225 protein-coding genes and 16 pseudogenes (2 of these 241 running past the window's edge) are annotated in these 228,680 nt (G+C 42.9%); 142 read left to right on the top strand and 99 right to left on the bottom strand.

From position 1 onward, the window contains the following. The 10 genes from ACZ42F_RS06770 to ACZ42F_RS06725 form a co-directional block, all read left to right on the top strand. A protein-coding gene (locus ACZ42F_RS06770) for a PD-(D/E)XK nuclease family protein (RefSeq protein ID WP_464278404.1) crosses the window boundary here: on the top strand, nt 1-864 show its 3' portion. The gene continues 255 nt to the left of window position 1, outside the view; only the last 864 of its 1,119 coding nucleotides appear in the window; the start codon falls outside the window, past its left edge; it ends in the stop codon at nt 862-864. Between the two features lie 23 nt (nt 865-887). Then, a complete protein-coding gene (locus ACZ42F_RS06765; RefSeq protein WP_279520530.1) occupies nt 888-1,667 on the top strand; it encodes an ATP-binding protein in 780 nt (259 codons plus the stop codon). A 23-nt stretch (nt 1,668-1,690) separates the two neighbouring features. Continuing rightward, nucleotides 1,691-2,179: a DUF669 domain-containing protein gene (locus ACZ42F_RS06760; RefSeq protein ID WP_269943724.1), complete on the top strand. Its 489-nt coding sequence runs from the start codon at nt 1,691-1,693 to the stop codon at nt 2,177-2,179. 1 nt (nt 2,180) lies between these two features. Then, nucleotides 2,181-2,642 carry an ERCC4 domain-containing protein gene (locus ACZ42F_RS06755; RefSeq protein ID WP_464278403.1) on the top strand — a complete coding sequence of 154 codons (462 nt, stop codon included), beginning with the start codon at nt 2,181-2,183 and terminating at the stop codon, nt 2,640-2,642. Then, nucleotides 2,612-4,606 (top strand): AAA family ATPase, encoded by a 1,995-nt coding sequence (locus tag ACZ42F_RS06750; RefSeq protein ID WP_464278402.1) that lies wholly within the window; start codon nt 2,612-2,614, stop codon nt 4,604-4,606. The genes ACZ42F_RS06755 and ACZ42F_RS06750 overlap by 31 nt, the downstream gene beginning before the upstream one ends. 43 nt (nt 4,607-4,649) lie before the next feature. Further along, the gene (locus tag ACZ42F_RS06745) at nt 4,650-4,844 is read left to right on the top strand and encodes a hypothetical protein (protein ID WP_464278401.1); all 195 of its coding nucleotides are present in this window, start codon (nt 4,650-4,652) and stop codon (nt 4,842-4,844) included. Nucleotides 4,845-4,935: 91 nt separating this feature from the next. Further along, a complete protein-coding gene (locus ACZ42F_RS06740) occupies nt 4,936-8,289 on the top strand; it encodes a CHC2 zinc finger domain-containing protein (protein WP_464278400.1) in 3,354 nt (1,117 codons plus the stop codon). A 477-nt stretch (nt 8,290-8,766) separates the two neighbouring features. Beyond that, complete coding sequence (locus ACZ42F_RS06735) at nt 8,767-9,516, top strand: hypothetical protein (RefSeq protein ID WP_464278399.1); 750 nt, start codon at nt 8,767-8,769, stop codon at nt 9,514-9,516. Further along, a complete protein-coding gene (locus ACZ42F_RS06730; RefSeq protein WP_464278398.1) occupies nt 9,513-9,782 on the top strand; it encodes a helix-turn-helix domain-containing protein in 270 nt (89 codons plus the stop codon). Before ACZ42F_RS06735 ends, ACZ42F_RS06730 begins: the two co-directional genes overlap by 4 nt. A 110-nt stretch (nt 9,783-9,892) precedes the next feature. Further along, nucleotides 9,893-10,381, top strand: coding sequence for a hypothetical protein (locus tag ACZ42F_RS06725; protein WP_464278397.1), 489 nt, complete (start codon nt 9,893-9,895; stop codon nt 10,379-10,381). Between the two features lie 311 nt (nt 10,382-10,692). Here the strand turns inward: ACZ42F_RS06725 and ACZ42F_RS06720 are convergent, their stop codons facing one another. Further along, on the bottom strand, nt 10,693-11,571 hold the full coding sequence (locus ACZ42F_RS06720) for a tyrosine-type recombinase/integrase (protein ID WP_464278396.1): 879 nt from the start codon (nt 11,569-11,571) through the stop codon (nt 10,693-10,695). A gap of 16 nt (nt 11,572-11,587) precedes the next feature. Next, nucleotides 11,588-11,989, bottom strand: coding sequence for a hypothetical protein (locus ACZ42F_RS06715; protein WP_464278395.1), 402 nt, complete (start codon nt 11,987-11,989; stop codon nt 11,588-11,590). Between the two features lie 209 nt (nt 11,990-12,198). Here ACZ42F_RS06715 and ACZ42F_RS06710 point away from each other — a divergent pair, with 209 nt between their 5' ends. The 14 genes from ACZ42F_RS06710 to ACZ42F_RS06645 all read left to right on the top strand — a co-directional run bounded on the left by ACZ42F_RS06710 (nt 12,199) and on the right by ACZ42F_RS06645 (nt 28,500). Next, nucleotides 12,199-12,486, top strand: a complete 288-nt coding sequence (locus tag ACZ42F_RS06710; RefSeq protein WP_464278394.1) for a hypothetical protein — start codon at nt 12,199-12,201, stop codon at nt 12,484-12,486. Further along, nucleotides 12,483-12,764 carry a hypothetical protein gene (locus ACZ42F_RS06705; RefSeq protein WP_464278393.1) on the top strand — a complete coding sequence of 94 codons (282 nt, stop codon included), beginning with the start codon at nt 12,483-12,485 and terminating at the stop codon, nt 12,762-12,764. Before ACZ42F_RS06710 ends, ACZ42F_RS06705 begins: the two co-directional genes overlap by 4 nt. Then, entirely contained in the window at nt 12,764-14,290 is a 1,527-nt protein-coding gene (locus tag ACZ42F_RS06700) for a terminase large subunit domain-containing protein (RefSeq protein WP_464278392.1), read from the top strand. Before ACZ42F_RS06705 ends, ACZ42F_RS06700 begins: the two co-directional genes overlap by 1 nt. Nucleotides 14,291-14,616: 326 nt before the next feature. Continuing rightward, nucleotides 14,617-16,227: a phage portal protein family protein gene (locus ACZ42F_RS06695; protein WP_464278391.1), complete on the top strand. Its 1,611-nt coding sequence runs from the start codon at nt 14,617-14,619 to the stop codon at nt 16,225-16,227. Then, nucleotides 16,224-20,786, top strand: coding sequence for a phage head morphogenesis protein (locus ACZ42F_RS06690; protein WP_464278390.1), 4,563 nt, complete (start codon nt 16,224-16,226; stop codon nt 20,784-20,786). The genes ACZ42F_RS06695 and ACZ42F_RS06690 overlap by 4 nt, the downstream gene beginning before the upstream one ends. Before the next feature lie 2 nt (nt 20,787-20,788). Continuing rightward, nucleotides 20,789-21,259, top strand: coding sequence for a hypothetical protein (locus ACZ42F_RS06685; RefSeq protein ID WP_464278389.1), 471 nt, complete (start codon nt 20,789-20,791; stop codon nt 21,257-21,259). Continuing rightward, on the top strand, nt 21,256-21,600 hold the full coding sequence (locus ACZ42F_RS06680) for a hypothetical protein (RefSeq protein ID WP_464278388.1): 345 nt from the start codon (nt 21,256-21,258) through the stop codon (nt 21,598-21,600). The genes ACZ42F_RS06685 and ACZ42F_RS06680 overlap by 4 nt, the downstream gene beginning before the upstream one ends. 116 nt (nt 21,601-21,716) lie before the next feature. Continuing rightward, nucleotides 21,717-25,577: a DNA adenine methylase gene (locus tag ACZ42F_RS06675; RefSeq protein WP_464278387.1), complete on the top strand. Its 3,861-nt coding sequence runs from the start codon at nt 21,717-21,719 to the stop codon at nt 25,575-25,577. A gap of 16 nt (nt 25,578-25,593) precedes the next feature. Continuing rightward, nucleotides 25,594-25,956 (top strand): hypothetical protein, encoded by a 363-nt coding sequence (locus tag ACZ42F_RS06670; protein ID WP_464278386.1) that lies wholly within the window; start codon nt 25,594-25,596, stop codon nt 25,954-25,956. Nucleotides 25,957-25,973: 17 nt separating this feature from the next. Then, complete coding sequence (locus tag ACZ42F_RS06665) at nt 25,974-26,837, top strand: HK97-fold major capsid protein (RefSeq protein WP_464278385.1); 864 nt, start codon at nt 25,974-25,976, stop codon at nt 26,835-26,837. A 15-nt stretch (nt 26,838-26,852) separates the two neighbouring features. Next, a complete protein-coding gene (locus ACZ42F_RS06660; RefSeq protein ID WP_464278384.1) occupies nt 26,853-27,224 on the top strand; it encodes a hypothetical protein in 372 nt (123 codons plus the stop codon). Then, the gene (locus ACZ42F_RS06655) at nt 27,211-27,663 is read left to right on the top strand and encodes a hypothetical protein (RefSeq protein ID WP_464278383.1); all 453 of its coding nucleotides are present in this window, start codon (nt 27,211-27,213) and stop codon (nt 27,661-27,663) included. Before ACZ42F_RS06660 ends, ACZ42F_RS06655 begins: the two co-directional genes overlap by 14 nt. Continuing rightward, a complete protein-coding gene (locus ACZ42F_RS06650) occupies nt 27,660-28,022 on the top strand; it encodes a hypothetical protein (protein ID WP_464278382.1) in 363 nt (120 codons plus the stop codon). The genes ACZ42F_RS06655 and ACZ42F_RS06650 overlap by 4 nt, the downstream gene beginning before the upstream one ends. Then, nucleotides 28,012-28,500 carry a phage virion morphogenesis protein gene (locus tag ACZ42F_RS06645; RefSeq protein WP_464278381.1) on the top strand — a complete coding sequence of 163 codons (489 nt, stop codon included), beginning with the start codon at nt 28,012-28,014 and terminating at the stop codon, nt 28,498-28,500. Before ACZ42F_RS06650 ends, ACZ42F_RS06645 begins: the two co-directional genes overlap by 11 nt. 32 nt (nt 28,501-28,532) lie before the next feature. Here ACZ42F_RS06645 and ACZ42F_RS06640 read toward each other — a convergent pair whose 3' ends face one another. The 4 genes from ACZ42F_RS06640 to ACZ42F_RS06625 form a co-directional block, all read right to left on the bottom strand. Then, on the bottom strand, nt 28,533-29,345 hold the full coding sequence (locus tag ACZ42F_RS06640; protein ID WP_464278380.1) for a hypothetical protein: 813 nt from the start codon (nt 29,343-29,345) through the stop codon (nt 28,533-28,535). Next, nucleotides 29,323-29,679: an NfeD family protein gene (locus ACZ42F_RS06635; RefSeq protein ID WP_046541570.1), complete on the bottom strand. Its 357-nt coding sequence runs from the start codon at nt 29,677-29,679 to the stop codon at nt 29,323-29,325. The genes ACZ42F_RS06640 and ACZ42F_RS06635 overlap by 23 nt, the downstream gene beginning before the upstream one ends. Nucleotides 29,680-29,746: 67 nt before the next feature. Then, complete coding sequence (locus ACZ42F_RS06630) at nt 29,747-30,313, bottom strand: diheme cytochrome c (RefSeq protein WP_464278379.1); 567 nt, start codon at nt 30,311-30,313, stop codon at nt 29,747-29,749. Nucleotides 30,314-30,384: 71 nt separating this feature from the next. Beyond that, complete coding sequence (locus ACZ42F_RS06625; protein ID WP_464278378.1) at nt 30,385-30,906, bottom strand: hypothetical protein; 522 nt, start codon at nt 30,904-30,906, stop codon at nt 30,385-30,387. Nucleotides 30,907-31,632: 726 nt separating this feature from the next. Here ACZ42F_RS06625 and ACZ42F_RS06620 point away from each other — a divergent pair. The 11 genes from ACZ42F_RS06620 to ACZ42F_RS06570 all read left to right on the top strand — a co-directional run bounded on the left by ACZ42F_RS06620 (nt 31,633) and on the right by ACZ42F_RS06570 (nt 42,377). Further along, nucleotides 31,633-32,277: a TetR/AcrR family transcriptional regulator gene (locus ACZ42F_RS06620; RefSeq protein ID WP_464278377.1), complete on the top strand. Its 645-nt coding sequence runs from the start codon at nt 31,633-31,635 to the stop codon at nt 32,275-32,277. A 134-nt stretch (nt 32,278-32,411) separates the two neighbouring features. Next, nucleotides 32,412-33,485, top strand: coding sequence for a metallophosphoesterase (locus tag ACZ42F_RS06615; protein WP_464278376.1), 1,074 nt, complete (start codon nt 32,412-32,414; stop codon nt 33,483-33,485). A 105-nt stretch (nt 33,486-33,590) separates the two neighbouring features. Then, nucleotides 33,591-34,139: a hypothetical protein gene (locus ACZ42F_RS06610; RefSeq protein WP_464278375.1), complete on the top strand. Its 549-nt coding sequence runs from the start codon at nt 33,591-33,593 to the stop codon at nt 34,137-34,139. 12 nt (nt 34,140-34,151) lie between these two features. Further along, complete coding sequence (locus ACZ42F_RS06605; protein ID WP_464278374.1) at nt 34,152-34,409, top strand: hypothetical protein; 258 nt, start codon at nt 34,152-34,154, stop codon at nt 34,407-34,409. A 2-nt stretch (nt 34,410-34,411) separates the two neighbouring features. Continuing rightward, the gene (locus tag ACZ42F_RS06600; protein WP_464278373.1) at nt 34,412-35,950 is read left to right on the top strand and encodes a phage tail sheath C-terminal domain-containing protein; all 1,539 of its coding nucleotides are present in this window, start codon (nt 34,412-34,414) and stop codon (nt 35,948-35,950) included. A gap of 11 nt (nt 35,951-35,961) precedes the next feature. Continuing rightward, entirely contained in the window at nt 35,962-36,423 is a 462-nt protein-coding gene (locus tag ACZ42F_RS06595) for a phage tail protein (protein WP_464278372.1), read from the top strand. Nucleotides 36,424-36,439: 16 nt separating this feature from the next. Then, nucleotides 36,440-37,117 (top strand): T4 family baseplate hub assembly chaperone, encoded by a 678-nt coding sequence (locus ACZ42F_RS06590; protein WP_464278371.1) that lies wholly within the window; start codon nt 36,440-36,442, stop codon nt 37,115-37,117. Nucleotides 37,118-37,262: 145 nt separating this feature from the next. Continuing rightward, the gene (locus tag ACZ42F_RS06585; protein ID WP_464278370.1) at nt 37,263-41,018 is read left to right on the top strand and encodes a phage tail tape measure protein; all 3,756 of its coding nucleotides are present in this window, start codon (nt 37,263-37,265) and stop codon (nt 41,016-41,018) included. Between the two features lie 8 nt (nt 41,019-41,026). Then, complete coding sequence (locus tag ACZ42F_RS06580) at nt 41,027-41,497, top strand: CIS tube protein (protein WP_464278369.1); 471 nt, start codon at nt 41,027-41,029, stop codon at nt 41,495-41,497. Further along, nucleotides 41,494-41,784, top strand: coding sequence for a LysM peptidoglycan-binding domain-containing protein (locus ACZ42F_RS06575; protein ID WP_464278368.1), 291 nt, complete (start codon nt 41,494-41,496; stop codon nt 41,782-41,784). The genes ACZ42F_RS06580 and ACZ42F_RS06575 overlap by 4 nt, the downstream gene beginning before the upstream one ends. Before the next feature lie 98 nt (nt 41,785-41,882). Next, nucleotides 41,883-42,377 carry a hypothetical protein gene (locus ACZ42F_RS06570; RefSeq protein ID WP_464278367.1) on the top strand — a complete coding sequence of 165 codons (495 nt, stop codon included), beginning with the start codon at nt 41,883-41,885 and terminating at the stop codon, nt 42,375-42,377. A gap of 200 nt (nt 42,378-42,577) precedes the next feature. Here ACZ42F_RS06570 and ACZ42F_RS06565 read toward each other — a convergent pair whose 3' ends face one another. Both ACZ42F_RS06565 and ACZ42F_RS06560 read right to left on the bottom strand, forming a co-directional pair. Beyond that, nucleotides 42,578-42,751: a hypothetical protein gene (locus ACZ42F_RS06565; RefSeq protein WP_464278366.1), complete on the bottom strand. Its 174-nt coding sequence runs from the start codon at nt 42,749-42,751 to the stop codon at nt 42,578-42,580. A 53-nt stretch (nt 42,752-42,804) separates the two neighbouring features. Next, nucleotides 42,805-43,989, bottom strand: a complete 1,185-nt coding sequence (locus ACZ42F_RS06560; protein ID WP_464278365.1) for an IS91 family transposase — start codon at nt 43,987-43,989, stop codon at nt 42,805-42,807. 116 nt (nt 43,990-44,105) lie between these two features. Here ACZ42F_RS06560 and ACZ42F_RS06555 point away from each other — a divergent pair, with 116 nt between their 5' ends. The 23 genes and pseudogenes from ACZ42F_RS06555 (at nt 44,106) to ACZ42F_RS06445 (ending at nt 70,984) form a co-directional block, all read left to right on the top strand. Beyond that, complete coding sequence (locus ACZ42F_RS06555) at nt 44,106-45,707, top strand: GmrSD restriction endonuclease domain-containing protein (protein ID WP_464278364.1); 1,602 nt, start codon at nt 44,106-44,108, stop codon at nt 45,705-45,707. 339 nt (nt 45,708-46,046) lie between these two features. After that, complete coding sequence (locus ACZ42F_RS06550) at nt 46,047-47,738, top strand: hypothetical protein (protein ID WP_464278363.1); 1,692 nt, start codon at nt 46,047-46,049, stop codon at nt 47,736-47,738. A 12-nt stretch (nt 47,739-47,750) separates the two neighbouring features. Then, nucleotides 47,751-48,008 carry a hypothetical protein gene (locus ACZ42F_RS06545; protein ID WP_028588143.1) on the top strand — a complete coding sequence of 86 codons (258 nt, stop codon included), beginning with the start codon at nt 47,751-47,753 and terminating at the stop codon, nt 48,006-48,008. Nucleotides 48,009-48,253: 245 nt separating this feature from the next. Continuing rightward, on the top strand, nt 48,254-49,210 hold the full coding sequence (locus ACZ42F_RS06540; RefSeq protein ID WP_028588142.1) for an amidoligase family protein: 957 nt from the start codon (nt 48,254-48,256) through the stop codon (nt 49,208-49,210). Between the two features lie 11 nt (nt 49,211-49,221). Continuing rightward, a complete protein-coding gene (locus tag ACZ42F_RS06535; protein WP_011367003.1) occupies nt 49,222-49,743 on the top strand; it encodes a DUF5049 domain-containing protein in 522 nt (173 codons plus the stop codon). Beyond that, nucleotides 49,728-50,525 carry a glucosamine 6-phosphate synthetase gene (locus ACZ42F_RS06530; RefSeq protein WP_464278362.1) on the top strand — a complete coding sequence of 266 codons (798 nt, stop codon included), beginning with the start codon at nt 49,728-49,730 and terminating at the stop codon, nt 50,523-50,525. Before ACZ42F_RS06535 ends, ACZ42F_RS06530 begins: the two co-directional genes overlap by 16 nt. After that, nucleotides 50,522-51,046, top strand: a complete 525-nt coding sequence (locus tag ACZ42F_RS06525; protein ID WP_011367005.1) for a gamma-glutamylcyclotransferase family protein — start codon at nt 50,522-50,524, stop codon at nt 51,044-51,046. Before ACZ42F_RS06530 ends, ACZ42F_RS06525 begins: the two co-directional genes overlap by 4 nt. Nucleotides 51,047-51,250: 204 nt before the next feature. After that, the gene (locus ACZ42F_RS06520) at nt 51,251-51,814 is read left to right on the top strand and encodes a TetR/AcrR family transcriptional regulator (protein ID WP_464278361.1); all 564 of its coding nucleotides are present in this window, start codon (nt 51,251-51,253) and stop codon (nt 51,812-51,814) included. Further along, nucleotides 51,811-53,286, top strand: coding sequence for a TolC family protein (locus ACZ42F_RS06515; protein ID WP_464278360.1), 1,476 nt, complete (start codon nt 51,811-51,813; stop codon nt 53,284-53,286). Before ACZ42F_RS06520 ends, ACZ42F_RS06515 begins: the two co-directional genes overlap by 4 nt. Next, a complete protein-coding gene (locus ACZ42F_RS06510) occupies nt 53,283-54,500 on the top strand; it encodes an efflux RND transporter periplasmic adaptor subunit (RefSeq protein WP_011367008.1) in 1,218 nt (405 codons plus the stop codon). The genes ACZ42F_RS06515 and ACZ42F_RS06510 overlap by 4 nt, the downstream gene beginning before the upstream one ends. Beyond that, the gene (locus ACZ42F_RS06505; protein ID WP_464278359.1) at nt 54,487-55,494 is read left to right on the top strand and encodes a patatin-like phospholipase family protein; all 1,008 of its coding nucleotides are present in this window, start codon (nt 54,487-54,489) and stop codon (nt 55,492-55,494) included. Before ACZ42F_RS06510 ends, ACZ42F_RS06505 begins: the two co-directional genes overlap by 14 nt. Beyond that, on the top strand, nt 55,484-55,639 hold the full coding sequence (locus ACZ42F_RS06500) for a hypothetical protein (protein ID WP_464278358.1): 156 nt from the start codon (nt 55,484-55,486) through the stop codon (nt 55,637-55,639). The genes ACZ42F_RS06505 and ACZ42F_RS06500 overlap by 11 nt, the downstream gene beginning before the upstream one ends. 334 nt (nt 55,640-55,973) lie before the next feature. After that, the gene (locus tag ACZ42F_RS06495) at nt 55,974-59,048 is read left to right on the top strand and encodes an efflux RND transporter permease subunit (RefSeq protein ID WP_464280175.1); all 3,075 of its coding nucleotides are present in this window, start codon (nt 55,974-55,976) and stop codon (nt 59,046-59,048) included. Next, nucleotides 59,017-59,310, top strand: a pseudogene (locus tag ACZ42F_RS06490) (putative ABC transporter permease); the annotation flags it as partial. The gene ACZ42F_RS06495 and the pseudogene ACZ42F_RS06490, both read left to right, overlap by 32 nt. Then, nucleotides 59,295-59,471 (top strand): annotated as a pseudogene (locus ACZ42F_RS06485) (putative ABC transporter permease); the annotation flags it as partial. The pseudogenes ACZ42F_RS06490 and ACZ42F_RS06485, both read left to right, overlap by 16 nt. A gap of 39 nt (nt 59,472-59,510) precedes the next feature. After that, nucleotides 59,511-60,071, top strand: coding sequence for an HD domain-containing protein (locus ACZ42F_RS06480; protein ID WP_464280219.1), 561 nt, complete (start codon nt 59,511-59,513; stop codon nt 60,069-60,071). After that, nucleotides 60,068-64,587 (top strand): annotated as a pseudogene (locus ACZ42F_RS06475) (acyl-CoA dehydratase activase). Before ACZ42F_RS06480 ends, ACZ42F_RS06475 begins: the two are co-directional and overlap by 4 nt. Before the next feature lie 35 nt (nt 64,588-64,622). After that, complete coding sequence (locus ACZ42F_RS06470) at nt 64,623-65,588, top strand: DUF6781 family protein (RefSeq protein WP_464280174.1); 966 nt, start codon at nt 64,623-64,625, stop codon at nt 65,586-65,588. Nucleotides 65,589-65,875: 287 nt separating this feature from the next. Next, nucleotides 65,876-66,888 (top strand): annotated as a pseudogene (locus ACZ42F_RS06465) (lipid A deacylase LpxR family protein). A gap of 88 nt (nt 66,889-66,976) precedes the next feature. Next, a pseudogene (locus ACZ42F_RS06460) lies at nt 66,977-68,625 on the top strand (ABC1 kinase family protein). 966 nt (nt 68,626-69,591) lie between these two features. Next, the gene (locus ACZ42F_RS06455) at nt 69,592-69,918 is read left to right on the top strand and encodes a potassium channel family protein (RefSeq protein WP_464280173.1); all 327 of its coding nucleotides are present in this window, start codon (nt 69,592-69,594) and stop codon (nt 69,916-69,918) included. A gap of 9 nt (nt 69,919-69,927) precedes the next feature. Further along, the gene (locus ACZ42F_RS06450; protein WP_464280218.1) at nt 69,928-70,224 is read left to right on the top strand and encodes a potassium channel family protein; all 297 of its coding nucleotides are present in this window, start codon (nt 69,928-69,930) and stop codon (nt 70,222-70,224) included. Nucleotides 70,225-70,234: 10 nt separating this feature from the next. After that, complete coding sequence (locus tag ACZ42F_RS06445) at nt 70,235-70,984, top strand: bacteriohemerythrin (protein WP_464280172.1); 750 nt, start codon at nt 70,235-70,237, stop codon at nt 70,982-70,984. Nucleotides 70,985-71,147: 163 nt separating this feature from the next. Here ACZ42F_RS06445 and ACZ42F_RS06440 read toward each other — a convergent pair whose 3' ends face one another. The 27 genes and pseudogenes from ACZ42F_RS06440 to ACZ42F_RS06310 all read right to left on the bottom strand — a co-directional run. Then, nucleotides 71,148-72,074: a sulfite exporter TauE/SafE family protein gene (locus tag ACZ42F_RS06440; protein WP_464280171.1), complete on the bottom strand. Its 927-nt coding sequence runs from the start codon at nt 72,072-72,074 to the stop codon at nt 71,148-71,150. A gap of 93 nt (nt 72,075-72,167) precedes the next feature. Next, on the bottom strand, nt 72,168-72,713 hold the full coding sequence (locus ACZ42F_RS06435; RefSeq protein ID WP_464280170.1) for a hypothetical protein: 546 nt from the start codon (nt 72,711-72,713) through the stop codon (nt 72,168-72,170). Nucleotides 72,714-72,812: 99 nt separating this feature from the next. Next, on the bottom strand, nt 72,813-72,941 hold the full coding sequence (locus tag ACZ42F_RS06430; RefSeq protein ID WP_464280169.1) for a hypothetical protein: 129 nt from the start codon (nt 72,939-72,941) through the stop codon (nt 72,813-72,815). Nucleotides 72,942-72,952: 11 nt separating this feature from the next. Further along, complete coding sequence (locus tag ACZ42F_RS06425; protein WP_464280168.1) at nt 72,953-73,354, bottom strand: DUF4150 domain-containing protein; 402 nt, start codon at nt 73,352-73,354, stop codon at nt 72,953-72,955. Between the two features lie 14 nt (nt 73,355-73,368). Further along, complete coding sequence (locus ACZ42F_RS06420) at nt 73,369-75,093, bottom strand: DUF3540 domain-containing protein (RefSeq protein WP_464280167.1); 1,725 nt, start codon at nt 75,091-75,093, stop codon at nt 73,369-73,371. Further along, nucleotides 75,086-77,245: a pentapeptide repeat-containing protein gene (locus ACZ42F_RS06415; RefSeq protein ID WP_464280166.1), complete on the bottom strand. Its 2,160-nt coding sequence runs from the start codon at nt 77,243-77,245 to the stop codon at nt 75,086-75,088. The genes ACZ42F_RS06420 and ACZ42F_RS06415 overlap by 8 nt, the downstream gene beginning before the upstream one ends. Nucleotides 77,246-77,304: 59 nt before the next feature. Beyond that, entirely contained in the window at nt 77,305-78,861 is a 1,557-nt protein-coding gene (locus tag ACZ42F_RS06410) for a DUF2169 family type VI secretion system accessory protein (RefSeq protein WP_464280165.1), read from the bottom strand. A 2-nt stretch (nt 78,862-78,863) separates the two neighbouring features. Continuing rightward, on the bottom strand, nt 78,864-79,919 hold the full coding sequence (locus tag ACZ42F_RS06405; protein WP_464280217.1) for a phage baseplate assembly protein V: 1,056 nt from the start codon (nt 79,917-79,919) through the stop codon (nt 78,864-78,866). 80 nt (nt 79,920-79,999) lie between these two features. Beyond that, complete coding sequence (locus ACZ42F_RS06400) at nt 80,000-81,121, bottom strand: type VI secretion system Vgr family protein (protein WP_464280164.1); 1,122 nt, start codon at nt 81,119-81,121, stop codon at nt 80,000-80,002. 21 nt (nt 81,122-81,142) lie between these two features. Next, nucleotides 81,143-82,126 carry an AAA family ATPase gene (locus ACZ42F_RS06395; RefSeq protein ID WP_464280163.1) on the bottom strand — a complete coding sequence of 328 codons (984 nt, stop codon included), beginning with the start codon at nt 82,124-82,126 and terminating at the stop codon, nt 81,143-81,145. A 205-nt stretch (nt 82,127-82,331) separates the two neighbouring features. Beyond that, complete coding sequence (locus tag ACZ42F_RS06390; RefSeq protein ID WP_464280162.1) at nt 82,332-83,075, bottom strand: AAA family ATPase; 744 nt, start codon at nt 83,073-83,075, stop codon at nt 82,332-82,334. Between the two features lie 11 nt (nt 83,076-83,086). Then, entirely contained in the window at nt 83,087-83,752 is a 666-nt protein-coding gene (locus ACZ42F_RS06385; RefSeq protein ID WP_464280161.1) for a Clp protease N-terminal domain-containing protein, read from the bottom strand. 13 nt (nt 83,753-83,765) lie between these two features. After that, nucleotides 83,766-84,545: pseudogene (gene tssG, locus ACZ42F_RS06380) on the bottom strand (type VI secretion system baseplate subunit TssG); the annotation flags it as partial. A gap of 181 nt (nt 84,546-84,726) precedes the next feature. Next, nucleotides 84,727-86,451 (bottom strand): type VI secretion system baseplate subunit TssF, encoded by a 1,725-nt coding sequence (gene tssF / locus ACZ42F_RS06375; RefSeq protein ID WP_464280160.1) that lies wholly within the window; start codon nt 86,449-86,451, stop codon nt 84,727-84,729. A gap of 2 nt (nt 86,452-86,453) precedes the next feature. Next, a complete protein-coding gene (tssE, locus tag ACZ42F_RS06370; protein WP_464280159.1) occupies nt 86,454-86,864 on the bottom strand; it encodes a type VI secretion system baseplate subunit TssE in 411 nt (136 codons plus the stop codon). A gap of 3 nt (nt 86,865-86,867) precedes the next feature. Then, nucleotides 86,868-87,359 carry an Hcp family type VI secretion system effector gene (locus ACZ42F_RS06365; RefSeq protein WP_029968883.1) on the bottom strand — a complete coding sequence of 164 codons (492 nt, stop codon included), beginning with the start codon at nt 87,357-87,359 and terminating at the stop codon, nt 86,868-86,870. A gap of 21 nt (nt 87,360-87,380) precedes the next feature. Further along, on the bottom strand, nt 87,381-87,668 hold the full coding sequence (locus ACZ42F_RS06360; protein WP_464280216.1) for a hypothetical protein: 288 nt from the start codon (nt 87,666-87,668) through the stop codon (nt 87,381-87,383). Next, a complete protein-coding gene (gene tssC / locus ACZ42F_RS06355; protein WP_464280215.1) occupies nt 87,602-88,786 on the bottom strand; it encodes a type VI secretion system contractile sheath large subunit in 1,185 nt (394 codons plus the stop codon). Before tssC ends, ACZ42F_RS06360 begins: the two co-directional genes overlap by 67 nt. 80 nt (nt 88,787-88,866) lie before the next feature. Continuing rightward, a complete protein-coding gene (gene tssB / locus ACZ42F_RS06350; RefSeq protein WP_029968885.1) occupies nt 88,867-89,352 on the bottom strand; it encodes a type VI secretion system contractile sheath small subunit in 486 nt (161 codons plus the stop codon). Nucleotides 89,353-89,376: 24 nt separating this feature from the next. Next, nucleotides 89,377-90,930, bottom strand: a complete 1,554-nt coding sequence (gene tssA, locus ACZ42F_RS06345) for a type VI secretion system protein TssA (RefSeq protein ID WP_464280158.1) — start codon at nt 90,928-90,930, stop codon at nt 89,377-89,379. A gap of 7 nt (nt 90,931-90,937) precedes the next feature. Next, the gene (locus tag ACZ42F_RS06340) at nt 90,938-91,732 is read right to left on the bottom strand and encodes a hypothetical protein (RefSeq protein ID WP_464280157.1); all 795 of its coding nucleotides are present in this window, start codon (nt 91,730-91,732) and stop codon (nt 90,938-90,940) included. A 241-nt stretch (nt 91,733-91,973) separates the two neighbouring features. Beyond that, nucleotides 91,974-92,294 (bottom strand): hypothetical protein, encoded by a 321-nt coding sequence (locus ACZ42F_RS06335; protein WP_464280156.1) that lies wholly within the window; start codon nt 92,292-92,294, stop codon nt 91,974-91,976. A gap of 117 nt (nt 92,295-92,411) precedes the next feature. Next, entirely contained in the window at nt 92,412-92,807 is a 396-nt protein-coding gene (locus ACZ42F_RS06330) for a hypothetical protein (RefSeq protein WP_464280155.1), read from the bottom strand. Further along, nucleotides 92,788-94,077 (bottom strand): type VI secretion protein IcmF/TssM N-terminal domain-containing protein, encoded by a 1,290-nt coding sequence (locus ACZ42F_RS06325; RefSeq protein ID WP_464280154.1) that lies wholly within the window; start codon nt 94,075-94,077, stop codon nt 92,788-92,790. The genes ACZ42F_RS06330 and ACZ42F_RS06325 overlap by 20 nt, the downstream gene beginning before the upstream one ends. A gap of 349 nt (nt 94,078-94,426) precedes the next feature. Further along, nucleotides 94,427-95,083: a DotU/TssL family secretion system protein gene (locus tag ACZ42F_RS06320; protein ID WP_464280153.1), complete on the bottom strand. Its 657-nt coding sequence runs from the start codon at nt 95,081-95,083 to the stop codon at nt 94,427-94,429. A 10-nt stretch (nt 95,084-95,093) separates the two neighbouring features. Then, nucleotides 95,094-96,458 carry a type VI secretion system baseplate subunit TssK gene (gene tssK, locus ACZ42F_RS06315; RefSeq protein ID WP_464280152.1) on the bottom strand — a complete coding sequence of 455 codons (1,365 nt, stop codon included), beginning with the start codon at nt 96,456-96,458 and terminating at the stop codon, nt 95,094-95,096. Between the two features lie 73 nt (nt 96,459-96,531). Then, a pseudogene (locus ACZ42F_RS06310) lies at nt 96,532-96,936 on the bottom strand (type VI secretion lipoprotein TssJ); the annotation flags it as partial. A gap of 335 nt (nt 96,937-97,271) precedes the next feature. Here ACZ42F_RS06310 and ACZ42F_RS06305 point away from each other — a divergent pair. The 6 genes from ACZ42F_RS06305 (at nt 97,272) to ACZ42F_RS06280 (ending at nt 102,908) form a co-directional block, all read left to right on the top strand. Beyond that, a complete protein-coding gene (locus tag ACZ42F_RS06305) occupies nt 97,272-98,585 on the top strand; it encodes a M23 family metallopeptidase (protein ID WP_464280151.1) in 1,314 nt (437 codons plus the stop codon). A 71-nt stretch (nt 98,586-98,656) separates the two neighbouring features. Continuing rightward, nucleotides 98,657-100,246: a tetrathionate reductase family octaheme c-type cytochrome gene (locus tag ACZ42F_RS06300; RefSeq protein WP_464280150.1), complete on the top strand. Its 1,590-nt coding sequence runs from the start codon at nt 98,657-98,659 to the stop codon at nt 100,244-100,246. 9 nt (nt 100,247-100,255) lie between these two features. Further along, complete coding sequence (locus ACZ42F_RS06295) at nt 100,256-100,879, top strand: cytochrome b/b6 domain-containing protein (protein ID WP_029968651.1); 624 nt, start codon at nt 100,256-100,258, stop codon at nt 100,877-100,879. 211 nt (nt 100,880-101,090) lie between these two features. Then, a complete protein-coding gene (locus ACZ42F_RS06290; protein ID WP_464280149.1) occupies nt 101,091-101,324 on the top strand; it encodes a hypothetical protein in 234 nt (77 codons plus the stop codon). 89 nt (nt 101,325-101,413) lie between these two features. Beyond that, complete coding sequence (locus ACZ42F_RS06285) at nt 101,414-102,268, top strand: GGDEF domain-containing protein (RefSeq protein WP_464280148.1); 855 nt, start codon at nt 101,414-101,416, stop codon at nt 102,266-102,268. Then, the gene (locus tag ACZ42F_RS06280; RefSeq protein WP_464280147.1) at nt 102,234-102,908 is read left to right on the top strand and encodes a phosphoadenosine phosphosulfate reductase family protein; all 675 of its coding nucleotides are present in this window, start codon (nt 102,234-102,236) and stop codon (nt 102,906-102,908) included. Before ACZ42F_RS06285 ends, ACZ42F_RS06280 begins: the two co-directional genes overlap by 35 nt. Here ACZ42F_RS06280 and ACZ42F_RS06275 read toward each other — a convergent pair. Continuing rightward, nucleotides 102,905-104,058, bottom strand: a pseudogene (locus ACZ42F_RS06275) (aminopeptidase). The gene ACZ42F_RS06280 and the pseudogene ACZ42F_RS06275 sit on opposite strands and share 4 nt — an antisense overlap. Before the next feature lie 183 nt (nt 104,059-104,241). On the opposite strand from ACZ42F_RS06275, the gene ACZ42F_RS06270 reads away from it, so the two are divergent. Together ACZ42F_RS06270 and ACZ42F_RS06265 are read left to right on the top strand one after the other, a co-directional pair. Then, entirely contained in the window at nt 104,242-104,472 is a 231-nt protein-coding gene (locus ACZ42F_RS06270; protein ID WP_464280146.1) for a TerC family protein, read from the top strand. Continuing rightward, on the top strand, nt 104,396-104,953 hold the full coding sequence (locus ACZ42F_RS06265) for a TerC family protein (protein WP_464280145.1): 558 nt from the start codon (nt 104,396-104,398) through the stop codon (nt 104,951-104,953). The genes ACZ42F_RS06270 and ACZ42F_RS06265 overlap by 77 nt, the downstream gene beginning before the upstream one ends. On the opposite strand, the gene ACZ42F_RS06260 is transcribed toward ACZ42F_RS06265, so the two are convergent. The 6 genes from ACZ42F_RS06260 to ACZ42F_RS06235 all read right to left on the bottom strand — a co-directional run bounded on the left by ACZ42F_RS06260 (nt 104,946) and on the right by ACZ42F_RS06235 (nt 112,218). Further along, nucleotides 104,946-107,177: an FAD-dependent oxidoreductase gene (locus tag ACZ42F_RS06260; RefSeq protein ID WP_464280144.1), complete on the bottom strand. Its 2,232-nt coding sequence runs from the start codon at nt 107,175-107,177 to the stop codon at nt 104,946-104,948. The two genes, ACZ42F_RS06265 and ACZ42F_RS06260, sit on opposite strands and share 8 nt — an antisense overlap. A gap of 64 nt (nt 107,178-107,241) precedes the next feature. After that, nucleotides 107,242-107,427: a hypothetical protein gene (locus ACZ42F_RS06255; protein ID WP_464280143.1), complete on the bottom strand. Its 186-nt coding sequence runs from the start codon at nt 107,425-107,427 to the stop codon at nt 107,242-107,244. A gap of 47 nt (nt 107,428-107,474) precedes the next feature. Continuing rightward, nucleotides 107,475-108,293 carry a hypothetical protein gene (locus ACZ42F_RS06250; RefSeq protein ID WP_464280142.1) on the bottom strand — a complete coding sequence of 273 codons (819 nt, stop codon included), beginning with the start codon at nt 108,291-108,293 and terminating at the stop codon, nt 107,475-107,477. Nucleotides 108,294-108,990: 697 nt separating this feature from the next. Continuing rightward, complete coding sequence (locus ACZ42F_RS06245; protein WP_464280141.1) at nt 108,991-109,908, bottom strand: AAA family ATPase; 918 nt, start codon at nt 109,906-109,908, stop codon at nt 108,991-108,993. A gap of 55 nt (nt 109,909-109,963) precedes the next feature. Next, on the bottom strand, nt 109,964-110,980 hold the full coding sequence (locus ACZ42F_RS06240; RefSeq protein ID WP_464280140.1) for a metallophosphoesterase family protein: 1,017 nt from the start codon (nt 110,978-110,980) through the stop codon (nt 109,964-109,966). Beyond that, entirely contained in the window at nt 110,977-112,218 is a 1,242-nt protein-coding gene (locus ACZ42F_RS06235; protein WP_464280139.1) for a M48 family metallopeptidase, read from the bottom strand. The genes ACZ42F_RS06240 and ACZ42F_RS06235 overlap by 4 nt, the downstream gene beginning before the upstream one ends. A 1-nt stretch (nt 112,219) precedes the next feature. Between ACZ42F_RS06235 and ACZ42F_RS06230 the strand changes: the two genes are divergently transcribed. Both ACZ42F_RS06230 and ACZ42F_RS06225 read left to right on the top strand, forming a co-directional pair. Continuing rightward, nucleotides 112,220-112,963 (top strand): Mut7-C RNAse domain-containing protein, encoded by a 744-nt coding sequence (locus ACZ42F_RS06230; protein WP_464280138.1) that lies wholly within the window; start codon nt 112,220-112,222, stop codon nt 112,961-112,963. Between the two features lie 21 nt (nt 112,964-112,984). After that, nucleotides 112,985-114,259: a DUF401 family protein gene (locus ACZ42F_RS06225; protein WP_464280137.1), complete on the top strand. Its 1,275-nt coding sequence runs from the start codon at nt 112,985-112,987 to the stop codon at nt 114,257-114,259. A 39-nt stretch (nt 114,260-114,298) separates the two neighbouring features. Here ACZ42F_RS06225 and ald read toward each other — a convergent pair whose 3' ends face one another. After that, nucleotides 114,299-115,420, bottom strand: coding sequence for an alanine dehydrogenase (gene ald, locus ACZ42F_RS06220; RefSeq protein ID WP_464280136.1), 1,122 nt, complete (start codon nt 115,418-115,420; stop codon nt 114,299-114,301). Between the two features lie 171 nt (nt 115,421-115,591). On the opposite strand from ald, the gene dksA reads away from it, so the two are divergent. Genes dksA through queC form a run of 5 tightly spaced genes read left to right on the top strand, consistent with a single transcriptional unit; the run spans nt 115,592 to nt 118,510 of the window. After that, entirely contained in the window at nt 115,592-115,954 is a 363-nt protein-coding gene (dksA, locus tag ACZ42F_RS06215) for an RNA polymerase-binding protein DksA (protein WP_029966718.1), read from the top strand. A gap of 6 nt (nt 115,955-115,960) precedes the next feature. Next, nucleotides 115,961-116,896 (top strand): NFACT family protein, encoded by a 936-nt coding sequence (locus ACZ42F_RS06210; RefSeq protein WP_464280135.1) that lies wholly within the window; start codon nt 115,961-115,963, stop codon nt 116,894-116,896. Further along, nucleotides 116,893-117,408, top strand: a complete 516-nt coding sequence (locus tag ACZ42F_RS06205) for an NFACT RNA binding domain-containing protein (protein WP_464280134.1) — start codon at nt 116,893-116,895, stop codon at nt 117,406-117,408. The genes ACZ42F_RS06210 and ACZ42F_RS06205 overlap by 4 nt, the downstream gene beginning before the upstream one ends. After that, nucleotides 117,401-117,814 (top strand): iron-sulfur cluster assembly scaffold protein, encoded by a 414-nt coding sequence (locus ACZ42F_RS06200; RefSeq protein WP_464280133.1) that lies wholly within the window; start codon nt 117,401-117,403, stop codon nt 117,812-117,814. The genes ACZ42F_RS06205 and ACZ42F_RS06200 overlap by 8 nt, the downstream gene beginning before the upstream one ends. 12 nt (nt 117,815-117,826) lie before the next feature. After that, nucleotides 117,827-118,510, top strand: coding sequence for a 7-cyano-7-deazaguanine synthase QueC (gene queC / locus ACZ42F_RS06195; protein ID WP_464280132.1), 684 nt, complete (start codon nt 117,827-117,829; stop codon nt 118,508-118,510). 8 nt (nt 118,511-118,518) lie between these two features. Here queC and ACZ42F_RS06190 read toward each other — a convergent pair whose 3' ends face one another. Further along, nucleotides 118,519-118,821 carry a hypothetical protein gene (locus tag ACZ42F_RS06190; protein WP_464280131.1) on the bottom strand — a complete coding sequence of 101 codons (303 nt, stop codon included), beginning with the start codon at nt 118,819-118,821 and terminating at the stop codon, nt 118,519-118,521. A 66-nt stretch (nt 118,822-118,887) separates the two neighbouring features. On the opposite strand from ACZ42F_RS06190, the gene ACZ42F_RS06185 reads away from it, so the two are divergent. Continuing rightward, entirely contained in the window at nt 118,888-119,694 is an 807-nt protein-coding gene (locus ACZ42F_RS06185) for a GAF domain-containing protein (protein ID WP_464280130.1), read from the top strand. Next, nucleotides 119,681-121,171 carry a GspE/PulE family protein gene (locus ACZ42F_RS06180; protein ID WP_464280214.1) on the top strand — a complete coding sequence of 497 codons (1,491 nt, stop codon included), beginning with the start codon at nt 119,681-119,683 and terminating at the stop codon, nt 121,169-121,171. The genes ACZ42F_RS06185 and ACZ42F_RS06180 overlap by 14 nt, the downstream gene beginning before the upstream one ends. On the opposite strand, the gene ACZ42F_RS06175 is transcribed toward ACZ42F_RS06180, so the two are convergent. From ACZ42F_RS06175 to ACZ42F_RS06165, 3 genes are all read right to left on the bottom strand, one after another. Further along, nucleotides 121,168-122,112 (bottom strand): type IV pilus twitching motility protein PilT, encoded by a 945-nt coding sequence (locus ACZ42F_RS06175; protein ID WP_464280213.1) that lies wholly within the window; start codon nt 122,110-122,112, stop codon nt 121,168-121,170. The genes ACZ42F_RS06180 and ACZ42F_RS06175 overlap by 4 nt on opposite strands. Before the next feature lie 74 nt (nt 122,113-122,186). Continuing rightward, nucleotides 122,187-122,336 carry a hypothetical protein gene (locus ACZ42F_RS06170; protein ID WP_464280129.1) on the bottom strand — a complete coding sequence of 50 codons (150 nt, stop codon included), beginning with the start codon at nt 122,334-122,336 and terminating at the stop codon, nt 122,187-122,189. Continuing rightward, complete coding sequence (locus ACZ42F_RS06165; protein ID WP_464280128.1) at nt 122,329-123,027, bottom strand: lysophospholipid acyltransferase family protein; 699 nt, start codon at nt 123,025-123,027, stop codon at nt 122,329-122,331. The genes ACZ42F_RS06170 and ACZ42F_RS06165 overlap by 8 nt, the downstream gene beginning before the upstream one ends. A gap of 673 nt (nt 123,028-123,700) precedes the next feature. Between ACZ42F_RS06165 and rsfS the strand changes: the two genes are divergently transcribed. The 4 genes from rsfS to ACZ42F_RS06145 are packed head-to-tail and all read left to right on the top strand — an operon-like array spanning nt 123,701 to nt 125,735. Continuing rightward, nucleotides 123,701-123,976, top strand: a complete 276-nt coding sequence (rsfS, locus tag ACZ42F_RS06160) for a ribosome silencing factor (RefSeq protein ID WP_464280127.1) — start codon at nt 123,701-123,703, stop codon at nt 123,974-123,976. 1 nt (nt 123,977) lies between these two features. Then, nucleotides 123,978-124,385, top strand: a complete 408-nt coding sequence (locus ACZ42F_RS06155) for a hypothetical protein (protein ID WP_464280126.1) — start codon at nt 123,978-123,980, stop codon at nt 124,383-124,385. Next, nucleotides 124,313-125,512: a 2,3-bisphosphoglycerate-independent phosphoglycerate mutase gene (gene gpmI, locus ACZ42F_RS06150; RefSeq protein WP_464280212.1), complete on the top strand. Its 1,200-nt coding sequence runs from the start codon at nt 124,313-124,315 to the stop codon at nt 125,510-125,512. The genes ACZ42F_RS06155 and gpmI overlap by 73 nt, the downstream gene beginning before the upstream one ends. Further along, nucleotides 125,505-125,735 carry a hypothetical protein gene (locus ACZ42F_RS06145; RefSeq protein ID WP_029966678.1) on the top strand — a complete coding sequence of 77 codons (231 nt, stop codon included), beginning with the start codon at nt 125,505-125,507 and terminating at the stop codon, nt 125,733-125,735. Before gpmI ends, ACZ42F_RS06145 begins: the two co-directional genes overlap by 8 nt. Here the strand turns inward: ACZ42F_RS06145 and rfaD are convergent. From rfaD to ACZ42F_RS06060, 17 genes are all read right to left on the bottom strand, one after another. Further along, on the bottom strand, nt 125,727-126,698 hold the full coding sequence (gene rfaD, locus ACZ42F_RS06140; protein ID WP_464280125.1) for an ADP-glyceromanno-heptose 6-epimerase: 972 nt from the start codon (nt 126,696-126,698) through the stop codon (nt 125,727-125,729). The two genes, ACZ42F_RS06145 and rfaD, sit on opposite strands and share 9 nt — an antisense overlap. Before the next feature lie 400 nt (nt 126,699-127,098). Beyond that, a complete protein-coding gene (locus ACZ42F_RS06135) occupies nt 127,099-127,395 on the bottom strand; it encodes an MTH1187 family thiamine-binding protein (RefSeq protein WP_029966673.1) in 297 nt (98 codons plus the stop codon). Nucleotides 127,396-127,414: 19 nt separating this feature from the next. After that, on the bottom strand, nt 127,415-128,560 hold the full coding sequence (gene icd, locus ACZ42F_RS06130) for an NADP-dependent isocitrate dehydrogenase (protein WP_029966671.1): 1,146 nt from the start codon (nt 128,558-128,560) through the stop codon (nt 127,415-127,417). Between the two features lie 66 nt (nt 128,561-128,626). Continuing rightward, nucleotides 128,627-129,826, bottom strand: a complete 1,200-nt coding sequence (locus ACZ42F_RS06125) for a lipopolysaccharide biosynthesis protein (protein ID WP_464280124.1) — start codon at nt 129,824-129,826, stop codon at nt 128,627-128,629. Further along, nucleotides 129,747-130,898: a glycosyltransferase family 4 protein gene (locus ACZ42F_RS06120; protein WP_464280123.1), complete on the bottom strand. Its 1,152-nt coding sequence runs from the start codon at nt 130,896-130,898 to the stop codon at nt 129,747-129,749. The genes ACZ42F_RS06125 and ACZ42F_RS06120 overlap by 80 nt, the downstream gene beginning before the upstream one ends. Before the next feature lie 127 nt (nt 130,899-131,025). After that, on the bottom strand, nt 131,026-131,223 hold the full coding sequence (locus ACZ42F_RS06115) for an FkbM family methyltransferase (protein WP_464280211.1): 198 nt from the start codon (nt 131,221-131,223) through the stop codon (nt 131,026-131,028). A 31-nt stretch (nt 131,224-131,254) separates the two neighbouring features. Then, complete coding sequence (locus tag ACZ42F_RS06110; protein ID WP_464280122.1) at nt 131,255-131,836, bottom strand: class I SAM-dependent methyltransferase; 582 nt, start codon at nt 131,834-131,836, stop codon at nt 131,255-131,257. Continuing rightward, a complete protein-coding gene (locus ACZ42F_RS06105) occupies nt 131,820-132,530 on the bottom strand; it encodes a polyprenol monophosphomannose synthase (protein WP_464280121.1) in 711 nt (236 codons plus the stop codon). The genes ACZ42F_RS06110 and ACZ42F_RS06105 overlap by 17 nt, the downstream gene beginning before the upstream one ends. Then, on the bottom strand, nt 132,527-133,246 hold the full coding sequence (locus tag ACZ42F_RS06100) for a glycosyltransferase family 9 protein (protein WP_464280210.1): 720 nt from the start codon (nt 133,244-133,246) through the stop codon (nt 132,527-132,529). The genes ACZ42F_RS06105 and ACZ42F_RS06100 overlap by 4 nt, the downstream gene beginning before the upstream one ends. Beyond that, nucleotides 133,216-133,563 carry a glycosyltransferase family 9 protein gene (locus tag ACZ42F_RS06095; protein WP_464280120.1) on the bottom strand — a complete coding sequence of 116 codons (348 nt, stop codon included), beginning with the start codon at nt 133,561-133,563 and terminating at the stop codon, nt 133,216-133,218. Before ACZ42F_RS06095 ends, ACZ42F_RS06100 begins: the two co-directional genes overlap by 31 nt. A gap of 39 nt (nt 133,564-133,602) precedes the next feature. Beyond that, nucleotides 133,603-134,202: a hypothetical protein gene (locus ACZ42F_RS06090; protein ID WP_464280119.1), complete on the bottom strand. Its 600-nt coding sequence runs from the start codon at nt 134,200-134,202 to the stop codon at nt 133,603-133,605. After that, a complete protein-coding gene (locus ACZ42F_RS06085) occupies nt 134,183-135,988 on the bottom strand; it encodes a protein O-mannosyl-transferase family (protein WP_464280118.1) in 1,806 nt (601 codons plus the stop codon). The genes ACZ42F_RS06090 and ACZ42F_RS06085 overlap by 20 nt, the downstream gene beginning before the upstream one ends. Nucleotides 135,989-136,150: 162 nt before the next feature. Beyond that, the gene (locus ACZ42F_RS06080; protein WP_464280117.1) at nt 136,151-136,543 is read right to left on the bottom strand and encodes a type IV pilin protein; all 393 of its coding nucleotides are present in this window, start codon (nt 136,541-136,543) and stop codon (nt 136,151-136,153) included. Between the two features lie 190 nt (nt 136,544-136,733). Continuing rightward, nucleotides 136,734-137,729, bottom strand: coding sequence for a glycosyltransferase family 9 protein (locus ACZ42F_RS06075; RefSeq protein WP_464280116.1), 996 nt, complete (start codon nt 137,727-137,729; stop codon nt 136,734-136,736). Next, nucleotides 137,722-138,144 (bottom strand): HAD-IIIA family hydrolase, encoded by a 423-nt coding sequence (locus tag ACZ42F_RS06070; protein ID WP_464280209.1) that lies wholly within the window; start codon nt 138,142-138,144, stop codon nt 137,722-137,724. Before ACZ42F_RS06070 ends, ACZ42F_RS06075 begins: the two co-directional genes overlap by 8 nt. A 29-nt stretch (nt 138,145-138,173) precedes the next feature. After that, nucleotides 138,174-138,311, bottom strand: a complete 138-nt coding sequence (locus tag ACZ42F_RS06065) for a hypothetical protein (RefSeq protein ID WP_464280115.1) — start codon at nt 138,309-138,311, stop codon at nt 138,174-138,176. After that, a complete protein-coding gene (locus ACZ42F_RS06060; protein WP_464280114.1) occupies nt 138,299-139,582 on the bottom strand; it encodes a radical SAM/SPASM family putative metalloenzyme maturase in 1,284 nt (427 codons plus the stop codon). The genes ACZ42F_RS06065 and ACZ42F_RS06060 overlap by 13 nt, the downstream gene beginning before the upstream one ends. A gap of 132 nt (nt 139,583-139,714) precedes the next feature. Between ACZ42F_RS06060 and ACZ42F_RS06055 the strand changes: the two genes are divergently transcribed. The 9 genes from ACZ42F_RS06055 to ACZ42F_RS06015 all read left to right on the top strand — a co-directional run bounded on the left by ACZ42F_RS06055 (nt 139,715) and on the right by ACZ42F_RS06015 (nt 145,401). Next, on the top strand, nt 139,715-140,386 hold the full coding sequence (locus ACZ42F_RS06055) for a histidinol phosphate phosphatase domain-containing protein (protein WP_464280113.1): 672 nt from the start codon (nt 139,715-139,717) through the stop codon (nt 140,384-140,386). Beyond that, entirely contained in the window at nt 140,370-140,840 is a 471-nt protein-coding gene (locus ACZ42F_RS06050; protein ID WP_464280112.1) for a Sir2 family NAD-dependent protein deacetylase, read from the top strand. The genes ACZ42F_RS06055 and ACZ42F_RS06050 overlap by 17 nt, the downstream gene beginning before the upstream one ends. A gap of 11 nt (nt 140,841-140,851) precedes the next feature. Beyond that, a complete protein-coding gene (locus ACZ42F_RS06045) occupies nt 140,852-141,121 on the top strand; it encodes a Sir2 family NAD-dependent protein deacetylase (protein ID WP_464280111.1) in 270 nt (89 codons plus the stop codon). Between the two features lie 12 nt (nt 141,122-141,133). Further along, nucleotides 141,134-141,835 (top strand): MotA/TolQ/ExbB proton channel family protein, encoded by a 702-nt coding sequence (locus ACZ42F_RS06040; RefSeq protein WP_029966659.1) that lies wholly within the window; start codon nt 141,134-141,136, stop codon nt 141,833-141,835. Beyond that, nucleotides 141,835-142,239 (top strand): protein TolR, encoded by a 405-nt coding sequence (gene tolR, locus ACZ42F_RS06035; protein WP_029966657.1) that lies wholly within the window; start codon nt 141,835-141,837, stop codon nt 142,237-142,239. Before ACZ42F_RS06040 ends, tolR begins: the two co-directional genes overlap by 1 nt. A 353-nt stretch (nt 142,240-142,592) precedes the next feature. Continuing rightward, the gene (locus ACZ42F_RS06030; protein WP_464280110.1) at nt 142,593-142,961 is read left to right on the top strand and encodes an energy transducer TonB; all 369 of its coding nucleotides are present in this window, start codon (nt 142,593-142,595) and stop codon (nt 142,959-142,961) included. Next, nucleotides 142,958-144,250: a hypothetical protein gene (locus tag ACZ42F_RS06025; RefSeq protein ID WP_464280109.1), complete on the top strand. Its 1,293-nt coding sequence runs from the start codon at nt 142,958-142,960 to the stop codon at nt 144,248-144,250. Before ACZ42F_RS06030 ends, ACZ42F_RS06025 begins: the two co-directional genes overlap by 4 nt. A 32-nt stretch (nt 144,251-144,282) precedes the next feature. After that, nucleotides 144,283-144,864: a peptidoglycan-associated lipoprotein Pal gene (gene pal, locus ACZ42F_RS06020; protein WP_464280108.1), complete on the top strand. Its 582-nt coding sequence runs from the start codon at nt 144,283-144,285 to the stop codon at nt 144,862-144,864. 15 nt (nt 144,865-144,879) lie between these two features. Then, nucleotides 144,880-145,401 carry a nitroreductase family protein gene (locus ACZ42F_RS06015; RefSeq protein ID WP_464280107.1) on the top strand — a complete coding sequence of 174 codons (522 nt, stop codon included), beginning with the start codon at nt 144,880-144,882 and terminating at the stop codon, nt 145,399-145,401. Nucleotides 145,402-145,406: 5 nt separating this feature from the next. Here the strand turns inward: ACZ42F_RS06015 and zupT are convergent, their stop codons facing one another. Then, entirely contained in the window at nt 145,407-146,156 is a 750-nt protein-coding gene (gene zupT / locus ACZ42F_RS06010) for a zinc transporter ZupT (protein ID WP_464280106.1), read from the bottom strand. Between zupT and ACZ42F_RS06005 the strand changes: the two genes are divergently transcribed. The 3 genes and pseudogenes from ACZ42F_RS06005 to ACZ42F_RS05995 all read left to right on the top strand — a co-directional run bounded on the left by ACZ42F_RS06005 (nt 146,143) and on the right by ACZ42F_RS05995 (nt 148,701). Beyond that, nucleotides 146,143-147,117, top strand: coding sequence for a metal ABC transporter solute-binding protein, Zn/Mn family (locus ACZ42F_RS06005; RefSeq protein WP_464280105.1), 975 nt, complete (start codon nt 146,143-146,145; stop codon nt 147,115-147,117). The two genes, zupT and ACZ42F_RS06005, sit on opposite strands and share 14 nt — an antisense overlap. Then, entirely contained in the window at nt 147,098-147,814 is a 717-nt protein-coding gene (locus tag ACZ42F_RS06000; RefSeq protein WP_464280104.1) for a metal ABC transporter ATP-binding protein, read from the top strand. Before ACZ42F_RS06005 ends, ACZ42F_RS06000 begins: the two co-directional genes overlap by 20 nt. Before the next feature lie 51 nt (nt 147,815-147,865). Then, nucleotides 147,866-148,701 (top strand): annotated as a pseudogene (locus ACZ42F_RS05995) (metal ABC transporter permease). Here the strand turns inward: ACZ42F_RS05995 and ACZ42F_RS05990 are convergent. The 4 genes from ACZ42F_RS05990 to ACZ42F_RS05975 all read right to left on the bottom strand — a co-directional run bounded on the left by ACZ42F_RS05990 (nt 148,654) and on the right by ACZ42F_RS05975 (nt 153,491). Next, nucleotides 148,654-149,844, bottom strand: coding sequence for a TFIIB-type zinc ribbon-containing protein (locus tag ACZ42F_RS05990; RefSeq protein ID WP_464280103.1), 1,191 nt, complete (start codon nt 149,842-149,844; stop codon nt 148,654-148,656). The pseudogene ACZ42F_RS05995 and the gene ACZ42F_RS05990 sit on opposite strands and share 48 nt — an antisense overlap. Nucleotides 149,845-149,847: 3 nt before the next feature. Further along, nucleotides 149,848-150,963 (bottom strand): SPFH domain-containing protein, encoded by a 1,116-nt coding sequence (locus tag ACZ42F_RS05985; protein WP_464280102.1) that lies wholly within the window; start codon nt 150,961-150,963, stop codon nt 149,848-149,850. Between the two features lie 184 nt (nt 150,964-151,147). Continuing rightward, nucleotides 151,148-151,831, bottom strand: coding sequence for a thiamine pyrophosphate-dependent enzyme (locus tag ACZ42F_RS05980; RefSeq protein ID WP_464280101.1), 684 nt, complete (start codon nt 151,829-151,831; stop codon nt 151,148-151,150). Next, nucleotides 151,809-153,491: a 2-oxoacid:acceptor oxidoreductase subunit alpha gene (locus ACZ42F_RS05975; protein WP_464280100.1), complete on the bottom strand. Its 1,683-nt coding sequence runs from the start codon at nt 153,489-153,491 to the stop codon at nt 151,809-151,811. Before ACZ42F_RS05975 ends, ACZ42F_RS05980 begins: the two co-directional genes overlap by 23 nt. A gap of 226 nt (nt 153,492-153,717) precedes the next feature. On the opposite strand from ACZ42F_RS05975, the gene ACZ42F_RS05970 reads away from it, so the two are divergent. The 12 genes from ACZ42F_RS05970 (at nt 153,718) to ACZ42F_RS05915 (ending at nt 162,722) form a co-directional block, all read left to right on the top strand. Then, complete coding sequence (locus ACZ42F_RS05970) at nt 153,718-153,966, top strand: hypothetical protein (protein ID WP_029968014.1); 249 nt, start codon at nt 153,718-153,720, stop codon at nt 153,964-153,966. A gap of 11 nt (nt 153,967-153,977) precedes the next feature. Then, nucleotides 153,978-154,301, top strand: a complete 324-nt coding sequence (gene cutA, locus ACZ42F_RS05965; protein ID WP_464280099.1) for a divalent-cation tolerance protein CutA — start codon at nt 153,978-153,980, stop codon at nt 154,299-154,301. After that, nucleotides 154,302-155,378 (top strand): aminoglycoside phosphotransferase family protein, encoded by a 1,077-nt coding sequence (locus ACZ42F_RS05960; protein WP_464280098.1) that lies wholly within the window; start codon nt 154,302-154,304, stop codon nt 155,376-155,378. Nucleotides 155,379-155,382: 4 nt separating this feature from the next. Beyond that, entirely contained in the window at nt 155,383-155,901 is a 519-nt protein-coding gene (locus ACZ42F_RS05955) for an adenylyl-sulfate kinase (RefSeq protein ID WP_464280097.1), read from the top strand. Between the two features lie 71 nt (nt 155,902-155,972). Next, nucleotides 155,973-157,313: a tRNA (N6-isopentenyl adenosine(37)-C2)-methylthiotransferase MiaB gene (miaB, locus tag ACZ42F_RS05950; RefSeq protein WP_464280096.1), complete on the top strand. Its 1,341-nt coding sequence runs from the start codon at nt 155,973-155,975 to the stop codon at nt 157,311-157,313. Then, nucleotides 157,303-157,800 carry a bifunctional nuclease family protein gene (locus ACZ42F_RS05945; RefSeq protein WP_029968004.1) on the top strand — a complete coding sequence of 166 codons (498 nt, stop codon included), beginning with the start codon at nt 157,303-157,305 and terminating at the stop codon, nt 157,798-157,800. Before miaB ends, ACZ42F_RS05945 begins: the two co-directional genes overlap by 11 nt. A gap of 10 nt (nt 157,801-157,810) precedes the next feature. Beyond that, nucleotides 157,811-158,692, top strand: a complete 882-nt coding sequence (argB, locus tag ACZ42F_RS05940; RefSeq protein WP_029968003.1) for an acetylglutamate kinase — start codon at nt 157,811-157,813, stop codon at nt 158,690-158,692. Between the two features lie 12 nt (nt 158,693-158,704). Then, the gene (locus ACZ42F_RS05935) at nt 158,705-159,058 is read left to right on the top strand and encodes a S4 domain-containing protein (RefSeq protein WP_464280095.1); all 354 of its coding nucleotides are present in this window, start codon (nt 158,705-158,707) and stop codon (nt 159,056-159,058) included. Next, complete coding sequence (coaE, locus tag ACZ42F_RS05930) at nt 159,022-160,257, top strand: dephospho-CoA kinase (RefSeq protein ID WP_464280208.1); 1,236 nt, start codon at nt 159,022-159,024, stop codon at nt 160,255-160,257. The genes ACZ42F_RS05935 and coaE overlap by 37 nt, the downstream gene beginning before the upstream one ends. A gap of 88 nt (nt 160,258-160,345) precedes the next feature. Beyond that, nucleotides 160,346-161,107: an ABC transporter ATP-binding protein gene (locus ACZ42F_RS05925; protein ID WP_464280094.1), complete on the top strand. Its 762-nt coding sequence runs from the start codon at nt 160,346-160,348 to the stop codon at nt 161,105-161,107. Then, nucleotides 161,095-162,267 (top strand): SufB/SufD family protein, encoded by a 1,173-nt coding sequence (locus ACZ42F_RS05920; protein ID WP_464280093.1) that lies wholly within the window; start codon nt 161,095-161,097, stop codon nt 162,265-162,267. The genes ACZ42F_RS05925 and ACZ42F_RS05920 overlap by 13 nt, the downstream gene beginning before the upstream one ends. A gap of 2 nt (nt 162,268-162,269) precedes the next feature. After that, nucleotides 162,270-162,722, top strand: coding sequence for a metal-dependent hydrolase (locus tag ACZ42F_RS05915; RefSeq protein ID WP_464280092.1), 453 nt, complete (start codon nt 162,270-162,272; stop codon nt 162,720-162,722). A gap of 57 nt (nt 162,723-162,779) precedes the next feature. Here the strand turns inward: ACZ42F_RS05915 and ACZ42F_RS05910 are convergent. The 4 genes and pseudogenes from ACZ42F_RS05910 to ACZ42F_RS05895 all read right to left on the bottom strand — a co-directional run. Continuing rightward, nucleotides 162,780-162,872: pseudogene (locus ACZ42F_RS05910) on the bottom strand (peroxiredoxin); the annotation flags it as partial. A gap of 17 nt (nt 162,873-162,889) precedes the next feature. Next, nucleotides 162,890-163,159, bottom strand: coding sequence for a DUF4139 domain-containing protein (locus ACZ42F_RS05905; RefSeq protein WP_464280091.1), 270 nt, complete (start codon nt 163,157-163,159; stop codon nt 162,890-162,892). Next, nucleotides 163,117-163,563 carry a hypothetical protein gene (locus ACZ42F_RS05900; protein WP_464280090.1) on the bottom strand — a complete coding sequence of 149 codons (447 nt, stop codon included), beginning with the start codon at nt 163,561-163,563 and terminating at the stop codon, nt 163,117-163,119. The genes ACZ42F_RS05905 and ACZ42F_RS05900 overlap by 43 nt, the downstream gene beginning before the upstream one ends. A gap of 59 nt (nt 163,564-163,622) precedes the next feature. Further along, complete coding sequence (locus ACZ42F_RS05895) at nt 163,623-164,363, bottom strand: DUF4139 domain-containing protein (protein WP_464280089.1); 741 nt, start codon at nt 164,361-164,363, stop codon at nt 163,623-163,625. Nucleotides 164,364-164,460: 97 nt separating this feature from the next. Here ACZ42F_RS05895 and ACZ42F_RS05890 point away from each other — a divergent pair, with 97 nt between their 5' ends. Next, a complete protein-coding gene (locus ACZ42F_RS05890) occupies nt 164,461-165,690 on the top strand; it encodes a mechanosensitive ion channel family protein (protein WP_464280088.1) in 1,230 nt (409 codons plus the stop codon). Here ACZ42F_RS05890 and ACZ42F_RS05885 read toward each other — a convergent pair. Then, the gene (locus tag ACZ42F_RS05885; RefSeq protein ID WP_029967991.1) at nt 165,659-166,531 is read right to left on the bottom strand and encodes a DMT family transporter; all 873 of its coding nucleotides are present in this window, start codon (nt 166,529-166,531) and stop codon (nt 165,659-165,661) included. The two genes, ACZ42F_RS05890 and ACZ42F_RS05885, sit on opposite strands and share 32 nt — an antisense overlap. 24 nt (nt 166,532-166,555) lie before the next feature. Between ACZ42F_RS05885 and ACZ42F_RS05880 the strand changes: the two genes are divergently transcribed. From ACZ42F_RS05880 to ACZ42F_RS05830, 11 genes and pseudogenes are all read left to right on the top strand, one after another. Next, nucleotides 166,556-168,811 (top strand): cysteine synthase, encoded by a 2,256-nt coding sequence (locus ACZ42F_RS05880; RefSeq protein ID WP_464280087.1) that lies wholly within the window; start codon nt 166,556-166,558, stop codon nt 168,809-168,811. A 15-nt stretch (nt 168,812-168,826) separates the two neighbouring features. Further along, a complete protein-coding gene (locus ACZ42F_RS05875) occupies nt 168,827-169,489 on the top strand; it encodes a metallophosphoesterase (protein ID WP_464280086.1) in 663 nt (220 codons plus the stop codon). Nucleotides 169,490-169,510: 21 nt separating this feature from the next. Then, nucleotides 169,511-170,274 (top strand): annotated as a pseudogene (xth, locus tag ACZ42F_RS05870) (exodeoxyribonuclease III). 12 nt (nt 170,275-170,286) lie between these two features. Then, the gene (locus tag ACZ42F_RS05865; RefSeq protein ID WP_464280085.1) at nt 170,287-170,931 is read left to right on the top strand and encodes a succinate dehydrogenase/fumarate reductase transmembrane subunit; all 645 of its coding nucleotides are present in this window, start codon (nt 170,287-170,289) and stop codon (nt 170,929-170,931) included. Nucleotides 170,932-170,946: 15 nt separating this feature from the next. Further along, nucleotides 170,947-172,798: pseudogene (locus ACZ42F_RS05860) on the top strand (fumarate reductase flavoprotein subunit). Nucleotides 172,799-172,816: 18 nt separating this feature from the next. Next, nucleotides 172,817-173,566, top strand: coding sequence for a fumarate reductase iron-sulfur subunit (locus ACZ42F_RS05855; RefSeq protein WP_464280084.1), 750 nt, complete (start codon nt 172,817-172,819; stop codon nt 173,564-173,566). 9 nt (nt 173,567-173,575) lie between these two features. Beyond that, nucleotides 173,576-174,412, top strand: coding sequence for a fumarate hydratase (locus tag ACZ42F_RS05850; protein WP_464280083.1), 837 nt, complete (start codon nt 173,576-173,578; stop codon nt 174,410-174,412). Beyond that, nucleotides 174,413-174,949, top strand: coding sequence for a Fe-S-containing hydro-lyase (locus ACZ42F_RS05845; protein ID WP_029967977.1), 537 nt, complete (start codon nt 174,413-174,415; stop codon nt 174,947-174,949). 1,208 nt (nt 174,950-176,157) lie between these two features. Then, a complete protein-coding gene (locus tag ACZ42F_RS05840; RefSeq protein WP_464280082.1) occupies nt 176,158-176,403 on the top strand; it encodes a hypothetical protein in 246 nt (81 codons plus the stop codon). 36 nt (nt 176,404-176,439) lie between these two features. Continuing rightward, nucleotides 176,440-178,011: a hypothetical protein gene (locus ACZ42F_RS05835; RefSeq protein ID WP_464280081.1), complete on the top strand. Its 1,572-nt coding sequence runs from the start codon at nt 176,440-176,442 to the stop codon at nt 178,009-178,011. A 568-nt stretch (nt 178,012-178,579) separates the two neighbouring features. Next, nucleotides 178,580-180,166: a UbiA family prenyltransferase gene (locus tag ACZ42F_RS05830; RefSeq protein ID WP_464280080.1), complete on the top strand. Its 1,587-nt coding sequence runs from the start codon at nt 178,580-178,582 to the stop codon at nt 180,164-180,166. Here the strand turns inward: ACZ42F_RS05830 and ACZ42F_RS05825 are convergent. The 3 genes from ACZ42F_RS05825 to pyk all read right to left on the bottom strand — a co-directional run bounded on the left by ACZ42F_RS05825 (nt 180,163) and on the right by pyk (nt 183,593). Beyond that, entirely contained in the window at nt 180,163-180,996 is an 834-nt protein-coding gene (locus tag ACZ42F_RS05825) for a hypothetical protein (protein ID WP_464280079.1), read from the bottom strand. The genes ACZ42F_RS05830 and ACZ42F_RS05825 overlap by 4 nt on opposite strands. Before the next feature lie 213 nt (nt 180,997-181,209). Further along, nucleotides 181,210-182,196 carry an HD-GYP domain-containing protein gene (locus ACZ42F_RS05820; protein ID WP_464280078.1) on the bottom strand — a complete coding sequence of 329 codons (987 nt, stop codon included), beginning with the start codon at nt 182,194-182,196 and terminating at the stop codon, nt 181,210-181,212. Continuing rightward, nucleotides 182,193-183,593, bottom strand: a complete 1,401-nt coding sequence (gene pyk, locus ACZ42F_RS05815; protein WP_464280077.1) for a pyruvate kinase — start codon at nt 183,591-183,593, stop codon at nt 182,193-182,195. The genes ACZ42F_RS05820 and pyk overlap by 4 nt, the downstream gene beginning before the upstream one ends. A 153-nt stretch (nt 183,594-183,746) precedes the next feature. On the opposite strand from pyk, the gene mraZ reads away from it, so the two are divergent. The 21 genes and pseudogenes from mraZ (at nt 183,747) to ACZ42F_RS05710 (ending at nt 202,339) form a co-directional block, all read left to right on the top strand. Further along, nucleotides 183,747-184,202 carry a division/cell wall cluster transcriptional repressor MraZ gene (gene mraZ, locus ACZ42F_RS05810; protein WP_029967971.1) on the top strand — a complete coding sequence of 152 codons (456 nt, stop codon included), beginning with the start codon at nt 183,747-183,749 and terminating at the stop codon, nt 184,200-184,202. A gap of 109 nt (nt 184,203-184,311) precedes the next feature. Continuing rightward, nucleotides 184,312-185,130, top strand: a complete 819-nt coding sequence (gene rsmH / locus ACZ42F_RS05805; protein ID WP_464280076.1) for a 16S rRNA (cytosine(1402)-N(4))-methyltransferase RsmH — start codon at nt 184,312-184,314, stop codon at nt 185,128-185,130. Beyond that, the gene (locus ACZ42F_RS05800) at nt 185,127-185,393 is read left to right on the top strand and encodes a hypothetical protein (protein ID WP_029967967.1); all 267 of its coding nucleotides are present in this window, start codon (nt 185,127-185,129) and stop codon (nt 185,391-185,393) included. The genes rsmH and ACZ42F_RS05800 overlap by 4 nt, the downstream gene beginning before the upstream one ends. Next, nucleotides 185,390-186,139 (top strand): hypothetical protein, encoded by a 750-nt coding sequence (locus ACZ42F_RS05795; protein WP_464280075.1) that lies wholly within the window; start codon nt 185,390-185,392, stop codon nt 186,137-186,139. The genes ACZ42F_RS05800 and ACZ42F_RS05795 overlap by 4 nt, the downstream gene beginning before the upstream one ends. Beyond that, a pseudogene (locus tag ACZ42F_RS05790) lies at nt 186,103-186,809 on the top strand (penicillin-binding transpeptidase domain-containing protein). The gene ACZ42F_RS05795 and the pseudogene ACZ42F_RS05790 overlap by 37 nt, the downstream one beginning before the upstream one ends. Then, nucleotides 186,740-187,306, top strand: coding sequence for a penicillin-binding transpeptidase domain-containing protein (locus tag ACZ42F_RS05785; protein WP_464280074.1), 567 nt, complete (start codon nt 186,740-186,742; stop codon nt 187,304-187,306). Before ACZ42F_RS05790 ends, ACZ42F_RS05785 begins: the two are co-directional and overlap by 70 nt. 3 nt (nt 187,307-187,309) lie before the next feature. After that, nucleotides 187,310-188,733 (top strand): annotated as a pseudogene (locus tag ACZ42F_RS05780) (UDP-N-acetylmuramoyl-L-alanyl-D-glutamate--2,6-diaminopimelate ligase). Continuing rightward, on the top strand, nt 188,723-190,087 hold the full coding sequence (locus tag ACZ42F_RS05775; protein WP_464280073.1) for a UDP-N-acetylmuramoyl-tripeptide--D-alanyl-D-alanine ligase: 1,365 nt from the start codon (nt 188,723-188,725) through the stop codon (nt 190,085-190,087). The pseudogene ACZ42F_RS05780 and the gene ACZ42F_RS05775 overlap by 11 nt, the downstream one beginning before the upstream one ends. 2 nt (nt 190,088-190,089) lie before the next feature. Further along, nucleotides 190,090-191,166, top strand: coding sequence for a phospho-N-acetylmuramoyl-pentapeptide-transferase (gene mraY, locus ACZ42F_RS05770; RefSeq protein WP_464280072.1), 1,077 nt, complete (start codon nt 190,090-190,092; stop codon nt 191,164-191,166). Between the two features lie 2 nt (nt 191,167-191,168). Beyond that, nucleotides 191,169-192,473: a UDP-N-acetylmuramoyl-L-alanine--D-glutamate ligase gene (gene murD, locus ACZ42F_RS05765; protein WP_464280071.1), complete on the top strand. Its 1,305-nt coding sequence runs from the start codon at nt 191,169-191,171 to the stop codon at nt 192,471-192,473. Then, nucleotides 192,457-193,554, top strand: coding sequence for a putative lipid II flippase FtsW (gene ftsW, locus ACZ42F_RS05760; RefSeq protein WP_464280070.1), 1,098 nt, complete (start codon nt 192,457-192,459; stop codon nt 193,552-193,554). The genes murD and ftsW overlap by 17 nt, the downstream gene beginning before the upstream one ends. Then, complete coding sequence (murG, locus tag ACZ42F_RS05755; RefSeq protein ID WP_464280069.1) at nt 193,551-194,630, top strand: undecaprenyldiphospho-muramoylpentapeptide beta-N-acetylglucosaminyltransferase; 1,080 nt, start codon at nt 193,551-193,553, stop codon at nt 194,628-194,630. Before ftsW ends, murG begins: the two co-directional genes overlap by 4 nt. Nucleotides 194,631-194,632: 2 nt before the next feature. Continuing rightward, nucleotides 194,633-195,993: pseudogene (murC, locus tag ACZ42F_RS05750) on the top strand (UDP-N-acetylmuramate--L-alanine ligase). Then, entirely contained in the window at nt 195,990-196,868 is an 879-nt protein-coding gene (murB, locus tag ACZ42F_RS05745) for a UDP-N-acetylmuramate dehydrogenase (protein WP_464280068.1), read from the top strand. Before murC ends, murB begins: the two are co-directional and overlap by 4 nt. A 152-nt stretch (nt 196,869-197,020) precedes the next feature. Further along, a complete protein-coding gene (locus ACZ42F_RS05740; protein ID WP_464280067.1) occupies nt 197,021-197,419 on the top strand; it encodes a cell division protein FtsQ/DivIB in 399 nt (132 codons plus the stop codon). Between the two features lie 215 nt (nt 197,420-197,634). After that, the gene (gene ftsA, locus ACZ42F_RS05735; protein WP_464280066.1) at nt 197,635-198,861 is read left to right on the top strand and encodes a cell division protein FtsA; all 1,227 of its coding nucleotides are present in this window, start codon (nt 197,635-197,637) and stop codon (nt 198,859-198,861) included. Nucleotides 198,862-198,889: 28 nt separating this feature from the next. Then, nucleotides 198,890-200,107: a cell division protein FtsZ gene (gene ftsZ / locus ACZ42F_RS05730; RefSeq protein WP_029967927.1), complete on the top strand. Its 1,218-nt coding sequence runs from the start codon at nt 198,890-198,892 to the stop codon at nt 200,105-200,107. 124 nt (nt 200,108-200,231) lie between these two features. Continuing rightward, the gene (locus tag ACZ42F_RS05725; RefSeq protein WP_464280065.1) at nt 200,232-201,407 is read left to right on the top strand and encodes a radical SAM protein; all 1,176 of its coding nucleotides are present in this window, start codon (nt 200,232-200,234) and stop codon (nt 201,405-201,407) included. Nucleotides 201,408-201,430: 23 nt separating this feature from the next. Then, complete coding sequence (locus tag ACZ42F_RS05720) at nt 201,431-201,778, top strand: hypothetical protein (protein WP_464280064.1); 348 nt, start codon at nt 201,431-201,433, stop codon at nt 201,776-201,778. Next, complete coding sequence (locus tag ACZ42F_RS05715; protein WP_464280063.1) at nt 201,762-202,058, top strand: MoaD/ThiS family protein; 297 nt, start codon at nt 201,762-201,764, stop codon at nt 202,056-202,058. Before ACZ42F_RS05720 ends, ACZ42F_RS05715 begins: the two co-directional genes overlap by 17 nt. Nucleotides 202,059-202,084: 26 nt before the next feature. After that, the gene (locus ACZ42F_RS05710) at nt 202,085-202,339 is read left to right on the top strand and encodes a DUF6899 family protein (protein WP_029967921.1); all 255 of its coding nucleotides are present in this window, start codon (nt 202,085-202,087) and stop codon (nt 202,337-202,339) included. A gap of 51 nt (nt 202,340-202,390) precedes the next feature. Here ACZ42F_RS05710 and ACZ42F_RS05705 read toward each other — a convergent pair whose 3' ends face one another. Together ACZ42F_RS05705 and ACZ42F_RS05700 are read right to left on the bottom strand one after the other, a co-directional pair. Then, nucleotides 202,391-202,996: an FmdE family protein gene (locus ACZ42F_RS05705; RefSeq protein ID WP_029967919.1), complete on the bottom strand. Its 606-nt coding sequence runs from the start codon at nt 202,994-202,996 to the stop codon at nt 202,391-202,393. A gap of 164 nt (nt 202,997-203,160) precedes the next feature. Then, entirely contained in the window at nt 203,161-204,084 is a 924-nt protein-coding gene (locus tag ACZ42F_RS05700; protein WP_464280207.1) for a sigma-54 interaction domain-containing protein, read from the bottom strand. 150 nt (nt 204,085-204,234) lie between these two features. Here ACZ42F_RS05700 and ACZ42F_RS05695 point away from each other — a divergent pair, with 150 nt between their 5' ends. Then, a complete protein-coding gene (locus ACZ42F_RS05695) occupies nt 204,235-204,438 on the top strand; it encodes a hypothetical protein (protein ID WP_464280062.1) in 204 nt (67 codons plus the stop codon). 19 nt (nt 204,439-204,457) lie between these two features. Here ACZ42F_RS05695 and ACZ42F_RS05690 read toward each other — a convergent pair whose 3' ends face one another. From ACZ42F_RS05690 to ACZ42F_RS05650, 9 genes are all read right to left on the bottom strand, one after another. Continuing rightward, entirely contained in the window at nt 204,458-205,042 is a 585-nt protein-coding gene (locus tag ACZ42F_RS05690; RefSeq protein WP_464280061.1) for a type II secretion system F family protein, read from the bottom strand. A gap of 34 nt (nt 205,043-205,076) precedes the next feature. Further along, nucleotides 205,077-205,691 carry a type II secretion system F family protein gene (locus ACZ42F_RS05685; protein ID WP_464280060.1) on the bottom strand — a complete coding sequence of 205 codons (615 nt, stop codon included), beginning with the start codon at nt 205,689-205,691 and terminating at the stop codon, nt 205,077-205,079. Nucleotide 205,692: 1 nt separating this feature from the next. Further along, nucleotides 205,693-207,390 carry a GspE/PulE family protein gene (locus ACZ42F_RS05680; RefSeq protein ID WP_464280059.1) on the bottom strand — a complete coding sequence of 566 codons (1,698 nt, stop codon included), beginning with the start codon at nt 207,388-207,390 and terminating at the stop codon, nt 205,693-205,695. Beyond that, entirely contained in the window at nt 207,391-208,797 is a 1,407-nt protein-coding gene (locus ACZ42F_RS05675; RefSeq protein ID WP_464280058.1) for an ExeA family protein, read from the bottom strand. It lies immediately after the preceding gene. A 2-nt stretch (nt 208,798-208,799) separates the two neighbouring features. Further along, nucleotides 208,800-210,734 carry a type IV pilus secretin PilQ gene (pilQ, locus tag ACZ42F_RS05670; RefSeq protein ID WP_464280057.1) on the bottom strand — a complete coding sequence of 645 codons (1,935 nt, stop codon included), beginning with the start codon at nt 210,732-210,734 and terminating at the stop codon, nt 208,800-208,802. Then, entirely contained in the window at nt 210,724-211,236 is a 513-nt protein-coding gene (locus ACZ42F_RS05665) for a hypothetical protein (protein ID WP_464280056.1), read from the bottom strand. Before ACZ42F_RS05665 ends, pilQ begins: the two co-directional genes overlap by 11 nt. Further along, nucleotides 211,233-211,763 carry a hypothetical protein gene (locus ACZ42F_RS05660; protein ID WP_464280055.1) on the bottom strand — a complete coding sequence of 177 codons (531 nt, stop codon included), beginning with the start codon at nt 211,761-211,763 and terminating at the stop codon, nt 211,233-211,235. The genes ACZ42F_RS05665 and ACZ42F_RS05660 overlap by 4 nt, the downstream gene beginning before the upstream one ends. Next, entirely contained in the window at nt 211,760-213,097 is a 1,338-nt protein-coding gene (locus ACZ42F_RS05655; RefSeq protein WP_464280054.1) for a hypothetical protein, read from the bottom strand. The genes ACZ42F_RS05660 and ACZ42F_RS05655 overlap by 4 nt, the downstream gene beginning before the upstream one ends. 185 nt (nt 213,098-213,282) lie before the next feature. Continuing rightward, a complete protein-coding gene (locus tag ACZ42F_RS05650) occupies nt 213,283-213,495 on the bottom strand; it encodes a hypothetical protein (protein ID WP_464280053.1) in 213 nt (70 codons plus the stop codon). A 145-nt stretch (nt 213,496-213,640) separates the two neighbouring features. Between ACZ42F_RS05650 and ACZ42F_RS05645 the strand changes: the two genes are divergently transcribed. Next, nucleotides 213,641-214,903: an amidohydrolase gene (locus tag ACZ42F_RS05645; RefSeq protein ID WP_464280052.1), complete on the top strand. Its 1,263-nt coding sequence runs from the start codon at nt 213,641-213,643 to the stop codon at nt 214,901-214,903. Continuing rightward, entirely contained in the window at nt 214,900-215,406 is a 507-nt protein-coding gene (locus ACZ42F_RS05640) for a cob(I)yrinic acid a,c-diamide adenosyltransferase (protein ID WP_029967882.1), read from the top strand. The genes ACZ42F_RS05645 and ACZ42F_RS05640 overlap by 4 nt, the downstream gene beginning before the upstream one ends. On the opposite strand, the gene amrS is transcribed toward ACZ42F_RS05640, so the two are convergent. Continuing rightward, complete coding sequence (gene amrS / locus ACZ42F_RS05635) at nt 215,403-216,218, bottom strand: AmmeMemoRadiSam system radical SAM enzyme (protein WP_464280206.1); 816 nt, start codon at nt 216,216-216,218, stop codon at nt 215,403-215,405. The genes ACZ42F_RS05640 and amrS overlap by 4 nt on opposite strands. A 284-nt stretch (nt 216,219-216,502) precedes the next feature. Between amrS and ACZ42F_RS05630 the strand changes: the two genes are divergently transcribed. Both ACZ42F_RS05630 and uvrB read left to right on the top strand, forming a co-directional pair. Next, nucleotides 216,503-216,841 (top strand): tRNA-binding protein, encoded by a 339-nt coding sequence (locus ACZ42F_RS05630; protein WP_464280051.1) that lies wholly within the window; start codon nt 216,503-216,505, stop codon nt 216,839-216,841. A 9-nt stretch (nt 216,842-216,850) separates the two neighbouring features. Further along, nucleotides 216,851-218,837: pseudogene (gene uvrB, locus ACZ42F_RS05625) on the top strand (excinuclease ABC subunit UvrB). Here the strand turns inward: uvrB and ACZ42F_RS05620 are convergent. The 10 genes from ACZ42F_RS05620 to ahbD all read right to left on the bottom strand — a co-directional run bounded on the left by ACZ42F_RS05620 (nt 218,823) and on the right by ahbD (nt 227,768). After that, the gene (locus tag ACZ42F_RS05620) at nt 218,823-219,827 is read right to left on the bottom strand and encodes a protein-tyrosine phosphatase family protein (RefSeq protein ID WP_029967873.1); all 1,005 of its coding nucleotides are present in this window, start codon (nt 219,825-219,827) and stop codon (nt 218,823-218,825) included. The pseudogene uvrB and the gene ACZ42F_RS05620 sit on opposite strands and share 15 nt — an antisense overlap. Further along, entirely contained in the window at nt 219,805-222,147 is a 2,343-nt protein-coding gene (locus ACZ42F_RS05615) for a PEP/pyruvate-binding domain-containing protein (RefSeq protein WP_464280050.1), read from the bottom strand. The genes ACZ42F_RS05620 and ACZ42F_RS05615 overlap by 23 nt, the downstream gene beginning before the upstream one ends. Further along, nucleotides 222,147-222,509 carry a response regulator gene (locus tag ACZ42F_RS05610; RefSeq protein WP_464280049.1) on the bottom strand — a complete coding sequence of 121 codons (363 nt, stop codon included), beginning with the start codon at nt 222,507-222,509 and terminating at the stop codon, nt 222,147-222,149. Before ACZ42F_RS05610 ends, ACZ42F_RS05615 begins: the two co-directional genes overlap by 1 nt. A gap of 9 nt (nt 222,510-222,518) precedes the next feature. Next, nucleotides 222,519-222,893: a sensor histidine kinase gene (locus ACZ42F_RS05605; RefSeq protein ID WP_464280048.1), complete on the bottom strand. Its 375-nt coding sequence runs from the start codon at nt 222,891-222,893 to the stop codon at nt 222,519-222,521. Nucleotides 222,894-222,910: 17 nt separating this feature from the next. Beyond that, a complete protein-coding gene (locus ACZ42F_RS05600) occupies nt 222,911-223,891 on the bottom strand; it encodes a histidine kinase dimerization/phospho-acceptor domain-containing protein (RefSeq protein WP_464280047.1) in 981 nt (326 codons plus the stop codon). 80 nt (nt 223,892-223,971) lie between these two features. Next, nucleotides 223,972-224,571, bottom strand: a complete 600-nt coding sequence (locus ACZ42F_RS05595) for a hypothetical protein (RefSeq protein ID WP_464280046.1) — start codon at nt 224,569-224,571, stop codon at nt 223,972-223,974. A 3-nt stretch (nt 224,572-224,574) separates the two neighbouring features. Beyond that, nucleotides 224,575-225,498: a phosphate/phosphite/phosphonate ABC transporter substrate-binding protein gene (locus ACZ42F_RS05590; RefSeq protein WP_464280045.1), complete on the bottom strand. Its 924-nt coding sequence runs from the start codon at nt 225,496-225,498 to the stop codon at nt 224,575-224,577. An 86-nt stretch (nt 225,499-225,584) separates the two neighbouring features. Then, nucleotides 225,585-226,256 carry a ribulose-phosphate 3-epimerase gene (gene rpe, locus ACZ42F_RS05585; protein ID WP_029967862.1) on the bottom strand — a complete coding sequence of 224 codons (672 nt, stop codon included), beginning with the start codon at nt 226,254-226,256 and terminating at the stop codon, nt 225,585-225,587. Further along, on the bottom strand, nt 226,249-226,710 hold the full coding sequence (ahbA, locus tag ACZ42F_RS05580; RefSeq protein WP_464280044.1) for a siroheme decarboxylase subunit alpha: 462 nt from the start codon (nt 226,708-226,710) through the stop codon (nt 226,249-226,251). Before ahbA ends, rpe begins: the two co-directional genes overlap by 8 nt. 5 nt (nt 226,711-226,715) lie before the next feature. Continuing rightward, nucleotides 226,716-227,768 carry a heme b synthase gene (gene ahbD, locus ACZ42F_RS05575; protein WP_029967857.1) on the bottom strand — a complete coding sequence of 351 codons (1,053 nt, stop codon included), beginning with the start codon at nt 227,766-227,768 and terminating at the stop codon, nt 226,716-226,718. 145 nt (nt 227,769-227,913) lie between these two features. On the opposite strand from ahbD, the gene ACZ42F_RS05570 reads away from it, so the two are divergent. Continuing rightward, nucleotides 227,914-228,680, top strand: partial view of an FAD-binding oxidoreductase gene (locus ACZ42F_RS05570; protein ID WP_029967856.1) — the 5' portion only. The gene runs 610 nt beyond the window's last position; the window shows 767 of its 1,377 coding nt (coding positions 1-767); it begins with the start codon at nt 227,914-227,916; the stop codon falls past the right edge of the window.

The raw sequence follows: 228,680 nt of genomic DNA, 5'->3' as shown, positions 1-228,680 counted from the left end.
AAGGGTTACGCCGCGCGCTACCCCACCGAGGAGTTTGAGGTCGTCGCGCTGGAGAAGACCTTTAAGGGAAAGATCGTCAACCCTGCCACGGGAGCTTCATCCCGGAGCTTCGTCCTGGCGGGGAAAGTCGACGGCATTGTCCAGATCGGCGACGAGTTCTTCCTGCTGGAGCACAAGACCGCCTCGCAGATCGACGCCGATTACCTGGAACGGTTGTGGACCGACTTCCAGATCATTCTTTACGCCTGGTATGTGGAGCGGACGCTGGGGCTCCGCATCGCGGGCATTCTTTACAATATCCTGGTCAAAGCCCGACTTCAGCAGGGCCGCGGCGAGACGGAAGCGGAGTTCGAGGAACGCCGCCGGCGTCTTGCCGCCAAGTCAAAGACCGGCAAGAGTTCGGCCAAGCGCAAACTCCCTGAATCAGATGAAGCGTTCCAGGAGCGGCTGGCCGCCAAATATGCCGAGCCCGGCATGTTTCACCGGGAGACCCTCTACATCTCCCGCGACCAGTTCGCCGCTCTGCAGGCGGAGCTCTGGGAACTGACCCAGGCTTTCCTGGACGCGCGGAGGCGCGGTGTCTTCTACCGCAACACCGCCTTCTGTTTCCACTACCACCGGCCTTGCGCCTACTTCCCGCTGTGTCGCTCCGGCGGCAGTCCCAACGTCATCGAGAACCTGTACCACAAAGTCCCCCCGCATGAAGAGCTGCGGGACGGGGGCGGTGAGCCACCGCAGGCGAATTGTGCTCGCCGCGCAAACGCCTGTTGTGGCCGACACAATCCGCCACGGCAAGCCGGGACCGGTGGCGAACCGCAAGATTGCCTGTGCGGCTCGCACATCGAAGAGGCCCCGGCATTCTGAGGACCAAAGAAAAGGAGATGAACATGTTACCGACGAAGAAAACCCCACCCAAACAAGACCTGGCCGATCTCACGGTGCTGGTTTATGGCCGCAGCAAGATCGGCAAATCAACCTGGTGTTCAAAGTCCGACGGCGCGCTGTTCCTGGCGACCGAACCCGGACTCAACGCCCTGGATGTCTTCCAGGTTCCGGTGAGCAGTTGGGACGAGTTGCTTGCCGCCTGCGGCGAGATCGCCGAAGGCAAGCATCCATTCAAGACCATCATCATCGACACCGTCGACAACGCCTACCGGATGTGCAGCGATTACATCTGCAAGAAATTCAAGATCGAGCATGAATCCGATCTCGGTTACGGCAAGGGCTGGGCGCTGATCAACAACGAATTCCACCGCGTCCTGACCAAGCTGGCCTTCATGTTCTACGGCCTCTTTCTCGTTTCGCACTCCCAGGAAAAGGAGATCGAAACCCGCACGGGCAAACATACCCGCATCGTTCCGACCCTGCCCGACAAGGCGCGGAAGATCGTGCTCGGCATGGTCGATCTCATTCTCTTCTGCGACCTCGAGGTAACGAAGGACGAGGACGGCAATCCCACGTACCGCCGTGTGATGCGGACGAAACCGAGTCCCAACTACGAGGCCGGCGACCGCACCGGACGCCTTCCCGAGACCATCGATCTCGATTTCAACAAGTTCATTGAAGTGTTCAACGCGCCGGCGACCGCGCACAAGGCGAGTGCCTCGCGGTCTCAAGTCGGCTCCGGGGATAAGCAGAGCAAGGTGCCTGCTTCCGCCGGGAAATAAACCCCTGATTGGAGGATAGAACCATGGAAAACGAAAACTACGGAAACTACGACTACGGTCAGGACGACATCGATCTCACGCAGTTCGACGATGATTTCGCCGAAGCGGAAGTCGAAGAGCGCGATTTCGAGCCGATCCCCGACGGCAAGTACCAGGTCAACGTCGAGCGGGTGGAGCTGACACGCGCCCAGACCTCGGGCAATCCGATGCTCAAGTGGACCCTGCGCATCATCGCGCCCCGGTTCCGGGGACGCCTGCTCTGGCGCAACAACGTCATGGCCACCCGAGAGAATATCAAGTGGCTCAAGACCGACCTGCACACATGCGGGTTGAGCCTTGAGAAGATCTCGGATCTTCCGGCCAACCTCGAGAAGCTGATCAACATCAAGCTGGAGGTCACCAAACGCACGCGGGGCGAAAACGAAAACGTGTACCTCAACAAGCGCATTGTGCTCGAAGACGGCGGCGACGAGTACGACACCGCGGCCAAAGACGCCCTGGCTCCGTTCTAACGTGGACCGGATTACCGTCGTCGTCGATACGCGGGAACAGGAGCCCTACGCCTTCGATCCCCGGTGCGAGATGGTCCGCCGAGCACTTCCCGCCGGAGATTACTCGATTGAAGGACTCGAAGACTCCGTGGCGGTGGAGCGAAAGACCCTCGAGGATTTCGTCTCCACCGTCATCCGCAACAGGAAGCGGTTTTACAGGGAGCTGCAGCGCCTTGAAGAGTACGAAGCCGCGTGCGTTGTGGTCGAATCCGATCTGCGTGATGTCCTGAATGGGCATTATCGATCAGGAGCCCATCCGAACGCGGTCCTTGGAACCGTCCTTTCCATCGTCGTCGACTTCCAAATCCCGGTCTTCTTTTGCTCCGACCGGCAGGTCGCCTGCCGGTTTGTGGAGGAATTTTTACTGCGATTTCACCGGAAGGTATCGAGACGATGCGAAGAAAAACAACCCAAGCTCCAGTAACTGTCCGCGGTCGCGTCGAAGCGGTGTTCTATGCCGGTCCGCGCTTTTCCGCGGGCAGGCTGGTAACGCCCTCCGGCGAAAAGATCCAATTCGCGGGCCGGCTGTTTGTGCGTGAGCACGAGCAGGTCGTCCTCCGCGGCCGCTGGATCACACACCCCAAGTACGGACGCCAGTTTGATGTCGAAGCCATGGAATACGACCTCGAGCTGGATACGGAAGGACTCGCCCACTACTTGGCCAATCATCCGGAGATCAAGGGCATCGGGCCGGTCAAGGCGCGACTCATCGCCGAACGCTTCGGCCGGGATTTCGACCGGGTGCTCATTGAACAACCGGAAACCGTATCCGAAGCGGCGAGACTTCCGCTGGCGGCGGTCGAAAGGCTGCGTGACGAGTGGCGGAAGACCAGGGAGGTCAACAGGGCGATCACCTGGCTGGCCGCTTTCGGTCTGACCCACCACCAGGTGACAAGCCTCGTCAAGAAACTCGGCAACAACGTCCTCGGCCTGCTCAAAGCCGACCCGTACATCATCGTCCGGGAGGTGCGCGGCTTCGGATTCAAACGGGTGGACAAGATCGCCCGAAAGATGGGTACGCCCAAGGAGCACGGTACGCGCATCCGGGCCGGGTTGCTCCATTGCGTGGAGGAGTCTCTCAATGACGGCGACTGCTGGGTCGAGTACGAGGAGTTGGTGGACCGGGCCAACACGTTGCTTGTCATGGATGTTCTCGACAGCCGTGAGCGGATCGAAAAGTCGCTGGACGCCCTTATAGAGGATGGCTCGCTCTCGTGTACATCCTGGGGCGGACGGTTCCTTGTGGCGAAACCCGAGATTCGCCGAATGGAAGAGGACCTGGCGGCGACTCTCGCAAACGGAAAGCGGGCGAATCCCCACTTCGACGGTGAGGACGACCTGCAAACGCTGATCTCACACGTCGCGCCGCAGCTAAACGAGGGGCAACGGGCCGCCGTTCTGACCGTCCTGAAGAATTCCATCTCGCTCATTTCGGGCGGCGCGGGCAGCGGCAAGACCTTCACCGTTTCAGCCGTCACGGACATATTCGAGGAACACGACCTGCGAGTGGTCTTGGCCGCGCCGACCGGAAAGGCCGCCAAGCGGCTCGAGCAAGTCGTCGGGCATTCCGCGAGCACCATTCACCGTCTCCTGGGTTTCAACGGCAAGAACTATGTGCGGGGCCCGGAAGATCCCATCGATGCCGATGTCATCATCATCGACGAAGTGTCGATGGTCGACATTCCGCTGGCCTGGCACCTGTTCAGGACCATCGACCTGGAGCGTACCGCGGTGGTTCTCGTGGGGGACCATAACCAGCTGCCCCCGGTGGGGCCCGGGAGCCTGCTTCGCGACCTCACACAGTCACGGGCCGTCCCCATGGTGCTGTTGGACACGGTCGTTCGTCAGGCGGGCGTGCTCAAGGAAAACAGCATAGCCGTGCTGGGCGGCGAGATCCGCAAGACCAGTGACCCGGAAGATTCCGGTCGCCGGGCGTGGTATGTGGTCGATCAATTCACCGACCAATCCGACGCGCAAAGATTCCTGCTCGAACTGTTCGAGAACGTGCTCGATGAGCGGCTGAGATTTCACCTCCGGGACGACGTCCAGGTCCTGACACCGACGCACAAGGGCCCACTCGGCACCAGGGCGCTCAACGCCGAGCTTCAGAGGCTGATCCAGAAGAAGCTGTGGGGCGTCGAGGCACCGGTTCCGAAGCCGGGACGCAAACCGAAGTTCCTCGTCCACGACAAGGTCATTCAGACCCGCAACAATTATGAACTCGGCGTGATGAACGGCGCGATGGGCAAGGTGACGCACATAGGCCGGGATGGATCGATGACCATCGAATTCGACGGAGTGCCGGTAGATATTGAATCGGGCTCACCGAATTTGCAGGACCTGCAGTTGGCTTACGCGCTCACGATACACAAGGCCCAGGGATTCTGAGTTTCCGTGCGCCATAGTGGTGGTCCACAAGGCCCACTCGTTCATGCATCACCGCAACCTCCTGTACACCGGTGTGACCAGGGCCAGGAAAACGGCGGTCATCATCGGGGATCGCTGGGGAATGCAGAATTGCGCCCGAAAGCGCCGGCAGGATGAACGAAAGACGTTTCTCTCGCTGCTCCTTGCCCATCCTCCCGTGGAACCGTCACGCGCTTCGGCGAATTCGGTCGAGTTGTAGGCGTGGATATCAATGGGAGCGGAACCGGCATGGCATCGGAACAGCCGAACCGGCGACGCGCCGGTGCGAATAGGGGTGATGAGAGTTTTCTATGACCACCGAACTATGTTCAAGGCACGAAGCCAAAGCTAAACCCAAGCTGTGCTTGGTCAAGGAGTATTATCGCCTGGTTACCGAGGTCGACATCGGCCTCGTGGCGAGAGAACTTCTGGCCGGCAGGATCGTGCAGGAGTCCCCCCGCCTTCTTCAGTGCGATTGCCCCAACCACAAGAGCCAATCACACCGGTCGCTGCATGTCATGCTGGACAAGCAGGGATGGTACTGCTTCGGGTGCGGCGTGGGCGGCGATGTGCTGCAGTTGGTGGAGTTCGTCCGTTTCGGAGTCGTAACGCGGGGCCAGTCCGGCCCCATGCCGGAGAGCCACCAGCAGGCTCGTGATTTCCTGGCCGCCAAGGCCGGGCTTCCCCCGTTGTCCAGCTACGGGTTGTCGCCGGAGCAAATGGCCGAGGCCGAATCGGCGCGGATGTTGGAACTCCGCGTTCAAGCGGTCTTGACCGAGACAGCAAAATTCTATCACCGCCGCCTCAAGGAATCACCGGAGGCGCTTCAGTGGCTTCGCTCCAAGTACGGGATCAAAGACGAGACCATCGAGGAACTGCTGATCGGTTACGCGGACAATGGTCCCGGCGCGGAAAATCGTCAAGGCGTCATCGCCACGCTGACCGGCAAGGAACACGGCTTCAGTCTGCGAGAGCTCGCCGCCACGGGAGCGTTTGTCCCGACCGGCCAGGACGGCCTTATCCCTTTCTTTAAAGGACGGATCGTTTTCCCTTACTGGAGCCGCGGCCGCGTGGTCTTCATGATCGGACGCAAAACGCCGTGGACGCCCGATACCAACTGGGAACATAGCAAGTACAAGAAGCTCCCGGTCCATAACGACGCTTCCAAAAAACACATCGCCCCCTGTGTCAACAACGGGTATCTCTTCAATGAGGATTGTCTGCTCGCCAACCCGGAGCGGTTGATCATCACCGAAGGCGTCACCGATTGCATCTCTCTGATGGAACACGGGTTTGCAGCGGTGTCGCCGGTCACGGTCCATATCCGGGAGGCCGACTGGGAACGGCTGCTGCCTCGCCTGCGCAGCGTCAAGACCGTCTATATCTGCCAGGACAACGAGATATCCGAAGCCGGACTGCACGGTGCGCTCAAAACCGCGTCCGTCCTCGCCGGACACAAGATTCAAACCAGGCTGGTGGTCCTTCCCCTCGACGAGCGTCGGGAAAACGCCCGCAAGGAGCTCAAGGAGCGCTTCGGCCTGGACGCGGCGGTGGGTCCGCGGGAGCTCGCCCAGCGCCTTGCCGGACGACCGGAAAAAGAAGTCAGGGAAGCGGAAGAACTTCTGGCCGCGGCCAAGATCGATGTCAACGATTTCTTCGCCGCCGGGCACACCGCTGAGGATTTCGAAGGCCTCATCGCCGAGGCGAAGATGCCGCTTGAGTTCGGGATCTCGCGGCTGCCCGCGGACGTGTCCGAGGAAGAGAGGAACCGCTTACTGGAACCGGTTCTGCGCGAGGTGGCGCAACTGTCGCCCCTGGAGCAGACCCGGCACTTGAAACTCATACAGGAACACTTCGGCAAATCCAGTCTATCGCTCGCCACCCTGCGCGACCAGGTCCGGGCGATCCAGAAAGACCAACGCGCCCAGGCCAAACAGGAGAAAAAGCGGGAGAAACGGCGGTCGAACGCACCTTCCGGTTCCTGCCGCGCCAGGATTGAAGAAATCCTCATAGACACCGAATTGGAAAACGGTGCTCCGGACTACACCCAGGCCGCCGAAGCCGCCTATGACTGGTTCACCGCCAACGGCGCTCAGTTCTTTCACACCCGGCAGGGCGAACCGTTCATGTATTTTGACAACGCCATCTACTGGATGGACTCCCCGGACCGGGGCCGCAAGCGCCAGTACGCGGCCATGCTCTATAAACACACCGGGCTGGTGCCGACATCGGGCGGCGGCCGGACGTTTTTCGAGGTGCTGCCGAGCCTGGCCATCATCCGCGGACAGGTGCGGGATCACTTCTCCTGGCTCCACACCGATGTCTCGAACTACACGGTCTATTTCAACCTCAATAACGCCGAGCACGAGATAGCGAAGATCACACCGGACGCTATCGAGATCATGAAAAACGGAGGCAACCCCGACGGCATCATCCTCGACGGCTCGCGGAAAATGAAGCCGATCAAGTACCTGGACGACGCCGATCCGGAGGAGGCCGACCGCAAGTTGGTGGAACTGCTGGTCGGCAACATCACCTGCCCCCAGGGCGACCGCTTTCTCATCCTCTCCTGGCTTTCCTGTTTCCTGCTGCTCGATTTCACCGGGACACGCCCCATGACCCGCTTCGAAGGTCCGGCCGGCTCGGGCAAGACCACGGCCAGCAAACTGATTTCGGCCCTGCTTTATGGGGAGCCGCAGCACAAGAAGGCCACCGACGCGGCCAATTACACCGACGGTTCGCAGAATCCGCTCATCGTGCTGGACAATATCGAAGCCCGCCAGATGACCGAGGAGCTGACGACCTTCATGTTGACCAGTATCACCGGCATCGCCAAGGAGAAGCGCAAGAGCGGCACCGACAGCGAGACCGTCACCGAGCGCACGAAATGCCTGCTCAACACCACCGGCATTGAACCTCTGCTGGGAGAGCTCTCGGAAATCCAGTCGCGGACCTTTGTCATCAACTTCGATATCGCCAACCAGGGGAACGACTGCTTTATCGAGTCCGAAATCATCGCCGCAATCCAGAAACACCGGGACCTGATCATCTCGGCCATCATGAAGAGAACCAGGGAAGTCCTGGCCATGATGCGAGCCGGTTTGCGGACGCGGACGATGAAACTGCTGCACGAGACCCTCGGGAATCACGACAAGCGCCGGTGCAACGAGTACCTGAGCCTGATGTATCTCATGCTCCTGGCCGGGTCGCCCATCGAAGAGATTGAAGCGGGGATGAAACGTCTGGTCCCGTCCTTCATCGAACAGATAGAATCCATCAACCGGACCAGCCGGGAAACGGCCCGGGATTCAAACCACACCGCCACGGCTCTGGCCACACTGTTCAAGGCATGGCGCAACGCCGTCGATGCGGACCAGGATCTGGCATACAGCGACAGGAAAGAGAATCACGTGCAGGAGTTCGTCCAGCGTTACCAGGTCACCTTCAGCGATGGGGGAAGGCTCGAGAACGCCCTTTCCCGCGACCTCTTCGTGGCGCTGAAGCGCATCGCCCGCGATTTTGGCCTGCGGTTTGACATGGATTCATCGCGGCAGTTCGCCCAGCGATTCGCAAACGACCTGGAAACCTTGCGCGAGGCGGGATTCGAAGTCCACATCACGAAAAACAGGAACGGCACGAAGCTCTACACGATACAAGCGGACTGAAACAACAATCAGCTTATATCCGGCCCGTTGGTTCACGCCTTCGGGCTTTTTTTGTGCCCGATGTAGTCTTTGCCGAAAGCTACCTTTCGGCGGCATGAAAGTGCTTTCGGCGCTGTAACTGCTTGTCAATACTGGATTTCAGGCCAAGCGCCGAAAGTGCCGAAAGGTTTCAGAGGTCTCACTCCATATTTGATATTTTTTTCACTCATCAGGTTCGAACGCGCTGTGTAGGAAAAAATGGCTCCACACGTGGAAACATACCCGTAACCTTTCGGCACTTTCGGCATATCTATCTACATCTATCTATAACTTATTGTAATAAAAGAAGATAAAAGGCCGTCTGCCGTGCCGAAAGGTGGTGCCGAAAGTCTCGGAGCGCCGAAAGACCTTTCGGCACATTCGGCAGCCCGACGTTCAGGCAGGCTCTCCGGTAGGTAACGGGAAGAACGGTAAATCCCAACTTCCGGAGAGGTGCGTATGAGCCTGTTACGAACGATGATGACTCACCTCGGCAAAGAGGATGAGTTGCCCGTCCAGAATCCCGTCGAGCAAACCAAAGAAGTCCCCGTTCCTCCCCGCATCCTTTTCGTGGCGACCGATCTGGAGTTCCGGAGATTCGACCAGTTGGGAGCCAAGGATCGCGACATTGAATACGACGGGAAAGTATTCCGTCGGCTCGATCCCGAATACTTCGCTTGGCTTCGTTCCAGGATGGTCGCGGCCCGCAGCGCCCATCAGGCCGGGAAACTGCCAGACAGAACCTGGAACCTCCTGCGGGAACGGTTCAACCGCGTACAAGAACTGGCGATTCAGGAGCTCGGCGACAAGGCCCTGCAGAAGTCTGTTCGCAGCCTGAATCCGAAAACGTATGAAGCGCCCGCCAAGCATCAGAAAAAGGACTGGATTTATCCCGCGGAAGAAACCTGGAAGTGTAAGCAGCCGGTGACTTCCCGGGCCGTTGCCAAAGTGGACGCCATCCGCGACGAGGCCATGGCCAAGGGATGGAGTGAGGCCCGGCTGTACCAGAACCAGGGCCGGTTTCGATTTCCCTGCGGCCAGGATTACGGGCTGGTTTGTTTTGTCGACGGTGACCAGGAAATCGGAGCGGTTACGGAACGATTCATTGAAATCATCCATGGCGCGGGAACACAGCGGCCCAGCACTCTGCGGTTCTACAACCCGGACGTCCCGCAGCCATGGCTCAAGAAGGTGGAGCCTGACAAATGAAAAGATACGCCAACGCGGGAAAGATTCTGCCCAAGGAACTGCTTGAAGAGGTCCAGAAATATCACACCGGTGTGCTCTGGATTCCCTGCCCAAGCCGCTTCTACCAGGAACGTCGCCAACTCGTCATTGCCCTGCATGAACAGGGCATCAACACCAAGGAGATAGCCCAACTGGCCGGAGTCACCACACGACGGGTCAACCAGATCCTCGCTGCACACCGGAAGGAGATCGAAAACCGACACGTTGAAGCAGCCTCCGGTAGGTAACCAGGGGGCGGTCCGCGAGGACGCGATATGGGGCGAAATTCGCCTCCCGCCCCGAACCCCGAGATGGGGACACAAGAATCTCTGTTTTGAACACATATCCGGAGCCGACTGTGGGATTGAACGAAAAAGACAAGCAGCACCTGGACCGCTGGCATCGTGCCGAGGGAACAGCCAAACCGCCCAAGCGTACCGGTGCCCCTGAAAACAACCTCAACCCCATGACCCACGGCATCTGGGCCAACCAGTGCCTCAACGACGAGGAGCGGGAGCTGTTCAGGGAGATCATCCAGCGGCTCTGGAATGATTTCGAATTCAACAAATCCAGCGACTTCCTTCAGGTCGAGCTGGTGGCGGTCTACTCCGTGAAGCTCGTGAGGGCACAGATCAACGGGGACATGGATGCTTCCGAAAAACTCGACCGGATGATCCGCTGCCATCTCAAGGATCTGAAGGCCACCAAGATCGCCCGCGAGGGCGAAGCCTCCAGGGGGCCGGAAACCACGCCGGCCGAGTGGGCCACCGCCCTGCTGGAAAAACTGGCCGAGTCGCAAAAGAAACCGGCCAGGAAGTCGGCCAAGAAAAGGAAAACGCGGAAATGATGTCGGATAACACCGGAGCGACCCGGAAAAGAGACCGCCAGGGACGCGGGTTTACGGCGTTTCTGTCTGATGGAATGTCAGATAAGACGTGTTCTCTGACATCCGGGAAGCCGCGCCGGAGGGAAAGATTCGTCAATTGCTTTTTCCCCACGCCCATCATGCGGCGCGATGATGATCGAAGCATGATCCGGAATTGTGTTCAGGCACGCCACTGTGAGGTGACTGTCACTCTCCATCGTCATTGCCTGTCTGTAACCACGAACGAGAACGCGGTCCCGAAGGACCGCAGTATTCCCGGACCGGAATACCGGTCACAGCCTTTCGATGGCGTCTTCCAGTACCCCGTCGACCAGGTGGGTGTAGATCTGGGTGGTGGACAGGTCTCGGTGTCCGAGGGCCCGCTGCACAACCAGGATGTCGCCGGTTCGACTGTAGAGATGGGTGGCGAAGGTATGCCGCAGGGCGTGGGGAGTGAGCTGTTTGTCTATCCCCGCGGCCTTGAGCCAGTGTTCGAGCCTTCGCGCGACCTGGCGCTCGGACAGGCGCGACCCGCGGTTGGAGAGAAACAGCGCCGGACATTCCCCGTCACCCTGGCGGCGGCGCTCTTTGAGATAACTGCGCAGGAGGGAGCGAAGATTGGACTTTAGGAACTTCACCTGCGGAACATCGCCCTTGGCGCGGACATGGAGATGCTTGGCGTCGAGGTCCACGTCATCGACGTCAAGGTCGACAAGCTCCTGCAGCCGGACGCCGGTCCCCAGGAACATCTCGATGATGACCCGGTCCCGTCTGGCCAACGCCCCCGAGCGGCCCCGGAGCTCTTTGAGCAGCCGGCGCTTTTCCGCTTCCGTCAGGAAGACCGGCGGTGTGCGCGACAGCCTGCGCAAGGTCACCGACCTGGCCGGGTTCTCCGAGACCAGCCCGGTTTCCTCGGCCCAGGCGAAAAACGACCTGATCGCCGCCTTGAACCGGTGCAGAGACGCCGGTGAGCGAGGGGCACCCGAAACGGTGTGCGCGACAGCCGACGCCGTCAACGCCTCGTCCAGCATACCCGGAGTCACCTGGCTGATGGTCACTCCCGGATGCCGGGTCAGAAGCACCCCGGTGAAGCGTTTCAGGTCCCGCAGGTATGCGCTGATTGTGTTCGACGAGCGACCATCGGCTGCGAGCCTCCTGCCGAAGGCTTCCACCGCCTGCTCGAGAGGCTCAGTCCTGGGCAGGGGTCGAAGCGGACTGTTTGCCGTGTTCGTCATTCATCTTACCTCCCTTCTTCACGCTCCGGCCCATGGGTGTCCCTTTGGGCAGGGGCAGTTTTTCAATGCGGCCGGTATCTTTGGCCCAGATAAGGAACATGCGCAGCACCCGCTTGGTTTTCTCCACCGTGGGCTTGGCCCGCTCCTTTCCGCTGGGCAGCTTCAGGAGCGCATCGGATTTGAAGAATTTTCCCACGTGCGGAGTGAGGATGCTGGTGAGCTTCCGCTCGGCACCGAAGAAGGCCTCGATCTGCTCGAAGTCCTTCCCGTAGGTGTAGAGCGTACGCTCTGTCTTGCCCTGGGTCCTCAGATGTTCGATGTAGGCCTTCGCGGCCTCGTGCAACGTTTCACTCATGGCGTGTCCTCCTTTCCGGGCGCGGCAAGGATTCCGCGGTTCCAGCCCCGTGCCGAAACCAGCTCGGAAACCGCCATAGCCCGTATAACCCGTTGTAATAAAAGCCATTACGCACATTCACATACACGCTTCACGCGGGCGGGAAGTCAAGGCGTTTCCCGCGGATTTCTGAAGAAGGTGCAGACCTTTGCAGGCTCGGGAGGACAAGCATGAGGAAACAGTTGGAACTCGTACTGCAGGCGCTCCTGGCCGCGGCGCTGGCGGCCCCACTGGCCGGATGCGCGGCGACCAGGCCGCCCGCGCGTATCCAGTCCGCCGTCCATACGATCAACCGCTACATGCCCGAGTACGTGGCTGAATCCAACAAGGCCCTGGAAGCCGTCGACCACCCGGACAAGGAACGGTTGACCGGCATCGGCGACCGCCTGGCCGCTGCCATACAGGCGCTTGACGCTTGGGCGAACGGACAGGGGAAAGACGGGAATGAGGAACAATGATAAGGGAAATCCTGAAACAGAATGAAGCGGCGGTCCGGGAGGCCGGGCGGCAACTGGTGGAAATAGGAGCCGAACTGGCCGCCGGCAAAATCGACGAAGCGTTCGCTCGGCTGGCTGCCGCCCAGGGGCAATATGCCGAGTGGGACGAGCTTGACCAGGCCCGCGTCGACATCGAGGGTGTTATCCGCGACCGGGAAGGCATGCTCGCTGTGCAGCATATCCTTGCCGACCTGGTCGGAACGGTGTTGGGGGCGGCACTGAGGTCGAGGTTGCCCTGATGGCGCGGATATCCGCCAGGGAGCGCAAGCTGGCCCAGACCCTGGCCGATCCGGTCCTGTGGGGCCAAGCGTACCTGCGCAACCGGGACGGCGGACAACGGGTCTACTGGCCGCACCAGGTGGAGGACCTGCTTTGCGCCGAGAAGAACATCATCCACCTGGACGGACGCGACGTCGGCAAGAGTGTCTGCATCAGCACCGACGCACTCCATTTCGCCTTTACCACCCGTGGCGGCCAGGGCTTGATCGCTGCACCACACCAGGGGCATCTCGATACCATTGTGGAGGAAATCGAGTTCCAGCTCGAAGCCAATCCGGACCTCATGGCCAGCATCGCCCTGACCAAGTACGGCAAGCCCAAGATCCACCGGAAACCCTACTTCCGGCTCGAATTCACCAACGGCACCATTCTCTATTTCCGGCCGGCCGGAGCCTACGGCGACGCTTTTCGCTCACTCCATGTCGAGCGTGTCTGGGTGGATGAGGGGGCCTGGCTTACGGAGCGGGCGTGGAAGGCCCTGCGCCAGTGCCTGAAGTCGGGCGGGAAGCTGCGCATCTATTCCACTCCGAACGGGATGCGGAACACCACCTATTACCGCCTCACCACCTCGACGCAGTTCAAGGTGTTTCGCTGGCCTTCCTGGCTCAACCCAACATGGTCCAAGGAACGGGAAGCGGAGCTGCTGGAGTTCTACGGCGGTCGGGACAGCGCCGGCTGGCAGCACGAGGTAGCCGGTGAACACGGCAAACCATCCTATGGGGCCTTTAACATCGAGCACTTGAACCTCTGCCGCCAGGAGGTACTGGAATACCAGAAGGTGGTCATCACGGGCGACGAGCTGCGCGGTTGCGACACCGAGGAAGAGTCTCACGACCGGCTGGAGATGCTGCTCAATCTCGTGCCGCAGACAGGTGTGTTCTGGATCGGCGGCGATCTCGGCTATACCAACGACCCGACTGAGATCGTTGTGTTCCAGGAGCTGGAACTGGGCGACCGCCGGGTGCTGAAACTCATTCTGCGCGTCCACATGGAGCACGTGGCCTACCCGCACATCGCCCAGTCCATCGCACTGCTGGACCGCTACTATACCGCCACCGGCATCGGGGTGGACAACGGCGGCAACGGTCTCGCCGTGGTGCAGGAGCTTCTTACCCTGGACAAATACAAAGACCTCCAACTGGAAGGCCGGTTACGCGGATACGATTTCGGTGGAATGACGACCCTGGCCGTACGCGATGGAAAAGAGATGAGAAAGCGCACCAAGGAGTTCATGACCAGCCTCATCAACGGAGCACTTCAGCGCCGGCAGGTTGTGTTCCCGGCTGAAGACCTGGAACTGGAGGACCAGTTCACCACTCACACCTACACCCTGCACGACGGCCGGGTGGTCTACTCGAAGGGCAACGACCACATTATTGATGCCGTCCGTTGCGCCCTGCTGGCCAGGGAACAGGCCAACCATGACCAGATCGGGGAGGAGACCGTTTCCCTGACGCCTGTGCTGACAGACCCTGTGTTCATTTGAACGTAGGTGAATGATTGGCTGCATGTCGAAAGTAGGTTGGCACTTGACAATTAGACGAGATACACACGGTTTCTTTGTGGGTTTCACGAACTATTGTCAAGTAGCCCCCCCGAAGAACAGATCAGATATCTTGCAGCCCGCTTTTTGTCAATAAGGCGAGATAAGGTTGGCTTTCTTGCAACCATCTCGCTCATGAGTCAAACACCTCAGTTACCGCCAAACCGACGCTTCTTCCCCGCCTCCGGTAGATAACCCCCAGGATTGGTTTTTCTCGCCACACGGCGCAGATGTAGCGCCCACACGGGCAAAGAAACGCGAGGTCATCGGTGGAAGGACGAAACGAGCGCTCACAACCAGACACGGCGGCAACTGCTGCCGCCAGCGAATCGGACACCACGCCTCATGTCGATGGTTTGGTGGTTGTTCCGCTGGCCGCGGCTGCGGCACTGGACCCCTCCGTTTTCAGCCGGGTAAACGCCTCTGAGGCCATCCCGGCGTCGTGGGAAGAGCGCGCCCGCAAGGCGTGGGAGTACTACGTCGAAGAACCCCTGGTGAAGAACTGCGTCAACTCCTGGCGCACCTTCGCCGTAGGCGACGAGATCAAGATCACCAGCGACGACGAGGACGTGAAGTGGGAGGCGATAGCGCTCGCCGACAGGCTCGGTGTCTCCGCCTTCGTCAAGGACATGGTTCTCCAACTCCTGGTCAAAGGCGATGCCGTCGGTTTCAAACGCTACACCAAGGACGGCAAGGACCTGGAGGAAGTGGTCTGCGTCAATCCGGTTTCCGTCAAGGTCAAATACGCCCAGGGAGAACTGGTGGAGGCGCGCCAATATCCGGATGACAACCCAGGTGCGGACGATGGTTTGGACCTGCCGGTCGACCAGGTGCTCCACCTCAAGTGGGACGCGCCTTCCTTTTCCCCACGGGGCAACTCGCTGGTCCTGCCCGCTTTCCAGTCCATCGAACTGCTCCGGGACTACCGCCGCGCCGAGCAGGCCATCGCCAAGCGCTGGGCCACCCCGTTCCGTCTGCTCAAGGTGGGCGGGGCCTTCGGCCAGAAGATGGTCATGCCCGACCAGAAGATGCTCGAGCAGGTCCGCGACATGGTCAACAAGATGGACCTCAAGAGCGGCCTGGTCGTGCCCTTCTACGTCACGGTGGAGACCCACGGAACCGAGGGCCAGGTCCTCAACGTCGAGGACAAGGTCAAGGAGGTGAAAGAGGACATCGTCGTCGCCCTGGGGCTCTCGCGTTCCCTGGTCACCGGTGACGGGCCGAACTTCGCCACCGCCTCGGTGAGCCTGCAGAAAATGCTGGTGATGATCCGGGAGATCAAGCAGGCCGCCCGCGACATCCTCGCCTGGGTCTTTGACGACTGGCTGGAGCTCAAGGGCTACAAGGACAAAACCCTCCAGTTTCTTTTCAACGATCTCGACCTCTCGGACGCGGTGGACTTCAAGCGCCTGCTCATCGAGCTGTACGACCGCAAGCTCATCAGCCGCTCCAGCCTTCAACTAAAGATGGACCTCGACCCCGACATCGAGGCGGCCAACCGGGAGAACGAAGGCAAGTCGGTGGACCTGCTCGACGAAAAGCAAGTCAAGCCCATCGTGGACATGGTCATGGCCGGCATCATGAGCGTGGAGACCGCCCAGGAGATGCTGGGACTCGACCCTGCCAAGAACACACCAGGGGGGAAATCCGAGGCATCCTGGGGAGGACCTTTCGCCCGAGCGGTGCATGCGGATGCCGTGTGCGACGATTGCTCGCACTTCGAAGAAGAAAGCAACCTGTGCCGCGTTCAACGGAGCGAGACCACTTTTGACACCCCGGCTTGCCGATTTTTCGATTCCGGCGTGGCATCCACCAGGATAGCGCCCCGTCGGGATGATGACCCATCCTCGGTAGCGGCTTGTCGGGAGTGCGGCTCATGATAGGAGCGCTGGCGGCCGGCAAATCACAGACTCAGGCCGAGGCCATTCGTGACGCTACAGCCAAGGCTGTTCAAGCACGTAATCTCTATACCGAGCAGATGGTCGCCGAACTGGCTCTCATGCTTGCCGATGCCGAGGGCGAAGTTCGCCGCGCCATTCTTCGATACAAGAGTCTCGGCTCACTCCCCGACAACAAGCTGGCTGCTCTCGAAGGCCTTAAGAAACTGCAAGGTGACATCCGGGAAACCATGACCCGGCTTCACCGGGACCAGACGCTGCTTTTCCGAAAGGCGGCGAAGGCGTCCTTCCGCCAGGGCATCTACCGCGGCATCAAGGAGTTCGCCGCGGCGCAGATGCCTTTTTACCGGGACCTCGGTCCGGATGGCATCGACAAGCTCACCACCCGCGTGTTCACCATTGTCGACACTGACGCTCTCGACTTCATGACCAACTACAACCTGGTGTTGGCCGGCGACGTCCACCGGGAACTGGTCGACGGCATCAAGCGCACCGTCATGAGCGGTATCGCCACCGGTAAAGGAGTCGAGGACATCGTCCGCGATCTCGGACATGTCGTAAAAGATCGCGAGTCCTTCCGGCATGCCGGCTCCAAGGTGTTCAGCAAGGCCCAGTACCGCATGGAGGTCATCGCCCGGACCGAGGTGCTGCGCGCCCACAACCAGGGACGGATCAAATTCCACCGGCAGGTCGGAGTCCAAAAGCTCGAATGGATGACCATGGAGGACGAGCGGGTCTGCCCGATCTGCGGCCCGCTGGACGGCAAGGTCTTCGACACGGGTCGTTTCCCTCAGCAGCCCGCCCATCCCAACTGCCGCTGCACCAGCGTTGTGGCCTGGCCCTTGGGTGTTTGCGGCGGAGAGCTGGGGGCTAAGGCGGCGGCCGAACCCGCGGCGTGCATCCTTCCGCCCCAGGCCATCGAAGAGCAGGCAAAGGCGAAAGCCGCGGAAGACGCCAAGCTCAAGGCAGCCTTCGAGAGCGGCCAGATAGCCGACCTGAACACCCTCACCGTGAAGCAGCTCCAGACGATGGCCAAGCAGAACGGCGTTTCCATCGCCCGCACCAAGGCGGACTTCATCAAGCTGCTGGACCAGGCCGAGCCGGGGTTCGACCATACGAACCTCACCGGGGCCGCACTGAAGGCAAAGCTGAAAGAACACAAGATCGGCCTGCTGCGGACCAAGGAGGAGTTGATCAAGCTCCTGGCTGAAAAACAGACGGCGCTGAAACAAGCCCAGCAACTGGCGGAGCAATTGAAAAAGGTCCCGGCGGACGGGCTTCAGGACCTGACGGTGGTCGAACTTAAGGAGATGGCCAAGGCCAAGGGCATCTCCCTTAACATGACCAAGCAGGACGTGATCGATCTGCTGGACGAACTGGAGCCGGGCGTGGACCACTCGAATCTCTCGGGCAAGGCGCTTATCGCGGCCAAGAAAAAACACCACATCGGCCCCCTCAAGAACAAGCAGCAGCTCATCGAGGCACTGCAGAAGGCCGCCGGCGAGGAACTGGCCGAGAAAGCCAAACAGGAAGCGGTCGAAGCCGCCAAGAAAGAAGCGCTCAAGAAGGCGAAAGAGTCCCTCGAGCAGGCCGCGGCAAAGGTGGCCGTGCCCGAGTCGCCCGCAGGATACGCCGATTTCCTGTTTGCCGTCAAGGAAGCGGAATCGGCGCTCGCCGGAGGTTCCGGACTGCCCCAGGAGTTACTGGAAGCCCACGCCAAGGAGATCGCCCTCAAGAAAAAGCTCTTCCACGACCAGGTCGCGGCCATGAAGGTCGGCGACCTCAAGACCCTGGCCAAGGAGACCAAGCTCAAGCACTGGCAGTGGGCGAACAAGGACGAGCTGGTCACCATCTTCACCGAGACCGATCCGGGCAAGCTGGAGGCGGCCAAGGCCGGCATCGAGAAGAAGCACGCGGCGTGGCTGGAGAAACACGGCGGCAAGAAGAAAAAAGCGAAGCCAAAGCCGGTGAAGCAACCTTCGCCTGCGGAATCTCCCTCGGCTCCGGAACCCGTCTTTTCCAAGAAAGGCGCGGAATTCGCGTCGGCCGATAACGAATGGAAACAAAAAGGCAAGGAGGAGCAGTTCACTTACGCGGGCAAAGCGCAGGTGGGCGGTGCGCACGCCAAGGAATTCTGGACCGACAAAAACGGTGATCGATGGCTTTTCAAGCCGATCGAGCGAGGCGGCGATGAGTTCATCTCCTATGGCGAGGAGGCGGCTTACAAGATCGGACGGCTCATCGATCCGGAGGCCATCGAGGTCCGTACTATCCGCTTGAACGGACGCTTGGGTTCCATCCAGAAATGGCGGACTGATCTCAAAAGCCGGCTCGACTTCGCCGGGGTGGACCCGACCGACCTTACCACACTCGAGATCGAGCAGATCCAGCGGGAACACGTGATCGACTGGCTGATCTCGAACCACGACGGCCACGCGAAGCAGTTCCTGCGGGCCAAGAACGAAAAAGTCTACGGCATCGACAAGGGGCAGCTCTTCAAGCATCTGGGGGAGGACCGCCTCTCCATCGATTATCACCCCAACGCCCGGTACGGCGAGCAGGAACCCTTCTACAACACCATTTTCCGGGCCGTAAAAGCGGGCAAGGTAGAGGTCGACCCATCGGTGACCCTGCGCTACATCCGCGAGGTCGAGAAGATCCCCGACGAGGATTACCTGGCTATCCTGCGCCCCTATGTGGAAGGTCGTTTCGGCCGCAATGAAGCCCGAAAAAAAGCCTTCTATGATATGGCTCTGGCGCGGAAGCGCAACCTGCGACGGGATTTCGAGGCGTTCTATGCGGACGTCTTGGGGAAAAAGAACTTTCGTTTCGATGATGTTCTGGAGGCCCTGCCAAAGGGAAAACTGGGGCCGGCCGAAGAAGTGCTCCTGGAAGAGATACGCTCGCTCGGATGGCAAGGCAAGGTGCTGCCCTTTGACGAGGGTGACATCGAGGACCAGAACGCGTTGATTTTCGTGGAAACCATCAAAGGCCGAAAGCGGACGGTGGTGAAGATGAAGGTCCGTCCCGAGGCGGAGGAAAAACTGCTCGCGGTTCTGCGCAAGGCCGGTGTAGACACGGCGGCGGCGCGGGTCGGTGAGCAGCTTCCGGATGATATTTTCGCAAACGATATCCTGGCCGCTATAAAGACCATCAACTACCACGCCCAGGACTACAAGTACAACCAGGCGACCCTCAAAAAGGCAGCGGACCACCTGAAAGCTCTCAAGCGGTTAAGCGGATCGGACGATCCCGACGTGCGGGAGATGGCGCAGACCTATATCGCCTGGATCGAAAAGGTCCAGCAGGCAGCCAGCGGGAAAACCTCCATCGACGAGCGTTTCGAGACCTACCTGAAAAAGCGCGCCACCCGCAAGAGGAAGCCGAAGGATGTCCCGTTCACCGTGCGGCGGACGAAGGTGCTCCAGCCCAAACGGGAGCTCAGGAACGGCGAGCTCGTTGTCGTGGATGGAGCAGCGGACAATTCGGCCCTGTTCCGTGGACGTACGATGAAGGGCGGTGAGCAGTACGAAATCGACTTCGGAGACGGAGTGCGCGCCGTGTACCGCCCCTGGTCGGAGAAGAACCTGTATGCCCAGCGGGGCGAGTTCGAGCTGATACTCCCGGACCGTCCCGATGCCAAGAGCCTTGAGCGTGCCCTGGACAACATGGAATCCCTCGGCCTCAAGGCCGGGGCGGCCACACCGCAGGACGCGGAGTTGCTCTATCTCCACAAACAGGCCTATCTGACCAAGGTGGACCGGGACCCGGAATACAAACGGCTGGTCGCTGAGCTGGACCGCCGCGCAGCGGGTAAGGATGAGCGCATCCAGGAGATGCGCGGATTCTGGGAGCGGCGGCTCGGCGTGAAGGACCTGACCCGGATGCCGGGGTACGACCCCATGGGCGAGTACCAACTGGCCTTCAAAGCCCCCGGCAAAAAGGCCGGCTACAGGCACCAGTACCGTTTCGATATCTCGGACGAAGACCTGGAAAAACAGATGAAAGGTTACGGACTCTATCACCGGCTCACCAACGGTGAAGACCTGCCGTCCTTCATCGAAACTGTGCTGGAGAACAACGGCGCTATGGTAAGCACCGTGGAAAAACTGCGCGCCGGTATCCCGGTGGGCGGCATGTCTCCGGCGGCGGACATGGACACCGGCGGAGCGACCTATGTTTTTACCCGCATCCGGAAACTCCCCACGGCCGGGGGATCACGGGACACAGGGCTCTATTTCAAGAAGCGGCTCCTGCGGCGCATGGACGCCATCAGCTACGACCACGACGCCTTCGGGCGGGTGCGTGACGACTACGTCTCCCACCATCGCGGGAGTACGCCGTCGGAATGGAAGAAGTTCGCAAGGCGGAGCAGCAACGAAACGATCTTCAAGTATTCGGTCACCCTGCTCGACAACATCGACGTGATCGTCGTGGGGAGCGAGCGGGAGAAGCGGCGGCTGCTGGAGGTGTTCCATAAGCGCAAGATCTCCAAACTGCCAGATGGCCGAAAGGTCGAAGACATTATCCTGGTGAGGTGACCATGAAAGAGTTTATCGATAAGGAAAAGGCCAGGCTGCAGGCGCTCTTCGAGCCGTTCAACGAGGGCGGCTCGTGGATGACGCTGATCGAGTCCGGCCGGGAGCCGGTCCGCATGGGTCTCGTCGACAGCTATAAGGTGACTCGTGTGGCACCGCACTTCGACGCCCAGGGCGAGCTCAAGCGGGTGGACTTCTGGCTCCTCTTCAAGGCGGTCGGCTACGACGAAGGCTTCCAGCACGCACACACCGTCAAGGTTGTCCGCTGGTCCAAGGAGGACACCTATCTCATCGACCTCACGGACGACCGGGGCCGGCGTTTCCATGTGGAGCTCGTGTTCCCCGACCAGGAGCCGGACCTGGCTTCAGACTGGAGAAGTTGGCGGCGGTACAAGTCGGAGAACCGGGACCGGTTCGAGCGGATCGACGCGGATCTCCTGGCCGAGCACGTGAGGATCGCGGAGGAATGGGAATGAAGCTGCGCTACATGGTCGAGTACGCCCTGCGCAACCGCATCCGGGAGCCCCGCTACGAGCCCGTCGGCGTCTGGGTCCAGGGTCCGGGCCCTGGCCTGGATCTCGTGATCGAGTTCCTGCCCGGGAACACCGAGGCCCGCGAGGAAGCCGAGTGGATCGTCAACCGCCTGGTGGAAAACGATATCAGGACCCTGCCCGAAGATTTCCTGGCCTACCATCAGGCCACCCTCTCGCCATACCGCGGCATGCGCGGACCTGTGACAGAGACTGAAGAGTATCTTTCCCCAGAAGCGTGCGCTCGAACTATCCTCGAACGAATCTCTTCAGGCAAAACCTTCTGACAGACCTCCCGACACTTTTGGCCAGCCTCCGGTAGGTATCCAGCGACAGGGCTCTCCTTACATCCGGTTTACGGGTGGAGGGCTGAAAAATTGTCGCGACATGACCGGAGAATCGAATGGATCTGTTTGCCACCGACCGTGACCGGCTGGCGTTCCTGCTGGAAACCGACGCTGCTCTGGACCTGGACTTCGAGGACCTCGAAGCCCGGGCCGGGGAGCTTGTCACCGAGGAGCTGCCGCCGGACAAGCGGCCGAAATACATTACCAATTACATCGGATCGAAGCAGAAGCTGGTCGATTGGATCTGGAAACACACCCCGGAAGATGTGGGATCGATTATCGATGCCTTCTCGGGTTCCGCGGTGGTGGCCTACATGTACAAGACCAAGGGCCTGCGGGTCCTGGCCAACGACCGGCTGCGCTACTGCTACCACGCCGCCCGGGCCATCATCGAGAACCGCAACGTCCGCCTTACCGACGACGACCTGGATATGCTGCTCGCCGACAATCCCAAGGCCGGGACCTTCGTTCGGGACAACTTCAAGGGCATCTTCTTCGCCAAGGGCGTCCACGGGCTGATCGACACCATCCGCGCCAACATCGACAAGCTCAAAGGATACAAGAAAGACATCGCCCTCTTCGCCCTGGGCAAGACCTGCATGTCCGGCAAGGGCGGTTTCGGACACTTCTCCTCGTCCACCCGATACGGCAAACGCGAGGACACCCCGGAGGAGTTCAAGGATCGGTTCCGCAAGAACGTGGCCCGTATCAATGCGCTGGTCTTCGACAACGGCAAGGAGTGTAAGGCCTACAGGAAGGACGTGAACAGTCTGCTGCCTGAAGTGCGTGTGGACCTGGCCTACTTTGATCCTCCTTACGCCACCGAGTTTTCAACCACGAACTACGAGAAGGCCTACCACTTCGTGGAAGGTCTGATGACCTACTGGGACGGGTTGACCCTGGTCGGCGGTTCCAAGACAAAGCATTATGAAACAGACCATCGGACCGTCACCCGCGCCAACGCCAAGGAGTTCTTCGAGACCTTTCTCGGCAACGCGCGCCACATCCCTCACTGGCTGATTTCGTACCGGGATCACGCACATCCCAACGAGCGGGAGATGCGGGGGATCATAACGGCTCACGGCTATGAGCCGGCGATGCGTTCCCGCGATCACCACTATGCCATCACCTCGCGCCATGGAGACGCTTCCCACGCCAAGGAGCGGCTTTTCATCTGCAAACACGGGAAAGGCCAATCCGCCAAAGCGGATGCCGCCGCCTCCGCCGAAGCCATGAGATCACAGGCGATCTGGGAGGAAACCGAGAACGAGATCCGCTACCGCGTCCGGGACCCGAAGCAATTCGAACCGGATAGTTTCCGGCGCAAGACGCTCGAGGGCATCGACGGGGTCTCCATTATCATCGGCAGGCTCAAAAAGGAGTTCGTCCAGGAAGGCGACAATCCCCGTTCCATGGTGCTTCAGGCCTACCGGTTCGCCCGCAAGACGGAGCGCAACCCGGATGGTTGGACGATTGAAAAAGCCAAGGAATGGATCAAGGAACACGAAGCCTCCACGTCGACCGAGGCCGCTCTGCGTGTGGACGAGAACCTTCGCGCCCTGGCCGACGCGCCCCTCGGCGAGGCCGTGGACCTCCTCACCTGCCAGGCCGGCAAGGAGGACGCGGTGCGCGTTACCGGGTTCATGGGCAGCAAGTACCTGATGCTCGGCTGGATTGAAAGCCAGGTACCCAAGGGCGCAGAGAGCTTCCTCGACGCCTTTTCCGGCGGAGCGAACGTGGCCTATCACTTCAAGCGCAAAGGGATGAAGGTCATCGCCAACGACCTGCTGCGGTTCCCGTACCATCTGGCCAGGGCGGTGATCGAGAACTCCAGCGAGAAGTTGACCGACGAGGATGTGGAGAAGATTCTCGCGCCGAATCCGGACGCCGGCACCTTCATCGTCGATCAATTCTACGGCTATTACTACACCAAGCCGGTGCTCCGCTGGCTCGACCAGGTGTGGGCCAATATCCAGAAGCTTCACGGATACAAGAAAGACCTGGCTCTCGCCGCCCTCGGGAGCACGGTCAAGGCCAAGAGCGCCTTCGGGCAGTTTTCACGCTCGAAGATGCACCGCAAGGCCGGCCTGGAATCGGAGGCGAGCCTGGAGCAGTCGCAGCTCTCCAATCCGCCGCTATCGAAATTCATCGAGTCATTCAAGCGCTCCGTTCGCCAGCTCAACAATCTCGTGTTCGACAACGGCAAGGAATGCAAGGCCTTCAACCTGGACGCGACCGAGGCGGTCCGCCGTTACGGAGCGGATGTCCTGTATCTCGATCCGCCCTACGTGACTGAGTTCGGGTCGAACGACTACGAAGATTCCCTGCACTTCGTCGAAGGCCTCATGACCCGGTGGGCGGATAAGAAGATTCATTCCAACCCGCGCCGGAATTTTCCGTCCCGTACCAGGTACACCAAGGAATCCATCAGGACCCTGATGGAGACTTTAGCCGCCGACGCCCGCGGCAGGTATGGAACGGTCCTCCTGTCGTACCGCGACCGGGCTTTTCCGAGAGAGGATGAGATCCGGGAGATTTTCGGCGAACACTACGGTCTGGTGCGCGTCCGCGGGATGGAAGTGGATTACAACATCGCCAAGGACATCGGCCGGGAAGGGAAACACGCCCGGGAGTTGTTGTTCGTCTCTTCCAAACCACGCAGCGCGCCCCGTTCGTCCGGTTCGTTCTCTGCCGCGGCCTGCCACACCTCCTTTCCGGTGGAACTGGGCAGCTCCTGCCACGAAAGCCTTCGCGCCGAGGGCCTGGATCTCGCCAAGGACGCCGGGGACCCGCAGTTTACGTTCATCCTCTGCAGGGCCGGCACGAACAAGAACGGCGACCACTTCACGCCGGAAGAGCTGGCGGCCCGGTATATGACAGCGGTCAACAAGAAGATCGACCTGAAACATTCTCAGGATTTCACGGACATCGTGGGCGGCATCGTGGCCGCGGACTTTATCGAGGACGACAGCGGCGGGCGAATCGAGTGCGCCGGTGAGCTCTATGTCTCGGACAGCCCGCACGCGCAACTGGCCTACAAGCTGATCAGGAAGGGAATCATCAGCCAGGTCTCGATGGAATGTGACTACGAAGAGGGCGAGTGCTCCATCTGCGGCAAGCGGGTGCAGTCGAAAAACGACTATTGCATTCACCTGCGCAAGTACAAAGGCGGCGCGTTCCAGGGAAAGCCCGTCTTTGAAATCCTGCACGGCGTGACGTTCACCGGCCTCGGACTTCTTGATCGCAAGGGCGCTGACGAAAACGCACGCATCACTCAGGTCGCCTCTGAGCGGGGCGAGGTTTCCGAAACTCTTAACGAAGGAGGTCCGACGATGGACGAGAAACAGAAAGCGAAAGACGAGGCGGCCCTCGCCGCCAAGAAGACCGAAGAGGGCGGTGGAAACGCCGCTGACGACAAGGCTCGAATCAAGGAGCTGGAGAAAGAGAACAAGGAGCTCAAGCAACAGGTGCTCGCCCTGCAAAAGCAGGTTGAAGAGATGGAAGCGGAGCGAAAGGCCGCGGCCAATCGCGCAAGGGCTCAAAAGCTCCTGAGTAAAGTGGAAAAGCACGGCATCGCCTTCGAAAACGACGAGGAGCGCGAGAAGGAGCTGACCCGCCTGGCAGGACTTTCCGACGAGGCCTTCACCGCGACCGAGGACGCCTTTGACCGGATGATCAAGGCGGACGCTGAGAAAGCCAGGAAGGGCGAGACCAAGCCTGAAAACACCGCCGAGAAAAAGCAGGCGAAAGCGGATGAGACGAAAGACGATCCGCCGATGCGAAGCGACGCCGGCGTGCGTCCCAGGGACGTGGACGACCGGAAGAAGAGTCTCGAGGACAGGCTCAAGAACGGCTTCATGGCCGCTTATCGCCAGCGCGTGGGCCTGGCGACCGGCGAAACGGTTCAAACCAATTAAGCGAGGAGGATAGACCATGCCTTACATCAACCCGAACCATCGAGGCCTCGCGTACGGCGACGGCTACATGCAGGGGGACGGCCAGCTCGGTCAGGTGGTGAATATCGTCGGTGACGATCTGTTCGCCGTGAACACCGACCCGACGATCAAGTCCTTCGGCATTCTGATCAAAGACTACAAGAACGGAGAGATGCCCGGCATTTACTGCATGGGCGGCGTGTACGAGACCGACGTCTTCGAGGGGACCATCAACCCGGGCGACGACCTGAAGGTCTCGGGGGGCGGCAAGCTCACGGCGGGTGTGCAGGCCGGCGAAGAGGTTATCGCGCGGGCCATCTCCGTCTCCGGCGGAACGCTGAAGTTCCGACTGCTTATCTGATTACAGGAGGAACCGACATGGAGAACACTCACGTGAACGTACACAGCCAGGAATACATGGAGACCATGGCCCGCCTCATGTCCGAGGCGCTGGAGTCTCCGGAGGGGATGCGCGCTCTGGCCGCAGCCATTGCCGCGCCCATCGAACAGGAGATCAAACGCAAGGAGATTTCGTCACTCCTGCTCACGCGCCATACCCTACCCAAAGGAGAACGGCCGCTGTATCAGAAGAAGCCGAAGGTCAAGGCGTACTGGATCAGCAACGAAGGCGAGGCCCAGGAACAGGAACTCGGCAAGGACGAGGTGGAATTTCCCACCCATCGTATCCACTCGGCACCCATGGTCGATGTTTCCGTCCTTAAAAACGGCAACATCGGTACGCTGATGGACATCCAGACCTCGGCGGCCGACGAGATCCGCAAGGAGATCGACAAGCGGACCATCACGGTTATTTCGACCGCGGTTCCGGCGGCCAACACGGTGGAGGTCACCGGCACCACCCTGACTGAGGAGGCGCTCAACGAGGCGATCTCCATCATCGAGGACCTGGAGTTGTCGGTGAAGTACATCGTCATGCGGGGCCGGCGTTTCAACGATCTTCGCAGTTGGAACCTCGATCCACAGACCAAGGCCGAACTGCGCGCCAAGGGCGTGATCAAGAACTACGGAACCGGCGGCATCCTGCTTACCGCCGCCCAGGCGCTGGACGAAGTCCTGCTGATCCCTGACGAAGAGGTCGGCAAGATGCCCGTGCGCGAGAACCTCAAGACCGAGGCCATCGAGCAGAAAACCCGCTTCAAGACCGGTTGGCTGGTTTGGTCCGAACTGGGCCAGGGTATCACGCGCCCGGACATCCTGGCGAAGATCAAGATTCTCGGCTGATGGAGGTGGTTGATTATGTTCAAAATAAAGAACGTCCGCCCGGGAATCCTGATCGTGGCGGACGCGGGACTACGATTTGAGCCGGGGCATGTCCTGGAAGTCGAGACATTAACGCCTCACCTGGAGCGGGCGATATCCGCCGGCCTGCTCGCCCGGGCGGAAAAAGCGGAAGCCCCGCCCGCAGACACGAATATCACAACCGGGGAAGAAGCAGCCGGCGAGACGGACGTTGACCTGTCCAAGCTCCCGGCGGCGGAGGCCATTTCAAAGGTTGGGGCCGAAAACGACACCTCCAGACTTAAAGCCCATCTTGCCAACGAGAAGCGGCGCACTGTGATCGACGCTTTGAAGAAGCGGCTGGCGGAGGTGGAAGGTGGCGATAGCTGATCTCGTCGCAACGCTTCGCACCGATCTGGCCGATCCGGAGAGCGCCCTTTTTTCAGACGAGGTGCTTCAGCGGTGCATCCATAAGGGTGTCTACCGCCTGGCACGCGATCTGGAGATTTCACTCTCCGTGGTGAATGGTGAGGTCGTGCCGGAACCTGAAGGCGACACGCGCGAGCTGCTCCTGGTGCTCGGGCAGATACACGCCTGCCAGGTCATGCGCGCCACCACGGCGAACGCTTTTTCATTTTCGAGCGGTGACAAACGGGTCGACAAGACCAAGCAGCCCGAGCATTGGGCGAAGCTCGAGGAGGACCTCAAAGCCCTGTACAAACACCATTTGAGCGAAGTGAAACCGGGAGCCGCGTCAAGCCCCGAGGACTACATCATCTCGCCTTCGGGCCTGAAGCCGGTCATCTACGAGCAGGGAGGCGATCTGTGAGTTTGCTGACCGACACTGAGAAGATCCAGGCCGCGGAAGATGTGCGGGACTTGATTCTGGCCTCCGGACAGGAGGCCGTCCTTCTGCGAAGCCAGCCAGGCGAGCGGCTTTACGGTTCTGATGACGCGACCTATACGGAGGCGGGGTCGTTCCCTCTGGAGTTCGTGGAAACCCCTCCGGAAGACCTGAACAACAAAATCGACGCCGTTGCCTGCGTTCTTCCGGACGTGGATATCCGTCCCGAGGACCACCTGCGGGCGGACAACGGGGAGTTCCGCGTCCAGACCGTCGAGGAGGAACGGCTCTTCGGCGTGGTGACCCACAAGGTATTGAAGCTGGTGCGTCTCCATGGGAGTTAAGCGATTCGGAGACTGGGACAAGGCCCGGGCGAAGCTGGCCGGTAATCCCGGTGCCCGGCTGGCATTGGCGCTCCGGCAGGCGACTGTCAAAAACGCCATTCTCCTTGTTCGCGAGATTAAACGCGGCATCCGCAGCCAGGCTCCCGGCGGCAAACCGTTCGTGAAGCTGGCCGAGAGCACCATCCGGCGCAAGGGTTCCAGCAAGGCCCTGATCGACACCGGATTTCTCATCAACGCCATCACCCAAAAGATCATGGCCGACAAGGCCTTCGTCGGCTTGCTGCGCGGCACAACCAACAAAGACGGCGAGGACATAGTCAACATTGGTGCCGTCATGGAATATGGTGCCACGGTTAAGCATCCGAACGGCGCCACCATCATCATTCCACCGCGTCCGTTCTTGCATCCTGTGATGGAAAAATATCGGGATCAGATTGCTGAGAATTTCATTAAGGCGATTAGGCGCGAAGGATTTTAACTGCCTCAGGTAAACAGCGTGCCTTTTAGATCTTAATCAATTTTATTCCGAAATGCTTTTTTCTTTTCAATCCATTTAGTCCTTATTCTTGAGGCCCATTTGGCACTAACATCAGTTACGTGGGGCCATAACTCTTGGACAAATTTTCGTTGATGGTTTCTAAACTCTCTTTCCGCTGGTTGGAGAATTTTTGCACTTTCGACGACGACATGTGCCGACCTTTTTTTATCAGTTGAAACAGGCCGTAAAGCTAAGCTGCGACACCAAAAAGTAGTTCGATTCCATTTTGGAAGAGATTGCAAGGTGTGTATGAATTCCCTTTTGCTTTTTTCAGGAGCGTCACATAGTTTCGGACCTATAAATAGGATATCAGACTCGATCAAAACAGGACCTTCGATAATTTGGCTTATTCCGGAATAAGACTTCCATTTGATATCACCTTTGATGGAGATGGATATCTGATATTTCCCCAACTTGAAGGTTTCAGCCTTTCCATCGACGATAGCGTCGAAACCGGGTCCAGTACGCAAGCGAGTCAATCGCTGTAATCTTTCTTCGCTGAGGTGACCTCCGGTAGCTGTATCCATTATAGCGGAAGAAAAACAATAGTACCGGGTTCCATTCCACAATGGGAGATTTTTCAGATAATCTAGAAATTCAGATTTCATAAACCCATTTTCTTCATCGTGTCGGTCTCCCATCAACAATACATTTCCATAAATATAACACGGTCCACTAATCTGAACTGCAAAACCGGTATGGGAAGTCCACCAAAGGCGGCCATCCGCCATCTTGGATATCTGATACTCGTTTAATCGGTACCTATTTTGAGGAATCATCTGCATGATCCTTGTAGAACCTCTTTATCGGTAAATCGGGCAGCCTTTCCGATTGAGATGAAACCCGCAACGTCAGCCCTTCGATGCTCTTAATCACCGGCTCGTCTCCCGGAATCAGCGGTGATGGACTGCTCGCATTCCACAGTTCGGCGCCAACTTTTACCTTGCCGCTGGTTCCGCTCCACTGCTGAACCGTACATATTTTCCCAATCATGCCCTCAGGACCGCAAGCTGAATTCCGCTTGCGATATCGAATCATCCAGAACAACGGTACGATGAGATGCTCGAAGATTTCATAAATGACAATGCAGATGAGTACTGTAATCAGGCCATATTTCATAGGAGCCTCGGCCTATGAGCCGTTTAAAGAGTTATTCTGATTTTAGTCCTGAAAGATACCGCCGCTATTATTCAGGAATGGATACGCTATCATCGTCATATACGCCGCTTTCCGCAGTTCGATGGCAAGCGATACAGTTCGACAATGAACCCACAGACTTTCTTTGGACCATCTGCGGCGTGATTTCATGATGCTCCTTGCGAATACAAGGAATGTCTGTGATTCGCAGCGGTGTCATGCCTCCCAGACAGCGCATTATTTTGCCAGATAGTTTGGCAGATGATTTATCAGCGGCATTCGAGGCCAGATACTCACTGATCTCAAGCCTTGCGCCCTCATCGAGGTCCACCGTTTCTCCGAAATGATCATCGGTGCCCTCAAGGATTTTTTTCCACGATGCGGCCGGCAATAACTCCGGCTGATAGGCAAAATGGCAGGCCCCGCATTGGTCGGCATAGGTGGAATTGCTGACCTGCTTCAGGTTCCCGTCACCAGAATGATTGTTGTCATGGTGTTTGCGTTCGCGCTGTTGATGCTTTCTGCCATCATCGTCGGCGCCTATGGTCGGTGTAAATACAACCAAAACCATTAACAACGATACCCATCCGATGGCTCTAATGCGAGAAAGATTCATGGTTTGCCTCCTTTCCGGTCGATACCGGTTATGCAAAGGGATACCTGATTTCTCCCTATTGAAGGTCAAGGTTAATCGACGATCAGATGTCCGACCGTCAACACCAGAAACATGGCAAGAAATATCACCGGTTGCGTATGGATCTGATAAGCATACTTGCGAAAAGCTTTGGGACACAACTTGAATTTTATGAGAAAGCCCAATGCGATCACGGTCACCATCATTATCAGCCCAAGTTCAGGCAGGGCCGACGATTTGCAGCGCGAGGACAACCAATGCCATAGGGCAATGCCAAGACTCGCCGGACTGAGATAGAAATGCAGCCACATGAGGGCGTTTTTCTGCGTCCGATTCAATTTCTTTAGTGCATTCTTTAACTCGGTTGGTAACGGCGCAAATCGATTCGTCCCTTTTATCAAAAGGCTCAATGCCACGGGTAGGTTGGCCACAAGCAGAAGCCATGCTGCCATCTGGCCGGCGGTTTCATTGCCCTCGTTGTCGGATTCCAAAAATGGGATGCTGTGCTGGTCTTCCCGCTCAAAATGCCTTCTAAATCCATGTTCATCATCGGCCATGCCGGTGGTAGCAAACAAGGACCCGAATCCTGCGATACAGATAGCTATTAAGGATAACAGGATGATTTTATGCATGTACATTTTTCCCCCAAGTTCAATTAACAGTCAGGCGCCGATTACGAGATTCGGCTAAATCATCGTTGATGGCCCCATGCAGCGAGCGCATAACGCCGTCCCCGAGCCAATCAAACGGAGATGCGTCCATCTGCACCAAATCTCCCCTCCGACGGCTCCGCTCCCGGCATCTGCGCCCCTTCGGACTTCGGTGGCGATGCGCACACGCCACGCCCTGTTCCTTGAGTATCCTGCCGATACTTTTGGCGCTGAGCTCAAGCCCGTACCTGGAAGCGAAAAGTTCTTCCATATGCTGACAGCTCGCCCCTTCAAAGTCACTTTTCGCCTTCTCGGCAACGAACTTACGGATTTCCTGGGCAATTCTCCGATTCGACGCTTTGCCCCGTCCTTTGTGGACAAGGCCCACGGCTCCCTCCTCACGATACCGATTTTTCAGTCGAATCACCTGCCGGCAGCGGGGTCCGAGGACTTCTCCCGCCTCCCGAACCGTGAACGCTCCGGCCACTGCCTGCTTGATCACAAACGCTCGCCGCGCTTCCTCTGCCTTCATGAGTACGTCACCCCGTGTCTTCATGGGATGACATTTCTATTGTCCCAGACAGGGGTGACAATATCATTGTCCGGTAACAAAAAACTCATTTTATGTCAACTCGCATTAGATTGGAGATTATGCCTACTCGACAAAAACGCCTTAATCCCCGAAAACAACCGGTTCAACATCGTTCCAAGGCAACGGTGGATGCGATTCTTGCTGCAGCTGCTCAGGTTTTCGAAGCTCACGGCTATGCGGCCGGCACCACCAACCGGATTGCGATAAAAGCCGGGGTCTCCATCGGAACCTTGTATCAATATTTTTCAAGCAAGGAGGCGATCGCCGTGGCCCTGCTCGAGCAGCACATCGCCGATACCGGCCATCGTCTGCACGAGTGGGTCGGCCACATGGTGGTGGAGCAGCACAGTCTCAGTGAGGCCCTGAACGATTATGTAACCGATATGTTGGAGATGCATTCCCGACAACCGCGGCTGCAGCACATATTGCTTGAAGAAACGCCAATTCCTGAGCGCGTCCACCAGGCTTTGCTCGAATCCGAACGGCAAGCGGCCAAAACGGTGGCCGGCCTTCTGCGCCTGTATCCCGAGGTTCGACAAAGCGGTTTGGAGCATACTTGTTTCGTTGTTGTGCAGAGCGTCGAAAGCCTGACCCATCGGTTCGCAGCTCACCCGGACGATGAATTCATCCCCCGGGCCACTTTCGTAAATGAAGTGGTCACGATGTTGCTGGCGTATTTAACGTGTGAGGCACGTCATGAATGATCCGCGGGAGGCAAAATGAGATTAGAAACGACGCAAGACGCCAATCGAGCACTTTTGAGTCCGTTCTATTCGTAGAGGAAGGAGTCTCATGTTCGGCACCCTATTGACCGCCGGGTTCACCTTGATGCTCGCATATGTCTTGTGGCGCGCAGGATCGGTGCCTTTTTCAAGAATTATTTTTCACGCCGCTGGATTGTGGGGCTTGGCACCCTTGTCTGGCTCGTTTTTTCTTCGGCCGATTCTTTGGTCATCAGAATGCGGGCGCCTTGGCCGGCGCTATCGAGGTTGCCGGCATGACCATTCTGGGAGTGGTGTTCCTCATTGCTACAGCTGTATTCATTGTGGACCTTTTCACTCTCTTCGGATTCCTGCTGCCAAAGCGGCGGCCGCCCCTGTTTGGTCTGGCGCTGGTCGCTGGTGCGGCAATGGCCAGCATTGCCCTGGTTCAAGGACTTCGAGAGCCCGCAGTGGTTTCATACGAAGTAACCCTTCCAAGCCTGCCGGTCGAGTTGGACCGTACAGTTTTGGTGGCCCTCTCCGATACGCATCTTGGCGCTATTCTTGACAGCCGATGGATGAATGATCGGATCGTGCAAATTCAGGCTTTGCGACCTGACCTTTTAGTTTTTACAGGGGATATTTTCGAAGGGCATGGCGCTATGCCAGATCCTATCCCGGCCTTGAATCATTTGAGCGTTCCACTTGGGAAATGGTACGTCGACGGCAATCACGAATCACATCATAGTAGTGAACCCGGCCTCAAGGTGTTGGAAGAGGCGGGTTTCCGTCGTCTTGAAAACCAATGGGCTGAACTTGCACCGGGTCTTATCCTGTCCGGCGTGAACGACTTGACCAATCAACGACGTCGAAATATCGATGGCGATCCGCTGGCAGCAGCGCTTGCCAACCGCCCGAAGGGAGCTACGATTCTGCTGTCACATACGCCCTGGCAAACCGATCGTGCCGCTCAAGCCGGGGTGGAACTGATGCTGTCTGGCCACACGCATGGCGGACAAATTTGGCCTTTCGGTTATCTCGTTCAAAGAGTATATCCTTTTCTTGCAGGACGATATGACATTAATGGAATGGAACTGCTGGTCAGCAGGGGTACTGGAACATGGGGGCCGCGCATGCGGCTGTGGCACAGGAGTGAAATAATCAAAGTTACACTACGTGCGCCTCTAAAAAATCCAGTCAAACGTCAATAATCCACAGCTTTTAGACGAACCTCTGTTCATTGATTATCCTACCTTAGCCCGACACATCCAAATCACCTCCGGTAAGTAATACGCCAGAATGACCGGAGGCGATAATTGAGCACCATTCAAACAGTCACAGAAACCCTGATCCGTCTGGTCAAGCAGGTCATCCACCCGGACACCGTGCTGGTGTTCGCTGATGATTTGTTCGAGGTACACAACACCCCCAGCGTCATCCTGCAAGGACCGAAGCTGACCGAGGACCGGTTACGTCGCAGCCAGGCACGGCTGTTCGAGAAAGATACGGCCGATCTCAGCTTCGAGGAGTGCCGTTTTCCAAGGCTCTACCACCTGGATTTCGACCTGGTGGTGACCGTGGACCGTGAGGCAGAACTGCTTCAATTCCATGAGGCTGTATCCCGCTTTATTCAGTTCAACACAGTGATCCCTATTGCTGACAAGGGTGAGCTGAATCTTACAGAATTGGTGCCTTTGGGCGGGCTTGCCCGGGTGAACCTGTCCAATCTGCGACAAAGCTCAGGTCGGCTGCGCATCGAATCCTGCCCGGTGTACGACGGCGACCTGCGCGACGGTCGGCTGATCCGGGACCGGACCTTCCAGTTTCACGGCGACGTGACAGAGCAACGAACCATTCAACCGTAAAGGAGAACAACCGTGATCGAGATCAGAAACCTGCAGTTCCAACCCCTGACGTTCAACCTCTCCGGCCAGGGAACCATCCACCTCGGACCGCGAGAGCACAAGAGCATCGCCCGCAAGGACCTCTCCGCCGAGATCAAGACCGCCGGAAAACGCGGCCTGGTGCGCATCACCGACCTGACCGGCGGCGCGGAACCGGAGCCGGAAAAGCCCACGGCGACCGATGACGCCGCAGCCGATGAGGCCAAGACCACCAGCAAGCGGAGGAAATAACCATGCCGACCTATCTATCCCCCGGGATTTACACCCGGGAAACGGACTTCAGTTTCTATGTGAAGCAGATCTCGACATCAATGGCCGCCATGGTCGGAGTGGCCGAGAAAGGCCCGATCAACAAGCCCGTGCTGGTGACGAGCTGGGAGCAGTTCATCAACCGTTTCGGCTCCTATATCAACGAGAGCTATCTGGCCTACGCCGCCCGGGCGTTTTTCGACAACGGCGGCTCGGTCCTCTACGTCACCCGCATCGCCCATCTCACCGACTCCACCGACCGGGACACCCTGACGGCGCTCAAATCTTCCATCGTGCTGCAGAACCGGGAGGCGACGCCCGCCGACGCCCTGCGGATCGAGGCCGTGAACGAAGGCGTCTGGGGGGACCGGCTCTCCGTCTCCATTGAGGACGGCTCCCTCGACCCGGCCAACCATTTCAACCTGGTGGTCCGGCATAAAGGCGATGTGGTCGAGGTGTTCAAGGATCTGAGCATGAACGAGACGCTGCCGAACCATGTGGAGCTGGCGATCAACGACCGCTCGGATTTCATCCTGGTCCAGGATCTGGCCGCAGCAATGGGAACGCCCGGCGACCGTCCGGCATTGGGCGTGTTCACGCTCAGCGGCGGTGACAATGGTCTGACCGATCTGGCCGATGCGGACTTCATCGGCGATCCCTCGCAGCATACCGGCCTCTATGGCTTTGACGAGATCGACGCCCTGAACCTGCTGATGGTCCCCGGCGTCACCACAGTGCCGGTGATCAACGCGGGCATCGCCTATGCCGAAAGCCGCAAGGACCTGCTGTTCATCGCCGACACGCCCATGCACCTGGAGCCGCTCGAGGCAGTTGATTTCCGCAAGGGTCAAGGCATGTACAACCATGCGGCGTTCAACTCGTCCTACGCGGCCCTCTACTACCCATGGATCGAGATCAACGATCCGGTGAGCGGCAAACGAAAGCTGGTGCCGCCGTCAGGCGCAGTGGCCAGCTGTTACGCTCGCAGCGACCAGAAGACCTATGTCTGGTACGCCCCGGCGGGCATCGACCGCGGCCGCATCTTCAACGCCCTGTCGCTCGGTTACAAGGCCAGCCGCGGGGAGCGCGACGTGCTCTACCCGGAGGGCGTCAACGTGATCGCCTCGTTCCCGGACAGCGGCATCAATATCTGGGGCCAGAAGACCCTGCAGAGCCAGCCGTCGGCGCTGGACCGCGTCAATGTGCGGCGGCTGATGATGTACATCGAAGAAGCCATCGCCGAGTCTTCCCGCTTCGTGGTCTTCGAACCCAACAACCCGCAGACCTGGCGGGCCCTGATCCGGCTGATCAATCCCTTTCTGCAGGACATTAAGGACAAAGGTGGCTTCTACGATTTCGCTGTGCAGTGCGACGAGGAGACCAATACTCCCGCGGTCATCGACCGCAATGAACTGGTGGCCCGCATCTTCGTCAAGCCCACGAAGACGGCGGAATTCATAGAACTCAATTTCGTGCTCACCGCCACCGGGGCCGACTTCAAAGAAATCTTCAAGACAGCGTAAGGAGGTAGGCCATGCGTAGCGGAAACATGCCAAAAAGTCTGTATCAGAACTGGCAGTTCGCCATTGAGGTAAACGGCTTCGACGTGGCGCTCTTCAAGAAGGGCCAGGAACCGAAAACGGAGTTCGAAGAGGTGGCCTTCGCCCCTGCCGGCTCGATGTTCGACCAGAAGGTCGCAGGCCGGGTGAAGTTCGAGGACATCACCCTGGAGAAAGGCATCCTTCAGGATGGCTCGGATGAAGCGGCCAGGGAATGGGTCAAGAAGCAGGTGGACGTCAACACCGTGGTCGGCGGCCTGCCCAACGATTACATGCGCGACATCGACATCGTTCGTTACGACCGCGCCGGGAACGAAACTCGGCGCTGGACCCTGCACGGGGCGTGGATCAAGGTCCTGGAGTACGACGAACTCGAGGGGGCGAACACGGACAACACCATCGAGAAACTCACCATCAGCTATCAGTACTGGACCTGATCCGAGGAGGTAAGCCATGCACATTTTTGAATTGCCGAGTGGCGTAGAAGTCGAGCTCAGGGAAATGACCGGGACCGAGGAAGAGCTGCTCACCAATCAGAGGCTCATCCGTACCGGCGACGCAGTGAATCAGGTACTCAAGAACTGCATCGTCCGGCTGGGTGAGAACGAGGAACCTTCTATCAAAGACGTGCTCGATCTTCTGTCCGGAGACCGGCTCTTCATCCTGGTCAAGCTTCGCCAGATTTCTCTCGGCGATGAAGTGGAGTTGGAACTCGTCTGTCCCAATACAGCCTGCCGCGCCGCGAACGTGGTGACCGTCAACATGGAAGATCTGGAGATTACGCCCTATGGCGAGGACCGGGAATTCTCCTTTGTCCTGCCCGGATCGAAGCGCAAGGTGCGTTTCGAATACCTGGACGGACACAAGGAAAAACGGCTGGCCGCGCTCAAGGAACCGTCCATCTCTTCGGCCATGCTGATTCGTCTCATCGACATCGACGGGTCGGCCCCGAGCAAGAAGTTGATGAACGAAATGTCCCTGCGCGACCGCAGCGCCCTGCGACAGGAGATGCTGAGGGTCGACGGGGGCGTCGACACCACCGTGGAGACCGAGTGTAAGGTTTGCGGCACCCGTATCCGCACGCGTCTGGAGGCCGAGCCGGGTTTTTTGTTCCCCGGAGTTCGCTTGTAAGGGACGCATTCTTCCTCGCCTACGGCGGGCTCCACTGGAGTTATTCGGAAACACGGGCGCTGCCGCTTCGGGTTCGCCGCGAGTTCGTGGAGTTCCTTTCGCGGCAGCTTGCTTTTGAACGTGAGGAACTGGAGCGGATACGCACATGAACGGAGATCTTGGACTCGGCGTCATCGTTTCGATGAAGGACGCGTTCTCGCAGAACGCGACCCGAGTGAGCGCGTCCATGCAGTCGCTGGACGCCACGGTCGCCGCATCCAGCGAGCGCATGACCCGGAACCTCGACCGCATCCAGAAAGGCACCATGATGATCGGCGCGGGTCTGGCTCTCATGGCCGTGCCGGTCGGCCTCGTGGCATCCACCGCCGCCACCCAGAAAGCGCTGGGCGAGCTGTCCTCCCTCGGTGTCAAGGATTTGCAGGCCATTGAGAATGCCGCGGAATCCTTTACCAACACATGGGCCGGTTCCAATAAGGCCGAGTTTATCACCGCCGCCTACGACGTCCGCTCCGCCCTCTCAGGGTTGACCGACGAGGCGGTCGGCGCGTTCACCGCCATGGCCGCGCTCACCGGCAAAGCCACCAAGGCGACCACCGAAGAGATGGTCGGCACCTTCACCACGGCCTACGGCATCTTCAAGCCCATCATGCAGGATATGTCAGATGCGGAATGGGCGCGGAGCTTCGCCGGGGCCATGGCCCAGACCGTGGCATCCTTCAAGACCAACGGCCGCCAGATGGCGGACGCCATCAAGAACATCGGCGCGGTGGCCGCCTCCTCCAACGTTCCTTTGCAGGAGCAGCTCGCCATCCTCGGACAGCTGCAGACGACAATGCCGGGGTCCGAGGCCGGAACCCTCTACAAGGCGTTCATCATGAAGGCCGCCGAGGCGGGCGAAAAGCTCGGGTTATCGTTCGTGGATTCCACGGGTCGGCTGAAAGGGATCATCCCCATCCTCCAAGAGATCAAGGGGCGGTTCCCCGACCTGTCCCAGGCTGCGGCCCAGGTGGAGATCAAGAAGGCCTTCGGCTCCGACGAGGCCGTCAAGTTCCTGTTGCAGATGTCACAGGGCATGGCGTCTTTGGAAGGCAATATCCGATCCGTGGAGCAGGCCATGAAAACCGGCACCGCTGTCACTGAAGAGATGGCGCAGGCCATGAACATGGACATCGGCAGCCAGTTCCAACTCCTGCGGCAGCAGATCGGCAACCTTTTCGAGATCATCGGTCGAACCCTCCTGCCGGTGGTGACCCCCGTGATCCAAGGGATCTCCAAGGCGATCCTGTTTTTCCAGAAGCTCGCCCGCTCCATGCCGGGGCTGACCAGGGTCCTTCTCACCCTGTCCATGGCCTTGGGCGCGGTGCTCGCCGTTGTCGGCGGTGTGATTGCCGCGGCGGGAACCATCGGCCTGATGCTCCCCGCCATCAAGGCGGGGCTCGCTGCAATGAGCGCGGCCGTAGCCGGTGTGGGTTCGGCCTTCGCCACCTATTTCCTGCCAGTGGTGGCCATCATCGGCGGCGTGGTGCTGGCCGTCTACCTGCTCAAACGGGCCTGGGAGACCAACTTCGGCGGTATCCGCGACACGATCCTGGGGGCGTGGGAGAAGGTGAAACTCGTTTTTCAGGGCATCCGGGAATTGATCTCGTCCTTGAGCGGAGGCACGGGCCGGATGTCCGCGGAGCTGGCGCAGAAGCTCGAGCAGGCGGGTCTCATGGGACTGGTGGTCACGGTGTTCCGCGTCTATTACCGGGTAAGGCAATTCCTGACCGGTTTGTGGCAGGCCTTCTCCAGCGCTTTCGGAAAGATCAGGGCGATCCTCGAACCGGCGGTCCGGGCGCTCATGCAGGCTTACAGCGCCCTTTACAAGGCGGTTTTTTCGGTGCTGGAAATCTTCGGTCTGGCGGCCAAATCCGCCGACGCTTCTTCCTATCGAAGCCTGGGAGAGACCCTCGGCACGGTGCTTGGCGTCATCGCCAAGGTGGGTGCATATCTCCTGAAGTTCGTGATCTACAACCTGGTGGCGCTTATCAAGGTCGTCGCCTGGGTGGTGCGCGCCGTTGTCTGGCTGGGCAAGGTGATCGTCACCGCCTTCATCGAGGCGGGAAAGTTCATCTACAAGTTTTTCCTGCCGATCCGGCTCCTGGTCCAGGCGCTCCGCATGGTGGGCCGGGTCGTCTACACGGTCTGGCAGGTGCTGACCGGCGACATTTCCGTGCTCGACGGCTTGAAGTCCATCGGCAGCGCCGTGTTCGATTTCCTGGCCACCCCGTTCCAGTGGGCCCGGGACGTGATCGTCGGTGTCTGGGATTTCATCAAGGGGATTTTCTCGGCCATCGGACGTTTTTTCAATTCCGTGGCGACCGCCGTTGTTGGAGCCTTCATGGACCTGCCGCTCGTGCGGACCCTGGCGGACGTATTCGGTGCGGTCCGGAGCTTTCTCTCGGGTGACACCACTTTCTTCGAGGCTGGCAAGCGCATCCTGATTGCCCTCGGAAAAGGCATCTGGTCAGCGGTGACCTATCCCTTCGAGTTGCTCAAGAAAGCCCTCGGCTGGCTCAGGAAACTGCTGCCGTTTTCCGACGCGGAAACAGGGCCGCTTTCCAGCCTGACCGCTTCGGGTGCCGCGATCCTGAAAACGCTCGCCAAGGGCATGGCGGGCTTACTGTCGTTACCCGGCAAGGTCCTCGGGATGGCGCTCAAGGGCATGCTCGCCGCCGCCCGCTGGGTATGGCAGGGTCTCAAGTTGCTCGGTGCCGGCATCCTTTCCGCGGTGACCTGGCCGTTTCGGAAGGGCGCCCTGCTTGCGGCGTCCGCTTGGCGCGGTCTCACGGGCGTGGTCGCTTCCGCCTGGAACGGAATCAAGGCTCTTGGAACCGCCGCCTTGGATGCCGTGACAGCTCCGTTCCAGTGGATCTCCGACACGGCCCGGAACGCCTGGGACGGCATCCGCGCCACAGCGACCGGATTGTGGAGCGGGCTCGGCAACCTTGCGCAGTCGGCGTGGTCCGTCGTGAGCGCGCCGTTTACCTGGATCGCCGATGCGGCTTCGAGTGCGTGGACCCATATCACCAATGCCGCATCCGCGGCCTGGGACGGCCTCAGGTCCATGGCGCAAAGCGCCTGGGAGTGGATCAAAGCCCCCTTCGAAGGACTCGCTTCGGTTGCATCTTCCGCGTGGGAAAAGGTGAAGAACGCCGCCTCCGGCGCGTGGGAATCCGTTACATCCACTGTCTCCAACCTGGCGGGGTCCGCTTTTGAAAGTGGCAAGGCGATTCTCACCACGGTGGGCGAAGGGATCAAATCGGCGGTAACCGCGCCGTACCGGGCCGCCAAGTCGGCCCTGTCATTCGTTCGCAACCTGTTGCCGTTTTCTGACGCAAAGGAAGGTCCGTTGGCCAACCTCACCCGCAGCGGTTCGGCTCTCCTGGAAACGCTTGCCGGAGGAATCGCGAGAGCCGCGACAATACCCGCCCGGGCAATCGCGGGTGCCTTCGGTTTCATGAACGATATGGCGGGACAGGTCGCCGCACCGGCCATGCTGGCAGGGACCCTGGCGCTCACGCCGGTCGTCGCGGGCGAGGTCCCTTGGGCGGGAACGCCCCCTCTCTTAGGAACTGAACCGGCGGCCATTGAAACACGCACGGCGGCCGCGCCTCCCGAACAATCGCGTCTTCTCGGTGAGACCAGGGGCGTCCTTGCTCCCGGAAACACCGGTTTCGCGCAACCAGTGACGGAAGAAAACCTGCTGCCCGTGTTCGAGGCCATCCTTGCCAAACTTGACGCGCTTGCTGAGCGGCCCATCGATGTATCGGTCACCACCCTGCTTGATGGGCGACAGGTCGCGCAGTCGGTCTACCGCGATCTGCGCGAGCGCAAGATTAAGAATTACGAGACGCTGTGAGGAATCAAGTGGCCTGGGACCAGAAAGAGATCACCGCCTACCTCGTGGATGTGGATACGGGCGATTATCTCGATTTCCAGTACAACCCCAACGATATTGTTGACGACAAGAGCACTGCGTATGCGGCCATCAAAATCCCCGGTATGAGCCACCCCCGCTACCAGTACGTGGCCGGCGAGCCGCGCAAGATCAGCTTCAAGCTTCTGTTCTTCAAGGGACCGGTCAAAGAGTCGGTGGATTGGCTGCGCTCACTGCTTTACCCGGAGCACGCCGGAACCATGCTCAAGAACGCCCCGCACCGTGTGCTGTTCATGTTCGGCGACCTTTATCCTGGGGTGCTTTGCGTGGTTCGCCAGGTAAAGGCGCGTTTCTTCCACATGTTCGACCGCGACAGCCTCCTGCCGCAGCATGCCGAGGTCGACATGGTGCTGGAAGAGTACATCGATGAATCGGTGGATTACTCGGAGGTGCGCGGATGATCGGACGTCGTTCCCGCTACGCCGCGGGCATCCTTTATACGGATCACGGTGAAGAATTCCTGGGAGCCCGTCCGCGCGTCGATACAACTCCCCGCCCGGATGACCGTTTCCACGCCGTGGTCGACGGCGACAGGCTGGATCTGCTGGCGCACCACTACCTGGGCCGGGCCGACCTGTGGTGGATCATCTGCGATTACAACGACATCTTTTTCCCCTTGGAGCTCGAGCCCGGCACCGTGCTCCGGATTCCCTCCGTGGAGCATGTTCAGATGCGGCTGCTGAGCTGAGCCCGCCTTTCGTTCCTTCCGTGCCGACACCTTTGCTTGAGCGCCGGTAAGTATCCGGTGAAGACCGCCATACCGGCGGTATGACCGGAGACAGGCGCATGGACCTTGATACATTCAAACCGACGTTCCTCATCCAGATCGAGGGGCAGACATTATCAGCGGATATCACGCAGGAAATCACCTCGTTCGTCTTCGAGGACAACGAGGAGGAGCTGGACGTGCTGGAGCTGTCCGTCACGGACCGCAACCTCCAGTTCGTGGACGACCCGCTATTCCAGGAGGGCAACGAGATCGTCGCCCGCTTCGGCTATGTTGATAACCTCTCGCCGCGCAAGAAGGCGGTCATCAAGGACATCGACTACGACTTTCCCGAAAACGGCGACCCGACCATCCGCATCAAGGCCTACGACAAAGGTTTCAAGCTGGCCGGAAAGGAAAACCAGAAGGTCTGGAAGAAACCGCCGCCCGGCATCCTCTACTCTGAAATCGCCGAGGAGATCGCCGCAGCCAACGGTCTCACTCCGTCAGTGAAACCCACCAGGGATAGGAACTTCCTTTTTGCTAAAGAAAGTATCGAAAATTCCCAAAGTTAAAAATATTACTGTTCCCCTGATACAAGCACAACATGTTGTGCTTGTATCAGGGGAACGAATTTTAAGTCAAGGGAAAAATCAAAGTCCGAAAATTTGAAAAGAAAATAGCAAAAGGTTCTTGAAAAAATTTTAAAAAATACCAAGGCTGGGATGATTTTGGGCGTAGCACACCATAATCCCTCAGTCCAATTTCAAAAAAATCAATACCAACTCTCCAGTTCCGGAATCCGAGAGTCTGCCTCATCACAGACCAGTTCAAGAATATAATCTGAAACCTTTTGCGGCGGGTCATGATTGCGGACATCCCAGAGATCAAGATGACGTAATATGTTTTCGATGATGTCAAGTTCTTCGATAAAGCTGATGATTTTCATTTCACCCTGGCATTTGGGGCACACAAGTGGATCAACCTCATAAATTTTCTGAATCAGACGTGCCCAGTTCTGCCGGGATTCCTTGGAGGACAGATCATTTGGCATAACAGCAGGAATAACATCATCCGTACCAGCCTTTTTCTCATCCCTCGGGATTTATTCGAATACCAACCATAGTAACGGACCGTCTGCTCATATCTTCCTGGTATATGAGTCACCAGCCTGGCCAGCCAGTCCAAAGCGTTGAAAACTTTTCTGGATTTCCGGTCTTTGGATGTGTAAACAACTTTGGCAATACCATCTGCTGAGTCTTCACCCGGAACATAGACCATCCGTTCCTGGGAAAAACAAGCCCGGATAATGTAACGGGCCAGGTTGCCAAGACCAGTCTTGTCTGAAGGATAAATCCTGCCACCGATGTATACATTAAAACCACTGTGGCGCCATGAAAGCAGGTTTTCAATAATAGCATCATTTATCTTGCCCTCTTTCTTGAGCATTTTCAAAACCTCATACTGAAAAATCTCTTCCAGATCCTCCAGCATAAAACCTGGAGCTGTTTTGAAACTTCCATCATCAAGAAAACAGCCGTCAGTGGTTATAGCATGCAGGTGAGGATTGAAATTTAAAAAATCTCCGTAAGTCTGGACTGCGATACTAGCACCAGGAACGGCAGTATCATCGGAAACAACGGATTTAAGATATGCATTCATCACCTTCCAGGCACAAATCGACAATTTTGCCAGCAGTTTTCGGTCATACAGAAAATAAATCCGCAGCCGTTTGGGAATACTGAAAACCCACTGCCGATGAGGGACATCTTTCAGCACCTCCGTCAACAGCCATTCTCCATATTCGATCACCCGTTTCTGATGGCAAGACGGACAGAACTGCCGACGCTTGCAAGAAAATGCCAACAAATACTCGTGGCCGCATTCTTCACAACGGACCCTGGCAAATCCCATATGGAGATCACCGCAGTCAAGATATTTATAGATCACGGTCATGACATATGTCCGCCAGAATCCATACCGGGATTTATACATGTCATCCCAGGCACGTTCCAATTCTTCAAAGTGATTTTCGACACACTTGTAATATGCGCTTGCCTTAGGATTACGCGGCTGATAAACATCATAATTGAATGTTGCTGACAGGGCCATGGCGAAACCAAAAATGCTAAATGATTCATGGACATCCGAATGGAAATCAAGACCTGGAAGCAGATTATACAGCACTTGTTGAATTCATACAACAATATGGTTAAAAAACTAAACAAAAACATACTGACGGATAAACCGCAGATGTTTGCGTTCGGCAACAAGACAACAACAAGGCATTATTGGAGATGCAGATGGGGAGCTATGTAGACAGGATCAAGCCGGATTCATATGGCATTACAACCTACCTTGAGAATCTGCAGCGAGGTCAGTATCAGATACCTACATTTCAGCGTAATGTGGTATGGGATCGAGACCGAGTCAAACGGCTGTGGGACAGCATCTATAAATTTTACCCATTGGGTAGCATTTTGGTGTGGCGGACCGGAACTAAACTCCAGAATCACCGGGAGATTGGCGGTCACGAGTTGAAGGACGAAAGAACGGAATCTGAGTTCCATTACCTGCTGGATGGCCAGCAACGAACGACGGCGCTGCTTACCTCCATGTACGGTGGGAAGATTAAAGGGGAGGAAAAGCGCGATCCCACACTCTATGTAAACTTGACAGCGGAAGAACCAGTCGAGATTGAAGATGGTTCCTGGCGTGAAAGATTCTTGTTCTGGGATGAGATCGACGACCGAGGCGGCGAGTTGCTGCGCAATGTCGGTCGCAAGCAAAAATACGACCGAGGACTGGTAGTCCGTCTAAAGGACATTGCTCACTCATACGGCGAGGTGGAGAAACGTCTCGTCGAGAGTGGCTTGACCGATTATGACGCACCAGCCCGAGAGCAGCTGCGCCGTTTCAAGCAAGTGATAGACAACTACAAGTTATCGTTCATAGAACTCCGGGGAATTGAGGTCGGGGAGGTTTGCCAAATATTCGAACGCATCAATCAGGCTGGGCAACCCTTGAGCATGTTTGACATTGTAGTGGCCAAAACGTTCAGACCGGAGGAAGAGAATGTTCCAGGATTCTACCTACGAGGCTTGTGTGAGGAATTCCGCCACGAACTGAAAACGGCTGGTAGCCGTTTCGGCTGCATTGATGATATGACGTTTCTCCAAGCTCTCACCGTGCTGGTTCGTGACTCCATTCCGGACGCTGGGGTTCGGAACATTACAGACACATACCTGAATGTTCTAAAGACAGAACATTTGGAGACAATCTGGCAGGATGGTACCACGGCTATTCGTAAGGTCTTTGACTTTTTCGACAACCATTTACATCTGCCTGGTCCAGCTTTGATCCCTTATCGCTACTTTTTCCTTTCGCTCGCATCGTATTTCTTCAGAAATGGCACACCTGATTATAATCTCCTGAAGCGTTACTTCTGGTTTATCAGTTTCCATAATGATGACCTTCTGAGCAATACCACCCACCTGCGTGACCACATAGGCCGGTTCCAAAGAGCACGCGAAGGTAAGGACTTCGAGTTTGGTCGGTTCGTAATTGATCGTGAACGGCTTCGCAGAACCAGTTATAGCACGAAAGGCAGACTCTCCCGAGCGATTCTTTCCCTCTATGCCAACCAGATGCCTCGAGACTGGGAACAGAAGGATCGTTCAGTACTGACTTCCGTCTACTACGCTTTGACGGACCATCCCAACCTGCACCACATCTTCCCGCTCGATTTTTGCGAAAAACATTTACCAGATCAAGGACAACTCGCGAACAGTCTGCTGAACATTGCGTACCTGATGCAAATTACGAATCTCCAGATTAGTAATAAGAATCCTCTGGAGTATATGCGCGCCTACATCGGAGATGGCTTTGCCCCTGTCCAGCTGTAAGAAATCAGAATATATGAACCAAACTTAGCATAAAATTTTCAAAATAAATTGACAAGCTATACCGGATTATCAGAATAATTGAGCCTCGTTGGGGGCTTTTTTTATGCACAAAAAAAGGGCGGCGAGTGTTGGCGCACTCAAACCGCCCGAAAACACGAGCCTGTAAGGCTCACAAAAACTAATCAATTAAACTTTGATTTCGCTCTTTGAAAAAGTACGTTTTTGTTTTTTAGTCGCCATTGCTTGTTCTATTGATCGAACATCGGTTCAGCTTGAGTCGATCAGATGTTGGTAATCATAGTAGTGAAGTGGAACGTTGAGGATGGAAAGAATATCCTTTTGAAGGTCATTGAGCTCGGAGACAAAGCCATAGCTATTTCCGTCGGGCAGTTGCATTTGTCCCTGAACGATATCTTCGAACTCTTTGAGCATGAACTCGCTGCGCGGATTGCGAACAGAGTCAACGAGATCGCCCGTTTCGTCGCGCCGGACCGCATTCCTCACTCCACGGTGCTCTCGGTCGATCAGGCGGGCAGCAACGCGAGCTTCTTCGGCAGCCTGGCACTGCTGCCGGGCAACGAGACCGTGCTGGTGGAACAGAACGACTGGTCCGAGGAGCGGAACATCAACCCCTACGCCGTGTTCGACAAGCCCCCGGCCATGCTGCAGATCACGCCCAACCTCGGGCGGCGCGGCCAGACCGGCATCGCCGTCACCGGCATCAACTTCACCCCGAGCAAATCCGGCATCGTACTGCGCTGCGACGGCCAGGTGATGGCCAGCAACCTGATCAGCGACGAGGCCGGTCGGGTCAGCGCCTCCTTCACCATCCCGACCAACGCCCGCAACGGCAACCGCATCGTGGAGATGGCCGACGGCGTCTACTCGGCCCGGGCCAGCCTGCAGATCAACGATCCGCTGGTCATCACCCGCATCGAGCGCATCATCGAGAACCGCATCATCCGCGTGCCCGTGGTGCAGGTGGTCTGGCGCACCCAGACCATCTTCGTGCCCCGCGATCCGCTGGCCCAGACTTTCAGCTTCACCCAAAACCAGGTGATTTCCAGCATCGGACTGCAGTTCACCGCCAGGGACCCGAGCATTCCGGTCACGGTGCAGATTCGCGGCGTCACCACCGGTCTGCCCAACGGCGTGGTGTTCGCCGAGAAAGTGCTGGCCCCGAACGAGATCAGCCTGAGCGGCGAGACCCGCATTCGCTTCGACGACCCGTTCTACGCCGAGGCCAACACCAGCTATTCCGTGGTGCTGCTGACCAACAGCACCAATTACAAGGTGCGCACCGCCACCCTGGGCAAGATGGGCCGCTGGGGCATCATCACCCGGCAGACCTACATGGAAGGCGTGCTGCTGGAGAGCTCCAACGCCGAGACCTGGACGCCGCTCAACGGCTCCGACCTGGCGATGAAGATCTACGGCTACAACTTCCAGTCCGAGGGGATGATTCGCTTTCAGCCGATCACCGGCGTGCAGTTCTCCGACATCAACCTCGACGAATACTCGGCCATCCCCCAGGGTACCGGTCTCGACTGGGAATACTCCACCGACGGCGGCGTGACCTGGGACGCCATGGTTCCCGCCGAGGAGGAACGGCTGCCCAACCTCGCCACCCGGGTCCAGATCCGCGTGCGCCTGAGCAGCTCGCTTTCCAACGACACTCCGGCCATCAACTTTCGCGACGTCAACCTGGTGGGCTACCTCAACAAGACCACCGGGGCCTACCTGACCCGCGAGAACGAGCTGACCCAGGGTGTGGAATCGACCAAAGCCTATGTGCAGATGCAGATCCCCAGTGGCACCACCCTGCAATGGTTCGCCAGCAACGACGGCGGCCTGACCTGGGAGGCGATGACCATCCAGGACACCCGGCCCATCGACGAGAACTGGACCGAGTACACCCTGGTGCGCACCTTCACCGACAACACCGGCAACAAGGTGCGCTACAAAGCCGAGATGACCGGCACGCCGCTGATCTACCCGCGCATCCATTCGCTGGGCGCGACCCTGAGCTAAGGAGGCACGGCCATGATCGTTCGACGCAAAGGCGGCCTGACCGAGTTCATTCCCTCGCCGCAGGAGAAGCGCGACGGGCTGATCCGCGACCATGCCCTGGGCCTGCTCGAAAACCTGCACCAGCGCCTGGCGCGGCTGGAACGGGCATCAAAGCTCCCGGCCGACGAAGCGGAGGCCTTCACGGCGCTGCTGGCGCGGATGCGGGCCGACGAGTCGCGCAACCTCGAGCTGCACGCCAGCCTGATCACCGCTGATACCGCCTCCGGCTGACCGGCTCACTGCCACCGCCAACCCAGAAACCCCGGATACGGCCAGCCCGTTCCGGGGTTTCTGCCGCCTGTGCGCCGCCCAATCCGGCCTAGTTCGCAAGTCATTGAAAATAAACGTGTTAAATGTCGGCTTCGGCTGTTCTTCTACTTGATTTGTGTCCGGAAAGAAGCATTCATGGTGTAAGCGGAGGCTAAAAAGCCTTGCCTGACAACGACTTAGAAGCGCCACGAACGACGGAGGCACGCATGAACCTGAAAGAGATCCACTACGGGATCGAGATCGAGACCGTAAAACGCACCCGGGAACAGATCGCCTGGGCCATCCACTCGGTGGTGGGCGGCACGGTCCGCCATGTCGGCATCCCCAGCAGCTATGACCCCTGGGAGGTCGAGGACCTGCGCGGCCGCGTCTGGAAGGTGGTGGGGGACGCCTCCCTGACCAGCGTCCCGGCCCATCTGCGGGCCGAGGTGGTCAGCCCGGTGCTCGGCTACGACGACATCCCGCAACTGCAGGAGGCGGTCCGGGCCATCCGCCGCGCCGGAGGCAAGATCAACAGCCAGTGCGGCATCCACATCCATATCGACGCCGCGCCCTTCGACGGCAGGCACCTGGGTAACCTGGCCAAGATCATCTACAAGCAGGAGCCGCTGATCCTCCACGCCCTCGGCATCAGCCGCGACCGGCTCAACCGCTACACGCGGCCGGTGAGCGACGAGCTGATCCAGCGCATCGAACAGCATCGCCCCCGCACCAAGGACCAGCTCAACCGCATCTGGTACGGCTATCACAACCGCCAGCCCCAGCACTACGACAACAGCCGCTACCACGGGGTCAACCTGCACAACATCTGGTACCGGGGCACGGTGGAGTTCCGCTGGTTCGAGGCGACCCTCCACGCGGGACGGATCAAGGCCTACCTGCAGTTCTGCCTCGCCGTCGCCGCCAAGGCGCTCAACGGTCGGGCCGCCTCCAGCCGCAAGCGGGACTTCGATCCCCAGAGCGCCAAGTACGACTTTCGAGTCTTCCTGCTCCACCTCGGCCTGATCGGCGACGAGTTTAAGACCGCCCGCAAGCATCTGATGGCCAACATGCCCGGCGACGCCGCCTTCAAGAACGGACGGCCTAAACCGGAGGAGGTCCTTCCGGACGAAACCACCACTCACACCAACGAGGCCGGGCAAGTTCCCGGCCTCACTGTTTAAGGAGGGGCTCCATGAAAATTCTGATCCGCTCCACCCGGCTTTCCGGCGAACCGATCCCCGGCAGCGGGGAAACCCTGCAGGCCGCCGACTGCCTCGAAGTTGTCGAGTTGATGCGCGGCCAGACGCCGTTTACCGCCAGCCGAGCGCCCCGGGACTACATGACCGAGGTGCTCTCCGGCATCGAAGGCGGTCCGACCCAGCCGTTGCCGGAGGACGCCGCCGCTGCGGCCGCCGAGTTTCTCACCCGCCTGGCGCGGCACGGCCTGATCGAGTTCCTGCCCGACGACAAGGCCAGCGATCCCTGGCCGGAACGATTCCTCGAAGCCCTGGAAACGGTGCGGCTCTCCGGGCGCACCAACATGCTCGACCACCTGGAGGTGACCCGGCTGACCGCCGAGATGGGCTACCCAGAGGTGGCCGAGTGGCTGACGGGCCACCGGCGCGAGTACGCGGCCTTCGTCCTCGATGGGACAAGACCGCTCGGCAAGAACTTCGGCGGCAAGGAGGACCCGGCTCCATGTGCGGACAAGTAGGCATCATCTTCGGCCGCAAGCGCAGACGGCCGGACGAGCAGGATTACCTGCGCGAGGTCTTCATCCGCATGCTGCTGCACAGCGAGGAGCGCGGCCCGCACGCCTCCGGTCTGGCCTGGCTCAAGATCGACGGCAGCCACCGGATCTTCAAGCGGCCGATGCGGGCGCACGAACTGGTCTACGAGAAGCCGTTCCAGGAGCTGCTCGGGCAGGTCGACAACGAGACCACCATCCTCATGGGCCACACCCGCTGGCGCACCCGGGGCAACGAGTTCAACAACCGCAACAACCATCCCATCCGGGCCGGGATCGTCATCGGTACCCACAACAGCACCATCTACAACGCCGATTATCTGTTCCGCCGTCTCGGGCTGCCGCGCTTCGCCGAAGTGGACAGCGAGCTGATCTTCCGCCTGGCCGACCGCTTCGCGCCCGAAGGCCCCATCGACCAGGAGGGCCTGAAGAAGGCGCTCGCCCTCTGTCGCGGCCAGATGAGCGCCGTGCTGGCCTCGCGGCTCGACCCCGGCACCATCACCGTGCTCAAGGGCAACAAACCGCTCTGCCTGCGCATCCACCGCCAGCACCGGGTGGTGCTCTACGCCTCGGAGCCAGCCTTCATCGACTTTGCCGTGGACTTTGATCCGGGCTGGCGCGAGCTGGAGGTGCCGCCCATGACCATGCTCACCATCCGCCACAAGGATGTGCGGGCCATCGAAAACAGCGAATTCCGCTTCATACCCCAGGAGCGCAAAGGGACACTGCCCGAAGGAGTGAATGCATGAACATTGGAGAACCATCAAAGCTGAACACAAATCCGGAAGACAGTCCCGAGACCATCCTCCGGCTCTTCGTCTACGGCACCCTGAAACGGGGCTATTGGAACCATCAGCGCTTCTGCGCCCAGGCCCGCAGCATCGAACAGGCCGTGGTCTGGGGCAGGCTCTACCATCTCCACGCCGGGTTCCCGGCCATCGAGGTGCCGGAAGGCCTGATCCTGGCCCGGGGCAGTGTTGATCCATTGGCCGACGCCCGCAGACAGCAGGAGATCGGCACGCCGTGCTTCGGACGCCCGACCGGCGACTGGAATCTGATCCACGGAGAGCTGGTGACCTTCACCGACCCGCAACGCGACCTGCCGCCCATCGACCGGCTGGAAGGCTTCCGGCCCGGCGGGCACAGCATGTACCAGCGGGTGATGGTGGCGGTGCTATGCGGTCGCACCTCGATTCCAGCCTGGACCTATTGGATTCCATGCCCGCCTTACGCGGAAAGAGTCGCCAGTGGCCAGTGGTTACGCCCGTGAACCGATCTTTGCGGCCTTATCCGGATTATTGGTTTTCCGCTTGACACAAGGAGCCAACGCGCGTATTGGTTAGAATATAACGTCATAAAATGAACATGCCGTCACGTTTTTAAATGTTCTATGCTGCCAAGGAAACGGAGGTCAGGCAATGCAAGATGAGAAGCTCCCACGTCGGGAAAGAGAAAACGCAGACATCGTCGGCAGATGCTTGCTGCTGCACTCGAGCTTTTCTCGAAGAAAGGATACCACAACGTCTCCATGCACGAGATCGCGGAAAGAGCCGAGTTTGCCATCGGTACGCTTTACAAGTTCTTCAAAAACAAAGAAGACCTCTATAAGTCCCTCATGATGGAAAAGGCAGCGGAATATCACCATACCCTGAGCGAAGTCCTTTCACGGGAAGGTGACGTCCTGACTATTCTCAAAGACTACATTTCCGCTAAAGCGGGGATCTTTGCCGATGACGTTGCCACGTTGCGGCTCTATTTTGCTGAAACGCGGGGTGCGAGTTTCAACATCAAGGCCGGTCTCGATCAGGACATTCGCAAGCTTTATGACGAACTGGTAGAGCAACTGGCTTCGACACTGGAAAAAGGTATTCGCAAAAACGTGCTTCGCGATCTGAACCCCTACTATATGGCCGTGGCCCTGGAGGGAATCACCAACGCTTTTCTCTTCTGTTGGCTGGAAGATCCGGAACGGCATTCATACAAGGCGAATGCCCCGGTGATCAGTGACATGTTTCTCAAAGGGGTGATGGCCGAATGAAAAAAGCCTTAAGGATAACAGCTCGCACCATGGTTATGCTTCTGGTGGGAGGTGGATTGCTGCTGACAGCGGGTTGTATTTCTATTAGCGCTGCCGCCGAGCCGTTGCACGGCCATTCCGATGCAATCGCCGAAAAATCGCCGGAAATAGAAGGCAATCGTCCCTCTGCTCCCGTTGAGGAGCTTCGCAAGCTCGAAAAGGATGGCAATATACACCTTTCGTTAAGCGATTGCCTGAAAATAGCGTTGCAACACAATTACGATATCCGCCTTACACGGGAAGCCCTGACTCAAGCCAATACAAAGATAACTCAGGCCAGATCGGCTATGCTCCCATTTTTGGGGGCGGAGGCTTCCTATACACGACTGGACGAGGAGTTGAGTTTTGCAATGGGACCGCAATCATTGACCTTCATGGATCGTGATCAATACAAGGCGGGGCTCGTCATCCGGCAGCCCATTTTCACGGGAGGGCGATTGAATGCGGCGCGCAAGGCATCCCAGTATTCACGAGACGCTCAAGCTCAAGAGAACAGGGCCGTTGAAGAGGAAGTCGTTTTCCAGGTTACACGCGCTTATCGGACCGCACAGTTGGCCGAAGCGTTTCAAGGTGTTGCCGTGGAGGCCGTCGATCTTCTCAATGTGCATGAACATGACGTGGCGATTCTGGTGGAGAAAGGGGCGAATCCGGAAATTGACCTGCTTCGCACCCGAACGGAACTTGCCAATGCCCGCAAAGATCTGAATGGCGCTGACAACGCCGTCGACCTGGCATATTCTGCACTTAAGAACTTGCTGAGCATGCCCCTTGAAGAATCAGTCCGTTTGACGGAAGCCTTGGTGCGGTCGCCCGGGCCGGGGGCGGATCTTTCGTCTCTCACCGAGTTGGCCCTTTCGCAACGTCCCGAACTGTCTGCAATGGATTCCAAAATGGCAGCTGCGGAGCAGGCGCTTAAAGCGGCCAGGGGAGAATACCTGCCTACCATTGCCCTGGAAGGGCGTTACGAATATATGGAAGGCGATTTTCGGGATCTGGAAGGCGGAGAGCATTGGACGGTTGGAATAGGGGCGCAGTTTCCCCTCTGGAATTGGGGGAAAACCGCTGCCAAGGTCAGAGAGGCGAAATCCCAACTGGTTCAGGTAAAAATCCAGCGAGATAAAACGACAGATCGCATTCGTCTTGAAGTGCGCCAAGCCTTCCTGGACCTCGGAAAAGCAGAAAAGAATATCGATGCGGCTGAGAGTGCACTGAAGACAGCCAGGGAGGCTTACCGCCTGGCAAGAGCCAGCTACCGGGCAGGAGAAGGCACAAATACCGACGTGCTGGACGTTCGTACGGCCTTAAGTCGAGCTGAAGCGAATCACACACAGGCTCTTTTTGATTACAACGTTGCCCTTGCCGCCCTTCATCGAGCGGTGGGCGTAATGGTGATAGAGCCGCCTGATATCAAGGAAAAGGAGTCTGCCGAATGAGACGAAGAGGAGTCTATATATCCATTGCTATTGCGGCTGCTGTTATTGCGTTCTTGGCTGTCCAAGTTTCCAGGAAGCAATGGCAAAAAGATGAAGATCCGAACGCGGCGGGCAAGGCGTTGCCTGTCACAATCGCATCTGTTGTCCCGCACGAATTCGCTGATGAAATCAGCGCCGTCGGCACCTTGAAAGCCCGAGACACGAGTCCGCTAAGCCCCAAGGTGGCAGGAACGGTGAGCCGGGTTCTGGTTGATATCGGTGAGCGCGTCAATGCCGGTGAGGTCGTTATAAAACTGGACAGAACAAACTATGATCTCGGCGTCAAGCAGGCCCGGGCGGCGCTAGCAGCTGCGGAAGCAGCAGTTCCGCAGGCTGAAGCCCATTTTGAACAGGCCGAGAAAGAATACCGACGCGCAATCGAACTGCTGAAGGAAAAAGTGATTCCGCAAAGTCGCTTTGATGCATCAGAAGCGGCCTTTAAAAGCGCCAAGGAAGCGGTGTTCTACGCCCGAGCACAGAGGGACCAGGCAAAGGCCGCCTTGGAGACAGCGCTGGAACATCTCAAGGATGCAGATATCCGATCGCCTATCGGCGGCGCTGTCGTGGAGAGAAATGTGGAAATCGGTCAGGCGGTCGCTCCCGGCGGCCGACTTCTGCTAATCGTGGACCAAACATCTCTGAACCTGGATGTCGATTTGCCGGAAGCAGACATTGGCCGGATTGTCGTTGGAACTGTTGCGCTGATCACGACAGACGCCTTCCCGGGACATGAGTATTCAGGGAAAGTAACCGTTATCAATCCATTGGTGGACCGAAAGACGCGTACTTTCCGCATGAGAATCGAGGTGCCGAATCCGTCCGGGAAGTTGGTGGACGGAATGTATGCCAGGGTGAAGCTTTCGGCAGAGAAAAGAAGGTCCCTTGCCGTTCCCCGTGAAACCTTGCAACGCCTCCCCGGCAGCGGCACCTATTACGTTTTTGTGGTGGAAGGAAATAAGGCCCATAAGCGAACGGTCGAAATTAGGGCCATGGATGACCAATTTGCCGAAGTGATGGGCGGCTTGGTTGAGAATGACAAAGTGGTCACCAGCGGAGCGGGACGTTTACAGTCAGGCATGGAGGTAAGCGTGCAAGATATTTTGAACAAGAATGGGACGGATAACTCTGGGGGACAACTTTTCAAGAAGAACGGCGGTGAACATGTCGGACGATAGCTCAGGTTTTCCGAAAAATATCGGCCTGGCTCTGGGTAGCGGCTCCGCACGGGGATGGTCTCATATCGGTGTATTGCAGGCACTAGCTGAGGCAGGAATAGAAATCAGGTACGTCGCCGGCACCAGCATTGGTTCGTTGGTAGGGGCCGCATGTGCCCTTGGCAAAATGGATGTGCTGGAAAATTTTGCCCGTCAGCTCGACTGGAAACAGATTGTTTCCTTCCTGGATGTAACTTTTCCGAGGTCGGGACTCATTGATGGAAAGAAGATCAGCGATTTCTTTCGTTCTCATGTTCGAGAAATGAACATTGAAGAATTACCTCTCCGCTATTGCGCGGTTGCCACCGACTTGGCCACGGGTCGTGAGGTCGTGTTGAACAAAGGGGACCTCATAGAGGCAATCCGCGCGAGCATCTCGGTTCCGGGCATTTTCACGCCGGTCAGGAAAAACGGCGGCTTTCTGGTGGATGGGGGGCTGGTCAACCCCGTGCCGGTGAGCGCTGTCAGGGAAATGGGAGCGGATTACGTCATCGCTGTTGATTTGAACCATGACATCGTCGACAAAAGGAGTGCAGGCAGCATCGACCCGGTTGCTCCTTCATTAAAAGCTGCGGTTGATCAGCCCCAGCCCGCAAAATGGAGAATCGCGCAGGCTCTGACCAACAGGCTCAGCGAATTCGATTCGCCCGCGTTATCGCAAGTGCGCCAGTGGCTGCAAAGGGACCCCGTGCCAAATATTTTTGATGTGTTGACGACTGCAATCAATATTATGGAAGTGCAGATCACCGCGACAAGATTGGCAACCGATCCGCCCGATCTGCTGATTCGGCCAAAGCTGGGGGATATTCGTTTTCTCGAATTCCATCGGGCCGAGGAGGCCATTGCCGAGGGATACCGAGAAGCCATGGCGCAGCTCAAAGAAAGATGGAAATGTGCTGCCAAAAGAGATTTACCAGGAGGTTTTTTACCGGGGAGGACGGAAGATGGGAATTAATATTTGTCAGTTACAAGAAAAACGCCTCGTTGATCGTCTGCGTTCTCTGAGGGTCAAAGGAGAAGTGATCGAGAAAAAAGAATGGAATCATTCAGTGGACGGCCCGAAAGGAAGATTGTCGTTGTCAAGTTCAAGAACAGGATAATTGAAACAAACCTTGATGACGCAGAATTCGAACGGACTGAGATCGGGGAACGGATTTGGTTCTCTCCTCCGGTCCCTGATCGTGATCCGTGCACTTGCCATCTATTCGTCTGGCTGACTGTTGGAATCACATCTGGGGCACTGGCAATCTGGGCCATCACAACCCATTTTCATGGAAAAACCGCCGCTATCCTTTCTCTTGTCGCAGCAGGTTGGATCAGCGTTATTGCCTGGGCCAGGATATGTTCGCACGAGCAAAGCAAATGCCTTCGGGACCTTAAGACGGAAGTCGACTTTTTTGAAGCTGACGGTGACGACAAGCAAGGGGAACAGAAATGAAATTACCGGAGATATCCGTCCGCAGGCCGGTCACGACCGTTATGGTTTTCGCTGCCATTACATTGCTGGGTTGCGTGGCTTTTTTCAGGCTCAACCTCGACTTGTTACCGGATATTGAACCTCCGGCCGTGAGTGTCATCACACTCTATCCGGGGGCTTCCGCCACGGATGTTGAGTCGGAGGTGACCAAGTACCTGGAAGACCAGCTTTCAACCACACCGAATCTCGACCGGCTGGAGTCAAAGTCAAAAGACAACATCGCCATCGTCAATTGCATATTCAACTGGGGCACCGACCTGGATGTTGCGGTCAACGATATCCGGGAGAAGATCGATCTTGCCAAGCCGGACCTTGCCGATGGAGCGGAAGACCCCTTTATCTTCAAGTTCAGCAGTTCCATGGTGCCGGTGCTCGTCATGACAGTGACGGCGGAAGAAAGCAGTCCCGATCTTTACAGAATTGTGGACAAGCAAATCGCCGATCCGTTGAAGCGTGTGCCCGGCGTGGGCGCTGTCGTCTATATCGGCGGTCAGGAAAGACAGATCAATGTGCATTTCGACCGCGAAGCAATAGATGCTTATCACATTTCCGTCCAGCAGATCAGAAATGTTCTCGCCGCTGAAAACCTGAACCTTCCGGTGGGCACCGTCAAGATCGGGAGGAATGAACTCCAAATCAGAGTGGCGGGGCGCTATCGGGATGCAGCGGAAATCGCAAATACGGTGATCGGAAGCAACGGCGACGCGCTTGTGCGGCTCAGAGATGTGGCCACGGTCACCGATGCCTTTGAGGAGCCGCAGGAGTGGGCGCGTTCCGGCAAGCTTCCTGCGATTGCCTTGATTATTCAGAAGCAGTCCGGGACCAACACCGTCAACGTGATCGAAGCCATAAAAGATCGCCTCAAGACACTGAAGACCGAAGTGCCGGCGGATATCGAAATCCACGGGATTCTGGATAACTCCGATCACATTTATGCGATGATCAATAGTTTGACCGAAGCCGCCGTCGTCGGAGGTCTTTTGGTCATTGTCGTCTGTTTCCTGTTTCTTCGGCGGTTTCGCACCAGCCTGGTCGTCTCAATGGCAATTCCTTTTTCGATTATCATCGCCTTTATCGGCCTTTTCGTCATGAATTATACCATCAACGTCATTTCCCTGATGAGCCTTGCCATCGCTGTGGGTATGGTTGTTGACGACTCAATAGTAGTTCTTGAAAACATCGTACGGCATGTGGATGAAGGAAGGTCTCCAAAGCAGGCCGCCGTTGATGGGGCATCGGAGGTGGGCATGGCGGTGGCCGCGTCAACGTTGACCATTGTGGCCGTCTTTGCGCCTCTTCTCTTAGTGAAAGGGATCGCTGGTATCATCTTTGGTCAGTTGGCGTTCATGATCTTGATCACGATTCTGGCTTCGCTCTTCATTTCACTGACGTTGACCCCCATGGCTTCTTCCCGTTTGCTCCTTTTGCAGAAGGAAAGAACACTCAATCCGGTATTTGCTTGGAGCGAACGCGTGTTGAATACAATTGATGTTATTTATGCCCAGATTTTGGGGTGGGGATTAAGGCATCGTAAGATAGCGCTTTCAACCATCGCCATCGCGTTTGTTGGCAGTTTAGTTCTTATTCCATTGGTCGGTACCGAATTCCTCCCGGAAGTCGACTCGGGAGAGATCGAAATCGTTGCCGAATTACCTGAAGGTACACGAGGAGAACTCACTGCTGAGACGGCTGACAAAATACTCGCTATATTTCAGAAGATTCCTGAAGTGGAAGCATCTTATGGCCTGGCTGGACAAAGCAAAAAAGGACTCCTGAGTGCTCTAGGATTCGAGGAGGGCACAAATCTGGCGCGTGTTGGAGCCCGCCTCGTTCCGAAGGAAGAGCGGCAGCGCTCGGCCAAGCAGATTGCTGCGAAAATCCGTCCGGAAATTGATTCTCTGCCTGAGGTGGAGAAAATCTCGGTTCGGGCAATCAGCGCAATTCAAAAACTATTCTTCGGTGGAGGACGTCCAATCAGCATTGAGATTCTAGGCCATGATATCGAGATGACAAACGAAGTTGCTGCGAAAATCCAACGCATCGTGGAATCAACACCTGGCGCGGTGGATGCCTCTATCAGTCGAAAAAAACCACGGCCGGAAGTGCTGATTCGTCTTGACCGGGATAAGGCGGCATCTTTGGGGTTGAATGTGGCGCTTGTCGCCGACGCATTAAGAACCAACTACTATGGTTTCGATGATACGAAGTTCCGAGAGGCGGGTGACGACTTCGACATCGAGTTGCGCCTAAAAAAAGACCAGCGGGAAACGATTCGTGAAATCGGGGAAACCCCCATCACAACCCTAAACGGTCAGACCATTAAGCTCCGAAACGTCGCATCTGTTCGTGAAACCTTTGGGCCTGTGGAGATCGATCGGAAAAACAGGACCCGCGTCACAAAGGTTCAGTCGGGCGTCCAGGGCAGGGTTCTGGGTGATGTGGTACGAGATATTCGAGAAAAGATGACCTCGCTTGACCTGCCTCCCGGCGTTTCCATCGAATGGGGCGGGGAGGTGGAGGAACAGCGAAAAGCGTTCCTTGACCTAGCCCTCCTTTTGATTTTGGGAATAGTCCTTGTATATATGGTCATGGCAGGGGAATTCGAAGATTTCGTTGATCCATTCATCATCATGTTTTCGGTTCCTTTCGCCTTCGTTGGAGTGATCTGGGCCTTCGTTTTTACGGCCACTCCGCTCAACCTGATGAGCTTCATAGGGGTAATCATGCTCATGGGCATTGTTGTAAAGAACGCCATTGTGCTCGTGGACTACACTAAGCAACTGAGAGAGCGCGGGATGAGTCTGAACGAAGCGGTTGTCAAGGGAGGAAGAACACGCCTGAGGCCGGTGCTCATGACGAGTCTAACCACAATATTCGGCATGGTCCCTTTAGCCCTTTCCAGTGGTGAGGGCTCGGAAGTATGGAATGCATTAGGCATCACGGTCATCGGGGGACTATTAGTCAGTGGCCTTGTGACATTGATTCTGGTACCTCTAGTGTATTCGCTGGTTCACCGGAGTAGAGCAAAATGACGGCCGATGTTGTAAACATGTTCTTTTCTTTCTCCTTTTTTCCATTCTTGGATGGATGCTGGAGGTCTCCTATCGCTCTTTGCGTGACAAACGGTTCGTCAACCCCGGCCTCTTGAGGGGACCGTATCTTCCCCTCTACGGTACAGGTGCCCTGATACTCATGGTGGCGGTTTCCATGTTGCAGGGTTACCATGTGTTGACCAAAGCACTTGCCTATTTAATCATCACCACCGGACTTGAACTCGTTTGCGGATTTATTGTAGAATATTTTCTTGGCCCCGTCTTTGGGACTATTCGGATCAACGCTTCAGCTATAGAGGGCACATCTGCCTCAAGTTTTCCATCTACTGGATATTACTGGCCTTTGCCTTTGAATATCTTTTATTACCCCCGTATAAAAGCATACTCATACTGCTGTCACCCGCTTTCAAGGGCCTTTTTACGGGAGTGACGGCTTCAATAATGTTGATGGATTTCCTGATGGTTGGGATCAGGCATTTTCTCCGCCTGACACCAAAAGAGAAAACCTTGCTGGAAACACAATTCATCAATACGGCAAAGCCACTTCTTGAACTGCCTGAGGTTGCAAAATTGTCGCAGTATGAACATCACAGGGGAAAGACCAGATTAGAGCATGTAAAAGAGGTCGCATACCTGAGCTTTCTCTGGAGCAAACGACTTTCCCTGGACAGTGAAGCGATTGTGCGTGGTGCGCTGTTGCACGACCTTTTCTATTATGACTGGCTGCACGAAGGGCCCAGATTGCACGGTTTCCGGCACCATAACATCGCTCTTAAAAACGCTCGCAAAATAACCATTCTTACTGAAAAAGAAGAGGATATTATCAAAAAACACATGTGGCCGCTTACTGTTATTCCTCCGCGTTATATGGAGTCGCTTGTCGTCTCACTGGTGGATACATTTTGCTCTGCAAGAGATTATTTGAGCGTGAAGCAACAAGACAAACCCGCAAAGGCGACCACCCTTTGCGTTCATTCGGAACCGGGAGACGAAAAAAAATGACGAACCATGCAGAAAGTCACTATTTTACTGGGATTGACATAGGTTCAACAACGGCCAAGGTGGTCGTCCTGGATGAAGAGGGCGGCATGGTGTTTTCCCGCTACTGTCGTCATCAGGGCAAAACCGTGGAAACAATACGGGACATTCTCAAGGAGGCCCTTGAGGAACTTGGCGACGTGGAACTTGATCTGGCGGTTACCGGATCGGCGGGGATGGGTGCGGCCGAATTCTTCGGCCTGCCGTTTGTGCAGGAAGTGGTGGCCTCCGCGCACTACATTGAAAAATTTCTTCCGGGAGTCAGAACTTTTATCGAAATCGGCGGCGAAGACTCCAAAATCATATTTTTCGACGACAATGGTCGTCCCGATATCCGGATGAACGGCAGTTGCGCCGGGGGCACCGGCGCTTTTATTGACCAAATGGCAGTTCTTCTGGATATTGATGTATCGGAACTGAACACGCTGGCCGGAAAATCCACGAATATTTATCCCATTGCATCCCGGTGCGGCGTTTTTGCCAAAACCGATATTCAGGCTCTGCTAAGCCGTCATGTATCCAAAGAAGATGTTGCGGCTTCCATATTTCATTCGGTCGCCCTTCAGGTGATAACCGCCTTGTCCCGTGGACGGGAGATGGAAAGAAAAATACTGATCGGGGGCGGCCCGCTGACGTTTTATCCGAACCTGCGGAAAGCCTTTGCAAATCTGCTCGGCATTGAGCATCCGGATGACCTGGTACTTCCGGATCATCCGGAACTGCTTCCCGCCATGGGAGCGGCCATGGTGCGCAATGGCAAACCATGTCGGGGCCGGATCAGCAATTTTTTATCCATGTCCGAGAGAGGTGTCAGCCGTGCAACCAACAGCGGCACCAAAAGGCTGCCCACCCTGTTTAAGGACAAATGCGAATTTGAGATATGGCAAAAAAGGCATGCGCGGAAGCAGGTTCCCAGGATTGATTTGTCTGAAACAAAGGGAAAAGATCTTTTTTTAGGTGTGGATTCGGGGTCAACCACCACCAAGATCGTCCTTGTCGATGAGAAAGGCAAACTGGTTCTGAGCTATTACGGCCCCAACAACGGCGATCCCATCCAGGCGGTAAAAAAGGGACTGGCTGAATTCAGAAAAAAGTTTGTTTCTGCCGGCTTTGCCCCGCGGATCACCAGAACGGCGGCCACCGGCTATGGTGAAAGTCTCATAAGAACCGCCTTCGGGTTGGACGACGGCCTGGTTGAGACCATGGCGCATTACCGGGCGGCGCGGCGCTTTGAGCCGGATGTATCCTTTATTCTGGATATCGGCGGGCAGGACATGAAGGCGATCTATATTCATGACAACGCCGTGGCTGAAATTCAGATCAATGAGGCCTGTTCATCCGGATGTGGTTCCTTTATTGAGACGTTTGCCCGTTCGCTAGGGTATAGTGTCCAGGAATTCGCAGAGATTGCATGCGATAGCAAATCACCTTTTGATCTGGGAACCCGCTGCACCGTCTTCATGAACTCCAAAGTGAAGCAGGCGCTCCGGGAAGGGGCGACGGTCGCCGATATTTCGGCCGGTTTGGCGTATTCGGTTATTAAAAACGCCCTGTACAAGGTGCTGAAGCTAAAGGACGTCGATGTCCTGGGGAGCAAAATCGTGGTTCAGGGCGGAACTTTTCGAAATCCAGCTGTATTACGCGCATTGGAGATATTGCTGAACAAGGAGGTTATAAGGCCGGATATTTCCGAGCTGATGGGTGCATACGGCGCGGCCCTGACAGCCCTTTCAAATCATCGCGCGAATCTTGTGGAACCTGCTGCTCTACATCAAACACCACTTAAGCGTTCAGAGACGCCAATAGCGTTGCAGGAAGCAAATGGTTTGTTCCTCGAAAAGTTGGCGATGGGAAGTGATTTTTCAAAAAAGGAGATCCGCTGCAAGGGCTGCGAAAACAGGTGCAGGGTTTTGAAGCTGACTTTCAGCAACGGAAACCATTTTTATACAGGGAACCGATGCGAGCGGCGCTTCAGCAACAATCCGGATGCTCAACGCAAAGGAAGGAACCTGATTGATGATCAGATAAGGCTCCTGTTTGAGCGAAACACGGAACCCGAAGGCGAACCGATTTTCACCTACGGTATCCCCCGCTGCCTGAACATGTATGAAAACTTTCCCTTTTGGTGCGCCTTTTTGACCACATGCGGCTTCAGGGTGGTTCTCTCGTCCGAGTCCAATTTCCAATTATATGAAAAGGGTTCCGCCACTGTCATGTCGGAAAACATCTGCTTTCCCGCTAAGCTTGCCCATGGTCACATTTTCGACCTTATCGGAAAAAAGTCGACAGGATATTCTACCCTACCGTGGTCTATGAGCAGGAAGAATACGAAAATGCTTTAAATACTTATAATTGCCCGGTGGTTACCGGATATCCCGATCTATTGAAGAGTGCTGTCAATCCAGAGAAAAAATTCAAAATCCCCCTGGACAATCCATCTGTCAGCTTTAAGGATTTCGGTTTGCTGAAAGATCAGCTTTATCTGTTCTTCAGGCGGTTTGGAATCAATTACCGCACGATATCGGAAGGGGTTGAAAAGGGCGTCAAGGCACAATCGAATTACAAGAAACAACTCAGGTCTATGGCGAAGACGCAGTTAAACAAGGCGAATGCCGAGGGACGGACAACTATTGTTCTTGCCGGCCGTCCCTATCATATTGACCCGCTTATCAACCACGGTCTTCCAAATCTGTTGACGGAACTGGGAGTGGACGTCATCAGTGAAACGGCTGTTCCTGTGAATGCAGATGAGGTCTCACTGGCAGATGTCAATGTCCTGACCCAATGGAGCTATGCGAACAGGTTGTACGCAGCGGCCCAATGGGTAACGAACACAGCCAATGCCCAGATGGTTCAGTTAACCTCTTTTGGCTGTGGACCGGATGCGATTACGACCGACGAAGTAAAAGAGATTTTGCGTTGCGGTGGGAAAATCCATACCTTGATTAAGATGGATGAAATTGCCAACCTGGGTGCCATCAAGATCAGGCTACGCTCCATGCTGGATGCGATAAGAGAAAAGAACGGTAAAACAAGGCCCGCACGGGCCGGCGCACCGAAAACAGACCGGGCGGTTGGGAGCGAAAATAGGCAGAAGATCCTGATCGCCCCTTATTTTTCACCCTTTTATTCACCGCTGATCCCATCTGCTTTCAGGCCCCTGGGTTACCAGGTTGAAGTCCTCCCTCCCCAGGACAAAACTTCGGTTGAATGGGGTCTTAAAACCATCAACAACGACATGTGCTATCCCTCTATCCTGGTCGCCGGCGATATTATCAAGGCCTTCCAATCAGGCCGCTACGATCCTGAAAATACCGCTGTCGTCATGACCCAAACCGGTGGTCAATGCCGAGCGTCCTCATACGTGTCGCTTATCAGAAAAGGACTGGCCGCCACCGGCTTGGATGAAGTTCCGATAATCACCATATCTTCTAATGAGGAAATCAATCCCCAGCCGTGGTTTAATATAGATAAAACGGGGCTGATAAAACGGATAGCCCTGGGAATTATTTTTGCCGATCCCCTGGCCAAGATGTATCTATCCACAATGGTCAGGGAAAAGGTGCCCGGGACATCCAAAAAACTGCATGAAAAATACCTCTCCGAAATGGAGAGAGGCATCGAGAATGTAGATTATTATTATCTTCTCAATCTTCTGAAAAAAGCCGTGGCGGACTTCAACCGGATTGAGACAAACGACGGGCCTGTCCCAAGAATCGGGATCGTTGGAGAGATCTTCGTTAAATATAACTTCTTCTCCAACGGAAACATCATCGACTGGCTGTCCGGACAAGGGGTGGAAGTGATCCTTCCTCCAATACAGAGTTTTTTCGCCCAGCGCTTTATCAATGAAACCTACGACCAAAAGGCCTTTTTTAAACGTTCTTTGGTAGATCGTATCAAGTACAGGCTGCTGGAGATATACTCAAATTACCATGTCGGCCAAATCGAGCGGATTATGCAGGGATTTCGTTTTTACAGAAAGGCTCATGACTTAAGAAAACTGGCGGCGATAACCGACGAGGTTGTCAGCCTGGCCAACCAGTTTGGCGAAGGATGGCTTCTTACGGCTGAAATGATCGCCATGCTCAATGAAGGTGTCGGCAACATCGTCTGTCTCCAGCCCTTCGGCTGCATTGCCAATCACATTACCGGAAAGGGGATGGAGAATAAACTCAGGGAGATGTTCCCTCATTTGAATCTGCTTTCTCTCGACATGGATGCGGGGGCAAGCGAGGTCAATTTGCTGAACCGCCTCCACTTCATGGTAACAGCGGCACGGGAACAGGTGGCCCGCGAGGAGGGAACGTTGGTCGGGCCGGAAACAGTTCAGCGCTTTACCACTCCCACTGTATGGGCGCAAGAACTGTATATGTTCAACAATTACGCATCACTGGAGGTTGAAAAATGGAGGGCCTGGGTGTCCGGTCTGGGACTTTGGGAAAAAGTGCGGAAAATCAAACGAAGAATCAGCTTGTAACCATCAACATCATTAAATTTTAGGAGGTACAAATCATGTCGGAGAATCAAGTGAAGGACCGTATCGTTGAAGAAGTAAAGATTGCTAAGGAGACGGGAAAGATTACCGCGAATAAGATTCATGAAATCGTCAGAAAGGCTGTGGCCGATGCCGTGTCGGAAGCCAAAGGTGGCGCTGAAGAAATCCGGCCCATCGTGGCCGATGCCCTGTCCGCCGCCGTGGAAGGACTAAGGGCTGCCGACACAGATGTCGCGGAGAATATCAAGGCTGCTCTGGAAGGAGCTGTAGATGGTGTTCGTGTCCATAAGGATCAGGCTATCGATGTTGTCAGAAAAAAGATACGTGAACTTGAAGCGAAACTTGAAACGGAAAAAGCCGAACTGGCACAATCTGTCAAAGATGCCCTCCAGGGAACAAAAGACGCTGGCGAAACATTTTCAGAAGAGATCCGAACTCAGATCGAATCGGTTGCGACCGACATCAAACTGAATAGTACGGAAATATTAGGTTTGACCAGGGAGACGGTCAAGGAGGCGGTCAAACAGGCCATCGAAACCGGCGAGAATGTGAGAGAGACCGTGACTCAGATTGCCAAGGATGCCACGGAAAGGGCATTTAAAGAGAGCCGGTTCACCGCTGACCGGGTGAAGAAAATTGCCGAAAAGGTCATGTCCGGCGCAGTGGAGGCCGCGGAGGAAGTGGGTCAAGAGGTCAAGGATGTTGCCCATGGTGCCTTTGAAGGGGCCCAAAAGGGAATCGCGTCAACGGTAGAGTCTATTGGAGACAAAACTAAGGAATTTGTCCACGATGATCTTGCCCGGACAAAGGAAGACCTTGAAGCAATCGAGGAGCTTTTCCTGGAGTCTGCCGGCAGGGTGGCAAAACGCTCCGGAGAAACAGCAAAGACAGTATTGGTCGATCTGGTGGAACAAACTGAAAGAACGACTTCCGTGCTAAGAGAAAAAGCGGCCACGCAGCGGAAAAAGTCGCCGGAAGGCTGAAAAAAACCGGAAAAGAAGCCGTCCAAACGAGCGTGAACAGCGCCGGCAAACTAGCCCGCGCCATGGCCGAAGAGGCGATAGCGCTTGGAAAAAGATCCGTGGACGTTGCAAAGGGGGCCATCTCGGGAATGTGGAAGGGGGCAAAAGACGCTCTTCAAAAAGAAAAGGACAACCAGTAGCGACTCAACCCAGCATTTTCATGGCAAGAAAAAGCGATTGAGGATCAAGGACTTATAGTGACAGATGAAACTGTGAAACGAACTGCATTCAAATATTTGGTACTGCTGATGCTGCCAATGAGCATTGCACTTGTTTTTGGGGATAGACCGTGTGAAGCTACGGAAAATTCACGGACATTCAGCTTTTATTTTGAAAACGATCTGTTTGCGGATACCGACCAGGGCTACACCAACGGTGTAAAGCTGTCCTGGATTTCACATGATTTGACAGGTTATGCAGAGAGTGGCAGGCTGCCGAAGTGGAGTTTGCCGATCATCCGTCGGCTGCCTTTCATTAATGAGCCGGGGCTGCAACGCAATGTAGTCCTCTCCATCGGGCAGAACATGTACACACCTGAGGATATTGAGGCTGAAGAACTGCTTGAAGATGACCGCCCATATGCGGGATGGACCTACTTCGGCATCGGCCTTCACAGTAAAAATGAGCGCCGTCTGGATTTGATGGAGATCCAGCTCGGCATGACAGGTCCCGCATCTTTCGCCGAACAGACGCAAAAACGGGTTCATGAATGGAGAGGTTGTCAACGCCCGAACGGCTGGGACAATCAAATCAAGAACGAACCCGGACTTGCCGTCATATACGAACGAAAATGGCGGTTTCTGTATGATTGGAATGTCGGGAAACTTGGTTTTGATGTCATTCCTCATATAGGCGGCGCACTGGGCAATGTTTACACCTATGCCAATGCCGGAATGGAAGCCCGGCTGGGATGGAATATCCCCAGGGATTTCGGGACGTCTCTAATCCGACCGGCCGGCGATTCCAATGCCCCTATGAATACACGGGACCCACGCGTCTCCAGTGGTCCAAGATTCGGTCTGTATGTGTTTGCCGCGGCTGACGGGCGTGCCGTGCTGCATGACATCTTTCTGGACGGAAACACCTTTACCGACAGCCACAGCGTTGATAAAAAAATTTTGTGGCTGATATTGGAGCAGGCGTCGGATTGATCATTTATCGCTTCAAGCTTTGCTACACCCATGTTTTGCGGACAAAGGAGTTCGAAGGACAAGAAGATGACCAGGTTTTCGGTTCCATCACCCTTTCCTTTACATACTGAGTTTTGATTTTCTCAAATCGGTCGTAGCAAGGAGGGCAGAAATTTGACATTTTTCAAGATCGGAGATATCGGGCGCACCTACCGCCACATGCAGCGTTATCGCCAAATTCTTGCCGTGCTTTTTAAATATGGTTTTGGAGACCTGATTGACGCGCTTAAGATCGAACAGTACCTGGAAATTGGGTTACAGATGATCTCCCGTAAACGCCGGGAGAAAATCGGGACGCTTTCCCGCGCTGTTCGGGTAAGGATGGTACTGGAAGAACTGGGTCCCACTTTCCTCAAGCTGGGCCAGATTCTTTCCACCCGGCCCGACCTGTTGCCGGTTGAGTTTATGCAAGAGCTTACCAAGCTTCAGGATGAAGTGCCGCCGTTTCCATTCCCGGAGGTGGAAGCAGTTGTCAAAGAGGAACTCCAAAAACCGATTGATCAGCTTTTTTCCAGTTTTGATGAAAAACCTCTTGCCGCCGCCTCTATCGGTCAGGTTCACCAAGCGAGAATGCCTGATGGAAAAAATGTGGTCGTCAAGATTCAGAGGCCAGGCATCCAGCGTACTATCGAAGTAGACCTGGAGATCATGACGCACCTGGCGGGCTTGATGGAGCATCACCTGGAAGGATGGGATATACAGCGCCCAACCAGGGTAGTGGAAGAATTTGCCCATACGCTGGAGAAGGAATTGGACTATACTCTGGAAGCGGCGCACACGGAGCGGTTTGCCAGACAGTTTGAGGATGAGCCGGCGGTTTATGTGCCGCAGGTCTATCGCGAAGTAACCACATCACGGGTTCTGACTATGGAACATATAAGTGGTATTAAGGCTTCCGATATTGACCGGTTGGAAAAGAGGGGCTTGACCGAAGCGAAATTGCCCGACAAGGCCTCATCCTGATCATGAAGCAGATCTTTGTTCATGGTTTTTTTCATGCCGATCCCCATCCGGGCAACATCTTTGTCCTTCCGGACAATGTCCTCTGCTATATAGACTTCGGCATGATGGGACGACTGGATCTGGAAACGCGGGAACGTTTCGCCGATCTGATCATGAGTATCGTTCATCGGGATGAGCGAGAGGCAGCAAAAGCTCTGCTACGGCTCACGCTTTCGGAAGAAGAACCGGATTATCCTGCCCTTCAAAGAGATACGGCCGGATTTATGGATAAGCATTGCTACCGTCCACTAAAGGATGTGGAACTGGGACCGCTGTTACACCAGTTTATGGAGATGGCGAAAAAACATCGTCTGGGTATTCCGTCCGATCTGTTCTTAATGATCAAGGCCCTGAGTACGGTGGAAGGGCTCGGCCGGGCACTCGATCCGGATTTGGATGTTATTGAACAGGCCGCTCCATTCATGAAACGCATTCAGTTAAACCGTATCCACCCCCGACGAATCGGAAAAGACATGGTCGATTCCGGGACCGATCTTTTCCACCTTTTAAAGGATATACCGGGAGAGGTTCGAACAATTCTCAAATTGGCCAGACAGGGCAAGGTCAAAATGGAGTTTGAACATCGTGGACTGGAACCGATGATCGCCGCCAATGACCGGATCAGCAACCGGCTTTCCTTTGCCGTTGTCCTGGCATCCCTGGTGATCGGCTCGGGCCTTATTGTTCTTTCGGGAGTTCCACCAAAATGGAATGAAATCCCCGTTATCGGCCTGATCGGCTTCATGGTTGCAGGCGCCATGGGCTTCTGGTTGCTGATATCGATCATGAGAAGCGGGAGGATGTAGAGGATGTAAAATCATCTTGAAGCCCAAATAAGCTGGTGGCGTCAACGAAGATAACAACTGAGTTTTTTGGAATAAGTTTCAGGACGTTAATATATGAAAAGAATAGCCTGAACCTTCTTTAGTGAAAAGAATGTCACGGTGCCCCGATCAATTATAGTCGTCTTTAACCGATGTTAAAGGATTATAGGGTGGAGATGGATGCACTCAATATTCATATTGGACAACAAAAAAGGTCCTCCTTGCCTGTGTGTATACCGTGCGGACAAGTCCATTCTGGTCCTGTGCAAGCTGGAGGGACGAGACCACAAAATGGTCTTCAACCTCATTCCCCCCACCCACAGGAAACGACCTATTCTTTGATAACCCATTAATATTGAAAGCTTTCAGTTAATTGTGAGTGAAAGAGAACGGTTCTGAATAGGCTTACACGCGGGAATGGAGATCTGATTGTGCGGTTGATTTTGAGGACCTGAATTACGATATCACCGCATTTGATGCAAACGGGAATCGAACCCATGTCCATTCTCTGTTTGGAGAAAATGTGGAGAAAAACATTTCCCGCGTAGGGATGCGGAGAACGTGATTCGGAGGCTCTCAACGCATTGTAAATAAAGGGCTTTTGGTGTGTTGGCACTGGGGGGACTGGATTTCCGGAAGGCGGCGAGCCCTCCACCAAATTTTTCTAAAATTATCTAATTCCAATTTATATATTTTCCGTCAACACTCCTTCCTTTGAGATTTTTTATTTTATAACATTCCCCTGGTCTCCAACGGTTTTTCATTTCTTTAGAACCTTTTAAAAATTATTTAACTTAAGATATTCCTTTCTCATTTTTGCCAAAAAGACTCTTCCCATATGTCAGAAAATAGGTTATTGCTATTTTGTGTATCTAGTCTAGTAGTATAGTTGTAAAAATAAGTTTACAGGGCAAACTTAAAGTTTTTATTGAGCAAGAATTTTTCAAAATGAAAGAATATCGCAAAGAATGGCTAAAATTATCAATTATAATAATTTCTATTTTAATGATAGGTACTCTTGGATATTATTTTTTAGAAGATGGGTGGTCACTGCTGGATGCCTTTTACATGGTAATAATAAGTGTTACCACTGTTGGGTATGGAGAAATACACGAGCTTTCTCCTGCAGGGCGTGTCTTTACCATTTTTTTAATTTTATCTGGACTTGGGGTTGCTGCCACTACAATGACAAAGGTAGCCAAGTTTTTGTTGGAAGGAGAAATAAAAGGAGCATTTAGGAGGAAAAGAGTGTCAAAAAAGATTAGCAAATTATAAAATCACTACATTGTTTGTGGACACGGACGCTCTGGCTCTACTATTTGTATAAAGTTATACGAGTTGAACATCCCCTTTGTGGTCATTGACAATAGAGAAGAGGCATTACAAATTGCTGAGGAAAGAGGATTTTTAACAGTACCTGGGAATGCAGGGAGTGATGTGACTTTGCTTGCTGCTGGCATTGAACGGGCTAAGGGATTGGTAACCTGCTGCTCAGATGACGGGACAAATTTACTCATAGCCCTGGCAGCCAGAGAACTCAATCCCAACATATATAATTTCTCTAGGAACTTTTCCCACTAATGAATCCAGGATGATTAGAGCAGGTGCTGATGAAGTGGTTTATCCTATACGTTTAGGCAGTGAGCAAGTGGCCAAATTTATAGGAAAACAATATGGTATTGATTTAGAAGACTCTACAAACTTAGCTCCTCCCAATTTATTGGGATACAACTTAAAACTAGTAAAGTATTTTGATTCAAAAAATGCTCAACTAAAAAATATTATAGATAGATATAATGCCATTAGTGTAGTTGCTTTAAAACGTAAATCTGGAATTACTATTGAAAATCCTAGTTTAGACACCCTGGTTGAAAGAGATGATTCCGTAATTTTGCTGGTAAAAGAAGATAAAAAAGCTATTACTTCACCTACAAGTTTCGAAAAAATAGTCTGGTCAGATGACTATTCCGTTGGTATCCAGTCCATTGACGAGGAGCACAGAGGTCTTATATTGCTTATCAATAGATTTGGAGATGCTCTTTTTGTCTCTAAGAGTAAAAAAGAAGTGGCTAAGGCCTTTGAGCAATTACTTGATTATACAGTAAATCATTTTAGAAACGAAGAAGAGTTAATGGAAAAATACAATTACCCTGAGATAAAGCAGCATATTCAGGATCATCATAGATTAACCCAGGAGGTGTTAGAACTAAACAAAGACAAACAGTATGTATTTTCTGATAATATCATTGAATTTTTAAAATCCTGGTTAATCAATCATATTCTGGAAGTGGATAGACGTCTTGGTGAATTTTTGGTAAAAAAGGGAATACATGAAAGGTAAAATATAATGAATTTTAAGGAACAATTAACTTTTAAAAGGTTTCAAACAATTTAAATCTAAAAAATGTTAGTTTTAGTTAGTTATTTTGGTCTTTAGTATATTTACAAAAAACTTTATTATCTAGTTTATATCATACTTACTTAAAGCTTCATTTAAAATTGAGTTAAATAAGAAAATTTAGAATGTATTTTAAAGAAGTAATAAATATAGTTAAAATTAAAATTATTTTAATGAATTTAGCAGGAATATATTTTTGGCATCTTGCCCCAAGATAAATACCAGCCATACCACCTAATCCAAAGAGTAGACCCAATCGCCAATCTGGAGCTACGGAAAGATGGGGATAAAAAGGAGCCAGTAGTTGATAGAAAATAACCCCAGCAATGGAAGTAACAAAGGTGCCCATCAAAGCTGCTCCAGCTATGGTGTAAACTGGAAGTTCAAAAAAAGTAACTAAAAAGGGAGCAATAATTGCCCCTCCACCTATTCCATAAATACCTCCAATAATTCCCACCACAAAGGTCAGAGTAAAGATTCCCCAAAAGGAAACCTCAAATTCTTCTCCATAAAAGGAATAGGCAAGTTTTTTCCAGTTAAAAGCAATAACTTTGGTTCCGGGCAGGTTTTTACGTTGCGATTTTTCCTTAAGGGACCTTACCAGATTTTCAAATTTCTTCTCACTGGTGGACAATTTTTGTTTATTTAATTCCTTTACCATTTTTAAGCCAATGTAGGCCAGGACCAAGCCAGCAAAGAATTTAAAATTGCGGGGATCCGGAAGGTAAATAACTCGAATGATTGCTCCTAGAAAAACTCCTGGAAGAGTGCCTAAGATAACCAGGAGAGTTAAGGGCCAGACCATACGTCCTTCTTTCCAATAGCGATAGACTCCACTGGGGATGGCAACAATATTAAAGACCTGGTTGGTGGCACTTACCGAAGGAGAAGTATAACCCAGGATAGACATTTGAAAGGGCAGAAGTAAAAAGGCTCCAGAAACTCCTCCCATGGAAGTAAAAAAGGAAATGCCAAAGGCCACCAGAGGAGGAATGTACCAGCTAATTTCTAAGTTGGCAGTGGGAAAGTACATTGTTTGCTCCTGTGATTTAGATGCTAAAAATAGTTAGCGAAAAGAGATAAGAGGAGCAAGACATTCTTTTTTTGAAATGACTTTGAATAAATTTTAATAAAAGTTTAAGAAGTGGACTTCCAAATTGTCGCCCTCCTGGTATGGACCAAAAAATAGTTTTTTGGGAATACCTGTTACTTTTACAAAATAAGAATCTTTATCTTGCAAAGGATTTTTAACTGCCCAAGCTGTAAATTCTTCTTCCTTAAAATTTACTTTAAGACCTTTAAGGGGATAGTTTAAGATACATTTTGCAGGTAGTTTGCCTTTTTCTCCAACTCCGTGAGCGCTTATTTCTGCTTTACTTACTCCCAAAATAGCTCCTTCCCAATTCTTGTTTTTCCCTGGCCCCACTTCAAACCAGATCCCAAGCCCTGGGTAGGCAATAACATTTAACGAATATTCCAGGTTGTACTCTGTAGGGACAGGTAGATTGGACTTAGCCACCAGTTTAGCTCCCAAGTGAGGGTGGTTTAAGGGTAAGAGAGTGCTTCCTTTTAACGGAGTGGGTAAATGATCTAAGGTTAGAGATTCATCTAGAGTTAGCCAGAGAATGGGGAAATTGATGGATTTTATATTTTGTAAATAAATAGCAAGCAAAGAAAGTCCATAACTAATAGAAGGGGTTAAATTTTCCTGGTTAGCAATGATTATCCAGAGTTTGGTTTCGTCTGCTTTTAGTTCTTTTAAGGGAGCAAGTCAGGCCATTTTTTCTAATTCATCTGTCCAAAAGTGACCTTGGGCTTCAAGTCCATATTGTTTACTGAGTTTAAGTAAGGGACCTACAATATTTTTTTCTTTAATTAAGGATGTTATCCAAATACTCATAAATTACCTCTTTAGCCTAGGGTTAAAACTGTAACTTGACTGGGAACAATACAACTTCCCATGCAATTGGGAAGCATTCCTAAAGAATTTTGTCCAGTAATACTGGTAAGTCTTTGAGCAGGGGCTCCACCTACCAATATGGTAGTACAGCCAACAATATATTCTGTTTGTCCGTCTATTAGATGGGAAACCACTCCACCAGCAGTACCTGCTTCGTCTCCAAAACTTAAAACCCCTTTTGAAAGCAGATTAATCGTAGGCATGCAATCCACTAAAACATTGGGAACTACTGGTTCGCTTAATATACTCATATTCAAATTGGGATAGGGAAGTGGTGCTCCTGCTGCTTCTGGGGTAATACATACATCGGGAAAACCAAAATTCATTCCTGGTCCTGTAGTTAACATAAACATAGTTTACTCCTTTTTTAACCTAAATGTACTTGTTCTCCATTTATGGTAATAATTTCTTCAGACATATGAGTTGCATTTTTTGAGTGCATAATAAGTGTCTCTTCTACCAAGTATCTAGATGAATTTGACTGTACTTCATTATGTTCTTTTACAAATTTAAAGGAGTTTATAAGTTTTTGGGTTAATCTTTCAATTACTTGTTCTACAGAAATGCATACCATTTTTATTTTTTTTAGGCTTGCTTTAATTTTTTTACCAGTAAATGCGAGACTTTGAATATTTATATCTCCTTTATGAGAAGAAATAAAAAAAATATTTAAAGCCAGGGTCAAATTGTTCTGACTTGCTAGGGATATATCGTTTTTAGCAATTAAATTTATTTTGCCGGATCTAGATTCAATATTTACATTGCCTTGAAAATTTAGATTTATGTCTTTGTTTTCTTTTGCTCTATCTAATACAGACAAGATAAAACTTTCTCCTTGACTATCTATAGATATTAATACTTTATCTCCTATTTCTGGTTTGATTAAGCAACTTATAGATTTCTTAGTTTGTATTTCTCCATTATTAGTTTTTACAATCCATTGTTGGTTTTTAAACGCAACAATATTTCCATATTCTAGCCATGGCTGGTCAAGGTCTAGTTTTTTAGCAATGTTTTTCATAGAATTCTCCTCTAAATAATATTGGGTTGCCAATTTTCTGCCTCTTCTAAATCTTTGTCTATTTTTTGTAATATTTTTTTTGTTTGTTCCATCCCAAATAGTGTGTTCTTCAATTGTTTTATATAGATTGGCCATAAATAAATTTGCTTGAGTAAAGTCAGCACCAGTTAAATTGGCAAAAGAAAAGTCAGAGTAAGAGCAGTCTGCATACTTAAATATGGTTGTTATACATGAAGATTTGGAGAAAACACAATTTTTTAAATTAGAATTAGTGAAATTGGCTTCTCTCAAGTTAGCTTTTCCAAAAAATGATTTAGCAAAGGATGAGTTAGTTATGTTTGCTTTTTTTAGATTAGCCTCCATAAACATAGTATTTTCGCCTATTACTTCCTTTAAATTTGCCTCTTCTAAATTAGTTTTGTAAAAGTAGGAAAAGGATATCTCTGCTCTATTGAAGTTTGCTTTTTTTAAATTTGATTCGCTAGCATTTACTTGAATAAATTTAACATTGCTAAAATCATATTCTTCGAGATCACATTTATTAAAAAGTATCTTTAAAAAGTTAACTCCTTTAAAAATAGTATTTTTTAATTTTGCATCGTTGAAAGTGACTTTAGTGAGTTTTGCATTATTAAAGTTAGCTGCTGTTAAATTAGTTTTGTTTAAAATTATTTTTTCTAAAATTGAATTTTCAAAACATGCCTTTTCAAAATTTGATTGAGAAAATGAGGACCAAGAAAGAACTGCATTTGAAAAATTGGCCAGAGAAAAATTAATTTCATTCATTACGCACATATGAAATTTGACATTTTTTAAACTCGTTTCTTTGAAAATAAGGTTGGATAAAATGACTCTGTTAAGCTCAATTTCATCCAAGCATGCACCCGTAAAATCACAGTTTTTAAACCCTGTTTTTTGAATGTTTGCTCTTTTTAAGTTTGCCCCTTTAAAAGATACGTTTTCAAATCTCCCTCCTGTTAAATCTGTATGGGATAGATCAATGTTAGTAAGGTTAACATTGGAAATAGTGTCGTTATTCTTTATTGCTTTTAAGATTTCTTCTTTAGTCACTTAACTCTCCATCTTGCAATAAATCAATTCTACCTTCTAGAAAAGTTTTCTTTATGTTAGCTCTGCTTATCTTAGTATTTCCCATGATTGCCTTATAAAAATCAACTGCAAATAGGTTTGAATCCCTTAAATCTGTATTAACTAATCTTGTTTTTCTAAGAGAACCTTGAAAAAGATTTATTCCTCTTAAATTAGCTTTTTCAAGGTCACACTTTATAAATCTACTGTTTTTAGCTGGAACATAAAAGAAATTGCTTTCTTTTAACTTACAATCTTCAAATATGGTTGATTCAATAGTACTTCCTTGAAAATTGGCACTATTTAGCTTGGTTTCTCTAAAGCATCCATTTATAATAATTGAATTAGTAAAATTAGAATTTTTAAAGTCAGCATCTTTTGCAGTACGCATGTTTACTAGTTTAGAGTCTATAAATAGAATATTTTTTGCTTTTGATTTTATAAAAATAGTATTGTCTAAAGAAATATTAGAAAAGTTTGTATTATCTAGAGTATTATCTTGAAATATACATTTTGAAATTTTACTTTCCAAGAAAATTGCATTGTTGACATTACTTTTTGATATGGAATTCATACTCAATTTTGCTTGATGAAAATTAATATCTTTTAATTTTGCCTTTTGTAAGGAAGACATTTTGATATTGGCACTTGCGAAATTTGATTTTATAAAATTTGTTTCTAAGATGATAGACATATATATGGTACATTTTTTTAAGCTAGTATTTTCAAAATTTGTATATTTTAAAATGCTTTTTTTAATTTTTGAGCCCTCTAGGTTGGCTCTAGAAAAGATAGCTTTGTCTACAATTGTTTTGTTAAACGTGACCTTTGTTAGATTGCAATTAGTAAAATTAGTATTTGAACATATAGCTTCTGTGAAATCCGCTCCTTCAAGGTTAAGACCTGATAAGTCTAGGCCAGCTAACATGGTTTGACTAAGGTTTTTATCTTTTTGGTATTTTTCAATAACTTGCTCTCTGGTAAGAGGTTCTAATCTATCTGGGTTTAGTCCTTGAGTCTTTAATTTGTCTTTAAACTCTTCAATGGTTTTACCTGATTTTAAGTTGGCTATTTTTTCTTTTGCTTTAGTTAGCTTGTCTACTTCTGTAGCATATCGTTTAGCAGCATTTTCTCCCATTAGACTTGCTTGTTTTGCACTTGTATTCAGTTTAGCTTCTATTTCTGGAGTAAGCTTATTGTGACTTCTTAATTGTTCTTTTTGTTCTTTTATGATTTTAGCGAGTTCTTTTCCTTGTTGAGCTAAGTCTTTAGGTTCAGGAACTTTAGAGTTTAATGCCTTTTCTGGTTCTAGACCCATTTTTTTTAATTTTGGTTCCAAATCTTTTTTTATTTTTGTAATCTCTTGTTCCAATTTTGTTTTCTTAGATGCTAAATCGTTTATCTTAGGTTGATGAAAGGCCTTTAATTCAGTTTGAAAATTTTTTATAATTCCTTTTATATCTAAAGTGGGTAAGCTAAAATCTTTTAAGAGAGAATCTTTTGATAGTTTTCCTGGTTTCGGAAGATTGATATTTATATTGTGTTTCTTAACAAAGTCTTCTGGCATAACCTCCATTACCCAAGTTCTAATGTCTATATTATTTTTGGGTAGTTCAAATAAATTATTTCCAATAGTAAATGGTAATGTTTTTATGTTTGGATATTTATCCCTCCAGACCTGTAATTTGTGCTCAGAATAATTTTTAGGTACAGCGATAATAAGTAACATGGCATCATCAATGGCTTTTTTTATAGTGTCATCTAGTTTATCTATCTCCTCAATATCTTTTAATGCCAAAATAGTGCATGCATCTCCTACTTCTTGTTCTAAAAGATAGGCTGCAAGTTCGTCTTCAATAATAATTACTGGTACTTTTTCTTTTTCAACAGCAGGTAAAAAAATAGGACTGAATTGAGAACCTGGCATCAAAAATTCATCATAAGAAGAGGCCCAATCAGAGCTTCTTACTTTAAAGCCAATTAACTTTTCTTCTTGAAAGTAGGGGATTACCAATCCTTTGGGAATAATAATCTCTTTTTTGTTTTTTATGTTCCAGTTGCTTAGATTTTCTTTTCTTTCTTCTTGGTTTAATCCCAACCAGACCTTTTCAATAGTTTCTTTTTCAAAGCCCATTGAGATTAAAATCTTTTTTACGTCCTTGTTTTTTTCTAAATTTTTCCTCCAGAATACAACTAAAGGAAAACCCTGTTTATGCCAGGGATCATCAGGTCCTTTTTTTCTAAGATGTGATCCAGGTCAAGCTCCTTATCTAGGTGCTGGAGCTGTTCTTTTGGTAATTCTTTATATTTATTTTTCAAACTTTCTTTAATGGCTTCAAGTTGGTCTAAGCTGTTTTTTTTATGTTGTTTGATAGAGGAAAAGATTTTGTGAATCTTTCTTTCTGTTTTATCCAGGTTTTCTCTAAGTTGATCAAATGCATTTAAAGGTATTTTTACTAAATGTCCCCACTTGGTATGCATGTTTTGGGCTAAGAGTTCAAGTTTATCTATTTGTTTTCTGGTTTGTTGAATACTTTGAATCTTTTTTTCCTCTATTTCATCCAAGGTATAAGTCATTTTTGGAGCTTTGCCCATTGCTTTTAGTTTTGCATTTTCTATCTTTTTGGGAAGAGACTTAATTTTCTTTAAGGTCTTAGCTATTTCTTTTTGAGCATTTTCAAAAGGTGATAAGTCAATATCAACAGCTCTATTTATTTTCTTTTTTTGTTCTTCTAAATAATGAGATTTAGGTTTAGGCTCCTCATGTAAAGACTCTTGGGCTAGAAAAATATATTTTACATCTCTAAATTCTTCGTCTTGGATTTCAGTTAGACCTCTGTAAATTAAAAGCCCTTTTTCTATTTCAGGGAAAAGCCAGAGAGTATCAATATTGTTTTTTACTTCAACAAATTCTTCTAAAGTGTCTTGTTTAGAATATTTTATCTTAGTAACAAAGCATCTGATTTTAAGGCCAGGGAGTTTAGATTCTATTACAGGTATATCTGGATGCATGTTGGTGATGGTTATTTTTTCATCACCCTGGAAATATTCCTTTAAAAATTGATCTTCAGAAGCCATGTTAAAAAAATCATAATTCATGTCCTCTGGAAAGTAAGGCCATTTTTCCTTTAACCATTTTTCATCATAAGTCCCTTGTTTATTAAATCTTTGAGGCCACATGATATCGATGGGACCAAAGGAAGCGGGTTCAGGCCTATCTTTTATGGATACTATCAATTGATTTGGATATTCCACATTAGGGAGAGGAATTACTTCTTTTCCATCAGGAAGTAATACCTTATCAATACCTTTACCTAGAGGATTTTTTTTATAATTTTTGCCACCAAAGGCATTTTTCCAGGATATGGGCATCTTCGTAAAGGGTTTGGGCTCTGAAATTTTCCAGCCCAAGGGAGATGGTTTCCAATACCTGTCTCCAAAAACTGTTAAGGTCTTATTTAAATTCCCTACTTTTACTCTGACTTCTAACACGGGTGTTGCTTTTTGTTTTGGGCTAAAGCAACTGCCAGTAAGTAATAGCTCTCCCCGAGGCTTCGGTATGCCCATATCAAGTATTGAATTGCCCTTTAATGTATTAGGTAGTTTTTGCCACAGCTCTTGCTCAGTTAAAATATTTTTAGGGTTTATGAGATCAAAAAGTATAAATTTAGAACAAACTAAATAGATTTTATCTTTTATCTTTATAGACTTTATAAAGAGAGATATGGAATTATCTTTTAATATTTTCATGTTTATATCATCAAAGTCACATTTGCTAAGTTGGCTACTGTGTTGTTAATGGCTAAAGTTTCTTCTCTTAAATTTATTACGCTGCTTACAATTTGATTTTGTACATCTCTAATTTCATTTACATTATCTTCAATTTTTGTAGCCATTGATGTAAGATTTACTTGTTGACCACTTAATGTTTTAATATCTCCCTGTAATTCAGAAACTTCCATGGTTAAAGTTAGGTTCTCTTGTTCGAGCTTTGTAACTTGACTGCGCAATGTTGTAAGTTCTTCTTGTAAATCTAAGACCAAATTTGCAAGCATATTTAACTCTTCTGTCATAGTGTTTTTTATTTCTGCTGCTTCTGTTTCTTCTGAAACCACTTTTAAGTTAGTTCCAAGTAAGTAATCTGACGCTTTAGAAATAAGACTATAAGCAGGTATTAAGGCAGTCTTCCATGATTTATAAGTGTCGTGTCCTCCTATATGAGTAGTTGAAGATGTTCCTATTACTGCCAGCGTATGTACTCCTCCTACCAATTTGTTTTCCATTCCAATAATAGTATCTGACTTTCTTCCAAAAATATATTCGGAAACATTGCCCCCAATTATTTCATTCTTAACTCCAGCTTTTATTTCAAAGGGCCCTACAGTGTACACCTTTAAACCATCATCAGATTCTTCTGAGGATTTTTTTGGTTTGCCATTTTTATGTTGATGTCCTTCCTCTTCATCTTTTTTTGCACCCAGGCGGATGAAAGTATTTTGAGTAGGAGTGTGTAAAATAATGTTTTGTTTTCCAGCCTTGTCTTCAATATGAATCTTATTCCCTCCAGCAGTAGTAATTTTACTCATGGTCTGATCGGTATTTACCACTTGAGAAGGAGTATCTGGATTTGGTACTGCTGCTGCGATTACTGGGCGATCAGGATTGCCTTCAACAAAAGTAATCAAAACTTCTGTTCCCTTATGTAAAGGGAAATGCATTCCATGATTAGAACCAGCATAAGGCGTAGCCATTCTTATCCAGGTAGATGCTTTGCCATCTTTTTTGCCTGATAAATCAAAGGGAAGAATTACTTTATATCTGCCATGATCGTCTAGTTCAGCGTATTCTCCTGTACCTTCTGCATCTATCTTCGCATTTATGGTTCCTACTATTTTAGGGGCAGGCGTTTTTTTCTCAGCTCTAAACTGGATATCAGCAGGAATTGCCTTGAAATTATTTTGGTAAAAAACTTTTTTTCCTGAGTAGAGAGAGTAGAGGAAAGGCCACTAATAAGATAACCTCCTTGGGCTCCTTCATGGTTAATCTCTACTGTTAGGTATTGCTGATTAAAATCTTCTCGGTAATGGTTGTCTAGAGTAAAAAGATAGCCTGGGGCTAAGTAAGGAATTGTGCTATTGCCGATAAACTCTTTTTTAGTGCAGCGAATTTGTTCAGCCCTTATTTTGGCCAGTCTATTTCCTTCTTCTGGAGTTAAAAAGTTCTCACCATAATAGTATACTTCTCCTATCCCTTCTTTATCTACCAGGGCACTGCCAGATATTTCTAGGGATGGTTTCATATAGTTGTAATCTTTTAACAAAATTCTTTGAGGAATATTATTGTATTTACAGATTAAACTTTGAATAATTTCGTTTCTTTTTTCATGATCTAAACCTGAGGGAGGAGAATAGTAAAAAGTGCTACCATTAGGATGAGCAGTGTGAGAAATTTTAGTGTCTGTAAATATAATTTTTTCTACATCTCCACTTTGATCAAAGTAATAGTATATTCCTTCTCTTTCTAACCATCTATTTAAAAAGTTAAAATGAGTTTCATTATATTGGCATACAAATTCATATTCTGGATATTTCTTTTGTAATTTTAATTCATAATCATTTCTAAATAAACCTGCATCTTTTAAAATTGCCTCTATAAGTTGAATTGGAGTTTTGTTGAGAAATATCTGGTTGTGATAAGTAAGAGTTAAATACCAAAGCTTTGGAACTAAAGTAGCCTTATAAAAGGTATACTTGTCAACTTGGTGTAGCTGTTCAAAAGAAGATATAACTCCATTAAAATTTACCTTAGAGCCATCTTCTCTGATAATGCTGAACCTGGCTCTATTTTTTATGATATCTTCATGCTTAATATTTTCATTTTCAGAAATTAGATGGATTTCAAATTGATAGAGTAGGGATAGACCTTCTTTACCCCAAAAGGAGATTACATAAAATGTATCTTCATCTACTGCCTTAGAAGTAAATTTAAATTTTTCTTTTTTAAAGAACATACGAAAATACCTCCATTAAATTTAGCTAAAGTTTAAAAGAAATTCTCCTTTTTCATCTGTTTCTAAGGACACCTTAGAGGGCATTTTGCCTGCACTTAAATGAGAAAGGATTTCTTGAGATAATTTGGGCAGAATATTCATATTTAAAATAAATTCTATATTTCTTGCCCCGGTTTCTACTTCTGTGCATCTATCTGTAATTTTTTCAACAACTTTAGGTGAATAACTAAAGTTTATTTTATTATTTTCCTTTAAGTTATTTGCTAATTTGTTTAGTTTTAGTTCTACGATTAGTTTAAGAGCTTCTTTCTTTAGACTATAGTAAGGCACAAGATTCATTCTAGCTAGTAATGCTGGCTTGAAATGTTTGGATAGAATTGGTCTTATAGCAGTACTAATGGTTTCCAGAGGTGGATATTCTTCTCCTTCTAAAGTCATTTCCTGAATAATATCTGAAGCTAAATTACTGGTTAGAAAAATTATAGTATTTTTAAAGCTTATTTCTTTACCTTCTCCATCTGTTAATACTCCTTTATCAAATACCTGATAAAAAAGATTTAAAACATCTGGATGAGCCTTTTCCACTTCATCCAGGAGGACTACGCTATAAGGCTTTTGTCTTACTGCTTCAGTCAACATACCTCCTTCCCCATAACCTACATAACCTGGAGGGGAGCCAATGAGTCTACTCACGGTATGGCTTTCCTGGAATTCACTCATATTAACGGTAACTACTTGTTTGCGACTGCCAAAAAGTATCTCTGCCAGGCAAAGTCCAGTTTCAGTCTTGCCAACCCCACTTGGTCCTACCAAGAGGAATACTCCAATGGGACTATCCTGCTTGCCAATGCCAGCTTTTCCAGCCTTAATTACTTTGCCAATGACTTCTAAGGCTTGATCTTGTACTTTTATTTGCTCTTTTAATTTTTCTTCCAGACTGAGTAAAAGTTTGGCCTCGTCTTGGAGCATTTTGCCTAAAGGAATACCTGTCCAATCTGAAACCACTTGAGCTACAACGTCAGGATTTACTTCTATTTGTAAAAAGGATTTTTGGGCTTGTATTTTTTTTTAGGTCTTGATGGATTTTATCCATTTCTTTTTTTAATTTATCTTTGTCTTCTCCTGTGCTTTGAGATAGTTTTTCTCTTAAATTTAGAAGCTTATCTACACATTCTTTTTCTTTTTTCCATTTAGATGTTAAGTCTTTAATCTATTTTTCTATTGTTTTTATTTTGTTTTTTAAATTTTTATAATGTATTTTGTCTATAGTAATGTTGTTTTGTGCATCTCTGTCTAAAGCTTCTATTTCTCTTTCTATGGCTTGTTTTTGTCTTTCTTTATCTTCTATTTCTGCTGGCTTAGAGGTAAGGTTTATTCTTACCCTTGCACAGCTTGTGTCTAACAAGTCTATGGCTTTATCTGGGAGAAACCTGCCAGTGATATATTTATGAGCTAAATTAGCAGAGGCTTCAATGGCATCATCTCTAACAACTACTTTGTGGGATTTTTCATAATTCTTTTTTATTCCTCTTAAAATTAACTTGGTAGTTGAAACATCTGGCTCATCAAGTTTTACCAGTTGAAACCTTCGAGCAAGGGCAGGATCTTTTTCAAAATACTTTTTATATTCACTCCAGGTGGTAGCTGCGATAGTTCTTAATTCTCCTCTGGCTAAGGCTGGTTTTAAGAGGTTGGCTGCGTCACTTCCGCCTGCAGAGCCTCCTGCCCCTACTAGAGTGTGGGCTTCATCTATGAAGAGGATAATGGGCTTTTCCGAGGCCTTTACTTCGTCAATTACTCCCTTTAATCTGTTTTCAAATTCACCCTTCATGCCTGCGCCAGCTTCTAATAACCCCAAATCTAATCCTAGTAAGGAGACGTCTGTTAAAAAATCAGGGACATCCTGTTGGGCAATGCGTAAGGCCAGGCCTTCTACCACTGCTGTTTTACCCACTCCAGGTTCACCTACACAGATGGGATTGTTTTTCTTCTTCTGCCCAGGATATCTATAATTTGTCTTATTTCCTTGTCTCTTCCAAACACAGGGTCTATTTTTCCTTCCTTTGCTCTTTGGGTAAAATCAATGCAAAAGCGGTCTAAAAAACTTCCCTTTTGGGCAGAAGGAATTTTTCCTTTTTCTGTTTTACTAACTGGATTTTCTTTAGAATTTTCCAAGATACTCCAGAAGTTTTCTTCTAGATTTTGGAGATTTATTTTTTTTAATAACTCTCCATATTTTTCTAATAGGTAAAAGTTAGGTCTTTTAAGTAGAGCCATCAGCAAACTAGCAGACCTAATCTGGTCATCTTTAAGATCTATGGAAGATATAAGCCAGCTATCTGCAAAAAGTTCTATAAGTATAGGAGAAAAAACAGGTTTCCCTGTATTGCCGACTTTTAGATTTTCTAAAGATTGCTCAACAAGCCTTCTAAGCCTTTCTATATCAACAGAAAAATGTTTTAAGATCAAAAACCAATCAGCTTCTAATTCTTCTAAAATTTTTAGAATAAAGTGTTCTAAACTTATTTCATAGTGGGTTCTGGATACACATAGTCCTGCAGCTCCATGCAAGGTGGAAGTGCATACTTCATTTAAGTTTTCTATTAAGCCTTTTAAATCAACACTTACCATCTGATTTTCTCCTTTAATGTTGCGCAAGACATATTTTCTGTCTTTGGTTGGTTTTAGTTTTACCCAACCAGGTATTCCATCCTAGATAGCCTGTTTCTTGTTGTCCAAGTTTAATGGGATTTATTATAGTGGAATCCAACTTCACTATTAAATCCCATTTCAAAGGCTGATCTAGATAAAAATCTATAATTTGTATTAGTTGTTTATATTTTTCAGTAAAGGGAAGTAGGTGTAAGAGCTCTTTTAATTCTTTTATCTCAATTATTATTGCAAATTTTCCCATTCTATCTTGTATCTTTTCCCCTAGATAAGTGCTTTCTCCCAGGCTATGATTAAATTGGCCCAAGTGTAGCCATTGTTCTTGAGGAATACTTGCCCATCTAAAAACACACTGGACAATTTCCAGGTCTTGGAGGTTTAAGATTTTTTTTAAAAGAATTTCTAAGGAAGTAGCAGATCTGGGGAATTGGGAAATAAGCCCAATGTAGCTTAAAAATATTGTATGATTTTCTACTTTTTCTCTAAATTCTTCTATTTTTAAACCAATTAACGCGTATAATCTATCTATAGTTGCGGTATCTTGTTCTTCAATTATCTTATATCCTAACTCATACTTAGACCATCTCTGAAATAAAAGATGGTAAAGAGGGTTGTTTAAGATATCAATAAAATCTCTGGTAATACTCCTATCTTCTTCTTTTTCTTCCAAAAGCATTTCTGTATAATAAGTAGGAAGAGGAGAAGAGGCTCCATAAAGTCCAAGAAAGGTAGTTGTGATATCAAATTGATAGGAATGGTTGGTTTCCCTTTTTCTATTTTTACTATATCTGTACCTGGAAAATCTAAAGAAAGTTTTGGCCTTATTCTAATGATTTCTTCTACTTCAGAAACACCTTTTTCCTTTAAAATCAGGCAAAGTAGTCTATAAGCCTGGATAAAAGAAAATTGACTGCTCTTCTCAATTAGGTGCTCTATTAAATCAGAGTTCTGCGTCCTATGGTTGTTGGCCATGTAAAGTTTATTCCTCCAGATAAATCTGTTACTTTTAGTTTTATAAAAGAATTTAAGTGCGTATATTGACTAAAAAGTTCCTTTAGAACAGAGCAAAAGAGATACATATCTCCTGTAGAGGCAAATTCTTCTTGATTAAGAGTTAGTAAAACCTCTCTTCCCCTGAGTATTATTCCTTTTACTATTTTATCTACAGCTTTTACCTGTATATCTTTAATGGAGTCTATTCTTTTGTCATTTGCCAAAACTTTTGCTTTATCTGTTCTTTCTTGAAAATTGTAAAATTTTAATATTTTCTTCAAACCCTGGGTGTTAGCTAGAGACAGTAAATTTAAGGAGATATGAGAAATGAAATCCCAAAGTTTTTCCTTACTGAGAAGAGGCATGACACTGGAAGTTACTGGGATTATATTTTTAAACTCAACAGTTTCTGGAGAATTACTGGTAGGCTCAGATATATCTCCTAAATGTATTTTTTCGGTTAAACTTCCATTGGTACAGAGTAGTTTGCAGGTTATGGTTTGCTTTTTTATTTCTTTTAACTTTTCTGGATAAAATATTTTTAAAAAGGTTTCTGGTTTGTTGCTAACAGGAGAAAGAGAGTGTCTAACCTGGTAATAAATTTGATTTTCTTTGGTAGGGGTAAATATGCTAAAGGGAAGATAATCAATTTTTTCCACACTTCCTTCTACATATCCAGATACCTCCTGTATGTCATATATTATGGGATCTAACTCTTCCTGTCTTTCTGGAAGCACTCTTATCTTTTCTTTTGTATGTTCTAATATAATTGGTTCAGACTCACTTTCAAAAATATTGATAACTGGAGTTGCATATAAAACAAAGTTATCTAATCCTACCTGTTTTAAATTCCTATTTCTATTTTTAAATATAAAAGATAGCTTAACTTCCTCTGTAGATTTTAATCTATTATTTAAATTTGTTAAGCGTAAAAAGAGAAATTTTTGAGGTAAAAGAAAATATTCTTGAATTAAGGTAAATCCTGGGAAAATATTTTCTGACAGAGGTAAAATAGAGTTATGAGGATCAAACCCCAGAGGATAAAGGCTTTTATTTCCTAAATATTCCTTTGTATTATCTTGAGGATAGGTAAGTACAATATCTTCTAAGTTAGTGGTAAGAGCTAAGAAAATTTCAGTTGCGGTGATAAAATCTCCGTGTAAGAAAAAATCCAGATAATCTATGGAGAGGCTCTTTAGGTCCATTTTGCTTTTGAGGGTAATAGTGATTTTTTCTTTGTTGCCAGGTATATCTTCTTTTTCTACCTGTACAATTTCTAAGGGGTAAACTTTAGTCTCAAAGCAGGTTTGAAAAATACACCTTCCTTTTTCTTCAATAGGAGGAGTGCTTAAAGAAATTCCTTTAGGTATGGTTAAAGGACTACTCAGACTGGTTTTGGGAAAAAATTTGACAATGGAAGTAGCAGGTACAGATTTCAAGAATTGAGGGAAGATTATGGCTGCCAGATTGTGAATGATTTCTGGAAAATCGTCATCTATTTTTTTTCTAATAAGAGCTGTTAAAAAGGCCACTCCTTCCAGAAGTCTTTCCACATCTGGGTCTGCAGATTCACCACTTAGCATGGGCGCTGCTGTGGGATGTTTTTGGGCAAATTCTTTAGCTAGTACTCTTAAATTATAGAGTTGTCGTTGATAATATTCTTGCATACCTACTCACTTATTTTTACTTGTCCGTTGGGGTCTATCCAGGTTTCAAAGGTAATGGGGATATTTCCTTTTTCTTTTAAAAAACCTTCCAGGCGAAAATGTAGAGATAATTCTTGCCTGGGATTGGGTTCATAAATGATTTTTACTCTGGTTAGTCTGGGCTCATATTTGCTTATAAAGTGTTGAATTTCTGTAGCCATTTTTTGCCCCATGGTTTCCATGCTTTCTGAGGGAAAATTGGTTAAGTCAGGTATCCCAAATTCAAGGTCTAAAAGTACACTTCCTTTACGGGTGTTGAGGAGGAGGTTTAAGTGATTGAGGACTGAAGAGATTGCCCGAGAGATACCTGTCCCCACTTGGGATTCTGGGTTTTCCAGATTATAGATTCTCTCCAGCAATCTCTCTTCAGCCATAGTTTAACCTTCTTTAGGAGCTCTCCAATCATCCTCTGCTTCTTTATTGGCAGTTTTGTGGGACCAAGTAATTTTGCTGTAAGTAAAGGCTACGTCTTCTAAATCTGGAAGGGCCTTTTGGGTAGCGTCTAAGGTATTGGGCTTATAATGCTCAATTGCCACTACAATAGCATTTTCCAGCTTTACTTGAAAATAGAGTTCTTCCTGGCCTTTGTCATTGATGCGATAATAGTCCAACTGCCAGGTCTTCATTTGCTCTCCAGAGGTACAGGCCTGATAAAGGAGAGGAGAACTGGGATCTACATGCTTGGTGATGATAAAGGGTTTGTGCACTCTCTGTCCTGTAGGAAGTCCACTTAAACTATCTCTGGGGATTTCCACTCCGTGTTTTATGGCATAGACTAAGAGAGTCTTTTCTCTACCCTTTTGAGTGCAATCACCTTCAATTTTACCCTGGTTTTTACCTTCTAAGGTCAAATAACCTGTCATAGCCATGATTTAATGCCTCCTTTTAGTTTATTCTTTATCCAATTTACCTACTAGGGATAGAGTAAAAGATGCTCCCATGTACTTAAAGTGAGGTTGCACCATCATACTTACTCTATACCAGCCAGGTTCTCCCTCTACATCTGATACCTGGATATGGGCCTTGCGCAGGGGCCTTCTGCTTCTAACGCCTGGAGATGGATTGTCCTGGTCAGATACGTATTGACTAATCCACTTGTTTAACTCTGTTTCTAACTCACCTCTATTTTTCCAGGAGCCAATATTTTCTCTTTGAATAACCTTGAGATAATGGGCCAGCCTGCTGACAATAAAGGAAGTTGCGTGCCCAGCTTGTAATTTAGTTCTGCCTGCTTGCCCTCGGTTGTATTGGCAAACTTTTTGGGTTTCTGGACAGAATTGGCTGAGAAAAAGGCTGCATTGTCGCTACCTTTGCGCATAGTAAGAGCTATAAAGCCTAATTCAGCCAGTTCAAACTCCCTTCTTTCAGAGATGAGTACTTCTGTGGGAATTTTGGTTTGTAACTCTCCCATGGCTTCATATTGATAAAGAGGTAGGTCTTCTACAGTTCCACCTCCCTGAGGGCCAATGATATTGGCACACCAGCGATATTTGGCAAAACTATCTGCAACTCTGGAAGCAAAGGCAAAAGCAGTATTGCCCCAGAGAAAATTAGAGTCTCCAGCAGACACGTCTTCGTGGTAATTAAAGTTTTTAGTAGGATTAGATTCAGGGTTATAAGGAGGTCTAAGCAAAAACCTAGGAAGGGTCAGACCTATATTTCTGGCATCTTCACTTTCTCTAAAGGCATTCCACTTAGTGTACTGAGGCATTTCAAAGATGGACTTTAAATCTTTGAGATTAGGAAGCTCTGCAAAACTTTTGATGCCAAAAAATTCAGGACTAGCTGCGGCGATAAAGGGAGCATGAGACATGGTTGCTACGCTGGCAATGTTTTGGAGTAGTTTTATATCCCTGGGATTATGACTAAATTCAAAATTACCTACCAACAGGCCATAGGGTTGACCCCCAAATTGGCCGTATTCTTTAGTGTATACTTTTTGATACAGGCCAGACTTAACTACCTCTGGTGAGTCTTCAAAATCTTCTAAAAGCTCTTCTTTGGTCACATTTAAGATTTCCACTTTTATGTTTTCTCTAAAATCTATCCTATCTATTAGAAACTTTAAAGAGCGCCAGGCAGATTCTAGCTTTTGAAAGTCTTTATTGTGCAAAATAGCATCCATTTGCTTACTGATTTTTTGGTCTATTTGAGCTATCATTTCATCTACCATAGGAGCAGAGATGCGTAAGTCTTCTTTTTGGGAGGTTAAAAGTTCATCCAGAAAAGCGCTTATACCTTTTTTGGTGACTTCATATCCTTCATCTTCTGGCTTTAATTTAGTGGCTTGGACAATTTCATCTAGAAGAGAGCTTTCTTGTTCAGTTGTTTGTTTTTTTCTTCTTTTTGTTGTTGAGTAGACATATTTTATCCCCCTTATTCTTCTATACCTAATTCTTTAAATAGCCTGTCTCTTTTATCTTTATCCTTTACTAATTCAGTTATTTTTTTCCTGAATTCTGGAATATTACCCAGTGGTCCCTTTACTGCCTTTAGAGCATCTCTAAGCTCTTTTAGCTTCTTTAGTTCTGGTACCTTTTCTACAATAGCATCTGGTTCAAAATCCTTAATACTTTTGAATTCTAAACTTAAGCTCATTTCTGCATCTGGATCGTCACTTAATTCATTCTTAACCACTGTATCTAGTTTTACTTTCATTCCTGCCAATACTTCATCGAAATTGTCTTTATCTACATTGATTGCCTTTCTATTTTCCAAAGGTTCTTCACTTTCTTGTCCAGTAAAGTCTCCCATAACCATCATTTTTAAAGGAAGCTCCACTTCTTCTTTGGCGTCTCCTGTAGCTGGCTTATAAACTATGTTTACCCTTTCTTTAGGTGCAACAGATGCTTCTTTAGACATGTTAATCCCTTCTTGGTTTTTTATTTATAAAAAATTTAAAACTATTGCTGGGTTAAGTAAGGATAATTTATCGTAAATACTTTCTAGCATATCTTGATGGTTATCTTTACCGGTTTGTAATACTTTAAGGCAAGCAACCAGACCTTGTACAGCTAATTCAGGTTCCCATTCGTCTAATTTATACTTTGCTATAAAATTTAGTATCTTGTAAACATATGGAAAATATAGTTTATTTTGGTTTTGTTCCAAGAATAAATTTACAAGTTTTATATACCAGAATATCTTTTCCCTTTTACTTTGGGTTAAAGATATTTCCTTTTGTAATTTTAATAAAGTTTCTTGCAGTCCTTTGGATTTAATGTTTTCTTTTATTGAGGTAAAAATTGTGTCTATTTTTTTAAAAAGTTCATCGTGATTGGTAATATCAGATAAGGGGAGTGAACTAGAGACAGGTTTATTTAAAGTTTTTAACCATTTTTGGGTATTGGTATCAGCAAAGGGAGTATTATCTGAAAAACAAAGCTGCTCTATCCCTGGTAGTTTGTTTAGAAACCACTTTACTTCCTGTTCTATGGCTTTGGCAGCTAAGTTTTGTCCGAGATTCTCTAGGGCTTCTTTAGAATAACGACTCAGATCCAGCCAGAATAAGAATTGAGGCACATAAGATTCAGCAGTTTCTAGGAGTGCTGGCCAGTCTTGATTTTGATAGAGATTTTTCAGGGCGTTTATAATAGTTAGATCTGGAGGTGGTAATAAGGTTTTTCCCTGTTCAGCCATGGGTTTATCTTCTATATTTAGCCAGCTTACAATTCTGTTTAATCTAAATAACTCTGGCCAGTAGGGTTTTTCTTTAGCTATAATAAGGCTGGCTTTATTTAAGAGAGAAAATCCTTGCTCCATTAAGGCCTGGGAGTTTTCTTCACTTGCGGCTGGTTCTGAAGCAGTGGCAGGTTCTGGTGAGGGATTTTGAGAAAAATCAGGTGGTGGAGAAGAGGGAGGTGGATTTGAAGGTGGAGAAGGCGGGGGAATAGAACTCTCTGAAGGGGCAGTAATTATTTCTTCCAGGTTTTCTTTTAAGTTGAGAAAAGAAGGACCATCTGGCAACTTATCTGCAATAAATTTATCTATATCCTCAAGGTTTTTTAAAAGGGCTTTCTTTTCATTTTGTTCAATTTTATATTTTTGTTCTATTTTTAAGCGTTTTTCTATTTCTTCTTTCCACCAGTTTAAAGCATTTTTTCTTCCTTTCATTCTTTTTTTAGGAGGATATAGCTCATCCCAAAAGTTATAAAGTATATCACGTAAAATCTTTATGCCAATAAATAGACCTTGTATTCCTTGTAGATGAAAAAGAGCAATCCCCAGGTAGGTAGTAATAATTAAATCCTTGGATTTTTCTTTTAAGATTAACTCACTTAATTTGGCGACTTTTTCCCAATCTGGAGGAGTAGTAGCTGTAGGGGAAGAAAGTTTGTCTATTTCTTGCTGGACTGCTTCGTATTCAGGTTCATAGCGAACATCTTCTCCAGCTCTTTTATCTTCACTTATGGGAAGTTGGCCTAAATTTTCCAAATCCATATTTAAGTTACTCCTCAAAGGGACACTCAATAATTGTTTGAGGTATGGTTTTTGGGGTAGAATTAAGTAAGTTTAAGATATCTTCTTGATTTTTTAATTTATAACCTATTTTTATCCATTTTATATTAGCTTTTTTTAAGTATTCTTGATTAGAAGGAAAATCTTGAGGATAAAAAGTTTTACTCCCATTTTTAAAATCCTGTAAGAACCTGGCAAAACCTAAAGAACCAGGATAGTTTTTGTGTAAACTTAAATCAGAAAAAATTATACTTAAGGTGGTATCACCGCATTTTTGGGGAGACCAGTTAAACTTTAAGGTTTGAGAATAGTTATAATTGTTGAGAGTAAAATTGGTGTCAGAGCAGTTGACTTTTAAACTTACATAATAAGGAACTACATTGGCTTTGGTATTAACCTCTATGGGTATAGTAGTTAATTCTATAGAATAATTGTCTTTTTGATTTAGACTTAGTCTGTTACTTTTTTGAAGAAGGGATAAAATTTCCTTATTAAAAGGAAGATACATCTTTCTAAAATTTGGCTTTAGTCTGTAACCATTTTCTCCACCAATAATAAAAGGAGTGAGGTAAGTATTGTAAAATTTCCAGAGAGCTCCTTCATCCTTTTTAAATAGATTTTGAGTAAGGCTATCTTCATCGCTTGCCTTAACAACACTTAATACATCCTGCTCCCATTTGTTTTCCAAGTAACAACTAGCCTTTCTTGAACTAAAGTCTAACAGAAAGTCTAGAGGGCCAAAGACTAAGTCATAGACATAGCTTGTATCAGGGTAAGGATTCATAGAAAGCTTGAAACGATAATATTTTTTATAGGCAGTAACTAACTCGCTCTTATCCAGAGCGTCTGCCAGAAAGGTCTTTTTATATTCTTCAAAGGCTTCTTGCTCTGTAGCTACACTAATACTTATGTTCAGGGATTGAAGGTAATCTAAAAAGGCTTTTGCTCTTTCAATTAATTGTAACTCTTCTTGAGCAAGTTTTTCATCTACTTCTTGAGTAACATCTTTTGTTAGATTTTGTGCTTTAGACTTTAAGGAAGCCAGGATAGAACCCTGTTTTTTTTTGGGTTAATTCTGTAGATTTTTCTTTTACTTTATATATTTTCTTTAACTCTTTTACCCAGTAGGGAGCTTTTTGGTTTCCAATATCCTTTTCCAGAGCATTAATTTCCTCAATAACTTTATCCAAAAGCAGAAAGTAAGGATTATAATTTTTAGTCATTGTCTCTGCCAGTTCTTTCCAGCTTTCTTCAGAGTTGATTCTAGATAGAGCAATATTAAAATTTTGAATAAAATTGTACCATTTTTGATAAAATTGATTTTTATACCATTTCCAGAATTGCACTTCCTTTAATTCTATATCTGTTTTTAGGTCAGTATATTGAGTGTCATTTTTTATTAACTGAATAAATTTTTTTATATTTTCTCTTCCTTGTTTAGTATAAGCAGAAGATACATATATTTAATTTTGATAAGAACCTATGTATTCTACTTGCCAGAAGTCGTTTAAATGAACTCTGGGAGAGTTAGCTATATTTTTATCTATAAGCCAAAGTAAATCTTTACCTTTTTTACTCAGGAGTTTTCTTAATAAGTTTTTATATATTGATAATTTTTCTTTAAAATAAGTTTTATCTTTATTCCAATTAAGATATGTATAATAGTTATCTATAAAAGTATAACTCAAACTGCTTATATTCTTATCATTCTTGTTTTGTTGAAACAAATCATTAGTAATATAGATAAATTCTTTAGTTAAGTAGTTATCTTTATTTTGTAAGTTGTCATTTATTATGGACATGCGTAGAGCTACGAAAGCTAAGTAATCTACAAAAATTTCAGGGGGGGGTATTTTCATCTATTTGGGATATTTTTAAATCTAGATAGCGGTCAAAGTTTTCTAAAAAGCCTTCTTTGAATAGAGAACTGTAGTGCTCTTTTAATTTTTGTTCTACAATCAGGCTTTGAGTTAGTCCAAATCTGGGGATAAGCCAGTTTTGGTTTTGTTGATCCATATCCAATATTTTTAAGCGCATTTTGTCTAAGAGGAGAAGGTTGTCTATTATTTGAGAAGTAAGGTTGGGAAGCTGGGGAAATTCTTCCTTAAAAGAAGATATGCTTTTTACATTTAGGTAAAAAGCTAAAGAGAGTAAGCTTCCTAGAGAAAGCATCAACAAAAGATAGGTAACAGTCCCTAAGTTGTTGACCAATTTTTTCCAACTTAGAAAAGAAGGTAAAGGGAAAATGAGATTCCTGTCCTGGGGTAAGATGGTTTGAAAAAAATCTTTTAGGAATATTCCCTTATTTGAAGGTAGATTGCCTGGGGTATTTTCTGGATTTAACTTGGTGGTAGTTAAAAAATCAGAGTTGGGTAGACCTTCTCTTAAGGCACTGGAAAAATAGATGCCTCTAAAAAGAGCATTTTCCTGATAGGTATTTTCCTCAAAGACACCATTCAGGAAAAAGGAAAGCTTGTTTAAAAGCTTTTCCATTTCTAAAGTAAAAGTAAAAGCGCCAGGCTTTAGAGGAGAAGTTTTATGGGCCAGGATGAGAAGTAGTTCATTTAACTTGTTTTCAATATCCTCTTTAGCCAGATCCAGTACTTCTTTAGAGGTGGCATGGAGGTTGGAATTGGTATATCCCATGGCCTGTTCAAGGGCCTTTTCAGGTAACATGCTGGTGAAGTCCGTAAAACCATACACCAGGTCCATTTTGGTAATAAGCACATAAACAGGAAACTTGGCGCCCATGGTTTGCATCATATGGTCAATTCTTTGTCTTAAACTCTGTCCTATCTCCTTTAATTCTTCAGGAGAGTTTTGAAGGAGTTTATCCGCTGCAATAACTACAATGACGCCATTTAAGGGTTCTTTTTTGCGATATTTACTTAAAAGCAGGAGAAATTCTTTCCATTCTTCTAAATCAGGACCTTCTTCAATGGGCACAGCGTATCTACCAGCAGTATCTAAAATAATAGCTTCTTTGAAAAACCACCAATCGCAGTTTCGAGTACCATAAATACCACTAGCTTTGCTTACCTCTGTTAGGGCAGAACTAAGCCTGGCATTTTTTATGGCAGAGGTCTTACCATTTCTAGACTCACCTAAAACCAAAAACCAGGGCAGCACATATAGGGGATTGCCATATTTCCTTAGATGAGAGTTTTGTAGCTTTTCTATAGATTCTTTCCAGTGGGCTTGAAGCTCTTCTAGTTTTAAGCGCTGAGGATGAGGTGAATCTTGAATAGCTGTAGTATCGTGTTCAATAATGTGTTTAATGAATTTTTTTTCTCTTTTTCGAAGAAAAAGTTTTTCAAAAAGAAAATACCAAAAAGCAAAGCTAAGCCAAAAGTGAAAAGTATCAGACTAGACCATTGGGGCCAGGACATTTTTTGGGTGATAAAGTAAGATAGGTAGCCGATTGATATTATGAAAACAAGAATAAGAAGTATTTTTAAGGTTTTAAGTAATAGTTTTATCATATGCCCTTAAAATAATTATCTATTAAGAGATTTAATTCATAAGAATAAAATAAATACAGGCCTATTAAGATTATAAGAGGAAGAATAATTATTATCCAGGTCTTCCAGGAGTTTCCTTTCCAGGGAGTAAAGTTTCTTTTTTGCCTGGCAGTGTTTTTTTCGTAAGAAGAAGTAAAAAGAGACTGGGGTAAAGATAAATTGGGGTTAGAAGTTAGTTTTTTTAAATTGGAATATTTTATGTCCTCTAACTTTCCTTCTGTTATAGAATCATAATATTTACCTTTAAAACCCAAAGCCAGGCATAATTCGTACAATATTCTTAAATCCTTTTGTTCGTCAGGGATATTTTCTAACTTTTGAAAAAACTCTTCACCCGCTTGATCAGTGTTAAAAAATGTTTTTTGTAACTTATTTTTTACCCATTTAGACTTATCTTTAAGGTTAGAGCAAAGTATTTGTTCATCAATAAAAGCAGCTATTGGAAAAAAATACTCTTTCCAATCTGTAAAATTGTTTTTTTCAGCCAATTCTTGAGAGCGAGAAATAAGCTTTTTATAGTTTTCACTTATTTCATCAAAGGAGAACTCTTCTTCTCTTGAAGTCAAGTATAGGGTATAACTTAGAAGTTCTGCATAATAATTAAAATTTTTCATAAAAAATTCTCTATAGCTTAGAAATTACTAGATCTACAGAAGCATCTTCTGGTGCATTCTCCCAATATAAGGCTAAGTCTCCACTTTCTTTAATCCTGGGCCAGATTTTGGAGTCCTTTTCTAAAACAAAAAAGTAGGTGTGTTCTTTTTTGGGTAATCCTGGTGGAGGAGAAGTGCGCTGAAAGAAGGGAAGGCCAGGTAAGGCCCGGGCAATTAAGGTTTCTAGATGGGAACTGGTAGATATCTTGGCTAAGGACTCCAAGCTGGGGATAGAGCTCTCTTCTTGGGTGGTAATTACTAAACAATAATTAAACTTATCTTGCAATAGATTAAGAGGAAGACTTACCTCAAAAAAGTCTTCTTTTCTAGTCAACCTTAAGATGTTTTCTGCACCAATGACAATAGCATCTAACAGTTCCTCCAGGAGTAAGATTAATTCTGAAAAGCTTTGGTAGAGATTGTTATGTTGATAACCAGTCAAGAGTTTTTTATTTTCAGAAGTAATACCTAAGGCATTTATTCTATCTGTAAAGGTACTTAGCTCACCTACTAATTGGCTTAAGTAAGAATATAATTTAAAGGGATGCAAGCTATTACTTTGAATAAATTGCTCCAGCAAAGGAATATTTCTATTTAGCACTAAAAGGTCCAGAAGATATCTTAAATATCCTATTTCAAAATTATTGCGTTGAGAGTCTTTGTTTAATTTATAACCCTCCAAGGTTTGTAGTTTAGAAAGGATGTGTTCTTTTAGCTGTAGTAAAAAATTAGAAAAATAAGAGAAGTTTTTTACATTAAGTAAGGGTGGAAGAAAATCAGAAGTAATAGTCCATCCCTTTTCTTCTTTTTTGACTTTAGCCAGGGGAAGGAGGTAATAGTCATTTAAAGACTCTAATTCCTCTTCAAAAAAAATATTTAGCACATATTGCAAAAACCTAACCTTGGCTACAGGAGAGTCTGCTAAATAAATGTCTTTTACGTCTCTGGGATCTGGAGAGGAAACAAATCTAGTACCTATGACCCCTTCTTCTATATCTTCAGTTACATTTGAACTATCTGGCATTAATTTTTTTAAGCCAAGATAGACCAAAGTTTCTTTTGTGCCATCCAATTTTTTGAGACTGCGAGGTCTAAGAATGGCATTTTGGGGATAATCTACATAAGTTTTATCTGGAAAAAGAGCTTTTACCTTTTCTATTTCTAAAAGATTTTCTACCAGGGAAGATTTTCTAAACTTTAGTTCACTTATTCCCCAATAGTAGTTGAAGTTTTCTAGCTGGTAAGCATTTATCTTTTGGATGTATATTTCTTGCTGTTGAAAGTGTTGAGGCTGTAAAAAAAGACCCTGGAACCAAAATACTGGAGAAAAATTCATTGAGTAGTCTCCTTTAACTCTTGCAGGCTATTTTCAGTAAAAATTAATTTTAAGTTGAGGTCTGGTATGATTGCTATTTTTTCTCTAGAAAAAAATCCTTTTTCTTTAGTTTGTAAGGTATTTGAATAAACAAAGTGGTTTTGGTTGGTTCTAAATTGTAGTAAGCAGCAACTATGGCCAACCATTGCGCGTCTTTTACTCTATCTAAGACTATTTTATCCTTACTTCCTGGCTCAATAAATATCCTCTTATAAGTAAGGACATTGTTATCTTGTAAATTCTGATTTAAAATTTTTAGCAGGCCTTCTTTGTAAGAAGATAGTTTTTTGAAATTGTTGGGATCATCTAGCTGGCAGATTACTACTAGTAAAGAATGGGGGAAATTGTCATAATAGTTTAGATTGGGATTAGCTTGATATTCAATAGTTATTGCTTTTTCTTTGAAATTCCAGTTAGGAATAGGTGTAGGTGGTTTTGAACAAGCACTAAAAAAAAGCTAAAAATAAAGAAGAAATAGATACTCTTTTTTATCACCGCTTATCACCACTTCTTTACTTTTGAAGTAAACAAAAGATGCTAAAAAGTCAATTGGTTTTTAAAAACAAGCTAAAAGTTTTTAAGTGTAAACTTAAACTTAAGATATTTAAACTTTTTTGTCATAATTATTAAAAAATAAAATTTATTAGGCTAGCTGGTTGATATTGTTGCAGAAAAATATCAAGGTAAAAATAACTATTTTTGATTCTTGACTTTTTTTAAAAAAATAACTTAACTTCTGGATTTAGAAGGATTTTTAAAAAGGAGTTAATGATTTTGATTGGATATAATAAGCCAAGGGTGAGGTTAAAAAGGCTTAAACTCAGGCGCAAGGCTCCTGCCAAGAAGCTCTGGTGGCTAATGGCAGGCATTTGTGGGATTGCTGTTTTTTATTTTTATTTTTTCTTTCCTGTTAGCTCCAATATTGAAGCCAGCCTTCCTCCCAGGCCAGATTTAGAGAAAGCACATACCCTAGCTTTAAAAGAAGATACTGCTTTTAAGCCCTTGCAGGAAGTTGTAGTAAAAGAAGCAAGTATAGTTGCAGGAGATAATTTGATCTCTCTTCTGGGAGAGTATCTTGGAGTAGAAGAGATTTATGCTCTGGTAAACAGGGCCAGGCCTTATTATTCCCTGGAAGATTTAAGGGTAGGGCATAAGTATAGGTTGCTTTTTAGAGATAACACTTTGGTAGGCTTTGATTATGAAATTGATGAGAATAATGTTTTAAGTGTACTTATTTCCAGAGGAAATTTTGAGATTAGCTTAAAGAAAATTCACTATGAAGTAAAAGAAGTTTTAGTTCAGGGCACAATAGAAGATAGTTTGTTTTTGGCTGTGAAAAAGGCAGGAGAAGAGCCTGCCCTGGCCATTAATCTGGCTAATATTTTTGGCTGGGATATAGATTTTATTCGAGATATCTGGCCTGGAGATAGTTTTGTGGTTTTGGTGGAGAAAAGATACAGGCAAAACCAGTTTGCTGGTTATGGTAAAATTCTGGCAGCCAAATTTATTAATCAGGGCAAGCCTTTTTATGCTTTTTATTATAGGACAGGAAATAGAGAAGATTATTTTGACTTACAGGGTCGTTCTTTGAGAAAGGCCTTTTTAAAAGCTCCCCTTGCCTTTAGCAGGATATCTTCAGGGTATTCCTTACATAGAAAACATCCCATCTTAAAGGTGGTTAGGCCCCATCAGGGAGTGGATTATGCAGCTCCCTTAGGTACACCCATAAAAAGTGTGGGAGATGGGGTGATAGTGCAGATAGGTTGGGATAAAGCTGCTGGTAAGTTTATTAAAATCAGGCATAAAAATGGTTATGAGACCATTTATAACCATATGAGTAGATTTGCCAGGGCCATGAAAACAGGTAAAAAAGTAAAACAGGGGCAAGTTATTGGTTATGTGGGTAAGACAGGCTATGCTACAGGGCCGCATTTGGATTTTAGAGTGAAAAAAAATGGTCTGTATATAAACCCCTTGACATTAAAGTCCACTCCTACCACTCCTATTTCTAAAAAGGAAATGGATTCTTATTTAAAACATATTGCTTCTTTGCAACCCCGCCTGGATTCCTTACTTACGCAGAAGTAAAAAAAAGTTGACTTTGATTACTTATTTGTGTTTATCCTTATCTCCAAAAGGAAGTTGTAGGAGGTAGGGATATGGGCAAAAAGTTTACCTTTTTGATTGTATTTTGGCTGGGTCTATTTAGCGGGCTTGCTTTAAGTGCTGAGGAAAAGAAGGTGCAGGCAGGTCCCAAAGAACCTGTACACTGGATTACCGCAGATCACAGCAAGCACAAAATTTTAAACCAAGATTTTAAAACCCCGGAAGAGGTTATTGCTGCCTGTCTTTCCTGTCATAATGAAGCGGCCAAACAGATGCAAAAGACTATCCACTGGACCTGGCTTTGTCCTTATGACCCGGAGAAAAAAATGGGTAAGGGGGGGCTGACTTTTAACAATTACTGCATTTCCATTTGGAGTAATGAGCCCAGATGCACTTCCTGTCATGCTGGTTTTGGCTGGAAAGATAGGCATTTTGATTTTTCCAGGCAGGATAAAGTGGATTGCCTGGTCTGCCATGACCAGACTGGCACCTATAAAAAGTTCCCTACCTTAGCTGGTTATCCTGTATCTGAACCCAAAAAATTTGGTCAAAAGACCTTTTATCCACCTGATTATAAAACCATTGCCCAGAGTGTGGGCAGGCCTACGCGTTATAATTGTGGTACCTGTCACTTTTTTGGAGGTGGAGGTGATGGCGTAAAGCACGGAGACCTGGATTCTTCCATGTTTAACCCTTCCAGGGACCTGGATGTCCACATGAGTCCCAAGGGTGCTAACTTTACCTGTGTACGCTGCCATAGCACAGAGGCCCATAAAATTGCAGGCAGGTGTTATAAACAACCTGCTTTTAGAGAGAGAAAAAGCTTGCTGGAAGACGACCAGATTAAGCGAATTGCCTGTGAATCCTGCCATTCAGCCACTCCTCACAAAAACATGGCCAAACTAAACGATCACACGGATAAAGTTGCCTGTCAGAGTTGTCATATTCCCACTTTTGCCAGAAAATTGCCCACAAAGATGTATTGGGATTGGTCCAAGGCTGGAAAGCTAAAAAATGGTAAACCCTATTCAGTAGAAGATGAATTGGGAAAACATAAATATAACTCCTTAAAAGGAGAATTTGTCTGGAAGAAAAATGTGGTGCCTGAATACCTGTGGTTTAATGGCTCCATGGATTATATCTTGCTTACAGATAAGGTAGATCCTCAAAAACAACCTATTAAGATTAACCGGGTTATAGGCAGTAAGGATGATCCCAAGTCCAGAATTTATCCCTTTAAAGTCCATAGAGGAAAGCAACCCTTTGATCCTATAAACAATACCTTTGTTGTACCTCATCTTTTTGGCTCCAAAGAATCCAAGGCCTATTGGAAAAATTTTGACTGGGGTGCAGCCATTGAAGCTGGAATGAAGTACGCTGAACTTCCCTATAGTGGAAAATACTCTTTTGTGGAGACAGAGTATTACTTTCCTACTACTCACATGGTTGCTCCTAAGGAAAAGGCTTTAAATTGTAATGAATGTCACTCCAAGAATGGCAGATTAAAGAAACTGACTGGTTTTTACATGCCAGGAAGGGATTCTCTACAGGTTTTAGATGTACTTGGTTGGAGTGGAGTGGTAGCTGCTTTGTTGGGAGTGTTGATTCATGGCTTACTTAGAATTTTTTATAAAAAGGACTAGGAGGAAGAGATGAAAATATATCTCTATACCCGTTTTGAACGTTTTTGGCACTGGGTTCAGGCCCTTTTGATTATAATTTTATTAATGACAGGCCTGGAAATACATGGAAGTTATGTCTGGCTTGGGTTTAAAAAGGCTTTTCAGGTACATAACTTTTGTGCCTGGTCTTTGTTAATCTTATATGCTTTTATTGTTTTCTGGCTTATTACCACAGGAGAGTGGAAGCAATATCTGCCCACTTACAGAAAACTTTTGGAAGTTGTACGCTATTATCTTTTTGATATTTTTAGGGGCAAGCCTCATCCTGTACCCAAAACAGAAAGTAAACACAATCCCTTGCAAAGGATTACCTATTTAATGATAGTCTCTTTTCTGGTTCCTTTTCAAATTATTACTGGATTTTTGTATTATTATTACAACAAATGGACTGAATGGAATATAAAGTTGTCTTTGGATAGTATTGCTTATCTGCATACAGCAGGGGCTTTTGCCTTTTTCATTTTTTTGATTGTACACATTTACATGACCACAACTGGAGAGACTATTTTCACCCACATTAAGGCCATGTTTACAGGGTATGAAGAGGTGGAAAAAGAAGAAGAAGTTGCCACCTGGGAAGTTAGGACAAAATAATAAAACCCTTTCAGTAAATTGTGAAAAGGAAGGTCTTTTGACCTTCCTTTTTTTATAGGTTTTGTTTCAGATAGTTTGTCTTTTTTCAAAAAATAGCACAACATCTATAAATAAACCCTATACATAGTTTAAAAATCAGGTTATATATTAACAATAAGTAGTGGGTGGTATCTTTTTTTCTTTTGATAACAGATGTTTATGTAAAATATTTATGCAGAAACTTAAGTTTCCTTCTTTTTACTTAAGATTTAAGGATTCTAAATTGGAGGAAGAGTTCCGCCAATATTATAATATAAAATATATTCGCCTGTCCCTCTTGTTGGGTGCTCTGATTTATTCTTTCTTTTTCTTGATTGATCCCATCTTAACTCCAGATATTTATCCCCTGGCCTGGTTAATCAAGGGAGTGCTTTTACTTTTTCTTTTTTTCCAATTTTTATTTTAAGTTTTTCTGATTATTTTAAAAACTGGCTTCCTTATCTAGTTTCTTTTATTGTATTTGTGGTAGGATTTAGCATTATTTATATAACAAATATGTCTATAGACCATAAAGCCCATTTACATTTTATTGGACTTATTTTGGTCTTTATTTACTCCTATACTTTTTCTCGGATTTTGGTTGATTATGTAAACATATCTGTTTTAGCTATTTGGGGAGTTTATTTAGCTGGTTTATTTTATAATCCTCATCTTGATATTGAATATATCATTATAGATGTTTCTTTTTTGATATTTTCCCTTATTTGCTCTGTATATGCTGGATTTTTAATAGAAAAGTTAGATAGAAACAATTTTTTGTTATTGAGAGATCTTGATAAACAAAAAAAAGAATTAGAGTTAGCTAATAAGAAATTAGAAAAGTCTTCCTTTGTTGACTACTTAACAGGTCTTTATAATAGAAGGTATATGGAGATGAGGTTTCGAGAAGCTATAGCTACTTATAAAAGGCATAAAATTTCCACATCTATAATGTTTTTTGACCTTGATGATTTTAAAAAAATCAATGATGAATATGGACATGATTTTGGAGATTTGGTTTTAAAAGAAATAGGTAAAGTTATGCGTTCTTACCTGAGAGATAATGATGTTATTTTCCGTTATGGAGGAGATGAATTTTGCGTTTTGCTTTTAAATTCAGATTTATTTAAAAGTCTGGAAGTCGGTAAGAGAATGCTTAGGGGGTTGAAGGAGTTGACCAATATTGCAGGCAAAGAAGTAAAACTTAGCTTTAGCGGAGGATGTATAAGTTTGTTCCCTGATATTGACAGTGTGAGTGAAATCATTAAAAGAGCAGACAATTTGCTTTACAAAGCCAAAATGGAAGGGAAAGGCAGGATATTGGGAGATTTTAGTGGTGTTGAGTCTGGAAGACAAGATAGCCAAAAGTAATGAGTTGCTAGAAAATATATTGCGTTCTTATCCTGAGGATAAAATTTTTGTTTCCTGGACAGGAGGCAAGGATTCAACCACAGTATTATATCTATGGAAGAATCTTTTAGAAAAGAAAAATATAAATAAAGTAAAGGCTCTTAGCATAGATACAGGTCTTAAATTCCCGGAGATAGTTGCTTTTAGAGAAGAGATAAGTCTTCTTTGGAATATAGAATTACATATTGCCAAGCCAGACGTGAACTTATTGCACTATGAGATAGCTAAAGATAAGGTGAAGTGTTGTTATGACTTAAAGATTGTACCCTTAAAGCAAAGCATTAAGACTTTAGGTATAGAGGTCTTACTTACAGGTCTTAGAAGAGACGAACATAGATTTAGAAAACAGAGAGACTATAAAGAACAAAGAGAAAATCCTGATTATTTACAGGTAAATCCCATTTTAGATTGGACAGAGCTGGATATCTGGACCTTTTTGTATAAAGAAAATGTCCCTTTTTGTTCCTTATATGAGAAAGGATATCGTTCTTTAGGCTGTATTCCCTGTACCAAGATGGTGACAGGTGGAGAGGAAAGGGCTGGTAGAGATAGGGAAAAGGAAGAAAAGCTAGCCTATCTCACCAGCCTGGGTTATTTTTAAAGTTTTACCTGAAATTCCCCTTCCTTGTAAATGGTTATTTTTTCTCCATTTTTTAAGTGAGCAATTACTTCTTTATCCTCTGTATTTACCAGGTCCCAGTGCAAGGCTGATTCATTAAAACCCAGTTCTTTCTTTTTTCAGGCGTTAGTTCCTGGGGATTGCCAGCATAGGTATCTGCATAGGAAGCTCCTACTGCTATATGACAGTTGCCAAACTTTCCTCCAAAATTTTCGTCAAAAAGGGTATTGGCCATAAACTTGCCTATTGGTGAAAATCTTCTATCAGTTAGAGAAAACTCTCCCAAATAACTAGCTCCTGCATCCATTTCTAGTTGTTTGCGAACAAATTCTTCTCCCTTTTCGCTTTTACTTCTGACTACCTTTCCCTGTTTAAAAGTAAGCTTTACACCTTCTACTAAATTGCCACTTCTATAAGAAGGTTGGTCTGCAAAGTAAGTGCCTTCAGTAAAGCGAAAATCAGGAGAAAGAAAAATTTCAAAACTGGGGATGTTGTGGCCGGAGACCCCAATCCAGCGTCTGTTTTCACCTATAAACACTTTGAGTTGCGTATGTTTTGAGCGTACTTCCACATATTCTATGGCCAGAGAATTTAGCCAGCTTTTAATTGTTTCACTTTGTCTAAAAATGGTTTCCCATTTTTGACTGGGATTTTCTGTCTCCAGAAATACTGCTTTTTTAATCTCTTGAGTATACTCAGCAAGGGATAGGCCAGCCTTATTAGCCAGTTCATCTGTAGGATAAAGGCATAAGGTCCAACCAAATAACCCTTGATTTTCTCTCTTTTCCAAAATGTCTCTTAAGTATTTTTTGGCCAGAGCAAATTTGCCAATGGACTCTGGGTTTACACTTTGTAGGTGAGTGAGGGATTCGGGTGCCAAAAGGGAAATCAGACCATTTAAGTTGGAATAGAGCTCTTCTTCTCCTGGCACTTTAAAGGTAAGCTGAAAGTCCCGGGCCTGACCAAAAAAGGTCTTTTCCAGTTCTGGTGGATAGTTTATGCGAACTAGGGGATTTAAATCCTTTTGCAAAAGCTCCTGCAAAAGGATATTGGCTAAAGGTAAAGCAGCTTTATCGGTTCTTATCAAGACTATATCTTGGGGGGAAAACTTAGTGCTTCTAGCCTTTTCCATTCCCCAGATAAGAACCTGAGCGTATTTTTGTAGTTCCTCTTGGGTAAACATATGAATTTTCTCCTTTGAAAAAGTAGGGTTTAATCTTATAGTTATCCTGAATAAAGTGCAAGAAAGGATATTGCCTTAAAGTTAACTTAAATTTTGTCAACAGATTTTAGAGAGAAAAGGAGGATAAAACACATGCTTAGTTGGGAAACAATAGTGGCTTTATTTAGTCTCACCTTAATGGAAGTAGCTTTGGGTATTGATAACCTTGTTTTTATCTCTGTAGTTTCAGAAAAATTGCCAGCAAAATCTCAGCCCAGAGCAAGAAGATTTGGGATTACTGGCTGCAATGATTTCCAGAATTCTTTTGCTTTTTGTCCTGGCTTATTTTTTGCATCTTGCTTCTCCTTTGTTTTTTATTGGTAAATTTCCTGTTTCCATTAGAAATATAGTTTTCTGTATAGGTGGAGTGTTTTTATTGTATAAAGGGACAAAAGAAATACATCTTCGTCTAGAAGGAGTACAAGAATTTAAAAAGAATAAACAAAGACATTCTTTGCTAATTATTCTATTAGAAATAGTTTTTATGGATGTGGTATTTTCTTTAGATTCAATTATTGTTGCTTTAGCTATGGCAAAGGAAATCTGGGTTATGGTTTTAGCTATTATTTTATCTGTAGCTATAATGATGTTTTTTGCGGAAAAGTTAAATTCCTTTTTACAATTACACCCCACATTTAAAATTTTGGCCCTTTCTTTTTTACTTTTAATTGGTGTTTCCTTAATAGCAGAAGCCTTAGGAAAACATATTGAAAGGGGCTATATCTATTTTGCCATGATTTTTTCTCTTTTTGTAGAAATTTTAAACTTAAAAATAAAAAAGAGAAAAATGTTAAAATCTAGCTGAGGTTGATATTTTTACTCATGCTTTTAAGCACCTTAGCTAGCTTGTCAGAAAGGGTTACCCCGATATACTCAAAGCGTAAGCTTTCCTTTGGCAGTCCCAGAGTACTTAAGGTCCCTTTGAGCAGTTTTACCCTTCTATCTTCCAGGTAATTGCCCCAGAGATGGTGGCAATTTTTAGGAGGGCAGCCTGCAATAAGGACTCCATCTGCATAGCCAGAGGTGAGTATTTCCAGGGCCAGGTCTGGATTGAGGGAAGCAGAGCAGCGTACCCGAATGGTTCTGGTGTTTAAAGGTAGCTCTAATTTTTTAGGACCCACTAAATCTCCAGCTGCATAGGAACACCAGTAGCATAAAAAGGCCAGAATTTTGGGCTCAGAGGGTAAGGCGTGTTCAAAGGCTTTTTTGGCCATTTCCAGGATTTGTAAGTCTGTAAGGTTTTTGAGGTTAATGGCCCTGGAGGGGCAAGAACTAACACAAAGTCCACAACCTTTACAAAAACCAGGGTCAATAAAAAAAGGAGTATCTTTGGAGCTTAAAATGGCTCCATGAGGGCAGATGGGCACACATAGGCCGCAGTGGGAGCATTTATCTAAGTCAATTTGAGAGACATATTTTTGTTTTTTTCCTTGCAGGGCAAAGCTGGCTTTTAGGGCTGCATTGGCACCTGATTCTATGCTTTCCTGCACGTCTTTTATTCCCCTGGCTGAACCAGCTAAAAAGACTCTCTCCACTAAACTTTCTCCAGGTCTAATAATCTTGGGTTGAAATTCTTCTGGGAAATTTTTCTCGTCAGTAAGTAATTTTAGGTCCTTTAAAAAAGAGATTTCTGGAGGCAAAAGGGGCTCAGCCATTACCACCAGATCTGCCTCTATTTCTTCTCCTTCTTCAGTAGTAAGGGTTAACCACTCCTCTCCTTCAATTGTTTTAATTCTGGTTTTGATAAACTCCACGCCTTTTTCTTGGGCCTGCTTGTAGAAAAATTCTCCACTTCTTCCTATGGGTTTAAAGTCTTGATAGATTACTCTGGTTTCTGTGCCCATAAAAAAGGAAGCCATGCGAAAGGCGTGTTTGGCCGCAATAGTACAGCAAAGTCTGGAACAATGGCCGGTATGTTCCTTTTGGCAAAGCACAAAGACCACACTAAGGGGTGGACGGCCAAAAAAACGATTGGCAGCCAGGCGTTCAAACTGAGTAAAAGTAATAATTTTGGGATGATTTGGCTCAAAGGAGATGTCTGGAGGCAATTTGGCTTCAAAACCAGTGGCCAGAATAAGGGCTCCAAAGGTATCTGTGCTTAATTGGTTTTCTGCCTTTAAGTCTATGGCCTTAGTGGGACAGATTTGCGCACATTCTCCACAAAAGGTGCAGTTTTCTGGATCTAAAGAGTAAGTATCTGGTAAGAGAAGGAAGTTTTCCTTAGCAATAGCCTTTTTTTGGGTTAATCCAAAATCAAAAGGATTGGGCGTGGTTACGGGACAGACTTCCTGGCATTTACCACAAGAAATACACAAGCTGGGATTTACAAAATTGTTTTTTTGCAGAAAAGTTACTTTAAAATTACCTTGTTTTTTTTCTATGCTGGCTATTTCTGTAGAAAGTAAGGGCGTAACCTTTTCCTCAAAAAGTACATCCCTGGCCAGGACAGGAAGCACACATTCACTGGTACAAAAACCATAACTGCCTTCAGATTGCCAGAGAAAGGGCACTTTACTGGCTACTCCGCCTAGATACTTTTCCCTTTCCACCAGGGTGGTTTTAATGCCCATTTTGGCCAGGTTTAAACTGGCGCTAAGCCCTGCTACACCACCGCCTACTACCAGGACCTTTTCTGCAAACTTAGGCAGGTCTAAGGCCTTTTCATTGAAGAGAAGTTTAGTGTAGGCAATATTAAACATATCCAAAGCCTTGGAGGTAAGCTCTTCTCTGGATGCTTTGGGGTGATGCCAGACGCATTGTTCCCTTAGGTTTACGCTTTCAAAATGTCCCCTATTTATTTCTAAGTAATCTAAAAGTTGATAAATCCTATCTTCTGTAAAGGTAAGGGAAGACCTTTCTGAGCAGGCGCCTATAAGAAGGTGGGTAAATTTTCCTTTTAGATGCTCTAATTCTTGTTTGTTTTTTTTGCATAAAAGGGAGAATCTAAAAACTTTCTCTACATGCTCATAAGTTGTTAAAGTACTTTCTAACAGGTCAAAATCTATTTTTCGGCTAAATTGTTTCCACAATCACAGAGAAAAATAGCTATTTTTTTCATGGCATACTCCTTAGGTAGAATGAAGGTTGTTAGTATTAACTTTTATGGCTGCCTGTCAACTTAATCTCTTCCAGGTTCCAGAAAGTAGCTGGAAGATTTTCAAACCTTTCCGGGTGACAGGTAAGAAAAATAAATTGAATACGAGTACTTAGCTTTTCTACCAGTTGAAAAAAATTGGCTAATTTTTGTTTATCTGTGTAGGGCAGGGCATCGTCCAGCACCAGAAGTTGGGGTTCTTGTTGGGAGAGAAAGTCAGCCAGAGCTAATCTCAGGGCAAGGAAAATTTGCTCTTTTCTCCTCCAGAGAGAAAATTTAAGCCCAGGTTAAAAGTAGAATTTATAACTCCCTGAGGAGTAAGCTGGGAATCAAGTTCAATTGTTCCTGGCCTGCCGTTTATCTGGTGAAAATAAGCAGAGGCCTTTTTTTGCAGGTCGGGAATGAGTTCCTGGGCTTGTTTTTCCCTGAGTTGATTTATGCCCCTGAATAAAAGGGCTATGGCCTGCATTTTGGTTTGCTCTCTTTCCTTTTCTTTTTCCAGTTTTCTTTGCTCTTCTTCTTTTTGGGCCAGCTTGATGTAAATGTTTTCTTTGCTTAAATGTTCCAGGTTCCATTTAGCCCTTTCTAGTTCCCTACTTATCTGTCCATATTTATTTTGTAATTCTTCCAGTTTTTTTTCTGTGTTTTTTAGTTCTTCTGTCGGGTCAGTTGAATATTTTTTTAGTTCCTGACTTAGCCTTTCTTCTTCCTTTTTTATGTTTTTTATACCCATATCCAGTAAAAGGGCATTTTGTTGTAAGCTTTCAAGATTGAGCTTGCTTTGCTCTAATTCCAATCCCAGCTTGTTAATTTCTTCTGCCACAGTTTCTTGGGTTCTTGAGAGATAGTTTAACTCAGAAGAGAGTTTACTTATTTCTTCATTTAAATTTTTATTTAAAAGATTTTTACTTTGTAGATTTTCTATTCTTATTTTTATTTCTTTTTCTATTTCTTCTAAGCTTTCTTTTATTTTTTCTTTTAAATTTAAACTTTTTTCTAATTCTTCTTTTTTTTGTATAATTTTATTTATTTCATCTCTAAATAGAGCCAATTTTTTTTCATTTAAAATGGTTCTTATGGTTGAAACTATGTTATCTATTTCTATTTGTTTTCTTTCAATCTCTTTTTTCTTCTTTCTATTTCTTCTATATTTTTTAGGTTATAAGTTTTTAATATCTGGTTTATGTCTGCATTTATTTTTTCTTCTTTTCCTTTATATTCTTGATATCCTTATTTTCAATAGATGACTTTATTTTTGCTATGTTGTCTATTTCCAGTTCTACTTCTGGAAAGTTTTTTAGGTTTATTTTTTCTCCTTTTTTTATTCTTTTTTCTCCTTTTCCTGAGTTATGTTAATGTCGTCCAGAGCAAGCAATTCCAGGTTAATTTGAAAACTTTCCTTTTGAATTTGCAGTTTTTTTAGATGTTCCTTTAAAGCTAAAATTCTCTTTTCTTCTTCTGCAGAAGGAAGTTTTATTTTTTTTATTTCCTCCGTTAGTTCATAATATTTTTTTTCCAGTTTTTGAGCCTGTTCAAGAATAGGTTGTTTTTCTTGAATCCTTTTCTCCAGTTCTAAAAAATTTTCTTGTTTGTATTTTTTATCTTTAAGGATTTGCCATTTTTCTATTTCTTCGCTTATTATTTTGATTTCCTTAGTTAATTTTTCCAGTTTTTTCTCTTTTCTTCTTTTATCTTTTTTAAGTCCAGTTCTTTTTTAGAGTAATCTTTTTGTTTATTTTTTAATGTTTCTATCTTTTTTCTTTATCTTTTATTTCCTTTACCTTTCTTAAAATGAGTTTTAGCTCTGATTCAGACTTGCTTTTTTCCAGTTTTACTTTACTTAATTCTGTTTGCAATTTGGTAAATTTTTCTGTTTCCTGGACTAATTTTTTTATCTTTATTTCTACTTGAGTTATTTCTTCTTTTAATTTCTTTTCTTGAGTATTTAAGTCTTTGATTGTTGTACTTAAACTTTCATATTCTTTTAATTTTTCTTCTAATTCTAATTTTTCTTCTTTTATTTTTTCTAGTTTTTCTTCCAGTTTTACTATGTAGGGGGCATTTTGCCCTTTTTTTATTCTTCCAGTAGAGGTAAAGTAAGTAAAATAATAATTGGTTATTTTTTCTTCCAGGTCTTTGCTTGCTAAATCAGAAAAGATATCTCTTTTATTTTGGAGCAAGGATAATATTTCAGGAGTTATTTTTTGATAATCTATTCTATCTTGAGGTATTAGTAGGATATGGAAAATACCAGAGTCTTCCAGGTTAAGACTTTTTTTGTCCTTTTCTAGAGCCAGGATTTCTCTTAACTTATTGTCTGCCTGTTTTCCTTCAGCTAAAGGGAAAAAGAGGTCTTCTTCTTTTCTAAGCAAAAGGGCATTGGCTCTGTCTAAAAAGGATTTTTGTAATTTATAAGTGGTATTGTTTTGTTTAAATTCTATCTCCACCTCTGGAGATAGGTGTCTGCCCAAAGGGGCAATAGCCTTTATTTCTTTGTTCTTTAAATGATGCAGTTCAAAAAGTCCCCTGTACAGAGCTTCAAAAAGAGAGCTTTTGCCCGTACCATTGGGACCATAAATAACATTGATTTTGGGAGAAAAAGGTCCAATTGTGGTTTCTTCTAAAAAACAGCGCCATCCTTTTATTTTTATATTTATAAGCTGCATAATTATCTACCCAAACTAAAGATTAGTTTTAAAGCTTCTTTGTATTCGGCTGAAGTTATACTTTCTTCCTTTTTTCTTGCTTTAAAAAGTTTAGCAGTTCCTTGCCCAGGGCTGAAGCAATGGAGTCAACCAGCTCTGCTTCTTCCAGGAAAAATAAATCCTCTTCTCTTATCTTGATTTCCAGGAATTCTTCTCTGGCCAAATTAATAAGATTTTCTAGGGATTGCCAGTTAGTAGGGCTTAAATTGCCCTTTAGGGTCAGCTCCAGGATGGTTTTTTCTGGCATAAGTTTTTGCAGAGCTTGTTTTAAACTTGCTATATCTTCAGCACTAAAGAGTTCTTTCTCCATTTTTAGCCAGGATATTTCTCCTACTTTTAAAGGAGTTATTTGAGGTGGTTCCTGGGGATGCTTAATTTCTACCAGCAAAACCTGACCGGAGTTTTCTTCTCCAAATTTGGTGGTTTCTGGAGTGCCAGAATAAGCTATTTTTTCTGAATATTGGTAATAAGAGTGCCAGTGTCCAAGAGCCAGGTAGGAAAAGTCCAATTCTTTGGCTCGGTTCGGGGTTAAGTAAAGTTCCTGGTATTTGTCGTCCAGAGCTAAGTTTAAATGCCCCAGGCCAATACTTATTTTCTTTTTATTTACTTCTTTTAGCCAGTGAAAACATTCTTTTTGGGTGTAAGGATCTTTTACCGGCGCAGGATAGAGAATGTAGTTAGCATATTCTATAGGCTTTTCTTCTTTAAGAAGAAAAACATTTTCCACTTCTGACCACAAAGGATTTTCCCAGATAGAACCATAGACCAGAGGGTCATGATTGCCAGGGAGTAAGTAAATGGGATTGGAGAATCTTTTTAAGATATTTAATAGTCTAGAAAGGGTTTTAGGGTTTATGGCATTGTGGTCAAAGACATCACCACAAACTAAAATACAATCAACTTTTTCCTTATTAGCCAGCTCTATTATCCTTTCTATTGTTTTAAACCGAGCTTCTCGAACCTTTTCTCCTGCATAGGCAAGTTGATTGACTTTTAAACCTATTTGCCAGTCTGCGGTATGAAGTAGTTTCATTTTTTCTCCTTACTTAAGTAAGCTAGTCGTTCTAACAGGGGAGGGTGGCTGTAGTGGAAAAATACATAGAGTGGATGGGGAGTTAAATTGCTTAAATTATTTTGGGCTAATTTTTTTAGAGCAGATATTAAGTATTTATTGTCAATGTATTTGCAGGCTAGTTTGTCTGCCTGTTTTTCAAAGGTTCTGGAAAAATAATTGCTAACAATACTTAACAATAGGCTTAAAGGAGAGAAAAGAAGCATAAAAGCAATAAGACCAGCTATAACTGTTGGTTGTTTAAAATTTAAAGCCTGAGCTATCTGAAGACTGGTTAAAAAGAAGCTGGCTAAATAGAAAAAGATAAAAAGTTGCAATAAAAATAAAATCAAGTTTTTGAAAATGTGCTTTAACTTAAAGTGACCTAGTTCATGGGCAAGCACTGCCAGGATTTCTTGGTCCTTTAATTTGTCCAATAAAGTGTCAAAAAGGGCTATTTTTTTGTATTTTCCAAAACCAGTTAAAAAGGCATTGGCTTTACTGGTGCGTTTAGAGCCATCCATAAGATAGATGTTGGTCAGGGTGTAGCCAAGCTTTTGGGCCAATTGCGTTATATCCTGGCGTAAAGTGCCTTCTGGAAGTGGGGTAAAGCGATTAAAGAGGGGCAAGATAAATTTAGGAGCAAGATATTGTAAGAGTAAGACAAAGCCAAAAATAATAACCCAGGCAACAAACCAGGCTGTATTGGGATAATGGCTCCAGAGATAGATAATTATACTCAAAAGAATGGAGCTAATAAGAGCGCTAAGAATAAATTCTTTTATTTTGTCTTGAAAAAATAAGGAAAGTTTCATGCGGTTAAATTGATATTTTTTTTCCAGGTAAAAGTGTTCATACAGTTCAAAGGGAAGGTTTAAAAGAGTGGTAAGGAGTAATAAGAAAAGGAGATAAAGGATTTGTTGCCCCATGGTATTTATATTTAGCCAATCCAATTGATGATAGAGCCAACCCAAAAATCCTGTTTGAAGAAAGTAAATTAGTAAACTTGTCTCTAAAGCAGAAGAGAGTATTTTAAAGTAGGTTTTTTCCTTGGTATAGAGTTGACTTTGGGCATATTGTTGAGGAGAATAAATATCTCTGGCTGCTGCAGGAAGCTTGGTTTTTTGGTGTCTTAAGTTTAAGAGTTCTAATCCCTGACGTAAGACAAAGTTAAAGAGTACAAGGAAAATCAAGAGATTTTTCCAGAATAAAGGCTCCATAATGTCTACTACTCCTTTTATTGTTCTTTGCTTTAGCAAAGAATATCAATATTTTTTCAAACATCAAGAGCTTGAGGTTACTTATCCTCTACAGCGTAAAGCCTCTATAAAAGATATTATAGAAGCTTTGGGGGTTCCTCATACAGAGATTGGCTCTCTTTATAGAGGAACACAAAAATTAAATTTTTCCTATATTCCTGAGGCCTTTGATAAAATAAATATTTTTTATCATACCCTTCCTCTTGATTTTAGTCAAAAGACAAAATTACGACCCAAACTAGAAAAAGAACTGAGCTTTATCTGTGATGTCAATGTGGGCAAATTAGCTGTATTACTTAGGATGCTTGGCTTTGATACCCTTTTTGCGGCCAGGTTAAGAGATGAACAGATTGCTCACCTGGCCAGTCTGGAACAAAGGGTTGTCTTAACCAAAGATATTGGCTTGTTAAAGCGAAAGCAGATTCACTTTGGCTATCTTTTGCGCTCCAGCAATCCAGATGAGCAGTTGCAAGAAATAAAAAGGGTTTTTGGTCTTAAACCCAGGAGTTTTTTTCAGCGTTGCTTGCTTTGTAATACTCCTTTAAAGCCTGTGGCTAAAAAAGATGTCTTGCCTTTACTTGAACCCAGGACTAAAAAATATTTTCAAGAGTTTCACTTTTGTCCCCAATGTAAAAAGGTTTACTGGCCTGGAAGTCATTTTGAAAAAATGAAAAAAAGATTGCAGTTAAATGGTTTTAAAATTTAAATTATCATCTTGGAGAAGTATATGCCTGTAATTTTAAAGATATTTACTATTTTTCTTTTTATTTTAATCTTAAACAGAAAATTTCCTCTGGGAATTGCCCTGTTTAGTGGTTCCTTTTTGCTTTGTTTGTGGATGGGTTTTGATTTTTCTTTTTTTGTGCAAAGTGGTATTGGTAGCCTTAAAGAACTGACTACCATTTCTTTGGTTTTGATTGTAGCTACTATTTTGATAATGAGTGCCTTAATGCAGTCCACTGGCCAGATTGAGAGGATGGTTTTCACCTTTCAGGAGCTCACAGCCAGTCCTGGACTTGTGGCCAGTGTTATGCCTGCCCTTATTGGTTTGTTGCCCATGCCTGGAGGGGCCCTGTTTTCTGCACCTATGGTGGAAGCTGGAGTGGGAAAGGAATGTATTGAGGCGGAGAAAAAAGTCGCCCTTAATTACTGGTTCAGGCATATTTGGGAGTATTGGTGGCCTCTTTATCCAGGCGTGGTTCTGGCTATAGCTTTACTTAAAGTTCCAGCCTGGAAATTTATTGGATTTATGCTTTTACCTAGTGTGTTATCTGTAGTGGCTGGAAAAGTTTTTATTTTAAATTTTATATCCTGTCCTCTTAGGGAAAAGAAAAAAGTTTCTTTTTCTTTAATAAAAAAATTTTTGTGGGAGATTATGCCCATAGTGATAGTTGTCATATCTATTTTAGTTTTAAGTTTGTTAGAATACTTTTTACATAAAATTGGAGTTAATTTACATATTCCTGGCTCTACGGCCATTATACCTGGGCTTTTACTTTCTTTAGTTTGGATTATGTTTACCAATAAAGTTTCTGTTAGAGAATTAAAGACGTTTATTTACAATAAAAAATTTTTAAATATGGTTTTTTTGGTCATTTCCATTATGATTTTTAAAAATATGCTGGCTAAGACCAATGCTGTTTTTTTGGTACGAGAAGAACTTATTGCCTATCACATTCCTCTGGTTTTAGTGGTTATGATTATGCCCTTTTTATCCGGGTTTATTACAGGTATTGCCATTGGTTTTGTGGGGGCTTCCTTCCCCCTTATTATTCCCATGTTTCCAGAGCCATCTTCCCTGTCCTATCTATCCTGGGCAGCACTGGCTTATACTTTTGGGTATATGGGGATGATGCTTTCGCCTGTGCATCTTTGTTTTTTGGTGACAAAGGATTATTTTCAGGCCAATTTGTTGGCGAGTTATAAGTATCTGCTAAAACCTGTTCTCTTTGTAGTCTTTTTGGTGTTGGTGCTTTTTGGGGCAGGGGTGTACTGGTTTTAAAAGAAAAAGGCCCTTTTAAAAAAGGGCCTTTTTTTAGAGTTAGTTTAATACTTCTTCAGGAAGCTTACATTCCTTTTCTAAACCAAAGGCCTGTGAGACTGGAGGGCAGGTGAGAACGCCCTTGTACATGTTTAGACCCTTGAGAAGTACTTTGTCTTCTTTGCAGGCCTTTTCCACGCCCAGGTTGGCAATTTTCAGGCCGTATTTAATGGTAACATTGTTTAAGGCAAAGGTAGAAGTCCGGGCATAAGCTCCAGGCATGTTGGCCACACAGTAGTGAATAATATCTTCTTCCACATAAATGGGGTCAGAATGAGTAGTGGCTCTGGAAGTTTCTGCGCAGCCACCCTGGTCAATGGCCACATCTACAAAGACTGCACCTGGTTTCATTTTTCTTAAGAGTTCCCTGGTGACTAGTTTGGGGGCCTTGGCCCCAGGAATCAATACTGCACCAATAACAATATCTGCTTCTTCTAAACATTTTTGTAAGGTCAAATGGTCGCTATAACAGGTAAAAACATTGGCTGGCATGATGTTGCCCAGATGTTCCAGGGTGTTGGCGTTAATATCCAGAATGGTTACTTTGGCTCCAAAACCAGCAGCAATCCTGGCTGCATTACTGCCTACTGTGCCACCGCCTATAACCACCACATTGGCTGGAAGTACTCCAGGTACGCCAGTGGGCAAGACCCCACGCCCACCTTGGGATCTGGCTAAGTAAAAGGCTGCCATTAAAGGGGCCATTCTTCCCGCTACTTCACTCATGGGTTTTAAAAGAGGCAGATTGCCATTTTCTTCCTGTACGGTTTCATAAGCCACGGCAATGATTTTTTTCTCTAAACAAGCCCTGGTTAAATTTTCATCAGCAGCAAAGTGAAAGTAAGTATAAACTATTTGATTTTCTTGCATTAAATCATATTCCTGGGGCAAAGGTTCTTTTACTTTCACAATCATTTCACTTTTTTCCCAGACTTCCCTGGCTGTGTCCACCAAAGTAGCCCCTGCTTCTATATATTCTTGGTCCTGTATTCCAGAGCCAAGCCCAGCTCCTTTTTCAATCAAAACCTTATGTCCATTTTGGGTGTACATCTTTACTGCAGCAGGAATTAATCCCACCCTGTATTCATTATTTTTTATTTCCTTGGGACAACCAATTAGCATAAAAAGACCTCCTCCTTCATGTTGTTTTGAGAAAACTAACAATAACACTATTAAAATACAAGCTTTTTAATAAAGACTAAAAAGATATTCTTAATAGAAGGAGCCTGGGTCTTTACTTTCGGGCTATTGTGCTTTAATAAAAACAAATTTATTTTTTACGGGAGGCTGGCTATGGAACCTAAGGATTTAGAATTCTTTAGAAATTTACTCTTAGAAATGAAACAGGAGATTTTGGCCAAAGGGGAGAGCACTCTGGAAGATATGAGTGAAGATATGGAAGTATATGCTGACCCGGCAGATAGAGCTACTGCTGAAAGCGATAGGGCTTTTACCCTCAGGCTTAGAGATAGGGATTTAAAATTGGTCAGAAAAATTGACGAAGCCCTGACCAGGATTGAAGAAGGTAGTTTTGGTATTTGTGAAGAGTGTGGAGAGGAAATAGGGATGGCCAGGTTAAAGGCCAGGCCTGTGACTACTCTTTGTATTCAATGTAAGAGCAAGCAGGAAGAAGAGGAAGCCTTACTAAAGCGTTAGGTTAGAGTGGAAGCCAACTTTTTTCGTTTAGCTCTAGAAAGGATAAAGCCCTATCTTTTAGGTCAGCGCTTAGAAAAGATTTATTTTACTGCTCCTGGTCTTTGGACCTTTAGGTTTTCTTTTAAAAAATTTCTTATTTTATCTTTGGTTCCCAGAAAAAAATTTTTTTGTCTTCAGGAAAAGGGGATAGACAATCCCCTTTCTCCTTCTCCTAAAGTAATGTATTTGAGAAAACATCTTAAAAACAGGCGAGTAAAGGATGTGGTTTCTAGATGGTGGAAAAGGGAGTTTTATCTTGACTTTGGAGAGCTTTATTTAAAATTGGGCTTGGATGTAGAGCCTTATCTAAGCTCTGAACTATTGTTAGAAGAAGTAAGCTGGCCGCCTTTGGAGCAGGTTTTTGAAGATGAGAAAATATATTTAACTTTTCCGCAACTTACTCCTCCTGTTAGGAAAAGAATAAAATCTCTGGAAGGAACGGAGAGAGAAAAATTCTGGCAGGATTTACAGGAAGGAAATTTTTCAACCTGTTATGTTTATCCCAAAAACATTTTGCTCTGGCCAGAAGGGGACAATTTTCTGTTTTCCAGTTCTAATTTTTTAGAAGGAATGCAGGTTTATGCCCAGGAACATCTAAAATCCCTTTTTAATTTAACTATAGAAGAAAAAAAGATTCAGAAAAAGAAGAAAAAAGTAAAGAAAATTCTTAAAAAAGTAGAGGAAGATTTAAAAAATTTAGAACAAAAGTTAAAGCTTTCCAGAATAGGAGAATTGATTAAAAATAATTTATATACTCTGGATAAAGAAGCTAAAGTAGATGAAATAGAAGTAATTAATGAAAAAGGTGAACTGGAAAAAATAAAGCTAAATCCCAAGCTAACCATAAAAGAAAACATGCTTTTTTGTTTTAAACAGGCAGAAAAAGGAAAAGAGGACTTTTGATTTTAAATAACAGAAAGCAAGAACTGGAAAAATTACTTTGTTCTTTGCAGGTAAGAAAAGATGAGATTAAGCAGGTGGAGGAGAAAAAGGTAACTTTGCCTAAAAAATATCAGGGATTGGCAGTTAAGGTCTTTGTTTCTTCAGATGGCTTTTTACTCTTACGGGGTAAAAATCAAAAGGCCAATCACAAGTTGCTCAATCTGGCCAGTTCTTTTGATTTGTGGTTTCATGTTCAGGATGGCCCTGGTGCTCATGTGCTTTTACGCAGGGACAGTAAAAATCAGGAAGTACCTTTAAGGAGCCTGCAAGAAGCAGCCATTTTGGCTGGACTTTCCAGCTATCAAAAAGAAGCTGGTAGGGCAAAAATAATGTATACAGAAGTGAGATTTTTGCGTAAAGCCAAGGGAATGCCTCTAGGTGAGGTTCTGATTGATAAGTTGTTGGGAACCTTAGAGGTTGATTTGGACTTGGATTTAGAAGAAAAATTACTCTGGAGGGCTCATAATGAGTAAATTGGATGATTTTTGCACAGATTTACAACAAAAAATTTATGCTGATACAGAAAAAGAATTTGGAACAGAATTTATGTCTCGCTGGTTAAATCCCAGGTTTGCAGGGAGGGTGGAAAATCCCACCAAGGTGGTCACAACTAAGCCCAGTTGTGGTAAAAACCTGGAGATTTCTTTGCGCTTAGAAAATAATAGAGTAGTAGAAATAGCCTTTTTTACTGATGGGTGTGGCAGTGATGTGGTCTGTGCAGAAGTGGCCTGTGAATTGGCTTTAAATAAAAGCAAGGAAGACATTTTAAATTTGAGCCCAGAAGATATATTCAAGGTAGTCCCCAAACTGGCTTTAAAAAGTAGTGGTGCAGCCAAAGCACCCATTGAGGCCTTAAAAAAGGTTTTTGAAGAAGATTAAAGAGGGGGAAGAATGAGGCCTACCAATAGAGATTGGGCTCTAGTTTGCTTGTCTGGAGGACAGGATTCTGCCACCTGTCTGGCCTGGGCAAAAGATAGATTTACAAAGGTCTATAGTGTTTCCTTTTATTATGGGCAAAGACATGCCATAGAATTGGAATGTTCGAGAAAACTATCTGAACTGGCTCAGTGCGAACATCATTTTGAAATACAAATGGATCAGCTATTTTCTCAAATAGAAGTAAGTTCTCTTTTAGATAAAAGTAAAGATGTAACTTCTTCCTTTGACTTAGATGCCAATCTTCCCTCTTCTTTTGTGCCCTTTAGAAATCTTTTTTTTATTTCCTCTGCTGCTTCTATCGCCTATCTTTATGGAATAAAAAATATAGTTGTTGGGGTGTCTCAGACAGATTTTAGCGGTTATCCTGACTGTAGAAATAATTTTATTAAATCTCTTAATGCAACTCTGGAATTGGCAGTGGATTCTTCTTTTGAAATTCATGCTCCTCTTATGTACCTTTCTAAAAAAGAAACTGTACTGTTAATGAAAAATTTAGGCTGCTTAGATTGGTATAGATATACTCACACCTGTTATAAAGGAGAGAGACCTGCCTGTGGAATATGCCCTGCCTGTAAGCTCAGGCTTAAAGGATTTGCAGAAGCTGGGATTAAGGACTTAATAGAATATAGAAAATAAGAAAGTATTTACAACTTTTTTAGATTTTCCAGAATATTTTCTTCCTTTTTTAAGAAATATACTCTTACCTTGTGGCTTCTGGGAAATTCTTCCCTTAATACTTGCTTTAATTTTTTGGACAGTTTTTTCTCTTTGACTTCAAAGGATTTTTCCCAATACCCCCGTTGCTCAAATAGAAAAGTATCCTCTTTTATTTTTAAAATGGTTAAACTCCTATTACGCTTGTACGTGGTTAGCAGTATCTTTTCTGTGAATTTCAACTTTTTCAGTCTGGGAATAATCTGATCAATGAGGCTTTCTTTAGCGTACATAGGTCTTGCTATTGAGAAAAATAAGTTGTAATTTAAAATTTATAGACCTTTTTCTTTGGGAATAAGATGCAAGCAGATTTTAAAAAACTTTACATCCAAGAGCAAAAGGTAAATAAGTTACTTCTTGCTTTCAATCAAGCAGAGAATATCAATGAGATCTTTTTAAAGTTAAAAGATCAGCTAGCAGATATCTTTGAGTGTGAACGCATAACAATTTTTGCCATAGATAAGAAGACCAGACAGCTTTATTCCAGACTAAAATCAGGAAACGAGCACAGAGAGATACGTTTGTTTATTAATAGAAAAAGTATTGCAGGTTATGTGGCAGCAACCAGAAAAATAGTTAATTTAAAAGACGCCTATGTGGAAGAAGAGCGGCTCAAAAAATACCCGGGTCTTGGTTTTGATGCCAGCTGGGATGAGCGTTCAGGCTTTAGGACCCGTTCTGTATTGGCTTGCCCTCTTATTTTGAAAGAAAAATCTCTGGTGGGAGTGCTTCAGTTAATAAACAAGAAGCAAAACAGAGAATTTACTGTTGAAGATGAGCAATTGGTTAAAAAGATTGCTCCAGGGTTGGCTTCTGCTCTTTATCATCTTTATGTTTTTCAGACCCGTTTTGGTAAGTTTGATTACCTTTTAGAGAGTCATAAGATTACTTATGAAGAATTGGACCTGGCTATAGTCAAAGCTAGAAAACAGGATCAAGCCTATAAACAGGATGTGGGCTGGATTTTGATAAATGAATTTAAAGTACCTAAAGAAGATGTGGGTAAATCTCTATCTCTTTATTATGATACAGAGTTTATAGAATATAGTGAAGATGTATTCTTGCCAATAGATGTCTTAAAAAAGATTAAACATACCTTATCTTAAAAGTCGTTTTTGGGTTCCTTTAAAACAAGAAGAGAATTTACTCTGGGTGTTAATTGATGATCCTGGTGATCAGGAAAAGACTCAAGAAGTATTTTTCTCTGGAATAGGAGAAAATATAAAGTTTGTAGTTGGATTAAGGGAAGATATTTTAAAGTTTTTGGAAAAATATGAAAAAGAGATAGCGAGTGATACAAGTGCAGATGAGGTTTTAAAGGAGCTAAAAACAGAACAGGTTGAAAACTACCAGGAGACTAATACAGAAGAAGACATTTTAAATGAAGAAGCTCCTGCAGTAATTAAATTGGTTACGCAAATTATTAAAGCTGCTTATGACCAAAAGGCTTCAGATATTCACCTGGAACCTTATCCTGGCAAAGAACCAGCTATAGTTAGATTTAGGCGAGACGGAGAGTGTTTTTCCTACCTGGAGATTCCTGCGAGTTATGTGCGGGCAGTGGTAAATAGAATTAAGATTATGAGCAATTTAGATATTGCTGAGAAGAGGCTTCCTCAATCCGGAAAAATTAAGCTCAAATATAGAGATAAACTCATTGAACTAAGAGTAGAAATTACTCCCACTGTGGGTGGCTTGGAAGATGTGGTCTTAAGGATTTTGGCTTCTGGAAAGCCCAGAAAGTTAGAGGAAATGAATTTTACTCCTTTTAATTTAAAAAGAATAAAAGAAATCATTAGTAAGCCTTATGGTATTTTTTTGGTAGTTGGCCCTACTGGTTCAGGTAAAACCACTACCCTGCATTCCATTTTGGCTTATTTGAATACTCCTGACAAAAAGATCTGGACTGCTGAAGATCCTGTAGAAATAACCCAAAAGGGACTCAGGCAGGTGCAGGTAAATCCAAAGATTGGCTATACCTTTGCTATGGCCATGCGTTCCTTTTTAAGGGCTGACCCGGACATTATTATGGTGGGTGAGATGAGAGATGAAGAGACCGCTCATATTGCCCTAGAGGCTTCTTTGACCGGGCATTTGGTTTTATCCACTTTACATACCAATTCTGCTCCTGAAACCATAGTCAGGCTCATTGATATGGGCATGAATCCCTTTAATTTTGCTGATGCCCTTCTGGGTATCCTGGCCCAAAGGCTGGTCAAAACCCTTTGTCCTAAGTGCAAAGAAGAATACAGGCCGAGTAGAGAAGAAATAAATATTCTGAGACAAGAGTATGGAGAAGATGAAATAACAGAACTGGAGATTAATTGGGAAGATATTACCTTGGCCAGACCAAAAGGTTGCTCCTTTTGCGGGCAAAGCGGGTATGCTGGCAGAACGGCTATCCATGAGCTTTTGGTAGCTTCTCCTCAAATAAAGCGTTTAATTGTAAACAAGTCTCCTGTGGAAGAAATCTTAAAACTAGCCAAAAGTGAAGGAATGCGTACCTTAAAGCAAGATGGAATCTATAAGGTCTTACAAAAGCAAACGGACTTTGCTAGTGTGAGAAAGGTATGTATTCTTTAAATTTGAGAGTGATTTTGGAGTATAGAAATATAATTTTCTATTTCTTCCTCAACTTCTAGATTGTTTTTTACAGGTAAGTTGCTTTTAGCTTCGTAGTTTATCAACTTTGATTTATATCCTGAGAGATTTACAACATTGGAAATTTTGCCAAGCACTTCCTGGGGAGAGAAGAATTTCTTTTTTTCTCTTAAGAACTCTTCGTAGCGTTCTTCTGTAAAGATTCCATGTTCAGAAGAGGTTTGCATGATACTTTTTATTTGATTGAGCTTATTTTCTCTAATTAAGTTTTTTATGGGTTTTGTATTGATTAAAATGGTTAAATGAGGGACTGAGAATCCCAATTCCTTTTTATATACCAGTTTTTGGACCACAATAGCCTTAAGACAGGAAGAGAGTTGAAACCGCACAAAGTGTTCAATATGGGCGGGAAAGGAATTACATATGCGGTAAATAGCTTCTTCGGGAGTGCTTGCGTGTAAAGTGGTAAAGAGAAGATGCCCTGATTGAGCAGCATCTAAGGTCAGGCTAATAGTTTCTGGTTGACGCATTTCTCCTATAAAAATTACATCTGGAGCTTCGCGCAGGGCATTGATTAACCCTTGCTGGTAAGAATGAAAGTGAGTCCCCAGTTCTCTTTGCTGGATAAAGGCTTTTTGATGGTTAAATATATATTCTATGGGGTCTTCTAGAGTTATGATGTGGACATGCCTTTTTTGATTGATTTCATTTAGCAGAGAAGCAATGGTGGTAGTTTTTCCTGAACCTGTAGAGCCACAAAAGATGACCAGACCAGAGTCCAAAAAGGTAAACTTTTGCAAGCAGGGATGCAGGTTTAGTTCTTCTAAACCTGGGATGTGAAAGGGTAAAAAGCGAATGGCCAGGCTTAAACCAGTAAAGCAAGAAAAGATGTTTACCCTGAGACGAATATTTTGGATGGTCAGGGCAAGGTCCAGAGCCCAATTTTCGCGTAAGTAGTTTAACTGCCTGGTAGTTAGGATGTCTTTAACTAAAGCGTCTATTTGCTCTGGGGTAAAGTTGATTTGGGGAAAAAATGGGTTTGCCTATCTTTTCTGGCTGCTAAGGGCCTTTTTCCTGTTAAATGAATGTCTGTATAACCTTCTTTATAAAACTTTACTACGATTTCTTCCAGTTGTTGTTTATTCATTTATAGCACCCCATTTTTGGAGTTTAGCCTTGATAAAGTTTACTACCTGGGCTTGAGCTTCCTTGGGGTCTTCTTGAACCATTTTTGAAGAAAGAGGTTTAGCAAAGGAAAACAGTACCTTTTTCTGAGGATCTATTTTGCCCATGTCTTTTATAAGTCTGCCCGTGCCCCAGGCATCGGTTTTCAAGGCTATGGGCACTACAGGGACATTGGCCTTTTTGGCCAGTTTCACTCCAATGGAGTTAAATTGTTTCTCAGAAAAATAGCTGGTCCTGGTGGTTTGAGGAAAAACCACAATGGAAAGGCCTTTTTTTATTTTTTCTACTCCCTGGGTCATGACCACTTTGAAATCTTCTCTGGGATTGGTCCTGGAAACAGCTATGGGGTCTCTGGTCCGCATAACGTGTTTGAAGACAGGATATTCCAGAAGACTTTGTTTAATGATAAAGGTAATGGGTTTTAAGGGATGAATGATACAGGGCAATACAAAAGTTTCCAGAGTGCTCATGTGATTGGCTACAAAGACACAAGGCCCTTCAAAGGAATAAAAATTTTTTCTTCCTTCAATAAAAAATTTTACCCCTACCTGTTCGAGATAGTCCAGAGTTTGATAACTGCTGTTTACCCATTCTTCATCAGTGTATACACCCTGTTTACTCTTTTTGGCTGCTGGAAAAACTACCTTGTGCACTAGATTGTGATAAAAGCAAAGTCCTGGAAAATGTCTGGCAATCCAGGATATCTTTTTTCCGGGCTTTGATAGGAGTCTACTTTTTCTTTAAACCACATTTTTCCTTCCTCAAGGTTATAAAATATTTTAAACTTCCAATAATCAAACTACATCCTACAGCAGAATAAATGAATATTATAGAGTTCCCCCTGATTTTAAAATGGTTAATTATAATCCCTAGAGTTATCATTAAAAGCACAATTAAATAACTTTTAAAAGATTGAAAGGCAAAGATACATTTGTAATTATTTCCTTGCAGCCGCAAGATATTCTTGCTAACCAGTTTTAAGAATATTCTGGCAAAAAAGAGCAGGCTAAAGGCCAGTCCCAGCGAAAAAAATAAGAAGTTTATAGAAGTTGAAGAAAAAATTAAGGCCTTGACTAGGAGTAAAAGGCCTATCAAAAACCAGAGAGAGGCAGCTATAAGCAAGTGAATTTTGCGGTTGGCTTGACAAATCATAGTGCTTATTATGTATTTATTTAGTTTAATTTAGCTTGTCTTTTGGGTAAAGTCAAAATAGAAAAGCCTTAAAAAAGGAGTGGTAGTATCAGTGATGGGTAAAGAAAAACAAAAAGAGATTGTTCAAAAGCTTAAACTTATTGGTTCCTGGTTGGAAGAGAAAAAGGGGAAGACTTGCTTTTACTGGATGTAAGTAAACTTTCCAATGTTTTTGAAGGAGTGATTTTGGCCACAGCCAGCAATGCCAGGCATGCCAAAGGTTTAGCTGATTATATCCTGGAGAAGGTAAAAGAAGAGAATTGGGAACTGCTGGGACTGGAAGGATATCAGGGAGGAGAGTGGATTTTATTGGATTTAAATGATGTGATTGTGCATATCTTTTTGGAAGATATTCGGGAATTTTATAATTTGGAAGGTTTTTGGTTTAAAGCTGAAAAGGTGGAACTTTAAAATGAACATAAAACCCACTTTGCTTTTGATTTTAGATGGTTTTGGTCTGGCTCCTGCAGGTCCAGGTAATGCTGTAAGCCTGGCCTCTACTCCTAATCTGGATAAACTTTTTCAATCCTATGCCCATACCAGATTGGTTGCCAGTGGGGAGCAAGTAGGTCTTCCAGCCGGGCAAATGGGTAATTCAGAAGTAGGGCATCTCAACTTAGGGGCTGGAAGGATTGTTTACCAGGATATTGTGCGCATTAACAAGGCCATAGAAGATGGTTCTTTGGCTCATAATCCGGTTTTAGAAGAACTGGTGAACAAAGTAAAAGAAAAGGGACCAGAGTTCACCTGCTGGGGCTTCTTTCTGACGGAGGAGTACATAGTTTACAGGAGCATCTATATAGTTTGCTGGAAATTTTAAAGTCAAAAGGAGTGAAAGAGGTTTTTATCCATTGTTTTTTGGACGGAAGAGATACACCTCCTAAAAGTGCTAAAAAGTATTTAGCAGAACTAAGTGCTTTTTTACAGAGGATTCAGTTTGGCCAGATAGCCAGTTTAAGTGGGCGTTATTATGCCATGGATAGGGATAAACGCTGGGATAGGACCTCGCTGGCTTATCACACTTTAGTGCTAGGAGAAGGCAGGCAGGCCCCAAATCCTCTCCAGGCTCTTGAAGCAGCCTATGAGCAGGGTGAAAGCGATGAATTTGTGCGACCTACTTTTATCCAGGGGAGTAATGGTTATCTTCAAGATGGAGATGGAGTAATCTTTTTCAATTTTCGGGCAGATAGGGTAAGGCAGATTTGCCAGGCTCTTTTTGAGCAGGATTTTACCTTTTTTGAACGCAAAAAACACCCCAAACTCCATATCATTACCATGACCCAGTATGAAAAGGACTTTCCCGTGCCTGTACTTTTCCCTCCTTTGTTGATGAAAAATATTTTGGGTGAAGTGGTTTCCCATTTGGGTCTAAGACAATTGCGCATTGCTGAGACAGAGAAATATGCTCACGTAACCTATTTTTTTAATGGGGGCGTAGAAGAGCCCTTTGCCAGGGAAGAGCGCATTCTCATCCCTTCCCCTCGAGAAGTGGCCACCTATGACCAAAAACCAGAAATGAGTGTTTATGAAGTGGCTGATACCTTGTGTAAGCACATTTTGGCTCGGGATTTTGATTTTTATGTGTGTAATTTTGCCAACTTAGATATGGTAGGCCATACCGGGGTCATTCCTGCAGCCATAAAGGCCTGTGAAGCTGTGGATGAAAATGTGGGCAAGGTGGTTACCAGCATGTTGCAGATAGGCGGGCAGGTGCTTTTAACTGCTGACCATGGCAATGCTGAGGATATGCTGGAAAATGGTAAACCCAAAACTGCCCATAGTACCAATCCTGTACCTTTTATTTTGATCAGTGAGACTTCCAGGTATAGCTTGAGAGAGCAAGGAATTTTAGGAGATGTTGCTCCCACTATTTTGGATTTGTGGCAGGTGGAAAAGCCCAGAGAAATGAGCGCTAAATCTTTGCTTTTAGGTGAAAAAAATGAGTAAACAAGAACCTATCTGGCCTACAGATGTGGAAATATTACTTTTTTATCCCTGTCCCAAGTGCCAGAGAAAAATGCCTGTAATTGCCCCCTTAGAACCCACCATGATTAAATGTGATCAGTGTGGCTATAGTTATCCCCTGGCTCCAGTAAAAGTGGAAGACATCCTTTATTTAAAAACCGTTTTAGCTGGAGGCCTTAGTCTGGTAGATGAGAATTTAGCTTAAGTAAGGATAATCTTTGGCCAGATAGTTTTGGACATAATCTGCTACTGCCTCTTCTAAGGAAGTAAACTCCTCTTGCCACCCAGCCTGTTTTAACTTGGTCATTTCAGCCTGGGTAAAGTATTGATACTTTCCCTTTAAAGTTTCAGGCATTTCTATATATTCAATATTAATAGGCAGATTTAGAGCGGTAAAAACTGCCCTGGCCAGTTCATTCCAGGACCTGGTCTTGCCTGTACCCACATTAAAAATACCATTTACTTCTGGATGTTCTAAGAGCCAGGCCATTACCTCCACGCAATCCTTGACATAGACAAAATCCCTTTTTTGTTCTCCATGACCATAATCTGGATGATAAGATTTAAAGAGTTTTAATTTGCCGGTTTCTTTGATCTGGGCATAGGCTTTACAGACTACACTTTTCATGTCCCCTTTGTGATATTCATTGGGCCCAAAGACATTAAAGAATTTAAGCCCTGCCACCTGGTTTAAGAGATGCTCTCTTTTGAGCCAGAGGTCAAAAAGATGCTTGGAATAACCATACATATTAAGAGGTCTTAACTTTTCTAAATCCTCTTCTTTGTCTGCAAAACCTAAGGAGCCATCTCCATAGGTGGAGGCGCTACTGGCATAGATAAACCTGATGGAGCGAGCCAGGCAAAACTTGGCTAAGGCTTTGGAATAAAAAACATTATTTTCCATTAAATAGTCTGCATTTTTTTCCGTGGTAGAAGAACAAGCTCCCATATGAATAATGGCTTTTATGGAGCCAAATTTTTCTTGCTCTAATAAACTTAAAAAAAGATTTTTGTGAATGTAGTCCTTAAAACGCAGAGACACCAGATTTTTCCACTTTTCCGTAGTGCTTAGGTTGTCCACAATTAAAATGTTGTCCAGGCCCAGCTTATTTAGCTTCCAGACAAAGGCACTGCCTATAAAACCTGCTCCTCCAGTAACTATGTACATAAAAGCGTCTCCTTAAGGCTAAATTTAAAAAACTATAACTTTTCTCAGGCAAAAGGGCAAATCAAAAAAAGCTGTTAATTTAGCAGGTTAAAGCATAAGTTTGAAAGTTATAAAGAATAACTGGGAGTAAAAAGGAGGAAAGTGAAATTTTTCACTTGACAGGATGTCTTAAATGCTTAAAGGAGTTTTCGGTCAGTGGTTGTTAACCCTGGATAAAAGGAGGTAAATTATGATTCTTCGCAGTTTATATTATTTAGGAGAGAAGATGAAAAAAAGGCTTATCAAGGCTTTTAGGACCTTAAATCAAAATATTTTTAATTCCTATTTATCTAGTATGGATTAAGATTTTTTAAAGAGGCCAGGAAAAGGGAGGCTAATTTTAGCCTCCCTTTTTTGTTTTTTAGGTGAGTTTTTCCTGGACTGATTTTACCTTATTTATAAGCCCCTGTTCTCTATTTTGGCGAAAGTCAATTTTTAAATTGAGATAAATACGATTACATTCTGGCTCAAGTTCTTGAAAGCATTTTTTTACCACTTCTAGGATATCTTCAAAATCTCCTTCTATACAGGTCCCCATAGGGGTTAGTTGGTAAGGTAAGGAGCTTTTTTGAATTATTTTTACAGCTTTTGCCACATACTTACTCAAGCTTTCTCCCTTGTCCAAAGGAAAAATGCTTAGTTCTGCCAAAGTGCTCATACTCACTCCTGCTTAAGTTTTAAGCCAGATTACTTATTACCCTTTCTCCAAAGGCCTTACACCCAAGGACGCTGGCCTTTTCCATTTGCGAGGCCAGATCTATGGTAACTGTTTTTTGGGCAATGGTTTTTTCCACTGCTTGTTCAATGCTGAAAGCAACTTTAGAGAGCCCCATATCTCTAAGCAACATGGCCATACTTAGAATCATGCTACAGGGATTGGCTTTGTCCTGTCCAGCAATGGTAGGAGCAGTGCCATGGGTGGGCTCATAAATGGCCAGGTTGTCTCCCTTGTTCACTCCTGGAGCAATCCCCAGGCCTCCCACCTGAGCAGCCAGAGCATCAGAGATATAGTCTCCATTTAAATTGGTAGTGGCGACAATATCGTATTCTTCAGGGCGTAATAAGACCTCCTGAAACATGGCATCTGCAATCCTGTCTTTTAAAACCAATCCCTTTTTGTTTTCTTGGGCTTCTTGTTCTGTTATTACTTTTCCTGCAAATTCTTCCCTGGCCAGTTCATAGCCCCAGTTTCTAAAGGCACCTTCAGTATATTTCATAATATTACCTTTGTGCACCAGGGTAACTGACTTTCTATTGTTTTGCAGCCCATATTCTATGGCCTTTTTTATTAAGCGTTTGCATCCCTTTTCAGTCATGGGTTTTAGGCCCAGGGCTGATTCTGGGTTCAAGGCAATATTTAGTTCTTGTTCCAAAAAGGAGATAAGTTTTTTTACTTCTGAAGAATTGGCCTGCCACTCTATCCCCGCATAAACATCTTCAGTATTTTCTCTAAAAACAACCATATCAACTTTTTCTGGATGCTTTACCGGGCTGGATACACCCTGAAAGTATCTTATGGGTCTTATGCAGGCATAAAGATCAAAGGTTTGCCTTAAGGTCACATTTAAACTTCTAAAACCCTTGCCTACAGGAGTAGTTAAAGGACCTTTTACTGCAAATCTGGCTCTTTTGAGTGTGGCCAGGGTTTCCTCAGGCAAATATTCACCTGTTTCCTGAAAGGCCTTTTCTCCAGCCAGAAGTTCCTGCCAGGTTATTGCCTGTTCCAGGTTGTGCAGTTTTAGAGCTTCTTTTACCACTTCTTGAGCTACAGACATTACTTCTGGTCCAATTCCATCTCCAGCAATAAAGTAAACAGTCTCCATATTCCCTCCCCTTGATTTTTTGCCAGAGATTAAAAGGATAGTTTGGGTTGGTCAAATATTTTTAGGTTATCCAGACTCAGAAAGAGGTAAGAGGTTGTCTTTAGAAAATAGGTTAAATAAAGAGATGAGGCAGAAAAATAGATTTAAGCAAAAGATGTAGAGCATATAGTTTTTCAGGTTGTTAAAGGGTAAAATTAAAAAACCCAGGAGATAGGAAAATAGATGGATATAAATAGTTTTTAGTCTTTTTTCTGTAGAAGTATTTATGCCTATGATAATTATGGATATGGTTAGAGGTAATATGGCTATTATGTACAGGGGAAGCAGGGAAAAAGCCTGAAGGTATTTACTGCCAAAAAGATGAATAAATACAAATTTGCCTATGGTTAAGATACAAATTTCAGTTAAAATAAAAATAACAGTAGTGAGCAATACAGAGCTAAGGGCAAGGTTTTTAAAAAGAGAAATATTTTTTTTATTGGCGACTAATTTAGGGAAAAATACAGAAAAAATAGTAAGGGAAAACCAGATTAAAGCCTTTCCCAGGATAGAGACTGAAGCATAATAACCGGCATTTTCTGGAGAAAAAAATCTTTTGATAAATATATCGTCTAAATAAATAAAAAAACCAGAAGGTGAAGAATAGGCAGCAATAAGGAATAGCTTTTTTAAAGGTATCTTTTTCAGGGGGCCAAAAAAATTTTTATTTATGCTTAAAAGCAAAATAAAAATAAGAATTAAGGCCAAAAGAGAAGGAAAAATTGCTCCCCAGATATAAAAGCCAAGAAGAAAAAAGATAAGCGTAAACATTAACCTCAGGGTGAGTTCTAAAGAAGAGGAAAAGGCAAAAAGTCCAAATCTATCAGTAGCCTGTAAAAAACTCCTTTCTACAGCTACCAAAAACATAGCCCCCCAGGTCAGGGCTATAACCCAGACATAAGGCAAGTAGCTTATTTTTAAAAAAGATTTTAAAAAAGGAGAAAGGATAAGGCCTGAAAGGGAAAGTAGAATTCCAAATAAGAGCCCAAATTTACGCAGAAACCTGAGCACTGCGTATTTTTGTTCAAAATTTTCCACAATACTTTTTACGGAGACAGTGCTAAAGATACGTGCCATATTACCAACACTTAACATTAAAGAGTAAAGTACCATAAATTCACCATAACCAGCAGGACCCAGGTGCCTGCTAACATAAAAGTGAAAAATATATCCAAGGATATTGATGTATAAAAAAGAGAGAGAAACAAAAGATATATTTTTTAACATGAGTGAAATTCTCTATAGGTTTGAAGTAGGTATTCTTCGTAGGTTTTAGCAATTTGCTCCCAGGTGAAATTCTGGGCAAACTGACGACCTTTTTTCCCATTGCTGCAGTTAATTTTGGATTATCCCAGAGAAATTTTATTTTCTTTGCCAGATCTTCAGGATCATCTTTTTTAAAACATATACCAAAACCATTTTCCACCACATAATATAGCTCAGGTATATCAGAAACTATAAGAGGTTTACCAAGGGCAGCAGCTTCTAGAGCTACTATACCTTGTCCTTCAAATCTAGAAGGCATAACTAAAAATTTAGCATTTGATATTAGATCTATTTTTTCTTTATTATCAACAAAGCCGTAAAATTTTATATTTTTTTTACTCTTAATTTTAGTTTTTAACTTTTTTTCATCTTTACCTTTTCCAGCAATAGCTAAGGGAAAAGTATGAGTTGCTTGAATTAGTAAATCTATGCCTTTATTGTATAAATCTATTCTACCTACATACAGAATATAATTGTTAGTGTTATTTGTATTTATTTTAAGTAAATTTTCATCAATTCCATTTGGTATTATTTTATAGTTTTTCAAAGAATATTTATATGATGTTTGTTGTGAAACAGAACTTATATTTATAAATTTTTTAGGGTAAAATTTTTCTATTATAAAAAAAGGAATACCTAAAATAAAATATTTTTTTAATATGTTATACTCTTCTCTATGATGAATTTGAAGAATAATAGGCTTTTGCCTGGCTATTTTATAGGAAAATACTGGATTCCAGGGAGCAAAATCTTCGATAATTACATCAAATTTATGAAAATTATTTTTTAGAAATTGATTGGCAAAGTAAGCATAAGAAAAGGTACTAAGTATATAGTTCTTGCCAGTACCTACAAATTTAAATTGCAAATTTTTTTCTTCAATATCTTTACAATCGGGATATTTTCCTGAAATTATAGTAATTTGGTGTCCTTTTTGAGCTAGTTGTTTATAAATCTCATAGGCTCGAACAGCAGCACCTCCTCCAATCCAGGGGTTGTGGATGTGGTCGTAGAGTAGATGAAGGATTTTCATTTTTTTAATTGCATATTATAGACAAACTTTTTATGGCAATGAATCTCTGACCTTTCTAAGGTGATGTGATAACTAAAAAATTTGAATTGGCAATTATTTCTATCTTATCTTTACTAATCTCGAATTCTTATAGTAGCCACCAGCTATTATAAGGTGTAAATTTGTTTAATAAAATTGCATTATATTTTTTAAATAGATACTCAATTATACTTTCATCTATAAAATCTTCTACCATCAAAAATATTTTTCCTTTATTTTTATTTAAAAAATATTTTCCACCTCTTATAACATTTTTCTCCATACCTTCTACATCAATTTTAAGTATAATTAAATCATACTTATTTTTAATACACGAATCAAAAAAAAGTATCTAATGTTGTAATTTCACAAATTTGCCTATGTTTTCCAAATTTAAATTTAATTTCTCTTGATTCACATATATCGGATAAACCTTTTTTAACTGGAGTTATCTTGTGTTCTAGTTGGTTTAATTTAATATTATCAATAAGTAATTTGTAATTTTCTTCAATAGGTTCAAAAGAAAAAATATCTAAATTTTTCTTATTTTTAAATATATTTCCAATTGAAATACTATACCCGCCAATGTTTGCTCCAATATCAAAAAATAATATATTTTTAGATATATTATTTTTTATTAAGTTTATAGTAAAGTTTAAGTCTAATCTTTCATAAGCTGGAGAGATAGTTATAGCATCAGTAGTTTTAGGTCTAATTTTATATTTACCATATTTAGTAATAATATTATTGTCGTTAAAAGGATATCTGAACATATCAAAATAGTTAAAAAGTTTTTTAAAAGAATAAATAATTTCATAAATAAAAAATTTAAACTTAGGCTTCTTTATTTCAAATGGAATAATCATTTTGTAATAAAAATAAGACAAATAAAATATAAATTTATTAAATTTTATGTTCAAATCTTAACCTCCAAACTATTATAGCTGCTTCTAAAGCTATTTTCCTGCTCATTTTAGAAGAGCCATGTTCTCGCTCATAGAAAATAATGGGAATTTCGGTTGTTTTTAAACCAGCCTGGTGTATTTTGTAAACCATTTCAATTTGAAAGGCATAACCATTGGACTTTATATTTTCTAAGTTTATGGTTTCCAGAGCTTTTCTGGAGTAAGCCCTATAGCCACTGGTGACATCAGAGTATTTTTTTATCCCCAGAATCGTAGTAGCATACCAGTTGGCAAACTTAGAAAGTAATAATCTTTTGAAATCCCAGCCAACAACACTAATTGTCCCCTGGAGGTAGCGGGAACCTACTACCAGGTCAAAGCCCTTTTCTATCTTTTCCATAAATCTGGGAATGTCTTTAGGGTCATGGGAAAAATCTGCATCCATTTCCATAAAACAATCATAACTCTTTTTTAATCCCCATTGAAATCCTGTGATATAGGCTGTACCCAATCCCAGCTTAGCTGGACGCTCAATTAAGAAAACTCTGGATTCTTGGGCTTGAATCTTTTTAACTATCTGGGCGGTATTATCTGGAGAATTGTCATCTACCACCAGGATATCCAGAGAAGTTTGCTGCAATAAATTGTTTAATATCTTTTCAATATTTTCTTTTTCATTGTAAGTGGGAAGTACTAACAGGGTTTTCATAAGACTTTCTCTATTGTATGAAGTACTATTTGGGGATCTAGTTTTTTTAAACAAGCCCATTTATGGTAATTTTTACAAACAAGGGGTTTGGGAGAATAGACAAAGCAGGGTGAACATGGTATTTCAGGTTTTACGATTGCATTTTGTTTACCCCAGGGTTTTACCCAAACAGGATTAGTTGGGCCAAAAATTCCAATCGTTTTTGTGCCAACTGCAGCAGATAGGTGCATAAGACCTGAATCATTACTAACAAATAAGTCCAGTCCTTTGATAATTGCTGCTGTTTCTCTAATATTTTTAGTTTTTACCATCGTTACGTTATCATACAAGCGGTTTTTGAAAATAAAGTCATTTTCTATTTTCTCTTCATCAGTTCCAAATAGAAAAAATTGATAATTTGAAAGATTATTGATTACCTCAAGAAAATACTCTTTAGGCCACCTTTTATATCTATGGTTTTTAAAGGTACTTGAACCTGTATGAATGCCTATTCGTGGAGTAGGGAATTGGTTTAAATAATTTTGAGCTTTTTTTATTTCTTCTGTAGACAACATTACCAGCATTTCAGGTATTTGAGTACGCTTAAGTTTAATACCAAAAAATTCTAAAAGTCTTACATTTTCTTCTACGCAATGAAGGGCATTTAACTCCATTGGGCGATAATTTTTTAGAAAATTTAACTGAGTTAAGTTGGAGTGTAAATAGGAATGCCCAATTCTTTTTTCGCAAAGGTTAGCAGGGCAAAAATATTATAAGCTGCGCGGTTAGAAGGGTAAAAGTTTATTACACAGTCATATTTAAAACTGATAGTGGTAAGGATAAATTTTAATATCTCCAATTTATTTTTCTTTAATAGAGGAAAATAAATTAATTGATCTATATATGGATTTTTTAAAAAAAGATCATAAATTGCCTTTTTCATGGTTAATACATGAATTTCAAAATCAGGCTTATACTCTTTTAAAAGCTTTATCGCTGGTGTAGTCATCAGGGCATCGCCAATGCCAAACTGAGGGGTAATTAAAATTTTCATATCCTTATTTATTTAAGAATAAGAATAGTTTTTTTAAAATTAAGCTAGATACAGAGTTGTTATCCATATTAACCACATTATAAATATTTTTATAAAACTAAAAGCAAATTTTTTATATTGAAATTTGTTATTTTCACAACATTTAGAAATGGAAGTAATAGTAAAATATATAAAAAAGAGAAATGATAAAATGCTTATTAAGGACAAAAAACTATTGGGAGCCAGGTCTGTGCTCATGATTTTTTTCATTTCCTCATAGGTTTCTTCATAGCTTTTTTTATAGCCGTCTGCTAGTAATTTTTGGGCTCTAAGGTTAGCTATTTTATCTTCTAGAAAAGCAAGTTCTCTTTTATAGGGAGTAGAAAAGTGTCTTATGCCATAGATAGTGCTTCTGAGTATTTCATAAGCATATAATTCTAGTTCTTGATGAGTTTTTGCCAGTTCTAAAATATTCTGTATGGCTTTTTTTTCAAAAGGAGAAAAGGGAAGGTGAAGATAAATAATCCTGCTATAGATGTCTATTTTCTCCTTTGGGGACTTTATAGAAGAAGCAGAGTGATAGAGATAAATCTGTTTTCCAAGAATAAAGACAAAAATTATTATTAAACTAAGGATGGAACTAATTATTATTTTCTTCATAAAGATAAAAATGATTGTAATTATTATACTCTTCTATTGTTTTAGATTGAATTAGAAACTTGCCTGTATGATTGTTTATAGGAATGTTAAAACTGTAATTTGTATTTTCAAAATATAAATTGATGTTTATTTTTTTACCATAGGGGTATTTTTCTGAAGTGTCTTTTGCTAAAAAAGTAAAAAAAGTTGAATATTTACGACATAAAGACATTGAGAATAGGTCATCTGTTTTATTTCGTATACATACTCTATCATGAATAAAAATGTTTAATTTTTTTCTAAGGTTCTTATTAAAATGGTCAATTTGCTGATAATTTATTTTTGTTTCTTTTGGCAAAACTAAAAAATCTAATGCTGAATAATATGATTTTAAGTATGGAGAAAGATTTTGATTATTTTCTATTGGAGAAGAAGAATATACTCTGAATTTATTCATATAAGATTTAACTTTAGCCCAATTAAAAATATTATTTAGATCATGGATCTCAGGATAAGATTTTGCATATATTTCGTAGTTGCAACCATTGTTAATATCCCAAATTTTACTTTCAACTTTTGGAGCACTGATTAAGCAAATATCGTCTCTAAATTTTTCAATATTTTTTTGATACCAGCCTTGAAAAACATCATTGTCTCCAGAATAGACAATAATTGATTTTACTGGTTTTATAAATAGAGAATCAACAGTTTTGTATTTAGCTACTTCATTGCTATCATAATTATTCAAGAAAAGATTGTTGGGGATATAGATTAGGGGAAAAATTAAAAGAAAATATTTAACTTTTTTTAGCTTGTTTTCTATATAGAAAAATCCCAATGCGCATATAAGAGCAAAAAATAAAAGAGCAGGTAGAAAGTACTGGTGTTCAACTATATAAGCAGTATCTAGAGTTATGTTTGGATTGGAAAAAGTAAGATAGGCTAAAATAAAACAATAGGTTATAAAGGAGGACATAAGGTAAAAAACTTTAGTGCGTAAGTTTTTATGGCTAAAAAGAAAAATAAGTCCCAGAAGAAAAAAGACAAAAGCATAAATATGGAATTGATTTTTTAAGAGTAAAAAAGAGTTTTTTAAGGCATTACCCAGCTTATCTATATTTATAAAAAATAGAGATTTGACTAATTCTGGAGAAGAACTTTGTTTGTAAGATTTTCTAAGTAAAGTATAAATGAGACCAGAAAAATTAGGCGAAGGAGAAAGATTTATTAAAGTTGGCTTTAAAGAACGGATTAGAATATAAAGAGTAGAAGTTGCTCCTAGGCAGCAGACAAGTAAACTTGGTAAGATATTTTTTATTGCTTGTTTAAAATGTACGACCAGAGGAATTACTAGGGGAATAAACATTAAAAAGACTAGATGGTGTAAGCTAAAAGACAGGCCAAAAAGAAAAGAGATAATTAATTGATTTTTTAAGCTGTATTCTTCTAAGGTTTTTAACCCAAGATAAAAAACAAGTAGAATAACTAAAGTAATTAAAGGGTAAAATTTAGCCAGCAGGGATTGCCCTACAAAGGAATAGGAACTTAAGAGTAAAAGAGCGGTAAAAAGACCAGTCCCAAAGGAATAGTGTTTTTTTAAATAAGAAAAGATTAGGGTAAGGATAACTGCACTGGATAAAGAAGACAGTAATACCACTTTTAAGGGAATATTTCCCAGAGGCAAAAGGGTAAAAAGCTTGCCCAGAAGTAGATAAAGAGGATAGCCAGAAGGATGGGCAATACCCAACCCAAAACTTGCTCCAATAAGCTCACCACCATCTCCGGTGGTAAGAGTTTTGGCCTGCAAAATAAAAAAGAGGAGAAAGCATGAGTTATAAAAAAGTATGTTTGATTTTAATAAATTAATTATTTTTTCTTTTTGCATTTTTTAAAAAAAGTAAAAAGCAGGCAAGGATTCATCCTTACCTGCTTTTTGTTTAATAAAATAAATACCAGCAGGACTTATTATTTATTTCCATAGATTAGTGTCAACTCCACCTTTAGTGGAATCAAAAGCAACAGATTTACTGTAAACTTTATTATGAATAGTATAGCTATATCCTTCCGCGTTAGCATAGGTGTTATAAGCTCCCAGTGAATTATTATCAGACAGCGTAAAATTGCTCTCTCCTATATGAACAATACTACCACCCGTAGCGTTTAAATCGCCTGGATAGTTACCGTTATCAGCATAATAGGCTTCGATTTCAGTAGCCAGGTTTTTGGCATCAGATACAGCAGCAGATCTGGCTGCCCTTTCTTTGTACTTGTTGAATTGTGGGATAGCAATAGCAGCCAGGATACCAATGATGGCTACTACGATTAAAAGTTCGATCAGGGTAAAACCTTTTTCCTTGTTCATAAAAAACCTCCTTAAAATTTTTTATCTTTTTTATGTATACTCTCAAGGAGTATGCCAAAATTAAACCCCAGCTAATTAAATGAGTTATTTTTATTTTTTTCTTTTGAATGACAATTTTTGTCAGTTGGTTGACAAAAATTGTCCCTAATTTTTAAAAAACCTGTTCGTAAGTTATTTATAGAAACCTCTCTTAAAGAAAAAAGGTATCTTTTGTCAATTGATATATTTTTTTAGGTTTAATTTTTGTTAAGCACTGTAAATTATAAGCACAGCTAATAGACCCGTGTAAGGAGCAAGGGCGGCAGCTAACTGCTTCCTGGATTAATGTAACTTTGTTTCCATAGGGGAAAAAACCCCAGGCAGAATCGCTTGGGCCAAAGAGCGTTATAATGTGTTTGTCTAGTCCCCAGGCCAGGTGCAAAGGTCCAGAATCTGTACTTACCACTACTTTGGCCAGTTTTAAAAGGGCCAGAGTTTGCCTTAAGTTGCTTTTATTGGTTAAATCATTTTTAGTGTTTACCAAAGAATAAGCAGAGCGTCCCAGAATGATAAAGGGAATATTGGCCTGTTCTAACAGGGCAATGTACTTTTGCCAGTAATCTCCAGGCCAGGTCTTGGTAGGATAAGAAGCATAAGGGTGAATGGCCACAAAAGGAGAAGGGATATTTAAGGAGGTTAAAAGTTTTTTAGCTTCTTCTATTTCCTCGGGATGTAAAAAAAATTGAGGCCTTAAGGCCCTGGCTGGAGGCAGGTTGTCTAAGGAATAATAGGCCAGGCCATAGCGTTGAGGCACAGATAGTTTTAACTTAGGTGTTTTAAATTTTCCTTTAGAAAGGAGATAGAGCCTTCTGGCTACAGATAGTTTTGCATAACTTTTGTGAGGTTTTCGAGTAAAAAGTTTAATTAAAAAGGAGCGCAAGTTTTGGTGCAAATCCAGGATGGTTAGGTGAGGATATTTTTTTCTTATGTGTTTACTTAGCTGAAGGAGTTCCTTTACATTTCCTTTTTTTATTTCCAGCACTTCTTGTATAAAGGGGTTTTCCTTAAATAAGGGAGCAAAAATTTTTTTGGTTAAAATAACAACCTGTTTTTTTTCCTCTTCTGCTAGATACCTGGCCAGCCCGCTGGTAAGCGCCACATCTCCAAGGGAACTGAAGCGAATAAGCAAGATGGTTTCTTTAGACATAATCCAGGTCTTTTATCCCCTGCCAGGCAGCTTTTAAATCCCTGGCAATTAAAAGGGGAAAATCCGTTTTCACTTTTTGATAGTGTAATGGTTGCCAGGGTAGTTTTAGATTTAGCCTGGTTATTTCTTTTGGGCCATGACCGGTCAGCACCAGACAGGATAGGGCAAAATTTAGGTTTTTCCCCCAGAGAATATCGCTAACTTTATCACCAATAACCACACATTCCTCTGGATTTAAGTGGTATTGCTCTTTAAGGGCTGTAAATAGGCCAGTTTTGGGTTTGCGGCAATTGCAATTATCTTCTGGAGTGTGGGGGCAAAAAGCAGTGTGGGTAAAAATTTCTTCTCCTAAAAGGCTATCTAATCTTTTTTGCACCTTATAAAAGTCTTCCAGGGAGAAATAATTACGGCCAATACCGCTTTGATTGGTAATGATAAAAAGTTTTAATCCCCTTTTTTCATTTCCAGCAGGGTTTCTTTTGCCCCAAAAATGAGCTCTACTTCCTGGGGGTTGGAGAGGTAGTGTTTTTCTTTGATGATAGTTCCATCTCTATCTAAAAAAATATTTTTTACCTTAGGCATCTAATGCCTCCCATACACCACAGGCAATGGCCACAGGGAACTGTGTTTCCATAACAGTCGTGTTCAAAGGGAAAGGATTCATTCAAGAGGTCATCACAGGGCACCAGAGGACAATTGCTGCAATAAGGATAATTTACCTGCAGTACTTCTTCCCTGAACTGAATAAACTTTTCCTTGTTCCAGATAGCTTGCAAGTCCTCTTCTTTGATGTTGCCAAAAAATACAGGATAGATGTGTTTAGTGCGTTTATCCATATAACAACTATACTGATGCCAGAGAAAATAACAGGGAGCAACATTGCCTTCTACATCAATAAAAACACTTTTTTCTTCTACAAACTCACATTTTCTTTTGTTTTGAGCCCTTAGAGGTGGTAAGTCTAAAGAGATATTATATTTTCTGGCAAGATTGGAAGATGTTTCCAGGATATTTTCTAAATCTGTAAGGTCTTGTTCATCCCAGAAAACCAGGTTTTCTAGATGTAGTAAAATATTTTCTTTTTCAGCCTCTTTTATCATTGTTTCTACCAGGTTTATAAGTTTTTTATCCTGCTCTTTTTTGTGGAATTTCCAGCGTACTTGAAAATAATCTTTAATGGCCAGGCCTAACTTCTGGGCTTTTTCCTTATATTTGTTAAAGAGTTCTTTAGCTTTATGGGTATTGGGTTCAAATAGACATTCATTGGCTACTTCTTTAGAATAGGGAAGTAAATGTGTAACTAAAATAAAATCTACATTTTTTTCTTGGGCTAGCTCAATTAAGTGGGGTAATTGTTTATAATTGGATTTCATCAAGACAAATTCTATACCCATTTTAAAGTGGGGATTTATTTTTTGTCTGTGCAAGTTTAGCATGTCCAGAGAAGTTAAGATTTTGCTTAGGGAAGCTCCCTGTCTTTTTTGCTGTAAAAAATCTGCTTCCACTCCATCCAGAGACAGGCATACTTGGTCCAGTCCGGCTGAGAGCAGGTTTTGCACTTTTTCAGGAGTAAACAACATGCCATTGCTTTGAAAGGCTATTGTGGAAGTAGCTGGCATATGTTTTTTGGCTAGAGCGACAAATTCTTCTAGCTGGGGATGTAAAAGCGGCTCTCCTATGCCATTTAAAATTAATCTGTTTACAGAAGAAAAGTTTTTGACCAGTTTTTTGAAAAGGGCAAAGGGAAAAATTTTTTCTTTTTTTAGGCTGGCTGAAATATTTTTCACACAAAAGTTACAATTTAGATTACATTTAGTAGTAATCTCTAAGAATATTTTCTGGGGGTAGCTCATAGCTTTTGACCATTTTTCTTTAAGGGTTTAGAAAGGCTTTAAAAATAGAGATGGCCTTCTTAACTTAAGTTGTTTTTTTTGGCAATAAAGTTTAAATTATGTATAAAATTAGTTAGTTAAAGGGGAGGAACAATGATTGATTTACACACTCATACTACCTTTAGTGATGGAGAGCTTATTCCAGCAGAGCTTATTCGCAGGGCCAGATATGCAGGTTATCAGGTGATAGGCTTAAGTGATCATGCTGATCACAGTAATCTAGAACTTATTTTGCACAATCTTTTACCTCTATCCACTCTTTACAGTACCTATGCAGACATAGAGGTATTGGTGGGGGTAGAATTGACTCATGTGCCTCCAGCCTTGATTCCAGAGACCATTGCCCAGGCAAGGGCTTTGGGTGCCCAGTATGTGGTAGTGCATGGTGAAACCATTGTGGAGCCAGTTCAAAAGGGGACCAATCTGGCAGCCCTGGAAGGTGGAGCAGATATTTTAGCCCATCCAGGGCTCATTTCTCCAGAAGAAGTTGACCTGGCCAGGGAAAAGGGAGTTTACCTGGAACTAAGCACCAGAAAGGGGCATAGCCTTACCAATGGTCATGTTTTAAAATTGGCTTTAGCCCGGGGGGCAAAGGTGGTAATCAATAATGATGCCCATAGCCCTTCTGACCTGGTTTCTAAAGAACTAAGGACCAGGATTGCCCTGGGAGCAGGTTTGACTTTAGAAGAGGTAAACCTGCTAGAAAACAACAGCTTAGAACTGGTGGAAAAAATACGGAGCAGGAGCCATGGAAGAAAAGTGTAGATTAGCAGCTAGATGGTTAAAGCAAGCCAGGTTTGCTCTGGCTCTTACTGGCGCGGGCATTTCTGTACCCAGTGGGATTCCTGACTTTAGAAGCCCGGGCGGGCTTTGGTCTAAGTTTAATCCCTGGGAAGTCTGTTCTGACTATGCCTTAAAGTTTAATCCCAAAGGAGTGTGGGAATTTTTGGGAGAAGCTGTGTTATTATTTAAACAGGCCAGGCCCAACCCTGCCCACTTTGCTCTGGCTGAGTTAGAAGCCAGGGGAATTTTAAAGGCCATTATTACCCAGAATATTGATGGACTGCATCAGGAGGCAGGTTCTAAAGAAGTTATAGAGTTTCACGGGGGAGTAAATAGGTTTTATTGCAATCTTTGTGGCTTAGAATATCCCAGGGAAAAGGCCTTTAGTTTGAAAAAGAGGAGCTTCCCTGGCTTTGTAGCAAGTGTCAGGGAGTAATCAGGCCAGATGTGGTCTTTTTTGGGGAAGCTATTCCCACAAAGGCCTTGTATTTGAGCCAGGATTTAAGTAGGAAAGCAGACCTAATGCTGGTTATAGGTACTTCCGGAGAGGTGGCTCCAGCCAACACCCTTCCTTCTATGGTCAAGGCCAGAGGAGGTAAGGTGATAGAGATAAACCTGGGGCCTAGTGCCTATGAAGGCGTTTCAGATTTGAAAATAGCAAGGGGAGCTGAAGAGGTTTTACCTCAAATAGTGAGTTTTTTAGAAGAAGAGAAATAAAGGAGAAAAGCAATGGATTTTTTAGGGACTAATCCTGCCTGGGCTCTGGTGTTAAAGGCTACTCTGGCCGTAAAAGTGGTTTTGGTGGTTTTACTTTGTATGTCCATTTATTCCTGGGCTATTATTTTTTTCAAGTTCTTAACCTTTTTAAAGGCCAGAAGGGATGTTCACTTGCTGCGTAGATTAACAGAAGAAAGCAGTAACCTGGGCTCTTTAAAAAATGTGTTAGAAACCCATAGTTCCAGGGTGGGTAGCGCCATGCTCCAAAAAGCCCTTTTTGAATTAAAGCGAATTGGCCAGTTAAATGCTTCTGAACAGGAGAAAAAAGAAATCATTAAAGAAAATCTGCAAAGGTCTTTACTCAACTCCAGGACAGAGATTTTTTTGAGCCTAAAAAAGAGCTTGGCTTTTCTGGCCACCTGCTCCAATTCTGCTCCTTTTATTGGGCTTTTTGGTACAGTGTGGGGCATTATGCATTCCTTTCATGCCATTGGCTTGCAGAAAAGCGCTTCCCTGTCCACAGTAGCACCAGGTATTTCGGAGGCCCTGATTGCCACTGCCATTGGGTTAGCTGTAGCTATTCCTGCTACCATGGCTTACAACTACTTTATAACCAAATTGCAGGATGTGGATAAGGATCTGGATATCCTGGCCAATGTCTTTTTGAATCTTTTGGAAAGGAACTTAAGCTTGCTTAAACAAGGAGAAAAATAGTGAAAACTTCCCCAAATGATTCTTTGCTTTCAGAAATCAATGTTACTCCTTTTGTGGATGTAATGTTGGTTTTGTTAATTATTTTTATGGTTACAGCTCCCATGCTAACGCAAGGGGTAGAGGTGGACTTGCCCAAGGCCGAAACTGTAACCACTTTGCCTGAAGATGCAGAAAACATGCTCATAACCCTTAAAAAAGATGGCTCCATATATGTAGATACTTATAAAGTAAGTGCTGAAGAATTGGAAAACTTTTTAAAAAAGAATTTTAAAAATAAAGAGATGGTTTTTTTAAAGGCAGATAGAGATGTAAACTATGGAGAAGTAATTAAGGTAATGAGTAAGGTGAAAGGAGCAGGAATAGAAAAATTGGGAGTTATTGTGGAAGAGGAAGAACAAGATTAGATGAAAGTTGTTGGTTTTATTTTTTCTTTATTTTTTCACTTGTTTTTGGTCTATATCTTTGTTTACCAGATTCAGAATAATATAGACTATAAAAGACCAGCTAAAATCAGATATGAGCTAAATTTAGTTACCTTAAAGAAAAAAAGGCCAAAACCTATTCCTATAAAAAAGCTAAAATAAAGATTAAAACCGGACAAAAGATTGCCACTATTGGCGGAAGCAAGCAAAAGGTTAAACTGAGTAAAAAACAAATAGAAGCACTAAAAAGAAAGCAGGCTCAAGAAGAATATAAAAAAACTCTATCTACTTTAAAGAAAGAAAATAAACTAAAAAGCAAAGAAGAAAAAGGAGAATTGGTTTCTGCTTTAAAGGAGATACAGGGAGAGGTAAAAGAAGATAAAGAAGGCAGTGCGGGAGTAGAAATTGAAGAATTTTACCAGGGGATAGTAGAAAGTAAAATTAAGGCAAATTTTCGTTATCCCAATTTTAAATTTGGTAAACTTTTGATTTGTTTTATTAGCATAAAGATAAATGAAAGGGGTGAAATTTTAGAGTATCACCTAAAAAAGAGTTCTGGAGATGAAGTCTATGATAGTTTGGCCTTAAGGGCTATTTTAGATACCAAAGTTTTGCCTTTGCCTCCACCAGGTATTCGAGAAAAGATTTTAAGAGAAGGTATTGAGATTGAATTTAATTCTCAGGAATTAGAGGGAAGTAAATGATAAAAAAGATAGTTTTTATTTTGTTAGCTGGTATTTTTTTTAATTTTCAATCTCTTTTGGCCCTGACCATAAATATTTACGGACCAGGGGACAAAAAGATAAATTTGTTTATAGCCAAGCCTTTTGTGGCAGAGCAATTCCGGGTGGATGATAAATTGGTTTCTACCTTAAAGGATAAACTGGGCTTATTACCTTTTTTAAGAATTATTCCAGCAGAAGATGTATTAAATAAAGGAGAGATAAAAGGGCCTGGTCTGGTTGATATTGATTTTAGAAAGTTTCTTTTGTCCAGGGTAGATGTTTTACTGACCATTAATTTAAAGCCAGGTTCTAATTGGGGAGAGATAGAGCTTAGGGCCTTTGATGTGTTGAGACAGCAGTTAATAGTAGGTAAAGCCTATGATTTGCAAAGTGAAGCCCAGCTTCCTTTGGCTTTGCGCAGTTTTTGTGGTGCTCTTTTACAGCAGTTTACAGGCAGGGATTCTTTATTTTCTGAGCCCATAGTTTTTGTGCACAAGCAAAGGCAAAAACAGGCTTTATACGAGATTTATGCTGATGGTTATGGTTTAAAAAAGTTGCTGGAGGTAGATGGCATTATTGCCAGTCCGGCCTGGGATTTTAGGGGAGAGAAGATTGTTTTTACTCTGATTGAGCACGGAAGGCATTTTTTAGGGCTCTGGGATAAGCAAAGTAATAAATTGGAAAAGCATCTGTTACCTGGCAATAGTATTATTTCTCCCATATTTACTCCAGAGGGAGAGATTGTGGTCAGTCTGGATGTAAAAGGCAATCCAGATATTTATCTTCTGAGCAAGGATTTTAAGATAAAAAAGACCTTGATTTCACATTGGGCTATTGACATTTCTCCCTTTTTTGCCCGTAATGGAGAAAAAATGGTGTTTACCTCGGCCAGATTAGGCAATCCCCATATTTTTGTTTGGCTTAAAAAGGAAAACAGGATTAGAAGGGTAAGTTATGAAGGCAAATACAATACCAGCGCAGTGTTAAGCCCTGATGGCAGGCTGGTGGTTTTTTCCAGATTACTTGCTGAAGGGCACCGTATCTTTGTGCACGATCTGGAAAGTGGACAGGAAAAACAGATAAGTTTTGGTCCTGGAAATGATGAAGAGCCTTTTATTGCTTCAGATGGCTATTTTGTCCTTTTTAGTTCCAATCGAAGTGGTAAGTACAAACTCTATCTTACCACCATAAATGGAGATGGCCCTTATCTGGTAGATACGCAGGAGTTAAATGCCTATTCTCCTGCCTGGGTGCATAAATTGGAGTAAATAATCTTTGATTTTTGAAGGAGGAAGATTTTATGAAGATTAAAGTATTGGTGGTAGTTGGTTTGTTTTTAGGTGTGCTTACTGTGGGTTGTGCCAAGAAAAAAGTAGTTGTTCCTGCCACTACTGGAGATACTTCTGTAAGCGAGCAGACTCAAGGAAGTGAAATTAAAGGCTTGAAAGAGCTTCAGGAAAAAAGAGCCAGGGAATTACAGGAGTTAAAGGAAAAGGAACTAAAGGAAAAACAGGCTAAGGAAGCTTCTAAAGAAGAGGCCCTGAAGATTATAGGTGAAAGAATTTTCTTTGATTTTGACTCTTACGAACTAAAACCAGAGGCCAGACAGGTTTTGCAAAAAAAGGCAGAAGTGTTAAAGGCCCATCCTGACTTGATGTTGATTATAGAAGGACACTGTGATGAAAGGGGCACAGAAGAGTATAACCTGGCTCTGGGTGAAAAAAGGGCCCGTGCTGCCTATGAGTTTTTGATTCTTTTGGGAGTAGAAGCCAATAGAATGCAAATTGTAAGCTATGGAGAAGAATATCCCCTGGATCCTGGCCACAATGAAACTGCCTGGGCCAAAAATAGAAGGGATGAGTTTAAGATTGTAAAAAAATAAGGAGAGTGAAGTTAAATGGAGACCTTAGAAGCCATCTTTAGCCGAAGAAGTATTCGCAAGTTTAAACCAGACCCTATTCCCAGGGAGATGCTGGAAACGGTTTTACGCGCTGCCATGGCTGCACCTTCAGCTGGCAATGCTCAACCCTGGCACTTTATTGTGGTGGATAGTAAAGAGATCTTGGAACAAATTCCTAAGTTAAATCCCTATGCTAAAATGGCAGTAGAAGCTCCTCTGGGCATTTTGGTTTGTGCTGAATTAAAGCTGGAAAAGTTTCCAGGTTTCTGGGTGCAAGACCTTTCTGCTGCTGTGGAAAACCTTTTGTTAGCTGCGCATGACCTGGGCCTGGGCGCTGTTTGGACTGGTATTTATCCAGTAGAGGAAAGGGTTAAAGGTTTTCAGCGCTTATTTAAACTCCCTGAAGAGGTCGTCCCTCTGGCTTTTATCCCTCTGGGGTTTCCCAACCAGGAATACAGTAAGGTGGATAGGTTTAAGAAGGAAAGGATTCACTACAATACCTGGGACGAAGGGTATTAAGATTATTAGCTTAAAAGAAACAAACTGGTGGCCATCACTCCCATGCCAGCTATAAGGGAGTAGATGGCCACATGATGCTCACCAAATTCTTCTGCTGTGGGCAGAAGCTCATCTAAAGAAATAAAGACCATAATTCCAGCCACAAAGGAAAAAGATACCCCTAGCATAAGTGGTCCCAGTAAGGAGCGGAGAAAGAAAAATCCCACCAGAGCTCCTATGGGTTCTGCCAGTCCAGAAGCAAAGGAAAGCCAAAAGGCCTTTTTACGGCTTTGGGTGGCTGCAAAAAGAGGGGTGGAAATGGCAATGCCTTCGGGAATGTTGTGCAGGGCAATGGCCACAGCTACGGGCAGGGCCAGTTCCAGGGAACTAAGGCCACTCATAAAAGTGGCCAGACCTTCGGGAAAATTGTGTATACCTATGGCCAGGGCTGTGATTAGACCTGTTTTTTTGAGTTTTTCTGCAGAAGGAAAGGAATGTTTTTTTATTAACCTGGTCTCATGTGGGTTCTCATAAGAGGGAACGAGAAAGTCAATGGCAGCTACGCAAAAAATCCCAGCAAAAAAACAGATAATAGCCAGACTGTCGCCTTGACTTATAGTGGTTGCCTTCCTAACATATTCTTTTCCTAAAGGTAAAAGTTCCACAAAGGAAATGTAAAGCATTACTCCTGCTGAAAACCCTAAAGAACCAGCCAAGAATTTGGGATTGGATTTAGTTTTTACTAGAGAAAGGAGAGAGCCTATGCCAGTGGCCATACCAGCAAGCAAGGTTAAAAGAAAAGCAGACCAGAAATTAGCAGGCATGCCTTATTTGTCCAGGAAAACATTTTTAAAGTCAATTGTTTTCTTTGCTCTTTTGTTTTTTAACCTAACTTCCTTTAGTTTAGCTAATTCTAAAGTTGTGGTTTTTACTTCCATTTTGCCTCAGGCCTATTTCTTAGAGAAATTAGGAGGAGATTTTTGGGAAGTTCAAACCATGCTTCCTGAGGGAGCAGACCCTCATACCTATGAGCCCAAGCCTGCTGACTTGCGGAAATTAAGCAAAGCCCAGGTTTATTTTTCCTGGAATTTGCCTTTTGAGCAGGTGTGGTTAAAGCGCTTTCAGGGGCTTAATCCTGATCTAAAAATTGTAAATTGTGCTCAGGGAATAAAATATCTCCAGTTTCAAAAGACCAGTGAATTTTTGTTGGCAGAGCAAGAACCCAGGGAGGAAGGACATTTTTTAGACCCTCATATCTGGCTTTCCCCTGCAAATTGTTTGCAAGTGGTAAAAAATATATATGAGTTTTGTTTAACCAACTGGCCAGAGCAAAAAGAGCGTTTTCAGGCTAATTACTTAGCTTTGGAAAAAGAAATAAAAGAAGTGGATGCACAGATTAGAAAACTTTTAGCACCCTGTAAAAAAAAGGTTTTTCTGGTGTTTCACCCTTCCTGGGGTTATTTTGCCAATACCTATGGCTTTAAACAGGTAAGTGTGGAAGTAGAAGGAAGAGAGCCCACTCCTAGAGAGCTTATGCATATGCTAGATACTATAAACCAATTTAAGTTAAAGAGCATTTTTATTCAGCCTCAATTTAATCCCAGAGAAGTGCAATTTTTAGTGCAGAAGGCTAAGCTGCAACTGGAAGTGGTGGACCCTTTGGCCAAAGACTGGAAGGCAAATTTGCTGAAAATGGCCCAGAAAATAAGGGGGCAGTGTGCAGAAGATAGCAATTAGTTTAAAAAATGTTAGTTTTGGCTATAGCAAAACCAGGGTCTTAGATAGGGTTAACTTAAGCATTCCTCAGGGAGAATTCTGGGCTCTTATTGGCCCTAATGGGGGAGGAAAAACCACTTTATTAAAACTTATTTTAGGATTGTTAAAGCCCTGGGAAGGTGAGATAAAGGTTTTTGGAAAACCAGCTAAGGAGATAGCCACCAAAATAGGCTATGTCCCTCAGCAGGTTAGAAAAAATATGCTTTTGCCTCTTACTGTGTTTGAACTGGTCAGTATGGGAGTGCGTTCTCAGAAAAGAGGCTTTTTTTACGCTTCCAAAACTAAAGAGCAGGTACAAGAGGCCCTGGAAAAGGTGGGAATTTCTTCTCTGGCCTCTAAGAGTATTCTTGATATTTCAGGAGGGCAGTTTCAAAGGGCACTGGTGGCAAGGGCGCTGGTGGGTAAACCAGAGATTTTGATTTTTGACGAGCCCACTGCCAATGTGGACCCTGAAGGAAAGGTGTGCCTTTATGAACTCTTAAGTTCTTTAAAAGGAGAAATGACAGTAGTGGTGGTAACCCACGACTTGGTGATTGCTTCAGCCAGCATTGATGGCCTGGCAGTGGTCAATAGGCAGGTGCGAGTAAGTAAAGAAAAGAGCTTTCTTCTCAACTCCTGTCCCTTATCTATGGCAAACATACCCATGCCTGTGCTGTAGACGGATTTATTCAAGAGATACCCAAGTACTTTGCTTCCAAGGTGAAATAAAATGGAAATTTTTCAATTTAGCTTTATGCAACACGCCTTTGTGGCTGCATTGCTTTTGAGTATTGCCTGTGGTTTTATTGGGCCTTTGGTGGTAATTAACAGGCAGGTTTTCTTGGCTGGAGGCATGGCTCATGCTGCCTTTGGAGGCGTGGGATTGGCCTTTTTTTCTCCTTGCCTGTTTTACCCACTGTGTTTGTCTATACCTTTTTCCTTAGCCTTGTTTTTGGTCTGCTGGTAGTGAACCAAAGGGAGCTTTCTGAGACCATTGTGGGCATTATTTGGGCTGGAGGCATGGCTTTAGGGATTATTTTACTGGACTTAACCCCTGGGTATAAAACTGAGCTTACCAGTTATCTTTTTGGCAGTATTCTTACCTTAAGCAAGTCTGATTTAAGTTTGGCCTGTGTTTTGGACTTTCTTCTGGTTGGCACTATCTGGTGGAAGTACAAAGAATTTGTGACCATAAGTTTTGATAGTGAATACGCTAAAACTTTAGGCATTAAAGTAAATAACTGTTTTTTAATTTTAATTGTTTTGGCTGGATTTAGCGTGGTAATACTTATGCAACTGGTAGGTATTGTTTTGCTTATCTCCTTATTGACCATACCTGTATACCTGGCCAAACCCAAAAGTGATACTTTGTACAAAATGATTTTCAAATCAACGCTTTGGAGTTTGTTTTTTAGCTATACAGGGTTATTTTTAAGTTTTTACTTTAACTTAAATAGTGGAGCTGCGATTATTTCTGTGGCAATATTTTCTTTTCTTCTGGTAAATTTAAAAAGAATGCTATTGAATAAAGAATCTAAAACTGTTTTTGTTGATGGCCAATTGTAAGTGGGGTTGAATTAATTCTATGTGGTTTTGAATAAAGGGAATAAAAGTAAGCTTAAATTTTTTAATTTTTATTTTTAACTTCTTTAATTCCTGCAATATCTCTTTATTTTTAATCAGATTGCCCAAAATAAGTCTTAAGGAAATGATGGCCTCTTTTCTGGAAACAGTGGGAGAGATATAGTTTATTTTTTCTTCCAAAGAAAAGGGGTTATTGGTTCGAAGCAGGGGAGAAAGGGAAAGGGCAGTAGCAAATTTGATAAAGTAATCTGGCCTTACTGCAAAGGCAGGTATACTTAGAACCAGATTATCTGCTTTAACCAGGTATAGGGAGTGTAAATGCCTTTCTAAGGCGCTATCTTCTTCAGCAAAGTCTATTTCAAACTGCCAGAAGGGTAAGTAGAGGTCATCTGGAGTTGAAAAGAGCAGGTAAGGATTTATGATTTCTAATTTTTCTGTTTCAAAGTAATAGAGGTTGGAGCAGTTTTTACAGATAAGTAAGAGGTCTTTGTTTTGGCCTTCCAGGGTATCGCCACACTTGGGACAAAGAGCTGGCAAGATATTTAGCTGCCAGTTTTCCTGCTGGTGAAAAACAAGTTCTGCTGGGTTTAAAACCGGGCTAAGGGGTCTTTGGGCCAGGGCATCAAAGTAATAGCCTTTTTGGGGTAAAAGGGGTAGATAGATATAGCTTAAATTTTCTCCTATAAAGTCTTGATAGTAGATAGTTCCTCGTACTTTGCTGTTAGCCAATCTGTTTTTTATTTTGGCCAGAGCCTGTTTAAAAGAGAGTTCTTCCTGGATCAGGTTTAAATTCTGGGAATAGACCATTTGTAGGGGCATGGCCTGGGCTCTTAGGCCCAGGGAAAGAGGGAAGTGGAGCTTTTCCAGCCCCAGAATGGTGGAATCTATCCAGAGGGGAATAAGGTCATGGGTTGTGGTAAAAAAAAGAGGACCTTTGACCCGAAGGTAGGGTACATACAGGCATTCTTCCTGATTGTATTTAGGCGGGAGAAAATAGCGAAGGTATTTTTCGCCTACTAAAAGGGATTTAACCCGGCAATAGGGACAATATAAAATGCGCTCCCCTTCTTCAAAGGTAAAGGGAGCGCCACATTGAGAGCAGGAATAGTGAACTTGAAAATTCATGCCCTAGCTTAGCTTTTCTCCACATTGGTTACAAAATAAAGAGTCAGGCAGATTTTCAAAGCCACATTGGCTGCACCTTTTGGGTTGAGGCTTGTTTTCAGTGGGAGTGCCGCAGTTGGGGCAAAATTTAGCCTTTGGAGAGAGGTTTTTCCCACACTTCTGGCACTGCTTTAAAACCAGAATTTGATGGCCGCAATAGGGACAAAATCTAGAGTTTTCAGGTACTACCTGGCCACAGTCAGGACACCTGCTGCGAATCTTTTCTTGAGGAGTGTTTTGAAAGGCATCCTTTAGCATGTAGGGAAACATAAAGCCCATGCCCATATTAAAGCCAGCTCCTCCCTGACCAGGATTGGCTGCTGCCTTTTCCAGGGCCATAGCTGCCTTTAGCTGGGTCAATTTGCCCAGGTCCTTAAATACCTCTACCCTGCTTCTGTCATCAATAGCCTTTTGCACTTCTTCAGGAGGAGTAATGGCGTTGATGTACAGGCTACTTAGCCCCAGGCCAAATTTTCTTAAATCTTGCGAGACGATTTGTTGGAGTTCTTGAGAAAATTGTTTGTAGTTGCCTGGAAGGTTAAAAAGGGTGTCCACCTTTTCTCCCAGATAGTCATTTAACCTGGAAACCACAATCTGGCTCAAATATTCTTCAATATCTTCTATGGTAAAGGAAGCCTTGGTACCCACCAGGGAATTTACAAAAAGAGCAGGTTGAATGATTCTAATGTCCAGCCTGCCAAAGGCCCTTAATCTAACCAGCCCCAATTCTTTGTCTTTAAAGGCCACCGGGTCTTTGGTACCCCACTTTAAGTTGGGGAAAACTTTCATGTTTAAAAAATAAACTTCTGCCCTTAAGGGACTGGTAAAACCCCAGGGTACACTTAATAACTTGGTCAAAATGGGGATGTTGGCAGTGGTAAGGGTATGTCTGCCCACCCCAAAGGCATCTACTGCCTGTCCCTGGTAATAAAATACAGCAGCCTGACTGTTTCTAACGATAAGCTGGGCACCCCATTTGATTTCAGCTGAACCTTCTTGAGGGATGCGATGGGCCAGTTCTGTGCCTTTATTGTCAAACCATTCAATAACTTCCAAAAAAACTAGGTTGTTAGTTCCCATTTAGCTTTCTCCTTTTAATGGGCCTTTAATAGGTTTTGAGCTATAGTTAAATCCAGAGGTGGAAGGTGAGTAAGTTGCTCCAGAGAAAAGTGTTGATAAAATCCTTCTCCTAACACAGGTTTGGGCCAGGGATTTTTATAAATTATTCCCAGTCCCCACTTTTGAGCAGGGTCCAGGGCTATTTTTAAGGCCTGTTCAAAGTCTTGCGGGTCGTGAGAAAGGAAAAATGTTTCTTTTTCAAGGTCTCAAGGCTGGGTTTGAGCCAGCTAATACAGGGTTGTAAAATGTCCACATAAGCCAGCCCAGGATAATTGATGGCCTCTTTGATAACTTCCTTTAGATGTTCTATTTCCAGAGCTGAGCATCTGGCCACAAAGCCAGTTCCCTGAATAAGAGCCAGGGCTAAGGGGTTTAAAGGCTCATCTTCCACACCCCTGGGGTTTAAAGCCCTCTTTTCTCCTTTAGGAGTAGTGGGAGAGGCCTGTCCTTTGGTCAGGGCATAAATGGAGTTGTTGTGTACCAGCAGGGTAATATCCGGGTTGCGGCGCAAGGTATGTAAAAAGTGATTGCCGCCTTCTCCATAGCAATCACCATCCCCAGTGGTGACAATTACTTTTAGTTTGGGATTGGCCAGTTTTATGCCAGTGGCCACAGGAAGTGCCCTTCCATGGAGGCCATTGAAAAAATTTCCCTTTAAATAATGGGGCAGTTTAGCTGCCTGTCCTATGCCAGATACCAAACATACTTCCTGAGGGGTTAGCTCTAATTCCTCCAGTCCATTTTGCAGGGCCTTGAGGATTAGATGGTTGGGACATCCCGGGCACCACTGACTGGGGACATTATTGCTAAATTTGGTTTTGGATTTCATCAAATTTCCTCCCTATCTCTTCTGGAGTTAAAGGTAAACCATTATATTTGAGTATGGAGTGTTTAAGATTTAAGCTATACCCTAAATTAAGGAGTTTAGCCAGCTGGGCTGTGGCATTGTTTTCTACAGTAATTAAAAGAGCGTTTTGGGGGAAAGAATAAGAGGGCAGGGGCCAGAGTTCACTGAAGTGAATGACTCCCACCTTTTCTCCTTTGGTTCGCAAGTGTTTTTGCGCAGCCAGAACGCTTTCTTTGGTACTACCAAAACTTATAAAAATGTATTTACTGTCTGCAATGTCTACTTCCAGAGGAGGAGCTATTTCTTTTTGCAACTCTTTAAGTTTATTTAGTCTTTTTTCCAGCATGGGTTTGGCTACTTTATCCAGCTCTTCAGTAATGTGCCCCCATTCATCGTGTTCGTCACTATCAGCACCTACCAGGTGGACACTTTGTCCAGGGCAAAGCCTGGGAGAAATTCCTGAGGGAGTAAACTGGTAGCGTTTATATTCTTTAAATTCTGAAGGATTGGCTCTAAAAAACTGGGGAGTTTCTCCTTCCCAGTTGAAATCCCAATAGGAAAAATTGGAATCAGCCAGAAATTGATCGGTTAAAATAATTGCAGGTAGCTGGTATTTGTAAGCTAGATTAAAGGCCTTGATGGTCTTTAAATACAGTTCTTCCGGGTCAGAAGGTGCAAAAACCACTTTGGGAAATTCCCCATGACCAGCAAAGATGGCAAAAAGCAGGTCTCCTTGAGCAGTCCTGGTGGGCAACCCCGTAGCAGGACCTGGCCTTTGGGCCAGCACTATGACCACTGGGGTTTCAGTCATACCTGCTAAACTGATGCTTTCCACCATCAGGGCAAAACCACCTCCACTGGTGGCAGTCATGCTCCTTACCCCTGCAAAACTTGCACCTAAGGCCAGATTAATGGCGGCAATTTCATCTTCTGCCTGCAAGGTAAAGACTTTTAATTCTTCTTGTTTCTGGCTCAGGTAAGTGATGAGACCTGTGGAAGGAGTCATGGGATAGGCAGCCATAAAGTGGCAGCCAGCTCTGGCAGCACCCAGGGCTGTGGCTGGATGGCCAGTGGTAAAGAAGTAGTTGTGCTCGCCAGAAGGAGGCAGGGTTAAGTTTAGAGAAGAATCCAGGGCCTGACCATATCCCAGCCTTGCTCCTTCGAGGTTGTTGTTGATTATTGCCAGGGATTTAGTGGCAAATTTTTTCTGAAGGGCCTCAAGGAGGAGTTCTAGTTTGAGTTTTAAAATTCCGGTTAAAAAACCCAGGGCAATGGCATTGGCATAAAGGGAATTACCCAGTTCCTTTTTAGCCAGATCCTTAAAGGATAGAACCAGGGATTGAAACCGGGAGTTTTCCTTAGGACCAATTAGAAGGCCTGAAGGTTTGAGTAAAGAAGTGTATTTGTCCTGGGCCTCAGGATTTAAAGCTAAAAGCAGGTCGCTCTGCTCTCTGGGGTAGTTTTGAGGCTGGGAACTGATTTTTAGATGATAACTATTAAATCCTCCTCTAACCCTGGACTCATATTCTTTCCAGGAAAAAAGAGCGTATTTATGCTCTGCCAACACAGTGCTAAACAGGCTTCCTATGGAGTCCAGGCCTTCGCCAGCAGAACCCACTAAACTAATGGTTAATTCCTTCATAAACTAGACCTCTTTTTTTCTTCAGTCTAACTGAAAATTAAAGAAAAAAAAAGTTAAATTTATTTGTTGGATTTAAAAAAGTTAGAAAACTTAAAGGGGAAAAGGATTGTTTTTTGGTTAAAAACTGGTTGAGAAATTTAAGGCGCTTAAATAATTAGTGGCTTTTCAAGTCGCCAAAAGAAGTCCTTCAGTTTATCTTTATTTATACCCAAAAAAGGAGGGGATTATGAAAAAGATAGGAGCAAGTATTATTCTTTGTCTACTGGGGATAGCACTTGCTTTACCTGGTTTGGCTCAGGAGGAAAAAGACCTTTTAGAGAGCAAATGTACAGGTTGTCATTCCTTAAAGGTAGTTTATAAGGCCAAAAAGGATAAAGATGCCTGGCTGATAACCATTGAGAGAATGGTGGATAAGGGAGCCAGTTTGTCTTTGGAAGAGCAGGAGGCTCTGGCTGATTATCTCAGTCAACAATAGGAGGGCTTTAAATGGCAGAGTATGTGCTTGGCTATATAACTGGCGCTGATAAAAAGGAATTATCTAAAATAGCCAGAACCTTATTGGAAGAAAGGCTTATTGCCTGCGCCAATATTTTTCCTGAGGTTATTTCTGCTTATTGGTGGGAAGGGAAAACTGAAGAAGGTCAAGAACAGGTAATGATTATTAAGACCAAAGCTAATTTGATGTCCAGGGTTGTGGCCAGAGTAAAAGAACTTCATTCCTATTCTTGCCCGTGTGTGGTATTTTTTCAGATTAAAGATGGAAATCCTGAATTTTTGCAGTGGATAGATACTGAAGTAAAGGGGGAATAGATGGATATTTCTTTAGAAAAATTGCAAATTTTTTTAAAACAGGCCTTTGGAGAAGAGGCCAGACTTATAGGGGTAGGAGAAATTGGTTCTTTAGATGAGCAGGGGATGAAGGATTTTGGCTATGGTAAACCCTTGCTTATTCATTACGACTTAAAGGGAGAACAAAAATCAGTGGTCTTTTCCACCATGCGGGGAGATAAATATGGCCACCAGTTTTACTGGGATAGGGCGGCTATTTTGATGTTTCAATACGAGACTGCTGGCCGAATGGAAAAACATGCCAGACCGCAAGGACTTGGGTATTTAGATGAAGAAGGCAACTTAATCCCGGTAAATAAACCCAGAGAATTCTTTTTACTTACGGAAAAGGTGGAAGGCAGGGATTATTTTCTGGATTTGGAAAGGATTCGGAAAGGAGAGGCAAGGGAGGAAGATTTTAAGCTGGCTAGGGATTTTGCCAGGTGGCTGGCTAGAGTGCACGCTCACAAAAAAGAAGATGTGGATCTGTATCTAAGGAGGATTAGAGACCTCATAGGGCATTCTGAATGTATCTGGGGGATTATTGATGCCTATCCTTATCCTTATAATTATTTTCCACCAGAGAAATTCATTGCCCTGGAAAAAAAATTGGTTGACTGGCGCTGGAAGCTAAGACATTTTGCCCAGCGTTTGAGTGCTGTGCATGGAGATTTTCACCCCTGGAATGTTTTAGTGCGAGACAATGGAGACTTTACAGTCCTGGATAGGAGTAGAGGAGAATGGGGTGAGCCAGCAGATGATGTGGCTACTATGAGTTGTAATTACTTGCTTTTTGGCCTCTATGATAAACCCAGGTTAAGCGGTAATTTTGAAAAACTTTACCTTAGTTTCTGGGACACCTATCTAGAAGAGACCAATGATAGGGAAATGTTAAAAGTAATAGCTCCCTTTTATGTCTTCAGGGGCCTGGTTATTGCTTCTCCTGAGTGGTATCCCAATCATCCTGAAGAAGTGAGAAAGGGCCTTTTTCGCTTTTTGGAAAATGTGCTTGAGGATGAGGTTTTTGACTATAAAAATATAAACAAATACATGGATTAGAGCGGTGAAGACAGGATTTATCTTTTGGTTTGTAGGCCTGCCTGGCTGTGGAAAGTCTTCTTTAGCCAGATTTTTGGCTGAGAAACTGGCTACAAAGGGTTTGGACATAGTACTTCTGGAAATGGATGAAAGGCGAAAAAAGTACTTTCCCCAGCCTTCTTATACCAAGGAAGAAAGGGAGCTGGCCTATCAAATGTTTGCTGAAGAAGGGCTTGCTCTGGCCAAAGAAGGAAAGGGGGTTATTTTAGACGGTACAGCCTATAAACAGAAATATCGCTCTTTTTTAAGGGCAAGGTTTTCCCCTTTTGCTGAGATATATGTAAAGTGCACTTTAAACACTGCCATGGAGCGGGAAAGCAAGAGGCCTCAAGGTAAAGTTATGGCCAATCTCTATGCCAAGGCCCTGGAGAGAAAAAAACAGGCAAGCAATTTCCAGGTTTGGGAGAAGTTATTGGGGTGGATGTCCCCTTTGAAGAAGACAGCAAAGCCGAGTTTACTTTGGAAAATGACTTCTTATCTTTAGAAGAAGCAAGAGAAAAAATATATGCCTTTGCCATAAATTGGTTAAAAGAAAAGGGAGTTTGTGAGTAAAAGATGAAGTTTTGGATAATTACCTTTGGCTGTCAGATGAATGTTGCTGATTCTAGCTGGTTGACTCTGAGTTTGCAGAAAAAAGGCTTTGAACTGGCTAAAGAGGAAAAAGAGGCGGATTTTGTCCTGATTAATACCTGTAGCGTTAGAGAAAAGCCAGAACAAAAGGTCTATAGTGAAATCGGAAGGTTTAGGAAAAAATGGGAGCACAATCCCGGCTTTTTTATTGGTGTGGGAGGGTGCGTAGCCCAGCAAATAGGCGATGGTTTTTTTGAGCGCTTTCCCTTTGTTCGTTTGGTTTTTGGGACAGATGGACTTTATTTAGTGCCAGAGCAGGTGGAAAAATTGGTAAATGACTCGCAAAAAAGGGTAAGCCTTTTATCCTTTGAAGAATTTTACCCTGAGAGGGAAAAGGTCTATCCTGAAAGTTCTCCTCCTTCTGTCTTTGTCAATATTATGCAGGGTTGCGATAATTTTTGTGCCTACTGTATAGTCCCCTTTACCCGGGGAAGACAAAAATCCAGGTCCAGAAAGGAAATCCTTGCGGAATGTCAGGAGTTGGTCCAGCGAGGCGCCAGGGAAATTACCCTTTTAGGACAAAATGTTAATAGTTATGGCCAGGATAAATATGGAGACGGCACCACTTTTTTTGAGCTGCTTACAGAAGTTGCGAACATAGAAGGATTAAAGCGCCTTAGGTTTACCACTTCCCATCCCAAGGACCTGTCTTTGGAGGTGATAAAGGCATTTCAAGACCTTGCCACTCTGTGTCCACATTTACATCTTCCCTTGCAGGCTGGTTCCAATAAGGTTTTAAAGGCTATGGGACGCAAATATACAAGAGAAGATTACTTGCGTCTGGTAGAGCTGTTGAGAAAATATTGTCCAGACATTGCCTTAACTACAGACCTGATTGTGGGTTTTCCTGGAGAAAGGGAAGAAGACTTTAAACAAACTCTGGAAATGGTAGAACAGATTGGCTTTGAAAGTTCTTTTTCCTTTAAATACTCAGATAGGCCAGGAACCAGGGCAGAAAAAATGCCAGATAAAATAGCAGAAGAAGTAAAACAGGAAAGGCTGATGCGTTTACAAAGCTTGCAAGAAACAATTACAGAAAGGCGATATAAAGAACAAGAAGGAAAAACAACAGAAGTGTTGATAGAAGACAGGAGTAAAAAGGACTTAGAAGGTGTAATTTCCTATAGAGGAAGAGACCCTTATAATCGAGTAGTCAATGTTTTAACTTCTTCTGACCAGGTAGGTCCTGGTTCTTTGGTAGAAGTTAAAATCATTGAAGCCAAAAAACACTCTTTACTAGGAGAGGTGGTGGGTTATGTTTGTTAAGATGAAAGTATTTGGTCTGGCTTTAGATGAAACCACCAAAATGCCTTTGATTATTTTAAAGGATGAAAGTGAAAAGTATGTGCTTCCCATCTGGATTGGAGCCCTGGAAGCCATGGCCATATCCATTCCCTTAAATGAGGTAAAAATGCCCAGGCCCCTTACCCATGACCTGTTTTTAAACACCCTGGAAACCATGGGCGGAAGTCTTGCAGAAATAAGAATTACAGAATTAAAGGATTCCACCTATTATGCCAATTTAGTGGTAAAAAAAGAGGGTAAGACCTTACTAATAGATAGTCGTCCTTCTGATGCTATTGCTTTGGCTTTAAGGGCTAAGGTGGACATTATGGTGGATGAAAAGATTTTGTTAGAAGTGGAAGATTTAATTGGTTCAAAGCAACAGGAAGTCTTAAAAGACGAAGAAAGTAAGAAGTGGTCAGAAATACTGGAAAAATATGACTTTGATTTGACCAAGTACAAAATGTGAGGGCCTTACAATGGAGCAAGAAAAACTTAAAGCCAAGATTTTACTAGAAGCTTTACCTTATATTCGTCAGTTTTATGGTCGTACCGTAGTGATTAAATATGGCGGACATGCCATGATAGATGAAAAGTTAAAACAAAGTTTTGCCTTAAATGTGATTTTATTAAAATATATTGGTTTAAATCCTGTTATTGTGCATGGAGGAGGCCCGCAAATTGGCAATATGTTAAAGCAATTAAACATCCCCACCCAGTTTAGAGAAGGCATGCGGGTAACAGATGCAGCGACCATGGATGTGGTGGAAATGGTTCTGGTGGGCAAGGTAAATAAGGAGATTGTTAATTTAATTAATTTAAATGGCGGAAAGGCTGTTGGTCTTTCTGGCAAGGATGGTTTTTTATTAAGGGCAGAAAAGTTTCAACTGGTAATAAGTAAAAAGGATGCTCCCCCGGAGATAATTGATGTGGGAAAGGTGGGGCGAGTAGTAGAGGTAAATACTGCTCTTATTTATTCTCTCCAGGAGAAGGGATTTATTCCCATAATTGCCCCTGTGGGAGTAGATGATCAAGGTGAAACCTATAATATCAATGCTGATTTTGTGGCCAGTGCTGTAGCTTCTAGTTTAAAAGCAGCCAAGTTGATTTTACTTACAGATGTTCCTGGTATAATGGATGATAGGGAAAAGGTTATTTCTTCCCTGACCAAAAAAGAGGCCATTTACTTTATGGACCAGGGTGTAATTAAGGGCGGCATGATTCCCAAGGTCAAGTGTTGTCTGGAGGCCCTGGAAGCTGGAGTAGAAAAGACCCATATCGTGGATGGCAGAATAGAAAATTCCATTATTTTGGAGATGTTCACCAAAGCAGGTATTGGAACTGAGATAGTGCCCAGTTAGGAATAATGGTAAATGAAGGTATGCCTGGAGTTTTCTGGTCCTGAAAAGAGGCTGGATCTTTTTTTAGGAGAAAACTTAGAACTTTCTCGTAGTAAAATAAAATCCCTGATAAAAGCCGGACACTGTCAGGTTAATACCAAGGTTATTGTTAAGCCCAGCTTGCTCTTAAAGCCTGGAGACAGGGTAGAATTAGAAGTTCCAGAAGAAGAGAATTCTCTGCAAGCCAAGCCTGGCCAGCTTCAAATTATAGACCAGCAAGAGGACTTTTTGGTTTTAAATAAACCCGCAGGAATCAGTGTTCACCCTGCTCCCTCAGAAAAGGGGATACTCTGGTTCACTTTTTACTCCATCATTTTCCAGAACTAAAAAAAATCCAGGGAGAGCGCCCAGGCATAGTTCATCGTTTGGACAAGGATACCAGTGGCCTTTTGCTGGTGGCTTTAAGGGAAGAAACTAGAGTGAAACTGAGCTCTCTTTTTGCTCAGCGTTTGGTGGATAAGAAGTATGTGGCCCTGGTCAAAGGCTGTCCTTCTCCAGAAAAGGGAGAAATTGATTTGCCCCTGGGTAGAGACCCCAGGAGTAAAATAAAACAGGCAGTTTTAAGCAAGGGTGGAAGAGAAGCCAGAACCAGTTATGAAGTGCTCTGGACCAATGGCGATTATAGCGTGCTTAAGGTGAAGATTTTTACGGGCAGGACCCATCAAATCCGGGTGCATTTAAGCCATCTTGGCCACCCCATTTTAGGGGATGAACTTTATGGCGGGCAAATTGCGCCTAGCAGCAGGCAAGAACAAATTTTAAACAAGCTGGTAAAAAGACAGCTTTTACACGCCTTTTATTTACGCTTTCCCTGGCAAAATAGCTGGCAGGAATATGAGGCAGATTTGCCTCTGGACTTTAAACAGGCACTTTTATTTTTGCTTAAGGAGTCTTTAAAGATAGTCTTGCTTGGCCTTCCTGGTAGTGGAAAAAGTTTGGTAGCCAGGGAGCTTAGTCCTTATGTTTTTGAGGCTGATAAGGAGGTAGAAAAACTTTACCAGCCTCAAGCAGATGGTTATTTTTTGCTTACCCGCATCCTGGGGCCAGATATTTTAACTGCTGACAAAAAAATAGATAAGGAAAAGCTTTTTAAATACTTACAAAATCCTTCTTTAAGGAGAGAGATTGAAAAAAGTATTCATCCTTTGGTTTTGGCCAGATGGAAAAATTTTCAAAAAACACAGGCAACAAAGCCCATTATTGTAGGAGATATTCCCCTTTACCTGGAAACAGGGCTTAAGGAAAAGGATGTATTGCTGGTGGGCATCAAAAGAAACCCAGAAGAGCGCTGGCAGGCTTTAAAAAAACGAGGCTGGTCAGAGGAAAAAATAGAAACCCTGGACAGTTTTCAATTGCCTGAAGAAAAAAAATTAAAAGAAGCTCATTTTATTTTAAATAATTCGGGAAATCTGGAAGAGTTAAGGACAAAGGTTAGAGCGCTGAAAGGAATTTTATTGGATTTAAAGAGAAAAAGATTAAGAAAAAAGTTTAGTACTTTAAGGAGTTTATTAAAAGAGGCCAGGTAGAAAACCAGGAAGATAATTTTATTTTGCCTATCCTGGCTAAAAGCATTAAGGGAGAAAAAAGCATTTAAGCCTAAAGGAGTGTTTTCTTATGCTGGTAATAGAAGACTTACATGTAAAAATTGGAGAAAAAGAGGTTTTAAAGGGTATAAACCTGGAGATTAAAGAAGGAGAAACCTTTATCCTCTTTGGCCCCAATGGAAGTGGTAAAACCACTTTGCTTATGACCCTTATGGGATTTTCAGGCTATAAAGTAACCAAAGGAGCTATTTATTTTAAAGGTAAAAACATAACAGATCTGCCCATGTATGAGCGGGCTAGAATGGGCATAGGCATGTCTTTTCAACGGCCTCCTACCATTCATGGTTTAAAAACAAGGGATTTGGTTAGACTTTGCGCTCGAGATAGACAGGTAGATGTGGAAAAGTTAGCCCAAAAGGTAAATTTTGTGGATTTTTTAGACCGGGATATTAATGCTGGCTTTTCTGGAGGAGAAATCAAGCGCTCAGAACTTTTACAGCTTATGGCCCAAAACCCTGATTTGTTACTTTTTGATGAGCCAGAATCAGGAGTGGATTTAGAAAATATGGGGCTTATTGGCAAAGTAGTAAAAGAACTTTTATCCGGCAATGGCCACGAGCCCAAGCCTGGCATGTCTATGAAAGAGTTAAAAGAACTAAGAAAGGTCTCTGGGTTAATTATTACTCATACTGGTTACATTCTGGATTATATAAATGCTGATAGAGGCCAGGTCATGTATCAGGGAAAGCTTTGTTGTGAAGGAAGGCCCAGGGATATTTTAGAGCATATTAGCAAGTATGGATATAAGGAGTGTATAAGATGTCTCAATTAGATAAAGAAAAGGTAAAATTAGAAGAATATGTGTTTAGTGGCGGAGAGAAAATAGAACTGCAGGACTTGAGAGAAATAGATGTTGAAGATCAAGAAGAATTGGAGCTTGCAGGAGTAGATGTAAAAGAAGAAGAACGAAGTGGGACTTATTTGCACTTAAATCACACCAAGGCTGTTTGCAGAAGCAAACAGGAAGGCGTGGAGATTTTGGATATTAAAGATGCTCTGGATAAGTACGATGGTTTGCCAGAATATTTCTGGAAAGCTGTAGACAAAGATAAAGATGAATACACTCGTAAAGCAGCAGAGGTTGTACATGGTGGATATTTTATTAGAACCAAGAAAGGAGCTAAGATAAAAGAGCCTGTACAGTCCTGTCTTTTTATTAAAGGAGAAAAGATAGGACAGAGTGTGCACAACATTATTGTGGTGGAAGAAGATTCTGAAGTTCACATTATAACAGGTTGTGCTACTTCGCATAAAGTACAATCAGCTTTGCATTTAGGAATTTCTGAGTTTTATGTTAAAAAAGGTGGAAAACTTACCTTTACTATGGTGCATAACTGGAGTGAAAAGGTAGAAGTAAGGCCCAGAACTGTAGGTATTGTGGAAGAAGGAGGAGTTTTTCAGAGTAATTATATTTTGTTAAAGCCAGTAAAGTCTGTGCAATCCTTTCCCACTATTTATTTAAATGGAAAAGGCTCTATTGCCAGGTTTAACTCCATTTTAGTGGCTCATCCAGGAAGCTATATTAACTCTGGAAACAAGATTGTTTTAAATGCCCCAGATACAAGGGGAGAAATAATCTCCAGGGCCATTACCACTGGAGGAGAGCTGATTGCCCCTGGTGTGATTGAAGCCAACAGTGTGCCAGCCAAGGGACACCTGGAATGTAAAGGCCTTATTTTAAGTGATGGAATCATTCATGCTATTCCAGAGCTTAAAGGTACCAAAGAAGGTGTAGAGCTTTCTCATGAAGCTGCTGTAGGCAAAATAGCGCAAGAAGAAATAGAATATTTGATGGCCAGAGGTCTGGATGAAGATGAAGCCACTTCCACCATTGTAAGGGGCTTTTTGAATGTGGATATTATGGGCTTGCCCAAGAAATTAAAGGAAAGCATTGATAAAATTATCTCTGAAACTGAAAAAGACATGTTTTAAAAATGCCAGGATATAAAGCACATTTTGGTTTTGGTATGCTCCTTACAGGCTTGGGAGTGGGTGTGGCTATCTGGCTTGAATGGTGGAAGCCAGATTTATCTCAGGCCTTTACAGCGTTTATTTTAGGAGTCCTTTTTGCTTTATTTCCTGATTTGGATACTGACTCTAAAGGGCAAAATATCTTTTATGGTCTTTTAGCTGCCCTGGATTTGGCTTTTTTAATTAAAGGTCTTTATAAGTGGGCAGCTATTTTGGGTTTTCTGGCTATGCTTCCTGCCCTGGGCAGGCACAGAGGCTGGACTCATACCTGGTGGGCCATGCTGCTGGCTCCTTTTATTCTTTTGGTCCTGCCTTTTCTCTTTTTTAATACCCCCCTATCTTTTTTACTACCTTATTATGTAGCTGCTGTTTTAGGCTATTTTTCCCATCTTTTACTGGATAGAAAACTGATTTAAAATAAAAATAAGTTTAGGGCCTATGTCTGAAAGTGATAGCACATAGGCCCTAATAATTTAATTTTCTTCTACTTTCCAGACTTCCCAAACTTTGCCTACTAGTTCTGGACTTGGCTTTAGGGGTTGTTTCCCTGGTTGCCAGCCAGCAGGACAAAGTTCAATTTCTTTTATCTCCCCAGGTCTAAGTTTAAATCCGCAGGGTAGCTTATTTTATAGCCGTAGTGAAAAGTCTTTTTTTCTTGAGGATTTAAGTTTATTTCCCACTTAAAAACATCCTTTTCTTCTTGAGGCTTTACTTCAAAAAGAGGGGTTATGCTTACTTTTTTCTCTTCACTGATGGGTTTACTATCTTCTATGGTTATTTTTACTTTTTTCTTTTTGTTGTTTTTTAAAGTTATTTCATACTGATAGAGATAGGTGTGTTCTTTGGAAAACACTCCTTTTTCTCGTGTTCTTTTTTAAAGTGTACACTTGTTTTTATTTGGGGGTCATTTCCTAAAAATAGGGAAGTGCTATTGGTAGCCAGGCTAAAGTTTTTGCTTCCCACCAGGACATTATCCAGGAAAAGATTAATTTTTCCTGGAGGTAGCCTAAGGTTATTGGAAAATTTTAAATCTGCTTGTACATACACTTGAGAAGAGAAATAGGGCCTTAGAATATAAGAAAGCTTTACCCTGGGAGTAAACTTTTGAAGAGTTACAGTCTTTTCTTCACCTGCCTTAAGAGTTAGTTGGGGAAGTTCATAACTGTCAAAAAAGATTCCTTCTTTTTTTTGAGGTACTCCAGGTTTGGGGGATGCTTGGTCCAGGGACTTCAGGGGGGCACTTTTTCTAAAGTTCATTTCCATTGGCTGAAACACAGGAAAAGGGGATAAAATCCAGGGAGTTAGAGAGGGTGGTTCTAACTTTCTGGAAAAAAGCCACTGATAAGACTGATCTTTGCTTCCTGCCAATCCTCACCTGTTTTTTGCCAGAGTTTTCCCTGCCAGATTAAAGAAGATATGTCTTTTGGGGTAAAGTTGTGCAGAGAATAGAAGTTGTTCCAGCCTGCATGAGGGGTAAAATAGGTATAGTATATTGTTCCTTGTCCTTGTCCTTCTAATTTTACTTCCCAGCTGTTATCTTGAGCTGCTAGTTCCTTTATTTTATCTTGAATAGAATTTATTTCTTCTTTTAATTTGTCTAACTTTTCTTGTAAAAGCAGTTTTTCTTTGTTTAAAATAAGGACATTTTCTTCCAGTTCTTGAGCCACTTTTTTTAATAGGTCCACTTTAAAGCTATTTTTCTCGCTTTGTTTTATCCAAAAATTAAGCTTAATCTCTTTTACTTGAATTTGAGTTTCCAGTTCCTTTTGTTTTTGTAGCAAACCAGCCAGTTTTTGTTCCCAGAAAGCAATAAGGGGCGGGGGCGTGGGGCTGGACTTGTAGCTAAAGTTGTAGATAGCAGTTTGAGAATTGGTTTTAAAAGTTAAAGTTTCTGGATTGGCTGTGCCTGGCAAAGTAAAGGTATAAGGAAAATCTTTAACCTGGATTACTCCTGTAATTTTAGCTCCCCTCGGATATAACTCCACCTGGCTTACTTTAGCCCAAAGAGGCTGTACTACCAAGAGTAAATAAAGACATAGGGAAGTGATGATAAACATTTATTTCTCCTTTTTACTTGGATTTTGTTTTTTTTTGAGTTAACAGAGCTTGTAAATAGTTTGTTTTAAGCCAAGCTTAAACTGAAGAGGAGGAAAAATGTCAAGTAATTCTTTTGATTTAAGTCTTTTTTTACCCTGGGCCAAGTTAATAGCTTTCTTGGTAGTATTATATCTTTCTTATTTTATTCCCAAAAAAGTCATTTTAAAGTGGCTACATCTGTTTTTTGCCAAGACCAAAAATAAGATAGATGATTTAATTGTAAAAAACAAGTTAGTAGAAAATATTGTGGCCATTGTTCCGGGAATGATTGCCTATTATTTTTTCAATTTAATTCCCAGGTTTGAGTTTTATGGGAAGAAGGTAAGTATAGTTTATGTAGAAATAATGTTAATCTTACTAATTTCTAAATTTTTGAATTTTTGCAATGATTTTTATAATACACTACCTATATCTAAAAATAGACCTATAAAGGGATATATTCAACTTCTAAAAATATTTATTTATATAGTTGGTGCAATATTTGTGGGAGCCTATATTTTGGACCGTTCTCCCTGGGGGCTGGTAAGTGGAATTGGTGCTTTAACTGCTGTTATTATGATAATTTTCAAAGATACTATACTCTCCTTTGTAGCAAGTGTTCAGATAAATACTTATAATTTGTTGAAGATTGGAGACTGGATAGAAATGCCTTCCTTTGGAGTGGATGGGGATGTTATAGATATATCTTTACACGTGGTAAAAATTCAAAATTTTGATAAAACTATAGTAACTGTACCCACTTATAAGTTTTTGGATAATTCCTTTAAAAACTGGCGAGGAATGTATGAAGCAGGAGCTAGAAGGATAAAAAGATACATTCCCATTGATCAGTCCAGTGTGCGTTTCTTATCTGCGCAAGAGGTGGAAAAGTTAAAAAAAATAAAATTGTTGGAAGAGTATTTAAGACAGAAAGAAGAAGCTTTGGCCAAAGCCAATAAAGATAGAAAGGATCAAATTGTTTTAAATGGAAGATATCTCACCAACCTGGGCACTTATCGGGCCTATGTTTATAACTATTTATTAAAACATCCCAGGGTAGTTAAAAATTTAACTCTTTTGGTAAGGCATCTTCAGCCTCAGGCAGACAAGGGCATTCCCCTGGAAATATATTGTTTTGTGGATGAAATTCGATGGGCTGAATACGAAGCCCTGCAGGCAGATATTTTTGATCATCTTTTGGCTGCTTTGCCCTTTTTTGGCCTTAAGGCTTACCAGCGTAATGCCCTGGTGGACAGGCGAGATGAAGTGGCTCAGGCTATTTTTGAGTGGCCCGATTCTGGTAAATAAGACCACTTAAAATTAGAATAAGTCCTATTAGGGTAGAAGGTAAAATTTCTTCTCCTACCAAAAAGTGAATAAAGACAAGGGATAAAAAGGGAGAAAGGTAAATGAGATTGCTTACCTGAGCAGTGGTTCTAGAGTATTTTAGAGCTGTTAACCAGAAAACAAAGGTTATACCCATCTCAAAGGTGCCCACATAAAGGGCACCTAAAAATCCTGGAAAAGCTGAGCTAAAAGGAGTAGAAGTAAAAACAAGGGTAAGAAATATATAAAGGGAGCCAAAGCAGAAGTTATAAAAAAGCCTCAGCACAGGATGAAGGGTATCCTGAGTATTCATTATCCAGTAAATAGACCAGAGAAGGGTGCTAAAAAGGGCTAAGAAAACTCCCCAGCCATTGGTGAACTTAAGGGATAGTAGATTGCCGTGCGTGGAGATAACCAGTACTCCTAAGTAGCTGATAATAATGGCCAGGAGTTGATGGAGAGAAATTTTTTGTTTTAAGAGGGGGATGGACAGTAGAGTCAGGGTAATTCCCCAGGTATAATTTAGAGGCTGAGCTTCTTGGGCAGGCAAAAGGTCATAGGCCTTAAAGAGTACTAAATAGTAAAAAAAAGGATTGATAAAACCAAGAAGGGCTGATTTTAACAACTCTTTTGCAGGGGGAGAAGAGAGTTTTTTTTGAATCAGAAGCACTAAAAAGAGTATAATAGTAGAAGTTAAGCTGGCGTAAAAGAGTAATTGCAGAGGTGTTAGATAACGCAGGCTAAGTTTAAAAGCTGAAGCTACTGTGGACCAGATAAAGACAGTGAGTAAACCAAAAAAGTAGGCTTTTTTTTGATTGACCATAAAAACTCCTTTAAAGGCTATTCTATGAAAACTACTAAAACAAAGCAACCACAAAATTTATTACAGCTCATAGGTAATACTCCTTTGATAGAGTTAAAAAGATTTTCTCCCAATTCCCAAGTAAAAATTTATGCCAAAATGGAATGTTTTAATCCTGGTGGCTCCATAAAAGATAGAGTGGCCCTGGCCATGATTGAAGAGGCAGAGCAAAGAGGAGAGCTAAGCCAGGATAAGATTGTTATAGAAGCTACCAGTGGTAATACTGGTATTGGATTGGCCCTGGTGTGTGCACAAAAGGGGTATAAGCTTACTTTGCTTATGCCTGAATCTGCTTCTCAAGAAAGAAAAAAGATTTTAAAGGCTTATGGAGCCAAACTCATTTTAACTCCAGCCCACCTGGGCACAGATGGGGCCATTGAAGAAGCCTATCGTCTGGCTAGAGAAGAGCCAGAAAAGTATGTGCTGATGGATCAATTTAACAATCCTGCCAGCATTAAAGCCCATTATGAAACTACAGGCAGGGAAATCTGGGAGCAAACAGAAGGAAAAATTACCCACTTTGTAGCAGCCCTGGGTACTTCTGGTACAGCCATGGGCACTACCAAGCGTTTGAAAAAATTCAATTCCAAAGTATTTTGTGTGGGCATAGAGCCCCGTCCCGGGCATAAGATTCAGGGACTTAAGAATATGCAGGAATCCTATCCACCTGGTATTTATGACCCCACCCTTTTGGATGAGATTTTAAGGGTGGAAGATGAGGAAGCCTTTGAGCTCTGTCGTCGTTTGGCCAGAGAAGAAGGTTTGCTTGTGGGCATGAGTTCTGGAGCAGCTCTGGCTGGGGCCTTAAAAATAGCTAAAAGGATAGAGCAGGGTGTTTTGGTGGTTGTTTTCCCTGATGGAGGAGAGCGCTATCTAAGTACACCTTTGTTTTTGGAAGAGCCTGCCTTTAGCTTTAGTTTAAAGGGCCTTACCTCTCCTGTAAAAATTGAAAAGAAAAATTTAGATCTTTTTACCTTTGGGCCCAGTCTGGATCAGCTTGAAGAGCTTGGTTTTTGGCGGAGAATGGTGGGTTTGGATATCCTGGCTCGATACCTCAGGAGTTTAAATATAGAGGCCAATATCCTGGTGGGTATTGCTGATTTTGAAGACAGGACTTTAAACTTATGCCGAAGCCTTGGCCTTAAAAGAGAGAAATTAAAGGAAAGGGCTAAAGAAAAGCTGGAAAAAATAGCATCCAGATTTAAGCTACAAGAAGTACAATTTCTGTTTGCTTCTGAGGTGTTAGAGGAAGGAGTTAAGCTTTGCTCCCTTTCACTCTCCAAAGGCAAGGCTTATGAAAAATTGCGCTCTGTTTACTTTGATGTGCAAAGAGAGCCAGAATATGGGAAACTGGTGTTAAAAAACACCAAGTTAAGATTGGAACAAAGAGGTTTGGGAGTTTACTATCTCAAAGACAATCCCAAGGATTTTACCTTGCTCAAAAGGGCCAGCTTGCAAGATTTGAAAGAAGGAGAAGTTTTAAAGACCAGTTGGGGTAATGTCAGGCCTTCTTGGTATCTACAGCAGGCAAGCATTGTACTGGCTCGTTCTAAAAATCCCTTTTTGGTATTTTGTGGATGTGAGCATATCCTGCCACACATAGATAATTTACACAGTTTATGGCAAAATACAGCCAAGGGTGTACCTTTGGGATGGGTGCACATTTGTGGGGTCAAAAGTGAACTCTTAAGGTTAAGGGAAGAAGATTTTTTTGTTTTGCGGAGCCTGTTTTCAGCTACTTCCTGGTCCAAGGTCCTGGAAATAAAGGAAGAAAATTTAAAAATGTGGCAGAAAAACTGGCGCAAGTTTTCAGATACTTATTTGAAATTAAAGAAAATTACCACTCAAGGCGAAGAAAGTTCTTTAAAAATAGAAGGTTATTGTTCCAGGCTAAAAGAACAGGTTAACTTATATTTGAGCAATGGGTTTCAGCTTTTTCGTTTGTGGCCAGAAATATTTTCCTTTTTAAAATTGGTAAATAAAAGAATACAGACCAGGGATTTGAGTTCAAAAGATAAGGAAAATTTGTTAAATGTATTTTCTTTTTTAAGGGATATTCTGGGACTAAAAAGTGAAGAAAGCACTTTGCCCCAGGCTGTGCAAGAGCTTTTGGAGCAGAGAAAAAGAGCCAAAGAAGCTAAAAACTATTCTTTAGCTGATGAACTTAGAGAGAAATTAAAACAACTGGGTTATTTGGTAATAGATCTGGAAAAGAATCAGCAAATGGTAAAAAAACTTTAAGGCCAGGAGGGAGAAATGGAAGAGATTTTCTGGCTTGGTCTGGGAGATGTCCATAATAGCTTTTCCAAAGTCTTAAATTTGCCAGATTTAAATAAAGCCCAAGGGGTAATTATTTCCGGGGATTTAACCAATAGAGGCAATAAAGCAGAAGTTCTTGAGTTTTTGCAGCAATTAAAAAAGCAGGTGCCTGTGGTTTTCGCTCAGATAGGCAATATGGATAGCAAAGAAGTAGAAGAGGCCCTGGAAGAGGCAGGGGTTAACCTGCACAGGAAAGTGGTCTATGTGGAGCCTGGTTTATATGTGGCTGGAATGGGATATTCTACGCCCACCCCTTTTGGCACTCCTTCAGAAGTAAGTGAACAGACCCTGGCTACCTGGTTAGGTGAGTTAAAAAGTAAAGTTCAGGATAAAAGTCCCTTGCTTTTTGTTTCCCATACTCCTCCTTATGGGACCAGGTGTGATACCTTATTTTCTGGAGCGCATGTGGGAAGTAAGGCGGTTTTAGATTTTATTCAAGAAGTAGCACCAGATATTTGTCTTACCGGGCATATTCACGAGGCCAGAAGTGTGGATGAAGTGGGTGGTACTCTGGTGATTAATCCCGGGACTCTGGCTACAGGTGGTTATGTGAAGATTATTTTTCAAGATGGTCGGTTGGAAGTGGAAACTTCTTTTTAGTTGGAGGGTAGTATAAAAAAGATGATTTTTTATTCCTGGAATGTAAATGGCTTTAGGGCCATACTTAAAAAAGGTTTTTGGGATTGGTTTTTTTCTACCCAGGCAGATGTTATATGTTTACAAGAGACCAAGGTACATCCGGAGCAGCTTGCTCCCCGGGATAAAAATCCTCCAGGTTATACTTCTATCTGGAATTATTCCAAAAAGAAAAGGGGTATTCAGGGGTGGCTTGTTTTTGTCGACAAGAGCCAGAGGATTTTTACCTGGGGTTTCCCAGTGGTTTATATGCAGATGAAGGCAGAATGATTACTTTGGTCTATCCAGAGTTTTATCTTTTAAATGTTTATTTTCCCAATGGGCAGATGAATGAAGAAAGGCTTAAGTTTAAACTGGGGTATTATGAGCATTTTTTGGAATATTGTCAGGAGCTTAAAAAAGAGAAGGAGTTGATTATTTGTGGAGATTTTAATACTGCTCACAGGGAGATTGATTTGAAAAACCCTAAACAAAATGAAACCCGTTCTGGTTTTTTGCCAGAAGAGAGGAAGTGGCTGGATAAATTTATAGCTGCTGGTTTTGTGGATACCTTTAGAATGTTTGTGCAAGAAGGTGGGCACTATACCTGGTGGGACTATCGCTTTAAGGCCAGAGAAAGAAATGCGGGATGGCGAATTGACTATTTTTTTGTCTCTGCTGGTCTTAAAGACAGGGTCAAAAGGGCCTGGATTGAAGCTCAGGTCTATGGCTCTGATCACTGTCCCATTGGTTTGGAAGTAGAAATTTAAGTAGGAGGCATTATGAACAGTGCAAGCAAGGTTATGGTGGGCAGAGTTGGTAAAGGTTCTGCTTACCTGGATTTGAGTCAGGCTTTAAGCGGAATTTTGCTAAGTCTGTTTATGCTGGGACATACCCTTTTTGTCTTTGGGATTGTTTTTGGAGCAAAATTTTTTGACCAGGTAGCGGGTTTTTTGGAAAGCACCAATTTAGCTCAAATAGGCGGGCCTATTGTGGGTTTGATTTTTCTGGTGCATTTTATTTTAGCTGCGCGAAAAATTCCCTTTACCACCAAAGAGCAAAAAATAGTCTGGAGACAGGCTTTAATGTTAAAGCACAGTGATACCTGGCTCTGGTTGGTTCAGGTCATTACAGGAATGTTGTTATTGCTTTTAGGGAGTATTCATGTCTGGGTGATTTTAAATGATTTGCCCATAACTGCCTTAAAATCTAAAGAGCTGGTTCAGAGTGGGCTGTGGTTGTATTTTAATCTACTGTTTTTATTCTCAGTGGCTTTGCACCTGGGAATAGGCCTGTATCGGGTAGGAGCCAAGTGGGGTTTTGTTACCAGAAGTAATCGTTTTCAGGTAAAAAAGGTGATTTGGGGGCTTATTGGTGGTTTAATTTTATTGGACCTTATTAGTTTATTTCGTTTTTACTTCTTATAAAAAGGGGAAGTTATGGTGGAGACAATTTATACAGATTTGTTGTGTATAGGAGCAGGGCTGGCAGGAGAAAGAGTAGCTGTAGAGGCAGCAGAAGCTGGTTTTAAGGCTATCTGTCTTAGTCTGGTGCCGGCCAGAAGGTCTCATTCCTCTGCAGCTCAAGGGGGAATGCAGGCTGCTTTAGGTAATTGTATTAAAGGTGAAGGGGACAACCCGGATATTCACTTTGAAGATACTGTCAAAGGCTCTGACTGGGGCTGCGATCAGGAAGTGGCCAAACTTTTTGCTGAAACAGCGCCCATTGCCATTCGACAACTGGCCTATTGGGGAGTTCCCTGGAATAGAGTGGTGGCAGGAAAATCCTTTTATTACAAAGGCGGACAAAAGTTAGAAAAGAAGAGAAAAAGAAAAAGAAGGCTTGATTACAGCCAGGGATTTTGGCGGGACAGCCAAGTGGAGGGCCTGTTATTGTTCAGATGGTACCGGGCATGCCATGCTTTATACCATGGACAGTGTGGCAGTGAGCAAGGGAGTAGAAGTACACGATAGGGCAGAGGCCATTTCCCTTATTCACGACGGTGAAAATTGCCTGGGTGCAGTGGTTCGCTGTTTGCGTACAGGTAAGCTTAGAGTGTATCTGGCTAAAGCGACCTTAATTGCCACAGGTGGTTTTGGTAGAATCTATAGGGCTTCAACCAATGCAGTTATTAACGAAGGTGGAGGCCAGATAATTGCCTTAAATACAGGTTTAGTGCCTTTAGGCAATATGGAAGCAGTCCAGTTTCACCCCACTGGCATTGTTCCTGGAGATATTTTAGTGACAGAAGGTTGTAGAGGTGATGGGGGAACTTTGCTGGATGTAAATGAAGAAAGGTTTATGCATATTTACGAGCCAGCAAAGGCAGAATTGGCTTCTAGAGATGTGGTCTCTAGACGCATGGTAGAGCACATGCGTAAAGGTTTGGGCGTAAAAAGTCCCTATGGGGAGCATTTGTGGCTGGATATTAGACACTTAGGAGAAGCCCATATTAAGACCAAATTAAGAGAAGTTTATGATATTTGTATGAATTTTTTGGGAATAAATCCTGTGCATGAGCTTATTCCTGTGCGTCCTACCCAGCACTATAGCATGGGAGGTATTCGCACCAATAAGTATGGAGAAGCTTATGGTTTAAAGGGTTTATTTTCCGCAGGAGAGGCTGCTTGCTGGGATATGCATGGCTTTAATCGTTTGGGGGGAAATTCTCTGGCTGAAACAGTGGTAGCTGGAATGATTGTGGGCAAGAGGATAGTGGAATTTTTACAGGAAAGGGAGGTCAATTTTAAGACTTCTGTTGTGGAAAAGGAAGTAAAAAAACAGGAAGAACGCATTGCCAGGCTCATTTCTGGTGGCAAGGAAAATGTGTATAAAGTGCGAGAAGCCATGCAAGATGTCCTTATGGACTATGTGGGTATTTTTAGAAATGGTAAAGACCTGCAAACAGCTGTGGATAAGCTGCAGGAAATTTTGGAAAGGGCTAAGAATGTGGGCTTAAAGTCCAGTGGCAAAGGAGCCAATCCAGAGCTTACCCTGGCCTTGAAAATTGAAGGTATGGTTAAATTGGCTCTGTGTGTTGCTTACGGGGCCCTGGAAAGAAAGGAAAGTAGAGGTAGTCATGCCAGAGAAGACTATCCCTACCGCAATGACCGAGATTGGTGGGTAAGGACACTTGCCTATTTTGAAGAGGGCAAGAGTTTGCCTACCTTAAAATACGAGCCTGCAACTAAAGAGGTCATTTTACCTCCAGGAGAGCGTGGCTATGGTGGGGCCAAAATTGTTCCCTTTGATTATCCCAAAGACAAACCTCTTCCCTTTGAAGAGGAAAAATAACAGAAAAGAGGTCTAAAAATGCCTAGAATGCTGCAATTTAATATTTTTCGTTATAATCCCCAGGATGAGGATTCTAAACCACACATGCAGACTTTTTACCTAGAAGAAACTCCTAATTTGAACTTATTTATTGCTTTAAATAAAATAAGAGAAGAGCAAGATCCTTCTTTGCAATTTGATTTTTGTTGCCGGGCTGCTATTTGTGGGGCCTGTGCTATGGTTATAAATGGTAAGCCCTCTTTAGCCTGTAAGACCAAAACCAAAGACCTTCCAGACCAGATAAATCTTTTGCCTTTACCTGGATTTAAACTGGTGGGAGACCTTTCTGTAGATACAGGTAGCTGGTTTAGAAGTATGAATGAACGGGTAAAGGCCTGGGTGCATCAGGATAAAGAATTTGACCCTACAGCAGAAGAAGAGAGAATGGACAACAGTTTGGCCGAAAAGATTTATGAATTAGATAGATGTATAGAGTGTGGTTGTTGTATTGCTGCCTGTGCCACAGCCCAAATGCGTTCGGACTTTTTAGGTGCTGTAGCCCTAAATAGAGTGGCTCGTTTTATCTTGGACCCCAGGGATAAGCGTACAGAAAAGGAATATTTTGAAATTATTGGAACAGATCAGGGGATTTTTGGTTGTATGGGGCTTTTGGCCTGCGAAGATGTGTGTCCCAAAAATATTCCTTTGCAAGACCAGTTGGGCTATTTACGACGCAAAATGGGGCTGGGAGCAGTAAAAAATTATCTTTTCTGGCGCAAAGAAAAATAGGAGAAAGGAATGCGAGTAATAAGGGCTTCAGAAATTAGTGAAGCTGTAGCTAAGTTGGTAGTAGAAGCCAATTTGTTTTTGCCTGAGGATGTAAAAGAGGCTTTACATACTGCTCTGGAAAGGGAAGAAAGCGAGTCTGGGAAAGAAATTTTAAGCCAGCTCATTGCCAATTATAAACTGGCAGAAGAAAGTGGTCTTCCTCTCTGTCAGGATACTGGTTTGGCCATATTTTTTGTAGAATTGGGAGAAGAGGTAAAGGTAGAGGGCAGTTTAAAAGAAGCTATTCAGGCTGGAGTTAGACAAGGGTATGAAAAAGGTTATTTGCGCAAATCCGTGTGTGATCCCTTTTCCAGGCAGAATACCAAAGATAATACGCCAGCTATAATTCACCTGGACCTGGTTCCTGGAGATAAGTTGAAGATAAGTTTTATGGCCAAAGGGGGCGGGAGTGAAAATATGTCCAGGTGCACCATGCTGGCTCCTGCTCAAGGATTTGCAGGGATAAAAAACTTTGTTCTGAAAAGAGTAAAAGAAGCTGGGCCCAATCCCTGTCCGCCCATTATTGTGGGCATTGGCATTGGGGGAAGTTTTGATCTGGCCCCAATTTTGGCCAAAAAGGCTTTGCTTAGACCTCTAGATAAGTTTCATCCTGACCCTGAGATAGCTGCCAAGGAAAAGGAACTTTTAGCTGAAATTAATAATCTGGGCATAGGTCCCATGGGACTGGGAGGGAAAACAACCTGTCTGGGAGTAAAAATAGAAGTCCATCCCTGTCATATTGCTTCTTTGCCTCTGGCAGTAAATATTCAGTGTCATTCGGCTAGGCATAAGGAGGTTATCCTTTAAATGAGTGAATATAGATTACAGACACCTTTGACTGAAGAGGATATTTTGCAACTAAAAGTAGGGGATAAGGTCTTACTTTCAGGTATAATCTATACAGCCAGAGATGCTGCCCACAAACGCTTGCTGGAAGCTTTGGCTAAGGGAGAGGAGTTACCCTTTCCAGTAGAGGGTGCGGTTATTTATTATGTAGGGCCTTCACCTGCTCCTCCTGGAAAAGTGATTGGCTCTGCAGGGCCTACCACTAGTTATAGAATGGACAGTTATGCCCCTACCTTGCACAAGCTGGGAGTAAAAGCAACCATAGGTAAAGGTAAAAGAAGCCCAGAAGTAAAAGAAGCTTTGCAAAAATATAAAGCAGTTTATTTTGGGGCCACAGGTGGAGCTGGAGCCCTTCTTTCCAAGTGTATTAAGCGTGCTAAAATAATTGCCTATGAAGATCTGGGTCCAGAAGCCATCAGAGCCTTACAGGTAGAGGACTTTCCCCTTTTGGTGGTCAATGATGCCTATGGGGGAGAACTTTATGTGACCTTTGATTAGAAAAATAGTAAAAGTATGTTTTTAAATAATAGTTAATATTTTAAAATAGAAAAAACAATAATAACAATAAAAAAACAGGAGGAAAAGAAGATAAAGAAAAACATTTTTAGTTTTTTTAATTTAACTTGTCAGAATTGAACTAGATTAAAATTGATTATTAACTTTATTTTTTTCTGAGATAATAAGGGTTAATAGTTTTAAATATTATCCTGTAGTAATTGCCAGAACTGAGAAGTATTATCTTTTCTTTAAATTTATTTCTTTGGACAGGGACTCTTAATTATTATTGTCAATCCGTATCAGTAGTATTTTCACTTTTAATTCACACCCAAAGCGTTTAATGTTTCTTTGCTATTAGCATTAAGTAGATATATTAGTGTTGCATATATCTAAGACTTCTTGCATTTTATTTCCAATAAAAATTATGTTTTTTAATTTTTTATTGCTGGTTATTTTTGTATGTTTATTGTCTTTTTTTATTTCTGGTAATATTTAAGGTGCTTAAGGTTCAGGTGTTCGTACATTCAAAAGCATTAAATGTGTGCTAACAGTATATAACTAAATAGCCTTTAGATTTTCCTGCAAATTGTAGTCAGGGATATTTACAGGCTTAAAAAGATGTGATAAAGTTAAAATGCTTAAAAAAATATTTAATATCTATTTGATATTATTGGTAAATTAAAAATAAAAACAAGAAAAATTTTAACTCATTTTGGGGTTTAAAAATTTTCTGTTTTTTTGGTGTTTATCAATATAAATTTAATTTTAAAAGAATATAGCTTATTTTAAAAGAATTGAATGTGCTTTTAGAGTGAACTACAAAAGTATTTGTATTTGAGTATGATATGTAAAGTTATTTTGAATATATATTTTTATATGTGTACTATATCTTTTTTAGGAGGTAAAAGATGGGTAGGCTAATTAAGATTGGTCTTTTATTTTTACTACTTTACTTTTCTTAACCTCCTCCACTCTTTGGGCAGAAACAGATGCGAAAGGTTGGAAAGATCATCCCTTTGTAAGCAGAATGCCGCAACATTACATCTATAGCTGTGAGACTGTTGATTGGGGTGTTGCTGATTTTGTCAATGAACAAAGGGGGAAGAGGTTAAGATTGAGGGGAAGGTGTTCAGGATTGAATTGGCCTCCTATAACTTTTCAAGGCCTGATTCAATGAACCATCTCTATAAATGGGATGGAGGACCACCATGAAAAAGCAGATTTATTTTAGCCTAATTTCATTATTTTTTCTTGTTTTATTTAATCTTCGGATGGCTGAATCTTCAAGCCCTGAGGAATGGAGCCAGGCTTATGAGAGGCTCCATTCCCGGATTGAGAAAAATTACAATCAACCCAAAGGAGATCCTCCTGAATTGGAGCCTTATTTACAGTGGATGGAGGCCAAGGCCAGAGACAGGGATGAAGTTGAAGGCATTTTAGAAGAGATAAAATAGCTTGTACAGCAGTATCCGGAAAATCAGGACTATAAGATGTGGGGAGCACGCTTTTCTTCTCTTTTGCGTTTGGCTCAAGGTTCAGGAGAGACTACAGTTAACGGAGCTGTGTTGAAATTTATGCGTATAAGAGACCCCAGGTCCCCCAAGGCTGCAAATTGGGAAACAGTAATAGAGCGGTTGAAAAATTACGGACGAAAAATTTACCTCAAGGCCAGGGAAACCAGGTTTGCTACCCAAGGGGTCAAGGCTGCAGCAAAGTGCATGATTAACTTTAGCCTCAGAGATGTGGAGGGGAATCCTACAGGGAAAAGCGTATATAAGAGACGGGAAGGAAGGTTTGGCTCACTTGATGAGCAAGGTAATCTGGTCATTCCAGACCGAGATTTTGATACAGACTGTGAGCCACGCAGTTCTTTTACCTATTTCTCCAGGGGAGAGCCAGCAGTGCAAACAGATTGGGGGCTTGATTGGATAAACCAGGTATGCCAAGAGGCTCGCTGGTGGAACTTTGGAGATGCGGAAAAGGATGCCACTGATTTGATGGAAGAGTTTTTTAAGGATTCCATGTGCAAGACGCCTCCCAATGGTTGTGATAAGGGACATAAAAGCTACCGTGAACTTGCTGAAAAGTACAACTTGCCCAAGGGAAGGCAATATAATCAAGGCTTCTATGGCACCTTGCGCGGAAAAATAACAGTGGTGACCCCAAATGGAAAAAAACCCGCCAAGGGAGCTCTGGTTACTGTTCGTTCCCTTCTGGATAATGAAAAGTGGGAAACTCAGGCAGATGAGGAAGGCCGTTATGAGATGCACCAGGTTCTTTTACACAAAGAATGTAAACCTTTGTTAATCCATGCGCAATACGGCGATGACGAAGCAAGTGATACCTTTTTCGGACCATTGGAAGAGCCAGACCCAGGATCTGTGCATGAGAAGAATCTGGAAATCAAAAAGGGGAATGTTTCTTTTCTCATTCACATTGAAAATCAATGGGAACTTCCCCGAGTTGTAGACGAAACTGGTACTCCCACGGTGGAGGAAGTGGGGTCTAGTGGTATGATTATTCAGGGTAAATTAAGATATCTCGTGGACGAATCCAATGAATGGCAAGATTTTTACCAGTTTCAGGAGGTTAAAATCCAATACTCTTTTCTGGAAAAGGTCTATGATTATGGGCATGCCCCAGACTGTCCGGAGATTATTGAAGAGTATATTGACCAGGGACAAAAGACTTATACTCCTCCCTCAGAAAGTAGAATGCTTCTTCAAAAAGCTCCCAGTGGAGCTCCCTATCCAGATATGATCCTTTTTACTATGCTTGGAATCCCAGAAGGTCTAAAGATAAATGGAAAGATGCAACAGTGCGATGGAAGTGGGAATATTAAATTGACTGCAACCTCCCAAGAAGTCAGCTTTGAGGCCGTGGTGTTGCAGCTTCTGGCCAGCAGGACCAAAGGGAAGAGGTCTCGCACCATTTGTGATAACTCCTTTGCAGCTACATTTAATGAAATATGGCCCTCAGAAAACGAAGAAAAAGACCCACACTGTGAGAAGAGTATCCAAAAGATTACCTGGAGTTTCTTCGGATTAAAAAGCAGGAAGTAAGTCTCCACAAACCAGTAAATTTGTAATTATTTATAGATATGGGTAGTTTCTTTTGAATAAAGTATTCTTTTAGGATTTGATATGAACTTAATAAACCTCTTTTATAAAAACATTTTTTACTTTTCTAGATTTAAGTATATTCACAATTATTTCATATGGTTATTGACTTTTTTATTTTTAGACTTGATAACATTACGGTGGATATTTGATATTACCAGGAACAATGAATTAGACAATATATTTAAAGTTTTTGTTTGTTGAGAGATATATTTAAGTTTACAATTTAATTGTATGATTTATATAATATTTTTTTACTAATGATGTTTTTATAATATAAAGTTTTTATAATTTGATATTTTAAAGATAAATAGTTATTATTTTTTTAATTAAATCTAATGGTTATTTTTGTTTGAATTGGTTTAAATAGATTAGATTGTTAGATAGTATAATAATTGATAAATGTAAAAAATAGAAGTATAAAAATAAATAGTAAGGTTTTTTAAAGTTTAAATTTTGATTAGGGGTATGGAATGAAAAAAATATTTTACGTGTTAAAGAATCTATAGCTTTGAATATTGCAAATTCAAATTTTACATTAAAAAAAATATTTTATTCTTTGATTTCTGTTATTACAATTAGGACTTATTTAGAATTTATGTTAGAAAAGAATCATAGCTTGTTTTTTTATAAAAATTTATATTTAAATTTAGTAAGTTATGCCCATATATATTTATCATGGTTATGTGTTTATTTTACAATTGCAGTGATATTATCATTTTTTCTTGGGATTAAAATTATAGAATCTATTAGGCTTACAGTTATTTTTTCTCCAGTTACCATAATTCCTCCTCTTTTCGATTATTTTTATTATGATTTTCAAGGAGGAAATATTTTTTATAGTTTTGAAATAAATACTTTTTTATATAACTATTTAAATTGCTTTAATCCATATGTAGAATTAGATATGGTAAGTAGAGGGGTCAGGCTTGAAATTTTATTAGTGATTTTAGGAGCTTTTTATTTGTCATTGCTTGTCTTCGAAAAAAAATTGTTTTTAAGTATTGTTTTAACTCTTGTAATATACTCAACAATTTTTTTATATGGATACTTACCTGCTATTTTTAAAACCTTTGGGTTAAATTTTTATAAATTATCAGGATTCTCATTAACAGGGATAACTTTAGCTCAGAAGTTTTTTTATATGTATTTATTTGTTTTTATTGTTCTTATTTTTTTAATTTTGTATGCCTTAAAAAGAGAAAATTATGAAAATTTATCGTCAATATTGTCCTTTCTATACCCAAGCAGGTTGATATTTTACTTACTTTTGTTAGGAATGGGATTTTTGTTCATATCAAAGGAAAATAATATTCACTTGCTGATTTTTAATTTTGAAGATTTGTTGAAATTTTTATCTGCATCAATATCGATCATTATGTTGTTTTTATATGCCAAAATTTTGAATGATATATATGATATAGATATCGATAAACTTTCAAATGCGAGCAGGCCGATCGTCTCAAATAGAGTGTTATTAGAAACTGCTGAGTCCTTAAAGCAAATTTTTTTGCTGCTTTCATTAGTTTTTGCTATAGCTACGGATCAAAGCTTTATATTTTATTGGTTTTTTATAGCTTCTGCCTCCTATGTATATTCAGCTCCACCTCTAAGAATTAGAAAATTTTACCCATTTGGTCACCTTTTGTTGGCAACAATTGGGGTTAGTGTTTTTTTGGCTGGAGGTTCATTAATTAAGTCTTACTATGATATTTATAATATAATAAATAAAAATATTATAATTTACATTTTTATTGCTTATTTTTCAATTTCAAATATAAAAGACTTTAAAGATATAGACGGAGATATTTTTAATAATGTTATGAATATATGTGGTTATATAAAATTTCCCAAAATTTTAAGTATAATTTTTATCACTACTTATACAATTTGTCTCTTTTTTATTGGGCAAATTCTTGAAATTAATTCTATCTTATTATTAATTTTGTTGTCTATATTTTTGATTATTTCAACTTTTCATATTTATAGAACAAAAAATATAAAAAATATAGAAAAATTAATATATGTATCACTTTTGGTTACAATATTTATTTTTATAGCATGGATATTTAATATTTACTCTTTAAATATAAACTAATATCTCTTTAGTTCTCTAATTTCTTTAGCTTTTTTATTTATTTCTAACAATTCGTCAGTATTTAAATATGACCAAACTGCATTAAGAATTTTTGGATAAACTTCCCCTAAAATATCAGCTAACATGTCTGGTTTAGTATTAAACATGATATCTCCATACCTCCATTCTCCCTGTGGTGGTGCCCAAGGATCCGTTTGAGGATAGGAGTACCAATATTTTTTTATTCCAACTTGATATTCTCTCTCTAAAATCCCTAAATCAATTTTTTTTATCCACATTTTTTCACCAGATAAAGGCTCTCTTATCTCAAGAGAAATCCACATTTCTACAAATAGTTTGCCTGTTTTAACTTCACATCTTATAGGATTGCCATAACCATCATCATAAAAATAATCATTTTTCTCTCTGTTTTCTTTTTCAATAGGATAAATATAAATAGTTTCAGTTAAGGTTAAATTTGAGTCTTTTTTATCTGGATATGGTATGTCATCCAGGCTAGAATATGGCCCTTTTGAGGTCATTCCTTTTGCTATAATAATCTGCTCTAAGCTTATTCCAATGCTATTATTGAAACTCTTTATAACTTTATAGTAATCTTTTGCAAGTTTTTCTTTGTATGTAGGTTCTACTACTGAGATTGTAAGTGGTATTGATGCTGGGGGTGAATAAGATTGTGGAGTATACCCAGAGAAAGAATATGCAGACAAAGTAGAAGGTAATTTCATATAGGTATTAGTAGTTTCTGCACAAGAAATAATCAAAAATAAAATTAAAATTAAACATCCAAACCCATATATAGATGTAGTCATAACTTTATTAAATTTTTGCATAGTTAAACCTCCAATTTTTACTATGGATAACAGAGATTAACAATTATTTTTATGTTGAAATATAGCTAATAATTTTGAAATATGTCAAGACTTTTTTAACTTTATGGTTAGGAAGTTTTCAACTAAAACTGTACTTTTTATTTTTTTAAAAGGAGTAAGTAAGGGGTAAGTAATATCAATGGGTTATTTTTAGTTCTTATAAAATATTATCTTTTATTTAACAAAGGTATCTGTTAAAATATTTAACAATCCAGTATAGGCTTTGGAGTCCAGCTTTTTGCTTTGGGAGGGGAGTACTTCTATTAGTTGGATGGGTTGAATACCTTGAGCCAGGAGTTCTGCACTGAAGTTGGCCAGGCTACATATCCTGCCAGCTGTGCTTAATTCCTGTCCGGAAAGTTTGCGAGGATAGCCACTGCCATCTAAGAATTCGTGGTGTTCCAGATGACAGTTTAAAAGAGGTTCTTCCCGAATATCTAGCTTACGCATTATATTGGCACTGGTGGTGGGGTGGTTAAAAAGTTTTTGTTGTTCTTCTGGAGTGAGATTGGATTTTTTTTCTCGGATAAATTTGGGTATACGGTAAAAACCGAGTTCATAGGAAAAGAGCCCCAGGGTTATAAAGATAATTTCTTTTTCTTTAAATTCCCTGGACATGTTTAAAAGAATGCTAAGACCAATTATACCTGCATTGTAAGTGTGTTTGGTCAAGTCTTCAGAGGTCTGGGTAAAGAGATTTTTTAAAAGGCCTTTTAGGCGATAGGGGTCCTGGCGCACATATTCTAGTAAAACCAACACATCTTCTTTTAACTGTTCCCAGGCTGGTTTTACCGGTTGTTCATAAAATTCTAATATCTTTTCTGGAATAGCTAGCTTTAAAATATCTATAATCTCTGTAGGAGTTAGATTTTTATCCACTAAAATAAGGTCCAATTGTTTACTGATGTGCTTGGAATAAATGGGATGGTCGTCTCTGGAAACAAATACAACTCCTTCTTTGGCCAGATTGATGATGTTTTCTCTTTCTTCTTCCTGGAGTCTGGTTTCTTTTTTATAAAGAGGTTGAAGAGAGGCAATGTTTTCTTTGAAGAGGTATAAGTTTACTGGCATTCTAAACTTGGGAAAACTTTCTAAAATGCGAGGGGATATTTGATAAAATTCCTGATTTAAAGAAGCTGCATCAATTTTTATATTTTTCATTTTATGTAGACCTTAATCAAATTGGTTGGACAGCTATCCTGTCCTTCTTTAGGATGCCCTGCAGTAATTACTACCAAGTCTTTGGAAACAAATTTATTACTATTTTCCACAAAATATTCTACTCTTCTTAAATGGTCTATAATATTTTGTCCAGTCAATATTGGAATTACTCCCCAGAAAAAGTTCATATACTTTAACACACTTGCAGATGGACTGAGTCCATATATGGGCTCTTCTGGTCTAAAAGAGCTAAGTAATCTTGCTGTAGTGCCAGAGTTGGTATGGGCCAGTAAGGCTTTGGCCTTTAACTTTTGAGCCAATACACAGGCAGCGTGAGCTATGGACATTTCAGAATCTTTTTCTTGCGGCTCGGCAATGGATTTTCGCAATTTAAAGAAATTTTTTTCTGCTTCTTCTCCTATTTCGCGCATGTATTTTACTGCTTCTACAGGGTAATTACCTATAGCTGTTTCTTCAGAAAGCATGACACAATCTGCTCCATCCAGAATGGCATTGGCAATATCTGTGGTTTCAGCTCTGGTGGGCATGGGACTGTTGACCATGGAAAGTAGCATTTGAGTAGCTACAATAACAGGTTTACCTGTTTGTTTGCATTTGCGAATGATTTCCTTTTGTAAAAAAGGTAAGCTGGGCAGGGGACACTCCAGCCCCAGGTCTCCTCGAGCTACCATTATGCCATCAGCAATAGCTAAAATGTCCTCCAGCCTGTCCAGAGCGGCCTGTCTTTCCAGTTTGGCAATAACAGGTAATTTTTTATTTTTTTTGGCACAAATGGCTTTGGCCTGGGCAATGTCTTCTGGCCCCTGTACAAAGGAAAGGGCAAGGGCATCAATTCCCAGGTCTATGCCTTCTAAAATGTCTTGCTTGTCCTTTTCAGTAAGGGCTGCCAGTTTTAATCTTTTGCCTGGGAAGGTAATACCTTTGCCAGAAGTGATAAGTCCATTGTCTCTGGCTTTTAGGAGTAATTCCTCAGAAGAGTTTTTTAACACTTCAAAGGCCAGACCACCATCACTGATGCGCACCAGGTCTTTGGGAGAAAGAGTATCCAGTAGTTCCAGGTTGGCAAAAGGGATGAAATTTTCTGCTTCCTGCGGCCCTTTTCCCAGGTAGAAGAGCTCTTCTTTGTGTACGGTAAGAGGGCTTTTTTTCAGGTGTCCAATTCTGATTTTGGGTCCGCAGAGATCCTGGAGAAGGGTAAGAGGCTTTTTTAATTCTTCTTCAATGGTTCGGATTTTTTGCACTATATTTTCAAAGTCCTTGGCCCGGCCGTGAGAAAAGTTTAAACGAAAAATGGATACGCCATTTTCAATAAGACCTTTGATTACTTCTACTTTTTCACTGGCAGGACCTAGGGTGGCAATAATCCTGGTACGCATAGGCCTCTCCTTGTTCTAAGAGATTAGTATCTTTTATTTTCTTTATATCGAAAAAAAAAAAAAAAAGGGGTAAAGTTGTAAAAAAATAGTTGACTTTTTCTTGCGCTATGTAAAAGAAAGTGGTAAAAAGTGGTAAAAAGTAGAAGGAAAGGGATGTTTAGAGGGCACACACTGCGCAATATTGATGCCAAGGGAAGGCTACTCCTTCCTCCTGAGTTTCGGGAAGAGGTTTTACGGCTTTCTCCAGAGGGCAAGCTAATGTTGACCAATTTTGATCAGTGTGTGGTGGGGTATCCCTTGCCTGAGTGGGAGGCTATTGAAAAGAGTTTTTCCTCTTTAAATATGGCCAATAAACTTTTCCGAGATTTTCATCGTTTTTTTATTAGCGGAGCTATGGAAGTTTCCCTGGATAAGCAGGGAAGAATTTTAGTTCCTCCCTATTTAAGGCAATATGCCAAACTTCAGAAAGATATTGTACTGGCTGGTGTGGGGCGTAAGTTTGAAATCTGGGATAGAGAGCTTTTTGAAGCCCAGAGACAGGAAGTGGAAGCCAATTTTGAGCAGGTAATGGATAAACTGGCTGAACAGGGTTTTGAGTTAAGGTTTTAGCAATGGAACATATACCTGTTTTGGAGAAAGAAATTTTATTCTGGCTGGAGCCTGAAAAAGAAAAAGAATTCTGGATGGGACCCTGGGTTTGGGTGGACATTCCTTTTCTTTGTTAGAGCATAGCCAGGCCAGACTGGTGGGGATTGACCTTGACTCTCAAGCCCTGGAACTAGCCAGACAAAGACTTACTCCCTTTGCAGATAGGGTGCACTTATTTGAGGGTAATTATGCGGATTTTGATTTGTTTTTGGCTGAGATGGGGTGGGAAAAAGTGGATGGAGTGCTCTTAGATTTGGGAGTGTCTTCCCTGCAGTTAGATTCGGCTGCAAAGGGGTTTAGTTTTTTAAGAGACGGTCCTTTGGATATGCGTATGAGTAAAAAAGAGGGGGAATCTGCTTTTTTTTTAGTTAATAAAGCTTCTTTTGAGCGCTTAAAGGAAATTATTTTTGAGTTTGGAGAGGAGCCCTTGGCCGGAAGAATTGCCAGAGCCATAGTAGAGGCTAGAAGTAAGAAAACTATAGAAACCACTTTAGAGTTAGCAGAGATTGTGAGCCGGGCCTATCCTGCCAAGCGAAGAAGAGAGGCCAGAAACCATCCGGCCACCAAGACCTTTCAGGCTTTAAGGATTGCAGTTAATAAGGAATTGGATTCTTTAAAAAGGTTTTTGGATAAAATATTTTCCTATCTTGCTCCCCAGGGTCGCCTGGCCATTATTTCTTTTCATTCGCTGGAAGATAGAATCGTCAAAAAGGTATTTAAAAAAGAAGCCAAAGACTGTCTTTGTCCCCCAGAAGTGGTGATTTGCCAGTGTGGCCATAAAAAACAAATTAAAATTTTAACTAATAAACCCATTTTAGCTGGAGAAGAGGAAGTTAGGCAAAATCCCAGAAGCAGGAGTGCTAAATTAAGAGTGGCTGAAAAGATATGAAAAAGGAAAGCTGGTTCCTGATAATTTTAATTTTTAGCGGACTCTTGTTGGGCTTTTTTAAAATCTGGCTCAGTATTTCCATTGCGGACTTGGCTTATCAATCCAGTAAATTAGAGAAAAAGGTTCTTGTAGCTCAGGAAAAACAGGCCAAGCTACTAGCAGAAAAAGAATACCTGCTCTCACCTTTAAGGTTAAAAGAAGAAGCTGAAAAATTGGGGTTAAGGCCGCCTCAGGAAAAGGAAGTAAGGGTACTGGCCAAATGAGCTTAAAGCATAGACTGAAAGCAAAAGACAAAAGTAAGCATCGCTTTGGACTGGTAGCAGTAGTTTTTTCTCCTGACTTTAGGGCTCTGGGCCAGGGCCTTTTGGATTCAAATTTGGTGGGCTCCAGAGATAAAAGCCAGATTTTCCAATCACTATTTTGTAGAAAAAAGGTCCAGGGCTATCGAGGTAAGATCCTGGATCGCAATGGAGTGGTTTTAGCCCAGAGTGTCCAGACCTTTTCAGTATTTGCCAGACCATATGAGGTAAAAAGTGCCTCTTCAGTAGCTAAGCAGTTGGCCCGTATTTTAGAGTTAGATTCCAAGGAAGTATTAGAGAAGTTGCAAAAAAAGAATTCTTTTGTCTGGATTAAGAGAAAAATAAGTGATGCCAAGGCGGCTCAGATCAAGAAAATCTTTTTACCTGAGTCAGGGATATATTTGACTACAGAGTTCACCAGGGTTTATCCCCAGGGGCATCTGCTGGGGCAAGTCTTGGGCTTTACCAATATAGATGGAGAGGGTTTAGAGGGGTTAGAAAAGAGTTTTGATAAGGTTTTGCAGGGAAAGGAAAAACAATTTGTTGCCTTTCAGGACGGTAAGGGAAGGCTCATAAAATACACTTTCCTATCTCCTCTTTTAGCTGGCAAGGACCTGGTTTTAACCATAGACACAAGGGTTCAAGCCTTTGCCGAGGATATTTTGGAAAAAGTGTGCAAAAGTTTCAGGCCAGGCATGGTCAGCTTATAGTGGTAGAGGTGGACAATGGCGAAGTCCTGGCTTTGGCCAATTATCCTTTTTTTAATCCCAACCTCTTTTATCTCTCCACTCCTCAAGAAAGAAGAAACAGGGCAGCCCTGGATCTTTTTGAACCAGGCTCTACAGCTAAGCCTTTTTTATTAGCTGCAGCTTTAGAAAAAAAGTGGTGAAGCCCAAATCTATTTATTTTTGTGAGCAGGGAAAGTGGAAGCTGGACAACATAGTTATTGAAGATACTCATCCCTATGGCTGGTTGCCTGTAAACAAAATCCTTAGATATTCCAGCAACATTGGGGCAGGTAAAATTGCACTGGAATTGGGAGCTGAAAACTATTATCGCTTTCTCGCTGAGTTTGGCTTTAAGGATAAAGTGGATATCCCTTTACCTGGTCTTTCGGAAAGTTTGTTACGGCCACCCTATAAGTGGAATAGGGTAGACCTGGCTTCTGCTGCCTTTGGCCAGGGTTGGGCAACCACTGGTTTGCACCTGGTTCAAGCTTACTTAGCTATTGCCAGAAAGGGAGAGTTTGTTCCCTTAAAGTTATTACGTTCTCCTACAGTAGAGCAGGAAAAGGAAGAAGAATTTTTAGCGTGCAAACAGGTAAGCAACTTTTGGACATGCTCTGGGAAGTGGTCAATCAGGAAGGCACAGGAAAGTTAAGCAAATTAGAAGAAGTGGAGTTAGGTGGAAAAACCGGAACAGCTCAAAAGGCGGATTTAAAACAAGGTGGTTATAAAGAGGGGGTTTATACTTCTTCCTTTGTGGGGTTGTTGCCAGCCAGAAATCCTAAATATGTTGTTTTTTTACTCTTAGATGAGCCTCGAAAAGGACATTACGGAGGGGTAGTTGCTGGTCCAGGCGTGAAGGAGATGTCTTTGCGACTTTTATCAGTAGATCACTCTTTACTTCCTTCAACTACTGTTCCTGCAAAAACAAAACATGTTTTTTCCCAGGAGATAAAAAAAGAAGTGGTATGGAAAAATAGATTGCCTGATTTAAGGGGACAGTCAGTGCGTAGAGCAATGGATGTGCTTATTTCCCAAGGCCTTATCCCTCAATTAAAAGGACAGGGTTTAGTGGTTAGAGGCCAGAAACCTGCACCAGGGGTGGAATTGAAGAAAAATATGCAGGTGGAATTATTGCTGGGAGAAAGTTAATTTATGTCTAAAGAATACTCTTTTTTACTGGATTTAGCTAAAAAAGGAAAAAGAGTTGTTTCTGACTCTAGAAAGGTTGAGCCTGGAGATATTTTTGTGGCTTTGCCTGGTACTACAGTAGATGGTAATGAATTCATACAAGATGCCTTGAGTAAAGGCGCTCAATATGTACTTTCTGCCAACCAGGAAATAGTTTCTAAACTGGGAGAAAAAGGAATTTTTCATCCCAATCCTACTCAGGCCCTGGGAGAACTGGCCAATTCTTATTATTTTCCTCAAGGACGAAAAATAAAACTTATTGGAATTACTGGAACCAATGGCAAAACCACTACTTCTTATTTAATTGCCCATGTGTTGGAAAAAATAGGGTTTAAAGCAGGTATTGTTGGCACTATAAATATAAGGATAGGAAATACTTCTTTCCCAGCTTCTTTAACCACTCCGGATTGTTTGAGCTTGTATAGTTATTTATCTGATATGGAAAAAAAGGAATGGATTATGCTTGTATAGAAGTTTCTTCACATGCTTTAGACCAAGATAGAGTTGCAGGACTTGAATTTGAGGCTGGTATTTTTACCAATTTAACTCAGGATCATCTGGATTATCATAAAAGCATGGAAGAGTATTTTTTAGCTAAGAAAAAGATGTTTACATTATATTCCAATAGGGCAATTGTAAATGGTGATTCTGAGTGGGGTAAAAAGATTATAGATGATTTAAAAAATAAAGATAGTATAACCTATGGTTTTAAAAATTATAATGACATTAAGGTATTAGATTATATAGCTAACTTAAAAGGAATAGAAGGTACAGTAAAGTTAAAAGATAGAATAGAAAAAGTTTTTTTACCCCTTTTGGGCAAGTATAATCTCTATAATTTATTGGCCTGTATGGGCTTAATAGTGTGTTTACAGTTGTCAGTTGATTGGTCAGAGGTTTTAAAAAGTTTTCCCGGAGTTCCAGGCAGGGTAGAAAAAATTGTTAATAAGAAAAATTTAAATATAGTAGTAGATTATGCTCATACTCCTGACGCCTTAGAAAATGTATGTAAGACTTTAAGAGAACTTACAGATAAAAAGCTAGTCGTTGTATTTGGGTGTGGTGGAAATAGAGATAAAAGTAAAAGACCTCTTATGGCTAAAGCAGTAAGTAAGTTTGCTGATATGGCAATCGTTACTTCTGATAATCCTCGTTTTGAAGAACCAGAAAAGATTATTGAAGATATTCTTCCAGGGTTTTCAGAGAATTATTCTTATGAGGTAGAGATAGATAGAAAAAAAGCTATAAAAAGAGCTATTGAGCTTTTAACTCCAGAAGACCTTTTGCTTATTGCTGGTAAAGGGCATGAAGATTATCAAGAAATAAAAGGAATTCGCTATCCTTTTGCAGATAAAAAAGTGGTGCAGGAAATTTTAAATGAAGCTTAGACTAAAGGATATTTATTTAATTACCAGGGCCATAGGAGAATTAAAAGGCCAGGAAGATAAAGCTATAAAGGGTATAAAAATAGATAGTCGTCTGGTAGAAGAGGGAGATATCTTTTTTTGTATTCGTGGCAACAGGTTTGATGGTCATAGTTTTGCCCAGGAGGCAGAAAAAAAAGGCGCTTTGGCTTTAGTAGTACATAGGCCTTTAGAATATGAACCTCACATACCTGTGCTTTTAGTAGATGATACTATTAAGGCTCTGGGTAGAGTGGCTAATTTTTTAAGAAAAAATTCTAAAGCCAAAGTAGTGGCTTTTACTGGTTCAGCTGGAAAAACTACAACCAAGGAAATTGCTTATTTTTTATTGAAGCAAAGACATAAAGTGGAGAGAAATTTTAAGAACTGGAACAATCAAATTGGAATACCTCTTTCTATTTTCAATTTTAGTGGAGAGGAAGATATTTGGTTGCTGGAAGTTGGTATAAATAACACTTATGATATGGATGAATTGGGAGAAATTGTGACTCCTGATGTGGCTGTGATTCTCAATGTAGGACCCTGTCATTTAGAAGGACTTAAGAATGTAAAAGAAGTAGCTAAAAATAAGATGAAGTTGCTACAATTTCTTACTTCCAGTGGTATTTCTTTTATTAATGATAAATATTTAGAATTGGTGGAAGAAGCTAAAAATTATCCCCGGGTTAACAAGATATATTTCAAGCAAGAAGATAGTATTCAGGTAAAATTTAAAGGCATTTCTAAAGATAAAAAAGGGTTGTTTATAATTACGTGGATAGGGGAAGAATTTGAAGTAGAGCTTCCTTTTTGGGGAATTCAATTTGAGGATAATTTAAAGTGTGCACTTTTATTAAGCAAATACTTTTCCCTAACTAAAGAAGAAGTTATTCAAGGCTTAAAAACAATAGAACTTCCCCAGCATAGGTTTAACTTTTTTCAGCAAGGTGTTTTTGGGGTTATAGATGATAGTTATAATGCCAATCCTCTTTCTATGCGGGCTTCTTTATATAGTGCCAAAACTATAGCTAATGAACTTCCTTTGATTTTGGTTTTAGGAGATATGGCTGAATTGGGAGCAGCAACAGAAGAGGAACACTTAAATTTAGGAAAACTATTAAGAGAAATAAATCCCTATTTGATTTTTTATAAAGGTAAAAATTATCGCTTTGTTGCTCAAGGTTATGGAAAAGAAGATAGTATTTTAGAAGTAAATAATGAAGATGAATTTATTTCTTATATTAAAAATTATAATCTAAAAAAAGGACTGTTTTTATTTAAGGCTTCCAGGTCTATTGGTTTAGATAACTTTGTAAACAAATTTAAACGAGAGTTTTAATCATGTTTTACCATTTATTATATCCTTTATCTGATGTTTATAGTGTCTTTAATGTTTTTAGGTATATAACTTTTAGGAGCATATATGCATTGCTTACTGCTTTACTTTTAAGCATAGTTTTTGGCCCAAGATTTATTTGCTGGCTTAGAAAAATAAAGTTTGGGCAATACATTCAGGAAGAAGTTAGTTGTCATGAAAAGAAACAAGGTACTCCCACTATGGGAGGGTTATTAATTGCCTTTAGTGTACTTACCAGTGTGCTTTTATGGGGGGATCTTACCAACAAATACATTTGGCTTAGCATTTTTGTTTTTGTTGGTTTTGGCCTGGTAGGTTTTGTAGATGATTATTTAAAAGTGGTAAAAAAGAACAATAAAGGGCTTAGTGCCAGGGGGAAGTTTTTAGGGCAAGTCATTGTTTCAGTGGGAGTGGTGACTTTGCTTTTAACTTTGCCAGGTTATGATACCAAGCTTCTGGTTCCTTTTTTTAAAAATTTTCAGCCAGACTTGGGACTTTTTTATATGCCCTTTGCCGTACTGGTCATGGTCGGAGCTTCCAATGGGGTAAACCTTACAGATGGTTTGGATGGCTTGGCCATTGGTCCTACTATTGTTTGTGCTGCCTGTTTTGCTTTGTTTATCTATGTCAGTGGACACATTCATTTAGCACGATATTTACAAATAGCCTACATTCCAGGGGTTGGAGAGGTTACAGTCTTTTGTGCTGCCCTGGTGGGAGCTGGCCTGGGCTTTTTATGGTTTAATGCCCATCCTGCAGATGTGTTTATGGGAGATGTGGGTAGTTTGAGTCTGGGTGGAAGTTTGGGGTTTATGGCGGTATTGTGCAAGCAGGAATTGGTTTTGGTGATAGTAGGCGGTCTTTTTGTCATTGAAACCCTTTCTGTAATCTTACAGGTGGGTTATTTTAAACTGACCAATGGAAAAAGAATCTTTAAAATGGCCCCTATTCATCATCATTTTGAGCTCAAAGGTATTCCAGAATCCAAGATTATTGTGCGGTTCTGGATTTTATCCATTTTATTGGCACTAATTGCTCTTAGTACTTTAAAGTTGAGGTAAGTATGCGCCAGTTGATTTTTCCAGGTCAATTAAAGGGTCATAGAGTGGGAGTTGTTGGTTGTGGTCGCTCCGGGCAGGGAGCGGTAAAACTACTTGCCAGGCTAGGCGCAGAAATAGTTTGGCTGGAGCAGGACCCTGCTAAAATCAGGGAAGAGGTGAAAAGCTTAGCAGATACTCTGGGGGTAAGGTTAAAAGTTGGGCAGCATGCTAAAGAAGACTTTCAAGGGCTGAATATGCTTATTTTAAGCCCTGGAGTGAATAAGAGAAATCTGGAAAGCTATCTAGATCCAAAGACCTTTGTTTACTCAGAGCTGGAATTGGCTTCCTGGTTTGTGGACAAGCCCATTATTGCGGTAACAGGTACCAATGGTAAAACCACTACAACTTTGATTCTGGAACATGTTTTAAAAAAATGGGGAAAGCGGGTTTTTGCTGGAGGAAATCTGGGAACTCCTCTCAGTGAATATTTGCTGAGTGGAGAGGAAGTAGATTATCTGGTACTGGAAGTAAGTAGTTTTCAGTTGCAAAATTGCAACTCCTTTTCTCCCCAGATAGGAATTTTACTCAACTTTTCCCCCAATCATCTGGATTTTCATTTAGACTTAGAGGAATATTGGGAAGCAAAATTAAATCTTTTTAGAAAGCAAAAAGAAAAGGACCTGGCTATATTACCTTTTATTTTTAAAGATAAATTGGAAAAATACAACTTTAAATCTTCACGCATTTATTTTGTAGCTAGAGATAAATTTAAAAATAAATATTTAAAAGGAAAACACAATCAGGAAAATTTAGAAGCAGCTTATCTAGCCTTAAATTACCTGGGATTATCTGAAAAGGAATTTCAGGGCTACATACAGGATTTTAGGCCTCCTGCGCATAGGTTAGAATACTTTTGGCAATGGCAAGATTGTTATTTTATTGATGATTCAAAATCTACCACTGTAGATTCTCTTAGAGTGGCACTGGAAAGTGTATCAGAGCCCATAAGGCTTTTTTGCGGAGGGGTTTTTAAGGGCGGAGATTTAACCTTACTTGGAAGTTTGATTCAACAAAAAGTGAAGAAGGTTTATCTTTTTGGGGAAAGTAAAGAAATTTTTGAAGCAGCCTTTTCTGACCTGGTAGATATGTCCTGGACTCCCACTCTAAAGGAGAGTCTTTTGTTGTTAAAAGCAGAAATAGGAATTAAAGAAAATATTTTACTTTCTCCAGCAACAGCAAGTTTTGACTTGTTTAAAGACTATAAGGAGAGAGGACAAGAATTTAAACGCCTGGTAAAAGAGATATTTAGTGATGGTAAAGAAGTATAAAAACTACTTTTTATATAATAATATACTTTTATTTTCTGTACTTATACTGTGTGTTATTGGTTTGACTATGATTTTTAGTTCCAGTTCTGTTCTAAGCGAAAGTAAGTTTTCCTACTTAACTAGACAGGCTGTTTTTATGGCTGTGGGTGTTTTAGTTATGCTTGTTACTTATAAAATAAATATAAATCTTTTTTTTAAAATGAGGTATATATTTATATTTGTGTCTATTTTGCTCTTAAGTTTGGTTCTATTTTCTCCCTGGAGTAAAAGTGCTGGTGGAGCCAGGCGCTGGCTTTATTTTCACTATTTTTCTGTTCAACCTCTAGAGTTTGTAAAATTTACTTTGCTTATATATCTTAGCTATTTTTATGGATTTAAACAGGATAAAATTGATAAATTTTCAGTAGGAATACTTCCACCTCTGGTCTTGACTCTTGCTTTTTGCACCTTCCTCTTTTTACAACCGGATTTTGGTGGAGCTGTATTTTTACTGAGCGTGTTTTTGGGGTTGGCTTTTGTGGGAGGAGTACCTCTACGCTATTTTGGAGGACTTTTAGGATTGGGAATTGGCGGAGTGGTTCTGGCTGTATTGCAAGCTCCTTATCGTTTGGAAAGGATTAAGGCCTTTTTAAACCCCTTCCAGGACCCTTATGATAGTGGCTATCAACTTATTCAGTCCTTTTATGGCTTGGTTAATGGGGGAATCTGGGGAGTTGGTTTGGGAGAGAGTAAACAAAAGTTTTTTTATCTACCAGAAGCTCATAATGATTTTATTTTGTCTATTTTGGGAGAGGAACTGGGGTTCTGGGGGTTAAGTTTAATTTTTGTCTTAATTCTTTTGATTTTTTGGCGCTGGATAGTGATTTTTTTGCGACAACAGGACCTGGAGAGAAGGTTGCTGGCCTTTGGGGCAGGGTTTATCTTGCTCTGGAATATGTATTTGAATCTGGGAGTGGTGCTTGGCGTTGTACCACCCAAGGGAATACCCATGCCCTTTATAAGTTATGGAGGAAGTAATCTTTTGTTGTCTTTTACTTTGGTAGGATTACTTTTAAATTTAAGCAAGCGAGGTCAAAGTTGAAAAGATTGGAAAAAATAGTCCTTTCCACTGGAGGAACAGGAGGACATATTTTTCCTGCTCTAGCTTTAGCTCAAGAAATAAAAGCAAAATATCCTGAGTGTGAAATTGTCTTTATGGGGGGTAAGTATGGACCTGAAGGTAAGATTGTGCAGGAAAAGGGCTTTGCCTTTAGGGGACTTCCAGTACGAGGCATAATGGGCAGGGGCATAAAGGGGATTGTTCAGCTTACTGGCCTGGGTCTGGCCCTTGTTCAAAGTATTTACTGGCTGAAAAAGATTAAGCCTCAGGTTGTGGTAGGCTTTGGCAGTTATGCGGGATTTGCTCCAGTGTATGCTGCTCATATCTTAAGGCTAAAAAGGGCCATTCATGAGCAAAATTCCTTTCCTGGCCTGACTAATAGGCTTTTGGCCAGAAAAGTAAATAGGGTGTTTCTTTCTTTTCCTGATGAGTTTGGCATTTTTCCTAAAGATAGGACAGTGCTTACCGGAAATCCCATTCGACAAGAGATAAAAAAAGTTTCCTTTAAGGAAGACTTTAGCTCTAAAAATCTTTTAATTTTGGGTGGTAGTCAGGGAGCCACTGTTCTCAATAAAGTTGTAGTTAAGTATTTAAAAGAATTTAAAAAACAAAAAATAAACATCTGGCATCAAACTGGTCCTAGAGATTATGAATGGGTAAAAAAAGAGTATGTAAATATTTATCCAGAAGCAAAGGTGGAGGCCTTTATTGACAACATGACAGAAGCCTACAGCTTTGCTGATTTGGTTTTTTGTAGAGCTGGAGCTTCTACCATTGCTGAACTCTGTGCAGTAAAAAGACCCAGTATTTTGGTACCCTATCCCTATGCTGCCTATGACCATCAATTAAAAAATGCTCAAGCCTTGGAAAAGATAGGAGCAGCTTTGGTGGTTTTACAGCCTTACTTACAGGAAATAAATTTTGCTTCCCTGGTTATTGACTATTTGGAAAGTCCTGCCAAATTGCGCCAGATGGCTGAAAATAGTTTAAAGTTGGGCGAAAACAGAGCCTCAGAAAAGATTCTAGAAGAGATAGAAGGGTTAATCCAAGGAGCTTAGCAGTGAAAATTAAAATCAAAAAAATTCACATGATTGGTATTGGCGGTTCAGGAATGTGTGGCATTGCTGAAGTGCTTTTAAATCTTGGTTATGAGGTGAGCGGCTCTGACTTAAAAGAAGGTGCTAGTGTAAAACGCTTACAATCCCTGGGGGCAAAGATTTTTATTGGCCATAGAGCAGAAAATCTAGGAGAGGCTCAGGTGGTGGTGCGCTCCACTGCAGTTAAGGATGATAATCCTGAAGTTATTGCTGCTAAAAAAAGAAAAATTCCCATTATTCCCAGAGCAGAAATGCTTGCTGAATTGATGCGTTTAAAGGTGGGTATTGCTGTGGCTGGCACTCATGGCAAGACCACCACTACTTCTTTTTTGGGTACTATTTTTAAAGAAGCAGGTCTTGACCCTACTGTTATTATTGGAGGTAGATTAAACGCTTTTGGTAGCAATGCAGTTTTGGGAAGTGGAGAATATTTAATAGCTGAAGCTGATGAGTCAGATGGTTCTTTTTTGTGTTTGTTTCCCATTTTTAACATTGTAACCAATATTGATGCAGACCATCTTGATTTTTATAAAGATATAACAGAGATAAAAGAAGCCTTTTTGCAGTTTATGAATAAAGTTCCTTTTTATGGTTTAAATGTAGTATGTGGAGATGATAAGAATATAAGGTCCCTTTTACCTCTGGTAAAAAGGCCAGTAATTACTTATGGTTTTTCTGAAGAAAATGACTTACAGGCTAAAATAGTTCATTGTGAACAGGGAAGTTGTTTTAGAGTGCTTTATAAAGGTAAAAATCTGGGTGAAGTTAGTTTGCCTCATCCAGGTAAACACAATGTTTTAAATGCTCTTGCTTCCATTGGTATATCCTTAGAAGTTGGTATTCAGCCAGAAGACATATTTAAGGGACTTTCTTCTTTTAAAGGAGTGGGAAGGCGTTTTGAAATCAAAGGAGAAAAAAGGGAATAATCGTGGTGGATGATTATGGTCATCATCCTACAGAAATAGAAGCTACCTTAAATACTGCGCGCCTTTGTTTTCCAGAAAGAAGATTGGTGGTTTTATTTCAACCCCACCGGTTTACTCGTACCCAGGCCTTGTTTGGAGAGTTTTGCAAGGTTTTATCCAAACCAGACTTGCTTTTACTCACCGAGATATATCCTGCTTCTGAAACTCCCATTCCTGGAGTAAGTGGCCTTACTTTAGCTCAGGGGATCAAGCAAATGGGAAAGCAGGTCCTGTTTTTTGAAACCTTTGAAGAAGTGCAAAATAAACTGGAAGATATTTTGAAACCAGGAGATTTGTTTATCACCTTAGGGGCGGGTAGTGTTTATACCATAGGGGAGAAGTTTTTGGGTTTACAATGAGAGTCATAAAAGAACCAGACTTAAAAAAACTGGCTACTATTAGGCTCCCGGGCAAGGGGACTTATTTATATCTTTTAGAAGAAGAAAGGGATCTGGACTTTATTTGCCAACTCCAGGAAAAACAAGAACCTTTTCTGGTTCTGGGCAGGGGAAGTAATCTTATTTTTGCTGAAAAGATAAATCAGCTTTTAGTAAGGTGGTTGCCTAAAAAAAGGAATTTACAGGTACTCAGGGAAGATAAGGAAAGCATAACTATTGGAGTGGATGCTTCCTTTTCTTTGCCCAGGCTACTTCAGGTTTGTGTTAGGGAAGGCTGGAGTGGTTTGGAAAATTTAGCAGGTATTCCTGCCAGTTTGGGAGGAGCTGTAGCCATGAATGCAGGCTCCTTTGGTAGCGAAATAGGAGAGGTCTGGGAAGAAGTGGAGATATGGACTGCTGAGACAGGAAAAATCAAGCTTTCCAAAGATAAAGTTGCTTTAGGGTATCGTTATTTTAACTGTGGCTATGAGTTCTTTTTGGTTGTTAATCTCAGGCTAAGATTGAAAAAGGTAAGTAAGAGTCTGGTAAAGGAAAAAATAACATATTGGTACAAAGAGAAAAAGGATAGACAACCTCTAGCATATCCCAGTGCAGGCTGCGTGTTTAAAAACCCCAATAAAGAAGTTAGTGCAGGTAAAATTTTAGAAGAATGTGGCTTTAGAGGAAAGGTTTTAGGCGGTATGGCTTTTTCCGAAAAGCATGCCAATTTTTTAATAAATTTGGGACAGGGAAATCCTACAGATGCTTTTACTCTTATAGATATGGCCAGAGAAGAAGTATTTAAACAAAAAGATATTCTTTTGGAGCCAGAAGTAAAGTTAATAAAATGTCAGTAAGTTTAACCAGTAAAAAATATAAGAGAAAAAGAAGAACTTTAGATATATTTTCTTTGCTTTTTACCCTGTTTTTAGCTATTAGTTTTGTGGCTATAGGTTCTTTTATCGTTTTGAAATTGTATTATACAATAACCACTATGGATTATTTTTCTTTGAAAAAAATAGAAATAAAAGGTAATGAAATGCTTACCTACAATGATATAACTTCTTATCTTGACCTTAGGCTTGGTGATAACTTATTTAGTTTAAATATATCTGAGCTTAATAGAAAGCTAAGAAGAAACCCTTGGGTTTATGAAAGCATAATTAAGAGAACTATTCCAGATAAACTAAGTATTGAAATAAAAGAAAAGGAACCGTTTTTCTTGTTAAAAGAGAATGATAAAATTTTTTATGCAGATATAAATGGAGATAGAATAGATGTTCTAAATCCTAAAAAATATCTGTCTTTACCCTTATTAGTGAAAAGAGACAATATTTCCTTAAAGCCCATTGTGTTTGCTTTAAGAGAAAAAGGTTTTCCTTTTCCTGGCAGAAGATTGGGGGAATAAAGGTAAAAGGTAAAGAGGTAAGGCTTTTTATTGATGGTTACAATTTATGGATTTCTCTGGAAAGGAAAGGGCTGGAAGGAGAAATAACTTTTTTAAAAAAGGTATTTATGGATTTAAAGTTAAAAAAGGAATTGGATAGGGTACGAGAAGTGAAGATAGCTGGCAACAGGGCATGGGTTAGCTATGTCCACTGAAGTATAAGCAAGGAGCTTTTTATGGCCAAAGACAATTTAATTGTAGGTTTGGATTTGGGCACTACTAAGATTTGTTGTGTGGTGGGGGAGATAACTTCAGAAGGAGTAGATGTTATTGGTATAGGCACCAGTCCTTCTACCGGGCTTAGAAAAGGGGTGGTGGTGAATATAGATCAGACTGTAAAATCCATTAAACGGGCAGTAGAAGAAGCAGAACTCATGGCTGGAAGGGAAATTCGAAGCGTCTATACAGGCATTGCCGGCAGTCATATCAAGGGATTTAATAGTCATGGAGTAATTGCAGTTAAAGGTGGAGAGGTAAGTTCCAGAGATGTGGATAGAGTAATAGATGCAGCTAAGGCTGTGGCTATTCCTCTGGATCGGGAAGTAATACATATCTTACCCCAGGAGTATATTGTGGATGAACAAAGGGGTATTATGGACCCTTTGGGAATGGCTGGAGTGAGATTGGAAGTAAAGGTGCATATTGTAACTGGAGCTGTTAGTAGTGCTCAAAATATTGTGCGCTCCTGCCACAGAGCAGGGCTGGATGTGGAGGACATTGTCCTGGAATCTTTGGCTTCTGCCCAGGCAGTACTTACAGAAGAAGAACGGGAAATCGGGGTTGCTTTGGTGGATATTGGAGGAGGTACCACTGATATTGCTATTTTTTCCAATGATTCCATTCGGCATACTGGCGTTTTGGCTATTGGAGGGACTAATCTGACCAATGATATTGCCTTTGGCCTGCGTACTCCTATGGCTGCTGCAGAGCAGATTAAGGTCAAATATGGATGTGCTCTGGCAGATTTAGTGCAGGATGCAGAAGTAATAGAAGTACCTAGCGTGGGTGGAAGAGCACCTCGTAAGTTGTCTAGACATATTTTGGCTGAGATTTGTGAACCAAGAATGGAAGAGTTGCTGGCTCTGGTAGACCAGGAGTTGGTTCGCTCTGGATTCAAAGAATCTATTGCTGCTGGAGTTGTGTTAACAGGAGGGGCTGCTTTAATTGAAGGCTTTCAGGATTTGGCTGAGCAAATTTTTAACCTGCCCACCAGAGTAGGAGAACCCATTGGGGTAGGGGGATTAAAGGATGTGGTTAATAGCCCCATGTATGCTACAGCAGTAGGTTTATTAAAATATGGGTCTGAAAAACAGCATGAGGCCAGCAGATTTAGGATAAGGGATAAAAATATTTTTAATCGTATTTTAGGGCGCATGAAAAAATGGCTTTCTGATATAAGTTAAATTTTAACTTAAAGGGAAGGAGGAACTTATGGAGTTTTTGGAATTAGAAATGGAAGGTAATGCTAAAATTAAAGTAGTAGGTGTTGGTGGTGGAGGTGGTAATGCCGTAAACAACATGATTTGTTCGGCCATGAAAGGAGTTACCTTTATTGCTGCCAATACTGACTTGCAGGACCTCAAGAAGTCCAAGGCTGAGTTTAAAATCCAGCTGGGTGAAAAACTTACTAAGGGTTTAGGGGCTGGAGCCAACCCTGAAGTAGGTCGAGAGGCTGCCCTGGAGAGCGCAGATAAGATAAAAGAGGTATTAGAAGGCAGTGATATGGTTTTTGTTACTGCTGGTATGGGCGGTGGTACAGGAACTGGGGCAGCGCCAGTGATTGCCGAAATAGCTAAGGAAATGGGAGCCTTGACTGTAGCTGTAGTCACTAAGCCCTTTTATTTTGAAGGAAAAAGACGCATTAAACAGGCTGAAGCAGGAGTAAATAATTTAAAAAAGGTCGTAGACAGCTTGATTGTTATTCCTAACGACCGTTTACTTACTTTAGCCTCTAAAAAAGCTTCTTTTATTGAAATGCTTAAAAAAGCAGATGAAGTATTATATTATGCAGTTAAGGGTATATCTGACTTGATTATGGTCCCAGGCCTTATTAACCTTGATTTTGCTGATGTAAAGGCTGTGATGGGAGAAATGGGACTGGCCATGATGGGTACTGGAATCGCTCAAGGTGAAAGCAGAGCAAGAGAAGCAGCTATGAAAGCAATTACCAGTCCTTTGCTTGAAGATATTTCTATTGAAGGAGCTAGAGGTATTTTAATGAATGTTAGTTGTGGTCCTGATATTGGTATAGATGAAGTAAGTGAAGCTGCTAATATTATTCATGAGGCTGCTCACGAAGATGCAAAAATTTACTTTGGTGCTGTAATAGATGAAAATATTGGAGATGAATTAAGAATTACTGTTATTGCTACTGGTATTGAGCACAATGATGAAAGTGGGCAGGGAGAAGATAAGGTTACTTCTATTTCTGAGGCCAAAAAATATAAAGAGCAGGGCCTGAAAAAGTCTAGAAAGGTAAAAGTTAATGTGGAAAACGAGGAAGATCTGCGTATTCCAGCTTATCTCAGGCGGGGGAAAGTAGCATCTACAGAACTCCAGGAGCAAATGGAAGAAAATTCCAAAGAAGATTTTGTTTTTGATGATGATGAATTTGAAATTCCCTCTTTTATTCGTATGCAGGCTGATTAATTAGGTTAATGAAGAAAAAAGGAGTGTTATCTACCCCAAATTAAAAAATGCACTAAAAGAATGGGGTGGACGACTGCCAGTAGCTATTGTTTTTCCGGAAAAGGAAAGTCTGGCGTTTTCCACTTTGGGCTGGCAGAGAATATATAAGGAGTTAAGCGAAGAAGATGACTTTGTTGTAGAAAGCTTTTACGGACAGGGGAGAAAAGAAGATTTGTTTTCTGTGGAAAACAATACTCCCCTTTCCTCCTTCCCGGTTATTTGTTTTAGTTTAAACTTTGAATTAGATATTTTGCCTTTTTTAAAGTTTTTAAGAGAGTTAAATCTTCCCTTAAAGTCAGAAGCCAGAGGAGAGGACTTCCCCCTTATAATTGGGGGAGGTCCTCTTTGTTTTTTAAATCCCTATCCTTTTCTTGGGACTCTGGATTTTGCCTTTGTAGGAGAAGGAGAAGAAAAATTTGTTCAATTATTAAAAGGTCTAAAAGACACCTACTTAAAACAAGGTAGTAAGCAAGATTTATTAAATGTTGCTTTAAAATCTCCTTATGTGCTTACCCTAGATAAAAAGGCCAAACGGGCTATTTGCGTACAAGATAGATTTAGCCCCAGTTATTCCTTGTTTATTTCTGACCGAAGTGCGTTCCCAGATACTCTTTTGTTGGAAATAAATAGAGGATGTTTGTATGGATGTAGGTTTTGTGCTGCTGGGTTTATCTATCGTCCTTTTAGAGAAATTAGAGTTGAAGAAGCTAAAAAAATAGTGGAAGATATAAAACCGCGTAAAGTTGGGCTGGTAGGTACTGCTCTTACTGATTGGCCTTATTTAAAAGAATTTCTTTTCTGGCTACAAGATAAAAAAATAAAATTTTCCCTCTCTTCTCTAAGAGTAAATAGTTTAGATTTTGAGTTTCTTTATTTTTTGAGAAAAACAGGTACCAGAAGTATTACTTTAGCAGTTGAAGGAATAAGTAAAAAAATTAGAAAATCCATTAATAAAAAATTTTCAGAGAAAAAATTTCTAGAAGTAGTAGAGCATATTTCCAAACTACAATTTAATAATTTAAAACTATATTTTATTTTAGGATTTCCTCAAGAAACAGAAGAAGACTTTTTAGAATTGGAAGATTTTTTTTTCAAAATAGAAGAAGCTAGAGCTAGGGGTAAGGGAAAACGGAAAAAAGGATTGGATTTAATAAGTGTAAGTGTAAGTTTTCTGGTCCCTAAACCCTGGACTCCCTTGCAGTGGATAGAGTTGCTTAAAGAAGGAGAACTGGAAAAAGAGCTAAAAGGTTTAAACAAATAATTGGCAAATTTCCCAGGACAAAGGTGAGCCTGGAAAATCCTCTTTTATCCAGGATACAGGGGATTCTGGCCAGAGGAGATGAGAAGCTATTTTTCTTTTTAGAAGAAGCTTTAAAAACTAATTCCTGGGTTAGGGCCTATAAAAATTGTAGAGAAAAATTGGATCCTTATACCAGAGAGAAAGGTTTACAAACAAGTTTTCCCTGGGAGCATATAGACATGGGGGTAAATAAAGCTTACCTGTATAAGGAGTATCTTGATTTTAAAAGAGGAAAACAAAGCCCTAAGTGTTTAAAGGATTGTGAACCTTGTGCTCGTTGTGGTTTAAAAAAATTTTATAAAGAGGAAGAGCTAGATGAAAATCACCTTTAATGCCTTTGGCTTTTTATTATTTAAACTCAGGGAAAATAATATACCCTGTCAAAACGCTATCTTAGAATTAAAAGAAGAAGCAACTCCTAAAGATATTTTGGAATTATTAGATATTAAGGAAGAAGAAGTGGAAGGGGTATTTGTAAATGGAAAGGTAAAATCCTTTGACACCAAGTTAAAAGATGGTGATAGAGTGGCCCTGGTGCCTCCTGGCACTCCAGGTCCTTATCGGCATCTTTTAGGAATCAGAGATTGTAAACATAAAGGTTCTTCCACTTAAGTTTATTTTTTTTACAAGGAGTGTCTATGCCCTATATAAAAAAGGAAAGAAGAAAACTCTTTGATTCTTTTTTAAAAGAAATAGCTAAAAATGTAGAGAGTGAAGGAGAGCTTAATTATTGTATTTATAAGCTTAGTTCCCTGGTGATTGAAAAAATTGGAGAGAGTTATGCCAATTTAAGCATGTGCTCTTCAGCTATGGAGCATGCTAAACTGGAATGGTATAGAAAAAAACTTGTTCCTTATGAAGAAAAGAAGATCTTAGAAAATGGTGATATTTAAAATTGGCAGCAGCGAACAAATATTTTTTTGTCCGCTGCTGCAAAGAATAAATTATTCCTTATAACCACTACAGGGAATACAAACTTCGCTACCGTCTTCCAGTACTCTTAGTTTGTTTACAAAAGTAAGCTCTCCACATTTAGTGCATTTTTTAGCTGTGAAAACAGCTTTTCCTTTTTTTACTTCAAAGTCAAAAATATCTCCTATTTCCAGGAAGTTTTCCTCAGGCATTTTTAAAATCTTTTCCACTAAAGGATTGGCTATTTCAGGCTCAATATCTTGAGGAGGGATACCTTGTTTTCTTTTTTGAACAAAGGGAGAATTTAAGGCCTTTTCAAAAAAATCTGCTTTTAAGGCCACTCGTACGGCTTTTCCTTTTTGGGCATCAACCAGAGTAAAAGCCATTTTGTTGTAATAGAGTTTTTGGATATTGGATTTTCCATAGGTACAGCCTGTAGCCACCATGATGCCATCTAAAAAACAACCCGCAGCATGGCCTTTTCCGGTTTCAGAAATGACCATAAGTTCTTTATCTTTGGCCCTTTCCACTCCCAAGACCTTCATAGCTGCTAAACCTGCCCTGATTCCTAAGGGCATAGCAGGACACTTGTGGCCATGAAACTTTAGTCCCATTTCATAAAGTTCTTCTAATTGCATGATGACCTCCCGTATGGTTATAATATGTTATTTATATATTTCCATATATCTATATGATTTGATAATTTGTCAAGGTCTTTTTTAAAAAAGATATACTTTTTGTAAGGCGTTAGGTGAAGTTGTGGTAAGATTAAGATAGGGTTGGAGGGGGGTAAAAGGTGTTTTTATTTAAATTTGTTGGGGTCAAGGGCATATTTTTTTACTCTATGCCAAAGGCTCCTTTCCTTTATGCCCAGGAGTTTAGCTGCTTCTCTTTGTACTCCTCTGGCTTCTTTAAGAGCCTGTACAATAAGTTGTTTTTCTATTTCTTGCAGGTGTTCATCTAGGTTAGAAAAGGGAAGAGAAGAGGTTTGTTCGGGACTTTGTTCCCTGGAGATATTCAGGTGTTCTGGTAAAATTTCTTCTTGCGGGCAAATTAGGGCTGCCTGTTCCAGGACATTGAATAATTCACGCACATTTCCTGGCCAGGAGTAATTGTTTAACACTTGTAAGGACTTGGGAGATAATTTTTTTTGTGGAAAATTTTGTTTTAAAAAGTACTCAGCTAAAAGAGGGATATCTTCTTTGCGTTGCCTTAGAGGTGGAAGATAAAGGGGAAAGGCACTTAGTCGGTAATATAGGTCTTCTCGAAATTTTCCCTCCTGAACCATGATCTTTAATTCTTTGTTGGTAGCAGCAATAATTCTTATGTCCACTGGGCGAGGATATTTCCCTCCTAACTTTTCTACCTGTTTGTCTTCAAGAACTCTTAAAAGTTTTCCCTGTAGTTCTAAGGGTAAATCCCCTATTTCATCCAGAAGAATGGTGCCCTTATGGGCAAGCTCAAACTTACCAGGTTTGGAAGAAGTGGCACCAGTAAAAGCTCCTTTTTCATAACCAAAGAGTTCACTTTCAATGAGTTCTTTAGGCAGAGCTGCACAGTTTACCTTTATTAAGGGGCCATTTTTTCTTTTGCTTAGAGTGTGGATATTTTCAGCAATCAATTCCTTTCCTGTACCACTTTCTCCTAGGATTAGAACTGTAGTATCAGTACTGGCAATAGTGGCCACTTGTTTTAATATTTGACGCATTATTTCACTTTTACAGATTATATTGGGAAAAAGTTCTTCTTTTTCTACTTGAGTCAGGGACCTGGTTAAGCGATTAAAAAAGTATTCGTATTTAAATTCACTTTTTTCTTCTTTTCCTTTCCTGGTTCTATTTCAATTATGGGACTAACTTTTTTTATAAATTTGTCTATGGGATGTAGAATTATTTTAATTAAAATAATGGTTAAAATAAAAATAATAAAGAAAACAAACACACCAGATGATATTTTTAACCACAGAGGATATTTACCTAAAAATAGACCAGCAAAAAAGAAAAGAAAGGACATACCTGCTAGAATTACTGCAATGGATACCTCTGCGGGTATGAAAAATTTAGTAGATTTAAGCTGGTGAATTATCTTTTTGAACATTTTTACATTTTGGCCATTTTGGTCAAATCCCACATGGGCATAAAAATGGCTAAGGCAAAAAAGCCTACCACAGCAGCCAGGCCCACAATCAAAATAGGACCAATATTGGTAGCCATTTTTTGAACAGCATAGGCCACTTCTTCATCATAGTGTTTGGAGATTTCTGTTAACATCTCATCTAAATTTCCAGTTTCTTCGCCCACAGCTATCATGGAGATAACCATGGGAGTGAAAAAGCGTGCTGACCTTAAAGGGCCTGATATGCCCATTCCTTCTCTAAGCTTCTCTTTTAATTTAGCAAATTCTGCAGCAATAGCTGCATTGCCAATGGTTCCGATAAGGATATCCAGAGAATTCAGAACGCTGATTCCACTTGCCTGCAAAATGGCAAAAATACTTGAAAATCTAGATAAGGCAGCTTTTTGAAACACAGGACCTATTAGGGGCATTTTGAGTAAAAAGGTGTCTCTGGCGATTTTTCCTGATTCAGTTTTAAAGTAGAGGTAAAATCCTGTAATTATAGACATAATTACTAAAATGCAAACATACCAATAATCTACGATAAAGTGATATAGGTTTAAAGCCATTACAGTGGGAAGGGGTAGAGTTATCCTAGCATTTTTAAAAATAAGAACAAATTTGGGTATAACAAAAGTTAATAGGAAAAAGAAAGCGCCTGTAAGGGCAACCAGTACGATTATTGGGTATTGTAGAGCTGATTTTATATCTCTGTTTTACCTTGTATTCGTGGTCTAAAAGATAACAAAGCCTGTCCATTACTTCTACCAGAGAACCACTGGTTTCACCTGCCCGAATCATAGCGCAATAAAGGTGGGAAAATATTTTAGGATGTTTGGAAAAGGCCTGAAAAAGAGTTTTTCCCTCTTTAATATCTTGAGACATCTGGATAATTGCTTTTTTTAATTTTATATTTTCCACCTGGTTTTCCAGAATAGAAAAAATTTCTACCACTGGAAGACCTGCCTTAAACATGGTTCTAAATTGTTTGGTAAAAATAATTAACTCAGGTGTTTTTAGTTTAAAAAGAGTGGATTTTATTTTTTGCCACAGAGTAGCTTGGTCTGAAAGTGACTTTTCTTCTTCTTTTTTTATTTTTTGAGGGTATAAATTTTTTTCTAAGAGAAGTACTTCCGCTTCTTCAGAAGAAGATGCAGAAATACTTCCTTCTACTAAATTCCCGTTTTCATTTAGGGCCTGGTAATAAAATTTAGCCATATCAAGCAATAAATACCTTTAGGGCTTCTTCTGGAGTGGTTATACCTTTTTTTACTTTATTTAGCACATCTTGCTGTAAAGTGCGCAGTTTCCCTTCTTGCACTAGCTGTCTGGTAATTTGTTTGGAAGAGAGGTTTTTTAGAGTCATTTCCTGTACTTCTTCGTCATTGATAAGTATTTCATATACCCCAATACGGCCGATAAATCCAGTATGATGGCACTGTATACACCCTTTTCCGCGTTTAAAGCTGATGGGTTCCTTATCTAAACCCAAGTAACGGATTATTTTGGGGTCTGGAGAATATTCTTCCTGGCAATAGGGACATATTTTGCGCACCAATCTCTGGGCAATGGAAACAAGCAGGGAAGAAGCTACTAAAAAGGGCTCTATTCCCATATCAATGAAACGAGTGATGGCACTAGCTGCATCATTGGTGTGAATGGTACTTAAAAGCTTATGTCCTGTAAGGGCGGCTTGAGTGGCAATTTGCGCTGTTTCCAGATCCCTTATTTCTCCTACCATGATTACATCTGGGTCCTGGCGCAATATGGAGCGCAAGCCACTGGCAAAGGTCATGCCGGCCTTACGGTTTAATTGGACCTGGCGTACACTGGCCATTCTGTACTCTACAGGGTCTTCTAAGGTGATGATATTGATATCTGGCTTGTTTATAAGGGATAAAATGGCATAAAGAGTAGTGGATTTACCGCTTCCTGTAGGGCCTGTAGCCAGAATCATTCCATAGGGATTTAAAATAATTTTTTTTATCTTTTCCTGGTCTTCTAGCTCCATCCCCAGTTCTTCTAGGGAAGAAATGTTACGGTTCATATCCAGAAGGCGAAGAACAATGTTTTCTCCATAAATGGTGGGAAGGGAGGAAACACGGACATTTATTTCTTTATTTTCTAATCTTATAGTAAAGCGTCCATCTTGCGGTATTCTGGTATTGGCAATATCCATATTGGCTAGAATTTTTATTCTAGAGGCTATGGCCAGAAACATTTTTCTGGGTGGGGCTGGCCTTTCGTAAAGGGTCCCGTCTATGCGGAAGCGAAGCTGCACATGATCCCTTTCCGGGCTAAAATGGACATCACTGGCACGCTCTTTTATGGCCTGGCTTAAAATGGAATTAACCAATCTGACTACTGGTGCTTCTTCAGCTAGACCAGTTAAACTGGAAATTTCCAATTCATCTTCTTCTCTTTTTACTTCATCTCCTTGAGCTATTTCTAAGTCATCTATTTCTTCAATAATTTCATCCAGCTCTTTTTTACTTCCATAAAGAGTGGCTGTAATTTGCTCAAATTGAGTGGGGGTGCAAACAACAGGGTCTACTTCTTTATTGGTATATATCTCAATGGCATCTACTGCTTCCATATCCAGAGGGTCTACCATGCCTAAAGTTAAAATACGCCCTTGCAGTTTTAAAGGAATAACTTTGTGCTTTTGTACCAGATCCAAGGGTAAAATTTGGGCAAGAGCTGGATCAATGGGAAACTTATGAGGATCAAAAATAGGCAATCCTGTCTGTTTACTTAGCACCTGAGCCAGGTCTTTTTCTTTTATTAGACCTAAACTAATCAGATATTCCCCCAGTTTTTCTTTGGGAGGATTTTTAAGAATATTTTCCAGTTCTCCCTGACTGATTAAACCTTCTTCTACTAGAATCTCTCCTATTTTCTTGTTTATTAAAGCCATTTAACTTACCTCTTTTAGGGGAAGATGGTTAAAGATAACAGTTCCGGCAGGCAGAGATAGTAAATTATCTTTTAGAGGAGAAGAATTTCTTTTTATAAGATAAAAATTTACTTGGGTTTCTTTTGGTTTTTGAAAGCATAAAAAAAGGTACAGTTTTTTTTCAGGGTCATTTAGTAGAGAAAATTGAAAAAGGTCTTCCAGATTTTTACCTTTATATACATAGTCAAAAGACACTTCTTTTTTTAGGGTTAAAAAGGGACGGGCAGGTATATTTAAGTTCAGTCCTGGATATACGCTGTTGAGGTCCTTTAGTTTAGGATTTACTTTAAGTAAGTGAGGAAAAAATATTTTTATCTCTTCCAGGTTGTTTAGATTATAAATCCTAGATAATATTTTTACAGGCACATAACCTTCTTTGATTTCTATGCTACCCAAAGAAGCTGGTAAAAAAAATTCTTTTTTGGGGAAGTTGCTGGAGCTAGTCTTAAGAGTAGAAAAGTTTTTTAGAGGAAGAAAAAAGGATAAAGTTAAGAGAAACACTAAAAAAGTGCCTGTAACTATTAGAATTTTTCTAGATTTGGGATAGGTTAGTTTTTCTCTTTTAACTATAGCCTTTACTTCAGAGCAAGATACTCTGTCTTTGTTACTTATGGTTGCCTGTAAAAGGCTTTTGTGGGCCAGATGAATGAGTTTTCTTGGATAACCCTGGTTGTATTTTTTTAGGTAGTATATAGCAGGCCAGGTAAATAGAGAATTGGCTGTAAAAATATCTGCTCCAGCTACTCTTAATCTGTACTGTAAAAAATTTTTTACTTCTCTTAAATTTAAGGGAGTGAGATAGAGCGTTAGATGGATGCGGTCTTTAAAATTTTTTCTTTCCTCTAAAACTGGTAAAAATTCTTCTTGAGCAAAAATAATTACTTGTAAGAGCTTATTTTCGTTGGTTTCAAAGTTTAAAAGCTCTCTTAAGGTTTCTAAAATAAAAATAGGAGTTTTTTGCCCCTCATCAATAAGAATAACAGGAGTTTTTCCTTCTTGTTGCAGTTCTAAGAGTCTTGTTTTTATTTCTTCTTTTAAAGTTCTGGAAGAAGAGGGGGCTTTTTTTTGCGGATAGAGAACAGAGTATATTTCTTGTAAAAACTCTTCAGGAGATTCAAAGGCCGGGTCTAAAATAAGACCTACTACAAAGCGTTGGTCTGCTAAAAGGATGGTTAAAAGCTTACGGCATAAGGTGGTCTTGCCCGTACCTACCTGGCCGATGACCAGATTTAGCCCTCTTTTTAATTCCAAACTTAACTGGAGCTGTTGAAGGCAGGATTTGTGAATTTTTGATTGGTATAAAAAAGCAGGGTCAGGGGTGTTGGCAAAGGGCTCTTTGGTTAAATTGAAAAGAGTGTAATAACTCATGCCTATCCTGTTAGCTGGTAAAATAGTCGTTTGTGGTTTTCACAGGCAGAATCATCTTCCAGGGCACAGCCTTTTTGATAGAATTTTAAAGCCTCTTGGGGATAACCCAGTTTTTCCAGTACTTCTCCTTTAACATTATAGGCTGAAGGCCAGCTGGGAGCCAGGATAAGAGCTTTGTTGCATTCTTTTAAGGCTTTCTGGGGCTTAGCCTGGGCCAGATAGGCCTGAGCGGCATTTAAGTAAGCTTCCACCAAACCAGGATCTAAACTTAAAGCCAGATAGGCCGTGCGCAAGGCTTCTTTATAATTTTTTTCCTGCAAATACTTTTTACTTTCTGCCAGCCACTTTTGGGCTCTGGGGTCATGGGTAGGTTTTAGTTGTTCCAGGTCTTCTGGACTCAGGGTGGGAGAAACTTCTTTAGCTAACTCAGACTTGCGTTTTAAAATAGTAGGAGTGATAAAAATGAGAATTTCTTCCATTTTCTTGCTCTTGCTATCTCCTTTAAAGAGATAGCCCAAACCAGGAATGTCTTTTAAGCCAGGAATACCAGAGATACTATCCTGTAAGGTTTGTTTGCTTAATCCTGAAATAACAATGGTTTCTCCATTGCCCACAATAAGTGAAGTTTGGGTTTCCTTTTTATAAATAGTGGGATTGCCATCTACTTTTTTCTCTTCAGAAAAGTCCACTTCATCTTTTTTTACTTTTATTTCCATTTTTAAATAATCTTCATTAATGACATGGGGAGTCATTTCCAGTCTTAAGACTGCATCTTCAAACTTTACTTCCTTATCTCCATCTTCATAGGTAACATAGGGCACCTTCTGACCATTTTCAGTAAAAGCCATGTGATTGTCCATGGTGGTAAGGGAAGGACTGGAAAGAATGTTTATTTTCCCTTCTGCTTCCAAGGCTGAGAGTTGCATTTCTAAGATGTTTTCAGCAGGATTGCCAATTAAGATATTTAAACCTGCACCTAGAGTGGATACAGAGGAGCCAGTAACCTGGCCTGTGGGGAAGTTAAAGCCAAAACTATTGCCACTTCTACCCGTGCCAAAGGCATCTCCACTGTCTGAGCCTATGGGGCCCTGGATGCCAATTTGGTCCTTATTGTTTATTTGGCTAAACCACTTTCCACCCCACTGGATTCCCAGGTCTCTAGCTACATTTCTGGTGGCTTCCACAATATAGGCTTTTAAATGAATCTGGTCTGTAGGTTTATCCAATACTCCAATCATTTTAATTATTTTTTGTAAGTCTTCTTCTGTAGCCTGAATGACCAGAGAGTTGGTATGACTATCTACTACAATACTTCCTCTGGATTTTCCCTCTTTGTCCTTGGTAAGCAGAGAACTTAAAACCTTTTGTAAGCTATTGGCATCTGCAAAATTTATTTTTATCACCTGGGTAATGAGGGGAGAGATTTGTTTTTTGGCTTCTTCTTGTGCTTCTTTCTGGGTTTTTATTTCTTCTATGGCCAGGTCGCGGGCAAAATCCTCTTTGGACATCACTCTGATAATATTACCTTCCCAAGTGTAAGTTAAACCATTGGCTTTGAGTAAAGCCTCAAAAGCCTGGTTCCAGGGCACCTTTTCAATGTTGACATTTATTTTACCTGCCAGGTTGGAACTAAGGATAATGTTTTGTCTGGCTGCCTTGGCTAGCGCTTGAATGATAGCTTTTATGTCTGTATCGCGCATTTTAAGGCTTACGGGAAAAGTAGGTAAAGCTGGAGAAGCTTTTTTAGTAGTAGGGGGAGAAGCCAGCTTAAGGCCTTTTTCTATTTCTACCTTTTTTAGAGAAGGACTGGGTGAATGGCCTAAGCTTTCTTTGGCTAAGGTCCTCCACTGATCAAAAAAAGGGTCCTTTTCTGGCTTTTTGGAACTACATCCCAAAACCAAGAGAAAACAGAGAAAAATTATCCATTTATTGTTCATTTTTTGGTCCACTCTTTATTTCTAAAATATCCCAGAAAGGTATTTTTAAAATATTATCTTTGCCTGGGCCTTTTACCAGTATATAATCTCTAGACACCTTTAGTAAAGAAAAACCACTTTCTTCCAGGGGTTCTCCTTCTGCATACTCTCGACCATTGATAATGGCAAATCGCTTGGACCCCAGAAAGAGATAGCCTGTAAATTTGAAAACAGCAGAACTCACTTCATTATTAGATGGAGCTTGGACCTTTGCTTCCTTTAGTTCGTACCAGAAGGGATCTCTTATTTCTTTTAACTTCAACAGGTAATACATTCTTTTTTCTTCAGGGGTTAAATTAATTTTGCTTAAGGAATTAATAAGTTGTGTTTTTAAAGGGGAAAAGTTAATTCTTTCCCCATTAGAATTGGACTCCCTGGGAGGTGTGGCAAATATAAAATGATATAAGCCGTATAAAAGGGCTATTCCAGCCAAGCTAAGGATAATTTTTTCTCTCTTAGTCATGAGCTTACTTCTATGTAAGAGGTAAATTCTATGTTTAAGGTGTCCAGTTCTTTATTCAGTTTTAATGCATCTATTTTACGGATATAACCAAGTTTTAGAAAATTTTCTAAAAATTTTAAAAAATTTTCAAAATTTCCGCGTATGGCTACTTCTATTTTTAATTGATTATTTTCTGTTAAATTAAAGTCAGGTTTTAGATAAATTAAGTTTAAATTATAGTCTGTACATTTTTTTTGTAATTCTTCTTTAAAATCTCTTATACTGATTGGCTTAAACTCTATAATACTTAGGTCCTTGTCAATTTTTTTTATCTCACTCTCTAGTCTGGCAAATAAGGGTAAAAAATCTTGTTGAAATTTTACCTTATATTCAAGATTTTCTAACTCATTTTTTAAGTTTTTTAATTCTTTTACTTCTGGCCTTAAGAAAAATAAATAAAAAATAAGACTTAAAAGAAGAAAAATGCTTAAAGGAGCTACTATTATTTTTAAGCCAAAAGGAAGATTTTCTAAGTTTACTTTACTCATTTTAATTCCAGCTCTACTTCAAAGGCCATAGCCTTTTGATTCTCTACAGGCTTAAAGTATTTATTAGTGATAGTTGTTTTCTTTATAAAAGGAGAATCCTTTAATTTCAATAGATAGTTGGCCAATCCTAATTCTGCCTGTTCTGGCTCTAAGAGAATAACTCCCTCTAAGGATATGGTTTGTTGGTTAAAATCAAGTTTAGTCCATTTTATGTCCTTAGGAGTAAGAACTGATAACTCTTTAAGTATAGCTATGTTTTTCAAAAAATGTAAATTATTTTTTAATTTTGTTTGATTTAAAGTTAACTCCTGTAGTTTTTTCTGGATTAAAGCAGAAGAAAGTATTGGCTTGGAATTGTTTAAAATATTAGATAGGTTTTCAATTTTTCCTCTGGTTGTTTTTATCTCCTGGCTTACTTGAAGGTGGAAGATAAATAGAAGTAGAAAAATAAAAATAAAAAATAGACTTGTTCCAGTGCGTAAATAATTTTCCAGGCGTTTTTGTTTTTTGTCTTTAGAAGTAAGAAGAAAATTTATACATTTAGCAGAGTCTAGGCAGGCTCCAATAGCTGGAGCAAAGTCCATTTCTTCCTGCAGGCTAAACTCACAGCTAAACTCAGAATCTACAATTTTTTTAGTAATGGGTGCTAAGGGCTCTATTTTTATTTCTAAATTTTTAGAAAGTTCTTCTAAGATAAACTCTGGAATGTTAAAAATGCTTGAGAAGTAGATTATAGTTACATTGTTTTTATTTAAATTACTTATATAGTATTGTAGAGAGCGTTTAATTTGCAGTAAAAGCCTGTTTAAAGCAGGCTGAAGAGCTTCTAAAATTTCTTCCTTTTGTATTTGTGTGCTATAAAGTGGATTGTCTGGGTCTTTGTTTTGGCCCAGAAAGTTTTTTACATCCTCCAGGGTTATTTCTTTCAGTTGGTTTTGTTTAAACTCTGGAGAGAGAAGGTTTTGAGTTTTTAAGTAGGTAAGCAATTCTTCAACCAGGCTAATAAATCCGGTTTTGATTTCGCGGTTAAAGATAAGCCGTCCATGATTGTAAATATCTATGCGTGACCAGTCTGAACCCAGAAAAAGATAACCAATATTTTTTTCTTTTTGTCTTATAAATAGGTCTGCTAAGGAAAATTGATAACTGGTAAGGGCTAAATTAGGCAGTTTGCCAGCTTTGGCCAGGTCTTGTGCTTGCTCTATGGCCTTTTTATCTACTACATAGGCAAATATTTCTAATTTTTCTACTCCCCGCTCTCTTGTTTTTCCTATAACCTGAAAGTCATAGGTTAAGCCCTCCAGATTTAATTCCAGATGTTTTTTTAGGGCCATTTTAGCTGTTTTGGAAAGGAGCTTTTTGTTGACCCTGGGAATAGTAAACAAAAGGGTTTTTACAGCATTGGCTGGCAGTAAAATCCAGTAAAGGGCCTGTGGATAGTGTTTGCGGAGTTTTTTGGTAAAGGACTTAAACCACTCTGTAAATTCTGGAGTATTTTTTTTTATATCCTTGGGATAGATTATTTTTCTAGAAAAAGAAGTGTAGGCCTGTCTCCTTCTTGCAGGCCACAGACGAGCAGATAGGTTTCCCTGAAATCTAAAGCAATATTTACTTTGTTTTTGGTGAGAGAGAATAGGGATTTTTTAGGGGATAAAAATTGTGGTAATCTACACGCCTGGGTTTCTTTTAGACCTTCTATAAGTTTTTGGGTAGAGCTTATTTCTTGTTTCATATTAGGTATATTGATTTAAACTTAATTTTTTAGGTGATTTCCAGGGAAAAGTAAAGAAAATTTTCTGGGAAAAGGGGAGAGTTTGACAACCTAGAGGCCTAAAAGATATTAGGAGCCTCAATAGCTTAGTTGAAGGAGTAAAGAGGTGAGTATTTTAATAAAAAAGGTGCAACTGAATTTTAAAACTGTAGATATTTTAATCAAAGGAAATAGAATAGTAAAAATTGCAGAGAATATAGAGGAAAAGGTGGATCAGGAAATTGATGGTAAAAATAAGGCTGCTTTGCCTACCTTTCATAATGTACATACTCATGCAGCCATGACTTTGCTTCGGGGATATGCTGATGATTTACCTTTGCACACCTGGCTTGAACAATACATCTGGCCCTTTGAGCAAAAACTTACTTTTGAAGATGTCTATATAGGAAGTAAGCTTGCCTGTCTGGAGATGATAAAGTCTGGAACCACTTTTTTTTGTGATATGTACTGGCATCCTCTGGCCACTAAACAGGCTGTAGAAGAAATGGGGATCAGGGCGGCCTTATCTACTGTTTTTGTGGATTTTAATGATAATAAAAAAGCTAAACACTTCAAGGAGAGAACAGAACGATTTTTTGCTGAAAATCAGGATAGTGAACGAGTGTTTTTTATTCTTGGTCCTCATGCCATTTATACCGTATCCAGAGAATCTTTGCTCTGGTTAAAGGATTTTGCTCAGGCCAGGGACCTGTTTATTCATATCCACCTGGCTGAAACTAAAAAAGAATTAGAAGACTGCAGAAAAACTTATGGGCTTACTCCTGTAAGATACTTAGATTCCCTAGGCTTTTTAGGACCCAAGGTGGTGGTTGCTCACTCCATTTGGGTAGATGAAGAGGAAATGGAGATTTTGGCCAGAAGAGAGGTAAAAGTAGTTCATGTTCCCTCTTCCAATATCAAGCTGGCTTCAGGGCTTTTCCCCTATGCCCCAATGAAAGAAAAGGGAGTTTTCTTGAGCTTGGGTACAGATGGCTGTGCTTCCAATAACAACCTGGATATGTTTGAAGAAATGATGGTTGCTTCTTTTAATGCCAAGATTTATGCCCAAAGTCCTTCCAGTTTGCCTGCTGAGGAAGCCTTTGCTTTGGCCACGAAACAAGGGGCCTGGGCCTTTGGGCTGGATAGTGGGGAAATTAAGGAGGGAAAGCTTGCTGATTTGATGTTGGTCAATTTAAATCACTACTTATTGGTGCCCAACCACAACCTTATTTCCAATTTAGTTTATTCTGCCAATCCCGCTTGTCTGGATACGGTCATTTGTGATGGTAAGGTGTTAATGGAAAAGGGCAAGGTGGAAGGAGAAGAGGACATAATTGAGGAAGCCAGAGAGTGTGTGCAAAGGATTTTGGAAAGGGTAAGAAAGGGATGATTTTAGTTTATACCGGAGAAGGAAAGGGCAAAACCAGTGCAGCTTTAGGGCAAACCATAAGGGCTTTAGGCCATGGTTTTAGAGTGGTTTTTTTGCAATTTTTAAAAAGAGATGGTCAAGCTGGAGAGCAGATTTTTCTTAAGTCTCAGCTAAAGGAAGACTTTTGGGCCTGTGGCCTGGGGTTTGTTCGCAGCGAAGAAAATAAAAGGAAACAACGGCAAAAGATAAAGGAAGTTTTTTCCTGGCTGGAACAAAAGTTTGCAGAACGACCCTTTTTAATGGTTTTGGACGAAATTTTTTATGCCCTGAACTTAGGGGTTATAAAACCAGAAGAAGTGGAAAAGATAATAGACTTGGCCCGCCAAAAAGAAGTAAACTTAGTGCTTACAGGCAGGAACTTTCCCTTAGATTTTTTGGCCAGAGTGGATATGGTATCAGAAATCAAAGAGGTAAAACATCCTTTTCAAAAGGGAGTAAAAGCTAAAAAAGGGATAGATTTTTAGTTGAGATTGCTAAAATCTCCTGCAATTTTGTAATCACAAAAGGCACATTTTCCTTCTTTTAGATTAATCTCCAACAGGGTAAAGCCTCTTCTGGCTATAACTACTTTGCCACAAGCAGGGCAATAGGTACTTTCACTCATATGCCCGGGTACATTTCCCAGGTAGACATAGTCCAGTCCCACTTCTTTACCTATTTCATAGGCCTTTTCCAGAGTGCTTAAGGGCGTAGGTGGGTTGTTTAGCTTATAGCTGGGATGGTAGCGGGAGATATGCCAGGGAGTTTCTTTTCCCAGGTAATTCTGGATATACCTGGCTATGTTTTTTAATTCTTGAGGACTATCATTTAGCTCAGTAATGACCAGGGTGGTTATTTCCAGCCACCAGCCAAGTTTTTTCATGTGTTCCAGGTTGTTTAAAACTGTTTTTAAGGAAGCCTGGCAATATTCTCGATAAAAACATTCAGCAAAACTTTTTAAATCCACATTGGCTGCCTGAATGTAAGGACCTAGTTCTTCCAGGGCCTTGGGACTTTGATAGCCATTGGTGACTAAAATGTTTTTTATGCCTTCCACCTGGGCCTTTCTAGATACTTCTAAGACCAGTTCGATAAAAATAGTGGGTTCAGAATAGGTATAAGAAACACTCAAAGCCCCTTCTTCTTTGGCTAGTTGCAAAATGGAGTCAGCAGAAATATTTTCCCCCAAAATTGTCCCATCTTTTTTAGGGGGTTGAGATAAGCTGTGATTTTGACAAAAGATACAGGCAAAATTACAGCCCATGGTGGCAAGTGAAAGGGTCTTGCTTCCTGGCAGAAAGTGAAAAGGGGTTTTTTTTCTACAGGGTCTAGATTGAGGGCAGCAATTTTATCTTTGACCAGAGTATACAGGCGACCTTTTTGGTTTATCCTTACTCCACACTTGCCCTTTTCTCCTTCTTTTAGATAGCAAAAGTGAGAGCAGGCTTCACACTGGATATCCAGATTTTTTACAGGACGCCACAAAATAGCTGGATGCATTATTGCTCTCCTTGGTTTAATTTATTAAACTTATTTAATATTTAATTTTATTGAAGAAAAAAATCAAGGTGGGAGGAAAAAATGACAACTATTTCCTGGGAGGATTTCTGGAAGGTAGAGCTTCGGGCAGGGACCATTGTCAAAGTGGAAGAATTTCCCAAAGCCAGAAAGCCAGCCTATAAATTGTGGGTGGATTTTGGTCCGGAAGTGGGGATAAAAAAGTCCAGTGCCCAGATTACCAAACTTTACTCACCAGAAGAATTGGTGGGAAAACAGGTTTTAGGGGTGGTAAATTTTCCTCCCAAGCAGATTGCTGATTTTAAGTCTGAGTGTTTGATTACAGGCTTTATTTTAGAAGGGGGAGAAGTGGTGCTGGCTGTACCAGAAAAAAAGGTTCCCAATGGGACCAGATTGGCTTAAAAGTTGGCCATGTCGTTTAAACTCGTTAGTCCTTTTAAACCCACAGGAGATCAACCTAAAGCTATTTCTGCTTTGGTGCAAAACTTAAAGCAGGGAGTAAAGGAGCAGGTGCTTCTGGGGGTAACAGGCTCTGGTAAGACCTTTACCATGGCCCAGGTGATTAGTAAGCTCAACCGTCCCACTTTGGTCATGGCTCCTAACAAAACCCTGGCTGCCCAGCTTTATTCAGAGTTTAAAGAGTTTTTTCCTGAAAATGCTGTGGAATACTTTGTGAGCTATTATGATTATTATCAGCCAGAAGCCTACTTACCCCATCAGGATATTTATATTGAAAAGGATTCTTCCATAAACGAAGATATAGATAAACTCAGGCACGCTGCTACCCATGCTTTGCTTACCAGAAGAGATGTTATTATTGTCGCTTCTGTATCCTGTATTTATGGATTGGGTTCGCCTGAATACTATGCTAAATTGATAGTTCCTGTTGAAGAAGGACAAAGTATAAGTTTAGAAAAGCTTATTTCTAGGCTTATAGAAGTGCATTATGAGCGGAATGAATATGACTTTAAAAGGGGAACCTTTAGAGTTAGAGGAGATATTTTGGAAATAATACCTGCTTATATGCAGGAAAGGGCCTTGAGAATAGAATTTTTTGGCGATGAAATTGAAAGTATCTATGAAATAGACCCTTTAACAGGACAGATAATTGCTAAACTTAAGAAAACCATTATTTTTCCTGCCAGTCACTATGTTTCAGATCGAGAAAATTTAAAGCGGGCTATTAGTTCCATTCAAGAAGAATTGCGATGGAGACTCCAGGAACTGGAAGAAGAGGGCAAGGTTTTGGAAGCCAAAAGGTTGGAACAAAGAACCCTGTTTGATCTGGAGATGATTGAAGAGCTTGGTTATTGCAAAGGCATAGAAAATTATTCTCGCCACTTGGATGGCAGAAAGCCTGGTCAGCCTCCTGCCTGTCTACTTCACTATTTTCCCAGGGATTTTTTGTTGTTTATTGATGAATCGCACATCACCATTCCCCAGATTAGAGGCATGTACAATGGTGATATCTCCCGCAAAAAAACTTTAGTGGATTTTGGCTTTCGTTTGCCCTGTGCTCTGGATAATCGTCCTCTTAATTTTGAGGAATTTTTAAGTTGTATCAATCAATGTGTATATGTTTCAGCTACTCCAGGAGAATGGGAACTGGAGCGCTCCAAACCTTATATTGTGGAGCAAATTATTAGACCTACAGGTTTGGTGGACCCAGAAGTAGAAGTAAGACCCACTACCAATCAAATCCCGGATTTGCTGGCTGAATGCGTGAAACGGATAGAAAAAGGAGAAAGGGTGCTGATTACTACCCTGACCAAGAGACTGGCTGAAGATCTGGCAGAATTTATGTTCTGAAAGAGGAATTAAGTGTAAGTACATGCATTCAGATATTGATACCCTGGAGCGAGTGGAAATAATCCACGGCCTTAGAAAAGGGGATTTCTCTGTTTTAATTGGTATTAACTTGTTAAGGGAAGGGCTGGATTTACCGGAAGTCTCTTTGGTGGCTATTTTGGACGCTGATAAAGAAGGTTTTTTGCGTTCAGCCAGGTCTTTAATTCAAACCTTTGGCCGGGCAGCAAGAAATGTTCAGGGCAAAGTGATTCTTTATGCAGACAGGATGACTCCAGCTATGGCTGAAGCCATTTCTGAAACAGAGCGAAGAAGAAAAATCCAGCTTGCCTATAACCAGAAACACAACTTAACCCCTCAGACTATTCACAAGGAACTAAAACACGCCCTTTATAACCTACAGCAAAAATATGAGCCAGAGTTATTAAAAGAAGAGGAAAATTTGTATCAGCGCACTCCAGAAAGTTTAGAAAAAGAGATAAAAAAACTGGAAAAAGAAATGAAAAAACTTGCTCAAAATCTTGAGTTTGAACGAGCAGCCCAGTTAAGGGATAGAATTTTTAAGTTAAAGGAAGTATTACTTTCTCTTTAGATTTTGAGTTAAAAAGTTAAAGAATTTCTGGATATACTTTCCACTTATTACCTCTGGGTAGGTAAACTTTTCTGGATAATTTTCGAGGTTAAACTTTTCTTTTAAGAAATTTTCATTTAACTCTTCAATTTCTTTTTCCACTTCTAAAAATAACTTTTTATCCTTTACTTCTAATCTTCTACAGGCAGAAGGTCTAAACTCAAAAAGAACACATTTTTTTATATATAAAGGACATATCCGGGTGTTTTTCTTTTTTATGGTCTTTAAGATTTTCTCTCTTAGAGTTAAATCAAGCATGATGTTAAAATTGAATTGTAAGTAGTAAGCTTCTAAAAAGTTTATTTGTAGATTTTGAAAACAGCATATATTGTGTTCTTTGCCGCAATATTTCTGGTTGGGAGTTAAGCTGGATAGATAGAGTTTAGTGTATTTTTTATTTAATAACTCAAAAGTGGAAAAACAATCTAGTTCGCAATCCAGAGAAAGGGAGGGATGTAAATTTTTTAAAGCCCCTTGTTGTTTTTGATAGGAAGATAAAAAATCCTTTTGACTGGTGCTTTCAGGAGTTGCTCTTAACTTGGAAATAATTTCTTCTATTTTCTTTGGCTTTACTCCTCTTCTAGCCAGATAAGCAGCCAAAAGGGTACCTGTCCTGCCAATACCAAAGCGACAGTGAATGTAAGTTTTTTTGCCAATGAAAACGTTTTTTTCCAGCCAGCTTAAGGCCTGTTCTAAGGTCTCTAAAGAAGGTGTTTTTTCGTCTTCTACTGGTAAAAAATAGACTTCAAAACCATGTTTTTGTTCCACTTCTACCAGGTTGGGGCATTCAGCACAAAGATTTAAAATAGCCTTGATTTTATGTTCTTTTAAAAGATTGAGGTGATAGTTAGAAAAGGGAGCAGGACCAACTGCAATATAAGGAGTGAGCCATTTGATATATTCGATTCTAAAGTTGGGTTTAAAAAAATTAAGTAATTTTTTCCAGTTCATCTTTCAGCTTATCACGATATTGTTTGTAATTGGTATGGGTTAAGTGCATATCCAGCAATCTGGTTTTACCCAGTAAGAACCCCAGTTTTTTTAAGTTCAAAGACATTTCAGCCCGGGGGCGTTTTTTTAACTCTGCCTTTAAAAAATCTCCTTGAGACTCTAATTGAAAGTGTAAATTTTTGAGTAAAAATTTTAAAAGTTTTAATCTCAGTAAACGACCTCTTTCTAATCCTCCACCACCTTTAAAGCTAATCTGGATATAGTTTTGTTCGGCAACTTCCCCAATTAAGCTGTCCACCAAGACAAAATGATAACCAAAGCGAAGGAGAAAGTGAAGGTAATCCTGGTCAATAAGGGCAAAACTGTTTAATTCAGGGTCCTTTTGAGGATTAAAAATACCTGCACTCATTTGATCAAATTTGTCCCAATCAAAAGCTGGTGGGATTTTGTCCCAGGGAATAGAAGGGTGGCTTAAGCCTTGGTAAAATACCTGAAAAGGTAAGGAATTGATTTGAGAAAGTTTTACTTCTTTTTCTTTGTTGGAAGTAGCAGTTTTACTTAAATCGATTAAATAAATGGTAAGGGGAAGTTCAGTACTTAATTTTTGAGCTTTGGAAGAGGCAGAAAATTTTTTTTCTGGAGTAAAGATTTCCTTTACGGCCATTTCGTGACAGAAGCGAATAATGTCGTGTAAAGATTGACAGTTTTGAGGAGTAAAGCCTTCTTGGGTGGAAATTAAGTTGAGATTGGATAAATGTTTTAGGAGTTTGTTTAAAGTGGGTAGGGAGGTAGTCCTTGGGGATTTGGGCAAGACTGTTTTTCCCGAGTAGATTTTTCCTTCATGGGCATCCAGGGTGAGGTCTTTACCTGCATGACCCAGAATTTCTTCTTTATGAGCAACTCGTAAAATGGGTTTTTGCATTTCTCTTGCTATGTGACTTAAATGAGAGGCAGCACTACCTTCTAAAGTGATAATTCCTTCTACTTTGTCTAAGATAAGAGTTAATTCTGGATAGAGATAAGGGGTAAAGAGGATGCTTTTTAAAGGTACTTCTTTTATTTTTTGTAGGTCCTTTAAAATAAACAACTTGCCTGTACCCAGGCCTGGAGAAATATTTTCTCCTTTAAGCAAGAGTGGTAAGTTGAGATTATACTTTTTATCTTCTTCTTTAAATTTAAAAGGCCTGGCCTGAAGTAAAAAAACTTTATTCTTTTCTAAACCCCACTCAATGTCTAGAGGATGTTGGGAGAAGTTTTCTAACTCTATCCCCATTTGAAATAGTTTTGCTATCCAGGAAGAGCTAAGTTGCGGATTGTTCTTATCCAAATATAGGTGGTCTCCCTTGACCTTGCCTCCTACCAGATTTTCACCCAGTCCTTTATTATAATAGATGGCCAAACAGTTTTTCCTCTGGGGCAAGGAAGTATAAATTACTCCACTTAAATCTGGAGATAACATGGGCATGACCAGGACCGCCATAGGGGTTAAGTTGTCGGGCAAATGGTATTTTAAACGATAAAATATGGCCTGAGGGGAATATTTGCTGGCTAAAACCTGTTTGTAGGCCCGGGTCCAATTTTCTTTGGAAATATTTAAAACAGATTCATATTGTCCAGCAAAGGAGAGTTCACTGTCCTCCAGATAGGCACTGGAGCGAAAGGCCAGTTTGGTGTTTAGATTTTCTAAAAAAGAATGGACCTCTTTTTTGATTTCTTCTGGAACTGGGCGGTTTAAGATAGACTGGATAATCGTTGCACTGACTTTATCTATTTGAGAAAGGTGGGCAGAGCTCAAGCTTTCCAATTCTTGCTTTATTAATTCTTCCAGCTGGTTTTCCTTTATAAACAGAGAGTAGGCTGAGGTAGTAATGACAAAGCCTGGTGGAATAGTAAAAGAGGAAGTGCTTAAGTGTTGGCTAAGATGGGCTAAAGAACTTGCCTTTCCTCCGCAAAGGTGGGGGTTGGTAGCCTCTTCTAGTTTTAAGACAAAGGGTTTTTGAGGGGTTGGTAGGGCGTATTTTAAATTTAATTCCAGGTAAAATTTTATCTTTTTTAGATAGAGCAAGAGGTCTTTATACTTTTCTGGATTTAATTTTTGTAGGTTTAAAACTAATTCTTTTATCTGGAGATAAACTTTATCTATTTTTTTGGCTAAAAAATAAAAGTCACAGGGTATTTTTTCTAGAATTATTTTTTCTATTTTAGCTATTTCTTCTAAGCTACTTCTGTCTAAATCCAGAATTTTTCGAAACAAAAGATAGCGTTCTTCAAAGGAAAAGGATTTAGCACTTACTTTAGAGATAAGTTTTTTAATCCACATTATTTTTGGGCAAGTACTTTAGCTACTTTTTCTTCTAATTCATGTTTATCAATTGGTTTTACTAAGTATTCATTTGCTCCCAGTTGAATGGCTTGTTGAGCTGTTTCCAGAGTGGGATAACCGGTAAGCATAATTACTTTAGTAGTTGGAGATATTTCTTTTATACTTTTTAGTACTTCTATTCCACTGGATTTTTTTAGCTTTATATCCAAAATTGCCAGGTCTATACTGTTTTGCTTTACCCACTCTAAGGCCTCTTCTTCTAAGGTAAAATTAAAAACTTCATGTCCCTTTCGGGTTAAAATCCTTTTAATTAAAATACCAGCGTCTTCCACATCATCTAAAACCAGTATATTAGCCATATAAACCTCCTAGTCTTGGCAGGGCTCTAAATCTTCTGGTAAGCTTTCTTCCAGCAAAGGTAGCTCTACAATAAAAATGGTTGCCCATTCAATGTTTTTATCCGCCTGGTCAGGGATATATTCTACTGGGGGCGGAGAGTAGGCAAAAATTTTGCCCCCGTGGTCTCTGATGATTCCAAAACTAACAGAAAGCCCAAGCCCTGTTCCTTTGCCCACTTCTTTGGTGGTAAAAAAGGGGTCGAAAATTTTATTGAGATTTTCCTGGGAAATTCCACAGCCTGAATCCAGAAAGTGGATAACCACTCTGCGTCTATGGGCACAGAGCTTGGTCCTAACCAGGATATGGCCATTGTCCTTTACTGCATCAAAGGCATTGTTTAACAAGTTTAGCCAGACCTGTTTTAACTTTTCTTCATCTCCCTTGATGGGAGGAAGATTTTTTCCAAAAGGGTTATTATTTTTATGTGATTTAGAGAAAAGGTGTGCTCTACTAAAGAAATAACTTCTTGCAAAGAATGATTTAAATCCACATCTTTGACTTCAGTAGGTCCTTTTCGAGAAAAGCGTAAAAGGTCTGCTACTATTTTTTTGCAGATTTTAGTTTGTTTTTCAATTATTTTTAAATCTTCTTTCCATTCTTCTTTATCTACGTCTTCTAACAGGAGCTGGGTATAACCTAAAATAATTCCTAAAGGAGTATTTATTTCATGTGCTACTCCTCCAGCTAATCTTCCCAAATGTTCCATTTTTTGAGAGGCCAGGAGTTGTTCCTGGTATTTTTTTAACATGGTTATATCCCTGGCCGTTAAAAGCAAGCCCACAATTTTATCTCCATCTTTTACTGGCACTTTTAAGATGTGAAACCAACGGGATTGCTTGCCTTTTTGTACTTGAATTTCTTTGGATAAGGGCACACCAGTTAGGAGAATTTGTTTGTCTTCATGATAGTTTAAATCTGCCTGAGTAGAAGAAAAAATAGCAAAATCATCTTTTTCCAAAATATCTTCTTCTTTTAAATTAAAATAATCACAAAAGGCTTTGTTTACCAGCTTATATTTTAAATTTGTATCTTGAAAAGTAATAAAGTCTGGAGTTGTATTGATAATGGTTCTTAGTAAATTTTCTTTTTCTTTTATCTTTTTTTGTTGAGACCTGATTTCAGATATATAGTTTCTAAGGCTAAGAGTCATTATGTCAAAGACTTCAGCTAAATCTTGAATTTCATCTCCACAAAGCCTATTATATACTTTACAATGCATACAAGATTCTAATTTATCTGGGTAAGCTTTTAAACTGCAGTTTTCGCATAAAGTCCCTACAAGATGCCAGCATCTTCTTTTTTTATCTTTATAGGCAGGGCATTCTTCATTTTTACAATCCATTATTTCCCAACAATTTTTATCCAGAATAGGGCCTGCCTGAACTTCTAAGTTGCCCTTTATAATTTCATCAGCAGATTTTTTTAAAACTTCAATTCGTCTGGTAATGGTCTTGGAGAAAAATGGGTAAGTAAAAGTCCCAGGGAAACAATGGCAAAGGTGATTAAAAAACCTGTTTGATGTTGTTTGCGAATGATTTTGTTTAAACCCTCTCTATTTAAACCTAAGTGCAAATAAGCAATTGTTTGGTCGTTAATGCTTACTTTTAAACCAAAGTCATCAATAAGTCCCACATTGGTTTTAAGGGGCTGAATGTTTATTTCTTTTTTTAGGTTGTTGTTGATGGACAATAACTTTAAAGGAAAGCCAGAATTAAAAGAATGGAGTAAAATGTTTTTGTTTTTATCCAGAATGTACAAATAGACAAATTCTTGATTTTTTTTAAGACTGGTAATAATTTTTTGTATTTCCAGATAATTGGCAGAAAGTATGGCTTCTAGTGAACGATAGGCTATACTTTGTAAAAGAGCTTCTCCTCGTTTGTAGTGTTCTTCTAGGATAGATTTTTCAGATATTTTAGTTACAGCAAAACCCACACTAAGTCCACAGATTAAAAGAAAAACTCCCAAGCCAAAGGTAATTTTAGAGCGAAAGCTAAGCCTATTAAATCCTTTTAAAAACATTATCTATTCATCCAGATTTATTTTTAATTTTTTACATAGTTTTCTAATGGGGTCATAATCTTCATCTTTGGCTGGAATGATTTTGATAAAACCAGCGTTTTTTAAAATAGGAGCTTGGTCAGGATTGTGGATATCTAAACTTAACAGGGCCTTTTTTATCTTTTGGGCATCTTCTTCTGGTAAATTGGGTCTAAGGGCAAAAACCCAGCCTGGATACCAGGGCGTATTGGCCAGCACTTTTATTTTTGAAATATCAATATCGTTTTGCAAAACTTCCAAGGTACCTTCCCGAATGGAACCAAAGTCATATTTTCCCAGGTATACATTTAGAACTACCTGTTCCTGTTTGCCCCCTGCACCTGTGGCAAAGCTAATCTGGGAAAAGTCCTTTAATCCCAAACCGTGATCCTGAAGATAGCCCAGCACAAAAAGATAGCCACCAGCAGAGCTGGGGTCTACTGCTATCCAGGATTTTCCCCTTAAGTCTTGAATGGTTTTGATTTGAGGATGGTCCTTTCTGGCAATAATTTGACCTCGGAACTCGGCCTTGCCTGATTTTTCCACTACCCTGGCAATAGCTTTTGCCCCGTATCTGTGAGCTAGTTTTACATAGACAAAGGGATTGGAATAGGAGATATCCAGGCTTCCTTCTCCAAACATTTTCATGTGGTCACTAAAGGAATCCGGGAAAATCTGTCTGATGGGCAGGTTGGTAGCTTGTTTTAGATATTCCACCAGTAAGTGTTGGCGTTTAAAGGAAACCAGGTGAGAGTATTGGGGAAGATAGGCATAGGTATAGCTCCATTTTTGAGAGACCTGAGGGATTTGTTGCCGCTTGCTTAAATCCACATAGGGATAGTCATTGTTTTCGCAAGCTGTAAGGGAAAAGACAAAAAAAACAATAAAGAGAATAAACTTTTTATACATAAAATTATTGTTAATTGAAAAAAGGAAAAGGGCAACCTAGATATTTTTTTCTCTAGGTTAAAGGGAGACAAGCCCAAAGCTTTGCTTTAGGCTTGCCTGGCTGCTTGCAAGAAATGTTGGTATCTTTCTTTATAGGGTGGGTGGTTAAAAAAGGCAGAGCCTGAAACAAAAATATTGGCTCCCAGCTTGACTAGTTTGCCAATGTTTTCCGGGCTTACCCCTCCATCCACTTGAATGGAAGTGCTGGCTTGCTTATCTTTTATTTTTTTAGCCAAATCCAGGATTTTTTGCTCGCAAAAGGGAATAAACTTTTGTCCGCCAAAACCAGGATTTACACTCATAATTAAAATCATATCCACTTCTGGAATTAAATATTCTACTTGCGTTAAAGGAGTAGCTGGGTTTAAGGCCAGGCCTACTTTAACACCCTTTTCTTTTACTGCTTGTACAGCTCTTTCTAGGTGTAGGCTGGCTTCCACATGAAAGCAGATAAGGTCTGCACCTGCCTCTATAAATTCTTGAAAATAGCGCTCTGGTTTATCTATCATCAGGTGTACATCAAAAAAGAGGTTGCTTTTGGAACGCAAGGCTTTGATTACAGGTGGCCCAAAGGTAATATTGGGTACAAAAATTCCATCCATTACATCTAAGTGTACCCACTTTAGGCCAGCTTTTTCCAGCTCTGCCAATTCTTCTGTTAATCTCCCAAAATCAGCAGATAAAATGGAAGGGGCTAAAATTATTTCTTTATTATTCATCTTCACCTCGTTGCATGGGAAAATCTACTTTTATTTTAAACATTTTAGTAGCTGGCAAACTAAGTACTTCTATTCCTGTGCTTTCACTGATAGCTTTTAGGTCTTTTTCCACTTCTTCCCGGGATGGTCCAATATAGGTGAACCAGATATTAAACTTGTTCTTACGCAAGTAGTTATGAGTAACTCCTGGATATTTATTAACCTCTTGAACGAACTCAGTAATTTTTTCTTCTGGTACACTGGCAGCACAAAGGGTAGAAAACCAGCCCAGTTTACGGGACTGAAAGTTGGCTCCAATTCTTCGAATTACTCCCATTTCTTTCAGTTTTTTGACTCTGTTCAGGGCTTCTTCTTCAGAAATGCCCACTTTTTGGGCAATTATTTGATAGGGCCTGGAGTCTAAAGGAAAATCAGTTTGAATGATATCCAGGATTTTTTTATCTATGCTATCCATAAGTGTTAACCTTTCCTTTGAGGTATATAGGTGCAAAGGGGTTCTTCTGCCAGAAAGTTGTTTTTCATGGTATGCGCTCTTGCTCTACATCCTCCACAAACTCTGTGATATTCACAAATGCCACACTTACCTTCATAGCATTGAGGATTTCTTAATTTTTGAAAAATTTCTGAATGTTGCCAGATTTCGGGAAAGGGAGTTTTTCTTACCTGCCCGCAATCCAGTTCCAGATAACCACAGGGTTGAACCTGGCCAGAATGAGAGACAAAGCAAAAGCCTATTCCGCCCAGACAGCCTCTGGTATGGGCGTCTAAACCAAAGGTTTCCCTATCTACCTTTAAACCTTCTTCTCTGGCTCTTTGGCGCATGATGCGGTAATAGTGGGGAGCACAGGTGGCCTTGAGGTGCATGGAAGTGGTTTTGCGAAAGTCGTAAAACCAATTTAAGACCTCTTCGTATTCTTGAGCAGAAATGATTTCTTCCTGAATTTCTGCTCCTCTGCCTGTGGGTACCAAAAGAAATATGTGCCAGGCCACTGCCCCTAAGTCTTTGGCTAGATGAAAAATTTCCTTAAAGTGAGGCAGATTTTTTTTGGTCACAGTGGTGTTGATTTGAAAGGGAACACCTACTTTTTTTAACTCTTGGATTCCTTTTAAGGCCTGGTCAAAAGCTCCCACTACGCCCCTAAAGTCATCATGACTGCTGGCCCTGGGGCCATCTAAAGAAATGCTACACCTTTGAATACCTGCTTTTTTTATTTCTCTGGCCACATCTGCAGAGATAAGGGTGCCATTGGGAGCCATAACAGAGCGCAGGTTAAGAGAGGTAGCATGCCTTATTAATTCAAAAATATCCTTTCGAAGCAAGGGCTCTCCACCCGTAAAGATAATGACCGGGTCTCCAGCCTCTTTGAACTGATTTATTAAGGTAAGGGCTTCCTGGGTGTTTAGTTCTCCTGGGAAAGGATTAAGGCACGCTTCTGCCCGGCAGTGTTTACAAGCCAAATTGCAGGCTCTGGTTACTTCCCAGGCGATAAGTCTTGGGCCAGGTGTATGCATAGTTACTCCTTGTAAATTTTGGCTGGTTTTTGCCTGCCAAGTTTCTTAGGCAAAGTCAAATTGAAATCTTTGGGCTTTTGATTTAGCTTTTAAGCCTGGGTGTTGTTATCAAGCGAGTTTATTTCTCCCCTCAAATGGAGCCAATATGCACAAAAAATTAATTAAAAAACTTGAGCAATTACTGGGAAAGGAAAGGGTTTTACAGGAAGAAGCATTACTTCATGCTTATGCCTTTGATGGTTCCCCAGAAAAGCCCAGACTTCCAGGCGTGGTTGTGATTCCTGAAAATCAAGACCAAGTAAGGCAAGTAGTGAGTTTTTGCGCTCAAGAAGGTCTGGCACTTATAGTCAGAGGAGCTGGGACCAACTTAAGTGGCGGTACCATTCCAGTAAGGGAAAACACAGTGGTCCTTTTAACTGTGAAACTAAATAGAATTCTGGAGATAAATCCCCAGGACCTTTATGCCCGGGTGGAACCTGGTGTGATTACTTTAGATTTTGCCCGGGCTGTAAGCAAAGAGGGGCTTTTTTATCCTCCTGACCCTGGCAGCCAGGCTGTTTCCACTCTGGGAGGAAATGTAGCTGAAAATGCAGGCGGTCTAAGGGGTTTAAAATATGGAGTGACCAAGGACTATGTTTTGGCCTTAAAGTTTATAGATGGACTGGGAGAGGAAATAAAGGCCGGAGCCAGGACTGTAAAATGGGTAAGTGGATACAATTTGCCTGGCTTACTCACAGGTTCAGAAGGACAATTGGGAGTTATTACTGAAATTACCTTTAAACTTATTCCTCCTCCCAAATCTTCGCAGGCCATCTTGGTTCTCTTTAATTCCCTGCAAAGGGCAGCTGAAAGCGTATCCCTGATTATTGCCCAAAAAATTATTCCCTGCACCCTGGAATTTTTGGACAAATT

Source organism: Desulfonauticus autotrophicus (assembly GCF_055381725.1).
The sequence above is the reverse complement of the archived record's forward strand: the minus strand, read 5'-3'. Positions and strand labels throughout refer to the sequence as shown.

What these genes read in the sequence shown, in the direction of transcription:
- ACZ42F_RS05820 (WP_464280078.1), bottom strand. Translation starts at nt 182,196, where the DNA reads ATGAAAAATATAAAAATTGATGCAGCTTCTTTAAATCAGGAATTTTAT.
- ftsZ (WP_029967927.1), top strand. Translation starts at nt 198,890, where the DNA reads ATGGAGTTTTTGGAATTAGAAATGGAAGGTAATGCTAAAATTAAAGTA.
- ACZ42F_RS06545 (WP_028588143.1), top strand. Translation starts at nt 47,751, where the DNA reads ATGATCGTTCGACGCAAAGGCGGCCTGACCGAGTTCATTCCCTCGCCG.
- ACZ42F_RS06105 (WP_464280121.1), bottom strand. Translation starts at nt 132,530, where the DNA reads ATGAAAACCCTGTTAGTACTTCCCACTTACAATGAAAAAGAAAATATT.
- ACZ42F_RS06145 (WP_029966678.1), top strand. Translation starts at nt 125,505, where the DNA reads ATGAGTAAACAAGAACCTATCTGGCCTACAGATGTGGAAATATTACTT.
- miaB (WP_464280096.1), top strand. Translation starts at nt 155,973, where the DNA reads ATGAAGTTTTGGATAATTACCTTTGGCTGTCAGATGAATGTTGCTGAT.
- tssB (WP_029968885.1), bottom strand. Translation starts at nt 89,352, where the DNA reads ATGTCTAAAGAAGCATCTGTTGCACCTAAAGAAAGGGTAAACATAGTT.
- ACZ42F_RS06500 (WP_464278358.1), top strand. Translation starts at nt 55,484, where the DNA reads ATGGGAATTAATATTTGTCAGTTACAAGAAAAACGCCTCGTTGATCGT.
- ACZ42F_RS05675 (WP_464280058.1), bottom strand. Translation starts at nt 208,797, where the DNA reads ATGAGTTATTACACTCTTTTCAATTTAACCAAAGAGCCCTTTGCCAAC.
- ACZ42F_RS06340 (WP_464280157.1), bottom strand. Translation starts at nt 91,732, where the DNA reads ATGAATCCTTACCCTGATACAAGCTATGTCTATGACTTAGTCTTTGGC.
- ACZ42F_RS06730 (WP_464278398.1), top strand. Translation starts at nt 9,513, where the DNA reads ATGAAAAGATACGCCAACGCGGGAAAGATTCTGCCCAAGGAACTGCTT.
- ACZ42F_RS06075 (WP_464280116.1), bottom strand. Translation starts at nt 137,729, where the DNA reads ATGTCTAAAGAAACCATCTTGCTTATTCGCTTCAGTTCCCTTGGAGAT.
- ACZ42F_RS05880 (WP_464280087.1), top strand. Translation starts at nt 166,556, where the DNA reads ATGAAAACTACTAAAACAAAGCAACCACAAAATTTATTACAGCTCATA.
- ACZ42F_RS06065 (WP_464280115.1), bottom strand. Translation starts at nt 138,311, where the DNA reads ATGCCTAAGGTAAAAAATATTTTTTTAGATAGAGATGGAACTATCATC.
- ACZ42F_RS06295 (WP_029968651.1), top strand. Translation starts at nt 100,256, where the DNA reads ATGAAAATATATCTCTATACCCGTTTTGAACGTTTTTGGCACTGGGTT.
- ACZ42F_RS05705 (WP_029967919.1), bottom strand. Translation starts at nt 202,996, where the DNA reads ATGCAATTAGAAGAACTTTATGAAATGGGACTAAAGTTTCATGGCCAC.
- ACZ42F_RS05650 (WP_464280053.1), bottom strand. Translation starts at nt 213,495, where the DNA reads ATGAAACAAGAAATAAGCTCTACCCAAAAACTTATAGAAGGTCTAAAA.
- ftsW (WP_464280070.1), top strand. Translation starts at nt 192,457, where the DNA reads ATGGTAAAGAAGTATAAAAACTACTTTTTATATAATAATATACTTTTA.
- ACZ42F_RS06455 (WP_464280173.1), top strand. Translation starts at nt 69,592, where the DNA reads ATGAAAGAATATCGCAAAGAATGGCTAAAATTATCAATTATAATAATT.
- ACZ42F_RS06190 (WP_464280131.1), bottom strand. Translation starts at nt 118,821, where the DNA reads ATGTACGCTAAAGAAAGCCTCATTGATCAGATTATTCCCAGACTGAAA.
- ACZ42F_RS06635 (WP_046541570.1), bottom strand. Translation starts at nt 29,679, where the DNA reads ATGAAATATGGCCTGATTACAGTACTCATCTGCATTGTCATTTATGAA.
- ACZ42F_RS06300 (WP_464280150.1), top strand. Translation starts at nt 98,657, where the DNA reads ATGGGCAAAAAGTTTACCTTTTTGATTGTATTTTGGCTGGGTCTATTT.
- ACZ42F_RS06170 (WP_464280129.1), bottom strand. Translation starts at nt 122,336, where the DNA reads ATGAATAAACAACAACTGGAAGAAATCGTAGTAAAGTTTTATAAAGAA.
- icd (WP_029966671.1), bottom strand. Translation starts at nt 128,560, where the DNA reads ATGGAGACTGTTTACTTTATTGCTGGAGATGGAATTGGACCAGAAGTA.
- ACZ42F_RS05630 (WP_464280051.1), top strand. Translation starts at nt 216,503, where the DNA reads ATGACAACTATTTCCTGGGAGGATTTCTGGAAGGTAGAGCTTCGGGCA.
- ACZ42F_RS06685 (WP_464278389.1), top strand. Translation starts at nt 20,789, where the DNA reads ATGAAAGAGTTTATCGATAAGGAAAAGGCCAGGCTGCAGGCGCTCTTC.
- ACZ42F_RS06480 (WP_464280219.1), top strand. Translation starts at nt 59,511, where the DNA reads ATGTTGATGGATTTCCTGATGGTTGGGATCAGGCATTTTCTCCGCCTG.
- ACZ42F_RS06285 (WP_464280148.1), top strand. Translation starts at nt 101,414, where the DNA reads ATGTCTATAGACCATAAAGCCCATTTACATTTTATTGGACTTATTTTG.
- ACZ42F_RS06570 (WP_464278367.1), top strand. Translation starts at nt 41,883, where the DNA reads ATGGACCTTGATACATTCAAACCGACGTTCCTCATCCAGATCGAGGGG.
- ahbD (WP_029967857.1), bottom strand. Translation starts at nt 227,768, where the DNA reads ATGCATACACCTGGCCCAAGACTTATCGCCTGGGAAGTAACCAGAGCC.
- ACZ42F_RS06125 (WP_464280124.1), bottom strand. Translation starts at nt 129,826, where the DNA reads ATGTTAAAAAATATATCTTTTGTTTCTCTCTCTTTTTTATACATCAAT.
- ACZ42F_RS05865 (WP_464280085.1), top strand. Translation starts at nt 170,287, where the DNA reads ATGAACAGTGCAAGCAAGGTTATGGTGGGCAGAGTTGGTAAAGGTTCT.
- ACZ42F_RS05850 (WP_464280083.1), top strand. Translation starts at nt 173,576, where the DNA reads ATGCGAGTAATAAGGGCTTCAGAAATTAGTGAAGCTGTAGCTAAGTTG.
- ACZ42F_RS06670 (WP_464278386.1), top strand. Translation starts at nt 25,594, where the DNA reads ATGCCTTACATCAACCCGAACCATCGAGGCCTCGCGTACGGCGACGGC.
- ACZ42F_RS06440 (WP_464280171.1), bottom strand. Translation starts at nt 72,074, where the DNA reads ATGTACTTTCCCACTGCCAACTTAGAAATTAGCTGGTACATTCCTCCT.
- ACZ42F_RS05695 (WP_464280062.1), top strand. Translation starts at nt 204,235, where the DNA reads ATGGGATGTAGAATTATTTTAATTAAAATAATGGTTAAAATAAAAATA.
- ACZ42F_RS05935 (WP_464280095.1), top strand. Translation starts at nt 158,705, where the DNA reads ATGAAGGTATGCCTGGAGTTTTCTGGTCCTGAAAAGAGGCTGGATCTT.
- ACZ42F_RS06025 (WP_464280109.1), top strand. Translation starts at nt 142,958, where the DNA reads ATGATAAAAAAGATAGTTTTTATTTTGTTAGCTGGTATTTTTTTTAAT.
- ACZ42F_RS05900 (WP_464280090.1), bottom strand. Translation starts at nt 163,563, where the DNA reads ATGAACTTTAGAAAAAGTGCCCCCCTGAAGTCCCTGGACCAAGCATCC.
- ACZ42F_RS06590 (WP_464278371.1), top strand. Translation starts at nt 36,440, where the DNA reads ATGCACATTTTTGAATTGCCGAGTGGCGTAGAAGTCGAGCTCAGGGAA.
- ACZ42F_RS06660 (WP_464278384.1), top strand. Translation starts at nt 26,853, where the DNA reads ATGTTCAAAATAAAGAACGTCCGCCCGGGAATCCTGATCGTGGCGGAC.
- ACZ42F_RS06015 (WP_464280107.1), top strand. Translation starts at nt 144,880, where the DNA reads ATGGAGACCTTAGAAGCCATCTTTAGCCGAAGAAGTATTCGCAAGTTT.
- ACZ42F_RS06700 (WP_464278392.1), top strand. Translation starts at nt 12,764, where the DNA reads ATGGCGCGGATATCCGCCAGGGAGCGCAAGCTGGCCCAGACCCTGGCC.
- ACZ42F_RS06680 (WP_464278388.1), top strand. Translation starts at nt 21,256, where the DNA reads ATGAAGCTGCGCTACATGGTCGAGTACGCCCTGCGCAACCGCATCCGG.
- ACZ42F_RS06200 (WP_464280133.1), top strand. Translation starts at nt 117,401, where the DNA reads ATGAGTAAATTGGATGATTTTTGCACAGATTTACAACAAAAAATTTAT.
- ACZ42F_RS06445 (WP_464280172.1), top strand. Translation starts at nt 70,235, where the DNA reads ATGATTAGAGCAGGTGCTGATGAAGTGGTTTATCCTATACGTTTAGGC.
- ACZ42F_RS06585 (WP_464278370.1), top strand. Translation starts at nt 37,263, where the DNA reads ATGAACGGAGATCTTGGACTCGGCGTCATCGTTTCGATGAAGGACGCG.
- mraZ (WP_029967971.1), top strand. Translation starts at nt 183,747, where the DNA reads ATGTTTAGAGGGCACACACTGCGCAATATTGATGCCAAGGGAAGGCTA.
- ACZ42F_RS06245 (WP_464280141.1), bottom strand. Translation starts at nt 109,908, where the DNA reads ATGCAGCTTATAAATATAAAAATAAAAGGATGGCGCTGTTTTTTAGAA.
- ACZ42F_RS06410 (WP_464280165.1), bottom strand. Translation starts at nt 78,861, where the DNA reads ATGAAAATATTAAAAGATAATTCCATATCTCTCTTTATAAAGTCTATA.
- ACZ42F_RS06620 (WP_464278377.1), top strand. Translation starts at nt 31,633, where the DNA reads ATGCCTACTCGACAAAAACGCCTTAATCCCCGAAAACAACCGGTTCAA.
- cutA (WP_464280099.1), top strand. Translation starts at nt 153,978, where the DNA reads ATGGCAGAGTATGTGCTTGGCTATATAACTGGCGCTGATAAAAAGGAA.
- ACZ42F_RS05915 (WP_464280092.1), top strand. Translation starts at nt 162,270, where the DNA reads ATGCCAGGATATAAAGCACATTTTGGTTTTGGTATGCTCCTTACAGGC.
- ACZ42F_RS05710 (WP_029967921.1), top strand. Translation starts at nt 202,085, where the DNA reads ATGCCCTATATAAAAAAGGAAAGAAGAAAACTCTTTGATTCTTTTTTA.
- ACZ42F_RS06430 (WP_464280169.1), bottom strand. Translation starts at nt 72,941, where the DNA reads ATGAGTATTTGGATAACATCCTTAATTAAAGAAAAAAATATTGTAGGT.
- ACZ42F_RS06735 (WP_464278399.1), top strand. Translation starts at nt 8,767, where the DNA reads ATGAGCCTGTTACGAACGATGATGACTCACCTCGGCAAAGAGGATGAG.
- ACZ42F_RS05845 (WP_029967977.1), top strand. Translation starts at nt 174,413, where the DNA reads ATGAGTGAATATAGATTACAGACACCTTTGACTGAAGAGGATATTTTG.
- ACZ42F_RS05715 (WP_464280063.1), top strand. Translation starts at nt 201,762, where the DNA reads ATGAAAATCACCTTTAATGCCTTTGGCTTTTTATTATTTAAACTCAGG.
- ACZ42F_RS06135 (WP_029966673.1), bottom strand. Translation starts at nt 127,395, where the DNA reads ATGAGCACTTTGGCAGAACTAAGCATTTTTCCTTTGGACAAGGGAGAA.
- ACZ42F_RS06235 (WP_464280139.1), bottom strand. Translation starts at nt 112,218, where the DNA reads ATGGAGCCTTTATTCTGGAAAAATCTCTTGATTTTCCTTGTACTCTTT.
- ACZ42F_RS06270 (WP_464280146.1), top strand. Translation starts at nt 104,242, where the DNA reads ATGCTTAGTTGGGAAACAATAGTGGCTTTATTTAGTCTCACCTTAATG.
- pal (WP_464280108.1), top strand. Translation starts at nt 144,283, where the DNA reads ATGAAGATTAAAGTATTGGTGGTAGTTGGTTTGTTTTTAGGTGTGCTT.
- ACZ42F_RS06630 (WP_464278379.1), bottom strand. Translation starts at nt 30,313, where the DNA reads ATGAATCTTTCTCGCATTAGAGCCATCGGATGGGTATCGTTGTTAATG.
- ACZ42F_RS05620 (WP_029967873.1), bottom strand. Translation starts at nt 219,827, where the DNA reads ATGAACTGGAAAAAATTACTTAATTTTTTTAAACCCAACTTTAGAATC.
- ACZ42F_RS06530 (WP_464278362.1), top strand. Translation starts at nt 49,728, where the DNA reads ATGTGCGGACAAGTAGGCATCATCTTCGGCCGCAAGCGCAGACGGCCG.
- dksA (WP_029966718.1), top strand. Translation starts at nt 115,592, where the DNA reads ATGGAACCTAAGGATTTAGAATTCTTTAGAAATTTACTCTTAGAAATG.
- ACZ42F_RS06705 (WP_464278393.1), top strand. Translation starts at nt 12,483, where the DNA reads ATGATAAGGGAAATCCTGAAACAGAATGAAGCGGCGGTCCGGGAGGCC.
- ACZ42F_RS06060 (WP_464280114.1), bottom strand. Translation starts at nt 139,582, where the DNA reads ATGAGCTACCCCCAGAAAATATTCTTAGAGATTACTACTAAATGTAAT.
- ACZ42F_RS05985 (WP_464280102.1), bottom strand. Translation starts at nt 150,963, where the DNA reads ATGGGAACTAACAACCTAGTTTTTTTGGAAGTTATTGAATGGTTTGAC.
- ACZ42F_RS06290 (WP_464280149.1), top strand. Translation starts at nt 101,091, where the DNA reads ATGCAGAAACTTAAGTTTCCTTCTTTTTACTTAAGATTTAAGGATTCT.
- murB (WP_464280068.1), top strand. Translation starts at nt 195,990, where the DNA reads ATGAGAGTCATAAAAGAACCAGACTTAAAAAAACTGGCTACTATTAGG.
- ACZ42F_RS06555 (WP_464278364.1), top strand. Translation starts at nt 44,106, where the DNA reads ATGGGGAGCTATGTAGACAGGATCAAGCCGGATTCATATGGCATTACA.
- mraY (WP_464280072.1), top strand. Translation starts at nt 190,090, where the DNA reads ATGTTTTACCATTTATTATATCCTTTATCTGATGTTTATAGTGTCTTT.
- ACZ42F_RS06415 (WP_464280166.1), bottom strand. Translation starts at nt 77,245, where the DNA reads ATGGGCTTTGAAAAAGAAACTATTGAAAAGGTCTGGTTGGGATTAAAC.
- ACZ42F_RS06715 (WP_464278395.1), bottom strand. Translation starts at nt 11,989, where the DNA reads ATGAGTGAAACGTTGCACGAGGCCGCGAAGGCCTACATCGAACATCTG.
- ftsA (WP_464280066.1), top strand. Translation starts at nt 197,635, where the DNA reads ATGGCCAAAGACAATTTAATTGTAGGTTTGGATTTGGGCACTACTAAG.
- pyk (WP_464280077.1), bottom strand. Translation starts at nt 183,593, where the DNA reads ATGCGTACCAGGATTATTGCCACCCTAGGTCCTGCCAGTGAAAAAGTA.
- ACZ42F_RS05615 (WP_464280050.1), bottom strand. Translation starts at nt 222,147, where the DNA reads ATGTGGATTAAAAAACTTATCTCTAAAGTAAGTGCTAAATCCTTTTCC.
- ACZ42F_RS06225 (WP_464280137.1), top strand. Translation starts at nt 112,985, where the DNA reads ATGCCTGTAATTTTAAAGATATTTACTATTTTTCTTTTTATTTTAATC.
- ACZ42F_RS05685 (WP_464280060.1), bottom strand. Translation starts at nt 205,691, where the DNA reads ATGGCTAAATTTTATTACCAGGCCCTAAATGAAAACGGGAATTTAGTA.
- ACZ42F_RS05800 (WP_029967967.1), top strand. Translation starts at nt 185,127, where the DNA reads ATGAAAAAGGAAAGCTGGTTCCTGATAATTTTAATTTTTAGCGGACTC.
- tssA (WP_464280158.1), bottom strand. Translation starts at nt 90,930, where the DNA reads ATGGATTTGGAAAATTTAGGCCAACTTCCCATAAGTGAAGATAAAAGA.
- ACZ42F_RS05665 (WP_464280056.1), bottom strand. Translation starts at nt 211,236, where the DNA reads ATGACTAAGAGAGAAAAAATTATCCTTAGCTTGGCTGGAATAGCCCTT.
- ACZ42F_RS06090 (WP_464280119.1), bottom strand. Translation starts at nt 134,202, where the DNA reads ATGAAGAAAATAATAATTAGTTCCATCCTTAGTTTAATAATAATTTTT.
- ACZ42F_RS06185 (WP_464280130.1), top strand. Translation starts at nt 118,888, where the DNA reads ATGCAAGCAGATTTTAAAAAACTTTACATCCAAGAGCAAAAGGTAAAT.
- ACZ42F_RS06055 (WP_464280113.1), top strand. Translation starts at nt 139,715, where the DNA reads ATGATTGATTTACACACTCATACTACCTTTAGTGATGGAGAGCTTATT.
- ACZ42F_RS06470 (WP_464280174.1), top strand. Translation starts at nt 64,623, where the DNA reads ATGTCGGAGAATCAAGTGAAGGACCGTATCGTTGAAGAAGTAAAGATT.
- tssE (WP_464280159.1), bottom strand. Translation starts at nt 86,864, where the DNA reads ATGGCTGAAGAGAGATTGCTGGAGAGAATCTATAATCTGGAAAACCCA.
- rpe (WP_029967862.1), bottom strand. Translation starts at nt 226,256, where the DNA reads ATGAATAATAAAGAAATAATTTTAGCCCCTTCCATTTTATCTGCTGAT.
- zupT (WP_464280106.1), bottom strand. Translation starts at nt 146,156, where the DNA reads ATGGCCACTGGCATAGGCTCTCTCCTTTCTCTAGTAAAAACTAAATCC.
- ACZ42F_RS06765 (WP_279520530.1), top strand. Translation starts at nt 888, where the DNA reads ATGTTACCGACGAAGAAAACCCCACCCAAACAAGACCTGGCCGATCTC.
- ACZ42F_RS05890 (WP_464280088.1), top strand. Translation starts at nt 164,461, where the DNA reads ATGTCAAGTAATTCTTTTGATTTAAGTCTTTTTTTACCCTGGGCCAAG.
- ACZ42F_RS06155 (WP_464280126.1), top strand. Translation starts at nt 123,978, where the DNA reads ATGAACATAAAACCCACTTTGCTTTTGATTTTAGATGGTTTTGGTCTG.
- ACZ42F_RS06520 (WP_464278361.1), top strand. Translation starts at nt 51,251, where the DNA reads ATGCTTGCTGCTGCACTCGAGCTTTTCTCGAAGAAAGGATACCACAAC.
- ACZ42F_RS06750 (WP_464278402.1), top strand. Translation starts at nt 2,612, where the DNA reads ATGCGAAGAAAAACAACCCAAGCTCCAGTAACTGTCCGCGGTCGCGTC.
- ACZ42F_RS05920 (WP_464280093.1), top strand. Translation starts at nt 161,095, where the DNA reads ATGTCTCAATTAGATAAAGAAAAGGTAAAATTAGAAGAATATGTGTTT.
- ACZ42F_RS05795 (WP_464280075.1), top strand. Translation starts at nt 185,390, where the DNA reads ATGAGCTTAAAGCATAGACTGAAAGCAAAAGACAAAAGTAAGCATCGC.
- ACZ42F_RS06595 (WP_464278372.1), top strand. Translation starts at nt 35,962, where the DNA reads ATGCGTAGCGGAAACATGCCAAAAAGTCTGTATCAGAACTGGCAGTTC.
- ACZ42F_RS05655 (WP_464280054.1), bottom strand. Translation starts at nt 213,097, where the DNA reads ATGGCCCTAAAAAAACATCTGGAATTAAATCTGGAGGGCTTAACCTAT.
- ACZ42F_RS06575 (WP_464278368.1), top strand. Translation starts at nt 41,494, where the DNA reads ATGATCGGACGTCGTTCCCGCTACGCCGCGGGCATCCTTTATACGGAT.
- ACZ42F_RS05925 (WP_464280094.1), top strand. Translation starts at nt 160,346, where the DNA reads ATGCTGGTAATAGAAGACTTACATGTAAAAATTGGAGAAAAAGAGGTT.
- ACZ42F_RS06710 (WP_464278394.1), top strand. Translation starts at nt 12,199, where the DNA reads ATGAGGAAACAGTTGGAACTCGTACTGCAGGCGCTCCTGGCCGCGGCG.
- ACZ42F_RS06265 (WP_464280145.1), top strand. Translation starts at nt 104,396, where the DNA reads ATGATTTCCAGAATTCTTTTGCTTTTTGTCCTGGCTTATTTTTTGCAT.
- ACZ42F_RS06320 (WP_464280153.1), bottom strand. Translation starts at nt 95,083, where the DNA reads ATGAAAAATTTTAATTATTATGCAGAACTTCTAAGTTATACCCTATAC.
- ACZ42F_RS05945 (WP_029968004.1), top strand. Translation starts at nt 157,303, where the DNA reads ATGTTTGTTAAGATGAAAGTATTTGGTCTGGCTTTAGATGAAACCACC.
- ACZ42F_RS06665 (WP_464278385.1), top strand. Translation starts at nt 25,974, where the DNA reads ATGGAGAACACTCACGTGAACGTACACAGCCAGGAATACATGGAGACC.
- ACZ42F_RS06510 (WP_011367008.1), top strand. Translation starts at nt 53,283, where the DNA reads ATGAGACGAAGAGGAGTCTATATATCCATTGCTATTGCGGCTGCTGTT.
- ACZ42F_RS06385 (WP_464280161.1), bottom strand. Translation starts at nt 83,752, where the DNA reads ATGGTAAGTGTTGATTTAAAAGGCTTAATAGAAAACTTAAATGAAGTA.
- ACZ42F_RS05970 (WP_029968014.1), top strand. Translation starts at nt 153,718, where the DNA reads ATGAAAAAGATAGGAGCAAGTATTATTCTTTGTCTACTGGGGATAGCA.
- ACZ42F_RS05885 (WP_029967991.1), bottom strand. Translation starts at nt 166,531, where the DNA reads ATGGTCAATCAAAAAAAAGCCTACTTTTTTGGTTTACTCACTGTCTTT.
- ACZ42F_RS05975 (WP_464280100.1), bottom strand. Translation starts at nt 153,491, where the DNA reads ATGAAGGAATTAACCATTAGTTTAGTGGGTTCTGCTGGCGAAGGCCTG.
- ACZ42F_RS05680 (WP_464280059.1), bottom strand. Translation starts at nt 207,390, where the DNA reads ATGGCTTTAATAAACAAGAAAATAGGAGAGATTCTAGTAGAAGAAGGT.
- ACZ42F_RS05590 (WP_464280045.1), bottom strand. Translation starts at nt 225,498, where the DNA reads ATGTATAAAAAGTTTATTCTCTTTATTGTTTTTTTTGTCTTTTCCCTT.
- ACZ42F_RS05895 (WP_464280089.1), bottom strand. Translation starts at nt 164,363, where the DNA reads ATGTTTATCATCACTTCCCTATGTCTTTATTTACTCTTGGTAGTACAG.
- ACZ42F_RS06365 (WP_029968883.1), bottom strand. Translation starts at nt 87,359, where the DNA reads ATGGCTATGACAGGTTATTTGACCTTAGAAGGTAAAAACCAGGGTAAA.
- ACZ42F_RS05875 (WP_464280086.1), top strand. Translation starts at nt 168,827, where the DNA reads ATGGAAGAGATTTTCTGGCTTGGTCTGGGAGATGTCCATAATAGCTTT.
- ACZ42F_RS06745 (WP_464278401.1), top strand. Translation starts at nt 4,650, where the DNA reads ATGCATCACCGCAACCTCCTGTACACCGGTGTGACCAGGGCCAGGAAA.
- ACZ42F_RS06240 (WP_464280140.1), bottom strand. Translation starts at nt 110,980, where the DNA reads ATGAAACTACTTCATACCGCAGACTGGCAAATAGGTTTAAAAGTCAAT.
- ACZ42F_RS06095 (WP_464280120.1), bottom strand. Translation starts at nt 133,563, where the DNA reads ATGAAAATTTTAATTACCCCTCAGTTTGGCATTGGCGATGCCCTGATG.
- ACZ42F_RS06505 (WP_464278359.1), top strand. Translation starts at nt 54,487, where the DNA reads ATGTCGGACGATAGCTCAGGTTTTCCGAAAAATATCGGCCTGGCTCTG.
- tssK (WP_464280152.1), bottom strand. Translation starts at nt 96,458, where the DNA reads ATGAATTTTTCTCCAGTATTTTGGTTCCAGGGTCTTTTTTTACAGCCT.
- ACZ42F_RS05640 (WP_029967882.1), top strand. Translation starts at nt 214,900, where the DNA reads ATGATTTTAGTTTATACCGGAGAAGGAAAGGGCAAAACCAGTGCAGCT.
- ACZ42F_RS06690 (WP_464278390.1), top strand. Translation starts at nt 16,224, where the DNA reads ATGATAGGAGCGCTGGCGGCCGGCAAATCACAGACTCAGGCCGAGGCC.
- ACZ42F_RS06565 (WP_464278366.1), bottom strand. Translation starts at nt 42,751, where the DNA reads ATGAAAATCATCAGCTTTATCGAAGAACTTGACATCATCGAAAACATA.
- pilQ (WP_464280057.1), bottom strand. Translation starts at nt 210,734, where the DNA reads ATGAACAATAAATGGATAATTTTTCTCTGTTTTCTCTTGGTTTTGGGA.
- ACZ42F_RS05660 (WP_464280055.1), bottom strand. Translation starts at nt 211,763, where the DNA reads ATGAGTAAAGTAAACTTAGAAAATCTTCCTTTTGGCTTAAAAATAATA.
- ACZ42F_RS06640 (WP_464278380.1), bottom strand. Translation starts at nt 29,345, where the DNA reads ATGCAGATGATTCCTCAAAATAGGTACCGATTAAACGAGTATCAGATA.
- ACZ42F_RS06740 (WP_464278400.1), top strand. Translation starts at nt 4,936, where the DNA reads ATGACCACCGAACTATGTTCAAGGCACGAAGCCAAAGCTAAACCCAAG.
- ACZ42F_RS05855 (WP_464280084.1), top strand. Translation starts at nt 172,817, where the DNA reads ATGCCTAGAATGCTGCAATTTAATATTTTTCGTTATAATCCCCAGGAT.
- ACZ42F_RS05825 (WP_464280079.1), bottom strand. Translation starts at nt 180,996, where the DNA reads ATGCAAAAATTTAATAAAGTTATGACTACATCTATATATGGGTTTGGA.
- ACZ42F_RS06230 (WP_464280138.1), top strand. Translation starts at nt 112,220, where the DNA reads ATGTCTACTACTCCTTTTATTGTTCTTTGCTTTAGCAAAGAATATCAA.
- ACZ42F_RS06525 (WP_011367005.1), top strand. Translation starts at nt 50,522, where the DNA reads ATGAACATTGGAGAACCATCAAAGCTGAACACAAATCCGGAAGACAGT.
- ald (WP_464280136.1), bottom strand. Translation starts at nt 115,420, where the DNA reads ATGCTAATTGGTTGTCCCAAGGAAATAAAAAATAATGAATACAGGGTG.
- queC (WP_464280132.1), top strand. Translation starts at nt 117,827, where the DNA reads ATGAGGCCTACCAATAGAGATTGGGCTCTAGTTTGCTTGTCTGGAGGA.
- rfaD (WP_464280125.1), bottom strand. Translation starts at nt 126,698, where the DNA reads ATGTACATAGTTACTGGAGGAGCAGGTTTTATAGGCAGTGCCTTTGTC.
- ACZ42F_RS05835 (WP_464280081.1), top strand. Translation starts at nt 176,440, where the DNA reads ATGTGGGGAGCACGCTTTTCTTCTCTTTTGCGTTTGGCTCAAGGTTCA.
- ACZ42F_RS05775 (WP_464280073.1), top strand. Translation starts at nt 188,723, where the DNA reads ATGAAGCTTAGACTAAAGGATATTTATTTAATTACCAGGGCCATAGGA.
- ACZ42F_RS06040 (WP_029966659.1), top strand. Translation starts at nt 141,134, where the DNA reads ATGGATTTTTTAGGGACTAATCCTGCCTGGGCTCTGGTGTTAAAGGCT.
- ACZ42F_RS05960 (WP_464280098.1), top strand. Translation starts at nt 154,302, where the DNA reads ATGGATATTTCTTTAGAAAAATTGCAAATTTTTTTAAAACAGGCCTTT.
- ACZ42F_RS06425 (WP_464280168.1), bottom strand. Translation starts at nt 73,354, where the DNA reads ATGTTTATGTTAACTACAGGACCAGGAATGAATTTTGGTTTTCCCGAT.
- argB (WP_029968003.1), top strand. Translation starts at nt 157,811, where the DNA reads ATGGAGCAAGAAAAACTTAAAGCCAAGATTTTACTAGAAGCTTTACCT.
- ACZ42F_RS05610 (WP_464280049.1), bottom strand. Translation starts at nt 222,509, where the DNA reads ATGGCTAATATACTGGTTTTAGATGATGTGGAAGACGCTGGTATTTTA.
- ahbA (WP_464280044.1), bottom strand. Translation starts at nt 226,710, where the DNA reads ATGGATAGCATAGATAAAAAAATCCTGGATATCATTCAAACTGATTTT.
- ACZ42F_RS06120 (WP_464280123.1), bottom strand. Translation starts at nt 130,898, where the DNA reads ATGAAAATCCTTCATCTACTCTACGACCACATCCACAACCCCTGGATT.
- ACZ42F_RS05690 (WP_464280061.1), bottom strand. Translation starts at nt 205,042, where the DNA reads ATGGCTTTAAACCTATATCACTTTATCGTAGATTATTGGTATGTTTGC.
- murD (WP_464280071.1), top strand. Translation starts at nt 191,169, where the DNA reads ATGCGCCAGTTGATTTTTCCAGGTCAATTAAAGGGTCATAGAGTGGGA.
- ACZ42F_RS05595 (WP_464280046.1), bottom strand. Translation starts at nt 224,571, where the DNA reads ATGTTTTTAAAAGGATTTAATAGGCTTAGCTTTCGCTCTAAAATTACC.
- ACZ42F_RS06760 (WP_269943724.1), top strand. Translation starts at nt 1,691, where the DNA reads ATGGAAAACGAAAACTACGGAAACTACGACTACGGTCAGGACGACATC.
- ACZ42F_RS06400 (WP_464280164.1), bottom strand. Translation starts at nt 81,121, where the DNA reads ATGTTCTTTAAAAAAGAAAAATTTAAATTTACTTCTAAGGCAGTAGAT.
- ACZ42F_RS05600 (WP_464280047.1), bottom strand. Translation starts at nt 223,891, where the DNA reads ATGGATTGTAAAAATGAAGAATGCCCTGCCTATAAAGATAAAAAAAGA.
- ACZ42F_RS05980 (WP_464280101.1), bottom strand. Translation starts at nt 151,831, where the DNA reads ATGAAATCCAAAACCAAATTTAGCAATAATGTCCCCAGTCAGTGGTGC.
- ACZ42F_RS06645 (WP_464278381.1), top strand. Translation starts at nt 28,012, where the DNA reads ATGGGAGTTAAGCGATTCGGAGACTGGGACAAGGCCCGGGCGAAGCTG.
- ACZ42F_RS06600 (WP_464278373.1), top strand. Translation starts at nt 34,412, where the DNA reads ATGCCGACCTATCTATCCCCCGGGATTTACACCCGGGAAACGGACTTC.
- ACZ42F_RS06540 (WP_028588142.1), top strand. Translation starts at nt 48,254, where the DNA reads ATGAACCTGAAAGAGATCCACTACGGGATCGAGATCGAGACCGTAAAA.
- ACZ42F_RS06535 (WP_011367003.1), top strand. Translation starts at nt 49,222, where the DNA reads ATGAAAATTCTGATCCGCTCCACCCGGCTTTCCGGCGAACCGATCCCC.
- tssF (WP_464280160.1), bottom strand. Translation starts at nt 86,451, where the DNA reads ATGCAAGAATATTATCAACGACAACTCTATAATTTAAGAGTACTAGCT.
- ACZ42F_RS06675 (WP_464278387.1), top strand. Translation starts at nt 21,717, where the DNA reads ATGGATCTGTTTGCCACCGACCGTGACCGGCTGGCGTTCCTGCTGGAA.
- ACZ42F_RS05840 (WP_464280082.1), top strand. Translation starts at nt 176,158, where the DNA reads ATGAAAAAGCAGATTTATTTTAGCCTAATTTCATTATTTTTTCTTGTT.
- ACZ42F_RS06080 (WP_464280117.1), bottom strand. Translation starts at nt 136,543, where the DNA reads ATGAACAAGGAAAAAGGTTTTACCCTGATCGAACTTTTAATCGTAGTA.
- ACZ42F_RS06495 (WP_464280175.1), top strand. Translation starts at nt 55,974, where the DNA reads ATGAAATTACCGGAGATATCCGTCCGCAGGCCGGTCACGACCGTTATG.
- ACZ42F_RS06330 (WP_464280155.1), bottom strand. Translation starts at nt 92,807, where the DNA reads ATGAAAATACCCCCCCCTGAAATTTTTGTAGATTACTTAGCTTTCGTA.
- ACZ42F_RS06005 (WP_464280105.1), top strand. Translation starts at nt 146,143, where the DNA reads ATGCCAGTGGCCATACCAGCAAGCAAGGTTAAAAGAAAAGCAGACCAG.
- ACZ42F_RS06515 (WP_464278360.1), top strand. Translation starts at nt 51,811, where the DNA reads ATGAAAAAAGCCTTAAGGATAACAGCTCGCACCATGGTTATGCTTCTG.
- ACZ42F_RS06050 (WP_464280112.1), top strand. Translation starts at nt 140,370, where the DNA reads ATGGAAGAAAAGTGTAGATTAGCAGCTAGATGGTTAAAGCAAGCCAGG.
- ACZ42F_RS06615 (WP_464278376.1), top strand. Translation starts at nt 32,412, where the DNA reads ATGTCTTGTGGCGCGCAGGATCGGTGCCTTTTTCAAGAATTATTTTTC.
- ACZ42F_RS05990 (WP_464280103.1), bottom strand. Translation starts at nt 149,844, where the DNA reads ATGAATTTTCAAGTTCACTATTCCTGCTCTCAATGTGGCGCTCCCTTT.